At 61.8% G+C, this 223,327-nt stretch carries 220 protein-coding genes, 1 pseudogene and 1 riboswitch (2 of these 222 running past the window's edge); of the genes and pseudogenes, 112 read left to right on the top strand and 109 right to left on the bottom strand.

Annotated elements, in window-relative coordinates; all coding sequences use genetic code 11:
- Positions 1–618, top strand: partial view of an acyl-CoA thioesterase II gene (gene tesB, locus O6760_RS07815; RefSeq protein ID WP_269584920.1) — the 3' portion only. 249 nt of this gene lie to the left of the window's left edge; only the last 618 of its 867 coding nucleotides appear in the window; the start codon falls outside the window, past its left edge; its stop codon occupies positions 616–618.
- Between the two features lie 74 nt (positions 619–692).
- Here tesB and O6760_RS07810 read toward each other — a convergent pair whose 3' ends face one another.
- Complete coding sequence (locus O6760_RS07810) at positions 693–1,946, bottom strand: hypothetical protein (RefSeq protein WP_269584919.1); 1,254 nt, start codon at positions 1,944–1,946, stop codon at positions 693–695.
- A gap of 139 nt (positions 1,947–2,085) precedes the next feature.
- Here O6760_RS07810 and O6760_RS33445 point away from each other — a divergent pair, with 139 nt between their 5' ends.
- A complete protein-coding gene (locus tag O6760_RS33445; RefSeq protein ID WP_442969864.1) occupies positions 2,086–2,325 on the top strand; it encodes a hypothetical protein in 240 nt (79 codons plus the stop codon).
- A gap of 173 nt (positions 2,326–2,498) precedes the next feature.
- On the opposite strand, the gene O6760_RS07800 is transcribed toward O6760_RS33445, so the two are convergent.
- The 3 genes from O6760_RS07800 to O6760_RS07790 form a co-directional block, all read right to left on the bottom strand.
- Entirely contained in the window at positions 2,499–3,689 is a 1,191-nt protein-coding gene (locus O6760_RS07800) for a CobW family GTP-binding protein (protein ID WP_269584918.1), read from the bottom strand.
- Between the two features lie 132 nt (positions 3,690–3,821).
- Positions 3,822–4,172, bottom strand: coding sequence for a hypothetical protein (locus tag O6760_RS07795; protein ID WP_269584917.1), 351 nt, complete (start codon positions 4,170–4,172; stop codon positions 3,822–3,824).
- A gap of 189 nt (positions 4,173–4,361) precedes the next feature.
- Positions 4,362–5,756, bottom strand: a complete 1,395-nt coding sequence (locus O6760_RS07790; RefSeq protein WP_269584916.1) for a D-alanyl-D-alanine carboxypeptidase family protein — start codon at positions 5,754–5,756, stop codon at positions 4,362–4,364.
- A gap of 374 nt (positions 5,757–6,130) precedes the next feature.
- Between O6760_RS07790 and O6760_RS07785 the strand changes: the two genes are divergently transcribed.
- The 13 genes from O6760_RS07785 to acs all read left to right on the top strand — a co-directional run bounded on the left by O6760_RS07785 (position 6,131) and on the right by acs (position 16,039).
- Positions 6,131–6,985, top strand: a complete 855-nt coding sequence (locus O6760_RS07785; RefSeq protein WP_269584915.1) for an urease accessory protein UreD — start codon at positions 6,131–6,133, stop codon at positions 6,983–6,985.
- A gap of 18 nt (positions 6,986–7,003) precedes the next feature.
- Positions 7,004–7,306, top strand: coding sequence for an urease subunit gamma (locus O6760_RS07780; protein ID WP_148583369.1), 303 nt, complete (start codon positions 7,004–7,006; stop codon positions 7,304–7,306).
- Positions 7,307–7,326: 20 nt separating this feature from the next.
- Complete coding sequence (locus tag O6760_RS07775) at positions 7,327–7,632, top strand: urease subunit beta (RefSeq protein WP_269584914.1); 306 nt, start codon at positions 7,327–7,329, stop codon at positions 7,630–7,632.
- Between the two features lie 17 nt (positions 7,633–7,649).
- Positions 7,650–8,084 carry a lysozyme inhibitor LprI family protein gene (locus tag O6760_RS07770; protein WP_269584913.1) on the top strand — a complete coding sequence of 145 codons (435 nt, stop codon included), beginning with the start codon at positions 7,650–7,652 and terminating at the stop codon, positions 8,082–8,084.
- Positions 8,081–8,509, top strand: coding sequence for a lysozyme inhibitor LprI family protein (locus tag O6760_RS07765; protein WP_269584912.1), 429 nt, complete (start codon positions 8,081–8,083; stop codon positions 8,507–8,509). The genes O6760_RS07770 and O6760_RS07765 overlap by 4 nt, the downstream gene beginning before the upstream one ends.
- A 34-nt stretch (positions 8,510–8,543) precedes the next feature.
- A complete protein-coding gene (gene ureC, locus O6760_RS07760; RefSeq protein ID WP_269584911.1) occupies positions 8,544–10,256 on the top strand; it encodes an urease subunit alpha in 1,713 nt (570 codons plus the stop codon).
- A 31-nt stretch (positions 10,257–10,287) separates the two neighbouring features.
- Entirely contained in the window at positions 10,288–10,893 is a 606-nt protein-coding gene (locus tag O6760_RS07755; protein WP_269584910.1) for a glutathione S-transferase family protein, read from the top strand.
- Positions 10,890–11,396: an urease accessory protein UreE gene (locus O6760_RS07750; RefSeq protein ID WP_269584909.1), complete on the top strand. Its 507-nt coding sequence runs from the start codon at positions 10,890–10,892 to the stop codon at positions 11,394–11,396. The genes O6760_RS07755 and O6760_RS07750 overlap by 4 nt, the downstream gene beginning before the upstream one ends.
- A complete protein-coding gene (locus O6760_RS07745) occupies positions 11,329–12,102 on the top strand; it encodes an urease accessory protein UreF (RefSeq protein ID WP_269584908.1) in 774 nt (257 codons plus the stop codon). Before O6760_RS07750 ends, O6760_RS07745 begins: the two co-directional genes overlap by 68 nt.
- Positions 12,099–12,716, top strand: a complete 618-nt coding sequence (ureG, locus tag O6760_RS07740; RefSeq protein WP_269584907.1) for an urease accessory protein UreG — start codon at positions 12,099–12,101, stop codon at positions 12,714–12,716. The genes O6760_RS07745 and ureG overlap by 4 nt, the downstream gene beginning before the upstream one ends.
- Before the next feature lie 18 nt (positions 12,717–12,734).
- The gene (locus tag O6760_RS07735) at positions 12,735–13,445 is read left to right on the top strand and encodes a hypothetical protein (RefSeq protein WP_269584906.1); all 711 of its coding nucleotides are present in this window, start codon (positions 12,735–12,737) and stop codon (positions 13,443–13,445) included.
- A 52-nt stretch (positions 13,446–13,497) separates the two neighbouring features.
- A complete protein-coding gene (locus O6760_RS07730) occupies positions 13,498–13,896 on the top strand; it encodes a DUF1761 domain-containing protein (protein ID WP_269584905.1) in 399 nt (132 codons plus the stop codon).
- A gap of 205 nt (positions 13,897–14,101) precedes the next feature.
- A complete protein-coding gene (acs, locus tag O6760_RS07725) occupies positions 14,102–16,039 on the top strand; it encodes an acetate--CoA ligase (protein ID WP_269584904.1) in 1,938 nt (645 codons plus the stop codon).
- 89 nt (positions 16,040–16,128) lie between these two features.
- Here acs and O6760_RS07720 read toward each other — a convergent pair whose 3' ends face one another.
- The 5 genes from O6760_RS07720 to trmD all read right to left on the bottom strand — a co-directional run bounded on the left by O6760_RS07720 (position 16,129) and on the right by trmD (position 22,208).
- Positions 16,129–17,544: a TadE/TadG family type IV pilus assembly protein gene (locus tag O6760_RS07720; protein WP_269584903.1), complete on the bottom strand. Its 1,416-nt coding sequence runs from the start codon at positions 17,542–17,544 to the stop codon at positions 16,129–16,131.
- A gap of 212 nt (positions 17,545–17,756) precedes the next feature.
- The gene (locus tag O6760_RS07715; protein WP_269584902.1) at positions 17,757–18,314 is read right to left on the bottom strand and encodes an HNH endonuclease; all 558 of its coding nucleotides are present in this window, start codon (positions 18,312–18,314) and stop codon (positions 17,757–17,759) included.
- Between the two features lie 386 nt (positions 18,315–18,700).
- Complete coding sequence (gene leuC, locus O6760_RS07710) at positions 18,701–20,113, bottom strand: 3-isopropylmalate dehydratase large subunit (protein WP_269584901.1); 1,413 nt, start codon at positions 20,111–20,113, stop codon at positions 18,701–18,703.
- A 253-nt stretch (positions 20,114–20,366) separates the two neighbouring features.
- Complete coding sequence (gene rplS, locus O6760_RS07705) at positions 20,367–20,855, bottom strand: 50S ribosomal protein L19 (RefSeq protein WP_269584900.1); 489 nt, start codon at positions 20,853–20,855, stop codon at positions 20,367–20,369.
- 642 nt (positions 20,856–21,497) lie between these two features.
- Positions 21,498–22,208, bottom strand: coding sequence for a tRNA (guanosine(37)-N1)-methyltransferase TrmD (trmD, locus tag O6760_RS07700; RefSeq protein WP_269584899.1), 711 nt, complete (start codon positions 22,206–22,208; stop codon positions 21,498–21,500).
- 178 nt (positions 22,209–22,386) lie between these two features.
- Between trmD and O6760_RS07695 the strand changes: the two genes are divergently transcribed.
- Positions 22,387–22,911: an antibiotic resistance protein VanZ gene (locus O6760_RS07695; RefSeq protein ID WP_269584898.1), complete on the top strand. Its 525-nt coding sequence runs from the start codon at positions 22,387–22,389 to the stop codon at positions 22,909–22,911.
- On the opposite strand, the gene rimM is transcribed toward O6760_RS07695, so the two are convergent.
- The 9 genes from rimM to O6760_RS07650 all read right to left on the bottom strand — a co-directional run bounded on the left by rimM (position 22,860) and on the right by O6760_RS07650 (position 30,754).
- Positions 22,860–23,411 (bottom strand): ribosome maturation factor RimM, encoded by a 552-nt coding sequence (gene rimM / locus O6760_RS07690; RefSeq protein ID WP_269584897.1) that lies wholly within the window; start codon positions 23,409–23,411, stop codon positions 22,860–22,862. The two genes, O6760_RS07695 and rimM, sit on opposite strands and share 52 nt — an antisense overlap.
- Positions 23,412–23,458: 47 nt before the next feature.
- Positions 23,459–23,860 (bottom strand): 30S ribosomal protein S16, encoded by a 402-nt coding sequence (rpsP, locus tag O6760_RS07685; protein WP_269584896.1) that lies wholly within the window; start codon positions 23,858–23,860, stop codon positions 23,459–23,461.
- Positions 23,861–23,878: 18 nt separating this feature from the next.
- Positions 23,879–24,202: a chorismate mutase gene (locus O6760_RS07680; RefSeq protein ID WP_269584895.1), complete on the bottom strand. Its 324-nt coding sequence runs from the start codon at positions 24,200–24,202 to the stop codon at positions 23,879–23,881.
- Entirely contained in the window at positions 24,199–25,734 is a 1,536-nt protein-coding gene (gene ffh, locus O6760_RS07675; protein ID WP_269584894.1) for a signal recognition particle protein, read from the bottom strand. The genes O6760_RS07680 and ffh overlap by 4 nt, the downstream gene beginning before the upstream one ends.
- A 501-nt stretch (positions 25,735–26,235) precedes the next feature.
- The gene (locus tag O6760_RS07670; protein WP_269584893.1) at positions 26,236–26,850 is read right to left on the bottom strand and encodes an exopolysaccharide biosynthesis protein; all 615 of its coding nucleotides are present in this window, start codon (positions 26,848–26,850) and stop codon (positions 26,236–26,238) included.
- Positions 26,851–26,984: 134 nt separating this feature from the next.
- The gene (locus O6760_RS07665) at positions 26,985–27,857 is read right to left on the bottom strand and encodes an isocitrate lyase/PEP mutase family protein (protein ID WP_269584892.1); all 873 of its coding nucleotides are present in this window, start codon (positions 27,855–27,857) and stop codon (positions 26,985–26,987) included.
- A 13-nt stretch (positions 27,858–27,870) separates the two neighbouring features.
- Positions 27,871–29,142: a TRAP transporter large permease gene (locus O6760_RS07660; RefSeq protein ID WP_269584891.1), complete on the bottom strand. Its 1,272-nt coding sequence runs from the start codon at positions 29,140–29,142 to the stop codon at positions 27,871–27,873.
- On the bottom strand, positions 29,139–29,648 hold the full coding sequence (locus O6760_RS07655) for a TRAP transporter small permease (RefSeq protein ID WP_269584890.1): 510 nt from the start codon (positions 29,646–29,648) through the stop codon (positions 29,139–29,141). Before O6760_RS07655 ends, O6760_RS07660 begins: the two co-directional genes overlap by 4 nt.
- Before the next feature lie 113 nt (positions 29,649–29,761).
- Positions 29,762–30,754, bottom strand: coding sequence for a TRAP transporter substrate-binding protein (locus O6760_RS07650; protein WP_269584889.1), 993 nt, complete (start codon positions 30,752–30,754; stop codon positions 29,762–29,764).
- Between the two features lie 253 nt (positions 30,755–31,007).
- Between O6760_RS07650 and O6760_RS07645 the strand changes: the two genes are divergently transcribed.
- Positions 31,008–32,447 carry a TrkH family potassium uptake protein gene (locus O6760_RS07645; RefSeq protein WP_269584888.1) on the top strand — a complete coding sequence of 480 codons (1,440 nt, stop codon included), beginning with the start codon at positions 31,008–31,010 and terminating at the stop codon, positions 32,445–32,447.
- A gap of 128 nt (positions 32,448–32,575) precedes the next feature.
- Here the strand turns inward: O6760_RS07645 and O6760_RS07640 are convergent, their stop codons facing one another.
- The gene (locus tag O6760_RS07640; RefSeq protein ID WP_269584887.1) at positions 32,576–32,806 is read right to left on the bottom strand and encodes a hypothetical protein; all 231 of its coding nucleotides are present in this window, start codon (positions 32,804–32,806) and stop codon (positions 32,576–32,578) included.
- A 371-nt stretch (positions 32,807–33,177) separates the two neighbouring features.
- Positions 33,178–33,849, bottom strand: coding sequence for a YggS family pyridoxal phosphate-dependent enzyme (locus O6760_RS07635; protein ID WP_269584886.1), 672 nt, complete (start codon positions 33,847–33,849; stop codon positions 33,178–33,180).
- 318 nt (positions 33,850–34,167) lie between these two features.
- Here O6760_RS07635 and leuS point away from each other — a divergent pair, with 318 nt between their 5' ends.
- Genes leuS through holA form a run of 3 tightly spaced genes read left to right on the top strand, consistent with a single transcriptional unit; the run spans position 34,168 to position 38,416 of the window.
- A complete protein-coding gene (gene leuS, locus O6760_RS07630) occupies positions 34,168–36,789 on the top strand; it encodes a leucine--tRNA ligase (RefSeq protein ID WP_269584885.1) in 2,622 nt (873 codons plus the stop codon).
- Complete coding sequence (gene lptE / locus O6760_RS07625; protein ID WP_269584884.1) at positions 36,776–37,351, top strand: LPS assembly lipoprotein LptE; 576 nt, start codon at positions 36,776–36,778, stop codon at positions 37,349–37,351. Before leuS ends, lptE begins: the two co-directional genes overlap by 14 nt.
- Before the next feature lie 24 nt (positions 37,352–37,375).
- Positions 37,376–38,416, top strand: coding sequence for a DNA polymerase III subunit delta (gene holA, locus O6760_RS07620; protein WP_269584883.1), 1,041 nt, complete (start codon positions 37,376–37,378; stop codon positions 38,414–38,416).
- A gap of 254 nt (positions 38,417–38,670) precedes the next feature.
- On the opposite strand, the gene O6760_RS07615 is transcribed toward holA, so the two are convergent.
- The 9 genes from O6760_RS07615 to hemE all read right to left on the bottom strand — a co-directional run bounded on the left by O6760_RS07615 (position 38,671) and on the right by hemE (position 49,127).
- On the bottom strand, positions 38,671–39,576 hold the full coding sequence (locus O6760_RS07615) for a ParB/RepB/Spo0J family partition protein (protein ID WP_269584882.1): 906 nt from the start codon (positions 39,574–39,576) through the stop codon (positions 38,671–38,673).
- Positions 39,577–39,684: 108 nt separating this feature from the next.
- Positions 39,685–40,509: a ParA family protein gene (locus O6760_RS07610; protein ID WP_269584881.1), complete on the bottom strand. Its 825-nt coding sequence runs from the start codon at positions 40,507–40,509 to the stop codon at positions 39,685–39,687.
- A gap of 20 nt (positions 40,510–40,529) precedes the next feature.
- Entirely contained in the window at positions 40,530–41,186 is a 657-nt protein-coding gene (gene rsmG / locus O6760_RS07605; RefSeq protein WP_442969863.1) for a 16S rRNA (guanine(527)-N(7))-methyltransferase RsmG, read from the bottom strand.
- Entirely contained in the window at positions 41,186–43,075 is a 1,890-nt protein-coding gene (gene mnmG, locus O6760_RS07600; protein ID WP_269586229.1) for a tRNA uridine-5-carboxymethylaminomethyl(34) synthesis enzyme MnmG, read from the bottom strand. The genes rsmG and mnmG overlap by 1 nt, the downstream gene beginning before the upstream one ends.
- 299 nt (positions 43,076–43,374) lie before the next feature.
- Positions 43,375–44,724: a tRNA uridine-5-carboxymethylaminomethyl(34) synthesis GTPase MnmE gene (gene mnmE / locus O6760_RS07595; protein ID WP_269584880.1), complete on the bottom strand. Its 1,350-nt coding sequence runs from the start codon at positions 44,722–44,724 to the stop codon at positions 43,375–43,377.
- Positions 44,725–45,412: 688 nt separating this feature from the next.
- A complete protein-coding gene (locus tag O6760_RS07590) occupies positions 45,413–45,985 on the bottom strand; it encodes a GNAT family N-acetyltransferase (protein ID WP_269584879.1) in 573 nt (190 codons plus the stop codon).
- Between the two features lie 117 nt (positions 45,986–46,102).
- On the bottom strand, positions 46,103–47,368 hold the full coding sequence (rho, locus tag O6760_RS07585) for a transcription termination factor Rho (protein ID WP_269584878.1): 1,266 nt from the start codon (positions 47,366–47,368) through the stop codon (positions 46,103–46,105).
- A gap of 298 nt (positions 47,369–47,666) precedes the next feature.
- Positions 47,667–48,095, bottom strand: a complete 429-nt coding sequence (hemJ, locus tag O6760_RS07580; RefSeq protein WP_269584877.1) for a protoporphyrinogen oxidase HemJ — start codon at positions 48,093–48,095, stop codon at positions 47,667–47,669.
- Between the two features lie 3 nt (positions 48,096–48,098).
- Positions 48,099–49,127: a uroporphyrinogen decarboxylase gene (gene hemE / locus O6760_RS07575; RefSeq protein ID WP_269584876.1), complete on the bottom strand. Its 1,029-nt coding sequence runs from the start codon at positions 49,125–49,127 to the stop codon at positions 48,099–48,101.
- A gap of 487 nt (positions 49,128–49,614) precedes the next feature.
- Here hemE and O6760_RS07570 point away from each other — a divergent pair, with 487 nt between their 5' ends.
- Genes O6760_RS07570 through coaE form a run of 4 tightly spaced genes read left to right on the top strand, consistent with a single transcriptional unit; the run spans position 49,615 to position 52,457 of the window.
- Positions 49,615–50,403: a pyruvate, water dikinase regulatory protein gene (locus O6760_RS07570; RefSeq protein ID WP_269586228.1), complete on the top strand. Its 789-nt coding sequence runs from the start codon at positions 49,615–49,617 to the stop codon at positions 50,401–50,403.
- Between the two features lie 25 nt (positions 50,404–50,428).
- A complete protein-coding gene (locus tag O6760_RS07565; protein WP_269584875.1) occupies positions 50,429–51,028 on the top strand; it encodes a Maf-like protein in 600 nt (199 codons plus the stop codon).
- Positions 51,025–51,873 (top strand): shikimate dehydrogenase, encoded by an 849-nt coding sequence (locus O6760_RS07560; RefSeq protein ID WP_269584874.1) that lies wholly within the window; start codon positions 51,025–51,027, stop codon positions 51,871–51,873. The genes O6760_RS07565 and O6760_RS07560 overlap by 4 nt, the downstream gene beginning before the upstream one ends.
- A complete protein-coding gene (gene coaE / locus O6760_RS07555; RefSeq protein ID WP_269584873.1) occupies positions 51,870–52,457 on the top strand; it encodes a dephospho-CoA kinase in 588 nt (195 codons plus the stop codon). The genes O6760_RS07560 and coaE overlap by 4 nt, the downstream gene beginning before the upstream one ends.
- Positions 52,458–52,502: 45 nt before the next feature.
- On the opposite strand, the gene O6760_RS07550 is transcribed toward coaE, so the two are convergent.
- The gene (locus O6760_RS07550; protein ID WP_269584872.1) at positions 52,503–52,856 is read right to left on the bottom strand and encodes a hypothetical protein; all 354 of its coding nucleotides are present in this window, start codon (positions 52,854–52,856) and stop codon (positions 52,503–52,505) included.
- A gap of 106 nt (positions 52,857–52,962) precedes the next feature.
- Between O6760_RS07550 and dnaQ the strand changes: the two genes are divergently transcribed.
- Positions 52,963–53,676 (top strand): DNA polymerase III subunit epsilon, encoded by a 714-nt coding sequence (gene dnaQ / locus O6760_RS07545; RefSeq protein WP_269584871.1) that lies wholly within the window; start codon positions 52,963–52,965, stop codon positions 53,674–53,676.
- Positions 53,677–53,712: 36 nt separating this feature from the next.
- Here the strand turns inward: dnaQ and O6760_RS07540 are convergent, their stop codons facing one another.
- Positions 53,713–54,597 (bottom strand): aminoglycoside phosphotransferase family protein, encoded by an 885-nt coding sequence (locus tag O6760_RS07540; protein ID WP_269584870.1) that lies wholly within the window; start codon positions 54,595–54,597, stop codon positions 53,713–53,715.
- 21 nt (positions 54,598–54,618) lie between these two features.
- A complete protein-coding gene (locus tag O6760_RS07535) occupies positions 54,619–55,605 on the bottom strand; it encodes a 2-hydroxyacid dehydrogenase (RefSeq protein ID WP_269584869.1) in 987 nt (328 codons plus the stop codon).
- Between the two features lie 368 nt (positions 55,606–55,973).
- Between O6760_RS07535 and O6760_RS07530 the strand changes: the two genes are divergently transcribed.
- Positions 55,974–56,390: an SH3 domain-containing protein gene (locus O6760_RS07530; RefSeq protein ID WP_332306217.1), complete on the top strand. Its 417-nt coding sequence runs from the start codon at positions 55,974–55,976 to the stop codon at positions 56,388–56,390.
- Positions 56,391–56,461: 71 nt separating this feature from the next.
- Here O6760_RS07530 and fabI read toward each other — a convergent pair whose 3' ends face one another.
- The 3 genes from fabI to fabA form a co-directional block, all read right to left on the bottom strand.
- Positions 56,462–57,277, bottom strand: a complete 816-nt coding sequence (gene fabI / locus O6760_RS07525) for an enoyl-ACP reductase FabI (protein ID WP_269584867.1) — start codon at positions 57,275–57,277, stop codon at positions 56,462–56,464.
- Positions 57,278–57,287: 10 nt separating this feature from the next.
- A complete protein-coding gene (fabB, locus tag O6760_RS07520; protein WP_269584866.1) occupies positions 57,288–58,511 on the bottom strand; it encodes a beta-ketoacyl-ACP synthase I in 1,224 nt (407 codons plus the stop codon).
- A 136-nt stretch (positions 58,512–58,647) separates the two neighbouring features.
- Positions 58,648–59,154: a 3-hydroxyacyl-[acyl-carrier-protein] dehydratase FabA gene (gene fabA / locus O6760_RS07515; RefSeq protein ID WP_269584865.1), complete on the bottom strand. Its 507-nt coding sequence runs from the start codon at positions 59,152–59,154 to the stop codon at positions 58,648–58,650.
- A 356-nt stretch (positions 59,155–59,510) separates the two neighbouring features.
- Between fabA and irrA the strand changes: the two genes are divergently transcribed.
- Positions 59,511–59,951, top strand: coding sequence for an iron response transcriptional regulator IrrA (irrA, locus tag O6760_RS07510; RefSeq protein ID WP_442969862.1), 441 nt, complete (start codon positions 59,511–59,513; stop codon positions 59,949–59,951).
- Between the two features lie 24 nt (positions 59,952–59,975).
- Here irrA and O6760_RS07505 read toward each other — a convergent pair whose 3' ends face one another.
- Entirely contained in the window at positions 59,976–60,524 is a 549-nt protein-coding gene (locus O6760_RS07505) for a GNAT family N-acetyltransferase (RefSeq protein WP_269584863.1), read from the bottom strand.
- A complete protein-coding gene (gene nth / locus O6760_RS07500) occupies positions 60,521–61,336 on the bottom strand; it encodes an endonuclease III (protein WP_269584862.1) in 816 nt (271 codons plus the stop codon). Before nth ends, O6760_RS07505 begins: the two co-directional genes overlap by 4 nt.
- Before the next feature lie 22 nt (positions 61,337–61,358).
- Here nth and O6760_RS07495 point away from each other — a divergent pair, with 22 nt between their 5' ends.
- Positions 61,359–61,880 (top strand): DUF2244 domain-containing protein, encoded by a 522-nt coding sequence (locus O6760_RS07495; protein WP_269584861.1) that lies wholly within the window; start codon positions 61,359–61,361, stop codon positions 61,878–61,880.
- Here O6760_RS07495 and O6760_RS07490 read toward each other — a convergent pair.
- Complete coding sequence (locus O6760_RS07490) at positions 61,877–63,064, bottom strand: MFS transporter (RefSeq protein ID WP_269584860.1); 1,188 nt, start codon at positions 63,062–63,064, stop codon at positions 61,877–61,879. The two genes, O6760_RS07495 and O6760_RS07490, sit on opposite strands and share 4 nt — an antisense overlap.
- Positions 63,065–63,334: 270 nt before the next feature.
- Entirely contained in the window at positions 63,335–66,058 is a 2,724-nt protein-coding gene (gene mutS, locus O6760_RS07485) for a DNA mismatch repair protein MutS (RefSeq protein ID WP_269584859.1), read from the bottom strand.
- Positions 66,059–66,192: 134 nt separating this feature from the next.
- Between mutS and O6760_RS07480 the strand changes: the two genes are divergently transcribed.
- Positions 66,193–68,472 (top strand): NADP-dependent malic enzyme, encoded by a 2,280-nt coding sequence (locus tag O6760_RS07480; protein ID WP_269584858.1) that lies wholly within the window; start codon positions 66,193–66,195, stop codon positions 68,470–68,472.
- Positions 68,473–68,527: 55 nt separating this feature from the next.
- Here the strand turns inward: O6760_RS07480 and O6760_RS07475 are convergent, their stop codons facing one another.
- A complete protein-coding gene (locus O6760_RS07475; RefSeq protein WP_269584857.1) occupies positions 68,528–69,211 on the bottom strand; it encodes a pseudaminic acid biosynthesis-associated methylase in 684 nt (227 codons plus the stop codon).
- Positions 69,212–69,476: 265 nt separating this feature from the next.
- On the opposite strand from O6760_RS07475, the gene O6760_RS07470 reads away from it, so the two are divergent.
- Positions 69,477–70,133: a phosphoribosylanthranilate isomerase gene (locus O6760_RS07470; protein ID WP_269584856.1), complete on the top strand. Its 657-nt coding sequence runs from the start codon at positions 69,477–69,479 to the stop codon at positions 70,131–70,133.
- A gap of 35 nt (positions 70,134–70,168) precedes the next feature.
- The gene (trpB, locus tag O6760_RS07465; RefSeq protein WP_269586227.1) at positions 70,169–71,374 is read left to right on the top strand and encodes a tryptophan synthase subunit beta; all 1,206 of its coding nucleotides are present in this window, start codon (positions 70,169–70,171) and stop codon (positions 71,372–71,374) included.
- Positions 71,375–71,454: 80 nt separating this feature from the next.
- On the opposite strand, the gene O6760_RS07460 is transcribed toward trpB, so the two are convergent.
- The gene (locus O6760_RS07460) at positions 71,455–72,405 is read right to left on the bottom strand and encodes an IS110 family transposase (RefSeq protein WP_269580683.1); all 951 of its coding nucleotides are present in this window, start codon (positions 72,403–72,405) and stop codon (positions 71,455–71,457) included.
- A gap of 510 nt (positions 72,406–72,915) precedes the next feature.
- Between O6760_RS07460 and O6760_RS07455 the strand changes: the two genes are divergently transcribed.
- Entirely contained in the window at positions 72,916–73,086 is a 171-nt protein-coding gene (locus O6760_RS07455) for a DUF1127 domain-containing protein (protein ID WP_269584855.1), read from the top strand.
- A 67-nt stretch (positions 73,087–73,153) separates the two neighbouring features.
- On the opposite strand, the gene O6760_RS07450 is transcribed toward O6760_RS07455, so the two are convergent.
- Positions 73,154–73,369 (bottom strand): hypothetical protein, encoded by a 216-nt coding sequence (locus O6760_RS07450; RefSeq protein WP_269584854.1) that lies wholly within the window; start codon positions 73,367–73,369, stop codon positions 73,154–73,156.
- 218 nt (positions 73,370–73,587) lie between these two features.
- Between O6760_RS07450 and O6760_RS07445 the strand changes: the two genes are divergently transcribed.
- From O6760_RS07445 to O6760_RS33440, 6 genes are all read left to right on the top strand, one after another.
- A complete protein-coding gene (locus tag O6760_RS07445) occupies positions 73,588–73,770 on the top strand; it encodes a hypothetical protein (RefSeq protein WP_269584853.1) in 183 nt (60 codons plus the stop codon).
- A 144-nt stretch (positions 73,771–73,914) separates the two neighbouring features.
- Entirely contained in the window at positions 73,915–74,748 is an 834-nt protein-coding gene (gene trpA, locus O6760_RS07440) for a tryptophan synthase subunit alpha (protein ID WP_269584852.1), read from the top strand.
- A gap of 89 nt (positions 74,749–74,837) precedes the next feature.
- Complete coding sequence (gene accD, locus O6760_RS07435) at positions 74,838–75,797, top strand: acetyl-CoA carboxylase, carboxyltransferase subunit beta (protein ID WP_269584851.1); 960 nt, start codon at positions 74,838–74,840, stop codon at positions 75,795–75,797.
- 137 nt (positions 75,798–75,934) lie between these two features.
- On the top strand, positions 75,935–77,251 hold the full coding sequence (locus tag O6760_RS07430; protein ID WP_269584850.1) for a bifunctional folylpolyglutamate synthase/dihydrofolate synthase: 1,317 nt from the start codon (positions 75,935–75,937) through the stop codon (positions 77,249–77,251).
- A 46-nt stretch (positions 77,252–77,297) separates the two neighbouring features.
- On the top strand, positions 77,298–78,563 hold the full coding sequence (locus O6760_RS07425) for a hypothetical protein (protein WP_269584849.1): 1,266 nt from the start codon (positions 77,298–77,300) through the stop codon (positions 78,561–78,563).
- A 12-nt stretch (positions 78,564–78,575) separates the two neighbouring features.
- Positions 78,576–78,872 carry an endonuclease domain-containing protein gene (locus tag O6760_RS33440; RefSeq protein WP_442969861.1) on the top strand — a complete coding sequence of 99 codons (297 nt, stop codon included), beginning with the start codon at positions 78,576–78,578 and terminating at the stop codon, positions 78,870–78,872.
- 152 nt (positions 78,873–79,024) lie between these two features.
- Here the strand turns inward: O6760_RS33440 and O6760_RS07420 are convergent, their stop codons facing one another.
- Positions 79,025–79,942 carry a bifunctional helix-turn-helix domain-containing protein/methylated-DNA--[protein]-cysteine S-methyltransferase gene (locus tag O6760_RS07420; protein ID WP_269584848.1) on the bottom strand — a complete coding sequence of 306 codons (918 nt, stop codon included), beginning with the start codon at positions 79,940–79,942 and terminating at the stop codon, positions 79,025–79,027.
- 294 nt (positions 79,943–80,236) lie between these two features.
- Positions 80,237–80,698, bottom strand: coding sequence for an Lrp/AsnC family transcriptional regulator (locus O6760_RS07415; RefSeq protein WP_269584847.1), 462 nt, complete (start codon positions 80,696–80,698; stop codon positions 80,237–80,239).
- 204 nt (positions 80,699–80,902) lie between these two features.
- Here O6760_RS07415 and rocF point away from each other — a divergent pair, with 204 nt between their 5' ends.
- From rocF to O6760_RS07400, 3 genes are all read left to right on the top strand, one after another.
- A complete protein-coding gene (gene rocF, locus O6760_RS07410) occupies positions 80,903–81,769 on the top strand; it encodes an arginase (RefSeq protein WP_269586226.1) in 867 nt (288 codons plus the stop codon).
- A gap of 11 nt (positions 81,770–81,780) precedes the next feature.
- Positions 81,781–82,866: an ornithine cyclodeaminase gene (locus tag O6760_RS07405; RefSeq protein WP_269584846.1), complete on the top strand. Its 1,086-nt coding sequence runs from the start codon at positions 81,781–81,783 to the stop codon at positions 82,864–82,866.
- 196 nt (positions 82,867–83,062) lie between these two features.
- Positions 83,063–83,614: a hypothetical protein gene (locus tag O6760_RS07400; protein ID WP_269584845.1), complete on the top strand. Its 552-nt coding sequence runs from the start codon at positions 83,063–83,065 to the stop codon at positions 83,612–83,614.
- On the opposite strand, the gene pyrF is transcribed toward O6760_RS07400, so the two are convergent.
- Entirely contained in the window at positions 83,607–84,335 is a 729-nt protein-coding gene (gene pyrF, locus O6760_RS07395; RefSeq protein ID WP_269584844.1) for an orotidine-5'-phosphate decarboxylase, read from the bottom strand. The two genes, O6760_RS07400 and pyrF, sit on opposite strands and share 8 nt — an antisense overlap.
- Positions 84,336–84,426: 91 nt before the next feature.
- Entirely contained in the window at positions 84,427–85,275 is an 849-nt protein-coding gene (locus O6760_RS07390; RefSeq protein ID WP_269584843.1) for an SDR family NAD(P)-dependent oxidoreductase, read from the bottom strand.
- A 277-nt stretch (positions 85,276–85,552) separates the two neighbouring features.
- On the opposite strand from O6760_RS07390, the gene hisB reads away from it, so the two are divergent.
- The 8 genes from hisB to coaA are packed head-to-tail and all read left to right on the top strand — an operon-like array spanning position 85,553 to position 90,487.
- The gene (gene hisB, locus O6760_RS07385; protein ID WP_269584842.1) at positions 85,553–86,146 is read left to right on the top strand and encodes an imidazoleglycerol-phosphate dehydratase HisB; all 594 of its coding nucleotides are present in this window, start codon (positions 85,553–85,555) and stop codon (positions 86,144–86,146) included.
- Positions 86,147–86,159: 13 nt separating this feature from the next.
- Positions 86,160–86,660: a DUF2628 domain-containing protein gene (locus tag O6760_RS07380; protein WP_269584841.1), complete on the top strand. Its 501-nt coding sequence runs from the start codon at positions 86,160–86,162 to the stop codon at positions 86,658–86,660.
- Positions 86,657–87,310 carry an imidazole glycerol phosphate synthase subunit HisH gene (hisH, locus tag O6760_RS07375; protein WP_269584840.1) on the top strand — a complete coding sequence of 218 codons (654 nt, stop codon included), beginning with the start codon at positions 86,657–86,659 and terminating at the stop codon, positions 87,308–87,310. The genes O6760_RS07380 and hisH overlap by 4 nt, the downstream gene beginning before the upstream one ends.
- A gap of 18 nt (positions 87,311–87,328) precedes the next feature.
- The gene (locus O6760_RS07370) at positions 87,329–87,616 is read left to right on the top strand and encodes a DUF1330 domain-containing protein (protein ID WP_269584839.1); all 288 of its coding nucleotides are present in this window, start codon (positions 87,329–87,331) and stop codon (positions 87,614–87,616) included.
- Between the two features lie 6 nt (positions 87,617–87,622).
- Positions 87,623–88,366, top strand: a complete 744-nt coding sequence (hisA, locus tag O6760_RS07365) for a 1-(5-phosphoribosyl)-5-[(5-phosphoribosylamino)methylideneamino]imidazole-4-carboxamide isomerase (RefSeq protein WP_269584838.1) — start codon at positions 87,623–87,625, stop codon at positions 88,364–88,366.
- Complete coding sequence (gene hisF, locus O6760_RS07360) at positions 88,363–89,142, top strand: imidazole glycerol phosphate synthase subunit HisF (RefSeq protein ID WP_269584837.1); 780 nt, start codon at positions 88,363–88,365, stop codon at positions 89,140–89,142. Before hisA ends, hisF begins: the two co-directional genes overlap by 4 nt.
- Before the next feature lie 21 nt (positions 89,143–89,163).
- Complete coding sequence (locus O6760_RS07355; protein WP_269584836.1) at positions 89,164–89,487, top strand: phosphoribosyl-ATP diphosphatase; 324 nt, start codon at positions 89,164–89,166, stop codon at positions 89,485–89,487.
- A 34-nt stretch (positions 89,488–89,521) separates the two neighbouring features.
- Positions 89,522–90,487, top strand: coding sequence for a type I pantothenate kinase (gene coaA, locus O6760_RS07350; protein WP_269584835.1), 966 nt, complete (start codon positions 89,522–89,524; stop codon positions 90,485–90,487).
- Positions 90,488–90,510: 23 nt separating this feature from the next.
- Here coaA and O6760_RS07345 read toward each other — a convergent pair whose 3' ends face one another.
- The gene (locus O6760_RS07345) at positions 90,511–90,909 is read right to left on the bottom strand and encodes a RidA family protein (protein WP_269584834.1); all 399 of its coding nucleotides are present in this window, start codon (positions 90,907–90,909) and stop codon (positions 90,511–90,513) included.
- 208 nt (positions 90,910–91,117) lie between these two features.
- Here O6760_RS07345 and O6760_RS07340 point away from each other — a divergent pair, with 208 nt between their 5' ends.
- Positions 91,118–91,711: a TetR/AcrR family transcriptional regulator gene (locus O6760_RS07340; RefSeq protein WP_269584833.1), complete on the top strand. Its 594-nt coding sequence runs from the start codon at positions 91,118–91,120 to the stop codon at positions 91,709–91,711.
- A 91-nt stretch (positions 91,712–91,802) separates the two neighbouring features.
- Here O6760_RS07340 and O6760_RS07335 read toward each other — a convergent pair whose 3' ends face one another.
- The 4 genes from O6760_RS07335 to O6760_RS07320 all read right to left on the bottom strand — a co-directional run bounded on the left by O6760_RS07335 (position 91,803) and on the right by O6760_RS07320 (position 97,566).
- Complete coding sequence (locus O6760_RS07335) at positions 91,803–93,494, bottom strand: methyl-accepting chemotaxis protein (RefSeq protein WP_269584832.1); 1,692 nt, start codon at positions 93,492–93,494, stop codon at positions 91,803–91,805.
- A 173-nt stretch (positions 93,495–93,667) separates the two neighbouring features.
- Positions 93,668–95,434, bottom strand: coding sequence for a VHL beta domain-containing protein (locus O6760_RS07330; protein ID WP_269584831.1), 1,767 nt, complete (start codon positions 95,432–95,434; stop codon positions 93,668–93,670).
- A 151-nt stretch (positions 95,435–95,585) separates the two neighbouring features.
- Positions 95,586–96,143 carry an ActR/PrrA/RegA family redox response regulator transcription factor gene (locus tag O6760_RS07325; protein WP_269584830.1) on the bottom strand — a complete coding sequence of 186 codons (558 nt, stop codon included), beginning with the start codon at positions 96,141–96,143 and terminating at the stop codon, positions 95,586–95,588.
- Positions 96,144–96,165: 22 nt separating this feature from the next.
- Positions 96,166–97,566 carry an ActS/PrrB/RegB family redox-sensitive histidine kinase gene (locus O6760_RS07320; RefSeq protein ID WP_269584829.1) on the bottom strand — a complete coding sequence of 467 codons (1,401 nt, stop codon included), beginning with the start codon at positions 97,564–97,566 and terminating at the stop codon, positions 96,166–96,168.
- Positions 97,567–97,761: 195 nt separating this feature from the next.
- Here O6760_RS07320 and secB point away from each other — a divergent pair, with 195 nt between their 5' ends.
- The gene (gene secB / locus O6760_RS07315) at positions 97,762–98,265 is read left to right on the top strand and encodes a protein-export chaperone SecB (protein ID WP_269584828.1); all 504 of its coding nucleotides are present in this window, start codon (positions 97,762–97,764) and stop codon (positions 98,263–98,265) included.
- A 488-nt stretch (positions 98,266–98,753) separates the two neighbouring features.
- On the opposite strand, the gene O6760_RS07310 is transcribed toward secB, so the two are convergent.
- A complete protein-coding gene (locus O6760_RS07310) occupies positions 98,754–99,143 on the bottom strand; it encodes a YraN family protein (RefSeq protein WP_269584827.1) in 390 nt (129 codons plus the stop codon).
- Positions 99,143–100,054 (bottom strand): 16S rRNA (cytidine(1402)-2'-O)-methyltransferase, encoded by a 912-nt coding sequence (gene rsmI / locus O6760_RS07305; RefSeq protein ID WP_269584826.1) that lies wholly within the window; start codon positions 100,052–100,054, stop codon positions 99,143–99,145. The genes O6760_RS07310 and rsmI overlap by 1 nt, the downstream gene beginning before the upstream one ends.
- 198 nt (positions 100,055–100,252) lie before the next feature.
- On the opposite strand from rsmI, the gene O6760_RS07300 reads away from it, so the two are divergent.
- Complete coding sequence (locus tag O6760_RS07300) at positions 100,253–101,476, top strand: penicillin-binding protein activator (RefSeq protein WP_269584825.1); 1,224 nt, start codon at positions 100,253–100,255, stop codon at positions 101,474–101,476.
- 30 nt (positions 101,477–101,506) lie between these two features.
- Positions 101,507–102,730, top strand: coding sequence for a bifunctional phosphopantothenoylcysteine decarboxylase/phosphopantothenate--cysteine ligase CoaBC (coaBC, locus tag O6760_RS07295; RefSeq protein ID WP_269584824.1), 1,224 nt, complete (start codon positions 101,507–101,509; stop codon positions 102,728–102,730).
- Positions 102,731–102,758: 28 nt separating this feature from the next.
- Here the strand turns inward: coaBC and O6760_RS07290 are convergent, their stop codons facing one another.
- From O6760_RS07290 to O6760_RS07280, 3 genes are all read right to left on the bottom strand, one after another.
- Positions 102,759–103,547, bottom strand: a complete 789-nt coding sequence (locus tag O6760_RS07290; protein ID WP_269584823.1) for a DODA-type extradiol aromatic ring-opening family dioxygenase — start codon at positions 103,545–103,547, stop codon at positions 102,759–102,761.
- 177 nt (positions 103,548–103,724) lie between these two features.
- Positions 103,725–104,306 carry an OmpA family protein gene (locus tag O6760_RS07285; RefSeq protein WP_269584822.1) on the bottom strand — a complete coding sequence of 194 codons (582 nt, stop codon included), beginning with the start codon at positions 104,304–104,306 and terminating at the stop codon, positions 103,725–103,727.
- Between the two features lie 20 nt (positions 104,307–104,326).
- Positions 104,327–104,746, bottom strand: a complete 420-nt coding sequence (locus tag O6760_RS07280) for a hypothetical protein (protein WP_269584821.1) — start codon at positions 104,744–104,746, stop codon at positions 104,327–104,329.
- Positions 104,747–104,922: 176 nt separating this feature from the next.
- On the opposite strand from O6760_RS07280, the gene dut reads away from it, so the two are divergent.
- The 4 genes from dut to O6760_RS07260 all read left to right on the top strand — a co-directional run bounded on the left by dut (position 104,923) and on the right by O6760_RS07260 (position 108,555).
- Positions 104,923–105,372 carry a dUTP diphosphatase gene (gene dut, locus O6760_RS07275; protein ID WP_269584820.1) on the top strand — a complete coding sequence of 150 codons (450 nt, stop codon included), beginning with the start codon at positions 104,923–104,925 and terminating at the stop codon, positions 105,370–105,372.
- Between the two features lie 19 nt (positions 105,373–105,391).
- Positions 105,392–106,051, top strand: coding sequence for an HAD family hydrolase (locus O6760_RS07270; protein ID WP_269584819.1), 660 nt, complete (start codon positions 105,392–105,394; stop codon positions 106,049–106,051).
- 142 nt (positions 106,052–106,193) lie between these two features.
- On the top strand, positions 106,194–107,153 hold the full coding sequence (cysK, locus tag O6760_RS07265) for a cysteine synthase A (RefSeq protein ID WP_269584818.1): 960 nt from the start codon (positions 106,194–106,196) through the stop codon (positions 107,151–107,153).
- A gap of 196 nt (positions 107,154–107,349) precedes the next feature.
- Entirely contained in the window at positions 107,350–108,555 is a 1,206-nt protein-coding gene (locus O6760_RS07260) for a glycosyl hydrolase family 8 (protein ID WP_269584817.1), read from the top strand.
- Positions 108,556–108,588: 33 nt separating this feature from the next.
- Here O6760_RS07260 and speB read toward each other — a convergent pair whose 3' ends face one another.
- The 6 genes from speB to O6760_RS07230 all read right to left on the bottom strand — a co-directional run bounded on the left by speB (position 108,589) and on the right by O6760_RS07230 (position 112,774).
- Positions 108,589–109,542, bottom strand: coding sequence for an agmatinase (speB, locus tag O6760_RS07255; protein WP_269584816.1), 954 nt, complete (start codon positions 109,540–109,542; stop codon positions 108,589–108,591).
- Positions 109,543–109,845: 303 nt separating this feature from the next.
- A complete protein-coding gene (locus tag O6760_RS07250) occupies positions 109,846–110,436 on the bottom strand; it encodes a GNAT family N-acetyltransferase (protein WP_269584815.1) in 591 nt (196 codons plus the stop codon).
- Positions 110,437–110,446: 10 nt separating this feature from the next.
- Complete coding sequence (locus O6760_RS07245) at positions 110,447–110,764, bottom strand: heavy metal-binding domain-containing protein (RefSeq protein WP_269586225.1); 318 nt, start codon at positions 110,762–110,764, stop codon at positions 110,447–110,449.
- 106 nt (positions 110,765–110,870) lie between these two features.
- Entirely contained in the window at positions 110,871–110,993 is a 123-nt protein-coding gene (locus O6760_RS07240) for a hypothetical protein (RefSeq protein ID WP_269584814.1), read from the bottom strand.
- A gap of 172 nt (positions 110,994–111,165) precedes the next feature.
- A complete protein-coding gene (hisC, locus tag O6760_RS07235; protein ID WP_269584813.1) occupies positions 111,166–112,239 on the bottom strand; it encodes a histidinol-phosphate transaminase in 1,074 nt (357 codons plus the stop codon).
- 52 nt (positions 112,240–112,291) lie between these two features.
- The gene (locus O6760_RS07230) at positions 112,292–112,774 is read right to left on the bottom strand and encodes an Lrp/AsnC family transcriptional regulator (RefSeq protein ID WP_269584812.1); all 483 of its coding nucleotides are present in this window, start codon (positions 112,772–112,774) and stop codon (positions 112,292–112,294) included.
- A gap of 147 nt (positions 112,775–112,921) precedes the next feature.
- Here O6760_RS07230 and O6760_RS07225 point away from each other — a divergent pair, with 147 nt between their 5' ends.
- Positions 112,922–113,962 (top strand): zinc-dependent alcohol dehydrogenase family protein, encoded by a 1,041-nt coding sequence (locus O6760_RS07225; protein ID WP_269584811.1) that lies wholly within the window; start codon positions 112,922–112,924, stop codon positions 113,960–113,962.
- An 80-nt stretch (positions 113,963–114,042) separates the two neighbouring features.
- Here O6760_RS07225 and O6760_RS07220 read toward each other — a convergent pair whose 3' ends face one another.
- A complete protein-coding gene (locus O6760_RS07220) occupies positions 114,043–114,669 on the bottom strand; it encodes a hypothetical protein (RefSeq protein WP_269584810.1) in 627 nt (208 codons plus the stop codon).
- A gap of 466 nt (positions 114,670–115,135) precedes the next feature.
- Between O6760_RS07220 and O6760_RS07215 the strand changes: the two genes are divergently transcribed.
- The gene (locus O6760_RS07215; RefSeq protein WP_269584809.1) at positions 115,136–116,326 is read left to right on the top strand and encodes an aromatic amino acid transaminase; all 1,191 of its coding nucleotides are present in this window, start codon (positions 115,136–115,138) and stop codon (positions 116,324–116,326) included.
- Positions 116,327–116,357: 31 nt separating this feature from the next.
- Here the strand turns inward: O6760_RS07215 and O6760_RS07210 are convergent, their stop codons facing one another.
- Positions 116,358–117,884 (bottom strand): YifB family Mg chelatase-like AAA ATPase, encoded by a 1,527-nt coding sequence (locus O6760_RS07210; RefSeq protein WP_269584808.1) that lies wholly within the window; start codon positions 117,882–117,884, stop codon positions 116,358–116,360.
- Between the two features lie 113 nt (positions 117,885–117,997).
- Here O6760_RS07210 and O6760_RS07205 point away from each other — a divergent pair, with 113 nt between their 5' ends.
- The gene (locus tag O6760_RS07205) at positions 117,998–118,612 is read left to right on the top strand and encodes a hypothetical protein (RefSeq protein ID WP_269584807.1); all 615 of its coding nucleotides are present in this window, start codon (positions 117,998–118,000) and stop codon (positions 118,610–118,612) included.
- On the opposite strand, the gene O6760_RS07200 is transcribed toward O6760_RS07205, so the two are convergent.
- Positions 118,599–118,769, bottom strand: coding sequence for a hypothetical protein (locus O6760_RS07200; protein WP_269584806.1), 171 nt, complete (start codon positions 118,767–118,769; stop codon positions 118,599–118,601). The two genes, O6760_RS07205 and O6760_RS07200, sit on opposite strands and share 14 nt — an antisense overlap.
- Positions 118,770–118,774: 5 nt before the next feature.
- Between O6760_RS07200 and O6760_RS07195 the strand changes: the two genes are divergently transcribed.
- A complete protein-coding gene (locus O6760_RS07195) occupies positions 118,775–119,563 on the top strand; it encodes a DUF3800 domain-containing protein (protein ID WP_332306216.1) in 789 nt (262 codons plus the stop codon).
- A gap of 176 nt (positions 119,564–119,739) precedes the next feature.
- Here the strand turns inward: O6760_RS07195 and O6760_RS07190 are convergent, their stop codons facing one another.
- The 4 genes from O6760_RS07190 to O6760_RS07175 all read right to left on the bottom strand — a co-directional run bounded on the left by O6760_RS07190 (position 119,740) and on the right by O6760_RS07175 (position 123,359).
- Positions 119,740–120,681 carry an IS1595 family transposase gene (locus O6760_RS07190; RefSeq protein ID WP_269584804.1) on the bottom strand — a complete coding sequence of 314 codons (942 nt, stop codon included), beginning with the start codon at positions 120,679–120,681 and terminating at the stop codon, positions 119,740–119,742.
- A 138-nt stretch (positions 120,682–120,819) separates the two neighbouring features.
- The gene (locus O6760_RS07185) at positions 120,820–121,050 is read right to left on the bottom strand and encodes a hypothetical protein (RefSeq protein WP_269584803.1); all 231 of its coding nucleotides are present in this window, start codon (positions 121,048–121,050) and stop codon (positions 120,820–120,822) included.
- Between the two features lie 112 nt (positions 121,051–121,162).
- The gene (locus O6760_RS07180; protein WP_269584802.1) at positions 121,163–122,356 is read right to left on the bottom strand and encodes an MFS transporter; all 1,194 of its coding nucleotides are present in this window, start codon (positions 122,354–122,356) and stop codon (positions 121,163–121,165) included.
- The gene (locus O6760_RS07175) at positions 122,316–123,359 is read right to left on the bottom strand and encodes a hypothetical protein (protein ID WP_269584801.1); all 1,044 of its coding nucleotides are present in this window, start codon (positions 123,357–123,359) and stop codon (positions 122,316–122,318) included. The genes O6760_RS07180 and O6760_RS07175 overlap by 41 nt, the downstream gene beginning before the upstream one ends.
- Positions 123,360–123,518: 159 nt before the next feature.
- Here O6760_RS07175 and O6760_RS07170 point away from each other — a divergent pair, with 159 nt between their 5' ends.
- Positions 123,519–124,427: a LysR family transcriptional regulator gene (locus O6760_RS07170; protein WP_269584800.1), complete on the top strand. Its 909-nt coding sequence runs from the start codon at positions 123,519–123,521 to the stop codon at positions 124,425–124,427.
- A 123-nt stretch (positions 124,428–124,550) separates the two neighbouring features.
- The gene (locus tag O6760_RS07165) at positions 124,551–125,384 is read left to right on the top strand and encodes a cyclase family protein (protein WP_269584799.1); all 834 of its coding nucleotides are present in this window, start codon (positions 124,551–124,553) and stop codon (positions 125,382–125,384) included.
- A 51-nt stretch (positions 125,385–125,435) separates the two neighbouring features.
- Here the strand turns inward: O6760_RS07165 and O6760_RS07160 are convergent, their stop codons facing one another.
- Positions 125,436–126,275, bottom strand: a complete 840-nt coding sequence (locus O6760_RS07160) for a LysR family transcriptional regulator (protein WP_269584798.1) — start codon at positions 126,273–126,275, stop codon at positions 125,436–125,438.
- A gap of 101 nt (positions 126,276–126,376) precedes the next feature.
- Between O6760_RS07160 and O6760_RS07155 the strand changes: the two genes are divergently transcribed.
- Genes O6760_RS07155 through O6760_RS07145 form a run of 3 tightly spaced genes read left to right on the top strand, consistent with a single transcriptional unit; the run spans position 126,377 to position 128,402 of the window.
- Positions 126,377–127,354, top strand: a complete 978-nt coding sequence (locus O6760_RS07155) for an NAD(P)H-dependent flavin oxidoreductase (protein ID WP_269584797.1) — start codon at positions 126,377–126,379, stop codon at positions 127,352–127,354.
- 3 nt (positions 127,355–127,357) lie between these two features.
- On the top strand, positions 127,358–127,963 hold the full coding sequence (locus O6760_RS07150) for a glutathione S-transferase N-terminal domain-containing protein (RefSeq protein ID WP_269584796.1): 606 nt from the start codon (positions 127,358–127,360) through the stop codon (positions 127,961–127,963).
- Positions 127,964–127,994: 31 nt separating this feature from the next.
- Entirely contained in the window at positions 127,995–128,402 is a 408-nt protein-coding gene (locus O6760_RS07145; RefSeq protein ID WP_269584795.1) for an MAPEG family protein, read from the top strand.
- A 14-nt stretch (positions 128,403–128,416) separates the two neighbouring features.
- Here the strand turns inward: O6760_RS07145 and polA are convergent, their stop codons facing one another.
- Complete coding sequence (gene polA, locus O6760_RS07140; protein WP_269584794.1) at positions 128,417–131,401, bottom strand: DNA polymerase I; 2,985 nt, start codon at positions 131,399–131,401, stop codon at positions 128,417–128,419.
- A 189-nt stretch (positions 131,402–131,590) separates the two neighbouring features.
- Positions 131,591–131,816: riboswitch (cobalamin riboswitch) on the top strand.
- Between the two features lie 32 nt (positions 131,817–131,848).
- Between polA and O6760_RS07135 the strand changes: the two genes are divergently transcribed.
- The 5 genes from O6760_RS07135 (at position 131,849) to O6760_RS07115 (ending at position 135,540) form a co-directional block, all read left to right on the top strand.
- Positions 131,849–132,019, top strand: coding sequence for a CbtB domain-containing protein (locus O6760_RS07135; RefSeq protein WP_269584793.1), 171 nt, complete (start codon positions 131,849–131,851; stop codon positions 132,017–132,019).
- 1 nt (position 132,020) lies between these two features.
- A complete protein-coding gene (locus O6760_RS07130; protein WP_269584792.1) occupies positions 132,021–132,719 on the top strand; it encodes a CbtA family protein in 699 nt (232 codons plus the stop codon).
- 77 nt (positions 132,720–132,796) lie between these two features.
- A complete protein-coding gene (locus tag O6760_RS07125) occupies positions 132,797–133,312 on the top strand; it encodes a hypothetical protein (protein ID WP_269584791.1) in 516 nt (171 codons plus the stop codon).
- A 134-nt stretch (positions 133,313–133,446) separates the two neighbouring features.
- Positions 133,447–134,400 carry an IS1595 family transposase gene (locus tag O6760_RS07120; RefSeq protein WP_269584790.1) on the top strand — a complete coding sequence of 318 codons (954 nt, stop codon included), beginning with the start codon at positions 133,447–133,449 and terminating at the stop codon, positions 134,398–134,400.
- 432 nt (positions 134,401–134,832) lie between these two features.
- Positions 134,833–135,540, top strand: a complete 708-nt coding sequence (locus O6760_RS07115) for a hypothetical protein (protein WP_269584789.1) — start codon at positions 134,833–134,835, stop codon at positions 135,538–135,540.
- A gap of 323 nt (positions 135,541–135,863) precedes the next feature.
- Here O6760_RS07115 and O6760_RS07110 read toward each other — a convergent pair whose 3' ends face one another.
- The 3 genes from O6760_RS07110 to O6760_RS07100 all read right to left on the bottom strand — a co-directional run bounded on the left by O6760_RS07110 (position 135,864) and on the right by O6760_RS07100 (position 137,893).
- A complete protein-coding gene (locus O6760_RS07110) occupies positions 135,864–136,226 on the bottom strand; it encodes a DUF1636 family protein (protein ID WP_269584788.1) in 363 nt (120 codons plus the stop codon).
- Complete coding sequence (locus O6760_RS07105; RefSeq protein WP_269584787.1) at positions 136,223–137,254, bottom strand: acyltransferase family protein; 1,032 nt, start codon at positions 137,252–137,254, stop codon at positions 136,223–136,225. Before O6760_RS07105 ends, O6760_RS07110 begins: the two co-directional genes overlap by 4 nt.
- 126 nt (positions 137,255–137,380) lie before the next feature.
- The gene (locus tag O6760_RS07100) at positions 137,381–137,893 is read right to left on the bottom strand and encodes an FxsA family protein (RefSeq protein WP_269584786.1); all 513 of its coding nucleotides are present in this window, start codon (positions 137,891–137,893) and stop codon (positions 137,381–137,383) included.
- 244 nt (positions 137,894–138,137) lie between these two features.
- Here O6760_RS07100 and O6760_RS07095 point away from each other — a divergent pair, with 244 nt between their 5' ends.
- From O6760_RS07095 to trpS, 7 genes are all read left to right on the top strand, one after another.
- Positions 138,138–138,866 (top strand): Tim44/TimA family putative adaptor protein, encoded by a 729-nt coding sequence (locus O6760_RS07095; RefSeq protein ID WP_269584785.1) that lies wholly within the window; start codon positions 138,138–138,140, stop codon positions 138,864–138,866.
- A 113-nt stretch (positions 138,867–138,979) separates the two neighbouring features.
- Positions 138,980–140,095 (top strand): murein transglycosylase A, encoded by a 1,116-nt coding sequence (mltA, locus tag O6760_RS07090; RefSeq protein WP_269584784.1) that lies wholly within the window; start codon positions 138,980–138,982, stop codon positions 140,093–140,095.
- Between the two features lie 3 nt (positions 140,096–140,098).
- Positions 140,099–140,668, top strand: coding sequence for a Smr/MutS family protein (locus tag O6760_RS07085; protein ID WP_269584783.1), 570 nt, complete (start codon positions 140,099–140,101; stop codon positions 140,666–140,668).
- Positions 140,669–140,672: 4 nt separating this feature from the next.
- Positions 140,673–141,044, top strand: coding sequence for a helix-turn-helix domain-containing protein (locus tag O6760_RS07080; RefSeq protein WP_269584782.1), 372 nt, complete (start codon positions 140,673–140,675; stop codon positions 141,042–141,044).
- 630 nt (positions 141,045–141,674) lie between these two features.
- A complete protein-coding gene (locus O6760_RS07075) occupies positions 141,675–144,509 on the top strand; it encodes a [protein-PII] uridylyltransferase (RefSeq protein ID WP_269584781.1) in 2,835 nt (944 codons plus the stop codon).
- Positions 144,510–144,541: 32 nt separating this feature from the next.
- Positions 144,542–146,104 carry a murein biosynthesis integral membrane protein MurJ gene (murJ, locus tag O6760_RS07070; protein ID WP_269584780.1) on the top strand — a complete coding sequence of 521 codons (1,563 nt, stop codon included), beginning with the start codon at positions 144,542–144,544 and terminating at the stop codon, positions 146,102–146,104.
- A gap of 121 nt (positions 146,105–146,225) precedes the next feature.
- Positions 146,226–147,305 (top strand): tryptophan--tRNA ligase, encoded by a 1,080-nt coding sequence (gene trpS / locus O6760_RS07065; protein ID WP_269584779.1) that lies wholly within the window; start codon positions 146,226–146,228, stop codon positions 147,303–147,305.
- 370 nt (positions 147,306–147,675) lie between these two features.
- Here the strand turns inward: trpS and O6760_RS07060 are convergent, their stop codons facing one another.
- Complete coding sequence (locus tag O6760_RS07060; protein ID WP_269584778.1) at positions 147,676–147,990, bottom strand: cupin; 315 nt, start codon at positions 147,988–147,990, stop codon at positions 147,676–147,678.
- Between the two features lie 136 nt (positions 147,991–148,126).
- On the opposite strand from O6760_RS07060, the gene O6760_RS07055 reads away from it, so the two are divergent.
- From O6760_RS07055 to O6760_RS07040, 4 genes are all read left to right on the top strand, one after another.
- On the top strand, positions 148,127–148,543 hold the full coding sequence (locus tag O6760_RS07055) for an Lrp/AsnC family transcriptional regulator (RefSeq protein ID WP_269584777.1): 417 nt from the start codon (positions 148,127–148,129) through the stop codon (positions 148,541–148,543).
- Between the two features lie 108 nt (positions 148,544–148,651).
- The gene (locus tag O6760_RS07050; protein ID WP_269584776.1) at positions 148,652–151,066 is read left to right on the top strand and encodes a PAS domain-containing hybrid sensor histidine kinase/response regulator; all 2,415 of its coding nucleotides are present in this window, start codon (positions 148,652–148,654) and stop codon (positions 151,064–151,066) included.
- A 290-nt stretch (positions 151,067–151,356) separates the two neighbouring features.
- Complete coding sequence (locus O6760_RS07045; protein WP_269586224.1) at positions 151,357–152,292, top strand: GNAT family N-acetyltransferase; 936 nt, start codon at positions 151,357–151,359, stop codon at positions 152,290–152,292.
- Positions 152,293–152,603: 311 nt separating this feature from the next.
- On the top strand, positions 152,604–154,865 hold the full coding sequence (locus tag O6760_RS07040) for a transglycosylase domain-containing protein (RefSeq protein ID WP_269584775.1): 2,262 nt from the start codon (positions 152,604–152,606) through the stop codon (positions 154,863–154,865).
- A gap of 556 nt (positions 154,866–155,421) precedes the next feature.
- On the opposite strand, the gene O6760_RS07035 is transcribed toward O6760_RS07040, so the two are convergent.
- From O6760_RS07035 to O6760_RS07015, 5 genes and pseudogenes are all read right to left on the bottom strand, one after another.
- A complete protein-coding gene (locus O6760_RS07035; protein ID WP_269584774.1) occupies positions 155,422–155,973 on the bottom strand; it encodes a hypothetical protein in 552 nt (183 codons plus the stop codon).
- Positions 155,974–156,201: 228 nt separating this feature from the next.
- On the bottom strand, positions 156,202–156,468 hold the full coding sequence (locus O6760_RS07030) for a CRISPR-associated protein Cas2 (RefSeq protein ID WP_269584773.1): 267 nt from the start codon (positions 156,466–156,468) through the stop codon (positions 156,202–156,204).
- A gap of 236 nt (positions 156,469–156,704) precedes the next feature.
- A pseudogene (locus tag O6760_RS07025) lies at positions 156,705–156,926 on the bottom strand (transposase); the annotation flags it as partial.
- Positions 156,927–157,116: 190 nt separating this feature from the next.
- Positions 157,117–157,524 (bottom strand): hypothetical protein, encoded by a 408-nt coding sequence (locus O6760_RS07020; protein WP_269584772.1) that lies wholly within the window; start codon positions 157,522–157,524, stop codon positions 157,117–157,119.
- 144 nt (positions 157,525–157,668) lie between these two features.
- Positions 157,669–158,499 (bottom strand): LysR family transcriptional regulator, encoded by an 831-nt coding sequence (locus tag O6760_RS07015; RefSeq protein ID WP_269584771.1) that lies wholly within the window; start codon positions 158,497–158,499, stop codon positions 157,669–157,671.
- A gap of 88 nt (positions 158,500–158,587) precedes the next feature.
- Between O6760_RS07015 and O6760_RS07010 the strand changes: the two genes are divergently transcribed.
- Both O6760_RS07010 and O6760_RS07005 read left to right on the top strand, forming a co-directional pair.
- Positions 158,588–158,845: a hypothetical protein gene (locus O6760_RS07010; RefSeq protein ID WP_269584770.1), complete on the top strand. Its 258-nt coding sequence runs from the start codon at positions 158,588–158,590 to the stop codon at positions 158,843–158,845.
- Positions 158,842–159,735 carry an EamA family transporter gene (locus O6760_RS07005; RefSeq protein WP_269584769.1) on the top strand — a complete coding sequence of 298 codons (894 nt, stop codon included), beginning with the start codon at positions 158,842–158,844 and terminating at the stop codon, positions 159,733–159,735. Before O6760_RS07010 ends, O6760_RS07005 begins: the two co-directional genes overlap by 4 nt.
- A 272-nt stretch (positions 159,736–160,007) precedes the next feature.
- Here O6760_RS07005 and O6760_RS07000 read toward each other — a convergent pair whose 3' ends face one another.
- From O6760_RS07000 to rph, 7 genes are all read right to left on the bottom strand, one after another.
- Positions 160,008–160,745 carry a M48 family metallopeptidase gene (locus O6760_RS07000; protein WP_269584768.1) on the bottom strand — a complete coding sequence of 246 codons (738 nt, stop codon included), beginning with the start codon at positions 160,743–160,745 and terminating at the stop codon, positions 160,008–160,010.
- 178 nt (positions 160,746–160,923) lie between these two features.
- Positions 160,924–161,343: a DUF2852 domain-containing protein gene (locus O6760_RS06995; protein ID WP_269584767.1), complete on the bottom strand. Its 420-nt coding sequence runs from the start codon at positions 161,341–161,343 to the stop codon at positions 160,924–160,926.
- Positions 161,344–161,508: 165 nt separating this feature from the next.
- The gene (locus tag O6760_RS06990; RefSeq protein WP_269584766.1) at positions 161,509–162,201 is read right to left on the bottom strand and encodes a glycosyltransferase; all 693 of its coding nucleotides are present in this window, start codon (positions 162,199–162,201) and stop codon (positions 161,509–161,511) included.
- 148 nt (positions 162,202–162,349) lie between these two features.
- Positions 162,350–163,873 carry a polyhydroxyalkanoate depolymerase gene (phaZ, locus tag O6760_RS06985; RefSeq protein ID WP_442969920.1) on the bottom strand — a complete coding sequence of 508 codons (1,524 nt, stop codon included), beginning with the start codon at positions 163,871–163,873 and terminating at the stop codon, positions 162,350–162,352.
- 321 nt (positions 163,874–164,194) lie between these two features.
- Positions 164,195–165,358, bottom strand: coding sequence for a radical SAM family heme chaperone HemW (hemW, locus tag O6760_RS06980; RefSeq protein ID WP_269584764.1), 1,164 nt, complete (start codon positions 165,356–165,358; stop codon positions 164,195–164,197).
- A 2-nt stretch (positions 165,359–165,360) separates the two neighbouring features.
- Positions 165,361–166,002 carry an RdgB/HAM1 family non-canonical purine NTP pyrophosphatase gene (gene rdgB, locus O6760_RS06975; RefSeq protein WP_269584763.1) on the bottom strand — a complete coding sequence of 214 codons (642 nt, stop codon included), beginning with the start codon at positions 166,000–166,002 and terminating at the stop codon, positions 165,361–165,363.
- A 12-nt stretch (positions 166,003–166,014) separates the two neighbouring features.
- The gene (gene rph / locus O6760_RS06970) at positions 166,015–166,728 is read right to left on the bottom strand and encodes a ribonuclease PH (protein ID WP_269584762.1); all 714 of its coding nucleotides are present in this window, start codon (positions 166,726–166,728) and stop codon (positions 166,015–166,017) included.
- Between the two features lie 196 nt (positions 166,729–166,924).
- Between rph and hrcA the strand changes: the two genes are divergently transcribed.
- The 3 genes from hrcA (at position 166,925) to gshB (ending at position 170,193) form a co-directional block, all read left to right on the top strand.
- The gene (gene hrcA / locus O6760_RS06965; RefSeq protein ID WP_269584761.1) at positions 166,925–167,974 is read left to right on the top strand and encodes a heat-inducible transcriptional repressor HrcA; all 1,050 of its coding nucleotides are present in this window, start codon (positions 166,925–166,927) and stop codon (positions 167,972–167,974) included.
- 53 nt (positions 167,975–168,027) lie between these two features.
- Positions 168,028–168,831 carry a HesA/MoeB/ThiF family protein gene (locus O6760_RS06960; protein WP_269584760.1) on the top strand — a complete coding sequence of 268 codons (804 nt, stop codon included), beginning with the start codon at positions 168,028–168,030 and terminating at the stop codon, positions 168,829–168,831.
- Between the two features lie 417 nt (positions 168,832–169,248).
- Entirely contained in the window at positions 169,249–170,193 is a 945-nt protein-coding gene (gene gshB, locus O6760_RS06955) for a glutathione synthase (protein ID WP_269584759.1), read from the top strand.
- Between the two features lie 582 nt (positions 170,194–170,775).
- On the opposite strand, the gene hppD is transcribed toward gshB, so the two are convergent.
- On the bottom strand, positions 170,776–171,888 hold the full coding sequence (hppD, locus tag O6760_RS06950) for a 4-hydroxyphenylpyruvate dioxygenase (RefSeq protein WP_269584758.1): 1,113 nt from the start codon (positions 171,886–171,888) through the stop codon (positions 170,776–170,778).
- Positions 171,889–172,015: 127 nt separating this feature from the next.
- Here hppD and O6760_RS06945 point away from each other — a divergent pair, with 127 nt between their 5' ends.
- A complete protein-coding gene (locus O6760_RS06945) occupies positions 172,016–172,489 on the top strand; it encodes an Lrp/AsnC family transcriptional regulator (protein ID WP_269584757.1) in 474 nt (157 codons plus the stop codon).
- A 6-nt stretch (positions 172,490–172,495) separates the two neighbouring features.
- Here O6760_RS06945 and O6760_RS06940 read toward each other — a convergent pair whose 3' ends face one another.
- Positions 172,496–172,945: a hypothetical protein gene (locus O6760_RS06940; protein ID WP_269584756.1), complete on the bottom strand. Its 450-nt coding sequence runs from the start codon at positions 172,943–172,945 to the stop codon at positions 172,496–172,498.
- A 226-nt stretch (positions 172,946–173,171) separates the two neighbouring features.
- Between O6760_RS06940 and O6760_RS06935 the strand changes: the two genes are divergently transcribed.
- On the top strand, positions 173,172–173,921 hold the full coding sequence (locus O6760_RS06935; protein ID WP_269584755.1) for a tellurite resistance TerB family protein: 750 nt from the start codon (positions 173,172–173,174) through the stop codon (positions 173,919–173,921).
- Positions 173,922–174,090: 169 nt separating this feature from the next.
- Here the strand turns inward: O6760_RS06935 and O6760_RS06930 are convergent, their stop codons facing one another.
- The 3 genes from O6760_RS06930 to O6760_RS06920 are packed head-to-tail and all read right to left on the bottom strand — an operon-like array spanning position 174,091 to position 176,703.
- Complete coding sequence (locus O6760_RS06930; protein ID WP_269584754.1) at positions 174,091–175,143, bottom strand: TRAP transporter substrate-binding protein; 1,053 nt, start codon at positions 175,141–175,143, stop codon at positions 174,091–174,093.
- A 51-nt stretch (positions 175,144–175,194) separates the two neighbouring features.
- The gene (locus O6760_RS06925) at positions 175,195–175,518 is read right to left on the bottom strand and encodes a 2Fe-2S iron-sulfur cluster-binding protein (RefSeq protein ID WP_269584753.1); all 324 of its coding nucleotides are present in this window, start codon (positions 175,516–175,518) and stop codon (positions 175,195–175,197) included.
- A 9-nt stretch (positions 175,519–175,527) separates the two neighbouring features.
- Complete coding sequence (locus O6760_RS06920) at positions 175,528–176,703, bottom strand: cytochrome P450 (protein WP_269584752.1); 1,176 nt, start codon at positions 176,701–176,703, stop codon at positions 175,528–175,530.
- 141 nt (positions 176,704–176,844) lie between these two features.
- On the opposite strand from O6760_RS06920, the gene O6760_RS06915 reads away from it, so the two are divergent.
- Complete coding sequence (locus O6760_RS06915; RefSeq protein ID WP_269584751.1) at positions 176,845–177,792, top strand: LysR family transcriptional regulator; 948 nt, start codon at positions 176,845–176,847, stop codon at positions 177,790–177,792.
- Here the strand turns inward: O6760_RS06915 and O6760_RS06910 are convergent.
- On the bottom strand, positions 177,768–178,871 hold the full coding sequence (locus tag O6760_RS06910; RefSeq protein ID WP_269584750.1) for a citrate synthase/methylcitrate synthase: 1,104 nt from the start codon (positions 178,869–178,871) through the stop codon (positions 177,768–177,770). The two genes, O6760_RS06915 and O6760_RS06910, sit on opposite strands and share 25 nt — an antisense overlap.
- Before the next feature lie 77 nt (positions 178,872–178,948).
- On the opposite strand from O6760_RS06910, the gene O6760_RS06905 reads away from it, so the two are divergent.
- The 3 genes from O6760_RS06905 to O6760_RS06895 all read left to right on the top strand — a co-directional run bounded on the left by O6760_RS06905 (position 178,949) and on the right by O6760_RS06895 (position 182,398).
- On the top strand, positions 178,949–180,118 hold the full coding sequence (locus O6760_RS06905) for a citrate/2-methylcitrate synthase (RefSeq protein WP_269584749.1): 1,170 nt from the start codon (positions 178,949–178,951) through the stop codon (positions 180,116–180,118).
- A 188-nt stretch (positions 180,119–180,306) separates the two neighbouring features.
- The gene (gene rsgA / locus O6760_RS06900; protein ID WP_269584748.1) at positions 180,307–181,401 is read left to right on the top strand and encodes a ribosome small subunit-dependent GTPase A; all 1,095 of its coding nucleotides are present in this window, start codon (positions 180,307–180,309) and stop codon (positions 181,399–181,401) included.
- Positions 181,402–181,504: 103 nt separating this feature from the next.
- Positions 181,505–182,398 (top strand): AEC family transporter, encoded by an 894-nt coding sequence (locus O6760_RS06895; protein ID WP_269584747.1) that lies wholly within the window; start codon positions 181,505–181,507, stop codon positions 182,396–182,398.
- Between the two features lie 5 nt (positions 182,399–182,403).
- Here O6760_RS06895 and O6760_RS06890 read toward each other — a convergent pair whose 3' ends face one another.
- The 3 genes from O6760_RS06890 to O6760_RS06880 all read right to left on the bottom strand — a co-directional run bounded on the left by O6760_RS06890 (position 182,404) and on the right by O6760_RS06880 (position 184,670).
- A complete protein-coding gene (locus tag O6760_RS06890) occupies positions 182,404–182,868 on the bottom strand; it encodes a GNAT family N-acetyltransferase (protein WP_269584746.1) in 465 nt (154 codons plus the stop codon).
- 6 nt (positions 182,869–182,874) lie between these two features.
- Entirely contained in the window at positions 182,875–183,720 is an 846-nt protein-coding gene (locus O6760_RS06885) for an isocitrate lyase/PEP mutase family protein (protein WP_269584745.1), read from the bottom strand.
- A 482-nt stretch (positions 183,721–184,202) separates the two neighbouring features.
- Positions 184,203–184,670, bottom strand: coding sequence for a DUF1203 domain-containing protein (locus O6760_RS06880; protein WP_269584744.1), 468 nt, complete (start codon positions 184,668–184,670; stop codon positions 184,203–184,205).
- A 213-nt stretch (positions 184,671–184,883) separates the two neighbouring features.
- On the opposite strand from O6760_RS06880, the gene modA reads away from it, so the two are divergent.
- From modA to O6760_RS06830, 10 genes are all read left to right on the top strand, one after another.
- Entirely contained in the window at positions 184,884–185,639 is a 756-nt protein-coding gene (gene modA / locus O6760_RS06875; protein ID WP_269584743.1) for a molybdate ABC transporter substrate-binding protein, read from the top strand.
- A 48-nt stretch (positions 185,640–185,687) separates the two neighbouring features.
- Entirely contained in the window at positions 185,688–186,395 is a 708-nt protein-coding gene (gene modB, locus O6760_RS06870; protein ID WP_269584742.1) for a molybdate ABC transporter permease subunit, read from the top strand.
- Positions 186,388–187,500 (top strand): molybdenum ABC transporter ATP-binding protein, encoded by a 1,113-nt coding sequence (modC, locus tag O6760_RS06865; protein ID WP_269584741.1) that lies wholly within the window; start codon positions 186,388–186,390, stop codon positions 187,498–187,500. Before modB ends, modC begins: the two co-directional genes overlap by 8 nt.
- Before the next feature lie 62 nt (positions 187,501–187,562).
- Entirely contained in the window at positions 187,563–189,347 is a 1,785-nt protein-coding gene (locus O6760_RS06860) for a sensor histidine kinase (RefSeq protein ID WP_269584740.1), read from the top strand.
- Between the two features lie 14 nt (positions 189,348–189,361).
- Complete coding sequence (locus O6760_RS06855; protein ID WP_269584739.1) at positions 189,362–190,696, top strand: sigma-54-dependent transcriptional regulator; 1,335 nt, start codon at positions 189,362–189,364, stop codon at positions 190,694–190,696.
- Positions 190,697–191,605: 909 nt separating this feature from the next.
- Positions 191,606–192,037: a carboxymuconolactone decarboxylase family protein gene (locus tag O6760_RS06850; RefSeq protein WP_269584738.1), complete on the top strand. Its 432-nt coding sequence runs from the start codon at positions 191,606–191,608 to the stop codon at positions 192,035–192,037.
- Positions 192,038–192,049: 12 nt separating this feature from the next.
- Complete coding sequence (gene sigJ / locus O6760_RS06845; RefSeq protein ID WP_269584737.1) at positions 192,050–192,961, top strand: RNA polymerase sigma factor SigJ; 912 nt, start codon at positions 192,050–192,052, stop codon at positions 192,959–192,961.
- A 258-nt stretch (positions 192,962–193,219) separates the two neighbouring features.
- Positions 193,220–194,227: a DctP family TRAP transporter solute-binding subunit gene (locus O6760_RS06840; protein WP_269584736.1), complete on the top strand. Its 1,008-nt coding sequence runs from the start codon at positions 193,220–193,222 to the stop codon at positions 194,225–194,227.
- 127 nt (positions 194,228–194,354) lie between these two features.
- Positions 194,355–194,975, top strand: coding sequence for a TRAP transporter small permease (locus O6760_RS06835; protein WP_269584735.1), 621 nt, complete (start codon positions 194,355–194,357; stop codon positions 194,973–194,975).
- Positions 194,976–194,985: 10 nt separating this feature from the next.
- Positions 194,986–196,590: a TRAP transporter large permease gene (locus tag O6760_RS06830; protein WP_269584734.1), complete on the top strand. Its 1,605-nt coding sequence runs from the start codon at positions 194,986–194,988 to the stop codon at positions 196,588–196,590.
- Between the two features lie 129 nt (positions 196,591–196,719).
- Here O6760_RS06830 and O6760_RS06825 read toward each other — a convergent pair whose 3' ends face one another.
- From O6760_RS06825 to O6760_RS06810, 4 genes are all read right to left on the bottom strand, one after another.
- Complete coding sequence (locus O6760_RS06825; RefSeq protein WP_269584733.1) at positions 196,720–199,236, bottom strand: EAL domain-containing protein; 2,517 nt, start codon at positions 199,234–199,236, stop codon at positions 196,720–196,722.
- 290 nt (positions 199,237–199,526) lie between these two features.
- On the bottom strand, positions 199,527–199,808 hold the full coding sequence (locus tag O6760_RS06820; RefSeq protein WP_269584732.1) for an SCP2 sterol-binding domain-containing protein: 282 nt from the start codon (positions 199,806–199,808) through the stop codon (positions 199,527–199,529).
- A gap of 488 nt (positions 199,809–200,296) precedes the next feature.
- Positions 200,297–202,096, bottom strand: a complete 1,800-nt coding sequence (locus tag O6760_RS06815) for an IlvD/Edd family dehydratase (protein ID WP_269584731.1) — start codon at positions 202,094–202,096, stop codon at positions 200,297–200,299.
- A gap of 258 nt (positions 202,097–202,354) precedes the next feature.
- On the bottom strand, positions 202,355–203,575 hold the full coding sequence (locus tag O6760_RS06810) for an HAD family hydrolase (RefSeq protein WP_269584730.1): 1,221 nt from the start codon (positions 203,573–203,575) through the stop codon (positions 202,355–202,357).
- 109 nt (positions 203,576–203,684) lie between these two features.
- Between O6760_RS06810 and O6760_RS06805 the strand changes: the two genes are divergently transcribed.
- On the top strand, positions 203,685–203,924 hold the full coding sequence (locus tag O6760_RS06805; protein ID WP_269584729.1) for a hypothetical protein: 240 nt from the start codon (positions 203,685–203,687) through the stop codon (positions 203,922–203,924).
- A gap of 604 nt (positions 203,925–204,528) precedes the next feature.
- Here the strand turns inward: O6760_RS06805 and O6760_RS06800 are convergent.
- The 6 genes from O6760_RS06800 to O6760_RS06775 all read right to left on the bottom strand — a co-directional run bounded on the left by O6760_RS06800 (position 204,529) and on the right by O6760_RS06775 (position 212,949).
- Positions 204,529–206,265: an ABC transporter ATP-binding protein gene (locus O6760_RS06800; protein WP_269584728.1), complete on the bottom strand. Its 1,737-nt coding sequence runs from the start codon at positions 206,263–206,265 to the stop codon at positions 204,529–204,531.
- Between the two features lie 7 nt (positions 206,266–206,272).
- A complete protein-coding gene (locus O6760_RS06795) occupies positions 206,273–207,223 on the bottom strand; it encodes an ABC transporter permease (RefSeq protein ID WP_269584727.1) in 951 nt (316 codons plus the stop codon).
- 15 nt (positions 207,224–207,238) lie between these two features.
- The gene (locus O6760_RS06790) at positions 207,239–208,213 is read right to left on the bottom strand and encodes an ABC transporter permease (protein WP_269584726.1); all 975 of its coding nucleotides are present in this window, start codon (positions 208,211–208,213) and stop codon (positions 207,239–207,241) included.
- 74 nt (positions 208,214–208,287) lie between these two features.
- Positions 208,288–209,871 carry an ABC transporter substrate-binding protein gene (locus O6760_RS06785; RefSeq protein ID WP_269584725.1) on the bottom strand — a complete coding sequence of 528 codons (1,584 nt, stop codon included), beginning with the start codon at positions 209,869–209,871 and terminating at the stop codon, positions 208,288–208,290.
- Between the two features lie 110 nt (positions 209,872–209,981).
- Positions 209,982–211,160 (bottom strand): acetylornithine deacetylase, encoded by a 1,179-nt coding sequence (argE, locus tag O6760_RS06780; RefSeq protein ID WP_269584724.1) that lies wholly within the window; start codon positions 211,158–211,160, stop codon positions 209,982–209,984.
- 19 nt (positions 211,161–211,179) lie between these two features.
- Positions 211,180–212,949 carry an adenylate/guanylate cyclase domain-containing protein gene (locus O6760_RS06775; RefSeq protein ID WP_269584723.1) on the bottom strand — a complete coding sequence of 590 codons (1,770 nt, stop codon included), beginning with the start codon at positions 212,947–212,949 and terminating at the stop codon, positions 211,180–211,182.
- Between the two features lie 283 nt (positions 212,950–213,232).
- On the opposite strand from O6760_RS06775, the gene O6760_RS06770 reads away from it, so the two are divergent.
- Positions 213,233–213,592: an ArsC family reductase gene (locus tag O6760_RS06770; RefSeq protein WP_269584722.1), complete on the top strand. Its 360-nt coding sequence runs from the start codon at positions 213,233–213,235 to the stop codon at positions 213,590–213,592.
- Positions 213,593–213,604: 12 nt separating this feature from the next.
- Here O6760_RS06770 and O6760_RS06765 read toward each other — a convergent pair whose 3' ends face one another.
- Positions 213,605–214,021: a YcbK family protein gene (locus O6760_RS06765; RefSeq protein ID WP_269584721.1), complete on the bottom strand. Its 417-nt coding sequence runs from the start codon at positions 214,019–214,021 to the stop codon at positions 213,605–213,607.
- 192 nt (positions 214,022–214,213) lie between these two features.
- On the opposite strand from O6760_RS06765, the gene O6760_RS06760 reads away from it, so the two are divergent.
- On the top strand, positions 214,214–215,530 hold the full coding sequence (locus O6760_RS06760; RefSeq protein ID WP_269584720.1) for an aspartate aminotransferase family protein: 1,317 nt from the start codon (positions 214,214–214,216) through the stop codon (positions 215,528–215,530).
- A gap of 3 nt (positions 215,531–215,533) precedes the next feature.
- The gene (locus tag O6760_RS06755; RefSeq protein WP_269584719.1) at positions 215,534–216,352 is read left to right on the top strand and encodes a 3-keto-5-aminohexanoate cleavage protein; all 819 of its coding nucleotides are present in this window, start codon (positions 215,534–215,536) and stop codon (positions 216,350–216,352) included.
- 18 nt (positions 216,353–216,370) lie between these two features.
- Here O6760_RS06755 and O6760_RS06750 read toward each other — a convergent pair whose 3' ends face one another.
- Positions 216,371–217,297, bottom strand: a complete 927-nt coding sequence (locus tag O6760_RS06750) for a LysR family transcriptional regulator (protein ID WP_269584718.1) — start codon at positions 217,295–217,297, stop codon at positions 216,371–216,373.
- Positions 217,298–217,737: 440 nt separating this feature from the next.
- Positions 217,738–218,334 carry a LysE family translocator gene (locus O6760_RS06745; RefSeq protein ID WP_269584717.1) on the bottom strand — a complete coding sequence of 199 codons (597 nt, stop codon included), beginning with the start codon at positions 218,332–218,334 and terminating at the stop codon, positions 217,738–217,740.
- A 106-nt stretch (positions 218,335–218,440) separates the two neighbouring features.
- On the opposite strand from O6760_RS06745, the gene O6760_RS06740 reads away from it, so the two are divergent.
- The 5 genes from O6760_RS06740 to O6760_RS06720 all read left to right on the top strand — a co-directional run.
- Entirely contained in the window at positions 218,441–219,850 is a 1,410-nt protein-coding gene (locus tag O6760_RS06740) for an aminotransferase-like domain-containing protein (RefSeq protein ID WP_269584716.1), read from the top strand.
- A 134-nt stretch (positions 219,851–219,984) separates the two neighbouring features.
- On the top strand, positions 219,985–220,761 hold the full coding sequence (locus O6760_RS06735; protein ID WP_269584715.1) for an energy-coupling factor ABC transporter ATP-binding protein: 777 nt from the start codon (positions 219,985–219,987) through the stop codon (positions 220,759–220,761).
- Complete coding sequence (locus O6760_RS06730; protein WP_269584714.1) at positions 220,758–221,366, top strand: energy-coupling factor transporter transmembrane component T family protein; 609 nt, start codon at positions 220,758–220,760, stop codon at positions 221,364–221,366. The genes O6760_RS06735 and O6760_RS06730 overlap by 4 nt, the downstream gene beginning before the upstream one ends.
- 146 nt (positions 221,367–221,512) lie before the next feature.
- Positions 221,513–222,067, top strand: a complete 555-nt coding sequence (locus tag O6760_RS06725) for a biotin transporter BioY (RefSeq protein WP_269584713.1) — start codon at positions 221,513–221,515, stop codon at positions 222,065–222,067.
- Positions 222,068–222,089: 22 nt separating this feature from the next.
- Positions 222,090–223,327: the 5' portion of an AMP-binding protein gene (locus O6760_RS06720; RefSeq protein ID WP_269584712.1), read on the top strand. Its footprint extends 205 nt past the window's final position; 1,238 of the gene's 1,443 nt are visible here — the first part of the coding sequence; it begins with the start codon at positions 222,090–222,092; its stop codon lies off the right edge, out of view.

Raw genomic sequence — 223,327 nt, 5'->3', positions numbered from 1 at the left:
GGTGGCAGCTTCACCACCAGGCGCGTGGTCGCCATCCAGCACGGCGAAGCGATTTTTTCCATGGCCGCCTCCTTCCAGGTCGTCGAGGAGGGACTTGAGCACCAGCTGGACATGCCCGATGTTCCGGCCCCCGACGACCTGCCGAGCGAGCAGGAGCTCAAGGACAAGTTTCTCTCCATGGCGCCGGAGAACATCCGGCTCTACTGGGAGCGCGAACGCCCCATCGAGATGCGGCCGGTCGACATGACCCACTATTTCAGCAAGAAACCGCTGCCGCCCCAGCAATATGTCTGGGTCCGGGCCACCGGCCCCTTGCCGGACGACGAGCGCATTCATCAATGCGTGCTGGCCTACGCCTCTGACATGACCCTTCTGGACACGTCCCTGTTTCCCCATGGCACCTCGGTGTTCAACCCGAAGATCCAGGCTGCCAGCCTCGACCACGCCATGTGGTTTCACCGCTCCTTCCGGGCCGACGACTGGCTGCTCTATGCCACGGACAGCACCTCGAGCTCCGGCTCGCGCGGCATGAACCGCGGCTCGCTGTTCACAAAAGACGGTGTCCTGATCGCCTCCACCGCCCAGGAAGGCCTGATCCGGCTGCGCAAGGACGGCTGAGCAAGGGCAGCCAATCTTCGCCGCTTATGCATGCAGGGCCGGCCCCGAGCCCATTTTGCCTTTCGGAAGCCGGCTCATGACGCCTTTTGCGCGTCGATGCCGCGCAAGGGCACCACTTCGTGGAACTTGCCGCTTGCGGTAAATTCGGGCGGGGCGGAACTTTCACTTACCGTGACATTCTCAAGGCCGTTATCGCGAAAAACGCGTTTCACCGAGGTGATGACGTCGCTGAAGACATCCCCGTGCGCCCTCTCGCCGGCCGGTTCTATCCGCACTTCGAATTCCCTGTCACCGGTCTGGACCAGCTGGACACGCCGGGCATGCTCGTGCTCCAGGTCGAAGACAAGCGGTGAGAGCGTCACCTCGCCCACGTGAACCAGCGTCGCACGGCGTCCCTCCACCAGAAAGCTGCGAAACGGCGACCCGCAGGGGCAGGGATCCTCGTGGAAGCGAACACAGTCGCCGAGATCGTATCGGATGAAGGGCTGAACCTCGTTGGCGAGTACCGTCAGCAGCACCGTCGCCGACAACGTGCCGTCGGGAACCGGTTGCATCGCCTCGTCCACCGCTTCGAGACTGACCCAGTCTTCGTTCACATGTTTCCGCCCGTGGCTGCACTCGAACGAAAGCGCCAGGCATTCTGTGCATCCATAGAAATCGGAAATGCGGTATTTCAGCGAAGGAAAGGCCTTATGAACCCGATGACGAAGATCATCCGTGAGTGTTTCACCACCGGTACTGAAAAGCACAGGCTCGACAAGCAACCGCCCCGCCTCCTTTTCCTTGGCAAGGATGGTCAGCATGCTTGGATACGTCACAATCCACGCAACGTTTCCGATCGCATTGAGTCTGCCAACGACCTGATCGATCGGCTGTTCGGCCGCGATGAAGGTCACGCCGAACCTTCTCGCCAGACCCGGATTCAGCCGTTGCACCAGTTTGTTGAGCCCGTTTCCGGCGAAGTGGCCATTGCCCCCGGTGACCGTCACCCTCGCGCCGAGCTTGCGGACATCCCGTGTGAGCTTCCAGTGGTACCGTTCGAAACGCGCCAGCATGATGCCGTAGGCAAATTCCACGAACGATGAAGGCAACACGATGACCGCCGGCTCCCCTGATGTTCCGGAAGTCTGGAAGATGGCAACATCGTCGATGGGAACGCCAACCTTCCGGATATCACGGAGATGCTCCCGCGCCCTGTCGAGGGTAAGGGAACGGATGGTCAGCCAGTCGTCGAATTCCCGCATGAGATCGGGTTTTCGGGTCACCGGCAAGTCGCGCAGTTCGACCACGTCCGAGGGGGGGACATCCGCGTAGAGTCGCTGGAACAATGGCGAGTCGCGCCGTGCTTTTTTCACGAGACGCCGCAGGTTTCGGAGCTGCTTCGCTTCGATCCGCTTCCGTCCACCCAAGGCGGTCCAATACCCGCCGATCAGATACCCCAATGCTCTCGCTAGCCTGAAACGCATATTGGCCGACAATGCCTTTTATTCGAAAGCGGAGACAGCAAGCGTATCGCGGGCTTGCAGCCGTCGCAATCCGCGAATTCGGGCCGGCGACTGGCTGCTCTATGGGCTGCTCCATGCCACGGACAGCACCTCGAGCTCCGGCTCGCGCGGCATGAACCGCGGCTCGCCGTTCACGAAAGACGGTGTCCCGATCGCCTCCACCGCCCAGGAAGGCCTGATCCGCCTGCGCAAGGATGCCTGAGGATATCTCCTTTTTGGGGAACTAGCCCAACACACAGCGTCATCCTGAGGAGGGCCTTCAGGCCCGTCTCGAAGGATCCGCCACAAGTACACATGTACACGCGGCAGATCCTTCGAGACAGCGCTAGCGCGCTTCCTCAGGATGACGCTTTTGTTTGTGGGACGGCTGGAAAATCACCGCGCCGGACTGGTGAACCCCGACACCGCCAGCGGATTGTCGGTGAGCGCCTGGTGGTCCGGCGTGTCGGGCAGGAGGGCGCCCGAAAAGGCCTCGAACATTTTGCGCACAAATCCTTCCGGTAGGTCCTTCGTGATGAACACCATGCGCGTGTGCCGGTCCTGGTCCGGCCAGGCTTCCAGGGTTGCCGGTGGATGGAAGACATGCTGGACACCGTGGATCACGACGGGACGCTCCGGGTCCTCGGCCAGCTGCACGATCCCCTTGACCCTGAGCAGTTTCGGCCCGTGCGCCGAGCGCAGCAGATCCAGGAACATTTCCAGAGCCGATGCGGAGACCGGCCGGTCGGTCGACAGCGTGAACGCCCGGATGCTGTCGCTGTGCCGGTTCACGTCGTGCCCGTGATCTCGACCATGATCGTGATGATGCCCGTGTCCGTGGTGATGGTCGTGCCGGTTTTCATAGGCCTCCGCGTTCAGCCACGCAGCCACGTCCGGGATCTTGCTTTTCGGATCGTATAGCCCGGCGTTGAAGAGGGTGTCGGGTGTCGCCTCTGAGGACTGCGTATCCAGACGCCTGGCTCCGGGATTGAGCTGTTGAAGCCGTTCCTTTAACAGGTCGAAGGACCGCCGGGCCGCGTCACCTTCCAGAAGATCCGTCTTGGTGAAGACGATCCTGTCGGCCACGGCGGCCTGCTTGCGGGCTTCCTCATGGTTTTCCAGTGTCGACAAGCCGTTGACGGCGTCCACCAGCGTGATCACGCTGTCCAGCCGGTACCGCATCACCAGGTAGGGATGCAGCATGACCGTGTGCAGGATCGGCGCGGGATCGGCAAGGCCCGTGGTCTCGATGATCACCCGGCTGAGCTTTTCGGTGCGGCCACTGTCGAGCCGTCGCAGCAGGTTTTCCAGAGTGGTCACGAGATCGCCGCGAATGGTGCAGCACAGGCAGCCCGACGCCAACTCGACAATACCGTCGCCGGCCTGGTCGACAAACAGGTGATCAAGCCCGATCTCGCCGAACTCGTTGATGATCACCGCCGTGTCGGCCATGGCCGGGTCCTTCAGGATCCGGTTCAGCAGGGTGGTCTTGCCGGATCCGAGAAAACCCGTCAGGACGGAAAGCGGTATGGGAGGCTTCGGCCCCTTGGGCACGGATCCCCCGGAAGCCGGTGTCGGCGCGGCCATGGTGTTCCTCCAGATGTTGCCGTCCAAGGATTGGCGGGAGACGGCAAGGGTCTGCAGACACATAGGCAGAATGATGCGTCAGCGCAATCGCGCCGCACGCAATGGGGAACTGGCGGGTAAGGTGGCTGTTGATCAGCCCGCGTTCAGGACTTCTTCTTCCAGGTCCGGCTCGGCCTCGGCGTCCTTCTTGTCCAGAGTGACAATCTTGTTGTCGGCCTCTTCCTCGGACAGGTCCATCGGGGTCAGGTCCTGGACAATATCGGTCTCGTCCTCTTCGAGGTCGGCGTCGTCTTCGTCGAACGCCTCGATCTCGCCCAAGTCGTCACTCTCGTCATTGTCGACGACGAGCCTGACCGCTTCCGCCGCCCTGCGCAGGGTGGCGATCACCTCTTCCACAGAGCCTCCATCTTCAAGCTGGTTGGCAGACAGTTCCGCGAGGCTTGCTAGCGCCCGGATAGTGGCGGTGGATCTCGGTTCCATCATGAGGCGATCTCTCGCGTTGCTCGTTTCGGCAGGTCCTATGCCCAAGATGACGCTACGGGCGTCACTGCATATTTCAGGTCCGCGGGGCGGATTTCAGAAATATGCTTACGACAGTGTTAACGAGCAGCGTAAATAAAGGGTTAATGAACCTTCCGGCAACAAAGCAACCCGCGCCTGGGGCGCAGAACACTACTGCTTGAGAGGGCTCTTAGCGGGAACCGGTACGGTGAAATCCATCCCTTTGCGGAAAATCGAACCGGGAGCGGCATTCGCGGTGCTTGCAGCCGCACCCGGCCGGACGTCTTCCGTCGGGACAATCGCGGCGGCACCGCTGGCTTCCGCGGTTTTCTGGAGTTTCTCGCGGATCTCAATTTCTGCCCGGCGCACGGGATTGGCCACCGGCAGCGGCACGTCCTCAAGCTCAACGTCCGTTACGGACACGGCAACCGCGGCACCGGCAACCGGCGATCCCGTCGGCTTGCCCAGTCCCACCGTTATCGGTCGGTAGGCAATCCGGCGCGGCCCGAGCGTCCGGTCAAGGATCTTGGCCCAGTCCGGCTTGCCGTTGGCGAGGGTGAAGCCGGCTTCGTCGACCTTGTCGTCGTTTTTCCGGTTGGCCTTGAAGAACAGGAAACCGCCCTTCTTCTCGTTTTCCATGTCGAACCGCGCCATGTAGCCTTTCGCCCCCGGGCTGCGGTTGCGCCGGCAATAGCCGTTGGCGGGCGGGTTTCCGGACGTGCCGCGCAGGCTGGTGACATTCTGGCCGCCGCGCTTGCGGAATCCCTCGTCGAACAGCTGACGCGCGAAGGCCGTGCGTTCCAGACCGGAGCCGGCCCCCAGGATGACCGCGATCAGCGTGCGCCCGCCCCGGGTCACGCTGGCCGCGACATTGTAGCCGGAATTGCAGATATAGCCGGTCTTCATGCCGTTGGCGCCAGGCACGCGCAGCAGGAACTCGCGATTGGCCGAACGCAGCGTCTTCTTGCCGAAGCGGATACCCGGGTGCTTGTAGATCTCCCGGGCCTCGGGAAAGTCACGCCGGAGCGCCATCGCCAGGATGGCCATGTCGCGGGCCGTCGTCACCATGTTGTTGTCGGGCAGTCCGTGCGGATTGGTGAACCGGGTATTGGTCATGCCGAGCTGCTTGGCCTGCGCGTTCATCATCGCGAGAAAGCCCGCTTCCGATCCCGCGATCGCCTCGCCGAGCGCCACGGCCACGTCGTTTGCGGACTTGATGAGGATGATCTTCAAAGCGGTATCGACCGTGAATTTCGTGCCGACCTTGAACCCCATCTTGCTGGGCGGTTCAGCCTGCGAATTCTTCGATTGCACCACCGTGGAGTTCAGGGTCGCGCGGCCTTCGCGGATCGCCTTCAGGGTGACATAGGCCGTCATCATCTTGGTCAGCGACGCCGGATACCATTTGCGTGTGGCGTTTTCCTGCTCGATGACCGCGCCCGAGTTGGCGTCGATCAGCACATAGGCACCGATATCCGCCCTGGCCGGTCCCGCGGACAGGCACAGGACAAGGACGAGCAAGGTCACGAAAACGGATGTCAGACGGCCCGTCTTGCTTGCAATCACTGAGGATCCCTCGCTTGTCATCCTGTGGAACAGGGGACGCACATTACCAAGTTGCAGCTCCTTGAATCTGCTGCCCCTAAAAAACCGGAACACGTCCGTTAGGGCAAGTCCCTCCCCGGGGTGTTTGCATGCCTGTTTTTTAGGCAACTGGTGGCCAGGCAGGCAGCTTCTGGCCGGAAACGTTTGTAAGTCCTGAAAAAATAGTCCCTTTTTGCGCCGAAGGAATTCTGTTTTCCTTCCATCCTGGAATGGCCCGGCTCTTGCTAATTATCGCGAGGTCATGTTCCATCTTGTTTCCCCGGCCGACTTCGGAACAAGCTGGGCGCAATTGAACCGGCCATTCATGCGGTCAGGAATCCAGGGACGGAAAAAGAATGTATGATGCTGGAATAGCATCAAGTTCAGGCCTCGACACCGGATCGATGCAGCGCGCCAACGGCGTTGGACGCATCCGATTCGACATTTCCGGCGGCCGGACCCGCCTGTCCGATCTCTACCAGAGCGGGTCGATGAAAATCCGCCTGCCCAAGGTCTATGGCCAGCCTGTCACCGCCGTCCTGATCAACACGTCGGGAGGATTGACCGGCGGAGACGCCTTTGCGTTCGACATTGCTGCCGGAGACCATTCACACGCGATTGTGACCAGCCAGACCGCCGAGCGCGCCTATCGCAGCACCGGCGGCTCCGCAAAAGTGACAGGGCGGTTTTCCGCCGCAGACGGCGCGACGCTGGAATGGCTGCCGCAGGAAACGATTCTCTTCGAAAAATCCAATCTCTCGCGTTCGATCGAAGCCGACCTTGGCACGGACAGCCGCCTGTTGATGCTGGAAAGCGCCGTTCTCGGCCGCAAGGCCATGGGCGAGACGATTCGGGACATCCGGTTCAGGGATTGCTGGCGCATTCGCAGAAACGGCAAGCTGGTTTTCGCCGACGATATCCGTCTCGAGGGAGACCCGGACACCTTCTTCAAGGGCCCCGCGACCGGCGAGGGCGGCTGTGCCTTTGCCACCCTGGTCGATTGCGCAACCGACGCGGAAGACCGGCTTCCGCTTGCGCGCCGCCTTCTGGACGACCGCCCGCCGTCGGAGACCCGGGCCGCCGCAAGCGCCTGGAACGGTGTTCTTGCCGCAAGGTTCGTCTCTGCCAACAGTCATGATTTGCGCAAGACCCTGATGACTTTTCTGACCGGATACCGCTCGGCCGAGTTGCCGCGTGTCTGGCATTGCTGATTTGGAGGACCCACTCATATGATCCTGACGCCACGTGAAAAAGACAAGCTGCTGATATCGATGGCCGCCATGGTGGCCCGCCGTCGCCTCGAAAGAGGGGTCAAGCTGAACCATCCGGAAGCTGTCGCGCTGATCACCGATTTTGTCGTTGAAGGGGCTCGGGACGGCCGCACGGTAGCGGATCTGATGTCCGCAGGTGCCAAGGTGCTCACCCGTGACCAGGTCATGGAAGGCGTCTCCGAAATGATCCACGATGTTCAGGTGGAAGCCACATTTCCCGACGGTACCAAACTCGTGACCGTGCACGAACCGATCCGCTGACCCTTGCAAGGAGACACAACATGATTCCTGGAGAATTGTTCCCGGCAGAGGGCGAAATCGAATTGAACGCGGGTCTGGAGACCGTGACCCTGGATGTGTCCAATGCCGGCGACAGGCCTATTCAGGTCGGCAGTCACTATCATTTCTTCGAAACCAACGAGGGCCTGTCCTTCGACAGGGACAAGGCCCGTGGCATGCGGCTGGATATTCCCGCAGGCACCGCCGTGCGTTTCGAGCCCGGACAGACCCGCACCGTGACGCTGGTGCCCTACGCGGGCGACCGCACGGTCTATGGCTTCAACCAGAAAGTCATGGGCAAGCTTTGAACGGACGGACCACCATCATGTCGAAGGCCCCGTACCGGGCGGTCGGCGTTTCGGCGGCAATGCTTGCACTGGCCGCGATTGCATGGCCGCTTTCCGCGGCCGCGCAGGAGACGCCCGACTGCGACAACGCCATGACGCAGTCGGAAATGACCCGTTGCGCGGATCTCGACTGGCAGAAGGCGGATGCGGAGCTGAACACGGTCTACAAGAAGGCCATGGCGAAGATGCGCGAGACCGACAGCTACCTGCCGGATGACCTGAAAGGGGCCGCCGACACATTGCGTGACGCCCAGCGCGCCTGGATCCCCTACCGCGACAAGGCCTGCGAGGCCTACGGCTTTCTCGCCCGGGGCGGCACGATGGAGCCGATGCTGGTTTATGGCTGCCGGGCCGACCTGACCCGGCAACGGGTGACGGAACTGCAATCCCTCGCGGAGGGGCTCGGCAATTGACCTGCGGACACACCCTTGCCGGCACCCTTTTGGGAGCCGCCTGTCTCACGACAGCCCCCGTCATGCCCGCAGCCGCCCAGGACACGATCGATTGCGGCTATCCGCTGAACAATTCCGAGCGCACCTTCTGCGCCGAAAAGGCCCTGAAGGATGCCGAGGCCAGAATGGCGGCGGCCTACGTGAAACTGCACGCCAAGGTCGTTGAACTGGATGACGCCCTGCCGGAACACCTCAAGGGCAGTCCGGACGCGCTCGAGAAAGCCCAGACCGTCTGGACGGACTATGCCGACAAGGACTGCACCGCCTATGCGTTTCCGTTTATGGGCGGCACCCGCGGCCAGGAGCTTTACCGCAACTGCAAGATCGTCCTGACGATGAAGCGTACCGACGACCTGACCGCAACGCTGGAAGATTACGGCAACTGATGACACCGATTTCTGATCGCTGATTGGAGAAAAAATGGCTTACAAAATGTCCCGCGCCGCTTATGCGGACATGTTCGGACCGACAACCGGCGACCGCATGCGTCTCGCCGACACGGAACTCGTCATCGAGATCGAGAAGGATTACACCACCCCGGGCGACGAGGTGAAATTTGGCGGCGGCAAGGTCATCCGCGACGGCATGGGCCAGTCGCAGGCGCCACGGTCCGCCGGCGCCGTCGACACGGTGATCACCAATGCCGTGATCATCGACCATTCCGGCATCGTCAAGGCCGATGTCGGCCTGAAGGACGGCAGGATCGTCGGCATCGGCAAGGCCGGCAATCCGGACGTGCAGTCCGGTGTCGACATCATCGTCGGTCCCGGCACCGAGGCCATCGCCGGCGAGGGCAAGATCCTGACGGCCGGTTCGATCGACGCCCATATCCACTTCATCTGTCCGCAACAGGTCGACGAGGCGCTGTGTTCGGGTGTGACCACCATGATCGGCGGCGGAACAGGCCCGGCCACGGGCACGAACGCGACGACCTGCACACCCGGTCCGTGGCACATCACGCGCATGCTGCAGGCGGCCGACAGCTTTCCGATGAACATGCTCTTTGCCGGCAAGGGCAACGCCTCGCTGCCCGCGGCCCTGGAAGAGCAGGTCATGGCCGGCGCCGCAGCCCTGAAGATTCACGAGGACTGGGGCTCTACGCCGGCGACCATCGACAATTGCCTGTCCGTGGCGGACGAATACGACGTCCAGGTGATGATCCACACCGACACGCTCAACGAAAGCGGCTTCGTCGAAAACACCACGGCGGCGTTCAAGAACCGCACCATCCATGCGTTCCACACGGAAGGGGCAGGCGGTGGCCACGCGCCTGACATCATCAAGGTGGTCGGCGAGATGAACGTGATCCCGTCCTCGACCAACCCGACCCGTCCGTACACGGTCAACACCCTGGAAGAGCATCTCGACATGCTCATGGTGTGCCACCACCTGCACAAGGACATTCCGGAAGACGTTGCCTTCGCCGAGAGCCGCATCCGCAAGGAGACGATCGCCGCGGAAGACATTCTCCACGACATGGGCGCCTTCTCGATCATTTCCTCCGACAGCCAGGCCATGGGCCGCGTCGGTGAAATCATCATCCGCACCATGCAGACCGCCCACAAGATGAAGGTCCAGCGGGGCCGCCTGGCGGAGGAAACCGGCGACAACGACAACCTCCGGGTCAAGCGCTACATTGCCAAGACCACCATCAATCCGGCGATTGCCCACGGGCTTGACGAACACATCGGCTCCGTCGAGATCGGCAAGCTGGCGGACCTCGTCCTTTGGGACCCGCAATTCTTCGGCATCAAGCCGTCCCTGGTGCTCAAGTTCGGCTCGATCGCGACCGCGCCGATGGGCGATCCGAACGGCTCCATTCCGACACCGCAGCCGGTTCACTACCGGCCGATGTTCGCTTCCTACGGCAAGATGATGACCCACAGCCGCGTCACCTTCGTGTCCCAGGCCGCCTATGACATCGGGGTCAAGGAAAAGGCAGGACTCGACAGCCTCGTGCTGCCCGTCAAGAACACAAGGGGCGGCATTTCCAAGAAATCCATGATCCACAACAACATGACACCGGAGATCGAGGTGCATCCGGAGACCTACGAAGTCCGCGCGAACGGTGAATTGCTGACATGTGAACCCGCAGACGTGCTGCCGATGGCACAGCGCTATTTCCTGTTCTAAGCTCCGCGCCGGGAAACACAGGGAGTAGCACATGTACAAGGTCATCGGTTTTCCGCGCACCCGCGCCATGCGGGTGATGTGGCTGCTGGAGGAACTGGGCGAGCCTTACGAGCTCGACCCGGCCTTGCCGCAGTCGGACGCGGTCCGGGCGGTCAATCCGAGCGGCAAGGTGCCGGTACTGATGGACGGCGACGAGCCGATCACGGATTCCGTTGCCATCTGCACCTATCTCGCGGACAAGCACGGCAAGTTCACCTTTCCGGCCGGCACGCTGGAGCGCGCGCGGCAGGACAGCTTTTCACAGTTCGGCGTCGACGTGCTGGAAGGCGCGCTGTGGACGGCGGCCAAGAACACCTTCATCAATCCGGAAGACAAGCGCGCGCCGGACGTCAAGGATGTCTGCCGATACGAATTCGCGCGCGGTCTCGAGATCCTCGGAGCACGGATCGGCGACGGCCCCTATGCCATGGGCGAAACCTTCACCATCGCCGACATCATTATCGGCCATTGCGCCGGTTGGGCTGTCGCCGCCAAGTTCGACCTGCCCGGCGAAGGCCCGGTCCATGACTATTTCAAGCGCCTGCGCGAGCGTCCCGCCTTCCAGGCCATGATGGCGAAAGTGACCGAGGCGGCATGATCCGGATCGAGAGAATTCATGAAGCCGGAACCTGGCAGGGGGAGGCCGCCGACCGTGTCACCCTCGACCGGGAAGACCGCCACCGCCGCCGCGCGGTGCTGACCGGCGATGCCGGTCTGACATTCCTGCTGGATGAACCGGCCGCCGTGCATCTGCGCCACGGGGACGGCCTGGAACTGGAGGACGGCCGCATTGTCGAGGTTCTGGCCGAGCCGGAAGACCTTGTCGAAATCGCCGCCCGGGATACCGCCCATCTGGTGAAGATCGCCTGGCACCTCGGCAACCGGCACCTGCCGACCCAACTGATGGGCGACACGTTAAGGATCCGCCGCGATCACGTCATCGAGGACATGGTGCAAAAGCTCGGCGGCAAACTGACGCCAATCTCCGCGCCGTTCGATCCGGAAGGCGGCGCCTACGGCCACGGCCAGACCCATGGACACGACCACGGACATGGTCACGGGCATTCCCACGGACATCATCATCACCACAGCCATGACTGACCCGGTTTCCCTTTCGGCCCTCTACCGGCTGATGACCTTTCTGTCGCCGGGCTTTCCGGTCGGCGCCTTCACCTACAGCCACGGACTGGAGCAGGTGGTCGAGGAGGGCTCGGTCGCCGACGCCGCCGTCCTCAGATCCTGGCTGGAGGACGTCCTGCGCTACGGCGCCGGCCGTACCGACGGCATCCTGCTGAAGGAGACCCTGCGCGCGACCCGGGACGGCAACTCGGAAAAAGTGACGGAACTGCGCGATCTCGGCCTGGCACTGCAGCCATCAAGGGAACGGCACCTGGAAACAAGTGCCCAGGGCACGGCCTTCATCACCGCAATCCGCGCAAGCTGGCTTCCGGAGGGCGCGGCCCCGGCAGCCAACCTGTTTCGCGCGCTCACCGGTGCAAACGACGAACCCTGGCCGTATCCGGTGGCTGTCGGCCTGACCTGCGCGGCACATGACATTGCCGAAGAGGCTGCACTGACCGCCTACCTGCAGGCCTTTGCCGCCAATCTGGTCCATGCCGCTATCCGCACCGTGCCGCTCGGCCAAAGCGAGGGCCAGGGTGTGCTGGCCGGTCTGGAAACCGTCATTTTCGAGATCGCCAGGGAGGCCGCGGCGGCGGATCTTGCCGAGCTCGGCAGTTCCACCTTCCTGGCCGATATCGCCTCCATGACCCATGAAACCCAGTATTCGAGGTTGTTCCGATCATGAGTTCCAAAAACGGTCCCTTGCGTGTCGGTATCGGCGGCCCGGTCGGGGCGGGCAAGACCACGCTCACCGACAGGCTGTGCAAGGCCATGCGCGAGAAATACTCGCTCGCCGTCATCACCAACGACATCTACACCAGCGAGGATGCCGAGGCGCTGATGCGCTCCCAGGCCCTGACCAGCGACCGCATCCGCGGTGTCGAGACGGGCGGCTGCCCGCATACCGCCATTCGCGAGGACGCCTCGATCAACCTTGCCGCCGTCGCCGATCTCAGCAAATCGATCCCGGACCTTGACCTGATCCTGATCGAGTCGGGCGGCGACAACCTGGCCGCGACATTCTCGCCCGAACTGGCCGATCTGACGCTTTACGTGATCGATGTTGCCGCCGGCGAGGAAATCCCGCGCAAGGGCGGACCGGGCATCACCCGCTCGGACCTCCTGATCATCAACAAGACCGATCTGGCCCCTTATGTCGGCGCCGACCTCGGCGTGATGGACCGGGACGCGGCGAAGATGCGCAAGAACCGGCCGTTTGTCTTTGCCAACATGAAGGCGGGCGAGGGCATCGAATCCGTGGTAGAGTTCGTCGTTCAAAAGGGTGGGCTGGACGCCTGAATTCAAAAGACGATCTCGATGATTGCTGACAGACAGGACGCCTGCGCGCACAACAATGCGTTCTGGTGCAATGCGGTCTTGAAGGCCGCCGGGGCGAAAACCGAATTCCACAACGGCCACTGGATTGCGCGGGAAAAGTCCCTGCCGCTTTATCCGAACATGGTCACGCTGACCGCCAGTCCGGGCGCGGATGTATACGAGAACCTCGAAACCCTGCCCGAGGGTGCTGCGGTCAAGGACAGTTTCGATAGCCTGGATCTTGCGCCGATCGGATTTGAAAAGCTCTTTTCCGGCACCTGGCTGTTCAGAAAGGCCAAAACGGACAAACGGCCGCCGATCCGGCCGGACTGGCACAAGGTCGCCCACGGCGAGGCATTGAAAAAATGGCTTGCCGCGTGGAACAGCAATGACCAGCTGCATGGCGTGTTTTCGTCAAGGCTCCTGAAAAACCGGTCAATCGACTTCGCGGCGATCAGCAAGGATGGCCAGCTCAAGGCTGGCGCCGTATTCAACACCGGTCCGAAGCTGGACGGCAAGGAAGTGGTCGGCCTTACCAACATGTTCTGCCGCAGAAACTGGCGCTACAGCGCTTTGCAGGAACTTCTGGAGCCTTACGGCCACAAGCCGGTCTGTACCTACGAGACCGACGACGCGCTGCTGCCCGTCTACCGGCAGCTCGGCTTCGAAGACTGCGGAAAACTGTCGGTCTGGCTGAAATCCGGTACTTGATCTTTGGATCAATACCGCCCACGCTGCTCCTTAAAATTGCGGAGGGTGGTCCATGATGTTCGATGGCGTCAATCTGATTGCGGTGGCCGCTGCCGCCATAACGTCCTTCATTTTCGGTGCGCTCTGGTACGGGGTTCTCGGCAAGGCCTGGATGCAGGCAGCCGATCTGACCGAGGAACAGACAAAGCCCAATCCGGTGGTCTTTGGCACCGCCTTTTTCTGCCAGGTGATCATGGCCTTTGTCTTCGCCGGCATCATCTACCACACTGGCGAGACCAACATCCGCACAGGGATCATCTCCGCGCTTATGATCTGGGTCGGCATCGTCATGACGACACAGATTGTCAATCACCGGTTCCAGGGCATGCCATGGCGACTGACCCTGATCGATGGCGGTCACTGGCTCGGCGTGCTGCTGGTTCAGGGAATCCTGATCGGTTGGCTAAGCTGACGCAAACGTAAGGGCTCAGGAGTAAAACCGTCCGCATTTGAAGGTCTTAGGCCTTGTCATAGACCAAAGACTGGCCGACTAAAGTACCAAGTCCAGGTTCTGGACGGGTCAGGGGGCCATACGCATAATGGCCCCGGAAAACAAGGCCGCGGTGAGGGGGAGAAAGCCCGCCGCCGGCCCAATTGTGGTTTCTGGGAGGTTTCACATGACTGAGTCCGTCTTTCCCGTTCCCGCGGAGGTTGCCGCGCGGGCGCATGTCGACAATGCCAAATATCTGGAAATGTACCAGCGCTCCGTGGACGACCCGGACGGGTTCTGGGGCGAGCACGGCAAGCGGCTCGACTGGATCAAGCCCTACACCAAGGTGAAGAACACCTCCTACGACTATCACAACGTCTCGATCAAATGGTTCGAGGACGGCACGCTGAACGTCTCAGCCAACTGCGTCGACCGCCACCTGGCAACGCGGGGCGACCAGCCGGCAATCATCTGGGAAGGCGACGATCCGAGCGAGCACAAGGTCATCACCTACAAGGAACTGCACACGCAAGTGAACAAGTTCGCCAACGTGCTGCACGCCCAGGGCGTCAAGAAGGGCGACCGCGTCACCATCTACCTGCCGATGATCCCGGAAGCCGCCTACGCGATGCTGGCCTGTGCCCGCATCGGCGCGGTGCATTCCATCGTCTTCGGCGGATTTTCTCCCGACAGCCTGGCCCAGCGCATCGAAGGCTGCAAATCCGAATGCGTGATCACCGCCGATGAAGGCCTGCGCGGCGGCCGCAAGGTGCCGCTCAAGGCCAATGTCGACAAGGCGGCCGAAAAGGCCCCGGTCCGCAGCGTCATCGTGGTCAAGCGCACCGGTGGCGACATCACCATGCAGAACGGCCGGGACGTCTGGTATCACGACGAGGCCGATCGCGTCTCCGACCATTGCGCACCGGTCGAAATGAACGCGGAAGATCCGCTGTTCATTCTCTACACCTCCGGTTCGACCGGCCAGCCGAAGGGCGTGCTGCACACGACCGGCGGTTACCTGGTCTACGCCTCCATGACCCATGAATATGTCTTCGACTACCATGAAGGCGACGTTTACTGGTGTACGGCGGATGTCGGCTGGGTGACCGGGCACAGCTACATCGTCTACGGTCCGCTTGCGAACGGCGCGACCACGCTGATGTTCGAGGGTGTGCCGACCTATCCGGGCCCCGGCCGGTTCTGGGAAGTCTGCGACAAGCACAACGTCAACATCTTCTACACCGCGCCTACGGCGATCCGCGCGCTGATGGGCGCCGGCGACGAACATGTCACCAAGACCTCGCGCAAGTCCCTGCGCCTGCTCGGTTCCGTCGGCGAGCCGATCAACCCGGAAGCCTGGACCTGGTACTACAACGTGGTCGGCGACGGCCGCTGCCCGATCGTCGACACCTGGTGGCAGACGGAAACCGGCGGGATCCTGATCACGCCTCTTCCGGGCGCGACCGACCTCAAGCCCGGCTCCGCCACGCGGCCCTTCTTCGGCGTTCAGCCGGCGGTGGTCGACGCGGAAGGAAAGTTTCTGGAAGGTGCGACCGAAGGCAACCTGGTCATCAAGGACAGCTGGCCCGGCCAGATGCGCACGGTCTATGGTGATCATGACCGCTTCGTGCAGACCTATTTCGCGACCTACAAGGGCCTCTACTTCACAGGCGACGGTTGCCGCCGCGACGAGGACGGCTACTACTGGATCACCGGCCGCGTCGACGATGTCATCAACGTCTCCGGCCACCGCATGGGAACCGCCGAGGTCGAGAGCGCGCTGGTCGCCCATCCGAAAGTCTCCGAAGCGGCCGTTGTCGGCTATCCGCACGACATCAAGGGCCAGGGCATCTATGCCTATGTCACGCTGATGGAAGGCGAGGAACCGACAGACGAACTGAAGAAGGAACTGGTCAAGCATGTGCGCGCCGAGATCGGCCCGATTGCCTCGCCCGACCTCATCCAGTTCTCCCCGGGCCTGCCGAAGACCCGTTCCGGCAAGATCATGCGCCGCATCCTGCGCAAGATCGCCGAGGACAGCTTCGACAATCTCGGTGACACCTCGACACTGGCCGACCCGACCGTGGTCGACGATCTGATCGACAACCGCCAGAACCGGGCCTGACCGGACCGGAACGACGGTTGCCCGCCAACGACAAAAGGCCTGCAAATCCTGCAGGCCTTTTCTTTTTCGGCGGGCGGTATCCCGTTCGGTCAGCTGGAAATGAAGATCTGCTGGATCTTTTTGGCGATGTTGCTGAACGCATTGATGAGTTCATCCGCACTGGTCGCCTGGTAGTAATTGCCGTCGCTTGCACAGGATTGCATGTTCCGCGAACCGGCGGAGCTGTTGTTGGAGCCGAAATAGACACCGAAGATCTCGATACCGGCTTCCTTCATCGCCTCGCAGAGCGCGCGCTGATCGGTCGACGAGGTGTTTGAGTAGCTCTCGCTTTCGCCGCGTTCGCGCCAGTCATTCACGGTCACCGTGTTGCATTCCCAGCGCCAGCCGCTCCAGGAGTATTGCCAGCCGCAGTTCTCTTCTTCCTCGACGAACTCGTAGTAGCGGTTGTTGTCGCCGTCCGTCATGATGATGGCGAACTTGAGCACATCGTCGTTGTCGTAGGCTTCCGGCTTGCTGTCTGTCGGCCAGACCTCGGCATAAAACGGCGACAGGCTGTTCCAGCCCCAGACAACCCCGGTCTGACCCGCGGTACCGCCATTGTCGTCAAGGGCCGCGATCGCATCCACAAGAACCTCTCGATCGGCCGTCAGCGGGATCATTTCGGAAACCGAGGAGCAGCGGTTGCTGCCCCCGCCGTAAAATGTCGCCGCCGGCGGCGGATCCGTCTCGTCGTAATAGTCGTACGGATCGTCCGTGTATTTCACCTCAAAGGTTTCGCTGCCGTCGTCATAATCCTGGCGTTCCGTGACACAGTCACTACCGTCGGAATAGCCGTAGGCATCTCCCTTGACCTTGTCGGCATAGGGCCCGAGATTGACGCCCTGGCTGTAGGGGACCAGCGAAATCCGGACCTTGCTGTCTTCCTCGTCGGTCCCGTCCGGGATCAGGATGTCGACCAGGCCGTCAGCGGCATCCCGCAGCGTATCCATGTCGTTGCGCATGGATCCGGTAACGTCGAGAACGAGGGCCAGCTCAACGTCGAACCGCGAGTACGTCACGCTGCCACAGGTGCCGAAGCCCAGGACGTCCGGTCCGAGGGCGTCCTTGCCGTAGCCTCCGAGGTCAATGAAATAGGTGCCGAGCATGGCCGACGAACAGACCTCGATCGTGCCGTTTTCGGGATCCACGTCGAATTCGAGATTGACGATCACGTCGTCCAGGAATTCCGCCTGGCTGAGATTGGCGCGGAAGGAATCCTCAAGTGCCTGGGTGATCTCGGCGTCCGACATGACGGTTGTCGACAGGTCGGCCGCAACCGACAGTGCCGCTGCGTCGATGGCATAGGAAAGCTTCTCGCGCGCGTTCACCGTGCGTGAAATGTCAAACGCGCCCCCTGCAATCACCAGCATCAAGATGACCATGAGGCCGAAGATCGGCAGTATAGATCCGCTGCTTTCGGCAAGGAAATTTTTCGTCAGGGATCTGAATGAGTGCAAATAACGCATAACTGCCTCGAGATTTTCCCGACAGTTACTACAGAAATGTACCTAATCTATTAACCGGATCATACAGGAAAGATTAACAAGTCATTAATTTTCGCGACGGGCATTCCGATTTGCGTGTCCCGGACAGCGCAGGGAAGAAACGGGACACAGTTGCTCCCGTAATCCGGCAAGCCTGCCGAATCCGGAACCGAAGTCGACCGCCCGTGGCGCCCCTAGGGTTCCAGTTCCGTATCCCAGTAGAGAAAGTCCATCCAGCTCTCGTGCAGATAGTTCGGCGGAAATCCGCGACCGTTGTTGTGCAGGTCCTGGATGGTTGGCTGGAAGGGCATGTGCATCGGCCACATGTTCAACTGCTGGCAGGACTTGTTGGATTTGCGCAGGTTGCACGGGGAGCAGGCGGTGATGACATTGTCCCAGGTGGTGAGACCGCCCTTCGAGCGCGGAATGAGGTGGTCGAAGGTCAGCTCTTCTTTGGAGCTGCAATACTGGCACTGGAATTTGTCGCGGAGAAAGACGTTGAAGCGGGTAAAGGCAGGGTATCGGCTGGGTTTGACGAAGCTCTTGAGCGAGACGACGCTGGGCAATCGGAACTCGAAGCTCGGACTTCGGACCGCCGCGTCATATTCCGCGACAATGTTCACCCGATCCAGAAACACTGCCTTGATGGTGTCCTGCCAACTCCACAAGGACAAGGGGTAGTAGCTCAAAGGCCGGTAATCCGCGTTGAGCACCAACGCCGGATGAGCCCCCGACGAAACCGCTATCGTCACCTTCCGCTCCTCACTTCAAGAGCATTCCTTCCCCACGACAGGAAACCGGACTGCTCCAACTATCAAAGTCCGATCACCCTGCATTCCCGCGGCATCACGGGAAAGCAGGATCATCCGTCAGGATGGCCCGATGCCCGGTCAATCGGACAGCGGAACAGTCCTTTTGTGACGGGAGTATTGTAGTGCCGAGGTGACAGTCTTGTGAAGCCCGGTTAATTCATTTCTGACCACAGTTGTTGAAAGGCGTTTTCTGGCAAAGGATTTTTCTTAAATACATGAATCATTTGCGCAAAAACGAGCTCCCCTGCGTCACTATGGCAGTTTTACGATTGCCACGAAAAAGGGCGCCCTGAGGCGCCCCTGAAATCGCGGATTCATCAATCGAATCAGTTGACAGTCCACTCCCGGATGTCGACGAAATGCCCTGCGATCGCCGCCGCCGCCGCCATGGCCGGCGACACCAGATGGGTGCGGCCCTTGTGACCCTGGCGGCCCTCGAAATTGCGGTTCGAGGTCGAGGCACAGCGCTCGCCCGGCGCCAGCTTGTCCGCATTCATGGCCAGACACATGGAGCAGCCCGGCTCGCGCCATTCGAAACCGGCTTCCTTGAAGATGAGATCGAGACCTTCCTCTTCCGCCTGTTCCTTCACCAGCCCGGAGCCCGGCACCACCATGGCGCTGACATGGGGCGCGACCTTGTGCTTGCCGACGACGGCCGCGGCCGCCCGCAGATCCTCGATACGGCCGTTGGTGCAGGACCCGATGAAGGCCCGGTCGATCTTGATGTCGGTGATCTTCGTACCCGGTGTCAGGCCCATGTATTCCAGAGCCCGTTTCTTGGAGTCGCGGCGGTTTTCCTCGGGGATATCATCCGGATTCGGCACCACGCCTTCGACGGAGACGACATCTTCCGGCGACGAGCCCCAGGAAACGATCGGCGGCAGGTTGGCGGCATCCAGCTCGACAACCTTGTCGAAATAGGCGTCAGCGTCGGAATGAAGCGTCTTCCAGTAGGCCAGCGCCATGTCCCAGGCTTCGCCCTTGGGAGCCTTCGGCCGGCCGTTGATATAGGCAAAGGTGGTTTCGTCCGGCGCGATCAGACCCGCACGGGCGCCGGCCTCGATCGACATGTTGCAGACCGTCATGCGGCCTTCCATGGACAGCGAGCGGATCGCTTCGCCGGCATATTCGATGACGTAGCCGGTGCCGCCGGCGGTGCCGATCTTGCCGATGATCGCCAGCACGATGTCCTTGGCGGTGACCCCGGCCGGGATCTTGCCCTCGACCTTCACCAGCATGTTCTTGGCTTTTTTCTGGATCAGCGTCTGGGTGGCCAGAACGTGCTCCACTTCCGAAGTGCCGATGCCGTGGGCCAGCGAGCCGAAAGCGCCGTGGGTCGACGTGTGGCTGTCGCCGCACACGATCGTCATGCCTGGCAGGGTAAAGCCCTGTTCCGGACCGACGATGTGAACGACGCCCTGGCGCATGTCCAGCTCGGAATAGTATTCGACGCCGAACTCGGCGGCATTCTTGGCCAGCGTCTCGACCTGCAGCGCGGATTCCGGATCGTCGATGCCGTGGCGGCGGTCGGTGGTCGGCACGTTGTGATCGACCACGGCCAGCGTCTTCTGCGGCTGGCGCACCTTGCGGCCCGCCATGCGCAGGCCTTCGAACGCCTGCGGGCTGGTGACTTCATGCACCAGGTGGCGGTCGATATAGAGCAGGCCGGTGCCGTCCGGCTGCATGTCGACCGCGTGGTCGTCCCAGATCTTGTCGTAAAGCGTGCGTGCCTTGGCCATGGGTCTCTCCTCAGTCCAGCCGGGCCGTCGTCAAACCCGTTAAGGTTTGCGGTTCGCCCGGTGATGCCCTGTCGCGGCGCGTCATGCCGCAAGGGTCTATCCTCGTTTATCGTAGCTAGTGAATGACGCAGCGCCGCTTCAAGGTCAAGCGTTCCGAGTTGAGCTGAATTCAACTGGGATTGACCCGCCACAGCCAGAAACAAAAAAGGCGGCCCATCGGGCCGCCTTTCGAAAACCGTTTCGCCGGTTCTGCTTATTCTGCTGCGGAATCCGCGGCAGCAGCAGCTGCGGCCGCATCCTTTGCAGCCTGCTTGGCTTCGGCTGCAGCCGCCTTGGCAGCAGACACTTCCGCGCGCACTTCTTCGTTGAGGCGCTTGGAACGGACATTGGTGTTTTCCACGATACGGGCGGACTTGCCGCGGCGGTCGCGCAGGTAGTAGAGCTTCGCGCGGCGGACTTTACCGCGGCGGACAACTTCCACGCCTTCCAGCATCGGGGAGTAGACCGGGAAGACACGCTCGACGCCTTCGCCGTAAGAAATCTTGCGCACCGTGAAGCTCTCGTTGATGCCGCCGCCGGAACGGGCGATGCAGACACCTTCATAAGCCTGGGTACGGGTACGGGTACCTTCGGTGACGCGCACGTTCACGCGCACGGTGTCACCCGGAGAAAATTCCGGCAGCTTGCGCTGCTCTTCGATTTTCGCCATTTCCTCAGCATTGAGCTGCTCGATGATGTTCATGGCATATTTCCCTTTTCAATTACAAAGCGGTCAGAGCGTTGTCCGGTTCGAGGCCGGAAACGGGTTCACCGACTTTGGGCCATGCTTGCATATCCGCCGGATTTCCTGAACACTTTCCTGACGTTGGACCGAGTCCCCGGAAGCAGGTCCTCCTAACGGAAGACATAACTTCACCCAGCTTCGGCGCGCGTATACAGGATTTTTGGCCGAGTGTCATCTACCAATGTGCACGAAGCTTTCGAAATTGCAGTCACGCCTCATTTGCGTCGCTCGTGGCAATTAGGATCTTTTCATAAGATTTTTTGAGGTCGGCATGTTGCTATCTGTTCTTCTTAATCGAATGCTTCGTTTATTTTCTATTGCATTTGTTAGTTCTCTGGTTAGCGCATGTTCAATAGAATCCAGATACGGAATCAATCTAACAAACAAATTTACATATGAATCATGTCTTTCTGAAGCCACACAAAACCGGGTAAAAACTTCAATTGGAGCAAGGACTGAAGAAGGGCCCGTTCTTTTTGAGGACTACATTCCAGAGAAACGAATTAGTGATAAAGAATACGAAAAATCTAGAGACTGTTACCAAAGAAATCTTGAGTACCTATACGGAGATTCACCGGATCTTGAAAAATACCTAGGCCCTCAATCCACGTCGTCCTCGTCCGCCATATAGGCGTCCCAGAGATCCGGGCGGCGGTCGCGGGTGAGCCGTTCGGCTTCCGACATGCGCCATTCGTGGATCTTCTGGTGATTGCCCGAGGTCAGCACCTCAGGGATCGTCAGGCCCTCGAATTCCGCGGGCCGCGTGTAATGCGGGTGTTCCAGGAGGCCGGTCTCGAAGCTTTCCGTGTCCGCGCTTTCCATGTTGCCCATGACACCCGGGATCAACCGGATGACGGCGTCCAAAAGCGTGATGGCGCCGATCTCGCCGCCGGAGAGGATGTAGTCACCGATGGAGACTTCTTCGAGGTTCCGCGCATCGATCACCCGCTGGTCGACGCCTTCGAAGCGGCCGCAGACGATCACGGCGCCCGGGCCTTCGGCGAGCTGGTGGGCGCGCTTCTGGGTGAACGGCTCCCCGCGCGGGCTCATCAGGAGCTTCGGCCGCGGATCCTCTTCCGGCGCTGCCGCATCGATGGCTTTTGCGAGAATATCGGCACGCAGCACCATGCCGGCGCCGCCGCCCGCCGGCGTATCGTCGACCGAGCGGTGCCTGTCAGTGGCAAAGTCGCGGATCTGGCTGGTTTCCAGCTGCCACAGGCCCTTGTCGAGCGCGCGGCCGGACAGGCTGTGGCCGAGCGGCCCCGGAAACATGTCCGGATAAAGCGTCAGAATGGTCGCCTTGAAAGCCATGGGGCAGCTGTTTTCCCGCTAAAATCCTGATTTCATTCAAAAATGACCTTTTGGTTAAAGGTCCGTTTACCCAGTTCGATGAATTCCTGTGATTTTCACAAGGTAATTTTCAAACGGAAAGCTCTGATTAAGGCTCCGTCCCTAGTGTGGCAAGAGCGTTTCAATCGGGTCTTTTATCGTGGCCAAGTTTCCAGTCTTTCGTCTGAACCTTCCCGGGTTCATCCAGACCTATGTCGATCGGCATTATCTCGACATTTCCCTGAGCCGCGTGTTGCCGCTGGCCGCGCTGATGACCTTTGGCGTGCTGGTTGGCCTGGTGTTCAACACCGGCGTCGGCCACCCCTATGACAAGGTCATCCATATCGGCTTCTTCGCGCTGCTGACCCTTTCGATCCACGCGCTGTTCTGCTGCCGGCTGCGCATCTCCGCTGTCGTCGCCTTCGGCATGGGGCTTGGCGGCGAAGTCGTCCAGGGCTTTCTGCCGCATCACGAGATGTCCCTGCAGGACGCGGTTGCCAACGGGATCGGCGTTGCCCTGATTGTCGCGCTGATCGCGCTGATCCGCTCCGAGACCCGCCAGGCGGTTCGTGAGGAAAGCCAGCAAGAAGATCTCGATCTGGGTCAGATGGGGCTTGAGCCCGTGCGCACGCGCTATTTGTCGGGCGCGTCTTCGGAAGGCTCCGGGGCTCCCTCAGAGAAATAGTCCTCCGGCAGGTCCGCCCGCACCAGTCCTTCGTCCAGGCTGATCTCGGGCACAAACTCCTTCGTGAACGGGATGTAGAAGGTTCGCCCGCGCTTTGGCCGGATCTCGAGTAGGTCCCCGGCACCGAAATCCTGCACCGCCACGATCTTGCCGAGCGTGTCGCCGCCCTGGTCGATGACGTCGAGACCGTTCAGGTCGGAATAGTAGAATTCGTCTTCGTCAGGTTCGGGCAACTGGTCACGGGAGACATAGAGCTCGGTCCCGTTCAGCTCCTCGGCCTGGTTGCGGTCGGTGATGCCCTTGAACCGGGTCACCACAACCGTCTTCTGCACCCGCGCCTTTTCCACTTCAAAGGACCGCTTGCCGTCCTTCGTGGTCAGGATGCCATAATCGGCAAAGGAGAGCGGATCGTCGCCGAACGGCTTGACCCGCACTTCCCCGCGAATGCCGTGGGCGGCACCGATCCTGGCCATGAGCACCTTCTGATCGTCTGACGACATGTCACAAGGTCTCCGTCACAGGTACCGGTGCGTCCAGGGTCATCTGCTTATTCGGCAGCAGCTTCTTCGGAAGCGGCTTCTTCCGCCGGCTCGGCAGCGGCTGCAGCAGCTTCTTCTTCAGCCTGACGCTTGGCTTCCACGCGTTCCTTCGCCTTGGCGCCCAGCTCGGCCTTCTTCGGGTTGTTGCGCGGCTCGCGCTTCAGCAGGCCGGCGGTGTCCAGGAAACGATGCACGCGGTCGGTCGGCTTTGCGCCGTTGTCGAGCCAGTACTGAATGCGCTCGACATTCAGCTGCACGCGGTTTTCGGAATCCTTCGGCAGCATCGGGTCGTAGGAACCGACCTTCTCGATGAAGCGGCCATCGCGCGGGGAGCGGATGTCAGCGACGACGATGCGGTAATACGGGCGTTTCTTGGAACCGCCGCGTGCCAGGCGAATTTTCGTAGCCATTCTATTTCTCCAGTTTTTTCAGTTGCCGGCTTCAGCGGCAATGGCTTCGTGGTGCCGGATTACTTCCCGAACGATGAAGTTCAGGAACTTTTCGGCAAAGTCAGGATCGAGATTGGCGTCGCAGGCAAGCTGACGCAGCCGTTCGATCTGAATCTTCTCCCGCGCCGGATCGGCCGGCGGCAGGTCGTTGGTGGCTTTCAGGACACCCACCTTCTGGGTGCACTTGAACCGTTCGGCGAGCATGTGAACCAGCGCCGCGTCGATGTTGTCGATCGAAGACCGCAGGGCCTTCAGCTCCTGAAGCGCGGCGCTGTCTCCCAACCGGGATTCCGCTTCGCTCATCGTTTCTTGCCCTTGCCCATGCCCGGGAGGCCGGGAAGTTTCGGACCGCCGAGGCCCGGAAGACCCGGCATTCCCGGAGGCAGGCCGGCGCCGCCAAGGCCACCGGGCAAGCCTTTCGGCAGCTCCATGCCGCCGGGCAACTGCCCGGACTTGGCCATTTCCTCGAGCTGCTTCGGATCGACATCCGGCATGCCGCCGCCCATGCCGCCCATCAGCTTGCCGAGCATGCCCTTGCCCTTGCCCATCTTCTTCATCATGTCCGCCATCTGGCGGTGCATCTTCAAAAGCTTGTTGACCTCGGCCACCTGCACGCCGGACCCGGCGGCGATGCGCTTCTTGCGGCTGGCTTTCAGAAGGTCGGGCTTCTTGCGCTCGGTCGGCGTCATCGACTGGATGATGGCAACCTGGCGCTTGAACATCTTGTCATCGATGTTGGACGCCTCGATCTGCTTCTTCATCTTGCCGACGCCCGGCAGCATGCCCATCATGCCGGACATGCCCCCCAGCTTTTCCATCTGCTTGAGCTGTTCGGCGAGATCGTCCAGGTCGAAATGACCCTTCTGCATCTTCTTCGCCATCTTCGCGGCCTGTTCCGCGTCGATGGCCTCGGCCGCCTTTTCCACCAGCGAGACGATGTCGCCCATGCCGAGAATGCGGTCGGCGATCCGCTTCGGATGGAAATCTTCCAGTGCGTCTGATTTTTCGCCGGTCCCGATCAGCTTGACCGGCTTGCCGGTGACCGCCTGCATCGACAATGCGGCACCACCGCGGCCGTCACCATCCATACGGGTGAGCGCGATGCCGGTGATGCCGACGCGTTCGTCGAAACTCTGCGCCAGGTTGACGGCGTCCTGACCGGTCAGGCTGTCGGCAACGAGCAGGATTTCATGCGGCTGGGCGGCGGCCTTGACATCGGCCATCTCCACCATCAGCGGCTCGTCGATATGGATACGGCCGGCGGTATCGAGCATGACCACGTCATAGCCGCCCAGCTTGGCGGCGGACATGGCCCGCTTGGCGATCTCGACCGGGCCCTGGCCCTCGATGATCGGCAGCGTGTCGACGTCGTTCTGCTCGCCGAGCACCTTGAGCTGCTCCTGCGCCGCCGGGCGGCGGGTGTCGAGCGAGGCCATCAGCACCTTGCGCTTGTCGCGCTGGGTCAGGCGGCGGGCGATCTTCGCCGTGGTCGTCGTCTTACCGGAGCCCTGCAGGCCGACCATCATGATCGCCACCGGTGCCGGGGCGTTCAGGTCGATCGGCTGGCCTTCCGTGCCGAGCATTTCCACCAGCTGGTCATGAACGATCTTCACGACCATCTGGCCCGGTGTCACCGATTTGACCACTTCCGCGCCAACCGCGCGGTTGCGGACCTTGTCGGTGAACGACCGCACGATCGGCAGCGCGACGTCAGCTTCGATCAGCGCGCGGCGGATTTCGCGCAGCGCCTCGTTGACGTCGTTTTCCGACAGCGCACCGCGGCCGGTGAGCTTGTCGAAAATACCGCTTAGTCGATCGGACAGGCTTTCAAACATCAGAAGTCCTTGAGCATTGAACGTTTCGGGAAATCTCCCGAACCATATGGGCGACCGCCGCTCAAATCCAACCGGAGCTGCTTCATGCAAAGCAGTTTGGCACCCGAGGGCGCATCGCGCTGTCGGGTGTTGACCTCCGGGCACTCTTTACACCTGTGCGGGTCCCGGTCGGCGGATTGAATTGTCGGTCACTCGTATGGAGTTGGCGGGGATATGCCTGAAAGAGGACCGAGAGTCAAGGAAGGTGGCGGATTTCCGTGAATTGCCGCCTCAACAGTCCTTGCGCTTCTTCAAGAGCTGTCACCCCGGACAAGCGCAGCGCAGATCCGGGGCCTACTCGCATCGCAGCTTGCGGAAGCTGTGGACCTTGTCTCAAGGAGGTAGTGCATAGTTCGGCTGCTCTGGAAATGAGTGGGCCCCGGATCTCCCTTCGGTCGTCCGGGGTGACACTGAACGCAAAGCAACTGTCGGCGCACTTTACGCGCTTTCCCCACACTTAGCTCAAACCATCAGCGCGTTCGTGCTGATCGCAATCGAGGTCAGGATGGCGGCGGTGAGCAGAACCGCTGCCAGACCCAGCAGAAGCCCCAGGATGACCACCAGCCCGTCGCGTTCGACGATGCCGACGCCGGCAATGAACAGCGCCGTTGCGGGAAACCAGCCGCTGAGCGGCACGGGCAGGAACAGCGTGAACGCGATCACGAAGAGCGCGAACCCGAGCGTACGTTCGTTTCTCGCAGCGAACAGACCCTCGTAGCGCTGGATCAGCATGCGCTCCAGCCGGCGGGTGACGGGACGCATGCGCGCCATCGTCCGCCTCAGCTTGGTGTGGTCGAGCTTCAGGCGCGCGAGCGGCCCAGGCAGTTTCACATGCGGGAAACCGAGCACCATCTGGAACGTGGTGACCAGCACGGGCAGACCGGTAATGAGAGAGGAGCCGGGCGGCAACGGCAGAAGCGTCAGCAGGGAAAACAGCACGATTGCCCAGCCGAACGAGGTCTCGCCCAGGGCAGACAGCAAGTTGCCGAGCGTCAGTGTGCCGTTCCGGTGCTGATCGCGAGATGTCCGCAGGATCGGCAGCGACAGCGAAGGTCTTCGGCGTCTCTCGCCCTGCATTCAAGTTTTCCGTTACAGATTCCAAGTGGCGCAGGGTCTAGCATTCCGGCCGCAATAAATCCAACGCCGAGTGGCGCCAAGCTGATCATGCCGCAGCTCGTCGGAGCGATCGGGGTCCGCGCGGATTCGCGCCGTCAGCTCCGCTTCGATGTTTCGTACTGTGCCGAAACCTCGTAATAGTCGTTGAAGCCGATCCGCTGCCTGAGTTCCTTGAAATCCATCAGGTCCGGTGTCCGGTCCTGATCGGACCTGAGCTGGTCCAGGGTCTTCACCATCGCCTTCATCGCGCTGGCCATCAGGGTCAGCGGATAAGCGGCGATGGCGTAGCCGATGTCCCGAAGCTCCTTGTGGGAGAGCTCCGGGGTTTCGCCGCCTTCGACGATGTTCGCCATTTTCGGCCCGGGCAGTTCCCGGCAGATCTCCTGCATCTCGGCCACCGTCTTGGGCGCCTCGACAAAGAGAATGTCCGCCCCGAGCTCCTTGTACCTTGCGGCCCGGTCGATAGCCTCGCCAAGCCCGTGCTCGTGACGCGCGTCGGTCCGCGCCAGGATGAGGATGTCCGCGCCCGCCTCCCGCGCGTCGACGGCCGCCCGGATCCGGTCGAAGGCTTCTTCCCGGCCGACCACCGCCTTGCCCGGCGTGTGGCCGCAGCGCTTCGGCGCCACCTGGTCCTCGATCATCACGGCAGCCGCCCCGGCCCGGGCCAGACCGGAGACGGTGCGCCGCACATTCATGGCATTGCCATAGCCGGTGTCACCGTCGGCAATCAGCGGGATGGTGAGGGATTCGGTGATGTTGCGCGCCTGGTCGAGCACTTCCGCATAGGACATCAGCCCGAGATCCGGCTGACCGATCCGCGACGCGGACGTGGCAAAACCGGACATGAAGGTCAGATCGAAGCCCCCCTGTTCGATCAGCTTGGCCGACAGGGCATCAAAGCAGCAGGGCATGACATGAAGCTTGTCCAGCGCCAGAAGGGCGCGCAGCGTTTCGGCCGGAGACGGCATGTTTCCAATAACCTCAGAGCTTGAAGGGAATATAGAGCGCCAGGTCGGTCCAGACATAAAGGATCACGACCGAGAGCAGCATGAGCAACAGGAACGGCAGCACACCCCGCGAGACATCCGTCAGACCCGCCTTGGCAACCGACTGGATGACATAGAGATTGAGCCCGACCGGCGGCGTGATCAGCGCGCATTCGACCATCACCACCATGTAGACACCGAACCAGACCGGGTCGATGCCCAGCGCCAGGGCCGCCGGCAGCAGAACGGGCGTCATGATCAGCACCATGGACAGCGCCTCGAACACCAGGCCCATCACCAGAAGCACGATCGAGACAACAACAATGAAGGTGAGCGGCGTGTCGATGGTCTGGCTGATGAAGACCGAGATGTCCTGCGGGATCCGGTAAAGCGTGATCGCCTTGCCGAACACCTTGGCGCCTGCGACGATCAAAAGGATCGCGACCGTGGTGACCATGCTGTCGAAGATCGCTTCCCGGAAGGCCTTGAAAGTCAGGCGCCGCATGGCCAGAGTGATCACCAGCGCTCCGGCAAGGCCCAGGGCCGCCGCTTCGGTCGGCGTTGCCGCGCCCGTATAGATCACGCCGATCACGTAACCGGCCAGCAACACGGCCGGCAAGGCACGAAGCGTCGCGAGACCCCGCTCGTTCCACCCGGTCGCGGGCTCAGGTTTGAAACCGCCGAACCAGCGCGCGTAGATCATCGAGAACACGATGAACATTGCCACCAGCAGCAGGCCCGGGCCGATCCCGGCCAGGAACAGATCGAGCACCGACTGTTCGGTGACGAAGGCATAGACGATCATCGGAATGGAGGGCGGAATGAGAATTCCAAGCGTGCCGCCTGCAGCCAGCAGGCCGTAAACGAATCGTTTCTGGTAACCCCTGCCGATCATTTCCGGGATGGCAACGGTGCCGATTGTCGCCGCTGTCGCCACCGAGGACCCGGAAATGGCGGCGAAGATGCCGCAGGACAGGATCGTCGCCACCGCCAGGCCGCCCGGCCAGTGGCCGACCCAGGCATGAACGGCCGCGAACAGGTCCCGTCCGACACCGCCCTTCAACAGGACGTTCGACATCAACAGGAACAACGGCACGGCCAGCAGGATGAACCCGTCCAGCGTCGACAGGATCGCCTGCGGTGCCATCAGCGGCGAGAATCCACCGAGCACCAGCATGGCAAGACCGAGACCGCCCAGCGCAAAGGCCACCGGGACGCGAATGAGCAACAGCGCGAACAGCGCCGCAAGGATCAGGATCACGGTCATGTGGCGGCACCATCGTGCGAACCGGCATCTCCAGGCTCGATGCCGCGCATCGCCTTGCCGATTTCGATCAGGGCCTGCAGGAAAAGGAGCGTGAATCCGACGGGAACCGCCAGTTCCGAGATCCAGATCGGCAGGTCCAGCATGGATCCGGTGGTCCGGCCCCGTTCGAAGGACTCATAGAAGATGCCCCCGCCCTTCCAGGCGACAACCGCGCTGAAGGCGGCGATGGCGGTCATGGCGAGTGCCTGGCACAGCCGGCGACCCGTCCGGTTCAGGCGCTCGGTCAGGACATCGACCGCGATATGGCGGTTGGCCGAGAGCAGCCAGGGCATCGCGATCAGGGTGCCCCAGATCAGGCAGAGCTGCGACAGCTCCGCAGCCCAGATGGTCGGGGCGACAAACAGGTAGCGCGCGGCCACTTCGTAGGAGAGCATGCCACCGGCCAGGAAAAACAGCAGCGCCGCAATCCAGGCCAGCGCCAAGAGGAGATGGGACAAGGCTTTCATGAAGTCACCCGGCGCCAGTTCACGCCGGTTCGGCAAACTGGAGAATGAAGAGGATCGGACGGGGAAACGGCCGGCTGAGAGCCGGCCGTTTCAATCGAATGGAAACGCGAAGCTCAGAGCTTCTTCGCGGCGTCCATGACGGACTTGCCGAGATCGCCGGTCTTTTCGACATAGGCGTCATAGACAGGCTGGCTGACGGCCTTCCAGGCGGCCATTTCCTCGGCCGTCGGCGTGTAGACGGTCATGCCGTTCTCTTCCGCCGCCGCATAGGCATTGGCCTCGATCTGCGACATGCGATCACGCACATCCGCTTCCGCCTTCAGCGCCGCCGCCTGGATGATCTCCTTGTGTGCATCCGGAAGACCGTTCCAGAAATCGGTGTTCACCACGACGATGAACTCGATATCGGCGTTGTTGGTGACGGTGATCGTGTCCATCACGTCCCAGAGCTTGCGCGATTTCACGCCCGAAACACCGGTCATGCCGATATCGACCGTGCCGCGCTGATAGGCGAGATACTGTTCGGAGCCGGAAATCAGCGTCGGCGCACCGCCGGCCGCCGTTACGAAATCGCCCAGGGTCTTGCCGAAGACACGGACCTTCTTGCCCTTCATGTCCTCAGGCGTTTTCACCGCCGCGTCGTTGGACAGCATGATCGCGCCGCCATAGGCCTGCCACCACAGGACCGTGGACCCGGTTTCCTTGATGGCCTCGTCCAGCGGTCCGCGCACGGGCGAACCCGGAGCAACCGCGGCCCTGACCTTTTCTTCCGTGTCGAACAGGAACGGCTGGTAGAAAATGTCGACAGCGGGCACATCGCCGACATAACGCGTCAGCGAGGCGACGCCCATCTCGATCGCACCGGATCCGACAGCCGCCGGGACTTCCTTGTCCTTGTAGAGCTGCGCGGAATCGTAGATCTCGACGGCGATGTCACCGTTTGAGTTTTTCTCCACTTCTTCCTTGAACAGCTGCAAATTCTGGCCGAGATGGCTCGTCAACGGCAATTGCAGCGAAATGCGGAGTGTCGTGTCCGCGGCCTGTGCCGAACCGGCCGCAAGACCGAGCGCCAGGGCAGCACCCATGGCCCAGGAAATTACTTTCATGATGTTCCTCCCAATGAACAGCGGCAGTCTGGCAAACGGCACAGGGAGGGTCAATATAGATCACAGCTAGGAAAGACTGACGTTTTCTCAACTATGATCGCGGCCCCCAATGATCTTGCCGCCGTTTCCTGCCCGCCCGGACGAAAGCGCCCGCCAGAATCCTTGCATTTTGCACTGCACAGGCAGATAAGAAGGGTCTTTTGAAACGCATGCCTGCTGGCTTTGTCTGCTGATCGGCCCGGATGAATCGTCAATGAATTATCGCACCATTGCGTTGCCGATCGGACGCCTGCTTATCCTGATTTCACTGATGATGATCCTGCCGGCGATTGCGGACGTCTTCGCCAGGAATCCCGACTGGCAGGTGTTTCTGATCTCCGCTGTTGTCCTGGCCACTGCCGGTGTCCTGACCACCATCGCCTTTCACGGCCAGCGGCCGCCGGGCAATTTCCGCGAGGCCATCATCTTCGTGAATGCCGCCTGGTTCGTGTTTTCCCTGGCCGGCGCCATTCCGCTTTACGCCAGCGAGCTCGGCATCAGCTTCACGGACGCCTTTTTCGAAACCGCGTCCGGCCTGACCACGACCGGCTCGACGATCCTCACGGGTCTCGATGACATGCCGCCAGGCATCCTGTTGTGGCGCGCCCTGCTGCAGTGGGTCGGCGGTATCGGCGTCATTGCCATAGGTATCTGGCTGTTGCCGGGCCTCAGGGTCGGCGGCAGCCAGCTCTTCGCCCTGGAAACCTCCGAAACCGCCAACAAGCCCTATGGCCATGTCGGTCCGTTCATTTTCCGGCTGCTCGCGCTCTATGCGGGCCTCAGCCTGGCCTGCATCACCCTTTACGTCCTGTGCGGGATGACGCTGTTCGAAGCCATCGTTCATGCCATGACCACGGTATCGACCGGCGGGTTTTCGACCTCCGACCAGTCCTTCGGCCAGTTCCAGGGCATTGCCGTCTACTGGGTGGCGATCCTGTTCATGATCGCCTCCAGCGTGCCGTTTCTCTACCTCATTCGCGGCATCGAGCGCCGACGCGCGGCCTACGACGTCCAGATCGCCCTGCTTCTGACCATCGTCCTGGTGGCGGCCTTCGGTGTCTTCTATTTCGAACGTTACATCGTCCATGACACCCCGTTCCACATGTTCACCCTGGCCGTGTTCAACGTGGTGTCGGTCCTTTCGACCACGGGTTATGCGGCCAACGACTATCTTCAGTTCGGACCCGCCGTCATCGCGATCTTCTTCGTGCTGACCTTCTTTGGCGGCTGTGCAGGGTCCACCTCCGGCGGCTTCAAGATGTTCCGCGTTGCCATTCTGGTCAGCCATTTCCGCGGCCTTCTGAAGCGCATGGTCCGCCCCCACAGGGTCGTCGACACGAAGTACCAGGGCCGGTCCGTCTCCAACGCGGTCCTGGAAGGTGTCTTCGTCTTTGCCGTTGTCTATGCCGGTGCCTTCGCGGCCTTTTCGCTGGTCTACATGGCCCTCGGACTGGATCTTCAGACCGCCCTGAGCGCGTCGATCACGGCACTTGCCAATGTCGGTCCCGGCGTCGGCGACACGATCGGTCCCTCCGGCACCTTCCAGTCCCTGCCGGAAATCGCCAAGTGGTTCCTGGCTTTTGAGATGATCCTGGGCCGGCTGGAAATTCTCGGCGGCATTCTCCTGCTGACGCCGGATTTCTGGTGCGACTGACGAGCCACCTCCCCAAACGGAGAAAACCACCGCCGGCGTGACCTCCGGCGGTGGTTCTCTTGCGTCCGTTCACATCAGGCGACCTGGAGGTTGAACCAACCTGTTGGGGGGATCGCCCGATGCCGCAATTACGGTTGAACGGTCGCGAACTCTTCCGGATCCAGGAGGCTGTCCTGGTTGGCATCGGCTGCATTGAAAAGGTCTTCCGACATGGTCGGCACGGCGGCTGTGATTTCCTCGAAGCTCACGAAGCCGTCCTGGTCGCTGTCGACCGCCTGAAAGGACATGCCCTGGGCGAGCGCCGCGGAAGACACGGTGAATGCACCGATGAGAAGAGCAGCCGTAAGACGTTTGGACATGATATGACCTCCAACTGTTTGGGTCGTTTCGGGCCGTCCCCACTGTGCCGCCTCTTGGCGGCGGACGGTCCCGCTGTTCCGTCTGTCCGCCGGGCCCCTGCGACCCGCCGAACCGGAACGGGGCAAACTGTGCTGAGCGATCGCGACCGTCAAAGGGCCGCTCTTTGGAACCTTCGGGGCAATGTTGTGTCGGAGTATTACGATCAGCCACAGGCCAGTCGGAATATTGTCACTTTTGATGATTTCGGGCGAAACTGCGGCTGGTGAATATCTTCGTTTTCTCGATAAGATATTGAAAATAAAGTTCTTTATAGTTTACCCAAAAACAACCGGTGTATTACACCAGGGTCCTGTCTGCCACTGGATCGCGGTCACGCGTAATCGCGCGAGCCAAAAATCGCCGAACCGACCCGGACATGGGTGGCGCCGAAACCGACGGCGACGGAGTAGTCCGCGGACATGCCCATGGAGAGCTGCGCGAGACCGTTGCGCCTGGCGATCTTTTCCAGCAGCGCGAAATGTTCTCCGGGTGCTTCCTCCACCGGCGGAATGCACATCAGGCCGACAATGTTCAGCCCGACCTCGTCCCGGCAATACCGGACAAAATCGTCGACGTCCCTTGGAGCAATACCGGCCTTTTGCGGTTCTTCGCCGGTGTTGACCTGGATGAAACAGGGCAGATGCCGGTCCTGTTTGTCCATCTCGGCTTTCAACGCCTTGGCGATCTTCGGCCGGTCCACTGTGTGAACGACATCAAACGTGGCCACCGCTTCCTTGGCCTTGTTCGACTGGAGCGGTCCGATCAGATGAAGTTCGATATCGGCAAATTCCTCGCGCAGGCCCGGCCACTTGTGCATCGCTTCCTGCACCCGGTTTTCACCGAAAACCCGCTGACCCGCGCCCAGAACGGGCCGGATGTCATCCGCTTCAAAGGTCTTTGAAACCGCGATCAGGGTAACGGATCCCGGATCCCGGCCATGGTCGCGTTCCGCATCGCGGATGTCCGCTTTCACGGTCTCAAGACGGTCTGTGGCGGCGTTCATGGTGTTTCCTCGGGACTTCCGTGATCGGACAGGGGCCTTTCTCTTATGCCCGGCGGGCAAGTAATCTCAAGTGCAAGTTCCGTCACGGGTGACCGCATCCCCCGACATCTCAAGCCCTCCGCCCTGGCGCCAGCACCGGAAATCCGGCTAGATCCGGCCCCGATACTTTACGAATGCGGCATTGCGACATAAACAGGCACCTGCAAGATCATTCGCTTCTCGCATGTTGACCGCGGACACGATTTCTGGTGACAGTCCGGCAGTCAATCATTTCAGCAAATCCGCCGGGTCCGGCGGCAAGAACAAACGGCACACTGGATGGCAACGGAACGGTACAATGCGCGCGAAGTGGAAGCGCGCTGGCAGAAGATCTGGAACGACAAGGACGTCTTCGTCACCCACAACGACGATCCCCGGGACAAATACTATGTCCTGGAAATGTTCCCCTACCCGTCCGGCCGCATCCACATGGGCCATGTGCGCAATTACGCCATGGGCGACGTGGTTGCCCGCTTCAAGCGTGCCAAGGGTTTCAACGTCCTTCACCCGATGGGCTGGGACGCCTTCGGCATGCCGGCGGAAAACGCGGCCATGCAGAACAAGGTCCATCCCAAGGACTGGACCTACGAAAACATCGCCACCATGCGCGACCAGCTCAAGATCATGGGGCTGTCCCTCGACTGGAGCCGGGAATTCGCCACCTGCGATGTCGGCTATTACACCCAGCAGCAGCGCCTGTTCCTGAAATTCCTGGAAGCGGGCCTGGTCTACCGCAAGAACGCCAAGGTCAACTGGGACCCGGTCGACATGACGGTGCTTGCGAACGAGCAGGTGATCGACGGCCGCGGCTGGCGCTCCGGCGCGCTGGTGGAACAGCGTGAACTGACCCAGTGGTTCTTCAAGATCTCCGACTATTCGGAAGACCTGCTGGAAGCGATCGACACGCTCGACCGCTGGCCGGACAAGGTCCGGCTGATGCAGAAGAACTGGATCGGCCGGTCAGAGGGCCTGCGCGTGCGTTTCGAGTTCACCGAGGCGGCACCGACCGGCGACAAGACGCTCGAAATCTTCACCACCCGTCCGGACACCTTGTTCGGCGCGTCCTTCATGGGCCTGTCGCCGGACCACCCGATCTCGGTGAAACTGGCGGAGAACAACCCGGAGCTGAAAGCCTTCATCGAAGAATGCCGCAGGGTCGGAACTTCTGAAGAAGCTATTGAAAAAGCAGAGAAAAAGGGCATCGACACCGGCCTGCGCGTCAGGCATCCTCTGGACGCCTCGCTGGAGTTGCCGGTCTATGTCGCCAACTTCATCCTGATGGACTACGGCACCGGCGCGATCTTCGCCTGCCCGGCCCATGACCAGCGCGACCTCGATTTCGCCCGCAAATACGGCCTCGACGTAAAGCCGGTCGTGCTGCCGAAGGACGCCGACGCCGCCACCTTCTATGTCGGCGACGAAGCCTTCACGGACGACGGCACCATCTTCAATTCCGATTTCCTGGACGGGCTCTCCATCCCGGACGCCAAGGAAGCCATCGCGCAGAAGCTGGAATCGATCGCGGTGGACGGTGCGCCGCAGGGCGAACGCCAGGTGAACTACCGCCTGCGCGACTGGGGCATTTCGCGCCAGCGCTACTGGGGCTGCCCGATCCCGGTCATTCACTGCGACGATTGCGGCATGGTGCCGGAGAAGGACGAGAACCTGCCGGTGCAGCTGCCGGACGACATCAATTTCGACAAGCCGGGCAATCCGCTCGATCGTCACCCGACCTGGCGCGACACGACCTGCCCGAGCTGCGGCAAGCCGGCACGGCGCGAGACCGATACCATGGACACGTTTGTCGACAGCTCCTGGTATTTCGCCCGTTTCACCGCTCCGGACTGTGACCAGCCGACCGACCCTGACGCCGCAAACGGCTGGCTGCCGGTCGACCAGTATATCGGCGGCATCGAGCACGCGATCCTGCACCTGCTCTATTCCCGCTTCTTCACCCGGGCCATGCAGAAGGTCGGCGCGCTCGACCTGAAGGAACCGTTCAAGGGCCTGTTCACGCAAGGCATGGTCACGCACGAAACCTACCGTGCCGGTGAAGGCGCCAACGGCCGCTGGGTCGCCCCGGCAGACATTCGGATCGAAGATGTTGACGGCAAACGACGCGCAGTGCTCGTGGAAACGGGCGAGGACGTCACCATCGGCTCGATTGAAAAGATGTCTAAGTCGAAGAAGAACACCGTTGATCCGACCGACATCATCGATACTTACGGTGCCGACACTGCCCGCTGGTTCATGCTGTCCGACAGCCCGCCCGAGCGCGACGTGATCTGGACCGAGGACGGTGTCCAGGGCGCCTGGCGCTTCGTCCAGCGTGTCTGGCGTCTGATCGGCGACATCGCCGAGAAGATCGAACCGCGCAGCGGCCGCGCACCGGAAGTTGACGGCAAGGCGCTCGACCTGCGCCGTGCCTGCCACAAGACCCTGCACGCGGTCACCGGCGATCTGGAAAACCTCGGCTTCAACCGCGCCGTCGCCCGGCTCTACGAACTGGTCAACACGATCAGCAAGACCTTCAATGACGGTGCGGACGATTCCGGCACCGAGTTCGCGGTCCGCGAGGCTGCCGATTACCTGGTGCAGATGATGGCGCCGATGATGCCGCACCTGGCAGAGGAATGCTGGTCGGCCCTGGGTCACGACAACCTGATTTCGGAGGTCAACTGGCCGGAACCGGAAGATGCTCTGCTGGTCGACGACAGCGTCACCTACCCGGTCCAGATCAATGGCAAGAAACGCGCCGAACTCTCCATTGCAAAAGAGGCTTCCAAAGAGGAGGTCGAAGCGGCTACCTTGGCACTCGAAGCCGTCAGGAAGGCACTTGAGGGCAAGCCGCCGAAAAAGATCATCGTGGTACCGCAAAGGATCGTGAATGTCGTTGTTTGACAACATCTTCCAGACCGGCGGCGCAATGCGCCGCGCCGCCCTTTGCGTCGCATTTGCTGCAGCAACGGTCTTGAGCGGATGCCAGGTCCGGCCGCTCTACGGCACCGGTACCGGAGATTTCGGCACGGTCCAGTCACCAGTGGCGGCGGAACTTGCGGCGATCGACCTTGATTCGATCAGCAACCAATACGCCAACGATGACGCAGCTCGGGTGCTTTACAACGAACTCACCTACCGCTTCGAACGCGGCGCGGGAGCACCTCCGAAAAAGTATCGCCTGAAGGTTCTGGTGGATGTCGGCAGTTCGGAAGTCGGCGTCGAGCGTTTCGCCGACGTGCCCTCCGCCTATACGACCACGATGAATTCGACCTTCGTACTCAGCGACCTTGCCACCGATGAGACGCTGATGACGGGACGCGCCTTCAAATCCGCTTCCTATGACTTCTCCAGCCAGCGCTTTGCCAACAAGCGTGCCTACCGCGACGCCCAGGAGCGGGTCGCCAAGGCGGTCGCCGACGACATTGCCGCACGGATTGCCGGCTTCTTTGCCAGCCAGTCCTGACATCCGCCGGGGAGCTGATCGGCCGTGACCGTTCTCAAAGCCGCCGAGATTGACCGGTACATTGCCAATCCCCCGGAGGCAGGCGGCGTCGTTCTCGTGTTCGGCCCCGACACCGGACTTGTCGCCGAACGAGCTACCCGTCTGGTCACCAAGGCGTCCGAGGGCGACAGCGACCCGTTCAATCTCATCAAGATCGATGCATCCGACATCAGCTCGGATCCGAATCGATTGATCGACGAGGTCCTGACCGTGCCCCTGTTCGGCGGCCGCAGGATCGTCTGGGTCAAGGACGCCAGCGGCAAGAACCTCAATCCGGCCGTGGAACCCGTGCTGAAGCTCGACGACTGGCAGACGCTCGTTGTCCTGGAAGCCGGCGACATCAAGAAGGGGGCCGGCCTGCGGAAACTGGTCGAGACCCACAAACGGGCGGTCGCACTGCCCTGTTACGCCGACAATGACCGCGGTATCGACCAGCTGATCGACGAGGAAACCCGCGAAGCCGGCCTGTCGATCACCCGCGAGGCACGCGCGGCGCTTCACAGCCTCCTCGGCGGCGACCGCATGGCCAGCCGCGGCGAACTGAAAAAGCTGTGCCTCTATGCGCTGAACAAGGGCCGGATCGAGACCGATGACATCGAAGCCATTATCGGTGACGCCTCTGCCTTCGAGATGTCCGAACTGATCGACGCGGCCGCCGGCGGCGACCTTGCCATGCTCGATCACGGCCTCGAACGCCTGGCTGACGCCGGTTCCAAGGCCTCGGTGATCGCCAACCAGACCCTGAAGCATTTCCAGCACCTGCACCGGATGCGAATCGATATCGACGCAGGAAAGCCGGCGCAGTCCGTCATCGACGGCCAACGGCCACCGATCTTCTTTTCGCGCAAGCCGAGATTTTCCCAGCAATTGCGGATCTGGTCGCTGAAGGACCTGGAACGGGCCATGGGCATCCTGAGCGAAGCCACACGCGTCTCGCGTCTCAACGACGCGCTCGGCGTCCCCGTGCTGTCCGAAGCCTTGCTGACCGTAGGGCGCGCAGCCAGGGCCCGCAGCCAACGGCGGTAGCAGGCCTACTGAACGTATTTCTCTTTTGTTTTCAATTCACTAACTACACCCACCACCGTCATCCCGAGGAGCGCTTTTGCGTCCGTTTCGAAGGATCAACGGCATACTCCTGAAGAAGCAGCCCATCCTTCGAGACGGACCTTACGGTCCTCCTCAGGACAACGGTGGTAGGATGCAGCGGCGTCAGGCAGGCCAACAAAAAACCGGAGACCGCATGACGGCTCCGGCTTCTAAAAACCAGCAATATCAGAAACTTACCGCGTCTCGACACCCAGCTTCTTGCACAGCTCGTCGAGCTGTTCCAGCGAGGTGTACTTGATCTTCAGGTCGCCTGATTCCTTGCCCGGCTTGTGACCGACGGTCACCTTCAGACCCAGCGAATCGGTCAGACGTTTTTCCAGCGACTTGGTATCGGCGTCTTTTTCCGGTTTGGCAGAGGGCGCCTTGTCTCCCTTGAGCTTGGCCAGCGCATCCGGATCCTGGGAGATCTTTTCCGCGTCGCGGACCGTCAGGCCCTTCTCGACAATCAGTTCGGCCAGCGCGGCCGGATCGTCGACGGTGATCAGCGCCCGGGCATGACCCGCTGTCAGCAGCCCCTCCGCCAGGTAGTCCTTCACGGAATTGGGCAGTTTCAGGAGCCGCATGGTGTTGGCGACATGGCTGCGGCTCTTGCCGATCACCTTGGCAAGTTCGCCCTGGCTGTAGCTGAATTCCGCCGTCAGCTGCTCGTAGCCCATCGCTTCTTCGATCGGATTGAGATCTGCGCGCTGCACGTTTTCGATGATGGCAAGCTCAAGCGCTTCCTGATCGGTAACGTCGCGGATGATGATGGGTGCTTCATGCAGTCCGGCCCTCTGCGCGGCCCGCCAGCGACGCTCGCCCGCAATGATCTCGAACCTGTCGGCCTTGCCCGCGGCCGGACGCACCAGGATCGGCTGGACGATGCCTTTGGCCTTCAAGGATTCTGCGAGATCCGCAAGATCCTTTTCGGTAAACGTCTTGCGCGGGTTGCGCGGGTTCGGTTCGAGGTGCTCGATCGGGACCTTGCGGCTGTCCCTGACGATCTTTTCAGGCGGCGCGGATGCTTCCGGGGCGGAATCCCCGATCAGGGCCGCAAGACCCCGGCCCAAACGTTTGTTCTTGACGTCTTTCTCCGCCATACCGCACCTTTTTCTTCTTATATTCCAATACCTTAATCCGCGACGACGGATCTTTTCAACCGCCGCGGACCGGAATTGTCAATTCGGACCCGAATCCAATGACCGCCGTCAGGCGGCAACCTTGCGCAGTTCGCGCTCACGCTGGATGATCTCGGACGCCAGGCGCAGATAGGCCTGGCTGCCCGCACATTTGAGATCATAAAGCAGGGCCGGCTTGCCGTAGGATGGCGCTTCCGAAATGCGAACATTGCGCGGAATGATGGTGTCATAGACCGCGTCGCCCATGGTCTCGCGCACGTCGGCGACCACCTGGCTGGAAAGATTGTTGCGGCTGTCATACATGGTCAGAACGATGCCATGAATGCTGAGCTCGGCATTGAGCGCGTTCTTGACCTGTTCGACAGTGCTGAGCAGCTGGCTGAGACCTTCCAGCGCAAAGAACTCGCATTGCAACGGCACAAGAATGGAATGGGATGCCGACAGCGCGTTGATGGTCAGGAGATTCAGCGATGGCGGGCAATCGACCAGCACATAGGTAAAGCCGATCTCCTGGAACAGGCGCGAACGGGTCAGCCCCTCGATGGCATTGCGCAGCCGGAAGGCCCGGTCACCGGTCGAGGCAATTTCAAGCTCAAGACCGAGAAGGTCCATGGTCGACGGCGCCACCCAAAGGCGTTGCACGGCGGTCTCGCGCACGGCTTCCGCCAGAGAACAGTCGCCGCTCAGGATTTCATAGGTCGACAGTTCCCTGTCCCGGTGTTCGATGCCGAGACCGGTCGAGGCATTGCCCTGGGGATCGAGATCGATCACCAGGACTTTTTCACCGATGGCTGCCAGCGCCGTGCCGAGATTGATGGCGGTCGTGGTCTTTCCCACCCCACCCTTCTGGTTCGCCAGCGCAAGGACACGCGGCTTGTCTGGAAGCATGCTCATTGCAACAATACCTTCCTGGGCTACTCCGGCCGGGCTGAAATATTGGAGAAGAGAAGCATCCGGCTCATTGGATCAATAAGGCTTTCTTTTTCTACCATGTCGAAGTGCCAACGGGCAGAGGCTTCGTTAACTTCTCTCTGAAAATCCTGACCTTTGTGGAAAACAGCTTTGGCCCCTTGCGCCGTGAACGGCTCGGCGAGCTGCAAAAGCAGATCCAGCGAGGCCAGCGCACGCGCAGACACCGCGTCCACCGGGCCATGTGTCCATGTTTTCGCAACCGATTCGATCCGGCCCGGATGCACGGTCCCTTTCGAGCCGGTTTCCCTGAGGGCCGTTCGCAAGAACGCCGCCTTGCGCTGATTGCTTTCGATCATGTGCACATGGGCGTCCGGTTCGTCCGCCAGCAGAATGGCGGTGACCACGCCGGGGAAACCGCCGCCACTGCCGATATCCACCCAGGTCCGGGCCTCTGGATAACTCCACTGGGTCTGCAGGCTGTCGGCCACATGCCGGGTCCAGATATCGGGAATGGTCGACGGCGCAATGAGGTTTTGCGCGGGTTGCCACTTCAAAACCAGGTCGACATAGACCTGCAGGCGCTCCAACGTTTCACGTGAAACATCCCCAAACTTATACACAGCCTGTCCAGAACTGTTCAACACCGGCTGACGGCCCATCAGGCGGCGCCCCGCTGGTCCTGGCGTTTCAGATGCGACAGGATCAATGTCAGCGCTGCCGGGGTCATGCCGTCCATGCGCGAGGCCTGGCCCAGGGTCGCCGGCCTTATATCCGACAGCTTCTGCTTGACCTCGTTGGAGAGCCCCGTAATCGCTTCGTAGTCGAAACCATCGGGGATTTTCAAGGCTTCGTCCCGCTTGAGGGCTTCGATATCGGCCGTCTGACGGTCCAGGTAAACGGCATAAAGCGCATCGGTCGCCACCTGCTCGGCAATTGCCGGATCGATCTCGCCGAGTTCCGGCCACACGCCCGTCAGTCCCTCATAGGTGACATTCGGGTAGGACAACAGGTCAAACGCGGAACGGCGGACACCGTCCTGGTTCACGGGAAGCCCCTTCTTCCGGGCCTCCGACGGCGTCACGGTCAGGCGCTTCAGCAGGTCGCGCGCCTGGGCAATCTTCGCCATCTTCGTCTCGAAGGCCGAGCGCCGGCTTTCCGAAACAAACCCGGCTTCAATCCCCAGCGGTGTCAGGCGCTGGTCGGCATTGTCCGCCCGGAGCGACAGCCGGTATTCGGCACGGGATGTGAACATGCGATAGGGCTCGGTGATGCCGCGGGTGATCAGGTCGTCGATCATCACGCCAATATATCCCTGGGACCTGTCCACGACGAACGGCGCCTTGCCCGCCACCTGAAAGGCAGCGTTAAGGCCTGCCACGAGACCCTGTGCGCCCGCCTCTTCATAGCCCGTCGTGCCGTTGATCTGACCGGCCAGGTAGAGCCCCGCGCAGCGCCTGGCTTCCAGGGTCGGCCTGAGCTCGCGCGGATCGACATGGTCATATTCAATGGCATAGCCAGGCTGGATCACCTCGACATCCTCAAGACCCGGAATGGTCCTGAGGAACGCCAGCTGCGCATCTTCCGGCAACGAGGTGGAAATGCCGTTCGGATAGACCGTGTGGTCATCCAGCCCTTCCGGCTCCAGGAATATCTGATGACCGTCCCGATCGCCGAAACGAACGATCTTGTCCTCGATCGACGGACAATAGCGCGGCCCCCGCCCCTTGATCTCGCCTGAATACATCGCCGAGCGCGACAGGTTCTCCCGGATGATCTCGTGGGTTTCCGGCGTCGTCCTCGTGATGTGGCAGGGGATCTGCGGTGTTTCGATCCTGTCGGTCAGCGTGGAAAACGGGATCGGATCGTCGTCGCCCGGCTGTTCCTCCAACCGGTCCCAGTGAATGGTGCGGCCATCGAGGCGCGCCGGCGTGCCGGTCTTCAGGCGACCGAGGTCAAATCCGATTTCCTCGAGCGACTCCGACAGGCCGAGAGCCGGTGCTTCCCCGGAACGGCCCGCAGGAATTTTCCTGTCGCCGATATGGATCAAGCCGCGCAGGAAGGTGCCACTGGTCAGGACCACCGCCTTGCAGTGAATGACCCGGCCATCGGCCAGCTCCAGGCCGGCAACGGCGCGTGCGTCACCGTCTCCGTCAAAGCGGATTTTGAAAGCTTCGCCCTCGACGACAGTCAGGTCGTCAGTCGCCGCGATCTCCCGCTGCATGGCTTCCCGATAGAGCTTGCGGTCGGCCTGGGCCCGCGGTCCGCGAACCGCCGGGCCCTTGCGCCGGTTGAGCATGCGAAACTGGATACCGCCCTGATCCGCCACCCGGCCCATCAAACCATCCAGCGCATCGATTTCACGAACAAGATGCCCCTTCCCCAGACCGCCGATGGCCGGGTTGCAGGACATCACTCCGATCGTGTCGAAGCGGTGGGTCACCAGGGCGGTCCCGGCGCCGGCGCGTGCCGCAGCACTTGCCGCCTCGCAGCCGGCATGGCCACCGCCGATCACCACAACGTCGAATGTCATTTCCTGGTCGTTCATAATCTCTACCGCTCACAGGGCTCCGGCTGTCACCTCGGGCCCGGCTTTGTCCGGATCGGTTTTTCTAAGGGTCGGTGTCCGGCGCAATCGCCAGACTATCACAGGCCGATTTGACCGGCACATCATCGGCGAGACTTATACGTCCCCGGCGCCTTCGGGTCAAAGTGGAAATCCGGCGCGCATATCAGACCCCCGCCGTATGACCGGCATCATGCTCGACGACCGCGAACCTGATTCACGTGAAACATGTTCCGGTTCTGAATCGATCCTTCGAATCCCTGATATGATTCACGTGAAACAGCTCACTTGCCGATGCAGAAATCCCGGAAGATGACATCGAGAAGATCCTCCACATCGATGCGCCCCGTGATCCTCCCAAGGGCATCCGCTGACCGGCGCAGGTCCTCCGCCCGAAGTTCGGTCGGCAGATGGTGCGAGTCGACGGCCGTCCGAAGCCCCGCGAGGCATTCCTTCAAACAGTGCCGGTGCCGTTCCCGTGTTGCCAGTGGTGCCTCGCCCAGGGAAATCGTTTCCTCGGCAAAACGGGTCAACCGGCTAAACAAGGTGATCATGCCGTCAGTATCTTTAATGGAGCAAGCAATTTCCTGGATCCTTCCGGAAGAGTCTCGTTCCGGAAGAGTCTCAAGATCGCGCTTCGTGCGCACCGTCCAGACAGGCACATTGTTGCGCAAATCGTCCGGAAGACCGGCCGAGACGTCATCCAGTTCAACACCATCCGGCTCAACCGCCCAGAGGATCAGGTCGGCCGAACGCCCTCTTTCCTCCGCCCGACGAATACCCTCCCTTTCAACAACTCCCTCTGTCTGCCGCAACCCGGCCGTATCCACCAGGGTAACGGGATAACCTCCAAGGTCGAGATGCACTTCGATCACGTCCCGCGTGGTTCCGGCTTCCTCGGTGACGATCGCAACATCCCGGCCGGCGATGGCATTCAGCAGGCTCGACTTGCCGGCATTCGGTGCCCCCATCAGAACCACTTGCAGGCCCGAACGCAGCCGCTCGCCGTTTCTGGATTTGACAAGGTGATCGGCAATCTCATCATGCAGCTCACCGGCTTCCACCCAGACCTCGTCGGCAACGCTGCCCGGAATATCCTCTTCATCGGCAAAATCGAAATCCGCCTCGATCATGGCCCGCATGTGTATGAGGCGCTTGCGCCAGTCCTCGTAGAGGGACCCGAGCGCACCCCCCATCTGCCGCAGCGCCTGCCGGCGCTGGCTCTCGGTCTCTGCGGCGATCAGGTCCGCAAGACCCTCGACCTCGGTCAGGTCCATGCGGCCGCGGTCAAAGGCCCGCCGTGTAAACTCCCCCGCCTCCGCCGGGCGGCACGTCTCGAAACCGCCAAGCACCGACAGCAAGCCACTGACCACGGCCCGGCCGCCATGGCACTGGAACTCGGCGACGTCCTCGCCGGTAAAGCTTCCCGGTCCTTCGAAATAGAGCACAAGCGCCTCATCCAGAACGTCGCCGGTCTGTGGATGAGCCAGCCGTGCCAGCATGGCCTTGCGCGGTTCCGGCAGCCGCCCGGCCAGGCATTCGACGACCTCCCTGGTCCGCGGACCGGATACCCGGATCACCGCAACACCGGACGGCACCGCCCCGCTGGAAAGCGCAAAGATCGTGTCTGCCATGTGTCCTCGTAAAATCTTGCCGGGAAAGATCGACCGCCTCTTTATCAAGTCTTGCCGCCGACCGGAAGATCGTCCGCTTTCCGTTCCGCCGGCGAATCGACCTCATGGCCGCTTTTCCCGTTGCTTTGGGAAGAGATGTTTCACGTGAATCAAGTCACGCAGTCGCATACTCGACCCACCTCACCACCCCCCGCTTTGGTCAATCTGAGGGGTTGCGCCAGTACCCTCTCGAAGGGTGAGTCAAAAACTCCACAGAACAAGCGGCCCGTCCTTCGAGACAGCGCTTCGCGCTTTCGCAGGATGACGGTGTTGTTTGAAGCAAGGCTTTGCCAGCCAAGGAATTGCAAATCGGAACCAATTCAGAATCGCGGTTCTCGTGATTCTACAATCAGTCAGTCGCATACTCGACCTACCTCGCCACCCCACTATCGTCATCCTGAGGAGGTCCGCCGGGACCGTCTCGAAGGATGGGCCAGGAACTCCACGGAACAAACAGCCGATCCTTCGGGACAGCGCTGCGCGCTTCCTCAGGATGACGCTCCTGTTTGCAGAGAGGCTCTACGGAACTTGGGTCTTTGCCGTATCGGAACCGATTCAAAATCGAGGATTCACGTGAAACAGAACGACGGTCTCGGACCGTGTTGTCCCCGGTGTTTCACGTGAATCCCGCACGCCCTGATAACGCAGGTCAGCCGGTTTGCTTCTCCCAGTCCGACCTTGTCAGCCGGTAAAGCACATGCCACGAACAAGGATGGTCTTCGGGGATCGCGGGGTGTCTGAAGTCACCCGCAAGGTCCCGTGTCATGCCGATCCGTTGCATGACCTTCCGGGACGGCAAATTGTCGGGAATCGTGAAGGAGACGATTTCATCCAGGCCGACCGTTTCAAATCCGAATCGAAGCCATGCCCGGGCAGCCTCGCTGGCGTAGCCTTTTCCCCAAGCACTACGTTTGAGACGCCAGCCGATTTCGACGCTCGGATCAAACGGCAGAGGCATGTCGGGGTTCGAACTGTTGAGACCGACAAAACCGAGAAAGTCACCTCCGTCCTTTTCCTGCACCGCTGCCAGGCAATATCCTTCAGCCTCCAGCTTGATCCTGCATTTGGTGATCAGAAGCTCGGACCGCTCCCGCGTCCAGGGATCCGGAAAATAGCGCATCACCTCCGGGTCGGCACACATTTCGGCAAAAGGATCGAGGTCCCCGTCCTTCCACGGACGCAGGATCAGACGCTCTGTCTGGAGCAGAAATGTCTTGGACATGAAACGGATCCGAATCAAAGAAAGGCGGATTCACGTGAAACAGCGAACCTTAACAAAAAGTAAAGGCGCGAACCCTTAAGGGGCCGCGCCTTTGCAAACCATCCGATTCGAAGGAGATCAGGTGTTCATGCTGTCGAAGAACTCGTCGTTGGACTTGGTCTGCTTCAGCTTGTCGAGCAGGAACTCGACCGCGTCGACCGTGCCCATCGGATTGAGGATCCGGCGCAGAACGAAGGTTTTCTTGAGCCGCTCGTGCGGAACCAGCAGCTCTTCCTTGCGGGTACCGGAGCGCTGGATGTCGATTGCCGGATAGACGCGCTTGTCGGAGATCTTGCGGTCCAGGATGATTTCGGAGTTACCCGTGCCCTTGAACTCTTCGAAGATGACTTCGTCCATGCGGCTGCCGGTATCGATCAGCGCGGTCGCGATGATGGTCAGCGAACCACCCTCTTCGATGTTACGCGCGGCACCGAAGAACCGTTTCGGCCGCTGCAGCGCGTTGGCATCGACACCACCGGTCAGGACCTTGCCCGAGGACGGCACCACCGTGTTGTAGGCGCGGCCAAGGCGGGTGATGGAATCGAGCAGGATGACAACATCACGGCCGTGCTCGGTCAAGCGCTTGGCCTTTTCAATCACCATCTCGGCGACCTGGACATGGCGTGAGGCCGGCTCATCGAAGGTCGACGAAACGACTTCACCATCCACGGTCCGCTGCATGTCCGTGACTTCTTCCGGACGTTCGTCGATCAGAAGAACGATCAAGTAGCATTCAGGGTGATTCGTCGTAATCGACTTGGCGATGTTCTGAAGGAAGACCGTCTTACCGGTGCGCGGCGGCGCGGTGATCAGGGCGCGCTGGCCCTTGCCGAGCGGCGCAACCAGGTCGATGACCCTGGAAGACAGGTCCTTGATGGTCGGATCCTCGATCTCCATCCGGAAACGTTCATCCGGATAAAGCGGCGTCAGGTTGTCGAAATGGACCTTGTGCCGGGCCTTCTCGGGATCCTCGAAATTGATCGTGTTCACCTTCAGAAGGGCGAAATACCGCTCGCCTTCCTTGGGGCTGCGAATCTGCCCTTCGACAGTGTCCCCTGTCCGCAGGGAGAATCGGCGGATCTGCGAAGGAGACACATATATGTCGTCCGGTCCGGGCAGATAGTTGGCATCGGGGGAGCGGAGGAAGCCGAAGCCGTCCTGCAGCACCTCGACGACACCTTCGCCGATAATATCCACTTCCTGAGCCGCGAGGTTCTTCAGGATGGCGAACATCAGCTCCTGCTTGCGCATGGTGCTGGCGTTTTCGACTTCAAGCTCCTCTGCGAATTGGAGCAGCTCCGTCGGTGTTTTTTCTTTTAGGTCTTTGAGTTTCATTTCCCGCATCGAATTGGGGTTTTCTTAGTTTTGTTATGGATGATGTTTGGAAGGTCGTTCTGCGCCGGTAGAAGAAGATCGGCCAGAAGATATCTGAGAGACTTTTAGACGTGTCCAGATTGTACGGCGCCTGTGGAACGACTGAAAACGAACGCTGCACCGTTTGAAGATGCGCGGAAGATACGTTGTTTTGGTTTAAAGCGCAAGCCGGGAAATCTGCCGCTTTTTTGAGCTCCGACAAGCCTCTGCCGGACATGAAAAAGGCAGCCACAAAGGCGGCTGCCCTTCGTCAGTCTGTTGCCGGTTTTCAGAACGGCTTGACGATCACGAAGATGACGATGCCGATCATGAGCACGGTCGGAACCTCGTTCAAAATCCGGTAGTAACGCGCCGTCCGCGTGTTTTCATCCCTGGCGAAGGTCTTTACGCAACGGCTGAGATGACCGTGGACACCGGACATGATCAGTACCAGTGCGAACTTCGCGTGGAACCAGCCGTCATGCCAGGCTGCAAGCTCCCACGCCATCCACAGGCCGAAAACCCAGGCCGCGATCATTGCCGGATTGATGATCGCCTTCAAAAGCCGCCGCTCCATCACCTTGAAGGTCTCCGACTGAACGGATCCCGGTTCGGCATCGACATGATAGACAAACAGCCGCGGCAGATAGAGCATGCCGGCCATCCAGGCGATCACCGAAATCACATGAAGGGCCTTGACCCAGAGAAAGAGATCCATGGCCTAACCCTTCCTGACCAGGTCGACCATGCGCGCGACGTTGTCCGGATCCGCATCCGGCGTCACCCCGTGGCCGAGATTGAAGACCAGCGGCCCCTTGTCGAAAGTTTTCAGGATATGCGCAACACCGTCTTCCAGCGCCCGGCCCCCGGCCACAAGCCGCATCGGATCAAGATTGCCCTGGATCGGAACCTGTTTCTGGATCTCCAGCGCGATCTCGTCCGGCGCCGTCCAGTCAAAGCCGACCGCATCCACGCCGGTACCCTCGATAAAGGCCTTCATTCGCGCGGAGGATGCTTTCGGGAAACCGATGATCTTCGCGCCGGGCCGTTCCGCCTTCACGCCGTCGACAATCCTGCGCGTCGGTTCGATCGACCAGCGTTTGAAGCCGGCTCCGTCCAGAACCCCTGCCCATGTGTCGAAGATCTGGACGGCATCCGCACCGGCGTCGAGCTGGCGGACCAGATAGCGGATCGAGGCGGTGACCAGCTGATCGATGAAACGCTGCATCAGGTCCGGATCCCGGTAGGCGCCGACACGCGCGGCCACCTGATCCTGGGTGGTATGACCGGCTACCGAATAGCAGGCAACCGTCCAGGGAGCCCCGCAGAAGCCCAGCAGGGTTGTTTCATCGGGTAGCTCCGCCCGAAGACGCGAAACCGTTTCTATGACCGGTTTAAGATGATCCTCGGCCCTGTCCTGTTCCAGACGGTCCAGGAGATCGGAACTCAGAGGTTCGAGAACGGGACCCCGTCCTTCTTCAAAGCGAACCGGGTACCCGATGGCATCCGGTACGACGAAAATGTCGGAAAACAGGATGCTCGCATCAAAGCCATACCGGCGGATCGGCTGGAGTGTGACCTCGGTTGCGAGATCGGGCGTGTAACAGAACTCCAGGAAGTTGGCTGCCTTCGCCCGGGTCTCTCTGTATTCCGGGAGATAGCGGCCTGCCTGGCGCATCATCCAGACGGGAGGTGGCCAGAGCTTTTCTCCTGAGAGTACCCGCATCACGGACCTGTCTTCGGATTTCATGAGGTCGCCTTTCCCACATTTCAAAACAATAAGGATTCTTATTTTGAATCTGTTTTTTCTATTTGTGCGTGGATTACCGGGATCATTTTCTGTCCACAATCCATGCGCCTGAATTTCTCGGCGGGAAAATTTCGTCCGCTTGTTAAGCGGAAATCCTCCCCAGGAGTCGATAACAGGATTAGCTGCGTAATTACAGTCACTTGTCCGTTCGTTTACGTTTCGTTAAGAAATTGGGCGCTGGTGGACAATCTGTCGATATGTCACAGCGCCCTTGTGAATCCACATCCATGCACAACCGTTTCGGCGTCGGCCCGCGCGCGTTTAAGCATTGTTAACAATTCCTGCTGAGCGGGCATAAACTTCGTGCTAGGCACGTGGTTCGAACCGAAACGCCCAAATCATCAACAGGCCTGGGGATGACACCGTGAACAAGTCGAGACACTACTTTCATCTGCATCTGGTGTCCGATTCCACCGGTGAAACACTGATGACCGTCGCGCGCGCCGCGACGGTCCAGTATGAGAATGTCCAGGAAATCGAGCATGTCTATCCGCTTGTGCGTTCGCAGAAGCAGCTCGACCGGGTCATCAGCGAGATCAGCAAGGCGCCGGGTATTGTCCTGTATACCCTGGTCGACGTGGAGATCGCCAAGCGGCTCGAACTGAAGTGCCGCGAGCTGGGCGTTCCCTTCGTCAATATCCTCGATCCGGTGTTCGCCGTGTTCCAGTCCTACCTGAATGTCACCCAGACCCACCGGATCGGCGGCCAGCACGAACTGGACGCGGAATATTTCCAGCGGATGGAAGCGCTCAACTACACCATGCTGCATGATGACGGCCAGATCTGGGACGATCTGGAATCCGCCGATATCGTGCTGCTTGGCATTTCGCGCACCTCCAAGACACCGACCTGCATCTATCTGGCCAATCGCGGCATCAAGGCGGCCAATGTGCCGCTCGTGCCGGGCATTCCCCTGCCCGAGCATGTCAAGAAACTGAAGTCGCCGATGATTGTCGGCCTGATCGCGTCCGCGGAACGGATCCAGCAGATTCGCCGCAACCGGGTGCTGTCTCTGAATTCCGAAGGCTATAACGACACCTATGTCGACCGGAAGGAGATCTCGCAGGAAATCACCATGACCCGGCGCTTGTGCGCGGAGCAGGAATGGCCGCTGATCGATGTCACCCGCCGGTCCGTCGAAGAGACCGCGGCGGAGATCCTGACCCTTTTCAAAGAGTACAAAACCGGGCAGGAAGACAATCCTGGAACCGAATGAGCCGGAAGGCCGGCAAACCCGAGGGATGGAAATGGCACTAGTCCTGGCAAGCGGCAGCAAGATCCGCGCCGAACTGTTGAACAATGCCGGCCTGACGATCGACGTTGATCCGGCGGATGTGGACGAGCGGGCGGTGGAAGCCCCGCTTCTGGAAGCGGATTTCCCGCCGGAAGATCTCGCCAGCGTTCTTGCGGAAGCCAAGGCCAAAGATGTCAGTGCCCGCCGAGACGGTGATCTTGTCATCGGTGCCGACCAGATCCTCGCTTTCGAGGGAAAACGGCGCACGAAACCGGAGGATATGGAAGCCGCCCGCCGGCAGCTGTTGGCCTTTTCCGGCAAGACCCACGAGCTTCATTCCGCCGTGGTGATCTCGAAAAACGGTGAAGCCGTCTGGCGGCACGTGTCGACAGCCCGCCTGACCATGCGTGCGCTGACCCCGGAATTCATCGGCCACTATCTTGCAAATGCGGGGGAAGCGGTTCTCTCGAGCGTCGGAGCCTACCAGCTTGAAAGTCTCGGCGTGCAGCTGTTCGAAAAGATCGACGGTGACTATTTCACCATTCTCGGATTGCCCTTGCTGCCCCTGCTGGGCGAATTGCGTGCCCGCAAGGTGATCGAGACATGAGCGACACGTTCCGAAAGGCAGCGATCACAGGCCACCCGGTAGCCCATTCCCGTTCGCCTCTTGTGCATGGCTACTGGCTGAAAAAGCACAATATTTCAGGAAGTTACGATCGAATAGACGTTTCTCCCGAAAAGGCAGAGGACTTCTATCGCAATTTTCAGCGCAGTGGTCTCGACGGCGCCAATGTCACGGTTCCGCACAAGGAAATTGCCGCCGCGGCCTGCGACCGGCTCGACGATGCCGCCAAGGCCATGGGGGCTGTCAACACGTTGTGGCTGGACGAGACTGGCCGGCTTTGCGGCGCGAATACCGACGGGCTCGGCTTTCTCGGCAATCTCGACCAGCTGGCCCCTGGCTGGGACGTTTCACGTGAATCCGCGGTGGTCCTGGGCGCCGGCGGCGCCGCGCGTGCGGTTGTCTGGGCGTTGCTGTCCCGGAAATTCACAATCGTGCATATTGTCAACCGGACCTACGAAAAGGCCAAGGCCATCACCGATGCATTTGGCTCCGGAACAGTTGCCCATGGCTGGGACAAGCTGGGGACTCTGCTTGGAAAAGCCGATCTTCTGGTCAACACGACCGCGCTCGGCATGACCGGCAAGGCGCCGCTTGAAATTGATCTGGCGCCGCTTCCGGAGACGGCGCTCGTGACCGACATCGTTTACGCACCGCTGGAAACGGATCTCCTGCGACAAGCCAAACGCCGCGGTCACCAGACCGTGGACGGGCTCGGCATGCTGTTGCACCAGGCCGTGCCGGGTTTCGAGCGCTGGTTCGGTGTGCGTCCGGAAGTGGACGAGACCCTGCGCCGCCTTGTTCTGGAAGACCTGGGGGTCGTCGCGTGATCCGGATCGGCCTCACCGGCTCCATCGGCATGGGCAAGTCGACCACGGCGAAGATGTTCGCCGCCGAAGGCGTGCCGGTCCATGACGCCGATGCCACGGTCCACACGCTCTATGCCGGCCGTGCCGCGCCGCTGATCGAGGCGGCCTTTCCGGGGACGACCGTCGGTGGCAAGGTCGATCGCAAACGGCTTTCCCCGCATGTGCTCGGTAATCCCGAAGCGATGAAAAGGCTCGAGGCCATCGTGCACCCTCTGGTGCGCGCGGAAGAACAGGCTTTTCTGGACACGGCCCGCGCCGATCGCCGGCGCATCGTCATGATGGACATCCCGCTCCTGTTCGAAACCGGCGGCGACAGGCGCGTCGAGGTGTCGGTGGTTGTGTCGGCCGCCGCGGAGATCCAGAGACAAAGGGTTCTGGCCCGGCCGGACATGACGGAAGAGCGGTTCGAGGCCATCCTGGCCAAACAGATGGCTGACGCCGAAAAACGGCGGCGGGCACATTTCCTGATCGATACCGGCATGGGCATGGCCCCGGCCCGGCGCCAGGTTTGCGCCATTCTCAAGGCGCTGGCGGGCTGCGGATAACACGCTTCGGTCAAATGACGTCAATTGACCGGAAAGCGCTCCAGCTCAATCAAGTCCCGGAATTTTCGAACAATAGATATCTTTCGTGTTCCGCGTTTCGAAGCACTCCGATCCGGCTTCGATATCGGCCGGAGCGGGAATTTCCACCGCCGGCTCCCCGTTCACGGAGTTGCCGTAATTGCTGAGTTTGATCTCGGTTGTGTCTCCGCTCTGCCATGTCAGCAGGTAAATTGCCGAAAATGCGTTTGCGGAAACTTCGATGGTGCAGTCTTCGACCGTGAGGCTGTTGCCGGCAAGCAGGGAACAGGTTCCCTGGTGGCGCTCCGGGCCTGCGGCATTGGCGGAAGCCGCCAGCGAGGCAATCAAAGCGCTGCACGCGAGACATAATCCAATATTCATGACCGCCTCCGTCTGAAACCGGCTGAACTCCGGGGAAAACCAGCATGCGGTCTTGCCTCCAACCGGTCAACCTGCACAGTGAATCGAAGAGACAAGGGCCAGGAACATGCGTGAAATCTCCTTCGATACGGAAACGACGGGTCTGAATCCGCGCGGCGGCGACCGGCTGGTGGAAATCGGCGGGGTTGAGCTTTTCAACCACATTCCGACGGGCAACTCGTACCACGTCTATATCAACCCGCAGCGGGACATGCCGGAAGAAGCTTTCCGGGTGCATGGCCTGTCGGCGGAATTCCTGTCGGACAAGCCCCTGTTCGAACATGTCGCCGACGAGTTTCTGGAATTTGTCGGCGATGCCACGCTGGTGATCCACAATGCGGCCTTCGACATGGGCTTCATCAATGTCGAACTGGAGCGCGCCGGCCGGCGGATCATCCCGAACACCCAGGTGCTCGACACCCTGGACCTTGCCCGCCGCAAGCATCCGACCGGGCCGAATTCCCTCGACGCACTTTGCTCGCGCTACGGCATCGACAACTCCAAACGCGTCAAGCACGGCGCCTTGCTCGACGCGGAAATCCTGGCCGAGGTCTATCTGGAGCTGATCGGCGGCCGTCAGACCGCGCTTGGCCTGGTGACGGAAGAAGAGCAGTCGGACGCCGGCAGCATGTCCTTTGAGCCCGGCGAACTCGGCACCTTCAACGCCCGCCCGCGGCCGGCACCCTTGAAACGACCGCTTCTGGATAGCGAACTGGAAGCGCACAAGGCCTTCATCGAGCGCATGGGCGAAGATGCGCTTTGGGGAAAATATGGCGGGTAGGCCGCGTGCCTGCATAACGCGACCGTTCCGGATCACCTATCCTAGCAACCACCGCACCGTCTCGAAATGCCGTTTTGAGCCGCCCCCTTCGAATGCCCAGGTCATTGTTTGTCCGATGGTCCAGAGGCGGGCCCGCTCGCGGTCCAGCGAGAGCTCCACGGACAGCCTGTCGAGCCGGTACAAGGCAGCTTGCCTGGAATGACCGAACTCGGGGCTGCGTATGATCGGGCTGAGAGCAAAGGCCGGATCCCCCGCGAGCGGTTTCGGGTCGATCGCAAGCCAGTCCGCGCGTTCAGCGGAAAGAATATTGTGTCCGTGCAGGTCCTGGTGCAGCAGCACCCGGTCGGTTTCAGCGGCACACAAATCGGACAGCGCGGTGACCGCAGCGTCCACCAGCCTCTGTTCACAGGGTTTTCCCGCTTTCAGCCAGTTCGTTTCCAGAGCGGTCAGCCAGCGTCTGGCCTCGTCTTCGAGCCCTGTGAAAGGTGCGCCGGCGGGGACAAGCAGCTGGTGCAGCAGATCCGACACGACACCAAGATGATCCGCAAGCGGATCATCGGCGAGAAAAGCACCCGGCGTGCAGCGTTCCAGGAGCAGCGCATTGAGATCCGGCGCATGTTCCAGCAACCGGATCGCGCCATGTCCGTTCCAGAGTCTCAAGGCGTCCGCCTCGAAGCGGCATTCGCGGTCAGGATATTGCAGCTTCAGAACGGCTTCTTCACCGTTGCGCCGGGCCGGCACAACGTAGGAAACATTGCCGCCTGAAAAGGCGTCGCCTATCCAGTCAAGTCTGAAACGGTCGCGGCTGCTTTCCAAAAGGTGAGGCAAACCGGCGAGCCATGCGTGCCCGCGTTCCGTCTCATTCAACCAGAGCAAGGTCTCCGGGACCCGGAATGCGGATCCGGTCGCCAAATCGGACATGCCGGAAACCTGGCCGGACGTTCAGAGCATCGACGGCAGGACCCGGTCCGGCGGGCGATGACCGTCCATGAAGGTCTTGATGTTGATGATGACCTTTTCGCCCATTTCGATACGGCCCTCGATGGTTGCCGAGCCCATATGCGGCAGCAGCACGACATTCTCCAGCTTGACCAGCTTGGGATTGACGGCCGGCTCGTGTTCGAACACGTCGAGGCCTGCCCCGGCAAGCTCACCGGCCTCCAGCATGCGGATCAGGGCGTTTTCGTCGATCACCTCGCCACGTGCGGTGTTGACCACATAGGCGTCCTTTTTCAGGAGCTTCAGGCGCCGGGCGGACAGAAGATGGAAGGTGCCCGGTGTGTGCGGGCAGTGAATCGACACCACGTCCATGCGCGCCAGCATCTGGTCGAGGCTTTCCCAGTAGGTCGCTTCCAGTTCTTCCTCGACGGCCTCGGCCACGCGGCGGCGGTTGTGGTAATGGATCGACATGCCGAAGGCCTTGCCGCGGCGGGCAACGGCCTGGCCGATGCGGCCCATGCCGATGATGCCCAGCCGTTTGCCCCAGATTCTGTGACCGAGCATCCAGGTCGGCGACCAGCCGGCCCAGTCGCCGCTTTCGATTGCCTTGATGCCTGTGGCAAGGCGTCGCGGCACGGCCAGCATCAGGGCCATGGTCATGTCGGCGGTATCCTCGGTCAGGACACCGGGCGTATTGGTGACGTTGATGCCGCGATTGTTGGCGCTGACCACGTCGATATTGTCGACGCCATTGCCGAAATTGGCGATCAGTTTCAGATTTTCACCTGCCTGGGACAACACGGAGGAATCGATCCTGTCGGTCACTGTCGGCACCAGCACATCGGCTGTCCGGACCGCTTCCACAAGCTCGGCCTGGCTGTAAGGCCTGTCATTTTCGTTGAGTCGTGTTTCGAAAAGTTCGCGCATTCGCGTTTCGACCACCTCCGGAAGCTTCCGGGTGACTACAACGACAGGCTTCTTTTTCGCCATACCATTTGCCTTTCGCGCTGCGTTGAGGACTTGTTAACCTCAACGGTACCACCTTGTCGCTGCGCGTGACGCGAGCGGAAGAGACCACACCCTTTCCTTACCAGATGGTCCGGCAGAAACAAGGGATCGGTTTCATTCGTCACGGATTACCGGGCTGACGGGATCGGCAAGCTGGTTTTCGCGCAAAATTTTCGGTACAGGTTTGCTCACAAAAGCGATCAATAACAATTGGACTACCGGACATAATGGCTTTTACGTACTCAGCATCCCGGCTCTTCCTCTGTGCGATGGCACTTGTTCTCGGGCTGAGTGGTGGAGCAACCTCCGCGCTGGCCCAAGGCAGCGGGACCAGGGCGACCGATTTGCCCTTGCCGAGATTCGTCAGCCTGAAGTCGGACCGGGTCAATGTCCGTGTCGGCCCGTCTCGGGAGCACAAGATTGCCTGGACCTTCGTCCAGTCCGGCCTGCCGGTGGAAATCATCCAGGAATTCGAGAACTGGCGCCAGATTCGCGACTGGGAAGGCAAGCAGGGTTGGGTCTTCCATTCGCTGCTGTCCGGACGGCGCACGGCGCTGGTGACCCCTTGGGAAAAGAACGACCGCACACCGCTCAGGGCGCGGTCGCGCTCGGACGCGGACATCGTTGCCGAACTCGAACCCTTCGTTCTGACTTCGGTCGATGAATGTGCCGGCGGCTGGTGCCGGGTCAATGGCGAGAATTACGACGGCTGGCTCGACCAGACGCGGCTTTTCGGCGTCTATCCCGACGAAGTCGTCGACGACTGACGACGGACGAAGTCGAACCAAAAAAGGCGGCCAACCGGCCGCCTTGTTCGTTTGTCGGTTGATCCGCGAAATCAGTCCGCCTTGACCTCTTCCTGAACCTTCAATTCGTTCAGGCGCGGCATCGACATGATGTTGTAGCCGCTGTCGACAAAGTGGACTTCACCGGTCACGCCACCGGAGAGATCCGACAGCAGGTACAGGCCGGTGCCGCCGATCTCGTCCAGGGACACGGTCCGGCACAGCGGCGAGTTGCGTTTCTGGAAGTTGAACATCAGCCGGGCGTCGGAAACGCCGGAGCCCGCCAGGGTGCGCACCGGGCCCGCCGAGATCGCGTTCACCCGGATGTTCTGCTCGCCATAATCCACCGCCAGGTAGCGGACCGACGATTCCAGCGCCGCCTTGGCAACGCCCATGACGTTGTAGTTCGGCATCACCTTGGTGGAGCCGCCATAGGTCAGCGTGACCAGCGACCCGCCATTCGGCATGATCGCCGCGGCCCGCTTGGCGATTTCGGTGAAGGAAAAGCACGAAATCATCATGGTACGGGAGAAATTCTCGCGCGTGGTGTCGGCATATTTGCCGCGCAGCTCCGACTTGTCGGAAAAGGCGATGGCATGCACCAGGAAATCGATGCTGCCCCATTCGGCCTTCAGCGTGTCGAACACGGAATCCACCGATGCGATGTCCTCGACATCGCAGGGCAGCAGGATGTTCGAGCCGACGGATTCGGCAAGCGGCTTGGTACGGCGGCCGAAAGCCTCGCCCTGATAGGTGAAAGCAAGCTCCGCGCCGTGGTTGGCGAGTGTCTTGGCAATGCCCCAGGCGATCGAATGGTCATTGGCAACGCCCATGACCAGGCCGCGTTTGCCCTTCATCAATTCAGACATTCAAAACTCCTCAGCCGTGGTAACGCGACAGTGCGAGCGAGGCATTGGTGCCACCGAAGCCGAAGCTGTTGGAGAGCACCGTGTCGAGGCCGGCGTTGTCAACGCGTTCCATTGCGATTTCACCCGGCTTCAGGGCCGGATCGAGCTCGGTGATGTTGGCGGAGGCCGTGATGAAATCGTTCTGCAGCATGAGCAGGCAATAGATCGCCTCCTGGACACCGGTGGCGCCGAGGCTGTGGCCCGTCAGCGATTTGGTGGAAGACACCGGTGGCTGAGCCTCTCCGAACACCCGCCGGATTGCCTCGATCTCGCCGATGTCGCCGACCGGCGTCGAGGTCCCGTGAGAGTTGATATAGTCGACCTTGCGGTCACCCAGGGTCTCGATGGCCAGGCGCATGCAGCGTTCGCCGCCCTCGCCGGAAGGTGCCACCATGTCGTAGCCGTCGGAATTGGCCGCATATCCGGTCACTTCGGCGTAGATCTTGGCGCCGCGCGCCTTGGCATGTTCCAGTTCTTCCAGCACCACGACCCCGCCGCCGCCGGCGATGACGAAACCGTCGCGGGTGGCGTCATAGGCGCGGGCCGCGGTCTGCGGCGTGTCGTTGTATTTGGAGGACATGGCACCCATCGCGTCGAACAGGCAGGACAGGGTCCAGTCGAGTTCCTCGCCGCCGCCGGCGAACATCACGTCCTGTTTGCCGAACTGGATCTGCTCCGTGGCCGCACCGATGCAATGCGCTGAGGTGGAGCAGGCCGAGGTGATGGAATAGTTGATGCCCTTGATCTTGAACGGTGTCGCCAGACAGGCCGAGTTGGTCGAGCTCATGCCGCGGGTCACCATGAACGGGCCCATGCGTTTGGGCGAGCCCTTTTCCAGGACGATCTGGTGCGCCTGGAACAGGTTCTTTGTGGACGGACCGCCGGATCCCATGATCAGGCCGGTGCGGGTGTTGGAAACGTCGCTCTCTTCCAGACCGCTGTCGGCGATGGCCTGCTGCATGGAGATGTAGTTATAGGCGGCGCCGTCACCCATGAAACGCAGCTGGCGTTTGTCGATCAGCGAGGGAATGTCGATATTCGGCATGCCGTGAACCTGGCTGCGAAAGCCGTGTTCGGCGTAGTCCGGTGCAAAGCTGATACCGGACTTGCCTTCGCGCAGGCTGGCCAACACTTCTTCTGCATTTGATCCGATGGAAGATACGATTCCCAAACCGGTGACGACAACGCGTCTCATTGCGGTCTCCTATGTCCTTTTCAGCGCGGCGTGGCGTTCAGGGGTCAGTGGCCTGCCGGCAGGTAGATAATATGCAAACCGGCGCTTCCAGTCAGAAAGAAGCGCCGGCAAAACAGTTGATTGTGGCTCGAGGGCGTCAGGATTTCGCCAGCCCCACGCGCAGGTCCGTTGCCTTGTAGATCTGTTCGCCGTCCGCCTTGAGCCAGCCGTCGGCGATGCCGAGCACCAGGCGGCCCTTCATGATGCGCTTGAAGTCGACACCGTACTCAACCAGTTTCACGTCCGGCGTGACCATGCCCTTGAACTTGATTTCGCCTGTCGAAAGGGCCATGCCCTTGCCTTCCAGGCCCAGCCAGCCAAGGAAAAAGCCGGTCAGCTGCCAAAGGGCATCCAGTCCGAGACAGCCCGGCATCACAGGATTGCCCTGGAAGTGGCACGGGAAGAACCAGAGATCCGGCTTGATGTCGAACTCGGCACGGGCATATCCCTTGTCGAATTCGCCGCCGGTTTCCGAAATGTCCGTGATCCGATCAAACATCAGCATCGGAGGAAGCGGCAATTGGGCGTTGCCCGGGCCAAACAGCTCGCCGCGGCCGCAGGCGAGGAGGTCTTCATAGTCGTAGCTGGAGCGGCGCTCGGTCATTCAGAATCCGTTGTTTGTGTTCCGCCCGCGTCAAACAAGGGCCGGATTGGTTTGTTTTCGGTTCGTTTGAGGCGCCTTCCTAACACAGGGGAACCATGACTGAAAGATGTCACTTGAGTGATGTTGCTGGGTTTTTAAGGTCTTTTGCGGGGATTGGCACGTATTGCCGGACCAGCTGCCGTCTTTCGGCAGGATACCGCTGTCCATAAAAACTTGCATCTTGGGTACAAGAAATGGCAGATATAGGCGTAGGCTCATGGAAACATCGGTCGGGAGCACGCTTGCGGACCGTCCGGAAGGCCCCGTGAGACCGCAATGACTGACAGACCGCGATGAATGACCTGGATCGGACCGGAATGACGATACACATGGCAAATGAAAGTGCCGGCAAGGATGTGACCGACATGCTGCGGACGGCAGGTCTGCGGCCGACGCGCCAACGTGTATCCCTGGCGGAACTGCTCTATTCAAAGGGCGACCGTCATATCTCCGCGGAGCTCTTGCACGAAGAAGCCGTCGACGCCGATGTGCCGGTTTCCCTGGCGACCGTCTACAACACGCTGCACCAGTTCACCGAGGTCGGCCTGCTGCGCGAAGTCGCCATTGACGGCAACAAGACCTATTTCGACACCAATACATCCGATCACCACCATTTCTTTATCGAAGGTGAAAACAGGGTGATCGACATTCCGGGCGAAGGCGTGGGTATCGGCAGTCTGCCGGAAGTGCCGGACGGCATGGAAGTGGTTCGCGTGGAAGTGGTCGTGCGGGTCCGCGAAAAACGCCAGAACCGGTGATCCTGCTACCGCTGGTCCTGCGGCTCAGCCGAGCCCGGCCTCGACATAACGCAGTTTCCAGACAAAATAGTCCGCTGTTGAGCCGATCTCGGCCAAATGGCGTTGACCTTTCGCCTCAAATCCCAGTTTTGTCAGAAGGTTAGCGGACCGCTTGTTGTCCGGATGGGCAATCGCGCAGAGCGTTCGCAGTTTCAGTTCCCTGGTGGCAAAGTCCAGCACGGCCCGGCCCGCCTCGCGGCCATAACCTTGTCCGCGGTAACCGGACAGAAAGGCAAAGCCGAGGTCCGGGAATTTGAGTTCCTTGCGCACGACAAGGCCGCAGACACCGATCGGCTCCCGGTTTTCCTTCAGTTCGACCAGCCAGAGTCCGACCCCTTGCGCGGCAAACCGCGCCAGGGATTTGGACTTGATATAGGCGACCGCGTCCTCTGTGCTTTCGATACCGTAATCCGCGATGAAACGGATATAGTCCGGCTCCGTCATCAGGTCCCGGTAAAAGCGGGCATCACTCGTGCGCGGTATCCGGAAACGCAGGCGTTCACTGGCGGGAAAGGGACCCAGCGGAAAGGTCAAGCCGCCGTCTCCCTGTCAACCAGCGCCTTGGTGCGCACTGCGATCTCCGGAATGGAATCGAACAGTTCCTTTTCCGGGCTCCGGCACAGGTCATAGATCACGCAGCGGCGGCATTCCGGTTTGCGGGCCTTGCAGATATACCGGCCGTGCAGGATGAGCCAGTGGTGGGCATGAAGGGAAAACTCCGCCGGAACCGCCTTCTCCATGGCCTTTTCCACATCCAGCGGCGTCTTGCCCGGGGCGATGCCGATCCGGTTTCCGAGCCGGAACAGGTGGGTATCGACGGCTATCGTCGGATGGCCGAAATAGATGTTCAGCACGACATTGGCCGTCTTCCGGCCAACCCCCGGGAGTTTTTCGAGCGCTTCCCGGTCTTCCGGAACCTCGCCGCCGTGATCGCGCACCAGTTGTTCGGACAGCAGAATGACGTTTTTGGCCTTGGTCTTGTAGAGACCGATCGTTCGGATCTCTTCACGCACCTTGTCCTCACCGAGCGCCAGCATCTTTTCCGGCGTGTCCGCGATCTGGAACAGGTGTTTTGTCGCCCGGTTGACACCGACATCGGTGGCCTGCGCCGACAGGACGACCGCGACCAGAAGGGTGAAGGCGTTGACGTAATCCAGTTCGCCCTCGGGTTCCGGGTTGTCCGCGTGGAAACGCTGGAAGATGGCGTAGGTTTCGGCCTTGGTATACCGGGACCGCTTGAGAACCTTTCCGGGATTGTCGACGGAGGGGGTTTTCTTCCGAGGCTTTGCCTTGGCAGCGGTTCGCTTGGGCGATCTGGGGGAAGCGGGGCTCTTTGCTTGCGTCATGTTCTCTCTATAATCACTCCTCATGAGCAAGGACAATCCGAAACCCGAGCGGGAAGAAGATTTGGAGGCGCGCGACGGGCCGTTTTTTTCCGCGGTGCTGACGCCTTACCGCTCGCTCGGGCCGAACGGGTTCCTGATCCTGACGGGCATGTTCGGCCTGGTCTGCTTTGTTTCCGGTATCCTGTTCTGGCGCATCGGCGCCTGGCCTGTCTTCGGTTTTTTCGGGCTCGACGCTGCCATATTGTGGTTTGCTTTCCGCATGAACTATCGCTCCGCGCGCACATTCGAGGAAGTTTCGGTGTCCCGAACCGAGATAGCCATCCGCAAGGTCGGGCCTGGCAAGCGCTACCAGGAATACAGGTTCAATCCCTTCTGGGTCCGGCTGAAGGTGGACCGGCTCGATGATGAAGGCGTCGTCGGCATCACCCTGACCAGCCGGGGCGAGACGGTCGATCTCGGCAATTTCCTCAATCCTGACGATCGCACCAGCTTCGCCGGCGCCATTGCCAATGCCCTGTCGGTCGCCAGGGCCGGCGGCGTCTAGACGCTGTCTTCCACCGTTTTCGGCTGCACCTTGAACGTGGCAACGAGAACGAACAACGCCGCGGCCGCGGAAAAGGCCGCCGTGTAGAGAACGGTCTGGAAGCTCGTCACACTGGCGATGAAGCCCATCGAGACGCTGCCGATCATCCCGCCGAGGAACAGGCTGTTCATGTAGACGGCCGTTGCCCGGCCCGGGCGATCCACTGCGTAGCTCTGGACAAAGGAGATCGCCACGCCGGCGAAGAGCCCGTAATACGTGCCTTCCAGGATGGCGATGGCGAGCGCTTGCCACAGGGCGGTGACCTGGGCGAAAAGCACCATGCTGATCGCCGCGAGACAGGCCGCCAGCATCAGCACCTGCCGTGTGCCGATGCGCTCCGCCAGGCGGACGGAGCCGAAGATCACGAAGACTTCCACGAGGCATTTCACCGACAGGGACAGGCCCGGGGTTGCACCGGGCAACCCGGTTTCACGGACGAAGAACAGGGGCATGGCCGAAACGAACAGGGAATTGGTGATCACGAAACCGAGACAGGTCAGGCCGGCAATCTGGAGGCCCCAGTTGATCGGCTGCCGGCCCGCGGTTTGCCTGCGCTCTCGTGTCGACCTGAAACCGGCGGGCACGACAACATGCCAAAGCACCAGGTAGACCACCCCGATGCCGAAGGCAGACAGGAATGCCGACACGAAGCCGAATTTCGCGACGATGGAAAACGAAATTGCCGGACCGATCATCCACGCCAGGGACACCATCATGCGCAGCCACGAATTGACCCGGGCGACGTCCATTTCCTGCTGCTCGGCATAGAGGCGGCCGAATGTGAAGACGACCCCTGCGCCCATGTTGGAGAGACTCATCAGGGGCGCGATCAGGACCAGAAGCATCAGCAGGCTGGTGATCTGGGTCAGCAAGGCCGACAGGATGACATAGGCCAGGACGGAGATGACCAGCAGCCGCTTGACCGGGACGTTATTGTCCAGCCGTTCCCCCGCCCAGCGATTGACCGCAAGGGTCAGCGGCATAACCAGCCCGGTATAGAGCCCGATCTGCCAGGGTTCGGCATTGAGTCCCTCGACAATGAAAAAGCTCATCATCGGCACCAGTGCCGACACGCCAAGGCTGTTGGTGAACTGAAGCAACAGGATCAGCACCACCTGGCGGGGGAGCCGTGGAAGGGAAAACATGAAACAGGCCGAACGGGTTTTGAGCAGGCAAGACCGATAACCTAGCTCTGCAACATCCCGTGGTCACGGCTTTTCTTGACACCCTGACAAGATCGAAGCGCGGGGTTTGGGCTTGAGCCTGTGGTGGATCCTTCGAGACGGGCCCTTGGCCCTCCTCAGGATGACGCAGAGTGTCTGGCATGGTTCCTGGAAGTCGCTACGAAAAAAGGCGTCATCCCGAGGAGCCGCATAGCGGCGTCTCGAAGGATCCGCCACAAGCCCCTCTTCTACTCAGCTGCCCTGCTCTGCCCGCAGTTTTTTCAGCCGGTAGAGGGCTTCCAGCGCCTCGCGGGGCGTCATGTCATCCGGATCGATCTCTTTGAGTGCATCGGCAACCGGATCAGGTTCCGCAAAGCCCGTGGCGCCGGGCGGCGGCGGCGCGATGCTGGCGAAAAGCGGCAGTTCGTCGATCAGGCTTTCGGCCGGCGATCGCCGGTCCTGTTCTTCCAACTGGCTGAGCACCTGCTGGGACCGCGCGACAACGCTGGCAGGCAGACCGGCCAGCTTGGCCACCTGGATGCCGTAGGAGCGATCGGCGGCACCCGGCACGATCTCGTGCAGGAAGATCACCTCGCCGTTCCATTCCTTCACCGACACGGTGGCATTGGACAGGCGGTCCAGCTTGGCCGACAGTGCCGTCAGTTCATGATAATGCGTGGCGAACAGGGCACGGGAGCGGTTGACCTCATGCAGGTGCTCGATGGTTGCCCAGGCGATCGACAGACCGTCAAACGTGGCCGTGCCGCGCCCGATTTCATCAAGGATCACCAGCGACCGGTCACCGGCCTGGTTGAGGATCGCCGCTGTCTCGACCATTTCCACCATGAAGGTCGAGCGCCCGCGGGCGAGATCGTCCGCCGCGCCGACACGGGAGAACAGCCGGTCGACCACGCCGATATGGGCGGAGGCGGCAGGCACGAAGGCACCCATCTGGGCGAGCACCGCGATCAGGGCGTTTTGGCGCAGGAAGGTCGATTTACCGGCCATGTTCGGACCGGTGATCAGCCAGATATGGCCGATATCCTCGTCTTTTTCCGGCCCGAGATCGGCGTCGTTGGCGACAAAGCTGTCGCTGCCCGATTTTTTCAGTGCCAGTTCGACCACCGGGTGGCGCCCGCCCCTTATGTCGAAGGCGCGGCTGTCGTCGACGGTCGGGCGGACGTGGTTTTCTTCCTGGGCCAGCTTGGCCAGCGCGGCCGACACGTCCAGGATGCCAAGCCCGTTGGCGGCGGCCTTGATGGCCTCGCCCGTGTCGATTATGGCCTTGGCCAGACGGTCGAAGATCTCAAGCTCGATGGCGAGCGAGCGTTCGCCGGCGCTGGCAATCTTCGATTCCAGGTCCGCCAGTTCGGTGGTGGTGAAGCGCATGGCGCCCGCCATGGTCTGGCGGTGAATGAACCGGCCCGGATCGGCGGTCAGCTTTTCGGTCTGCGCCGACGGTGCCTCGATGAACCAGCCGAGCACGTTGTTGTGCTTGATCTTCAGGGATCTGAGACCGAGTTCCTCCGAATAGTCCGCCTGGAGCTTGGCGATCACCTTGCGGCTTTCGTCACGCAGCGAGCGCAGTTCGTCGAGATCGCCATTGTAGCCGGAGGCAATGAAACCGCCGTCGCGCTTCAGGAGCGGCGGTTCTTCCTTGATCGCCGACACGAGTTCGGCGCCCAGCTCATGCGGCGCCTGTTCCAGGCTGGCTCGCGCTGCGGCGATTTCCGCCGGGATCTCCGCCGGGCTTGATCCGGTCTGGTCGAGCACCGCGCGGGCGGCCTCCAGTCCCCGGGCGATGGCAAGGATATCGCGCGGACCGCCGCGGTTGAGCGCAATGCGTGACAGGGCGCGGGCCATGTCCGGCGCGCCTTTCAGCGTCTGGCGCAGGCCCTCGCGCATGATTTCGTTGTCGAGGAAGAACGCGACGGCATCATGCCGGTGCTGGATCGCCTCGACATGGACCAGGGGGCCGGCAAGCCGGCTGGCCAGGAGACGGGAGCCGCCGCCGGTGACCGTTCGGTCGATGGTCGCCAGCAGTGAGCCCTGTTTTTCGCCCGACAGGGTCCGGGACAGTTCCAGGTTGGCGCGGGTTGCCGGGTCGATCAGCATGCGTCCGGCACCGGCCTCGCGCACCGGTGGATCGAGCGGCGGGCGTTCGCCGAGCTGGGTCTTTTCGACATAGGACAGGATGCCGGCGGCGGCCGACAGTTCCGCCCGGCTGAACGTGCCGAAGCCGTCCAGGGTCTTCACGCCGAAATAATGCGCCAGCCGGTCGGTGGCGGTCGAGCTGTCGAAAAAGGCGCGGGGTACCGGCGAAAGAGCCCCGCCGGATTGTTCGGCCAGCAGCCGCAATTCGCTCTCCTGCAACAGGTTGTCCGCCAGGATAAGTTCTTGCGGGCTCACCTGGGCAAGATCCGCCGCGAGGCGCTGGTGGTCGGTTTCCGAGACCTGGAAAGTGCCGGTCGACATGTCGATCCAGGCAAGTCCGTAGACCGCGTCGCCCTGCAGCGAACCGCCCTTCAGCCGGGTCAGGGCCATCAGGTAGTTGTTCGAGGAGGCATCCAGCAAGCGTTCCTCGGTCAGCGTGCCGGGGGTGACGAGGCGCACGACGTCTCGGCGGACAACGGATTTCGAGCCGCGTTTCTTGGCTTCCGCCGGATCTTCGGTCTGTTCGCAGACGGACACCCGGTGGCCCTTGGCGATCAGCTTCTGAAGATAGTCGTCGGCCGCGTGGACGGGCACGCCGCACATGGGGATGTCTTCACCCTGGTGCTTGCCGCGCTTGGTCAGCGTGATGCCGAGCGCCGCGGAGGCAATTTCGGCGTCCTCGAAAAACAATTCGTAGAAATCGCCCATCCGGTAGAACAGCAGACTGTCCGGGTTGGCGGCCTTGATCTCCAGGAACTGGGCCATCATCGGCGTGACCTTGGCATCCGCCGGGGCCAGTTTTTGTGCGCTCTGTCCACTCATAGGAGAGTACTAGCAAACTGTGTGCGCCATTCCACCAAGGGGGTAGGCCATCATGGCTTGAGGCTTCATTTTGCAGGGGATAAGGTCAGGCTCCCGCCCGTCAAGAGAGCGACCAAAAAGGAAACGTCCGCGTCATGCCCTCCGATAAATCCGCCAAGACCAGCGTCAGCTTCACCGATCAGGAAGCGCTTCAGTTCCATCAGGAGGGCCGGCCCGGGAAACTGGAGATCGCGCCGACCAAGCCGATGGCCACCCAGCGGGACCTGTCGCTGGCCTATTCTCCGGGCGTGGCCGTGCCGGTGCTGGCGATCGCGGACGATCCGAGCCGCGCCTACGACTACACCACCAAGGGCAACATGGTCGCCGTGATTTCCAACGGCTCCGCGATCCTGGGTCTCGGCAACCTCGGCGCCCTGGCGTCAAAGCCGGTGATGGAAGGCAAGTCGGTGCTGTTCAAGCGTTTTGCCGATGTCGACAGCATCGACCTTGAGGTCGACACCCAGGACGTTGACGAATTCATCAACTCCGTGCGCTACCTCGGCCCGTCCTTCGGCGGCATCAACCTTGAGGACATCAAGGCGCCGGACTGTTTCATCATCGAGCAGCGTCTGCGCGAATTGATGGACATCCCGGTCTTCCACGATGACCAGCACGGCACCGCGATCATCGCCGCCGCGGGCCTGATCAACGCGCTGCACATGACCGGCCGCGACATGAAGGACACGAAAGTGGTCTGCAACGGCGCGGGCGCGGCGGGTATCGCCTGTATCGAGCTGATCAAGGCCATGGGCATTCCCCACGCAAACGTCACGCTCTGCGACACCAAGGGCGTGATCTACAAGGGCCGCGAAGAGGGCATGAACCAGTGGAAGTCCGCCCACGCCATCGAGACCAAGGCCCGGTCGCTCTATGACGCGCTCAAGGGTGCGGATGTCTTCATCGGCGTGTCGGTGAAGGGCGCGCTGACGGCGGACATGCTGAAGGCGATGGCGCCGAACCCGATCATTTTCGCCATGGCCAATCCGGATCCGGAGATCACCCCCGAGGAGGCGCATGCGGTGCGCGACGATGCCATCGTTGCCACCGGCCGGTCGGACTACCCGAACCAGGTCAACAACGTGCTCGGCTTTCCCTATATTTTCCGTGGCGCGCTGGATGTCCAGGCAACCACGATCAACGACGACATGAAGGTCGCCTGCGCGCATGCGCTGGCCGAACTGGCGCGCGAGGAAGTGCCGGACGAGGTCGCGGCCGCCTATCGGGGCAACCGGCCGAAATTCGGACCGGAATACATCATTCCGGTGCCGTTCGATCCGCGCCTGATTTCCGCGATCCCGCCCGCTGTTGCCCAGGCGGCGATGGATTCCGGCGTCGCCCGCCGTCCGATCGTCGACATGGAAGCCTACAAGAACCAGCTGTCGGCGCGCCGCGATCCGATCGCCGGCACGCTGCAGCGGATCTTCTCCAAGGTGCGCCAGCAGCCGAAACGCGTTGTTTTCGCCGAGGGCGAGGAGGAGCCGGTCATCCGCGCCGCCGCCAGCTTCGTTTCGCAGGGCCTGGGCGAGGCGATCCTGATCGGCCGCGAGGACGAGATCCGGAAAATGGCCGAGCAGGCCGGCATCGATCTCGGCAAGTCCGGATTGTCCATCCAGAACGCGCGTCTGTCGGACCGCAACGCCGACTATGCGCAATATCTCTATGGCCGCCTGCAGCGCCGGGGCTATCTTCTGCGTGACTGCCAGCGCATGGTCAACAACGACCGCAACTACTGGGGCGCGATCATGGTCGCCCGGGGCGACGCCGATGCCATGGTGACGGGCCTGACGCGGAACTATTCGGTAGCGCTCGACACGGTCAAGGCGACCATCGACCCGAAACCCGGCCACCGGGTGATCGGCGTGTCGCTGGCGCTGGCCCGCGGCCGAACGGTCCTGATCGCCGACACGGCCGTGATCGACATGCCGACCTCGGAGGAACTTGCCGATATCGCGGAGGAAGCCGCCCATGTCGCCCGCAAGCTCGGCTACGAGCCGCGCGTGGCGATGCTGGCCTATTCCACCTTCGGCCATCCCAAGGGCGAGCGGTCCGAGAAGGTGATCGAGGCGGTGAAAATCCTCGACCGGCGCCGGGTCGATTTCGAATATGACGGCGAAATGGCCGCTGACGTCGCGCTCAACATGGACCGCATGGGATCCTACCCGTTCTGCCGCCTGTCCGGTCCGGCCAACGTCCTGGTCATGCCGGCGTTCCACTCCGCTTCCATCGCCACCAAGATGCTGCAGGAACTCGGCGGCGCCACGGTCATCGGACCGCTTCTCGTCGGCTTCGACAAGCCGATCCAGATCGTGCCGCTGGGCGCAAAGGACAGCGACATCGTCAACATGGCAGCCATCGCGGCGTTCAACGTGACCTAACGTGGCTGGCGCCGGAACCACGTTCCGGCGCCTCTTGTTGAGAGCGCGAAGATCTTCAAGCCGGGGTGTCGGAAGAAGATCCTCCGGCAGCGTCCTTTTTCAGCAGAAACCAGCGCATATCCCGGCAGTCATCCCGGATTCCCTCACCGACGTCGTTCCGGTGGAAGAAGCCCATGTCGATGATCCGCCAGTCCGGGTGGCGATCGATGAAATCGATCGGAAAATTCCGGATCAGCCAGAGATCGTCCCGCTCATAGTATCTGACCTTCACCGGTTCGTCGGAAACGTGATCGACGATCAGGACGTATTTGTCGGCGTACTTGTCCATGTTCGCCAGAACCGCGTGGTACTTGTCGTCCTTGGTAACGTGAATCAGGACACCCTTGATCAGCACCATGTCCCAGGTCCTGTCCGCGTCAAAGGTCACGATATTGTCGTGGAACACTTCAACGCCCGGAAGGCTTTCCTGCAATTGGCTGACGGCTTTTGCGTTCAGTTCCACAGCGGACAGGGACAGATCCGGAAAGGCGCGCTTGATCGCGTGAAGGTTGATGCCGGCATTTGGGCCGAACTCAACCATCGAGGCAACATCGTCCGTCTTGCGAAAACACTTCTTCCAGAAATCGACGCGTTTTTCGACCTGGGTTTCGAGAAAGGTGTTGCGGTCGGTGTATCGGTCACCGCGGCGGCCAGCCCAATGGTGTTCTTGAGCGCCGTCTTGATGGGTTGTGTCAGTCATTAACAAGTACCTTCAGTTCAGGACCGTTCGTCAGCCATCTTGCAAACAGCATTTAGGGGATGTTGCAAGGCTTTTAACATCGCGGCGAGATTTTTCGCCGTCTCTTTGCCGAATTCGGGGCCATGCCTGTCGAAAAATAGTCCTCTCCCCTGTCAAATTGGCGGAGCGAACAGGGGCGAGGCTGCGCGAACATGAGTGATGTTCGAAATTCGAGGTGGAATTCCCCTTTTGACAAACTTCGCTTCACCGGCGATACCTCGGAACCATGTCGGATATTAAAGTCAAAATCTGCGGTCTCTCGACCGAGGACACCATGGCAGCCGCGCTGGACGCGGGGGCGGACATGGTCGGGCTGATGTTCTTTCCCAAGAGCCCGCGTCATGTCTCGCTGAGCGACGCCTGCAGGCTGGCCGACATGGCCCGCGGCAGGGCGGAGATCGTGGCGGTGACCGTCAACATGGACCTGGACGGCCTGTCCCGGATCAAGGAACTGGTGAACCCGGACATCATCCAGTTTCATGGGTCGGAAGCCCCGGAATCTCTGGCGGCGGCCAAGGTGATGCATGGCGTCAAGGTCATGAAAGCGATGTCGATCTCGGAGAAGGCGGATCTGGAAGCCGCGCAGTATTACGCAGTCGTTGCCGATTGGCTTCTGTTCGATGCCAAACCGCCGAAAGGATCGGAGCTGCCCGGCGGCAACGGCGTGTCCTATGACTGGTCGATCCTGAAAGATCTTGACCTGAAGAAGCCCTTCATGCTTTCCGGAGGGCTGGATCCTTCAAATGTCGCCGAAGCCATCCGGCTGAGCGGTGTGACGGCGGTGGACGTTTCCTCCGGTGTCGAACGGGACAAGGGCGTCAAGGACAGTGATCTCATTCGCGCTTTTCTGGCCGCGGCCAAAGGCGTCAAGGTTCCGGGCTGAGTGACCGGATTTCAAGGAGTTTTCGCGTGAACGACATGGCCAACAGCATCCGGACCGGTCCGGACGATCGCGGGCATTTCGGCATTTTCGGCGGCCGCTACGTGGCCGAAACCCTGATGCCGCTGATCCTCGACCTGGAGCAGCACTACAAGGACGCCAAGAACGATCCGGCCTTCCATGCCGAGATCGAAACGCTGAACAAGCATTATACCGGCCGTCCCTCGCCGCTCTATTTCGCCGAGCGCCTGACCAACGAACTCGGCGGCGCCAAGATCTATTTCAAGCGCGACGAGCTGAACCACACCGGCTCCCACAAGATCAACAATTGCCTCGGCCAGATCCTGCTGGCCAAGCGCATGGGCAAGACGCGCATCATCGCCGAGACCGGCGCCGGCCAGCACGGCGTGGCAACGGCCACCGTCTGCGCGCGCTTCGGCCTGCCCTGTGTGGTCTATATGGGCAAGACCGACGTGGAGCGGCAGAAGCCGAACGTTTTCCGCATGAAGCTGCTCGGTGCCGAGATCGTTCCGGTGACGGCCGGGGCCGGCACGCTGAAGGACGCCATGAACGAGGCGCTGCGCGACTGGGTGACCAATGTCGAGGACACCTATTACCTGATCGGCACCGCCGCGGGGCCGCACCCCTATCCGGAGATGGTGCGTGACTTCCAGTCGGTGATCGGCAAGGAACTGCGCGAGCAGATGATGGAGGCCGAAGGCCGTCTTCCGGACGCGCTGGTCGCCGCCGTCGGCGGCGGCTCCAACGCCATCGGCCTGTTCCATCCGTTCCTTGACGACAAGGACGTCAAGATCTACGGCGTCGAAGCGGGCGGCCATGGCCTTGAAGGCGAAGAACATTGTGCGTCCCTGACCGCGGGCAAGCCGGGTGTCCTGCATGGCAACCGCACCTATCTGCTTCAGGACGATGACGGCCAGATCCTGGAAGGTCATTCGATCTCCGCCGGGCTGGATTACCCGGGCATCGGTCCGGAACATTCCTGGCTGAAGGAAATCGGCCGTGTCGAGTATGTGCCAGTGATGGACACCGAGGCGCTGGACGCGTTCCAGATGCTGACCCGCGTCGAAGGCATCATCCCGGCGCTCGAGCCGTCTCATGCCCTCGCCCATGTGGTCAAGCTGGCACCGCAGATGGACAAGGACCAGATCCTTGTCATGAACCTGTGCGGCCGTGGCGACAAGGATGTCTTTGCCGTTGGCCAGATGCTCGGCTTCGACCTGTAGGAATCGGATCTATCGAGGTTTGGTAAGCCGTGCGCTGTAAAGCGCGCGGCTTTTGCTTGTCCTAATCTTCCAGAGTGTCATCAACTCATTGCGCTCATTTCGTCTCTGATTTTTGCATTTAGGATGACGATGATCTTTCTCATGAGTGCGGAGATGGCTACGATAGGCTTCTTTCCGTTTTCAATAAGCCTTTGATAGAAGGCACTTAACGGTCCTTTTGCTCGCGATCCAGCCAGTGCGGCCATAAAGACGCCTTTGCGAACTTCGGGTCGTCCTCCCCGCATTTTGCGGTAGCCTTTTAGGGTTCCGCTGTCTCTGGGGTGCGGCGCCAGCCCCGCGAGGGAAGCAGCCTGCCTTCGGGTTAGGGTACCCAGCTCTGGCATCGTTGCGAGCAAGGCAATGGCTGTCCGTTCCCCCACACCAGGCAAAGAACAGCAGATCTGCATGCGTCGTGACAGGGTCTGGGAGGAGGCGATCAGGTCTTCGATCTCCTCGTCGATCCGGTCGATTTGCCTCTGCACACAGGCAATGACGGTCTTGAACGATCTCACAAGTCTCCTGTTGTTGGCAGGGGCCTTCAAGCGATTGGTCTCGGCTATCTTGATCGCCATGAGCCCCTCCCGCCGGCTTACCAACGCAGCCAGCTCCCCTTGTGCCTCGTCTTTGGGTTGGAGCAGCGGGAGCTGTTTCCAGCGTTCTTCGCCATATTGAGCAAGTGCCTTGGCATCGATGGCATCGGTTTTTGCCAGCCGGCCGAAAGACTTAATGAACGCCTGGACCTTCAGGGTGTCGGCCCGGTGGCAGGCAACGCCTTGCGCTATCAGCTCACTCACCAGGAGAGCCTCGTGTCCGCCAGTGGGCTCGCACACAACCAGTGCGTCCGGACCAAAAGAGGCGACCAGTTTGGCGATCGCGTCCCGATTGTTGTCGATACTCGTCAGTCTCTGCTGTGTCTGATCAAAGACCACCAAAGTGTCTTTGGAAACATCAATACCGACCACATGGGACGGTGCACATTCAAGAACGCTCATGAAGATGGTATCCTGTTCATGCTTCGGATTGTTTGCGGGCGTGCGACCAGCGGCCCATCCAACTCTCCAAGCGGGAAAAGGAAGCGACAGAGAACCTTGATGACAACGGGTGAAAACCCTATCCCGGCTCGGTCGTCTGTCACTGGTCTCCCGGAATTGCAGTCCGGGAGACCAACCCCACTATAAAACCTCTTCAGACAAACAACCCCGGGCGAACGAAGTGAGACCCGGGGCCTACTCATCTGCAGAGCGGACATTATTTGCGGCAAGACGGCTCGAACAAGTTATCTTGGTGACAAGCGGCGATGCGAGTAGGCCCCGGATCTGCGCTATCGCTTGTCCGGGGTGACGCCCGCCGTTGATTCTCCTTCCCCGTTAACCAGCCCCGCGACTCCAGAAGTGCTGCAATGCAATAACATGCATTGTGAAACGGGTGGGAAAAGCTAAATGAGGCGGTGTAGACAGTGAGGACCGGCTTCCCTCGCCGGTTCGCCCCAAAGGAAACAGAAAATGGCTTTCGATCTGCTGACCGGATTTGTCCGCGACTTCCGCGCATCCCGCAGGGTCGCTGGCGAAATCGCCCGCCTGAACCACATGAATACTGCCCAGCTCGCCGATCTCGGCCTGGAGCGCAGCGACATCACCAATCACGCCTTCCGGAAACATTACGGACGTCGCTGATCGGTACCGGCCTCCCGGCTCGGGCAGGCACATTTCGATAAAGGCTGCACGGCTTGGCCGCGCGGCCTTATTTCCTGATCGGCTTGGTGGTCAGCACGGCTTCCAGCAGCTGCTGCCGGCCGCGGGCATCCAGGCGGCCGGCCTGCGCCAGAAGAGCCGGGTCGGTCTGATCCGCGGACGGGCGAGGCGGGACGTTGCGCGTTTGAAAGCTCAGATCCTTCACGCGGCGCCACAGCTTTTCACTCAGGGGCTCCGGGGCGGGCTCGAACAGGGAATGGGCCAATTTCGGCTCCTTTTTGTTTTGACGGCTTTGATGTAGCCGTCAACATAGACGCACAGAGTGCATTTTTCCAGTAGCTGACGTTGCGTATCTCACACGGCAGCCATGCATCAAATGCAGACCTGATCTGCATGGACTCTGGTTGCTGCAGTGCAAAAAAATCCTAGATTCCAAGCCGGTTGTGATTCCGGGCGGCAAAGCCCGTTTTATGGTTGTTTGAGATGAGCACCTTGCAGGCACTTCAATTGAGCGCACCGTCGGCAGCGCCCCTGGCCACCGTGTTCCGCGGTGCGGGAAGTCCCGTTGCCCGGGCCACCCGCGCGCGTCCCATGGGCAGCGAGCACATCTATCGTGCCGATGCCGACCTGCGTGCCATCGGCCTGATCGACTACCCGAGCCGGTAAGCCGCTCCCGGCCGAAGCCTTCCGATCCGCTTGCCGGCACCTGAATGTGCACGAGATAGATTGACATGGCCCGCACTGCACCCGTACATCGCAGACACGGGAAAGCTCCGGACCCACCGGACAGCACAAAAAGGGTAGCAGTGAATGACGGAAACGCGTATCGACCGCCGTTTTAAAGCCTGTGCGGAAGCCGGCCGGCCGGCCCTGGTCACCTTTGTCACCGCGGGCGATCCGGACCTGAAGACTTCCCAGGACGTCCTCAACGCCCTTCCCGCCGCCGGTGCCGATGTCATTGAACTGGGCATGCCGTTTTCCGATCCGATGGCCGAGGGCATCCCGATCCAGCTGGGCAACCAGCGGGCCCTGGCCGCCGGTCACACCATGGACAAGACGCTGGACATGGTGCGCACCTTCCGCAAGCAGGACCAGGACACGCCGATCATCCTGATGGGCTATTACAATCCGATCTATGTGCGCGATCCGAAGAAATTCGTAAAGGTTGCCAAGGACGCCGGCGTGGACGGTTTCATCATCGTCGATATTCCGGCCGAAGCCGATGACGAGTTGTGCATTCCCGCGCTTGAGGCAGGGCTCAATTTCATTCGGCTGGCGACGCCGACCACCGACGACAAGCGCCTGCCCGCCGTTCTGGCAAACACCTCCGGTTTCGTCTATTACGTCTCGGTGACAGGCATCACCGGTGCCAACATTGCCGATACCGGCCGGGTAACGGCTGCGGTCAACCGGATCAAGGGACATACCGACCTGCCCGTGGCTGTCGGCTTTGGCGTCAAGACCGCCGACCAGGCTGCCGTGATCGGCAAGGATGCCGATGGTGTCGTCGTCGGTTCGGTCCTGGTCAACGCCATTCGCGAGAGCCTCGACGAGGCCGGCAAGGCGACCGACCGGACCGTCAAGGCCGTGACCGACGTTGTCGCGGATCTGGCCTCCGGCTGCGCCCGCGCGCGCTCGGCCTGAATTGAAGGAATTCCGGCGGACCCCATATCTCCGCCAATGGACAACCCGAGCACCGCGTGTGTTCTTGAAGACAACGGGACGCGTTTGACGTGAACTGGATCAACTCTATCGTACGCCCCAAGATCCGCGATCTCTGGAAGAAGCGCGAAGTTCCGGAAAACCTCTGGATCAAGTGCCCGGAAACCGGCGAGATGGTGTTTCACCGGGATCTGGAAGCCAATCTCTGGGTGATCCCGAATTCCGGCCACCACATGCGCATGCCTGCGCGCAAGCGCCTGGAAGCGCTGTTCGACGACGGCAGGTACACCAACGTCAAGACCCCCGAGGTTCACGCCGATCCCCACAAGTTCCGCGATTCAAAGCGCTATTCCGAGCGCCTGAAGGAAGCCCGTGCCCGCTCGGGCGAGGATGAGGCGGTTCTGGTCGCCCAGGGCCAGATCAACGGCATGGACTTCACCGCGGCCGTCCAGAATTTCGATTTCATCGCCGGCTCGCTCGGCATGGCCGCCGGCGAGGCGATCCTGGCGGGCATGCTGAAGGCGGTCGAGGACAAGACCCCGTTCGTGATGTTTGCCGCCTCGGGCGGTGCCCGCATGCAGGAAGGCATTCTCTCCCTGATGCAGATGCCGCGCACCACCGTGGGCGTTCAGATGCTGCGCGAGGCCGGCCTGCCCTATATCGTCGTGCTGACCAACCCGACCACGGGCGGTGTCTCCGCCTCCTACGCAATGCTTGGTGACGTCCACATTGCCGAGCCGGGCGCGCAGATCGGCTTTGCCGGCCGCCGCGTGATCGAACAGACCGTGCGCGAAAAACTGCCGGACGATTTCCAGACCGCCGAATACCTGCTCGATCACGGCATGATCGACATGGTGGTGCCGCGCCAGAAAATGCGCGAGACGCTGGCGCGTATCTGCGGCATCCTGATGAAGCGCGAGGTCGAGTTGCCGAAGCTTGAAGCGCCGAAGGAACCGGCTCCGGAGGCCGAGGCAAAACCGGAGGAAAAACCCGAACAACCCGCGGAAAAAGCAGCCGAGCCGGCCAGCTAGGGTGCCGGCATCGCCTGAACACGTCGGGAAAACGGCGTGATGCGACGTTTCCAGACCGTCCGCTTGTGTCCGGTTCGGCTATCCCGTAAAGGCGTAAAGAGCGTTTAACGGAACAAAGGGACCCTGCGGAGGGCGCCTTGGATCAAGTCACGAAAATTCTGGACCGCCTGCTGGCCCTGCATCCGAAGGAAATCGATCTTTCCCTCGGCCGCATGCATCGTCTGCTGGCTGCTCTCGGCCATCCGGAACACCGCCTGCCGCCGGTCATCCATATTGCCGGCACCAACGGCAAGGGCTCGGTGACCGCGACCATGCGCGCCATCCTGGAAGCCTCGGGCAAACGCTGTCACGTCTACACGTCCCCGCATCTTGTCTCCTTCAACGAGCGCATCCGCCTCGGCAGCGATGGTCGCTATGTCTCCGATCCGGTGCTCTACGATGCTCTGCACCGCTGTGAAGAAGCCAATGGCGGCGAGGAGATCACCTTTTTCGAGATCACCACCGCCGCGGCGCTGCTGCTGTTTGCCGAACATCCCGCCGACATTCTCCTTCTGGAAGTGGGACTGGGCGGCCGGCTCGACGCCACCAATGTCATCGATGATCCGCTGGCAACGGTGATCACGCCGGTCTCCATGGATCACGAGAAGTTCCTGGGCGACGATCTGGCCGTCATCGCCGCCGAAAAAGCCGGCATCATCAAGCCCGGCGTGCCGGTCATCTGCGCGGCCCAGGAAGACGAGGCGCTGGCCACCATTGCCCGTCAGGCGGCCTGGAACCGCGCCCCCCTGAAAGTGTTCGGCCAGGATTTTGTCGCCCAGGCGGATCAGGGCCGGATGGCCTATCAGGACGAGGATGAACTGATCGATCTGCCGATGCCCGTTCTGGGCGGCCGCCACCAGTTCGCCAATGCGGGGCTTGCCATCGCAGCCTTGAAGAATGCCGGGCTCCTGCCCGATGAGGCAACCGTCGCGCAGGGCCTGAAGGCCGTCAACTGGCCGGGGCGCCTGCAGCCGATCACCCATGGGGCTCTGGTCGACATGTGTCCGGAAGGCTCGGAAATCTGGCTGGACGGCGGTCACAATCCGGGGGCGGGTCTCTCCGTCGCCCAATTCATGGGTGAACAGGAAGAGCGCGCGCCGCGCCCGCTCTATCTTGTTGCCGGCATGCTGACGACCAAGGACCCGATCGGTTTCTTCAGGCCTTTCGACGGACTGGTCCGCCATGTCGGCACCGTGCCGATCATGACCACCTCGACCGGCCGGTCGCCGGAGGATCTCGCCGACCTGGCGCGTTGCGCTGGCCTGGAGGCAACACCGTTCCAATCGCTGGACGCGGCCCTGGCAGATGTGGCAGCCTGCGCCGCAGAAGACGGCGAACCACCGCGGATCCTGATCTGCGGATCGCTCTATCTTGCCGGTGAGGTTCTGGCGCGCAGCGGACAGGCGCCGGACTGACCAGAACCGGCATCCGCTTTTGGGGTCCTGTCCCGGGGAGGCCAGTTTGAAACGCCCGTTTGTTGCATTTTCCACCCGCGTGGCGGCATTGCTGGTCGGCAGCACGCTCCTGTGCGGCCCGGCGTCCGCGCTCACGGAACAATACGAGACCCCGCCGGAGCAGGATCCGGCCACGGTGCTCGACGGCAAGCAGCTCGGTCCGGGTTATGCCGTGCTGTCCCCTGTGCGCAGCGACGGATTTCTGCGCATCTTCCAGCTTCAGACCGATCTCGGCGTCGAGCGCATCGAGGGGGATGGCCTCCTCAAACTGCGCTTGTCCGAACTCAAGGTTCTGGTCGCCCTGGAAGGGTTGAAGAACGACGCCAGTTTTGTCGACGGCCTGAAACAGGCGGCAATGAAGCCGGTCGAATTCGTCGAAAGCACCGTCACCGATCCGGTCGGTACGGCCAAGAGCACGGTTACCGGTGTCGGCCGCATGTTTTCCCGGCTGGGCAAGGGTGTCGAAGCGGCGGTCAGCGGCAAGGGCGGCTCTCCGGCGGAGCTTGCCAGGGCGATCACCGGCCAGGCACATGCCCGGCGCGAACTGGCGGTTGACCTGGGTGTCGATCCCTATACGTTTTACAAGCCGCTGTCGCAGAAGCTGGACGAGACTGCCAGCGTGACGACGGCCGGAACCTGGACGGTCAGCGCGATTACCAGCCTGCTTCCCGGCGGTTTGATCGTCAACGCGACACGGCAGGCGGACAATTTCCGCAACCTGATCGTGGACAGCACACCGTCGGAACTTGAAGAACGCACGGCCACTGCCTTCCGCAATGCCGGCGTGTCTGAGGCAAGCATTTCCAAGATCGCGGCCAACCCGTTCTACACCGTGTCGGAAAAGGCGGCGATGGCCTACCAGCTCCAGGCCATGCCGGGGGTGAAGGACCTCGAGGTGATCGCGTCCAAGGCAGGCGATGCGGACAGTCGCGACCTGGCCTATTTCCAGCTGCGCCGCGTGGTGCTGCTCGAAACCTACAACCGCACAGTCTCCGGTCTCGGCGACATCAAGGAAGTCACCGGTTTTCCCATCGCCATCCGCCGGGACGGCATTGCCGCCATTGTACTGCCGCTCGACATGGTGTCCTGGACCGAGACGGTGGCCCGGAGTTTTTCCGCCATGCACGAGGGTCTCGCCGGTCTGCCCTTTCCGCCATCGGGCGTCGATTTCCTGATCACCGGCGACCTCACCCCCATGGCCGCCGAACGCCTCACCGCCTTCGGCTGGGAAATCACCGGCAACTACCCGATGCCGCAGGGACCGGTGCATTAGGACGCCCGGCCGATGTCTCCGACAGGTATCACTGCGAAGACTAGACGGTCGGCTCAGAGGCTCAGAAGGGAGCAGACCAGGGGCGAGAAGGCCTTGTGGCGAGCGCTAAGGGAATTGAAGGCCGGCGGAATTCGTGTCCGCCGGCAAGCCCCGATTGGCCCATACGTTGCGGATTTCGCTGTTTTCTCGCGCAAGCTCGTCATCGAGATTGACGGTGACGTGCATTCCTTCCCAGCTCAACAACGACACGACGCATCGAGAGACGCGTGGCTAATGAAGGAAGGCTTGATTCCAGGCGACCGAAGTTGAGGAAAACCTGGAAGGGGTCGTCACGGCTATTCGACTTCATCTCGGTTTGGAAGTTACAGGGTACCCCCACCCCTAACCCCTCCCCCTTGTGGGGAGGGGTTAGGGGTGGGGGTACCAAGAACCAATGCTGCGCGTTAGCGCCCCGTCTTCCTTCAAATGCACTCCAGGACCGGTCCCGCCAGGCCGCTTTCCCAGCCGAGAATGGCCCGCTTGCGGGTGAGGCCCCAGTGGTAGCCGCCGAGCTTGCCGCCCTTGGCGAGCACCCGGTGGCAGGGCACGACGAACGAGAGCGGGTTGCGGCCGACGGCGGTGCCGACGGCGCGCGAGGCCTTGGGTTTGCCGAGGCAGGCGGCAATGTCGGAATAGGTTGTCGCCGCGCCCATCGGGATCTTCAACAGCGTCTGCCACACCCGGATTTCGAAATCCGTGCCGATCATGACGATGTTCAGCGGCTGGTCTTCCTGCCATTTCTGCGGGTCGAACACGCGCCGGGCGTATCCGGCGGTGGCGTCCTGGTCCTGAACGAACTCAGCCGCGGGCCAGCGTTCGCACATGTCGGTCAGGGCGTTGTCCTCGTCACCCGGATCGGCAAAGCCGAGCCCGGCAAGGCCCTTGTCCGTTGCCATCACCAGCACCTGGCCGAAGGGGGAAGGATGAAAGCCAAAGGCAATTTTCAGCCCGGCGCCGCGGTTGCGGTAATCGCCCGGCGTCATGGCTTCGTGGGTCACAAAGAGATCGTGCAGACGGCCGGAGCCGGACAGGCCGACCTCGTAGGTCGCGTCCAGCACGCTGGCGGAGTCGCGCAACAGCGCCTTGGCATGGTCCAGCGTGATTGCCTGCAGGAACTGTTTCGGCGTCAGCCCGGCCCAGCGCGAGAACACGCGCTGCAGCTGGATCGGCTGCAGGCCGACCTCTTTGGCAAGCTGCTCCAGGCTGGGCTGCTCGCGCCAGTCCTCGGTGATCCGCTTCAGGGTCTGTCGGACGACATCGTAGTTTTCGGCGGCCTCCGCGCCGACCGAGATCGGCGTCGGATCGGATGTCAGGCTGGCAAGATCGAGGGCTCTGGTCATGGTCGTCTCATCACGTCTTCAAGTCTGCCGCGATCTTAGTCGGCCCAGGACGCTGGTGCGACCCGATTTGCGATCCGGTTTGGCGGTCGTTGATTTTGTCCATATGGAAAAGTCTTGTTCGAGTGCGAGCCCAAATGTTCCCTCTCCCATTGGGAGAGGGCCAGGGTGAGGGGGCAAACGTGTCCGTATCCCGAGAGGTTTGCCCCCTCACCCGGCGCTGCGCACCAACCTCTCCCCCAGGGGAGAGGTTGTCCGGGGGCAACAGCTTTCCATTGCCGAGCTTCGTCCGACGCGTTACCCCAGCACGTCCTTGAACTCGCCCGCCGACGCCGCCGGGCCCTTGCGGGTGTTGAGAAGGAGATTGGTCTCCGTGCCGGTGATGCCCTCGATCAGGCGGATGCGGTTGAGCGCATCGTCAAAGGCCGCAAGATCCCGCGTGGCGATGTCCAGAACAAGGTCCCACTTGCCGTTTGTGGAATGAATCGCGCGCACCTCCGTCATGGCACTCAAACGGCGGATCACCGGTTCGGTATTGTGACCGTCGACCACCACCAGGGTGACCGCGCGGATCGGCAGATCGCGCCAGTCGTCGCGCAATACGGCGGTGAAGCCCAGGATCTCGCCGCTGTCGATCAGCTTTTCCATGCGCGAGCGCACGGTTGCGCGCGACACCTTCAGGTCGCTTGCCAATTCGGACACCGATCTGCGGCCGTCATGCCGCAGAAGCGAAATCAGACGCAGGTCCAGATCATCCATCTTCTCATTCCGATCATATCAACTTGCCAAAGTGATAAATCTGACTGCGCATTTGATCAAGTGTCCGGATTTACTCCGCCGCGGCGTTTCAGCACACTTATGGAACAACCAATTCGGGCGGAGACACATGTGAACGTCGTCAGGAAACAGATAGCCCTGGTCGGGGCACCGGTGGACGAAGGCGCGGGCCGGCGCGGCTGCCTGATGGGCCCGGATGCCTATCGCACGGCCGGCCTGGCAGAGACCCTGGAGGCGCTGGGCCATTCGGTTGCCGACCATGGCAACATCCGGCCGCTGGAAATCGGCGACGTCACACCACCCAATCCTGTCCTGAAGAACTATCCGGCCTATGTGGCCTGGACCAGGGCCCTGCATGCCAAGGCCGCCGAACTGGGGGAAGGCCCGGTGGTGCCGGTCTATCTGGGCGGCGACCATGCCATGGCAGCAGGCACCGTTTCCGGCCAGGCCAAAGCCGCTGCGGCGCTGGGCCGGCCTCTGTTCGTGCTCTGGCTCGATGCCCATTCGGATTTCCATACGTTCGACAGCACAGGCAGCGGCAACCTGCACGGCACGCCGCTGGCGTTCCTGTGCGGTCTGCCCGGCTTCGACGAGCTGCTCGGCGCTCCCTTCGAGCACACGCTGAAACCCGAAAATGTCGAGATCCTGGGCGTGCGGTCCATCGACGATGCGGAACGCAAGCTGTTGCTCGATCACGGTGTCGGTGTCGCCGACATGCGCCGGGTCGACGAAGAAGGCATTCACAACCTTCTGAGGCCTTTCCTGGAGCGGGTTCGCGCTGAAAACGGCCTGCTTCATGTCAGCCTGGATGTCGATTTTCTCGACCCTGACATCGCTCCGGCCGTCGGCACCACCGTGCCCGGCGGCGCAAGTTTCCGCGAGGCCCATCTGGTGATGGAGATGCTCCACGACAGCGGCCTCGTCACTTCGCTCGATCTTGTCGAGCTCAACCCTTTCCTGGACGAACGCGGAAAAACCGCGCGCCTGATGGTCGAGCTGACCGGCAGCCTGTTCGGGCGCCGGGTCTTCGACCGCCCGACCAGAAGTTTCTAGAGGACCAGACCATGATCAACAGCCCCATCGACCTCGCCCCGTCGGACCTTGCCTATGTGCCCTTTGTCAGCGTCGACAACATGATGCGCAACGTCCGTGCAGTCGGTGTCGAGACCTTCATGCGCGGCATTGCCGACTGTATCGAACAGGATTTCCTGCGCTGGGAGAGCTTCGACAAGATCCCGCGCATTCCGGCCCACGCCCCGCAGGGCGTGATCGAGCTGATGCCGACCAGCGACGGCAACACCTTCGGCTTCAAATATGTCAACGGCCACCCGGGCAACACCCGCGAGGGCCGGCAGACGGTGACCGGTTTCGGGGTTCTGTCCGAACTTTCCACCGGATACCCGGTCCTGTTCACCGAAATGACCATCCTGACGGCTTTGCGCACGGCGGCGAATTCCGCGCTGGCGGCGAAATACCTGGCGCCGAAAGGTTCGACCACCATGGCGGTGATCGGCAACGGCGCCCAGTCCGATTTCCAGTGCCTGGCGTTCAAGGACCAGCTCGGCATCACCGATATCCGGGCCTATGACATCGAGCCCGCGGCCAGCCAGCGTCTGGCGCGCAACCTGATCAATTCGGGGCTCAACGTCACCATCTGCAAGACACCCGAAGACGCCATCGAAGGCGCGCAGATCATCACCACGGCAACGGCCGACAAGAAACTGGCGACCATCCTGACCGACAACATGGTCGGCTCGGGCGTCCATATCAACGCGGTCGGCGGCGATTGCCCGGGCAAGACCGAACTGCACAGGGACATCCTGCTGCGCTCCGACATTTTCGTTGAGTTCCCGGACCAGACCCGCATTGAAGGCGAATGCCAGCAGCTTGCCGAGGATCACCCGGTCGTCGAGCTCTGGCAGGTCTATGCCGGTGCCGCCCCTGGCCGCACGTCGCAGGACCAGATCACCCTGTTCGACAGCGTCGGCTTCGCCATCGAGGATTTTGCCGCCTTGCGTTATGTGCACGACCTTCTGCCGTCGACGGGCCATTTCGAGAAACTGGATCTCCTGGCCGACCCGGACGACCCGCGCGACCTCTACGGCATGGTCCTGCGCTCGGGTGCCAACGGCGACGACAAGGCCGCGTGACCTCAATAGGATCACGCGTTTGCAGCAATCCTGGCCACCGCTTCGGCGGTGGTTTCTTTCTGGAGATGGTGGAGTTCAAGATCACCGGTCCCCACCCAGGAAACACATCTTGGTATCCGGCAACGGTTTTTTTTACCTATCCCGTGTCTACTGGCGATCCTTTCAAAGAACCACGACCCTGCTTCAAGGATCTCCCATGATTTCCAGACGGATTGCCCTCTTCAGCCTCGCATTTCTGGTCGCGCCGAATGCTCAGGCGGCCGAACAGTATTTCGATTACAAGGACTGGTCCGTTCGGGTCGAGGCGGTCGACACCGGCGAGGACCTGCGCATCACCTGTTCCATGTGGACCGGCGGCGACGGCGAACCGACGGTCGGTTTCACCCTCTCGAACGGCGATGCCCTGCCGCCGGATATCTTTCCGGGCGTGCAGCTGACGGAACGCGCCATTCGCGGCCATGCGACCGTCTTGCAAAACGGGGAGACAGTGACCTTCGTCTTCGATGACGGCGACAGCGCACAGGCCAGTGTCCATGCGGATTTCGACGAGAACGGTTTTGCCTTCGCGCAGACCAATTTTCCCTTCGAGGACAATCAGCGTGTGCTGCAGGCCATGCAGCGCAACGGCCAGATCGACATCACGGGACCGGGCGGGCTCGTCTATTCAGCATCCTTGAGCGGCTTCACCGCCTCCTACCGCAAGGTCGCCGAGCAATGCGGCTTCCCGGTCGACGGCGTGGTCAACTGAGGGCGGCCTCGATCTCCGCGACCACCGCATCCGCGGCTGCCCCCGGATCGGCCGCCTGGCTGATCGGGCGGCCGACGACCAGATAGTCGCTGCCGGCCTCGATGGCGTCTTTCGGCGTCATCACCCGGCGCTGGTCGCCGGCGGCACTGCCGGCGGGGCGGATACCCGGGGTGACGATGACCAGCTCGTCGCCGAGGATCTGGCGCATTTTGGTGGATTCCGTCGCCGCGCAGACGATGCCGCCCATGCCGGCCGCCCGAGCATCCTTCGCCCTTGCCTCGACCACGTCGGCGATCGGACCGCGATAGCCTGCGTCGATCAGGTCCTGTTCGTCCATGGAGGTCAGCACCGTGACGCCCAGCAGGCACAGGTCCGGATTGCCTTCCTCGCGAAGACCCTTCACCGCCGCGCGCATGGTTTTCGGATAACCGTGCAGGGTCATGAAGGTCATGCCCATCTTGGCAACGTTGCGGACCGCCTTCTCGATGGTGTTGTCGATATCGTGCAGCTTGACGTCGAGAAAGATCTTCTTGCCGTCCCGCGCGAGATCGCGGGCAAATTCAAGACCGCCGGCAAATTGCAGCTCCATGCCGATCTTGTACACACCGACCCTGCCTTCCGTCTGTTTCACCAGCTTTTCGGCGTCTGCGACCGTCGGAACGTCGACGGGCAGCATCAGGCGGTCGAGGGCGGTCTTCGGGGCGAACGGGCTCGTCGGCATCGGCGGGTCTCCTGCGGCAGGGGGAAAGCGCCCTGTCCATACCATCACGGAGTGAATCGCGCCAGAACCAGGCTGGCCTAAGGTCCTGACTCTAGCTTTTCCCGGTCTTCTCGAAGTCCGCGAAGGCGTCCTTGTAATCCGCGTGCCAGCGGCTCAGCGGCGGCCGGTTCTCGATGATGTCGCCAATGGCCCATTCCGCCCGGCGCCTGTCGCGGGTGCTGTCGACATCATTGTCCGGACACAGGACATAGAAATCGCCTTCAGACATGCGCTCGAGGAAATAGTCGACCGTCTGTTCGCTGCTCCAGGCCGAGGCCGGTTTTTCCGGAAAGTGCTGGGCGGTGATGCCTGTGTAGGTGAAACCGGGCACGAAAAGATGCACCGAAATCGGTGCGCCCGCCTGGCGAAGTTCATGTGCAAGCTGCTCGCTGAGCACCTTCACCGCCGCCTTGGAGGCATTGTAGCCCGGATTGCCCGGCGGCGTGGTGATGCCCTGCTTGGAGCCGGTGTTGACGATCACCGCCGGACGCCCGGCCTCGATCATGCGCTTGGTGAAGGCCTGGACGCCGCGCAGGATGCCGAAGAAATTGACATCCATCAGCCGGGTCCAGTTGTCCATGTGCTCCCAGCACCGGGTCGGCAGGTCTATGCCCGCATTGTTCATCAGGACAGCAACGGGGCCGGTCGCGAAGGCCTTGTCCGCCAGCGCTTCGACCTGGGTCATGTCCGAAACGTCCGTCGGGACCGCCAGCACCGTTGCGTCCGGCCTTGCGGCTCGGCGAACGGTTTCGGCCGCGGCATCGAGTTTGTCCCCGGGCAGATCCGCGAGGATTATCCCGAGGCCGGATTCGGCAAACCTTTTGGCCGCGACCAGGCCGACACCGCTGGCGGCTCCGGTCACGACGGCAAGGCCGCCTTCTGCAACTGCTTCCTTAAACATGTCTGCCTCCCGTGATTGTCGCTTGCGGACGGCTGCGCCTCACAACACCACCTCATCCTGGGGAAGCGCGCAAGCGCTGTCTTGAAGGATCTCCCGGTCCTCCTCATTACAAGGTGGTGTTAAGGCGGAGGCTTCCGAAGAGATTTTGATGCCTGGTTCGTCGCGAAACCGCAATCAGAACCAAACCGAACCATCCTGCGGCGAAGTCGCTATTTTCTTAGTCGTGTCAGGCTGCTACAACACCGCCGGTTCCTCTTCACTTCAAGGACATCAGCACATGCGTACAGCGAGTGTATCGCGCGATACCAAGGAAACCCGCATTTCGGTCGAAATCAACCTGGACGGTACCGGCGCCTATGACGTCAAGACCGGCGTCGGGTTCTTCGATCATATGCTGGAGCAGCTGGCGCGCCATTCGCTGATCGACATCAAGGTGCGCGCCGACGGCGACACCCATATCGATTTTCACCACACGGTCGAGGACACCGGCATTGCGCTCGGGCAGGCGATCTCGCAGGCGCTGGGTGACATGGCCGGCATCACCCGTTATGCCGACACCCACCTTGCGATGGACGAGGCGCTGACACGGTGCGCTCTGGACGTGTCCGGCCGGCCGTTCCTGGTCTGGGACGTTGCCTTCGACCGCGACAAGGTCGGCGACTTCGATACGGAACTGTTCGAGGAGTTTTTCCGCGCCTTCGCCATGAACGCCGGCATCACCCTTCATATCGCTACGCTTTACGGCTCCAATTGCCACCATATTGCCGAGACCTGTTTCAAGGCGGTCGCGCGCTCCCTGCGCAAGGCGGTGGAGATCGATCCGCGCCAGGCGAACCGGGTGCCGACGACCAAGGGCCAGCTCGGCGGTTAGGCGGAATGGATACATGAGCACTTATGTCGTGATGGCGCCGCCCGAATTTGACGACGTGGCGGGCGACCCCTACCAAACCGACCGGCTGGAATTCGTTCCCGACCGGTTTTCGGTGCTGGCCTTCCTGTTTTCCCTGATCTGGCTGCTGGTTCATCGCATGTGGCTGGTCCTGCTCGGCTATCTGGCTGTCACGCTGGTGATCGAACTGCTGGCGCTGTCCGTCAGCCAGGAGGTCATGGGCGTGGTGGCCTTTGTCATCGCCATTCTTTTCGCACACGAGGCCCAGGCCCTGCGCCGCTGGTCGCTGGAGCGCAAGGGCTGGCGCGTTGTCGGCATCGTCGATGCCGACGGCAAGGACGAAGCCGAGCTGCGCTTTCTGCACAAGGCCGCCGATCATCTGTCGCCGGCCCGCATGCGGCAGACCGTCCAGCGCCCCGCCCCCAATCCGATCGTCCCGCGCGTCGGCAGCGAACAGGTGGTCGGCCTGACCCTCGGCCCGGAGAGCCGTCAATGACAATTGCAATTATCGATTATGGCTCGGGCAACCTGCGCTCGGCCGAAAAGGCGTTCGAGCGCGCGGCCCGCGCCCACGCCCATGTGCCGGACGTGATCGTCACGTCCGATCCCGAACGTGTCCTGAAGGCCGACCGGGTTGTCCTGCCCGGTGTCGGCGCCTTTGCCGACTGCAAGCGCGGCCTCTGGGCCGTCGAGGGCATGCCCGAGGCGCTGGAGGAAACCGTCCGCAAGCAGGGAAAGCCGTTTTTCGGCATCTGCGTCGGCATGCAGCTGATGGCAAGCCGCGGACTGGAGTTCGAGACCGTTGAAGGCCTGGACTGGGTCGATGGCGACGTCATCGCGATGGAACCGGCCGACCCGAGCCTGAAGATTCCGCATATGGGCTGGAACACCATCGACGTGCGCCCCGAAAGCCACCCGGTCCTGAATGGTATCGAAACGGGTCCCGGCGGCCTGCATGCCTATTTCGTGCATTCGTTCCACTTCGCCTGCGCCAGCATGGAAGACCGGCTGGCAACCTTCGACTATGCCGGAACCTTCACCGCCATGGTGGCGAAAGACAACATGATCGGCACCCAGTTCCACCCGGAGAAAAGCCAGCGGCTCGGTCTCGAGCTGATCGCCAATTTCCTGGACTGGACCCCGTAACACTTCTGGGAGAGACAGATGAGCAAAGGCTACTGGATTGCGCGCGTCGACGTGCGGGACGCGGACGGATACCCGGCCTATGTCGAGACCGCGAAGCCGGCCTTCGAGCGTTTCAGCGCCAATTTCCTCGCGCGCGGCGGCAAGACCAACACCATCGAGGGCCCGGGCCGCGCGCGCAACGTCGTCATCGAGTTTCCGAGCTACCAGCACGCGGTCGATTGCTACAATTCACCCGAATACCAGGAAGCGGTCAAAATCCGCCAGAAAGTTGCCGATGGCGAGATCGTCATCGTGGAAGGAATATAAGACGTCATGATCCTTTTTCCCGCCATCGACCTGAAGGACGGCCAGTGCGTGCGCCTGAAACTGGGCGACATGGACCAGGCAACCGTCTTCAATGATGACCCCGGAGCCCAGGCAAAGGCCTTCGAGGACCAGGGCTTCGAGTGGCTGCATGTGGTCGATCTCAACGGCGCCTTTGCCGGCGAGAGCGTCAACGGCGCCGCGGTCGACGCAATCCTGGCGGCTACGACGAACCCGGTGCAGCTCGGCGGCGGCATCCGCACGCTGGAACATATCGGGACATGGCTGGAAAAGGGCATCAGCCGCGTGATCCTCGGCACCGTCGCGGTGCGCGATCCGGAGCTGGTGAAAGAGGCTTGCAGGGAATTTCCGGGCAAGATCGCCGTCGGCATCGACGCCAAGGGCGGCTACGTCGCCGTGGAAGGCTGGGCGGAAACCTCCGAACTCACCGCCGTCGACTTGGCCAAACGCTTCGAGGATGCCGGGGTCTCGGCGATCATCTATACTGACATCGACCGGGACGGTGTGCTGAAGGGCCTGAACATCCCGTCCACGCTGGAACTGGCGAAATCCGTTTCCATTCCGGTCATTGCCTCCGGGGGGCTGGCGTCGATCGACGACATTCACCGCCTGCTGGAACCGGACTGCGCCATCCTTGAAGGCGCGATTTCAGGCCGGGCGCTCTATGACGGGCGTCTTGATCCGAAGGAAGCCATGGACCTGATCCTGGCGGCACGAAAGAAAGCGTCATGACCCTCAAGGCCCGCGTCATTCCCTGCCTCGATGTCAAGGACGGCCGTGTCGTCAAGGGCGTCAACTTTGTCGACCTGGTGGATGCCGGCGATCCGGTGGAAGCGGCCAAGGCCTATGACGCCGCCGGGGCGGACGAACTCTGTTTTCTCGACATCACGGCCAGTCATGAAGGCCGGGACACGATCTTTGACGTCGTCAGGCGGACGGCGGAAGCCTGTTTCATGCCGGTGACGGTCGGCGGCGGCGTGCGTACGGTGGAAGATATCCGCAAGCTGCTGATCGCCGGAGCCGACAAGGTCTCGATCAACACGGCCGCGGTAAAGAACCCGGATTTCGTGCGCGAGGCGGCGGAAAAATTCGGCGCCCAGTGCATCGTCGTCTCGATCGACGCCAAGCAGGTCAACCAGCCCGGCGAACCGGAAAAATTCGAGATCTTCACCCATGGCGGCCGCAACCCGACCGGCATCGACGCGGTCGCGTTCGCAAGAAAGGTCGTCGAACTGGGCGCCGGCGAGCTTCTGGTGACGTCCATGGACCGGGACGGCACCAAGTCCGGCTACAACATCGCGCTGACCCGGGCGATTGCCGACGCGGTGCCGGTGCCGGTGATTGCCTCCGGCGGTGTCGGCACGCTGGACCACATGGTCGAGGGCGTGCGCGACGGCCATGCCACCGCCGTTCTGGCGGCCTCGATCTTCCATTTCGGCGAATACACCATTCACGATGCCAAGCAGTACATGAATGACGCTGGTATTCCCATGCGTCTCGATGCGTAGCAGCCCTGAGGGACTAGCCGAATGACCGACTTCACATTGGAACAGCTCGACGCCATAATTGCTGCACGTGCGAAGAGCGACGACGAAAAGTCCTATACGCGCAAGCTCGTCAACAAGGGCGTTGCCAAATGCGCCCAGAAGCTGGGAGAAGAAGCGGTTGAGGCGGCAATTGCCGCCGTTCAGCGGGACCGTGAAGAGTTGACGGCCGAGGCCGCCGATGTGCTTTATCATTTGCTTGTGGTTCTGAGCGTCTCCAATGTCCCTCTCGGGGATGTTATGAAGGAGCTTGCGAACCGCACGGGACAGACCGGACTGGAAGAAAAGGCGTCCCGCCCGCAAGAGTGATAGCGGATTGCGGTGAACAGGGACTGCGAGTGATATGGATCAGAAAGTCGCGACGGCCCTGGACATGGATCTGTCCCCTTATCAGGTGTTCACCGAACGCCAGTGGGCGCGCTTGCGTGCCGACACGCCGATGACCCTCGACGCCCATGAAGTCGCCCAGCTCCAAGGCCTCAACGCTCCCGTGTCCATCGAGCAGGTCGAGACGATCTACCTGCCGCTGTCACGCCTGCTGGCCTTCTATGCCGAGGCCACGATCAGCATCTATCAGGCGACGCAGGCCTTCCTGGGCACCAGGGACAACAAGACACCCTTCATCATCGGCGTTGCCGGGTCTGTTTCCGTCGGCAAGTCGACGACGTCGCGCGTGCTGCGCGAACTTCTGGCCCGCTGGCCGGCGAGCCCGAAGGTGGATCTGATCACCACGGACGGTTTTCTCTATCCCAACGCGGTTCTGGAAGCCGAGGGCCTGATGTCCAAGAAGGGCTTTCCGGAAAGCTTCGACCGTCCCCGGCTGCTGAAGTTCCTGTCGGACATCAAGGCGGGCAAGCGCTTCGTGCGCGCGCCGGTCTATTCGCATTTCTATTATGACGTGATGCCCGGCCACACGGTGACCGTCGACCGGCCGGACATCCTGATTGTCGAAGGCCTCAACGTGCTGCAGACGCGGGAATTGCCCAAGGACGGCCGCGCGGTTCCCTTCGTCTCCGACTTTTTCGACTTCTCCGTCTATATCGACGCCGACGAGGACCTCCTGCGCAAGTGGTACGTGGACCGGTTCATGCACCTGCGGGAAACCGCCTTCCGCGACCCCGGCTCCTACTTTCACAAATACTCGCGTATCAACGATACGGAGGCGGTCGAGACCGCCAACCGGATCTGGAGCGACATCAACCTGGTCAACCTGCGCGAAAACATCCTGCCGACCCGGCCGCGCGCGGACCTGATCCTGTCGAAGAATGCAAGCCACCGCATTTCCAAGGTTGCCCTGCGCAAGATCTGACGGTGGTGCGTCCGGGGCTGCGGTCAAGCTGCCCCGGGAATGCGGGCAATGACCTTGATCTCGAAATCGAAGCCGGCGAGCCAGTTGACGCCGACCGCTGTCCAGTTGGGATAGGGGGCTGTCTCGAAATACCTGTCCTTCACCGCCATCAACGCGCCGAATTGCGCCTCGGGGTCCGTGTGAAACGTGGTGACGTCGACCACGTCGTCCAGGGTACAGCCGGCCGCGTCGAGCACGGCCACCAGATTCTCGAATGCCATGTCCACCTGACGGGGGAAGTCGGGCTCCGGTGTACCGTCGGCATGGCTTCCGACCTGGCCCGACACGAACAGGAGGTCCCCGCTCCTGAGCGCCGCGGAATACTTGTGCTGGTCATAGAGGGCATGCCTTCCGGCGGGAATAACGGGCTCGCGATGTGTCATTGGTTCGTCCTTTGTCTGGCACTGTGTCAGGTGTTTCGGCACAGCCGCTCCCGTCGGGCCGGCGGGTGGTCCGGTCCGGGAATACGCAGGCTGCGGTCGGCTTCACTTGATGGGCGCTATTTGATATACGCCGTGTATGTGAATAGCCCACATACGCGGCGTATGTCAATTGGCATACACCGCGTATGCGAAATTGGAGATGAACCCGATGGCAAGAAGCCGGACGGAAAAGATGGAAGAAACCCGGGCGAAACTCATCTGCGCAGCACGCAAGGCTTTCGCAGAAAAGGGTTTTTCGGCCGCATCAATGGATGAGTTGACCGCTGAAGTCGGCCTGACCAGAGGTGCGCTCTATCACAATTTCGGAGACAAGAAGGGTTTGCTCCAGGCGGTCGTCAACCAGATCGACAGCGAAATGGCGGGCCGCGCTCACGCCATCGGCAGCAAGGAAGACAGTCTCTGGGACGGCCTGCTGGCCGAAGGCGCCGCGTATATCGAAATGGCGCTGGAGCCGGAAGTGCAGCGCATCGTGCTGCTCGACGGCCCCGCGGTGCTCGGGGACCCGTCCCTGTGGCCAAGCCAGAACCATTGCCTCGAGACCACGACGAAAGCGGTCACCACGCTGATTGCGGAAGGCGTCATGAAGCCGGTGGATGCCGAAGCGGCAGCGCGGCTGTTGAACGGGGCAGCCCTGAACGCGGCCCTCTGGATTGCCGCCAGCGACAACCCGGAAGACGTTCTTCAACGGGCGCTTGAGGCGTTTCGGTGCCTCGCGACGGGACTGCTCAGGGAAAGCGACTGAAGGTCCGTTCGCCGGACTTGAACGAAAAGCGTCCCCGGCGCATGGCACCGGGGACGCTGGTGTCGGGGAGGTTCGTGCCGGGGGCGTTGGATCAGGCGACCGAGCGGCTGCGGACTTCCTGCAGGAACGTTGCGACCTGGTCGCGCAGCATGCCCGCGTTTTCTTTCAGCTGCTGAGCCGAGCTGTCGACCTTCTCGGCCGTATCGCGGGTGTTTTCAGCGGCCGACGCGACGGTTTCGATATTGGTCGTGACCTCGACGGTGCTGCGCGAGGCTTCGGTCGCGTTGCTCGCGATTTCCTGCGTCGCCACGCCCTGCTCCTCGACCGAGGAGGCAATGGAAGAGGCGATTTCGTTCATGTTGTTGATGATCTCCGTCACCGAGGAAATCGCGCTGGCCGCATGGCCGGTCTCTTCCTGGATGGCGGTGATCTGGCTTGAAATCTCCTCGGTCGCCTTCGAGGTCTGGGTGGCCAGTTCCTTGACTTCGGCGGCAACGACCGCGAAGCCCTTGCCGGCCTCGCCCGCGCGGGCCGCCTCGATGGTGGCGTTCAGGGCAAGCAGGTTGGTCTGCTCGGCGATCGCCTGGATCAGCGTCACCACTTCGCCGATGCGGCTGGCGCTTTCCGACAGGCCATGCATGCGCTGGTTGGTCGACTGGGCTTCGCCGGCGGCGCGGGAGGCGATCTCGCTCGAGGATTGAACCTGGCGGCGGATTTCGTTCACGGAGGCCGACAGTTCCTCCGCAGCGGCGGCCACGGTTTCCACGTTATGGGCGGCCTGCGACGAGGCATTGGAGACCAGGCCGCTCTGTTCCGTGGTCTGGGCGGCCACGTCGGTCATGTCCGCGGAAGCGGCCTGCAGATTCTGCACGGAACTGTCGATGATGTTGAGCATGTCCATGATCTGACGATCGAAGTCACCGCTGAGCTGCTGGATCTCCGAACCCTTGCGCGCGGCGTCTTCCTGACTTGCATTCTGTTGCTCTTCCAGCTCGCGGCGCGCGGTTTCGTTCCGGACGAAGACCTCCATGGCGCTGGCCATCTGACCGATTTCGTCGCCCCTGCCCGCACCCTCGATGACGATATTGGTATCGCCTTCCGCCAAAGTGCTCATGTTGTCGGTCAGGGAGCGCAGCGGACGGACAAGGCTGCGGATGGCGACGAATGCAATCGACCCCGCGACCAGTGCGCCGACAAGCGCCAGCGAGATGATCAGCATGGCCTGGTTCCAGAAGGCGGCTTCCATGTCGTCGATATAGACACCCGTGCCCAGCATCCACTGCCAGGGCTCGAACCCGGTGGCGTAACCCCATTTCTCGATCGGAACGTCACTGCCGGCGCGCGGCCACAGGTATTGAAGCGTCCCGCCACCGCTGCGGGCAACGTTCACGAGCTCGGGAATGATGCGCACACCATTGGCATCCTTGAGATCCGTGAGGTTCTTGCCGATCAGTTTTTCGTTGGCGTGCGAGATCGTGACGGAGTTGTTGTCGAAAACGAATACGTAGTTTTCGCCGTTTTCAAACCGCATTGCGGAAATCGCCTGGATTGCGTTTTTCTGAGCCTCTTCGCGGCCCATTTCTCCCGATTTCTCAAGCTCGTGGTAGCGGGCGGCAATTTTGCTCGCAGTTTGCGAAATGTCCTCGATCTTGGTCAGGCGTTCCTGCAGCATTGCGTCTTTCAGCGAGCTGAGGGAGAGCATCGCGAGAGCAACGGTAAAAATGGCAATGACAAAGACAGGTGTCGTGATTTTCCAGGCAAGTGGCCAACGGGTAAAGGACATGGCAGGGGCTTTCTGTCGGGTTATGTCCTTTTAGAATTCCTACAAACAACTGACCAAATAATTAATTCGCAGAATTGAATATAAGTACCTATGCCCGCAAACGGCCAAGAAAAAGTAGCCGGTTTACGTAGCGCAACCATTGCGAGAATTCGAGTCTTACCTAGAGGCAGAAATTATCTGCGTGCGCAGAAGACATCCCTCAGGCCCGGTCGCGACCAGGTGGCGTTCTGCAACTGACCTTTGAGCACATGACCCTGTGATTCGAAGTAGAAAGTATTGGCGCCGCCCTGACGCTGCAGGGTGACCGCGCCATAGCCCATTTCGGCAACCGTGGCGCTTTGCAGGTCCGGCGAGAACACGACATTCAGGTCGATACCGGAAGTGCACAGATAGTCGGCGACGTTGGCGCGGGCTGTCTGTTGTTGCTGGAACGTAGGCTGGCTGGAGCCTTCGATCGCACCCGGCGGCGTCGGTCCGGCCGGAAAACCGTTGCCGGGCTGGCCGTCGAAACCGCCATTCTGGTTGCCCCAGGCATCGCCGCCGCCGAAGCCGTTGTTGCCGGGCACGCCGAACGTCTTCGGACCCTGGATCACGACTTCGCGGTAGGGCGTCCGCGTGACGTAGATGCCGCGGCATTCGCCATTGGCACCGCGCACGGTCCAGGCGTGGGAAACATAGGTCTGTTGTTCCAGGATCTGACCCGGTTCCAGCCGCGCATAGGGCCGTTCGCCGCCACGGTAGTCGACCCACTGGACTTCGATCGCCTGCTGGCTGGCATTGCGGAACACGATCTGGCCCGGCCTGACGGCCTCGACGGAGCGCACGCGGCCGAGTTCGGTGCAGGACAGGTCCGAGCCGGGTTCCTCGGCACCCGTTCCAAAGGCATCGTCCGAAACGATCTGCTGCGGCAGCGAGCAGGTCGCGACAAACAGGCGGACCGGATTGGCGCTGCCTTTCAGCGAGACGGCATGTGCCGGCATGCCTTCGACGGCAATCGACAATTCGGACTCGCGGATCATGGCCTCCCACAGCGGGTCGGTCATTTCGATATTGACTTCGGGCAACGACACCCCGGCCTCGTTGTTGGTCGAAGAGCCGAAGGCATTGTAACCGTTGTCGAATTCACCCGCAGTGATGCGCACCGCCTGTGGCATGCCCTCCAGGAGCCCGGCCGGCGCCTGCTGGAAGGTGATCTTGGCGAAACCGGATTGCGTGCTGCAGTCGGCGCGGAAGTCGCGATCGTCGGTCTGCGGCACCCCGTGCTCCAGCATCGTCGGCGAGCCCGGCTGCGTTCCGGGTTCGGCCAGCCACTGGCGGTCTTCGCTTGGCGTTACCAGCACCGGCTGGGCATTGGCGGTGCCACCCGAAAGGGCTTCCCCGACCGTGGTCTCGAAATCGGAGCCGGGCAGCGCCGTTGTGTCCGTACCGGGCTCGGAGATGGGTGTATCGACCTGGTCCAGCGGCTTCAGCACAGTGTCTTCCGGCGGCTGGACTTCCGTGATCGAGGAGTTTGCCTCCGTCGAAGGCGGCAGTACCGTGGTCTTCGGTGTTTCAGTCCTCGTGCTGGTGACCGGACCTGCCGCGGTTCCCGAGTTGGTGCCGACAACCCGCGCCGCAGCGCCGGGCTTGCCGTCGCTGCTGACGTCCACCACAAGTGTGTTGCCGGAGCAGATATTGGCTTCGCGGTGGAGCACACGGCTGTTTTCCAGCGTGACCTCCAGCTTGACATCACAGCCCGGACGCTTGTTGTCGCTGCCCTGGGTATCGATCACGACGCCCTTGTCGTCCCGGCTGATGATCGGCCGGTATTTCTTGTCCACGGTAATGGACCGGATGCCCGGGTCGGGCGGTTCGACATTGATGCGCAGGGTCTCGGGGGCGGACTGCGCCATCACGGCCGTGCCGGAGGCAATCAGAAGCGCGCTCGCCGCAGCCAGCATTCCGGACTTCAGCAGGGGGGTAAAACCAAATTGGGCAGCAACATGCCGCATAAGCGATCTCCATGGGAGCGCAAGTCTATCACCGAATGGCAATACTTAGGCAAAGTGGCGGTGAAAGGGCAAGTCTGCATTGGCGCAAGATGCGAGTTCCTCAGCGGGGCGCGCGCTTCGCCAGGATCCGTTGCAGTGTGCGCCGGTGCATGTTGAGCCGCCGCGCCGTCTCGGAAACATTCCGGTCGCAGAGTTCGTAGACGCGCTGGATATGCTCCCAGCGAACCCGGTCGGCCGACATGGGATTCTCGGGTGGCTGGGCCTTGTCCTCGGGTTTGCGCGCGAGAGCGGCGACGATATCGTCCGGATCCGCGGGCTTGGCGAGATAATCGATGGCACCGAGTTTGACCGCGGTAACCGCCGTGGCGATGTTGCCATAGCCGGTCAGCACGATCGCGCGCGCGTCCGGGCGTTTCTGCCGGATCTTCTCGATCACATCGAGGCCATTGCCGTCTTCAAGCCGCATGTCCACGATTGCGAAGGCCGGCGCGCCACTGGCGATCTTGGCCGCGGCATCCTGAACGCTGTCAGCTGTTTCCGTCGCAAAACCGCGTTTTTCCATGGCCCGTGCAAGACGTTGCTGGAACGGTTTGTCATCGTCGACGATCAGGAGGCTCATGTCCTCCGCAGTGCTCAGGGCTGGTGTCTGGTCTGTCATCTCGTCTTACCGGTTTTTATTCTTACGTCTCGACTTGCGTCCTGGATGAGGAGTCCGGAGGTGTAGGATTTTTTTCTGTCCGGGTGCCGTTATGGGCTGAAAATGAGGTTTCGTCCACTCCGGCGTCTTGTTCGAACACCTGGCGCGGCCAGCTGACACGGATATGGGCTCCCGTCTGCGGTGGCGCCAGGTTTTCCAGGCTGAGCTTTGCACCGGTGCGTTCCAGCAAGGTCTTGGCGATGAAAATGCCCAGCCCGAGCCCGCCGCCGGTATCGCGCTGGGGCGACTTGCCGCTCCGGACGGAGACATAGGGATCTCCGATCTTGCCGAGAATGTCGACGGAAAACCCGGGGCCGTCATCCCGGATCGAGATCGACAGTGTTGTGGGATCCCAGCTGGCTGTGACATCGACGCGGGACCTTGCGAAATCAATGGCGTTTTCGACCAGATTGCCGAGCCCGTAGCGGATGGCGGCGTTGCGCGTTCCCACGGGCTCGGACCCGGAACCGGACCAGTCGGAATGGATGGCCACGCCCGTGCCCCTGTGCGGATCGATCACATCTTCCATGAGCTGCGTCACCGGCATGCGTTGATAGGTCCGGTCGGCTTCGCTGGACAGGCTGGTCAACTGGCGCAGGATGCTTCGGCATCGCTCCGCCTGGGAATGGATCAGCGCAAGGTCTTCCGCGCGCGGATCGCCGTCCTCGAACTCGTCGGCCAGTTCCTTGGCGGCCAGATAGATGGTCGCGAGCGGCGTGCCGAGTTCATGCGCTGCCGCCGTTGCCAGCCCGTCAAGCGCGTTCAGGTGCTGTTCCCGGGCAAGCACCAGCTCTGTCGCGGCGAGCGCATCGGCCATTTGCCGGGCTTCCTCGGCAACGCGGAAGGCATAGATTGCCATGAAGCCGAGAGTTGAAACGAGGGCGATCCAGATCCCGACCGAATAGACGACGGGCAAGGAAAAATCGTCACCGACGGCCCAGGGCAAGGGCAGGTGAAAGACAGCCAGAAGGCTGGCGCAAACTGTCGCCAGGATGCCGAGAATGAAGGTGTAGCGCGCGGACAACCCGGTTGCGGACACCATCACCGGCGCCATCAGGAGAAAGGCAAACGGATTTCCAAGGCCACCGGTCAGAAACAAGAGCCCGCTCATTTGCAGGATGTCATAGGCCAGCTGAAGCGTTGCCGCCCGCTCCGAAAGGCGCATCGCAGAGGGCCAGCGAACTTTCAGAAAGATGTTCAGCCAGGCCGACAGGGCAACCAGGGCAAAGCCCTGCCCGGCGGGCATGGGATACCCGAGCCCGACATGAACCACCAGCAGTGCGGCTGTCTGACCGCCCACGGCCAGCCATCTCAGCCGGACGAGCGTGTCGAGTTTCAGGCGCCTGTGCGGCAGGATGATATTGGACGTCGGTTGATCGGACATTTGCCAAATGGGACTTGGGATGCTGTCCCCTTTTGAAGCGGTTTAGGCCAGCTTGCAAGGCGTGGCTCTTGTATCCATTGGTTCTAGATGGTAGCCACCCGCTAAACGGTTGTCCGGATCACGCGGGCCGGCGGCCATCCGAAGGGGTTTCATGGCTCTTCATGTCAGATCAGCACCGCGAAACGGAATGAGACGATGACCGACACCAATGACGGCGGCGCAGAGCCGCAGGCAGAAGGCGCCGCCGCGCCGGGCATGCACATCCTGGGCCAGTACATCAAGGACCTGTCCTTCGAAAATCCGAATGCACCGCGGTCCCTGGGCCAGGGCGAGCAGCCCAAACTCGACATCAACGTGAATGTCGGCGCCCAGCAGATGGGTGAGGATCAGTTCGAGGTCATCCTGACGCTGACCGCCAAGGCGGAACGCCCGGACATGGTGATGTTCAACGTCGAGCTGGTCTATGCCGGCCTGTTCAAGATCACCGGCGTGCCGAAAGAGCACATGCATCCGTTTGTGATGATCGAATGCCCGCGCATGATCTTCCCCTATGCCCGCAACATCCTCTCCGAGGCGACGCGCAACGGTGGTTTCCCGCCGCTGATGCTCGACCCGATCGATTTCGCCCAGCTGTACCGCCAGAACATGGCGCAGCAGGCCGCAGCCCAGCAGGAAGGCGCCGAGCAGAAGCCGAACTAACGGCAGCTGAGTTGTTGTCGATTTTCAAACCCGCGCCGGTCTAGAGCACTTCCCGGTTAGATTGGCTCACTCTGCCGAGGCTGGTTTGGTTCAAGGTCAAGGACGTTGATGAAGAGCGTGCTGGCCGCACGGTCGAGGCAACTTCCGCAGGCATTGGGCCAAACCGGCCCGGCCCTCCGGGTTTGTGTCTGGCGGACACCTGCTTTGTCGGACCGCTTGCCCATAGCCCCGCTATGGACTTCACGCTCCTCCGCGCAGATCGTCTCGCCAGACTTCAAACAGACTGAGCCAATCTAACCGGGAAGTGCTCTAGTCACCTGGAACTGAAGTTCGTCTCGTTTTCCGAGAGGCTCCGAACGAGCTTCAGTTCCAAAAAGGTGACTAGAAACATATGTTTCTAGTGTGGTTTTAAATTTGAAATACGCTACGGCGCTAGCTGCAGCAACAAGGCGTATTTCAAATTCACCACACCAGCCGGCGCGGGTTTTTCAGTCCCGGGCCTCGAAGGCGTTGACGATCCGCTCCGGCAGTGCCCAGGGGCAGACGATGACGATGTCGAAACGCAAGGTATAAAACCCGGCCTTGGCATGTTGGGACACGAAGATCTTTGCCGCACGGGCAATCCGTTGCTGGCTTGCCGGCGTGACCGCTTCCAGCGCCGCGCGGCGGGTCTTGCGCGCCTTGACCTCGACGAAGGCCACCGTCTTTCCGCGTTTGGCAATCAGGTCGATCTCGCCGGCTTTTGTCTTGTAGCGGCGTTTCAGGATACGCCAGCCGGTCAGGCGCAGGTACCAGGCGGCCAGGGTTTCCGCGTTGAGGCCAAGCGCGTGGGCGCGCCGGCGCTTTTGTGTTGCCGTGTTGTCCTGCCGCCGCGCCATCAGGCACCGTCCGCCTTCAGTTCCAGCGCCCGCTTGTAGACCTCGCCGCGTTCCAGGCCGGTCGCCTTGGCGACCTTCTTGGCGGCGGCGCTGACCGGCATGTCCGCAAGGGCGGCGGCAAGCAGGGTGTCGAGATCCTCGGAGGCTGCTTCCGGCCTGTCTTCGGGCGGGCCGACCAGGATGACGATCTCGCCCTTGACCTGGGTGCCGTCGAACCGGTCCGAAAGCTCGGCCAGCGTGCCGCGCTCGAAGGTTTCGAAACGTTTGGTCAGTTCACGGGCCACCACCGCCTTGCGGCCGGCGCCGAGCACATTCGCCATCAGGGCCAGGGTCGCGGCGGTCCGGTGCGGGCTCTCGAAAAAGACCAGGGTCGCGGGCACGTTGGCCAGCTCCTCGAGCCGGCGCGTCTTCGGTCCGCCCTTCTGCGGCAGGAAACCGGCAAACAGCACCGTGTCGCTGGGAAGTCCGGAAGCGACCAGGCCCGCCAGCGGCGCCGAGGCGCCCGGGATCGGGATGACCTTGTAACCCTCCGCCACGACATCGCGCACCAGCCGGTAGCCGGGATCGGAGACCAGCGGCGTGCCGGCATCGGAGACCAGCGCGACGGCGCCGCCCGCAGACAGGGTCTCCAGGATTTTCGGGCGCTGCTTGTCCGCATTGTGCTCGTGATAGGCCATCAGCGGCGTCTTCAGCGAAAAGCGCTGGGTCAGCGTCGCGGAGACGCGGGTGTCCTCGCAGGCGATCACCTGCGCCGCCGCCAGGGTCTCAAGGGCCCGGACGGTGATGTCGCCGAGATTGCCGATCGGGGTCGAGACGATATAGAGGGCCGGTTCCAGGTTGGGCGCGGTGAAGGCATGTTCGCCAAGGCTGTAGCGGTTTTTGTCCGTGGGAGCGGTGGAATCGGTGCCCATGGGACGTCCTTTCGTACCCACCGGTCTTGCGGCGGAACCTGTTGGAGAGGCTTCTTTATCCTTGCGCTACCGCCGCGGGACAACCGATGCAAGGCAAATTCCACTATTGATCCGGGCGATATGCCTTTGAAAGACCGCTAAAACTGGACAGGGCGGCAGTGAATACGTAAGTCTTTGCCAAAGGGTGGATTGACAGAAATGGCAAGCGGAATGCAGGGCGACGGGCTGAGGCAACGCAGACGGATCTTCTTGAAAACGGCACTTGCGGGCGCCGGCACGATGCTGCTCGGCGGCTGTCTCGGCTCGTCGCTCGGCTCGCTTCCGGGCGACCAGGTCCAGCCGGGCGCGCAGCCGCAGGTCACGGGAGAAGTGATCGGAACCGGAGGCGTGCGTGTCGGATTGCTGTTGCCCCTGGCCAGCGCCGGCGGCAATGCGTCGATCGGCACGGTGTTCAAGAATGCTGCGTCCCTTGCCCTTCAGAATTTCCCGAGCGCCGATGTCCAGCTTCTGGTGAAGGACACCGGCGGCACCGCCGAGGGCGGCCGTGCGGCTGCACAGGCCGCCATATCGGAGGGGGCCGAGCTGATCCTCGGGCCGGTGTTCTCGCCGGCCGTCGCCGGAGCCGCCCAGGCAGCCCGCGCGACCGGCGTTCCGGTGATCGCGTTCTCGACGGACACCTCCGTTGCCGCCCGCGGTGTCTACCTGCTCAGTTTCCTGCCGGAAACCGACACCAAGCGCATCATCGGCTACGCCGCCAGCCAGCAGAAACGGTCCTATGCCGCGCTCGTTCCGGAAGGTTCATACGGAGCGGTCGTCGAAGCCGCCTTCCGCCAGGAAGTCGGCCGCACGGCCGGCCGGATCGCGACCATCCAGCGCTACAAGCTGAACGGTTCGGACACGTCGGATCTCGTCGCCAAGGCCGGGTCGCTGAAATCGGTCCTGACCAGTGTGGACGCCCTGTTCGTGCCTGCCGGGAGCGGCGTGCCGTCGGTGGTCGTCCAGACGCTCGTCGGTCAGGGTGCCAATCTCGGCAATGTCAAGCTGCTCGGGTCCGGTCAGTGGGACTCGCCCCAGATCAAGAACAACCCGGCTCTGGCCGGTGCCTGGTTCGCAGGACCCGAGGACAAGGGGTTCCTGGCCTTTGCACAGCGCTACCAGAGCACCTACGGCTCTGCGCCGCCGCGCAATGCCAGCCTCGTCTATGACGGCGTCACGCTCGCCGCCGGCCTGATCCGGTCGGCGGGCCAGCAGCGTTTCGAACAACGCATCCTGACCAATCGCGACGGCTTCATCGGTATCGACGGCCTGTTCCGGTTCCAGTCCAACGGTCTCAACCAGCGCGGTCTCGCGGTCTATCAGGTGACGGGCAAGGGCGCCCAGACGATTGCCGCCGCGCCCAGGGATTTCCGCACGGGATTCTAGGTCACCGCCACCATCGGGAGTTACGAGCAGATGTTGAGCGGCAAGCAGATCGTGCTGATCATCAGCGGCGGCATTGCGGCCTACAAGTCGCTGGACCTCATCCGGCGCCTGAAGGAACGTGGCGCCCGGGTAATTCCGGTGATGACGAACGGAGCCCGAGAATTCATCACGCCGCTGGCGGTCGGGGCCCTTTCGGCGGAAAAGGTGTTTACCAGCCTGTTCGACCGGGAAGCGGAACACGATGTCGGACACATTCGCCTGGCCAGGGATCACGACCTGATCCTGGTCGCGCCGGCCACCGCCAACCTGATGGCCAAAACGGCCCACGGAATAGCCGACGACCTGGCCACCGCAGTGCTGCTGGCGACGGACAAACCGGTCCTGCTGGCTCCCGCCATGAACCCGAAAATGTGGCAGAACCCGGCCACGCAGCGCAATCTGGCGGTTCTGCAGGAGCGCGGTGTTGCGGTCTGCGGCCCGGCCAGCGGCGAAATGGCGGAAAAGGGCGAAGCCGGGATCGGCCGCATGAGTGAGCCGCTGGAGATCGTGGCCGCGGCAGAGGCCGTGCTGCGTGACAGGGCGATGGAAGCCGGTACCCTGCCGCTCGCCGGCCGGCACGTGCTGATCACGTCCGGACCGACCCACGAGCCGATCGATCCGGTGCGCTACATCGCCAACCGGTCCTCCGGCAAGCAGGGTCACGCGCTGGCCCGCGCCGCCTTCGAGGCGGGCGCCCGGGTGACGCTGGTCTCCGGTCCTGTCACCTTGCCCGACCCTGCCAATGTCAATGTCATCCACGTGGAGTCGGCTTCGGCGATGCTGGCCGCGGTTGAGAGCAACCTGCCCGCGGACATTGCCATCATGGCGGCGGCGGTCGCCGACTGGCGGGTGGCCGCGGAAGGCACGGAAAAGATCAAGAAGGACGGCAGCGGCAAGCCGCCCGCCCTGGAACTGGCGGAAAATCCGGACATCCTGGCCACGATCGGTCATCACGACAGTCTCAGGCCGAAGCTGCTGATCGGCTTTGCCGCCGAGACCCAGAACCTGATCGACAATGCCCGGGGCAAGCTGCAGCGCAAGAAGGCCGACTGGATCGTCGCCAACGATGTCAGCCCGGCAACGGGCATCATGGGCGGCGACGCCAACACCATACGCCTGGTCAGCCGGACAGGCGTCGAGGACTGGCCGGAACTGGACAAGGCGGAGGTGGCCCGCAGGATCATCGCGCGGGCCGCCGAAGCACTGGCGGACTGAAACCGTCAGATCCTGTTTTGCCTGTCAGTCAGGCCGCGAAGCGGAAATAGCTCATGCTGATCGAGCCGTATTCGTAGCTGCGATGGAGCAGCTGTGCCCGGGCATCGGGTCCTCCCGCGCCGAAAGCGAAGAACAGCGGCAGCAGGTGTTCGTCCGTGGGATGATTGCGCCGGAAGCCCGGAGCCTTGTTCAGGTCGTCGAAATACCCGATCGACCCGGACTGGAGTCCGTCGTCCAGCCAGCGGTCGAATTCCGCGGCCCAGGCGGGCGTTGCGGATCCCTGCGGCCCGAATTCGTACAGATTGTGTGTCGTGCTGCCGGATCCGGCGATGAGGACACCCTTGTCTTTCAACGGTGCCAGGGCCTTGCCGAGGGCATAGACCGAAGACGGGGTGCTGTCATGTGGCAGGGACAGGGCGACCACGGGAATGTTGGCGTCCGGATAGGCCAGCGACAGCGGCACCCAGGCGCCGTGGTCCAGTCCCCGGTCGCTGTCCAGTTCCAGGTCATGACCCGCGGCTTCCAGAAGACGCGCGGCTTCGTCGACATGGGCCTCGTCGGCCTCCACCGGATAGGAAATGTCGTAAAGCGGTGCCGGAAAGCCCCGGAAATCGTGATAGGTGCGCAACGGGCCGGGAGCGGACATTTTCAGCCCTTCGGTCTCCCAGTGCGCGGACAGGATCACGATGGCCCCTGGTCTCGGCTGCGTCGCTGCGAAGCCTTTCAGGAACCGGCTCGCAGCCGTGTCCTCAAGGGCGAGCGTCGGTGCGCCATGCGCGAAAAAGACGGGCGAAATGCTGACAGGCGCTGCTGTCATGGAGCCACTCCTTGGTCAATCCTTGCCATCTTGTGAAAATAAGCGTTTTCCGGGCCAGGATTAGATCTGAAATCAAAGAAAGCTCGTTCAGCATTCCCGAACAATAATTAAAATGCCCCAAGACTGTTCAAACGGACCGCTCGGGAGTGCCGAGCGGTCCGCCGTGGCCCGGACGGATTACTTGTAGCCCATGTTGATCAGCTGAACGCGCCGGTTGACGGCGGCGTCCGGATTGGAGGGGTCGCGCAGCTGCTCCTCTCCAAGCCCGACGGCAAAGAGATATTGGCCTGGAACGCGGAAGGTGGTGACGAGGGCCTCGCGCACCGCCATTGCCCGTTTCAGCGACAGGTCCAGATTGTACTCGCGGGCGCCCTTGGCGTCCGTGTGGCCGACGATGAAGAACGTCTGACCCTGCAGATAGGGCGTGTGCAGTGCATCCGCGATCAGGCCGACGGTTTCGTAGGATTCCGGCTTGATGCGGGCGCTGTCGAAATCGAAGGTTATTTCGACATTGAACTGGCGCAGGGATGCCAGCTTGTCCGCCAGCGGCAAGGTGTTCGGCGAGTTGGCGCCCGGATATTTCTGGATGTTTTCCAGCGCGGCTTTCTGCAGCTGGTCGGCACTGAGGTCGACTTCCTGCTGTGCGCCCTGGAGCGAATTGATGATTTCGTTGCGGCTCAACTTGGTCTGCGCCGACGCACCGCTGGCGGAGACGGCGAGGAAGGTGGCCGAAACGGCGGCCAGAAGGATCCTGGTCATTGATAATCTCCCACGCGGTCTTAACGGTAGCCGGCCAGATCGATGGCGGTGTTGCATTTCTCGCTGACGGAAGGCTGCGCCTTCAGCAGGCAACGCAGGATATGGCCTGCTCCCGGCTTCACGCCCTTGCAGCGCTGCGCGGCATCGCGCTCGCAGATCTTGGGCGCGGCGGCCTGCGCAGCGAGACGTTCCTGGATCAGCGCGACGACGGTGACGCGGTCGGCATTGCATTTCTGCGAGACCTTGGCCTGGTTCTTGTCAAGGCACTGCATGATCTGGTTGTTCGCCAGCGTTGCCGACTTGCAGTAACTCTCGATGTCCTTGCCGCAGCTCGCCGCCAGGATCTTGATGGCATCGGCAAATCCGACGGTCTGCGCAAGCGCTGAAGGGGTGGTTGCCAGCAAAACGCCGGCGGTGAGGGCAAATATCAATTGTCTCATGTTGCAAATCTCCCGAACACGGCAACATTACGATGGGGCAGAGTGTTTCAGGAGACGATTGCGACTTCAAGTGGATCCCCGGCTTGAAGCCGGAATAATTCGTCTTCCCTTGCCAATCTTGACAGAGGGCCGCGAATGTCGTCACTCGCGGCAACACTCATTGCCGGATGCCTCACATGACCGTCACGCTGGAATTCAAACGCCTTGACCACGGCCGGGACCTGCCGCTGCCCGCCTACCAGTCCGAGCTTGCCGCCGGGCTCGACCTGCTCGCCGCGGTCGAGGCGCCCATGTCCCTCGCACCCGGCGAACGGGCCCTGGTGCCGACCGGACTGGCGATGGCGCTGCCTGCGGGTTACGAGGCCCAGGTGCGGCCCCGGTCGGGCCTTGCCGCCAAACACGGCGTAACTGTCCTCAATACACCTGGCACGATCGACGCCGACTACCGGGGTGAGGTCAAGGTCATCCTGATCAATCTCGGCGTTGCGCCGTTCGAGATCGCCCGCGGCGAGCGAATTGCCCAGATGGTGATCGCGCCGGTCCTCCAGGCGCGCATCACGGAAGTCGAGACATTGTCCGACACGGAGCGCGGGGCGGGTGGTTTCGGCTCCACCGGCCGCAAATGACACGTCAGGACACCAGGTCATGATCCCCAGCCTCGTCATTTTCGACTGTGACGGCGTGCTCGTCGACACGGAGCGCTTCACCAACCGTAACATGGCGGAGATAGTCACGGCGCTCGGCCATCCGATGACCGGTTCGGACTGCCAGAAACAGTTCATGGGCCGCACGCTGGAGGATGTGCAGCGGCTGGTCGAGGCGCTGGTCGGGCAAAAGCTGCCGGAAGACTGGCCGGACCAGGTCCGCAGGCGCGATCTGGAAAGCTTCGAGGCAGGGGTGCCGGCAATCCGCGGCATCGAGGGCGTTCTCGACCGGCTGGAGGATATGGGCCTGCCCTATTGCGTCGGCTCCTCGGGCAGATACCAGAAGATGCGCGCCACGCTCGGCAGTTCCGGCCTTCTGCCGAGGCTCGAGGGAAAACTGTTCTCCGCCCAGGATTGCGAACGCGGCAAACCGGCGCCGGACGTGTTCCTGCTGGCGGCGCGCAAGATGGGCCATGCTCCGGAAACATGTGTTGTCGTCGAGGACAGCGTCCCGGGCGTGATGGCGGCCCGGTCGGCCGGCATGCGCGTCTACGCCTTTGCCGAGGATCCGGCCTGCGACCGGGACGCGATGACGGCGGCCGGCGGTATCCTGTTCGACGATATGACGAAGCTGCCGGAGCTTCTTCTTTCCAACAGCTAGTCCAATTCTGGAAAAAGGTTTTACCGGGTTGAACGCAAAGGCATCCAACGCCTCTTATAACTTGCGGGACCCCGTATTATGTTACCGTTTCAAGCAAGGAATGAGGCCGGAGCACAACCCCGGCCAATCAGGGAGACCAGTCATGAGCAAGAAGACCAGCGGCCGCGGGAAGATCTACGCCTCCATCACCGACACCATCGGTGATACCCCGATAGTCCGGCTGGACCGCCTGGCAAAGGCCCATGGCGTCAAGGGCAACCTGCTCGCCAAGCTGGAATTCTTCAACCCGATCTCCAGCGTCAAGGACCGCATCGGCGTATCCATGATCGAGGCCATGGAAGCGGCGGGCCAGATCGAGCCGGGCAAGACCACCCTGGTGGAGCCGACGTCGGGCAATACCGGCATTGCGCTTGCCTTTGTGGCGGCTGCCAAGGGCTACCGCCTGATCCTGGTGATGCCGGAAACCATGTCCGTCGAGCGCCGCAAGATGTTCAAGATCCTGGGCGCGGAGCTGGAGCTGACCGAGGGTCCGAAAGGCATGAAGGGCGCCATCGCGCGCGCCGAGGAACTGATTGCCGAAATCGACGGCGCGGTGATGCCGCAGCAGTTCGAGAACCCGGCCAATCCGGAAATCCACCGCAACACCACGGCAGAGGAAATCTGGAACGACACCGACGGCAATGTCGATGTGTTTGTCTCCGGCATCGGTACTGGCGGCACGATCACCGGTGTTTCCCAGGTGCTGAAAGCGCGCAAGCCCGAACTGCACGTGGTCGCGGTCGAGCCGGCGGACAGTCCGATCCTCTCCGGCGGCGAGCCCGGCCCGCACAAGATCCAGGGCATCGGCGCCGGTTTCGTTCCGGCCATTCTCGACACCTCCGTCTATGACGAAGTCCAGACGGTGGCCAACGAGGACGCCTTTGCGATGGCACGCGAAGTCGCGAAGACAGAGGGCCTGCCGGTGGGCATTTCTTCCGGCGCGGCGCTGACGGCGGCCATCCAGGTCGGCCAGCGCGACGAGATGGCGGGCAAGAACATCGTCGTGATCATCCCCTCCTTCGCCGAGCGCTACCTGTCGACGGCATTGTTCGAAGGCCTCTGAGCCGACGCCGCTCGTGATGGCGGCGGACCATCGGGTCCGGATGACGCTCGGGACCTGTCCGAGACGGACTGACCCCGGACTTCGACAAAGCCGGAGGACCGGGGTCGCCTGACGACGACGCAAGCAGCCGGTTGCAAGCCGTATGACTTGCGTCGGCTGCATATTCTGCGCGAACACGCACCCAAAAGGGGGCTTCATGGTTCGGATGATCGTCTTTGCCTTGTTGCTTGCCCTAACAGGCACAAAAGTCGGCTCGGAGCCCGTTTTCCCCTCTGTTTCCAAATCCGAGCGTCTCGAGGCGCTCGACAGGTTCTGGTCGGACTGGAAGAGGGTCTACTTTCGGGAAGGCTGCGGCGGTGCCTTTGTCGACATTTCCGGCGACGGCAGGCCGGCCTGGGGCGGCAGCGCGTCGAACACGCTTACGGTATCGGAGGCGCATGGCTATGGCATGCTTGCGCTTGTCCACATGGCCGGCCGCGAACCGGGCGTCCGACGCCTGTTTGACGGCATGTTGGCGTTCTACAGGGCGCATCCTGCGGCGTCCGATCCTGGGCTGATGGCCTGGAACCAGACGCGGGATTGCCGCGACGGGGCGGATGGCGGCAATATGTCGGCCACCGATGGCGACCTTGATATCGCTCTGGCTCTCCTGCTTGCCGACCGGCGCTGGGGCGGTTATCGCGATGCCTTCCTGCAGGCGCAAGCGGCCATCCTTGAGCATGAGGTCACGCCGGACGGTATGATGCGTCTCGGCGACTGGGCCACGGATGACGATTATGCAACCGCCTCCCGGTCGTCGGATTTCATGCCTGGCAGTTTCGCCGCTTTCGCCGCGAACAGCCAAGAGGATGGCCACAGGTGGCGGCAAATCCGGGACCGGGGTTACTCGGTCTGGGGCGGACTTTCCAACGATCATGCCTCCGAAACAGGCCTGGTACCCGATTTTCTGATTGGCCTCCCTGACAAGCCCCAACCTGCCGGGGCGAATTTTCTGGAAGGCGAGAGCGACGGCTGGTTTTCGTGGAATGCCCTGCGCTATCCCTGGCGTCTTGCGCTCGACCTGCTTGAAACCGGTGATGGCCGGGCGGAAGCGCATCTGCGGACAATCAACCGGTGGATCCAGGACGCCTCCGGGCGGGATCCATCGCGGATTGCCACGACCTACCGGCTGGACGGCAGTATTCCCGACGACCGCGAGACCGGCTCAGCAGCCTTCCTTGCCGTCTTCGCCGCCGCCGCGCTCGGCGGCACCGGTGATCCGGGCGCCGACCGGGACTGGTCCGACGCGCTCTGGTCCGCACTGGTGTCCCGTCCGATAGAAGATGAAGATTATTACGGCAACACGCTCAAGCTGCTGGCCATGGTTGCCCTGGCCGAGCTCTGGACGCAGGACGCTCCTTGACGTGGCCCAGGCTTGGCAAGAATGCCTTTGCCGTTACCGGTGATGCAGCACACGGCCGATCGTGTTCATCAGGATCTGTGCCGCCAGGATGCTGGTGGTGCCCGTCGGATCGTAATCCGGCGCCACTTCCACCAGGTCGATGCCGACAATGTCGCCGCGTTTGGCAAGGCCGTCGATCAGTTCCAGCACCTCGTAATAGAGAAAGCCGCCATGGCTGGGCGTGCCGGTTCCCGGCGCGATCGACGGATCGAACGCGTCGATGTCGATGGTGAGGTAATAGCGCTTTCCCTCCGGAATGCGCGCCAGCATGCCTGCGGTGCCGAGCTTGCGCACGTGGCGCACCGACTGGATGTCGGAGCCCATGCGCCGCGCGGCCTCATAGCCGTCCCGCGCCGTCGACGACACATTGCGGATGCCGATCTGGGAAAGGCCGGTCACATAGGGTTTTTCCGCTGCCCGGCGCATCGGATTGCCGTGGCCGTAGCGCACGCCGTGGCGTTCGTCGACAAAATCGAGATGGGCGTCGATCTGCACCACGTGGATCGGGTCTTCACCGTCAAAGGCGTTGATGCAGGGAATGTTGACCGAATGGTCGCCGCCGAGCACCACCGGCAGGGCCCCGGCGGCGAGGATCTTGCGCACGCCGAACTCGATGCGCCGGTGGCTTTCGATCGTGTCGGTGTGGACGATATCCGCGTCGCCCAGATCGACCATCCGGGTGGTTTCCGCCGGCAGGTAGGTGATGTCGTCCTCGAAGTCATAGGCCCCGGCATGGCCGAAGGAGAACAGCGTCGAGGCCTCCCGGATGGCACGCGGACCCATGCGTGCACCCGAGCGCCACTGGGTGCCGAAATCGAACGGTGCGCCCAGCACCGCGACATCCGCGTCGATCGCGTCCCAGTCCGGCTGATAGGGCGACTTGCCGAACGTGCAGATGCCGACAAAGGGCAGGTTCAACCGTCCGCCTTCATAGCCGTGTGAGGACATTCCTATGCTCCCGTTTGGTGACTTCCGGCAATAGAGCATCAAACCAGAGGGTGGAAAAGGCGGCATGTGACGTGTTGTAGCGACGAACTGATCATCAGGATGCAAAGCGCCACGACAATGCCCGGTGTCACCCCGGGCGAGCAACGCGAGACCCGGGACCTGCTCATTTCCAGAGACCTGTTTTGGCGAAGGCCCCATGCGTGAAAGCAGCTATGGCTTCAGCAAGCGGACCTGCGAGTAGGCCCCGGATCTGCGCTGCGCTTGTCCGGGGTGACATCGGGACAAGGATTGACAAGGCATGCCCTAGACCGTCCGCGCCATGCGCGTTGAGGAGGAAAAGCCGAACAGGAGTTCCAGGATCCCCGTCTTTTCTTCGCTGACGGCTTTGAAGCCCTTGCGCTCGTAAAGAGCCTTCGCGCGGGGATTGGTGTTGATCACGTCGAGGCGGACCCTGGAGAGGTTGCGGCTGCGGGCTTCGGTGAAAACGGCCTCGAGCAGCGCGCCGCCAATGCCGCGGCCGCGGGCGTCCTCGGCAACGAAGATGCCGTCCATCAGCAGGCAGCCGTCTTCGGTTTCCCGCTCCAGCGTATCCAGCAGGAGCCCGCGCCAGGTGCCGCCAAACAGGCCGTAGACCGCCGTCATGTCACCAAGACCGCCGCCGATAAGGGCGCCCTGATCGGTCTTGAAACCGGCAAGTCCGAGCAGCCCGCCTTCGGGGGACAGCGCGCTGACGGCAAAATCCGGATTGATCACCCGTTCAAGGAAGGCGAGCGCCTTGTCCTCCGGCGCCATTACCCTGCCCAGCTTGCCGGCAAAGGCCTGCCAGAACAGACGCACGGCAACGGGCCGTTCGGTTTGGGGAAAGCCCGGGACGATCCGGTATGTCGGGGGCATGGCCCGTCACCTAGCGGACGGTTACCGCCGTGCCCGTGGCGCTGACCATCAGCATGGAGCCGTTCTGGCCGACGGTCTCGTAGTCGAGATCGACCCCGATAACGGCATTGCCGCCAAGGGACTGCGCCTGCTGGCACATTTCCGCGACGGCGATCTCGCGTGCCTTGGCGAGTTCTTCTTCATAGGCCCCGGAGCGGCCGCCCACAATGTCGCGAATGCCGGCAAAGAGATCCTTGAACAGGTTCGCCCCGAGGATCGCCTCGCCCGTCACCAGGCCCTTGTAGTCCAGGTCCCGGCCCTGAATGGTGTTGGTCGTGGTGACGAGCATGTCGGTTCTCCTCGATTGCATTGACGCCTCCTGACATGGGAAGCGGGTCGGGCCAATACAAGGAAGCGAAGGAGGGGCATCCGGCCGCGAAATCGCGGTGGGACCGTCACAGAAGATGCGCAAGAATGGCTGTCAGCGTGAGCACGATGCCCGCGGCGGCCGCGACCGTGATCAAGGTCCAGTCGGTTCCGCTGACCGGTGACTTCCGCTGTTTCGCTCCGTCTGCCATATGCTCCGTCCGATCCGGACACTTTCCCCGGGGAGCCGGGTTTGGTCGTGCGGTCCGCGCTCATGCTCGCCCGGACAAGTCTCGCAGGCAGATCCTAACAAGTCGCTTAATCGGCGTCGTCCCGGTTGCGATTGCGTCAAGGTGATCCGGTCACGGCAGGTTGCGGAGCGCCTCAGGGTCGATACCCGGTCCCGATGATGGAGCGGATCGCGCGCACGAGGGCGTCGCATTCCTCGTCTGTGCCGACCGAAATGCGCAGATGGTTGTTGATGCGCCCGACCGGAAAATGCCGGACGAGAATGCCGTCGGATCTGAGCTTCGCCGCCAGCTCCGCCGCCGCCACTGTGCCGTGCGAGACGAACAGGAAATTCGCGGCGGAGGGCAATACGTCGAACCCCAGATCCGTCAGGTCGGCCGCAAGGCGCTCGCGGGAAGCGATCACCATGTGCCGGGTTTCCTCAAACCAGTCCGTGTGGGTCCAGGCGGCTTCCGCTCCGGCCAGCGCCAGGCGGTCGAGCGGATAGGAGTTGAAGCTGTCCCGGATCCTCTGCAGCGCCTCTATCAGATGCGGCTGGCCAAGGGCGAAGCCGACCCGCAGGCCCGCCAGGCTGCGCGACTTTGAAAAGGTCTGCACCACCAGCAGGTTGTCATGGTTCGGCACAAGGCTGGCGGCGCTGTCGGCGCCGAAATCGACATAGGCTTCGTCGACAATCACAACCACGTCCCGGTTCTGATCCAGGATCGTTTCGATGGCGCCCAGACCCAGCGCGATGCCGGTCGGAGCATTCGGGTTGGCGACAACAATGCCGCCGCAGGGGTCTTTCAGGGACGCGACATCGACCTGGAAGCCGTCATCGAGCGGGACCGTGCGATGGGCGATCCCGTAAAGCTCGCAATAGGTCCTGTAAAAACTGTAGGTGATGTCGGGAAAAACGATCGGGTCCCGGCCGCTGAAAAATCCGTGAAACGCGTGCGCCAGGATTTCGTCGGAGCCGTTGCCGGCAAAGACGTTTTCGGGGCTCAGGCCGAACGTCCCGGCGACAGCGGTCCTCAGCCGGGCTGCACCCGGATCCGGATAGAGCCGCAGGCTGTCCTGCGTGGCGGCACGGATCGCCCCGAGCGCTATCGGCGACGGGCCGTAGGGGTTCTCGTTGGTGTTGAGCTTGATGACACTGCTGTCCGACGGCTGCTCGCCGGGCACATAGGGTACCAGCCGGCTGACGACGGGGCTCCAGAACTTGCTCATGAAAATCGGTCCTGTGCGGAAACACGTCAGGGCACGGGCCCGTACCCTTGTTTCAAAGGTGACTGATCGCTTCGCGAATGGGAAGCCGGTTCGAGGACTTCAGTTCGCGCAAGGACAGATTTGACTTGATGCTTGTCACGCCCGGCAGCTTGCGAATGACCTTTTCCACAAAGCGGCTGTAGTCGTCGAGATCCTGCGCGACCACCTGAAGCAGGAAATCCGCGTCGCCGGTGGTGTTGTGGCAGGACAGGACTTGCGGACTGGCCTCGACCGCCTTTTGAAACGCGGCGGTCGAGGCCTCGTCGTGTTCGGAGCAGGTCAGCTGGACGAAGGCCATCACGCCCAGACCGAGCGCGCGCCGGTTGACGACCGCCTGGTAGCCCTCGATGACGCCGGCTTCCTCCAGCCGTTTCAGCCGCCGCCAGCAGGGCGTTTCGCTTAAGGACACCTGTTCCGCCAGTTTCGCGTTGGAGAGCCTGCCGTCGCTCTGCAGCCGGATCAGGATTTCGGCGTCTATTCTATCGATCTTGGGCACGGGAAAGACTCTGCTAAAAAATGAGATCCTTGTAGCAGACTAGTCCCGAATATGGTTTGAAAGAAGCGATTTTGGCAAAGCTCTTCCAGCCGGACCGACTAGGATTGCAGCCGTTCATTTCGCATCAGCAACCGACGGGACCCGCTCATGAAAGCCGTGCTCTATGAAACCTTCGCGCAAGCCCCGAAACTGGTGACGCTGCCGGATCCGGATCCGGAACCTCATGGCGTCGTGCTGAAGGTCGAGGCGACCGGGGTCTGCCGCAGCGACTGGCACGGCTGGATGGGGCACGATCCGGATATCACCCTGCCGCATGTGCCCGGTCACGAGCTCGCCGGCACCGTGCTTGCAACCGGCAGGGATGTTCGCCGCTGGAAGAAAGGCGACCGGGTCACCGTGCCCTTTGTCGGCGGCTGCGGCGCCTGCCCGGAATGTCATGCCGGCCACCAGCAGGTCTGCGAAAACCAGTTCCAGCCGGGCTTTACGCATTGGGGCTCCTTCGCCGAATTTGTCGGCATTCACCAGGCCGATCTCAATCTGGTCGCCCTGCCCGAGACCATGGGTTTCGCAACCGCCGCCAGCCTCGGGTGCCGCTTCGCCACCTCGTTCCGCGGCGTGGTCGACCAGGGCAGGGTCTCTGCCGGCGAATGGGTCGCGGTTCACGGCTGCGGCGGCGTCGGCCTGTCGGCAATCATGATCGCAAACGCGGTCGGCGCCCAGGTGGTCGCCATCGACATAACGGATGACAAACTGGCGCTGGCACGGGATCTTGGCGCCGTGGCGACGGTCAACGCGGCTACGGAGGCGGATGTTGCCGAAGCGGTTGTCGAGATCACCGGCGGCGGCGCGCATCTTTCGATCGACGCGCTGGGCCACCCCGTCACCTGCTTCAACTCGATCCAGAACCTGCGCCGCCGCGGCCGGCACGTGCAGATCGGCCTGATGCTGGCCGATCACGCCACGCCAAAGGTGCCGATGGCCAGGGTGATCGGCTGGGAACTGGAAATCCTCGGCAGCCACGGCATGCAGGCCCACCGCTATGGAGCCATGCTCGACATGGTGAGGTCCGGCAAGCTGGCGCCCGACCGGCTGGTCGGCAAGGAAATCAGTCTGGAGGAGTCGATCGCCGCGTTGACGCAGATGGACCGGTTCGAGGGTGTCGGAGCAACGGTGGTGACGCGGTTCTGAGGGCTACCAAACCTATTTCAAGTGATGAAAGTGCTTCAAGATTAGGAAATTGCCTTCCGGCATCGGGCTGTCTTTTCTCGCTATCGACGTTTAATAATTTTTGGGGGAATTTCGCATTTTGCAGATGCTGCGTGCTCTGAGCTAATATTTGACGCACTACCAGAAATTTCCCCGTACAAATCTGAGTAACATGCGACCATATGTAATGAAGTTTGCAACCTAAAAATTAGATCCAATTCGTCAGTATTAAGATATTCCTTAGGTATTTCAAAAATAAGTTGATGTCCGTCGGGTTCTAAGAACCCAACAACAGGGCCAAGTTTTATGACTTTACCTATTAGTTTTTCATAAGTTTTGTTATCAATAGATTTAATAGCATCGGACAATGATTGTTGGATTATTGTGTCGGATTTTTGAATACCCTCACCTGATTTGAAGCTCCAATAATTATCTTTATGCCAAATGTGGAAGCTATAAATATTTGCGGATCCTAGTCCGGTGTTTGTAAGGCTTATACTGTTTGCGTCAGCATCCATAGAAAAGCTAAGAAGTGGAGTACGGCTAAGGAAAGCACTCTCTTCTTGAAGAAGATATGTGTAGTAAGCGAGAAAAGAGGAAAAAAATCCGACAAATAATGCTGTTATTGCCGTAATTGGTTCCCAGTTCTGACCTAGCCATGAAATAATACAGAGAAAAACTTTTTTCATTTGTGATTGCCGATGTATATCTTTTGCTATGTTAGATGCATTTCACTATCTTACTACGAAGAAGGGCAGCTCCTTATAACATCTTCTACGCGGCGCGCCGCGATATGTCCTATCCCCGAAAGCTCATCGCCTTTGCCAAGTGGATCCGACCAACCTAGTCCACGTAGTCGAGATAGGCCAGCGTTTGGGTAGGCTTGAGGTGACGGTGATGACCGCGGGCGCTTAGGGCCAGCCGTTCAGCGCCAATAACTTCGCGGTAGGAACAAGGCTGGCCGCCAGGGGTAAGAGGCAGTGTGTCACGTTGACTGGAGGCACAGCCCATTCGGTGGTAACGCCCTGCTGCAAGCCGAAATGCCGATTGGGTCAATCTGGCCATGACGCGGGCGTGGAACCGGTCTATCGAGATGAAAGGAAGACCGGCGTAAGAGAGTGCCATTCACGGTGAGCCGGGCCCGGGAGGACAGGCATGTTTGGAGACGTTGGCGACTATCCTGTTGACCCGATCATGATCGGGGCAGACCTGTTTGCTCAGGATCCGCGGACCGACAAATTGAACCTGACGGTTGGGGTCTACGAAAACGAGCAGGGTCAGACGCCGATTCTGACTGCCGTGAAACGCGCAGAAAGCGATCTTGTCGCCTTGCAGAAAACCAAGGCGTATATGGCCCTGACGGGAGACGCGGACTATTACGGCAGTCTCGGGCAGGAAATCCTGGGAGCGGATCTTTTCACCGGGCACGACTTTGTCAGCGCACAGACCGCCGGCGGTGCCGTTGCGCTTCGTGTGATGGCGGATTTCGTCGCGCAGCTGTCGCGCAAACCGACCATCTGGCTGCAGAGCCCGACCTATGGCAACTACATGCCGATTGTTACGGCCGCAGGCGCGCCATGGCGTTCGGTCCCTTACTATGACCAGTTGCGCTGCCAAATGAGATTTGAGGAGATGCTGACGGGACTTGAGGCGGCACGGCCCGGGGATCTCTTCCTGTTTCAGGGTGTTTGTCACAACCCGACCGGCGCCGACCTGACAAAAGAACAATTTGGCCAGTTGCTGGACCAGCTCGAGCGTCTTGGCGTGGTGCCCTGGATTGATCTTGCCTATCTCGGTTTCGGCAAGGGTTTTGAGGCCGATTGTGAACAGGTCAGGCAGATCGTCGGGCGCTTCGAGGAATGCGTTGTCTGCGTGACCCTGTCGAAATCCTTTGGCATCTACCGCGATCGGGCGGGCGCGCTTTTCCTGAAATGCAAACCCGAAACCAGGGAACGCCTCCAGCGTGCCGTCTCGGCCATCATTCGCTCCGGCAGTTCACATGCACCGGATCACGGCCCAGCAGTGGTCAGCCGGATATTGTCGGATCCCGATCTCAAGTCTCTCTGGCTGCAGGAGCTTGAGGTCATGCGAAAGCGGGTGGCCGGTATTCGGCAGGAAATTGTCCTGCTGGAACAAGAACGTTATCAGCGGGACACCCTTGCTTATCTCGGCCGGCAATCCGGCATGTTCTCGCTTCTGCCGCTCAACAGCGACCAGGAGACGGCATTGACCCGCGATCACGGCATTCACGTTGTCAGGGGCGGCCGGGTCAACGTGGCGCGGCTCAACAGCACCACCATCCCGAAGTTGATCGAGGTGTTTCATCAGGTCATCTCCGTCCGGTGACCTTGGCATGATGTCGGGCTCTCGATGAAACTCAGGCCGCCCGCCGCGACATGTCCTGGCCCCGGTAGCTCATGGCTTCGGCAAGATGGATCCGGCCGACCTGATCCATGCCGTCGAGATCGGCCAGCGTGCGGGCAAGCTTGAGGACACGGTGATAACCGCGGGCGCTGAGCGCCAGCCGTTCGGCGACGTCGCGCAGGAAGGCAAGTCCCTTGTCGTCCGGCTTGGCCATGGTCTCGACCACGGACGCCGGGGCCTGGGCATTGGTGCGGCACGCAAGGCCAAGCTCCAGGAAACGCTGTTGCTGGATCGACCGCGCCTCGGCGACCCGGGCAGCGACGGCTTCCGAGCTTTCGCTGGCCGCCGGGCCGATCAGGTCGGCGGCCGTGACCGCGGGCACCTCGATGCGCACGTCGATCCGGTCGAGCAGCGGCCCGGAGATCCGTGCCTGATAGTCGGTGATGCAGCGATCGCCCCGCCGGCACTGATGGCCCGGCTCGCCGGCATGGCCGCAGCGGCAGGGGTTCATGGCGGCGACCAGCTGGATCCGGGCCGGGTAGCTGACCCGGTGATTGGCCCGCGCGATCACGGCCTCGCCCGTTTCCAGGGGCTGGCGCAGACTGTCGAGCACCTGCGGGGTGAATTCCGGCAACTCGTCCAGGAACAGCACGCCGTTATGGGCGAGGGACACCTCGCCCGGCCGGGCCTTCAGACCGCCGCCGACAAGCGCGGCCATGGAGGCGGAATGATGCGGCGCCCGGAACGGCCGCCGGTCGGTGAGCTTGCCCTCGGCCAGTTCGCCGGCCAGTGAAGCGATCATGGAGACTTCCAGGAGCTCGCGCGGGCTCAAGGCGGGCAGGATCGACGGCAGGCGGCTGGCCAGCATGGATTTTCCGGATCCCGGAGGGCCTGTCATCAACAGGTTGTGGCCGCCTGCGGCAGCGATCTCCAGCGCGCGCCGCGCGGTTTCCTGCCCCTTGACCTCGGCAAGATCGGGCAAGGGCCCCGGATTGCCCTGCAGCCGGGCGACCGGCCGTGACAGCACTTGCGTGCCCTTGAAGTGGTTGGCAAGCTGGATCAGCGAGCGCGGCGCCAGGATATCCATGTCCGCGTCGGCCCAGGCAGCCTCGCTGCCGCTGGCCTCGGGGCAGATCAGGCCCTTGCCTATCCCGGTCGCGCCCATGGCGGCGGGCAGCACCCCGGCAACCGGCGCGAGCGTGCCGTCGAGGCCGAGTTCGCCCAGCACCGCGTACCCCTCGAGAAATTCGCCCGGAATCGCGCCGATGGCGGCCATGACCCCGAGTGCGATCGGCAGGTCGTAGTGGGAGCCTTCCTTGGGCAGGTCCGCGGGGGCCAGATTGACGGTGACGCGTTTGGCCGGCAGGGCCAGTCCGGAGGCCGACAGGGCCGCGCGCACCCGCTCCCTGCTTTCGCCGACGGCCTTGTCCGGCAGGCCGACCACGTTGAAGGCGACCGCGCCCGGTCCGACATGAACCTGAACATCCACCGGCACCGCCTCGATGCCCTGAAATGCAACCGTCGTGACCCGGCTGACCATGCCCCGCCCTCTACCTGAAGATGTGCTTCAGGCAAGCATATATCAAAACAGGATGGCGATATTATACTTCACAAACCCATTGCGCGCAGTGGGGTTCCTGATATGATTTCGGAATGGGATATCGCGATTACTGGACTGAAGTTGCAACCCGCGCTTTCAGCGAAAGCCTTAAGGCTGTCAGTTGGGACAACTGGATCAATATTGTTGTGAAGATATTGATGCCATTGCTGATAGCTGCGGCCCTAACCTGGTGGGCGCAAACAGGTGTTGAATACAGCCGCATTGTCCAAGTGCTGCTTACCCTCGGAATAACGGCTATTGTCGCTATCATTATCTTTTTCACAAAGATGCTTACAATTCCGCCGAAAATGCATAGCGAAACACTGGCTTTAGTACCTAAAGAGCAAGATTCGGAAAGAGAAGCTGCTATTTTGAAGCTTGTACAGCTTCGACATGATGGTGTTAGGCATCGTAATGATGGCAAGAAAATAGAAGACGAAGGAGTTGAATGGTCCGAAGAATCATTACAATGGATGGAAGATGTTATCGCGACACTGACTATAATATCACCTGCTAAAGCAGAAATGTTTAGAGTGCTCGATACGGTACCGCAGGCTCGTCATCGATGTTTGTCAGATGACAAAAAATTTAGAACAAAGTTTGCTATGCATGATTATCGCCTAGTGCGCCTGACAGAAATAGCCGACAATTTGCTCAATCAGAGCTAGTATTTTTACCATCATTCTTTTCGCCTTTAGGTGGCGGACTTTTCGCGATACGCTTTAGGTTCGCGTCAAAGGCTTCCTCGGACTCGTCGCATTCGAGTTCCTTGGCAGCTTCTTTGAATTTGTCGATTTGAGCTTTTTGTTGTTTTAAGGAAGTCATCTTCGATGCCTAGTTATAGGATGTTCATTGATGATACGGGAAACGTAAACTCAAAGACAGACGAGCACCCGCAAAACCGATACGCTGGGATCGTTGGTGCAATCATGAACCTTGATTATGTTTACACTAGGTTCGAACCATCCTTTGATAAGCTACGCCGCAAATTCTTCTGCGATAATGATGATGAGCCGATGCCAATCTTGCACCTACGCAGGATGAAAAAGGCTGAGGGTCGTTTCCATCAACTCAAAGACAAAGATTTTAGAGCGGAGTGGGAAAAATATTGTTTCCGTATGTATGAGCGCGCTCAGTACACCGTTATCGCGGTGTGCGTTGATAAGCTTCGTTTTCTCGAATTGCATGAGAATTGGGACGGAAATTTTTATAGGCTTTTAGTGGGCAACGCCATTGAGCGCTATTTCTACTTTCTCAAAAATAGCGGCGGCGACGGTGACGTCATGTGCGAAGCCACAAACCCTAACCTGGATAACAACCTCAAGGAATTGTACCGCGAGTTTTATCATGATGGCAGCGACCACATTAAAGCGCACGCGTTACAAAGCCGCCTGTCAACGAATGAGATAAAGATACAACCCAAGTCCGACGACATACGCGGCCTTCAGCTTGCCGATATGCTAGCTTCCACATCATTCTCACATTGCAAGCGTATCTATGCTGATGGCCCTGATTACGATGCCTTCGCTATGAAGGTTGCAGACGTTCTGGAGCGCGACAAATTCTATCGTGATCGCCACGGCAACCCGCACGGCTACGGAAGAATCTGGAGGCCATAAATAAAAACGGCCCTTGCGGGCCGTTCCCAAGCTAGTGCGCTTGTCCCTCCAACTTGGCGTTGGATTACGCCAAATATAGTCTATCTCACTGATTCAGTCAATAGAATCAACGATCTTTCCGCATCCGAAACGAAAAACGCAACTGGACCGGCTTACGCCTGAAATGCTGTTTCGCCTCAACTAGATTGCCTATAGCTCAGGCGCTTGCCCTTCACATTCAACAGCGCGATTTCAGCCCGCATATTGTCATCTACGCCCAGCTTGATCCGGTTGGAATAACGGAAATCGTATTCCGCCAGATAGCGGTGCAGATGGTGTTCCGCGCAGTGCTGGTAGACGCCTTTCATGCCGCGCTTGAAGATGGAGAAGAAGCCCTCAATCGTGTTCGTGTGGGCTTTGCCACGGACGTATTCTTTCTCCGTGTGGTTCACCATTTCATGGGACGCGAAGTAGGTGCCGATTTCCGGGTACATGCGCGCCGTGTCCGTCATCAGATCGGACTCGTGCTTGACGTTCGTGTGAACGACCCAGCTAACCTGATTGGCTGTTGCGCTGTCGATATGAAAGCTCTTGGCGCGGCCTTCGCGTTCCACCAGCGTCAAGACAACGTTCTTGTGAGCAGCGCCAGCCTTCATTTTAGGAACGCCGGAAATGCGACCGATGTAGGTTTCGTCAACCTCTACCGTTTTGCCTTCACCGCCAAACGGAGTGTTGTCCGTGGAGCGCATTGCTTCGCGGATGCGGTGCGACAGGAACCAAGCGGACTTGACCGTGATTTCCAGAACGCGGGCGAGCTGGTTAGAGCTGATACCCTTCTTACTGGAGCACATCAGGTAGATAGCCTGGAGCCACTTGTGGAGCGGGATATGGCTTTCCTCGAAAATGGTGCCAATCCGCACCGTGAACTGCTTCCGGCACTCACCACACTTTTTCAGGCCGTGACGCTCTACGCCTTCCGGGTTCTTTTTCGACGGCTTCGAGCGGACACCCTTTAGCTCGTAGATCTTTCCTGCGTTGCCGCAATGAGGGCAATGCGGGCCGTTCGGCCACAGAGCGCTCTCGACATGTTCGAAAGCGGCGGCTTCACAGTGAAAATATTTACGAGACAGTACAGACATTTCTCCAACTCCTTGATTCCAATATAGGAAACAGGATTGGGTGTGTCAAGTATAATATCGCCAACAGGATGCAAGAACAAAGACGGAACAGGCATGCCGCCGCTACCTGGCACGGAAGGGGCAGAGGACGATCCGCTGTCAGGAGACCAGGACGCGCAGGCGATGGCCCGGCCAGGGAGCACGGTCGGCGCGGGCCAGAACCGTGTCCAGGTAGTCCGGAACCTGGAAATCCTCGGTTGGCGTCAGCCGGTTGGCCTCCAGCCACTCGGACACCAGTTCGAGCAGTCTGTCCGGGTCTTTTTCGAACATGGCCCGGCACAGTTCCATGTCGAGACGGGCGCCGGGGTCGGCGGACTTGGCGATAATCATGGATCCATTCACAATTCTTCAATCAATCACAACGTGCCGGGACATTGCCTGCAATTTTGAGGAAAGGCCAGCACATACCGGTTATGTGCGCAATGGCGACCATAACCGGTTGTTATGGCCGCATCTCCGCTCCCGACGTGGTTCTGAACACCGCCAGGGCACAGCAGATCAGGCCGGCGGCAATGAACAGCGTTGCCTGTCCCGTCAGCGGGATCAGGAAACCGCTGAGCACCGGTCCGACTCCCTGCCCGAGGGACAGCAGGAAAAAGGTGAAACCGAACCCGATCGAGGGCGCTGCCCGGAAGATGCGCATGCTCCACATGCCGAACAGCGCCGTCATGACGATGAAGCCCGCGCCGAAACAGGCCGCGGACATGTAGATTCCGAGCCGGGTTTCCACCAGCAGCGGCAAGGTGCCGATGGCGCCGCCGACGACGAGCGCCAGCAGAAGGTAGGCGCGGCCGAGTCCCCAGCGGTTGACGAGCCCGCCGGCGAAGCAGCCGGTGACGCCGGCCATGCCCAGAACGATCCAGAACTGGACCGCATCGCGCGGATTGCCCGTGAGGGTGGTGAGGAGATCAACCGCGTAGGTCCAGTAGACGGCGGTGACGATCCCGAACAGGAACGCCGACAGGAACAGCGTTCGCGCCGAGCGCTCCAGTAGGATCCAGAGCGAGACCCTGGGCCGTTCCGTCTCCAGGTGCGGACTGCGCCGCGGCAGCGCAAAACCGTTCCAGATCGTGATCGCCAGGGCCAGGGCGGCGAAGACCAGCCAGGCCAGGCGCCAGTCGCCGCCCGCGTAGAGCGCGAGCGGGCCGGCAAAGGCGACGCCGAAGCCGGTCCCGGAATTGATCCAGGCATAAATGACGTTCTGGCGGCCGGTTTCCGTATGCCGGACAATGACGTCGGAAAAGGGCGGATAGGCAAGGCCCGGGCTGGTGCCGGCAATGAACACGCCGGCGGCGAGAACGGCCGGCGTCGGCGACCAGGCGATCAGCGTCATGCCCGAAGTCGCGGCGATGCCGCCGAGCAGGATCGGCAACCGCGGTTCGAACATGGTCGACAGCCAGGACCCGGCAAAGGTCGCGGCGAGATAGCCCATGTAGGAGAGACCCGCGATCAGGCCGATCATCTCTGGGGAGAGGCCGAATTCCTGGCGGATTTCGGGCAGGAACAAGCCGAAACAATAGCGCGCGAGGCCATAGGTGGCCGCCACGATCGCAAGGCCCGCGGCTGTCAGGCCGCGGGTTCGCGCAAGGCTCAACTCATACCCGGCGGGAGAGCTGGAAGAGAAGTGTTTGGTCATCCGTGGAGCTCTCACCGACAATCGAAAAATGACCACCCTCCTGCCGGTAGTGGCGGTACTGATCGAGGGTGAGTTTCAGGCAGAAGTTGGAAACATGCAAGTTTCTTGCATTGATTGAAGTGGCATATTCCTCGGCGAGAATGGCGACCTGCGCGCTCTGGCCGTCCCGGAAGGCAACCGGCAGCAGGAAGAACCGGTTGAGGGTCGGCAGATTGCGGTCAACCGCCCGCTCAAAGGCGATTCGCGAGAACCGCTGCATGGCCGGGTGGGCGTAAAAGCAGGAGATCTTGTCCACCTGGCCGGTTGTGTAGAGCTGGCTTTCCGACAGCAGCAGGTCCCCGGGCCGGGCAATGTTTGCAAGCCAGTCGTTGACGACATAGGGATCGTCGTTGCCCTCCTGGAACCCCAGCATGGTGACCACTGCGCGCGGGGAGCCTGCCTCGACCGTTTCCGACAGGCGGAAATCCTCGAAAGAGGTGGTCACGAAGGACAGCGGCGTCTCCGGCAGGATTTCCGTCAGGGCCTCCTTCATGGGGCCGGAGGATTTGGGGTTGATGTCGACGGCGATGTAGCGGTCGATGGTTACCCCCATACTGAGAAGGGTTCTTAGGATGAAACCGGTCTTGACCGGTTCCGGGCCGAGCTCGACATAGATCAGCGGCTCCCCGGAAAAGGACCGGGCGATGGCCCGGCAGCTCTCCTCGAGCGCGCTCCGGAACGAGCGGCCGTTTTCGTGCAACTGGCCGAGCGTGCCGGAGGCGATCCCGCCCTCGTTCAACTTGCGCATCAGCTGAAAGACTTCATCCAGATGATCCGTGGCGGTCTCCTGTGAACCGGCATTGGTGTATTTGACGCGGTTGTCCTGGGTCAGAATACAGTCGAGACTGAATTCCGTGTGGGCGGCAATCGCCCGGTGGACTTTCTGCTGCAATGAAATGTCTGCGAGCAATGCGTGGGGATCGGGCCGATGTTCCGGCTGGCCGAAGGAAAACGCTAAAGTCATGGCGGAATACCTGTATTGACTGGGAGACTCTCGGATTACGGGATTTTTTACCCCTGTTTAAATTTATAATTGAAGCGCATCATAATAGAACGTTATGCTTGCCCGGCGCTGGACAGGTGGTTTCGACGGATGATCCGGCACCAAACGGGAGGCAGGGACGTGACGATCGGTCGTTTCAACATTGAATTGCTGGAAGCCTTTGTTGCCGTTGCCGAAGCCGGCAATGTGACCCACGCGGGCACCCGTCTCAACCGCACCCAGCCCTGTGTCAGCACCCAGCTCCGCCGACTGGAGGACCGGGTTGGCAAACCGCTGATCGAACGCAACGCGCGCACCATGAACCTCACCCCGGCCGGCAGGATCCTCTATCAGCATGCCACGGAAATCCTGCGCTCCCACGAGGAAGCGCGGTTGCGGCTGTCCGCCCCCGAACTGACCGGAACCGTCCATGTCGGTCTGCCGGAATGGTACGCCACAGGCCAGCTTCAGTCGATTTTCTGCAACTTCGTGCGCATTCATCCCAATGTGAAGCTGGAAATGACGGTTGCAGACAGCGCCACCTTGCACGAGATGCTCACCAACAACGAGATCAACCTGGCGATTGCCCTGGTCACCTCTTCCAAGGCGCAGCCGGACGAGGTCGTCGAGGAACCCCTGCACTGGGCGGTCAGCGACACCTGTCAGTTGACCGACCCGTTGCCGCTGATCCTGTTCCCCCAGCCCTGCCCCTTCCGGGAGATCGCCTTCAGTTCGCTCGCCCGGGCCGGCCGGCAATGGTATGAACGCATCACCACGACCAGCGTCGCCGCCGCCCAGGTCGCGGTCATGTCGGGCGCAGGCATCGGCTGCCTACCGTCTGGGGCCATCCTTGAGGGTTTCAAGCTTTTGAAGGAGCAGGACGGCTTTCCGAAACTGCCCGCGACGCAGCTGGCCATCTATACCCAGACCACTACCCAGTCGCCCATCGTCGATTACCTGGAAGAGCATCTCAACGACCTGCTGCAAAACGCGATCGCGCCGCGATCGGCGCTGGCCGGCAAGCTCTCGCCGGAATTGCGGGTGGTTTGACGGCAATCCGGCTTCCGACAGCCCGGCTGTCGCATGATCCGCGAATTTTGATAGGATGATTGCGGTGTCCGGGCATGATGCGGGCTGGCATGACCGGACCTCTTTCAACCGGAGGGTTTTTCCATGTGCGATCTCTGCGTCATCAACTCGGTCAAGCAACGCATGTTGTCCCGTCGGGATTTCTTCAGGGTGACCGCCGCGGGGTCCGGCATGGCCGCCGCGGCAGCCATGACAAGTGCAGTGACCGGCGCCATGCCGGCCATGGCCCAGGCACCGAGCAAGATTTCCGACATGACTCACGAGCTGTATCCGGATTTTCCAACCTTCGGCGGCGCGCCGCAATTCGAGATGACCAAGGTCTTCGACTTCGCCAGGGACGGCTACAACCTGTTCGAACTGAAGGTGAATGAACACACCGGCACCCATCTGGATGCGCCGCTGCATTTTTCAGCCGATGGCCAGTCGGTCGCCGAGATTCCGGTCGAGAACCTGGTCGCGCCGCTTTGTATCGTCGACATCAAGGCAAGGGCGGCGGAGGATCCGGATGCCCAGGTGACCCCGGACGACCTGAAAGCCTGGATGTCCGCCCATGGCGACATTCCCAAGGGCGCATGCATTGCCATGAATTCGGGCTGGGCCGCCCATGTGGCCGACGACATGTTCCGCAATGCCGACGCAAACGGCGTCATGCATTTCCCGGGCTTTCACGTGGAAGCGACGCAGATGCTGATGGAAGAGGCGGATGTGGTCGGCATCGCCGTCGACAGCCTGTCGCTGGATCACGGCATGTCGCAGGACTTTGCCGTGCATTATTCCTGGTTGCCGAGCGGCCGCTGGGGACTGGAATGCATCGCCAATCTCGACGCCCTGCCCGCCAGCGGCGCAACGCTGATCGTCGGTGCGCCCAAACACCGTGGTGGCACTGGTGGACCGTCACGCGTGATGGCGATGGTCTGACGGCTGTCGCCTCCGGGAAACCGTGGTGTACAGTGTCCGTTTCGGCCTGATTCACAGACCGGCGGGCGGTCCCGACGCGACGGGTTCGCCCGACAAAATGCGGCAGAGCTTGCGGTGGCTGTCGACCGGCTGGTGGTCGATGCGCCAGACCAGAAACGTCTCGACCAGGTCATAGGGAGCGGGAAGCGGGTCGAGCTTCAGTTGATCCGCGTTCCGGTAACCCCGAATGGCGCTCTCCGGACCGACCGCAAACCCCAGCCCGGCTTCGACGCAGCCGAGTATTCCCTCAAGCGTGCCCATTTCGGTGACTTCGGTGTCGCTTCGGCCAATGCTGGCGAGCCAGGCCTGAGCCGTTGCGCGGTAACTGCAGCCGGGACGGAAGGCAAGCAGCGGATCCTGCGCGGTGCCGGTGGGGTTGCGGGCGCAGACCAGCCGTTCGGTGAAGGCCGTCACCGCGTGGAAACGGTCCTCGTCCACGGGCCCGGCGACAAGGGCCGCATCCAGTTTCCGGTCCCAGACCCGGGCAAGCAGGTCGGCCGTCGGTCCGGTGGACAGGGCAACCGGCGCCCGGCTCAGCTGCTTGAGATGCTTGAGGAGGCTGGGCAGGCGCACGGCCGCCGTCGTTTCCATCGACCCCAGGCGCAACAAGGCCCCGGTGCCGGCGGCTTCCATGAGATCCCGTTCCACCGCTTCGAAGTGCTGCAACAGTTCGATCGCGCGGGTGTGCAGGCGCTTGCCGAATTCCGTCAGGTGCGCGCCGGCCTTGCTGCGCTGAAAGACCTTCTGCCCGAAATGGTCCTCGAGCCGGCGGATGCGCGAGGTGACATTCGACTGGACACAATGAAGGATTTCGGCGGCACCCGAAAAAGATCCGGCGTCGGCTACGGCCACGAGCGTTTTCAGAAGGACAATATCCATCTATCAAAAATAGAGATACCAAATTCCAATTACAATCATTTTTCAAGAAACAAAAAATTTGCCAGCATGGGGGCATGAACCAGTATCTCGAAACGTCATTCACCCGCCGCTTCGGCATCAGGCATCCGATCATGCTGGCGCCGATGGACAGGATCTCGGACGGCCGCCTGGCCGCCGAAGTGGCCCGCGCGGGCGGCTTTGGCCTCATCGGCGCCGGCTATGGGGATCCGGACTGGATCGATGCCGCATTTGCGGATGCCGGGGACCAGCATGTCGGCATCGGCGTCATCACCTGGGCCCTGATGGAGAGGCCTGCCGTTCTGGAACGCATTCTCGATCGCAATCCAGCGGCCCTGTTCGTCTCTTTCGGCAATGCGGAACCGATCATCGCCGCGGCGAAGGAACGCGGCATCCCGACCATCTGGCAGGTGCAGAGACTGGACCAGGCCGAGCAGGCGCTGAAGGCCGGCACGGACATTCTCGTGGCCCAGGGGCAGGAAGGCGGCGGTCACGGCATGGATCGCGGCCTGACCGCGCTGTTGCCGGCCGTCCGGGACCTCGCGGGACCGGGCCAGGTCGTTCTGGCCGCGGGCGGGCTTGCGGACGGGCGGGGCCTGGCTGCCGCTCTGATGCTGGGTGCCGACGGCATCATGATGGGGACGCGCTTCTGGGCAAGCCATGAGGCCAACGGCACGGACAAGGCAAAGGCCGCGTTGGTCGGCGCTCGCGGTGACGACACCGGCCGGTCGAGCATATTCGACGTCGCCAGGGGGCTGTCCTGGCCGCCGGAATTTACCGGCCGGGTTGTTCAGAACGATTTCTCCCGCCCCTGGCTCAACGATCCCGTGGCCCTTCGGGTGTCTGCCGGCCAGCTCCGCGAGACCTATGACGCGTCGGATCCAGATGACTTCTCCGTCCGAGCGCTGATTGCCGGGGAATCCCTCGATCTTGTCAAAGCCGTTCTTCCGGCGGCGGACATCGTTGAAACCACCGTCCGGCAGGCAGCAGCGCTTCTTTCCCGGGCTTCTTCCTTTGTCTTGAAAGGGCACTGACCGATGATGACACTTTATTTCGCAAACACCTCTCCCTATGCCCGCAAGGCACGGATGGTCGTTCTGGAAAAAGGTCTGGAGGCCAGCGTGGAGATGGTCTTCCAGAACCCGTTTGAAGACAGTCCGGCGCTGAAATCGGCCAATCCGCTCGGCAAGGTGCCCGCGCTCGTGACCGGTGAAGGCACGGCGATCTACGACAGCCCGGTCATTTGCGCCTATCTGGACAGCCTGCCGGGAGAAAGACAACTCATCCCGGAAGGGACAACGCGCTGGAAGGTTCTGACAGCCGAGGCTCTCGCCGACGGCATTCTCGATGCGGCCTTCGCAATTGTCATGGAACGCCGGCGCGACGCCACGCAGCAGTCCCCCATGTGGCTGGACCGCTGGCAGGCCGGCATCCTGCGCCCGGCCGCCGTGATCGAAGCGGACCTGACGGCGTTTGAGGGACCCTTGAGCCTCGCCCAGATCGCCCTCGGCGCAGCGCTCGGGTATCTCGATTTCCGCCTGCCCGACATCGACTGGCGTCCGGGTCACCCGCAGCTTGCCGCCTGGTTCGAGACATTTTCCGAACGTCCCGCGATGCGGGCGACGGACCCTGCGGCATCCTGACCGCAACCGTGCCACCTGACGGAGAACGGAAATGCTTTCCCCTTCACCTGAACTTCTTTCAACCGCGCTGGCGGCCGGCCTGACCGGGCTCATCTGGATACCGGTCATCCTCAACAGGCTTGCCGAGATGGGACTCTGGACGGCGCTGAAAAACCCGCAACCGGATGTGCGGCCGAAAGCGGACTGGGCGCACCGGCTTGCCAATGCGCACCGCAACGCGCTGGAAAATCTCGCGGTTTTTGCGCCGCTGGCGATCAATGTGCACTTGCTCGAGGCCGGAAACGGTCTGACGACGGCGGCGTGTTTCACGTTTCTGGCCAGCCGCGCGGCCCATGTCGTGATCTACACGTTCGGCATCCCGCTGCTCAGGACGATCGCCTTTTTCGCCGGCTTCCTGTGCCAGATGGCGCTGCTGCTGCGCGTGCTTGGTATGGTGTAGGGGGAACGGGGCGCTTAATGCGCCTCGTCCCAATTGTCGGCAGCGCGCGCATCGACCTGCAGCGGCACGGACAGTTTCAGCGCCGGGTCGCAGGCATTTTCCATGACGTCCCTGATCACCGGGATGGTGTCGTCGACCTGGCCTTCCGGCACCTCGAAGATCAGTTCGTCATGGACCTGCAGGAGCATCCGGGCATCGAGCTTTGAACCCTGCAGCTTGTCTTCCATGCGCACCATGGCGCGGCGCAGGATGTCGGAGGCCGATCCCTGGATCGGGGCGTTGATCGCCGCGCGCTCGTAAAAGGCGCGCATGTTCGGGTTCTTGGTGTTCACGTCCGGATAATGCGCCTTGCGGCCGAAGATCGTCGTGACATAGCCATTGGCGTGGACCTGCTTCTTGGTCGCTTCCATATAGTCCTTGATGCCCGGGAAGCGCTCGAAATAGGTCTTGATGTAGTCGCTCGCCTCACCACGCGCGATACCGAGCTGGTTGGCAAGGCCGAAGGCGGAAATGCCGTAAATGATGCCGAAATTGATTGCCTTGGCGCGCCGGCGCACCATCGGGTCCATGCCCTCGATCGGCGTGCCGAACATCTCGCTCGCCGTCATGGCGTGAATATCGAGCCCGTCGTCAAAGGCCTGTTTCAATTGCGCAATGTCGGCCATGTGCGCAAGCACGCGCAGCTCGATCTGGCTGTAGTCGGCCGAAATCAGCTTGTGGCCCTTCTCGGCGATGAAGGCCTTGCGGATCTTGCGGCCCTCTTCGGTCCGGACCGGAATGTTCTGCAGGTTCGGTTCCGACGAGGACAGGCGTCCGGTGGTGGTGGCCGCCAGCGCATAGGACGTGTGCACCCGGCCCGTTTCCGGGTTGATATAGCCCGGCAGCGCATCGGAATAGGTTGATTTCAGCTTGGAAAGCTGGCGCCAGGAGACGATCTTCGACGGCAGCTCATGGCCTTCCGCGGCGAGATCCTCCAGGACCTGGGCCGAGGTCGACCAGGCGCCGGTCTTGGTCTTCTTGCCGCCGGGCAGACCCATCTTGCCGAAGAGAATGTCGCCGAGCTGTTTCGGCGAGCCGATGTTGAAGTTTTCGCCTGCCAGTTCGTAGATTTCCGATTCCTTGGCGGCCATGCCCTGCGCGAAGTCACCGGAAAGCCGGGACAGCATCTGCCGGTCGACGGAAATGCCGCGCTTTTCCATGCGCGCCAGCACCGGCACCATCGGCCGCTCCAGGGTTTCGTAGACGGTCGCCATCTTGTCGGCGGCCAGCCGCGGCTTCAGGATCAGCCACAGGCGCAGGGTGACGTCGGCGTCCTCGGCGGCATAGGCGGTCGCCTTGTCGATCGCCACCTTGTCGAAAGTAATCATCGACTTGCCCGAGCCGCAGACCTCCTTGAACGGGATCGGCCTGTGGTCGAGCCAGCGCTCGGACAATTCGTCCATGCCGTTGCCGCCCTTGCCGGCATCAACGGTGTAGGAGAGCAGCATTGTGTCGTCATAGGGCGTGATGTCGACGCCGTAGCGGGTCATCACCAGCCAGTCATATTTGAGGTTCTGCGCGATCTTCAGGACCGAGCGGTCCTCCAGCATCGGTTTCAGCACCTCGAGCGCGTCCTTGAGCGGGATCTGTCCCTCGACCAGGCCGCCGCCGCCCAGCAGATCGCCCTCGCCGTCGACATGGGCAAGCGGCACGTAACAGGCCTTGCCCGGCTCCGTGGACAGCGACAGGCCGACCAGCTCGGCCTGCATGGCGTCGAGCGACGTGGTTTCCGTGTCGAAGGCGACATAACCTTTCTCGAAGGCCGCGTCGCACCATTCCTTCAGGCGCTCGACACTGGTGACGGTTTCATAAGCGCTGGAATCGATCGGGATCGCCTTGACGGTTTCCACACGCGCATCGGCCACGGTCTGCGGCACCATCAGCCCGTCGGGCGCCGGTGCCGCATCGCCGGCGCCCTTGGCGGCTTCCGACCCGCCGCCGGTGGCTGTGCGCTCCATGAGCCGGCCCTTGTGGTCGGGCACGTCCCAGCCGGGGACCTCGAAGTCCGTTGCCTCGACATTGGCAAGCTCGGCGCCGGTCTCGTCGGCGACCCGCTTGGTCAGGGTGGTGAAACCCATGGCCTTCAGGAAGCCGACCGCCTTCGGCCCGTCGACATCGGTCACGGAGAGATCGCCGACTGGAACTTCCACGGGCACATCCTGCTTCAGGGTCACCAGTTCCTTCGACACCCGCGCCTGGTCGGCGAACTCGATCAGGTTTTCCCGGCGTTTCTTCTGCTTGATGGTCTCGGCCTGGGTGAGCAGCGTTTCCAGGTCGCCGAATTCGTTGATCAGGAGCGCGGCGGTCTTCAGCCCGATGCCCGGCACGCCCGGCACGTTGTCGACGCTGTCGCCCGCCAGCGACTGCACCTCGATGACCTTGTCCGGCCCGACGCCGAATTTTTCAAAGACCTCCGCCTCGCCGAAAGTCTTGTTCTTCATCGTGTCGATCATGCCGACCTTCGGCCCGATCAGCTGCATCAGGTCCTTGTCGCCCGAAACGATCGTCACCCGCGCGCCCTGCTCGGCTGCCTGGCGCGCGTAGGTGGCGATCAGGTCGTCGGCCTCAAAGCCCGCCTGTTCGACGCAATGTACGGAAAAGGCCCGTGTCGCCTCCCGGATCAGGCCGAACTGTGGCACCAGGTCTTCCGGCGGATCGGGCCTGTGGGCCTTGTATTCCGGGTAGATGTCATTGCGGAAGGTCTTCGCCGAATGGTCGAAGATGACCGCAAAATGAGTCGGTTCGTCACCTTCTTCCGGGGTCAGGCCTTCCTGCAGCAGCTTCCACAGCATGTTGCAGAAACCCGAGACGGCGCCGACCGGCAGCCCGTCGGGCTTGCGCGTCAGCGGCGGCAGCGCGTGATAGGCGCGGAAGATGAAGGTGGACCCATCGACCAGGATCAGGTGGTCGTTGGCGGTGAGGGCAGGGGAGGAATCTTGCGTCGACATGGCGCGGATCATGCCCGCAGGGCGCTCCGGAGAAAAGGCCTAAAGTGACAAATCTGCGGGTGATGAGACACCTTCCTGACAGGATCTGTCGCCCGGGCTTGCGGCAAGTCCGGAAGTTTCCGGTTCCGGGCCTCGGGACCGCCCATGATCCGTAAAACAACGAAATGTCGCATTTGTGCTTTCGCGGAAAAAGCAAATAGTCCATTATGAACGCTGCTTGGTTTTCCGATCGGCACAAAGTGCCGGGAAACGAACAGGGAATTCGGACACGGCGGACCCAATCAGGGCGCTGGATGCCGAAGCCGCCCCCGCGACTGTATGCGGAGAGCGTTGACCCATCGCACCACTAGCCTGTTCAGGGCTGGGAAGGTCCGGTCAATCGCCACGACCCGCGAGCCAGGAGACCTGCCAGGCAAGACCTGAAACACGGCCGTCGGGTGTGACGGCAACGAGGACAACATGACGACACAAGCTGTAAAATCGACCCTTTCCGTCTCCAAGATCGTGCCGCTGGCCTTCGCCGCCATTCTCGGCGTGGCGATCATCTCGATCACGGGACACGTACAGGCCGGAGCCCTGCACGACGCGGCACACGATGTGCGCCATGCAACCGGGTTCCCCTGCCACTAAGATGCTGACACGTCTTCTGGTCAGCGGCTTGTTCGCTGGCGCTGGAGCGGGGCTGATTGCGGCCCTGCTGCAGCTTTCGTTCGTTCAGCCGGTGCTGTTGCATGCCGAGCTCTACGAGACCGGTGCGCTGGTGCATTTTGGTGCCGAGACCGTCAGCGCCCACCAGGACGTCGGCGGTTTCGAGCCGGTGCGCGACGGCCTGAGCATCGTCTTCACCATGCTCACCTATACCGGTTACGCCTTCCTCCTGCTCGTCGGCATGGCACTCGCCGAATTGCGCGGCGCCAATGTGAACGGCCGGAGCGGCCTTCTCTGGGGTCTGGCGGGTTTCGTGGCCTTCCACTTCGCGCCGGGCTTCACCCTGGCGCCGGAAGTACCGGGCGTTGCCGCCGCAGACGTGGCAGCCCGGCAGGTCTGGTGGTGGGCCACCGTGGTGACGGCGGGAGCGGGCCTCTGGCTGATCGCCTTTGGCCGCAACTGGCTGGCCTGGGGGGCAGCGGCAGTCCTGTTGCTGGCGCCCCACGTCGTCGGCGCGCCGGAACCGGACAGCTTTGCCGGGCCGGTCCCGACCGAAATCGGCGCGCTCTTCGCCAGCCGGGCGCTCGGTGTGGGCATGGCGGCGTGGTTGCTGCTTGGCTGTTTCGCAGGTTATTTCTGGCAGCGCGAGGGCGCGCGGGCCGGCGCGCAACAGCCGGCCTGATTTGGCAGACAGGCGAATGGACCGGGCGGGGCAAAATGTTCCGCCCGCCGTCTTTCGGCCAACATACTGGATCTCACATGGAACGTTCCCTCGCCCTTTTTGTCATCGGGCTGGTTTTCGGTGGCGGCATCGGCTTCGTGACCGCGGCCGGATACGGCGTGACCCTTGACGGGCATGATCACGGCGACCCGTCGGCGCATGCCGTTGCGCAGCAAAGCCCCGACAATCATTCCGGTCACGAGATGGCCGGGCACAATCACGACGAACTGGTTTCCGTTGCGGCGGGCGCCGGCGCCCCCTCGCTTGAAATCAGCCTCTCGCCGGATCCGGCCACCGGCTACAATCTGCACGTGATGACGCAGAATTTCACCTTCACACCCGGTCACGCCAGCCAGGACCACGTCCCCGGCGAAGGCCATGCGCATGTCTATGTCAACGGCGAAAAGCTTGGCCGGCTCTATGGCGCGTGGATGCACCTTTCATCCCTGCCCGAAAATGCCACGGTGGAAGTGACGCTGAACAGCAACGACCACCGCATGCTCGCCGTCGACAACCAGCCGCTCAAGGCGTCGGTGACCGTCAGCGCGGACTAGGTAAGCGGGCTTGAAGAGTTTGGATTTTCACGGTGAACACCGTTGACCCCCACCCCTAACCCCTCCCCACAAGGGGAATTATATACTTGACGTACCAAACTTGATTTCCTATATTGGAATCAAGGAGCTACGACATGTTTGACTTGACCAACCCGATTTACCACGATGCCGACAAGGCCCGCGAACATCTGGAAGCCATCCATTGGCCCGATGGTCCGGTCTGCCCGCATTGCGGTAACTGTGACCAGAAGCGCATTACAAAGCTTCAGGGCAAGTCAACGCGTCCCGGCGTCTTCAAGTGCAAGGAATGCCGCAAGCCCTTTTCCGTGACCGTTGGCACCGTCTTTGAACGCTCCAAGATCCCGCTCAACAAGTGGGTGCTGGCAACGCACCTGATGGCCGCGTCCAAGAAAGGCATGTCAGCCCACCAGCTCCACCGCATGCTCGGCGTCACCTACAAGACCGCGTGGTTCATGGCCCACCGTATCCGTGAGGCAATGGCACCGTCACCTAAGGACAAAGGTCCGCTCGGCGGCGAAGGTAAGACCGTTGAAGCCGATACCACCTATGTTGGCGGCAAGGAGAAAAACAAGCACCTGTCCAAGCGCAACGCCCGCAACATCGGCGGCATGGGCAAGCAGGTTGTTCACGTCCTTGTTGAGCGTGGCGGTAAAGCCAAGTCAGATCACATTGCCAACGTGACCGGCAAAACCCTGCGTCCGATCCTCGTCAAACAGGTTGACCGCAAGTCCACTCTGATGACCGACGAGCACGGTGGTTACTTCCATGTGGGCAAGGAGTTTGCTCGTCATGAGAAGGTGGACCACGGCGCTCGTGAGTACGTGCGCGGCGATGCCTACTCCAACACCGCAGAAGGCTACTTCGCCATTCTCAAGCGCGGCATCATTGGTGTTTACCACCACGTTTCAGAAGCACATCTGAAGCGTTATCTGGCGGAGTTTGATTTCCGCTACAACTACCGTGCTTCGCTCAAGATCTCCGACAAGGAACGCGCCGATAAGCTTCTCGAAGGCGCACGCGGCAAGCGGCTAACCTATCAACAACCTAACCAAAGCGCGCACTCTTAAGCAGAAAGCGCGGGCGTTTATCAACAGGCGCAAGTTGTGGCGCCTCGACAAGACGTAACGTCAGCCTCAGAATTTCCAGTGGTCGGCTATCGATTCGCACCAAACCCGGTCAAAGCCTGAAAAGGGCGGGCAACTGCTCGGGAAAGGAGGTGAAGAATATGAGCACGACCAAAATCGGTCGCAGCGCGATTACGGGTCGCTTTACGACGGTGAAAACCGCCAAGGGTAGTCCCCGTACTCACATCGTTGAGACCATCAAGAAGAAGTAGCCTAGGCTACTGATCGGCCGGGCGGTCAGACTTAGCGGGACGACCGTCCGGTTTCTTTTTTGCCTCGCCTTTGGTTAACGATTCCTTAACGTGGGGCTGAGGCGGCGTATTCAACATACGCTTCAGAATTTCGTCTCCCCTCAATTCTTCAGGGTCCTTAGTCATGAAACTTCCCGATTCAGAGACCTACAACAGCCCAATATATGCTGACATTCTTCAAAATCTTACCACAAACCAACTTGCGTGGATTGGGGCTCTTGCGATGCGCTTCAATCAAGCTGAGCAGGAACTGTATCTCGTATTTAATCGCCTAGTGGATTATGAGCCTGGCGCTCAACAGATATCGTCTAGAATTAATGGTCTAGATGGAATTGTAGAAATCGTGTCTCTAGGCGTTAAGTCGCTTTTCAGCGATAAACAAGTGCACACTCTCACAGAGCAAACCCTCAAGCACCAAGGGTTCTCAACCCTCAAATCGTTCAGAGACGGCGTGATTCACGCTCGGATCATCAACGCTCAGCGCGCTATCGGCAAAACAACAGGTAGACGAGGTAAGCAGTCCCACATCCTTCTGACCGATGAGGCCTTAAAGGGCGTCTGCGACCGATTGCTTTTCGTTCTTTACGAGCTTAGCGCCCTTACCGTCCTTATTCCTTTGAAGCGCAAGAAATTACGCCGGTACGAAGGTCGCGTTCTAAACCAAGAGCAACGCGAAGAAGCCATTCAAGACGCCATCGCTCGATACCAATTACATCAGAACCATCGGCTATCTCTTCCGCCGCTTCCAGAACTTCAGGAGGAATCTCTAATGCAGTATATCGCGCCGTATCGCCCGAAAACGCCAATACTACCTCCGGGCGAACGTGGGTAGCTAAACGTACCGGCCTGTCACGGTCCGAATCATCGCCTTTTTCATTCTGGTACGTCAAGTATATAATTCCCCCCACAAGGGGGAGGGGGATTTGGCTGTGTCAGCTCACTACAGACAGTGAGAAACGGCATACGATGACTTCGCTTTCTTTTCAGGCGTGCGCCACTTGCGTCTCCCTCCCCCTTGTGGGGAGGGATCAAGGGTGGGGGTAAGCGGCGCAGCCGCTATTTCGAACACCGAAAGTGTCCATATGTCCCCGATCCTCGCTTCCAACTGGCGAGCGAATTTCGAAAAGCTTAGTGCGTCATAAAGGTCAGGAAACTCTACCCAGCTTCCGAGGACTTCATCGCCGGTATCCGTGCCCTCAGACAAAAGCGGAGGCGTCCGCAGGAGCCGGCGTCCTCTATCCAGCCGTCCTTTGCCTCAAGATAGGTGCGGGCCGTTTCGACGATGTCCGAAACATCGTCCGGAAATTGCACGCCCGAAAACACGAAGGTCGCCCGGCCGTCGCCCTGAAATGCCAGCGACACGGGCTGTTCGCACGAACCCATGCAATCGACCGTGCCGACCGCGAAGTCCCGGTCGAGCCGCGCGTCCTGAAGAGAGCGGGTCAGGGCATCTAGTGTGGTCTCGACGCCGGTCTGGTCCTCCTGCTTGCAGGTCCGGCAGACAAGGATACGATTCATTCCGCCGCCTGTGCCTGACGTTTTCCGCCGAAGGTGCCGTTCAGATAGGCCCATTTCGGGCGCCTGAACAGGAACCAGCCGAGACCGGTCCTGCGGATCAGCCAGAACAGGATCATCGGACCGACGCTGGCAACGATCGTCACGATCAGGGACATCGTGCCTATATCCAAAAGGCCGAGTTTCAGAAGGATCACGCGGGTCACGCCCATCGGGAAGAAGAAGGCAAGATAGATCACGATCGAGTTCTCGCCGAAATGGCGCAGGAAATCAAACCGGCCCCAACTGACGATCAGCGCGCTGGTGAGAATGATGGCACCGGCCCCCGCCGCGCCGAGGGCCAGGGCGATGCCGGGTGCCGCCGCCCAGCCGGCATGGACAAGACCTCCGTTCACCAGGCCCCAGACCAGCAGGCAGCCAAGGCTGACGCCGATGCGCTCGCGTGCCCAGCCGGCCAGGCGGAAAATCTGCGGTGCGAAGATGTAGCCGGCGTAGAAGAACACGAAGCGCGAGGCGAATTCGTCGATCAGCAGCCAGCCGGTGTGAATGGGCGCGATCTGAAGAACAGCGCCAAGGACCAGCATCGCCTGCCACGGAATTCCGCGGTCATGCGCGAATTTGCAGACCACGAAGAAGATCGGCAGCATGTAGATGAACCACAGGGTGCCAAACGGTTCGATGAAGCTGATCAGGTAGAATTCCAGCGTTCCCGCGACACCCATTTCACCGGCAAAGACCGGCGCCTTGACCGCAAACTGGATCGTCATCCAGAGCACATAGAAATAGGCGAAATGCACGACCTTTCGGTCGAGATAGAGCCGCCAGTCCCGGGTGATGACATTTGACAGGAACAGACCGGAAATCAGGAAGAAGTCCGGCATCCGGAACGGCGCGGCGAAGGCAATGACGGCGTGCATCCAGCCGGTCTCGCCGGCCGCGGCTTCGACACCAAGCACCGAGTGCATCATCACCACGAAGATGATGCAGATGCCCTTGGCCGTATCGACCCAATCGACGCGCTGAGCGCTCATTTCCTGGTGCCTTGCATGCCGGTTCGGTTCGGAGTTCGCGACGCTTTCGGGAGCAGTCCTAACCTTAACTGGTAAATTTTACGAATACACGGGCTGTCACGATTCAGTGACCGGCGGGAGCCGTTCTCACGATTTCGCGTTGTCCGATCCGTCCTGCCAGGGGCTGATTTTGGGCTGGCCGTCCGTGCCGGATCCGGACTCCTTGCGTTCCGACCAGTCGTCTGCGTCCAGGTCGACCACCCCTTCTTCCGTTTGGCGCATACCCGCGCCGCTGTTGACGATCACCACATTCGAGCGGGCAATAATGAACCGTGCGAGCGCCTCGCGCACCGGCGGAATGAACAGAAGCAGCCCGATGGCATCGGTGACAAAGCCCGGAATCAGCAGGAAGATGCTCGCCAGAACGATCATGGCGCCTTGCATGACTTCATTGCCCGGCGACCGGCCGGCGTCCAGCTCCTTTTGCATGCGCATCAGCAGAGACAGGCCCTGCTGGCGCAGCATCAGGGTCCCGGCCAGGGCGGTGACCACCGTCAGGATGATGGTCGGAAGAACACCGATCAGTCCCCCGATCCAGATGAACACCGCAATCTCGATGAGGGGCAGCAGAAGAAGCGCGGCAATGATATAAAGTCCCACGGGACCTCCATCGTCTGATAAGCTATTGGTCAACTTTTGACCTAAGGTAGACATTCAGGCGCAAAAATGCGAGCAGCAGCGGTCGGAATCACGGTATTGAAATAGATTGAGTCTTGCTCTTGGGTCTGGATGCTGCTTGAAGGACCTCCTAGATAGGAACCTAACAGACGATGAGCGTCTGCCAGCGCCACCAGACACGGAAGGCCGGCGGCTCATGTGGCCAGAAGGGTAGCCGGAAGTTACGATGAACGAGATTTTTGACCCGTTGAACCTGCTCCTGATGGGACTTGCGGTATTCATCCTGTTCAGACTGCGGTCTGTCCTGGGCAAGCGAACCGGCAGCGAACGGCCGCCTTTCGATCCCTATTCCAAACCGGACCAGCAGAACGACCACAATACTGCCAACGGTCAGGACAACGTCATTCCGCTGCCGAACCAGAGCGGCCAGGACCAGGAACCGGTCGAGGATGCGGGAAGAGGCGGCGATATTGTGATCGACAAGGTCGCGCCTGCCGGCTCCGCGCTCAACAGCGCGTTGAAGCAGATCCTCTCCGTCGACCGCAGTTTTGAACCGGAGCCGTTCCTCGAAGGCGCGCGCGGCGCCTATGAAATGATCGTCATGGCGTTTGCCGACGGCGACAAGAAGGCGCTCAAGAACCTGCTCTCCCGCGAAGTCTATGAAGGGTTCGTCTCGGCAATCGACGAGCGCGAGAAGCGTGGCGAAAGCATCGATTCAACCTTTGTCGGCATCGACAAGGCGGAAATCGTCGAGGCTGCCCTCAAGGGGTCCACGGCCCAGGTGACCGTGAAGATCCACAGCCAGCTGATTTCCGCGACACGCGACAAGGACGGCGAGATCGTCGACGGAGATCCGGCGAAAGTGACCGAGGTGGTCGATATCTGGACCTTCGCCCGGGACACGAGTTCCCGCGATCCGAACTGGAAGCTGGTCGCCACGGAATCCGCCGAATAGTCATGTCGTTGCGGGCGTGGTTCCTTCGGCCGGGTGCCGTCTCCCGTCTCGCCTGCCTTTTAAAGGGCGCGGTTTTGACCGCGCCGCTTTTTGTTTCAGGAGCGGTTCCTGCCATGGCTGACGGCCCGCAGATCCCTGATCACCTCCACAAGGTGGCTTTTGCCGATCTGGCGGGATGGCGGGAGGACGATCATGCGGCGGCCCTGGAAAGTTTCCTGCGCCTGTGCGGCAAGCCGGAGGTTCTCGATGCCAGCCCGACCTTCCCGCGTGTTGCGCCAGGCATCCTGGAGGCATTGTGCGACGAAGGCAAGCGGTCCGGCCGCGCCTCGGCGGATGCGGCGCGCCGGTTCTTCGAAACATGGTTCACACCTTATCGTGTCGACCGGAAAGGTTTTGTGACGGCCTATTTCGAGCCGGAACTGGCGGCTTCGCGCGAGAAGACACTAGATTATGCCGTGCCGCTTTTGAAGAAACCCGATGGGCTCGAACCGGTCGGCGTCGCCGACCGGCCCCGGGACTGGCCAGCGCATCTGAGCCACGGCCGGCGCGTGAACGGCAAGCTCACGGAAATGCCTGACCGGGGCGCCATCATGGCCGGGGCCCTGGACGAGGAAAACCTTGAACTGGTCTGGCTGGCCGATCCTGTCGACGCGTTTTACGTCCATGTCCAGGGGTCCGCCCGTCTGCGCCTCGCCGACGGCACGGTCATGCGGGTCGGATATGCCGGCAAGACCGGCCATCCCTATACCGGCATTGCACGGCTGCTGGTCGAGCGCGGCGAAGGTACGCCGGAAGACTTCACCATGTCCGGAACGAGGGCCTGGCTGGAAGCGCATCCGGAGGAGCGTGACGCGCTGTTCAGGAAAAACCGGTCCTACATCTTCTTTCGCGAGGTGACCGAGGTCGGTTCCGAAGACGGGCCGGTCGGCGCCGCCGGCCTGGCACTGAGCGCGGGCCGAAGCCTGGCGGTCGATCCGGATCATATTCCCTATGGCGGGCTGGTGTTTGTCGGTACCGATTTCGACCTGCCCGCGGCAGGCGGGACATTTCGGCGCCTGATGGTCGCGGACGACACCGGATCCGCGATCAAGGGTCCGGCAAGGGGCGATGTTTTTGTCGGCTCCGGGGAGACCGCCGGTGCCATCGCCGGAGAGATCCGTCATCCGGCGACCTTCACGCTGCTTGTGCCCAACCTGGCACTTGGCTCCGGCACGGTGGTGACGGACTAGGGCATGGCGAGGCGGGGCAAAAAGGGCGCACTCTCACCGGAGGACCGGGAGCTCTGGGGCAAGGTTGCCCGGACGCTGACGCCGCTCGACGCCGACCGCGCCAAGCATCTCCAGGAGGAACTGGCCCAGGCAATCGAGGACGCGCCTGCCAAACCCGCCGCGCCGCCGAAGACGGCAACCGCGATCAAGGCACCGCCGGCGGCACGGCCACCCAAGGCACCGCTGCCGTTGCACCAGCTGGAACACCGCTACCGCCGCAAGGTCGTGCGCGGCGTCAAGGCCATCGACGCCCGCATAGACCTGCACGGGCTGACCCAGCATCAGGCCCATGAGCGTCTGCGCGGCTTCCTGTATCAGGCCCAGGCACGGCGGCACCAGATCGTGCTGGTGATCACCGGCAAGGGTGGAGGTCCGGAAAGAGCCTATATGGACGAGCGCGGCGTTTTGCGCAGAATGGTTCCGCAATGGCTGTCGATGCCGGACGTGCGCGGTGTCGTGCTCGGTTATGAGGAAGCGCATCCGAGCCACGGCGGCGCCGGTGCACTTTATGTCCGCATACGCAAGAAAAGGTAGGACCGTGACACCGCTTGGGGCAAAAATCCGGGAATTGAGGACAAAGCGCGGCGTGTCGCTCAAGGAAATGGCGGCGGCCCTGTCCGTTTCGAGCGCCTATCTGTCCGCGCTGGAACACGGCAAGCGCGGCAAGCCGACCTGGTTCCTGGTGCAGCGGATCATCACCTATTTCAACGTCATCTGGGACGAGGCGGAGGAAATCCAGCGCCTTGCCGAACTCAGCGATCCACGGGTCACCATCGACACGGCCGGCATGGACCCCAAGGCAACGGAGCTGGCCAACCAGCTGGCCCTGAAGATCGGCGTTCTGTCGGAAGACTCCCTCGCCGCCCTCCTGCACCAGCTGCGCGTGGCTGCCGTGAAGGATGATGTGTAGGGGCATGACCCACTGGCGTTCGGTTAGACAGGAGCCTCTGTGCGCAAACAGGCTTTGCCGCTTGTTCCAGTCTCCCCCTCAAGGCAGGGCAATCGCATTCGGCAAAGCATGGCTCCCTCTCCTGGTGGGAGAGGGTTGGGGTGAGGGAACAAATGCCTGTGAAGACCGAAGAGGTCTGCCCCCTCACCCGGACCTTCGGTCCGACCTCTCCCAGCGGGAGAGGTAAACTGGCGACTGCGGACAGGTCGTCTGTCAAACGCGATAGCCCTGCCCCTTGAGTGGGGAGAGGGGTGCAAGTGGTAAGGCGCTGCGTGTCCCGGATCGGGAGAAGCGTAACTATCGACAATGAAACAATGACCTGTTGAAACTGAGCCGCGTGAAACCGGACACCGGTGGGCCTGACCCGGCAATCCATGGCGCGACCTCGCGAAATACCAGCTTTTCACCGGTGGAAACGGAACGGCAGGGATGCCATGGTCGGGCCATGGCATGACGCGAGGAATTAGGCGTTTTGACGTCCGGACCGGAAACACCGGCATCCACCTCTCAGAAGGATTTACGTGTCCTTCAACAGGGAACTCTATATAACCTCACCGAAACCCGCGCTTTTGAACGGAACACTGAATCAGCATGAAACTTGCCCAGGAAGACCTAGCCGGACTGATCGACGCCGACGACCTGAGACATCGCCTGACCGCCCTGACCGCGGATCACGACGGCGACGGCTCCGGCATGAAGACCCGGTCGGCGGTGCTTGCAGAGCTGAAACAGGTCGTCAGGGACGCACGTGGCAAGGCGCAGGCCGGGCTCAATGACGACGGTCGCGGAGTGGTCTGCGCCGCCCGCCTGTCCTTCATCCAGGATGAACTGATCCGTGTGATCTACGACTTCGCGCTGCATCACGTCTACCGGATCAAGAATCCCTCCACCGCCGAGCGCATGTCGGTCGTCGCGGTTGGCGGTTATGGCCGGGGCACGCTCGCGCCGGGCTCCGACATCGACCTGCTGTTCGTGCTGCCCTACAAGCAGACCCCCTGGGGCGAGCAGGTGGTCGAATACATCCTCTACATGCTCTGGGACCTGGGCTTCAAGGTTGGCCACGCGACGCGCAACATCGAGGAATGCCTGCGCCTGTCCCGCTCCGACATGACCATTCGCACGTCGATCCTCGAAGCCCGCTTCATCTGGGGCGACGAAGCCCTGTTCGAAAACCTGGTGCAGCGCTTCGACAAGGAAGTGGTCGAGGGCAGCAGCTCCGAGTTCATTGCCGCCAAGCTGCTGGAACGCGACGAGCGCCACAAGCGCCAGGGCACGTCCCGCTACCTGGTCGAGCCGAACATCAAGGAAGGCAAGGGGGGGCTGCGCGACCTCAACACCCTGTTCTGGATCACCAAGTACCACTACCGCGTCGACAGCCAGTCGGAACTGGTCAAGAAAGGCGTTTTGACCCGGTCGGAATACGCGCGGTTCAAGAAGTCGGAGGATTTCCTGTGGGCGGTGCGCTGCCACCTCCACTTCCTGACCGGACGGCCCGAGGAACGCCTGTCCTTCGATGTCCAGCGCGAGATTGCCATCCGCCTCGGCTATACCCAGCATCCGGGCATGAAAGATGTCGAGCGCTTCATGAAGCACTATTTCCTCGTGGCCAAGGATGTCGGCGATCTCACCCGCATCATCTGTGCCGCGCTCGAGGAGGAACATGTCAAGGAGCCGCGCGGCAAGGGCCTGAGCGGCATGATGAGGCGCTTGCGCGGCGGCCGTTTGTCCAACACCGCCAAGCCGGTGGAAGGCGCGTCGGGCTTCGTTGTCGAGAACAACCGGCTCAATGCCGTTTCCGACACCGTCTTCGAGACCGACCCGACAAACCTGCTGCGGGTGTTCCAGATCGCCGACAAGCATGACTACAACATGCACCCGAACCTGACCCGGCTGTTGCGTCATTCGCTGAAACTGGTGGATGCGGAGCTGCGTGCCGATCCGGAGGCGAACCGGCTGTTCCTGTCGATCCTGACATCAAGGCACACGCCGGAAAAGGCGCTGCGGAAGATGAACGAAACCGGTCTCCTCGGCCGTTTCGTGCCCGAGTTCGGCAAGGTCGTGGCGATGATGCAGTTCAACATGTATCACCACTACACGGTCGACGAGCACCTGATCCGCTCCATCGGGGTCCTGGCGGATATCGAGCGGGGCAATTCCGGCGACGACCATCCGCTGGCGACGGACCTGATCCTGACCTTGCAGAACCGCAAGGTGCTCTATGTCGCCATGTTCCTGCACGACATCGCCAAGGGACGTCCGGAGGACCATTCGATCGCGGGAGCCAAGGTCGCGCGCAAGGTCTGTCCGCGTTTCGGCCTGAACGAGGCGGAAACCGAAACCGTCGCCTGGCTGATCGAGCATCACCTCGACATGAGCACCATCGCCCAGTCGCGCGATCTGGCGGACCGCAAGACCATCACGGATTTTGCCCATACGGTGCAGTCGCTGGAGCGGCTGAAACTGCTGCTGATCCTGACGGTTGCCGATATCCGGGCGGTCGGGCCAGGCGTGTTCAACGGCTGGAAGGGGCAGCTGCTGCGCACGCTCTTTTATGCGACCGAACCGCATCTTTCCGGCGGTCACACCAAGATGTCGCACAAGCAGGCCATTGACCAGGCCAAGGAGGAGCTCAACGGCAAGCTCGGTCATTGGCCGGCCAAGGACCGCAAGGCCTACATGAAGCGCCATTACCCGGCCTACTGGCTGCGGACCGAGCCGGAGCGCCTGCTCGCGCATGCCGAGCTGCTGCACGCAGCCGACACCGACAACAAGCGGCTGGCGTTCCACGTGATCCCGCGCGCGTTCGAGGGCGTGACGGAACTGGCCATCATGGCCCCGGACCATCCCAGGCTGCTGTCGATCATCGCCGGTGCCTGCTACACGACCGGCGCCAATATCGTCGATGCGCAGATCGACACGACCACGGACGGCTTTGCCCTCGACACGATCTTCATCGGGCGGGAACTGCCGGACGATTCGGATGAACAGCGGCGCGGCGAGCGCATCGCCCAGCTGATCGAGACCACCCTGCGCGGTGACGAGCGGCTGCCTGAGCCCGTTTCGAAAAAGAGCGCCATGAAGGGCCGGATGAAGGCTTTCAAGGTTGCCACCGAGGTCCTCGTCAACAACGCCCTTTCGGACGACTACACGGTTCTGGAGATTTCCGGCCTGGATCGGCCGGGCCTGCTTTTCGACCTCACCCGGTCGATCGCAACGCTCAATCTCAATATCGGCTCGGCCCATATTTCCACCTTCGGCGAGAAGGTGGTCGACGTCTTCTACGTCACCGACCTCACCGGACAGAAGATTGCCAATATCGGCCGTCAGGAGATCATCCGTGAACGCCTTTCCGGGGCGGTGGAAGGCAATGTGGAGCTCGATCCCGCCGCTCCGGTCACCCGGAAAGTCCAGCGACAGGCTTCGTGAATGAACACATTGGTCTCCGGAGCACGGCCGGCATGAGTCTTGTCCGCAATTTCGCGACGGTCGGCGGCGCGACGCTGCTCAGCCGCCTGCTCGGCTTCGTGCGCGATGTGCTGCTGGCCGCCGCCGTCGGCGCCGGTCCGGTCGCCGATGCCTTCGTGGTCGCCTTCCGCCTTCCCAACCTGTTCCGGCGCCTGTTCGCCGAAGGTGCGTTCAACTCCGCCTTCATCCCCCTGTTCGGCCGCGCGGTCGAGGAACAGGGCGACGAGGGCGCGCGCCGCTTTGCCGGCGAGATCGGTGCCGCTCTGCTGTTCTGCCTCCTGGCGCTCACCGCCCTGGCGCAGATCTTCATGCCTCTCGTGGTCTGGGCGCTGGCGCCCGGCTTCGCGGAGGATCCGGCGAAATACGACCTGACCGTGCTGATGTCGCGGATCGCGTTTCCCTATCTCATCTTCATGTCGCTGCTGGCCTTCATCGGCGGCATCCTGAACACCTATCAGCGGTTTGCGGCGGCCGCGTTCGCGCCGGTGATGCTCAACGTGGTGATGAGCCTGGTGCTCGGCGGCGTGCTGCTCGCCGGTGTCAAGACCGACCTGACGCTGGGTATCATCCTGTCGGTGGGCGTCACGGTCGGCGGCATCGTCCAGCTGCTGGTCGTGGTCATCGACCTGAAGCGGCTCGGTTTCCGCATCCCGGTCTTCCGGCCGCGCTACACGAAATCGGCCCGGCGGCTGCTTGTGCTCGGCATTCCGGGCGTTGTCGCCGGCGGGGTCACCCAGATCAACATCGCGGTCGGCCAGATCATCGCCTCCATGCAGGAAGGCGCCAACGCCCTGCTCTATTTCGCGGACCGGCTCTACCAGTTGCCGCTCGGCGTGATCGGCATCGCCATCGGCGTGGTGCTGCTGCCCAGCCTCACCCGCCAGTTGCGCGCGGGCGAGACGGCGGCCTATCAGCACAGCCTCAACCGGGCGCTGGAATTCTCCCTGGTTCTGACCCTGCCGGCGGCGGTCGCGCTCGCCGTCATACCCCACGAGATCGTCTCGGTGCTGTTCCAGCGCGTGCGCTTCGATGCGGCCGCCGTCGACGGCACGGCCGCGGCCCTGACCGCCTTCGCCTTCGGCCTGCCCGCCTTCGTGCTCAACAAGGTGTTCTCGCCAGGTTACTTCGCCCGGGAGGACACCAAGACGCCGATGCAGTTCGCGATCGCCGGCATGGTGGTGAACGTGCTGCTGTCGATTGCGCTCTTCCCGGTGCTCAAGCATGTCGGCATCGCGCTGGCGACCACGCTGGCCGGCTGGGTCAATACCGGCCTCCTGATCGTCGTGCTCTGGAAGCGCGGACATTTCGCGCCGGATCTCAAGCTGCTGCGTCGGTTGACGCTGGTCCTGCTGGCGAGCCTCCTGATGGGTGTCGTCGTCTATTTCGCGGCCCGGGCCCTTGCACCCTGGCTGACCGACACCTGGCTGCTCATCCGGGCGGCAAGCCTGGTCCTGCTGGTCCTCACCGGCATGGTAACCTTTGCGCTCTTCACCCAGCTCAGCGGCGGCTCGAACCTCCTCGGCATGCTGAAAGCGTTGACACGGCGCAACACCTGACGGCGAAACGTGTTTCTCCGCCGTTTCCAGCTTGCATAAGACCTGGTGCGGGCTTAAACCCGGCGCGCCCAAACATTCTACAGCGCCCTTCCAACCGGCCGCACCAATAAAGGGATCTGAAATGGCGGAGTTCCAGCCCCGTGTCTTCTCCGGCGTCCAGCCGACCGGCAATCTTCATCTCGGCAACTACCTGGGCGCAGTGTCGCGCTGGGTGCCGCTGCAGGACCAGATGCCGACCATCTTCTGCGTCGTCGACAGCCACGCCATCACCGCCGGCTTCCCGGATCCGCACGAGCTTGCCGAAGCCACGCGCGAAGTGACCGCCGCCTACATGGCGGCAGGCATCGATCCGAAGAAATCGATCATTTTCAACCAGTCCCAGGTGCGTGAACACACGGAACTGGCCTGGATCTTCAACTGTGTCGCGCGCATGGGCTGGCTCAGCCGCATGACCCAGTTCAAGGAGAAAGCGGGCAAGAACCGGGAAAACGCCTCCGTCGGCCTGTTCGCCTATCCGAACCTGATGGCCGCCGACATCCTGGCCTACCGGGGAACGCATGTTCCGGTCGGCGACGACCAGAAGCAGCACCTGGAGCTGACCCGCGACATCGCCGCCAAGTTCAACAACGACTTCGCGGACCGGATCAAGGAACTGGGCATCGGCGTGCCGAACCCGACGCCGTCGCCGGAACTGCCCGAGTATCTGTACTTTCCGATGACCGAGCCGATGATCGCCGGCCCGGCAACCCGGATCATGTCGCTGCGCGACGGCACCAAGAAGATGTCGAAGTCCGATCCCTCGGACCTGTCGCGCATCAACCTGACCGACGATGCCGAGACGATCGCCAAGAAGGTCAAGAAGGCAAAGACCGATCCGGATGCCCTGCCGAGCGAAACCGAAGGCCTGGAAGGCCGCCCGGAAGCGGACAACCTGGTCGGCATCTATGCCGCGCTGAACGGCCAGTCGAAGGAGGAGGTGCTGAAGGAATTCGGCGGCCAGCAGTTCTCCGCCTTCAAGCCGGCCCTGTCCGACCTGGCGGTGGCCAAGCTCTCGCCGATGACCGACGAAATGCGCCGGCTGATGGAAGACAAGGCGGAAATCGACACGGTTCTGAGAGACGGTGCCGAAAAGGCCTCCACCATTGCCGAGCCGGTGCTGAAGGACGTCCGCAAGATCATCGGTTTCCTCGACGTGCGCTGAGGCACCGCAGACCGCTGCAAGTCAAGGACCCCGGCAGAAATCTGCCGGGGTTTTTCATTAGAGCTTTTCCCGGGCAGAAGGAACCAATGTGGCCGGGAAAAGCTCTAGGTGACGGACTCATAAATGAAGACTAAATGGCATGGAAAATGGCGAAACACCGCCAGGAAGGGTGCGTAGAGCGGGCTTTTTGCCCGGTCAAGCGCGCTGACGACGCGGAGTGAAGCCATTTCCATGTCCTTCGGATTTGACCGAATTGGGCTTCCTCGGCGTCGCGAAAGTCTTGAAAATGAACCACATTTCCTGCGCTTTCACTCCTTGATGAAGACCAATTCGCCTCACACCATTTCATCTTCATTTATGGGTCCGTCCCCTAAACGCTGTCCCTGCGCTCGACAACCAGGATCCGGGCCTCGCCGACCGGGTGGGCGACATGCGCGTCCCCCTCTTCGGCAAGGAAGATCTGCCCCTCTTCAAGGCGCTGGATCTTCTCTTCGCCGGCCTGGCGGTAATGCATGTCAACCGTACCGGCCAGCACCACGAACACTTCGGGACCGTCATTGACGTGCCACCTGTAGGGCCGGTCGGTCCAGTGAAGGCGTATGGTGACAGTGTCCACTTCGCCGATAAGCCTTGCGTCCCAGGCCCGCTCGGCGGTGAAGCTTTTTGTGTCCAGATGAAACTGCATGAAACTCTCCCGCTGTCTGCCGGGAGTTCTCTAACGCAGGCCGCGGCCGGTTGCCGCCGGCAATTTGACCGGCCGGACCGGCTTTTTTCCGGTTTCCGGCAGCGGCAATCGGGACGGGACAGTGGTAAAAGACCACATGGATTCGATTGACCGGACTTTGCTGCGGCTTCTTGAGACCGACAGCCGCACCCCCTTGAAAACCCTGGCTGCCGAGGTCGGGCTTGCCCGCTCCAGCGTGCAGGCGCGCCTTCGGAAACTGGAGGACGCCGGCATCATCCAGGCCTATACGGTCCGGGTCAGCGATCCCGATGCCGCACGGGTCGAAGCCTATCTCTGGATCAGGACCGGATCCGCGACATGCGCGGCCATTGCGCCCGCCCTGGCGCGCCTGGAAGGTGTCGTCCAGTGCCGGTCCATTTCGGGCGACAGGGACATGGTTCTGCTGGTTCGCACAGGCACGCTTGAAGAGGTGGCCGAGCTGCGCAACAGGGTCGCGGACATGGAGGGAGTTGCCGCGGTTGAAACCCATCCGGTGCTGAAGGACTGGGTCTGATCCGCCTGGACGAGCCAACTTTTACTGTTTGTTTCCTTCAAATGAAACGGTTTCTCAAAGTTTAGACGGCACTCTCCGGGCAACTGGGTCTTGTAGAGAGTAACGATCTTGGTCAGTCAAAACAGCGAGCGTGCCGCCAATGTTGTGCCGGATGCCGACGACGCGGAAGATCAACGCCTTGCCGATGGGCAGAATCGCTCTGCACATGAAAACCTGACCTCAACGAAAACTTCGGAAGCCATCGAACCGGACGATGCTGAAGACGGCGGACCCGATGTCGGACCGGGCCGGAGGGCCACGGACCTGCCGGTATCCGCGCCCGCAAAATCGCTGCAGCATCTGGCCGTTGCCGGGCTGGTGGTCGGCCTGATTGCCGCCTTCCTGCTCGTATCGGCCGAAGGCATCAACCGGTTCTTCAGCGTCGGCCTCGCTTTTTTTGCCGGTGGCCTTGCGGTCTGGCGCCTGTTTGCCGACGACATGCACCGTGCGATCCAGGCCGTGCAGGTGAAGGACGACAAGATCCGCCGCCTGATGGCCCGCTGCGAGGAACTGGAAGACCGGGCCTGGGAACTGGGCGAATCGGATGAACGCCATGCCAGCATCCTGGCCACTCTCGGTGATGTCGTCATCCGCCGCGACCAGGAGGGCATTGTCACCTATGTGAACTCCGCCGCCGACGATGTCTTCGGCTCCGGGCATCACCTGCAACCGGGCAGTCCGATGGAATTGCCGCTTGTCGAGGACGAGCGCAACGGGACTGGCGGCGACGGCGATACGGCCCCGAACACGACCGGCGCCGGGTTTCAGGACTTCTACCTGGAAACCGCCCAGGGCCGCCGCTGGTTCTCCCGCATCGACATACCCGTCCGCGATACAGCGACCGACCGCCAGCTGGTGCAAACCGTCCTGCGGGACGTCACCGAGCGCCGCGTGATCGAGGAGGAACTGCTTGCCGCGCGTCATTCCGCGGAAAGCTCCAACGAGGCCAAGTCGCGTTTCCTGGCCACCGTCAGCCACGAGATCCGCACGCCTTTGAACGGTGTGCTCGGCATGGCGGCACTCCTGCGCGACACCCGCCTGACCAAGGAACAGGGCGCCTATATCGAGGCCCTCGAAACCTCGGGGGAAACGCTTCTCCTGCTGATCGACGAGGTGCTGGACTTCTCCAAGGTTGAGGCGGGCAAGCTGGACATCCACGCCGCGCCGGTGCGCGTCGGCGCGCTGGTCGAGAGCGTTGTCGAACTGCTGGCTCCCAGGGCCCACGCCAGGAAACTCGAGATTGGCGCCCTGCTCGATCCGGACCTGCCGGAGGAAGTGACGCTCGACGCCACCCGTGTGCGCCAGATCCTGTTCAACCTGATCGGCAACGGCATCAAGTTCACCGACGAGGGCGGGGTCGCGATCGAACTTGCCGGGCGCCCCAACCCGGAGGGCGGCAGCTTTCTGGACATCGACGTTCGCGACACCGGCATCGGCTTCGACGAGGGCGAGGCCGGGCGCCTGTTCCGGGAATTCGAGCAGGTCGACCATGGTCCGGCCAGGAAATTCGGCGGCACCGGGCTGGGCCTGGCCATCGCCCAGCGTCTCGCCGGGCTGATGGGCGGCGAAATCTCCGCCAGCCCCTCCCATGAAGGCGGGGCTCTCTTCCGGGTCTCGTTGCCGATTCCCGAAGACCTGTCCGCGGACCGTGACCCGCGCCTAGAAAAGGTCACGGGCCGCAAGGTCGTCTTTGTCAGCAACAGCAAGATCGAATGCCCGCTGCTGGCCGAAAGGCTCAGGCGGCACCGGGCGGATGTCGCGGTGCTGGCACCGGGCAATCCCGAGCTTGACAGCTGTCTCGCCGCAGCGGACCTGCTCGTGGTGGACAATGCCGCCCTTTCCGACAGCGGCGGATGGCTCGCTTCCGCGCGTCTGACAGGGTGCCGGGCCCCGGCAATCGTCATGATCGCGCCACCGGAACGCGAGCGGCTCGAGCATCTGCGCGAAGCCGGATACGCGGCCTACCTGATCCGGCCCGTGCGCATCGAGACGCTGGTGCAGATCTTTGCCGGCCTGCTTGACGATGCGGGCATGGAACATGCCTGGGATGTCAGTGCCGAGCCGCTCAGCAACGGCTTCCTGTCCAACCGGCACAAGGTGCCTGCCCGGCCTCTCCGCCTGCTGGTCGCCGAGGACAACGACATCAACCGGCTCTTGAGCGAGGCCATGCTGCGCAAGCTCGGCCATGTGCCGGTCATGGTGGTAGACGGCGAGAAGGCCGTCGAGGAAGCGGCAAGCGGTGCCTATGACGCCATCCTGATGGACCTGCACATGCCGGGTCTCGACGGTTTCCAGGCAATTCGCCAGATCCGGGCGGACGAACGGGAAAGCGGACGGCCACAGGTGCCGGTGCTGATCGTGACCGCGGATGTCATGAAGGACGCCCGCGACCAGGCCGCGGAGGTCGGCGCGGCCGGCTATCTCACCAAACCGCTTTCCGTCGAGGACATTTCCGACGCCTTGTCCGACATCGGCCGGTCGTGACGCCCGAGGCGGGCCGGCGGCGGACCCACCCAGAGTAGAATTTCCGCTGCCCGCTCCCGCCTAAATTCACAAACCGGACAGACTGGAGTATCTTGCCTCTGGAAAGGGTCCGGAAAAAAACCGGATGTCATCCAGTTGTCGGAATAGTATGTTCTACGGCAGCATCAAAGCACGGTTTCCGTCGCCGGGGTCTTGTCCCGGCAAAGGAAAACCGGGTGGTGGAGCAGTGTCCAGCCTGTGAAAACCACCGTCGTGCGCCAAAAGGAATACATGAGGGTGGAATGTCCATAATGCGGCAAGGGCTGTTTTCTCCCAGGAAACTGGTTCGCAAATTCACACCGGCGATGCGCCCGCGCGCCACCCTGGCAAACGCCCCGCGTCCCGCCCCCCTCCGCACTCCGGTCAAGACAGGTGAAACCCTCGGCCGCATCGGCTCCCTGGAAGTCCGCATGGCCCGGAACTTCAAGGAAGTCAAAAAGGCACAGCGGCTGCGCTACCAGGTCTTCTATGAGGAAATGTCGGCAATTGCCGACGCGCACACGCTGGCAACGCGCAGGGATGCCGATCCGTTCGACGCCTATTGCGATCACCTGCTGGTGGTGGACCATGCCTCGCTGAAACGCAACAAGCTGGGCCGGCTGAAACCGGAAATCGTCGGCACCTACCGCATCCTGCGCCAGGAAGTCGCCGACCGTCACGGCGGGTTCTACACGGCCGGCGAATTCGACATCCAGTCCCTGATCGATGCCAATCCGGACAAGCGGTTCATGGAACTGGGCCGGTCCTGCGTGCTGAAACCCTACCGCAACAAGAAAACCGTCGAGCTGCTCTGGCACGGCATCTGGGCCTATGTCCTGCGGCACAACATCGATGTCATGCTCGGTTGCGCGTCGATCGAGGGGACCAATCCGGATGCCATCGCGGGTCAGCTTTCCTTCCTGCACCACAATGCGCGTGCCCCGGAACAATGGCGCGTGCGCGCCGTGGAAGACCGGTATGTCGAGATGAACCGTCTGGAAGCAGGCGCACTCAATGCCAGGGACGCGCTGCGCGCCCTGCCGCCCCTGGTCAAGGGGTACCTGCGCCTCGGCGCCTTTATCGGCGACGGCGCCGTGGTCGACCGGCAATTCGGCACCACCGATGTCCTCATCATCATGCCGGTCTCCGAACTCAACACGCGCTACGTCAATTATTACGGCGCGGATGCCGGCCGCTATTCCAGCTAGGTCCGGCGGGATCGTCTCCCAACCACAGTGTCACCCCGGACAAGCGAAAGCGCAGATCCGGGGCCCACTTGCCTTTCCGCTTGGGAGAGTGTTGAGGTCGTTGGGGGCTGCTCTGCAGCATCAACTACAGCGGCTCCGGGAATGAGTAGGCCCCGGGTCTCGCTCCGCTCGCCCGGGGTGACCCCCAATTCAAGCCTCACCTTGCCCCCCGCAAAAATCCGAAGCCTTAACGCCCCCTTAAATTGCCGCATTCTAGGATCATTCCCGGGGAAACCGGTGTTTTGCCGGATTCAATAAGGGACAAGGGATCAATGGCGACTCGGGCGAAGCGCCAGCCGCGTATTGAGCCGACATTCGGAGAAAGCGAAAGCAGCCTGCTGGACTTGCGTCTGAGTCCGCGGGACCGCCCGAGCGCGCCCTCCGGCAAGACGTCGTCCAAACCGAAATCCCGGAAAACGACCAAAACAGGCACGCGCAAGAAGGCGGCGCCGAAAAAAACGGCCGCCACAAGCCGCAAGCCGTCCCGCGGCGGCTCGGGCAAGGGCAAGCCCCGGAGTGGACGCTCCGGCGCCAAGCGGCGGGCCGCCAAACGCAAGAACCGTTTCCAGGCACCGACAGCCCTCGGACGGCTGGTCAAGCGTGGCCTCTACTGGTCGATGGTGCTCGGCATCTGGGGCACGATCGCCATGGTCTGTGTCGTCGGCTATTACGCGGCCTTCCTGCCGCCGACCTCCGAATGGCAGGTGCCGGCGCGGCCGCCCAACGTGAAGATTGTTGCCTCGAATGGTGATCTGATCGCCAACCGGGGCGATACCGGCGGCGAGGCCGTGCGGCTGGAACAGCTGCCGCCCTACCTGCCCAATGCGGTGATCGCGATCGAGGACCGCCGCTACCGCTCCCATTTCGGTATAGACCCGGTCGGCCTCGCGCGCGCCATGGTGACCAACCTCACCTCCGGACGCCTGCAGCAGGGAGGGTCGACGCTGACACAGCAGCTCGCCAAGAACCTGTTTCTGGAACCGGACCGGACCATCAAGCGCAAGATCCAGGAACTGGTGCTCGCCTTCTGGCTGGAAGCCGAGTATTCCAAGGACGAGATCCTCGAAATGTACCTGAACCGGGTCTATCTCGGCTCGGGCGCCTACGGGGTCGATGCCGCCGCGCGGCGCTATTTCGGCAAGTCCGCCCGCCTTCTGACCATTGCCGAGGCGGCCACGATTGCCGGACTGCTCAAGGCGCCTTCACGCTATTCCCCCGCCCGCAATCCGGATCTCGCCGAAGACCGCGCCCAACTGGTGCTCGCCGCGATGAACGAGGAAGGCTACATCACCGACGACGAGGCCAAGAACGCCCTCGCGGCCCCGGCCAGGGTCGTGCGCCGCTACACCACCGCCAGCGAGAACTACGCCGCCGACTGGGTCATGGACGTGCTGCCGCATTTTGTCGGCTCGATCGAGAAGGACATCATTGTCGACACGACCATCGATCCGGCCATGCAACAGGCGGCGGAACAGGCGCTGCGCTCGGCGCTGAAGGAAAACCGGGACAAATACGGTGTCAGGCAGGGCGCCATCGTCACGCTTGATACCGCCGGCGCCGTCAAGGCGCTGGTCGGTGGTGCCGATTATTCCAGGAGCCAGTTCAACCGCGCGGTCTATGCCAAGCGTCAGCCCGGCTCCTCCTTCAAGCCCTTTGTCTATCTGGCGGCCCTGGAAAACGGCATGACCCCTCAGACCGTGCGTCAGGACCGGCCGGTGAGATACGGCAACTGGTCGCCGCAGAACTACACCAAGGAACATTATGGCCCGGTGACGCTGACGCGCGCGCTCAGCCTGTCCCTCAATACGGTGGCCGCGCAGCTGGCCCACGAGGTCGGCGCCGGTACGGTGGCGAACACCGCGAAACGGCTCGGCATCTCGTCGGAAATGAAAAAGAACCTGTCCCTGTCCCTTGGAACGTCCGAAGTGACGCCGCTTGAAATCGCCAGCGCCTATGTGCCGCTCTCCAACGGCGGCTACGGCGTGCTGCCGCACATCATCCGCCGGATCAAGACGGTCGACGGCAAGACGCTCTATTCCCGCTCGGGTGACGGGCGTGGCCGTGTCGTGGAGCGCCGCCTCGTCGGCGAAATGAACCTGATGATGTCCGAAACCCTGGTGACCGGCACCGGGCGCAAGGCCAGGCTGGAAAGCGGCCGGCCGGCCGGGGGCAAGACCGGCACCAGCCAGGATTTCCGCGATGCCTGGTTCATCGGCTATACCGGCAACCTGACCACCGCGGTCTGGTTCGGCAACGACGACAATTCACCGACGAAAAAGGCCACCGGCGGTGGCCTGCCCGCCCTGGTCTGGAAAGAGGTCATGGACAAGGCCCATGAGGGCCTGCCGGTGGCGGACCTTCCCGGCGTGCCCAATCTGCCCGCCAGCGTGTCCGCGCCGCGCAAACCCGTACCGAGCGCCAGCGTGGGATCGGGCAGCGACCCCATCCCCCCGGCCCCCATCGGCGGCGACAACGGCTCCGGCGAACGCCGCGGCCCGCTCAACCTGCTCCGGAACCTCTTCGGCGGCGGCTAGGCGCGGACTGTGCTTTCCGGCAGGGAATTCAGGTTCTGGAAGGGAATCCCCACCCCTCCCCACAGGGCTGGTCAATCGCATTTGACTGACGTCCTGTCCGCGGTCGCCAGTTTACCTCTCCCACTGGGAGAGGTCGGACCGAAGGTCCGGGTGAGGGGGCAGACTTTTCTGCAGGCCTCAGGCGTTTGTTCCCTCACCCCACCCCTCTTCCACAGGGAGAGGGAGCCATGCTCTGCCAAATGCGATTGCCTTGCCTTGTGGGGAGCGGAAGGCGCAACGCAACGCCGACGACCCGAGCAACAGCCGTACTCAAGCCCCCTTTCGGGCTTGTTGAACATGCTCGTTTCCCGGGCCTGATCCCCTCCCCCTTGTGGGGGGAATTATAAGTTTGACGTAGCAAGATCGCGATAAGCCTGATTCCCTGAGGAAATCGAAGTCACGCCTGAGAAGATTGAGGTCGGGGTTATCGCTGGCGGTCGGTATTTCCTAAGCGATGATCCAAACGACCGTCATTTTTTGGAGCTTCTTGTAGGGGCAGCGTTTCGCGAAATGTTGCCTATTTGGCAGATGGGCAAAGCTTCTGAACACGATGATCCTTGAGCAGTCCCATTAGCGAGTCCATGTCACGGATAAGTACTTCGAGTTCATGGATTGGTACTTCTCGCTTTTCAAGAAAGAATAGGTCATCTATCGATCTGCTCGATAAAAATGCTGTCGAATAGTCGTCCAACGTGAACCACATGCCGTGAACATAATCGTTTCGTCGTCCATTCAGGCTATAGAAAGAAGAAATCACGGTGTCGTAGAAATCACCCTTACCTTTATTCAGCGGTGATTTTTCAAGAAGATTCAATAGTAGTTTCCGCCTGGCTTCGTTCGAGGTAATGGAGCGAAAGATTTGCCGAGCTGGTAAGTCTAGGTGACCGCCAGATAGGTCCCGCAGGATCTCAATCATTTCATCTTCGACGGTTGTCCAGTAGGTAGCTATTTGACCGACCAGCATGCAATGTCGTTCGCTCCAAAGCCCGGTGAAATAGTGGCCGTCCGGCGTCTTGCGGAATTTAGGGCCAGAATGTCGAACCGGTTTTTTTGATTTTGAAGTATTCATATCAGACACCGATAAAAACCAGATCAGGAAAAGGGCGACGAGGTCCTAAAACGGATGCTCAATACGCCGCCTGATCCTAAGATTAGCAAAGGCAAGCAGGCCAAGGAGACGAAAGATGAAAAGAAGGATCGCTAACATCATACTTTCGTTGCTTGGGCTATCTGCTTGGGACGAGCGCGGCCTTCTGCTCGGTCGAAAGCCGCGCTGCTCAGGAGAGATAGATGAGCTTTAGCCGAAGCGTTCGCTGATCCAGTTGTTAGTGCCCTGATACGCCCTGTGGTGATATGGGCGCTGATCGAAAGGAACGACCATCACCGCGTCGTCATCATCGATAAACCCCTGAAGGTGGTCCCGAACTTCTGACGCAGTGTTGTTGAGGTCCAAGAAAAAGAACGAGCGCATCACCTTGTGTGCATTCAGGCGTTTCATCTCGTCCCAAAGAGTGGGGTAGTCCTTAGAGTTATTCAGCTGATAGCTGACGGCAAAATAAGCCATAAAAGGCCCTTTCTGTGCTGTTCGCAGAGAGAGGACTTGCATACTCGAACGAGTCAGGTAGTTTCGGTTGCGTAATCACTAGCGAGCCCTCTTTCGGCTTGTTTCAGTGAGTGGTGGGCACCTGGACCGTGCCCACCACTTTTCAACGAAAACCGATTCTTACTCTCGGGCAAGCTGTAGATCAGGTTGTCCCCGTTGTTTTGCCACGTCTTCGAAATAATTTGCGCGCTTTCTGCTTAAGCGTGCGCGGCTTCGTCAATCCGCCGATAGGTAAGGCGCTTGCCGCGCGCAACTTCAAGAAGCTTATCAGCGCGTTCCTTATCGGAAACCTTGAGCGAAGCACAGTAGTTGTAGCGGAAATCAAACTCCGCCAGATAGCGCTTCAGGTGAGCTTCTGAGACGTGGTGGTAAACACCGATAATGCCGCGCTTGAGAATGGCAAAGTAGCCTTCTGCGGTGGTGGATTAGGCAACGCCGGGCATATGCTTATAGGCGCCGTAGTCCACCGTCTCGCCCATGCCGCCGTAGGTACGGGCGTTGCGCTTGGATGAGTGCTTGTTCTTCCCCTTGCCGTCGACCCTTCGAGACGGACCTGGCGGTCCTCCTCAGGATGAGGAAGAGGTGTTTGAAACCCGAGGGAAGGTCACCTCAACACTGATGGCTGTAGGTGAACACCAGCGTGTCGGTCGTGAAGCGGCCGGTCGGGCGGCAGCGGTCATGGATCTCGCGGGTGCCGGTGACGGTCACCTGGAGCTGGTCGCCGCGCACGGGACCTTCCACGAAATATTCCAGCGGTGAGCCGGGGCAGTATTTGGAAAAGACCCGGGCCGTTCCCGAGTACCAGTTGCCGTTCTTCACGCCGTTGAAGAGCAGCGTGCCGGGCCGGACGCCCGCATTGGCGAGGACGCCGCGGGGCCGCTCATAGGACAGCCAGCGCTGGTTGCCCTGTGCCTGCAGGCGCATCAGCGACCCGTTGTGGTTCCAGCAGCTGTCGGCAATGGCGGCACCGGTTGCCGCCAGGCTGTAGCCTGTCAGAAGCAATACCAATCCCAGCATTTTATTCCGAAAGCTTCTGAACGTCATGGCATCCCCCCGGTTGGCATGGGTTAATACGAAGCCCAATTGCGAAAGATTGCAACAAATTTCCCGGCAGGAACAGGCGAAGGGCTGCCAGGCAGTGCACCGAAGGGAAAATTCCCTTCAGGCTTGCGACTCAACCGTGGTCCGAAGCCTATGGGTCACACTTTCCAGATACCTCTCCCCCAGGGCGCTGCCTGCAACGATCCGGAGTTCAAGCGGTGGCAAGGCAGGCAATCCAGTGAGCCTTGGCAATCCGGGTGCGTGCAGGGAGCACAAGGCGGGCGCAACCGCCAGACCGGCCCGGATCGCGGCTTCGATGACCAGCAACCCCGATACCTTCGCCTTGGTGATCCATCTGATCCCGGCCCGGTCAAGCGCGGCAAGGGCTGCTTCCCGCATGGCGCATTTGTCCGCATAGACTGCCAGTGGCAGGGGATTTTCTTTTGCCGAAGCAGCGTCGCCCAGCCAGACAAGCGGCAGGCTCGCAACCAGCGTCCCCGCCTGGGAGCGCTCCGGCATCACCAGGATCACGAGGTCGTATCTGTGGCCGATTTCCTGAAGCAATGCCTCCGACGGCCGCGTTTCAAGGTCTAGGGAACAGGCTTCCCCATCCTGTTCGATGGACCTCAGCGCCGGCACGAGACCGTAGGCGGCAACGTCATCCGTGGCGCCAATCCGCAACCTGGGCCGTTCAGACGTCCCGCGTGTTTCTGAAACCGCTATCTGGCGCAGGTCCAGCAATTTCCTGGCATGGCGGTAGAAAGTTTCGCCGGCCGGGGTCAGGGCAACCGAGCGTGTCGAGCGTTGCAGCAATTGCACGCCCAGCTCCGATTCCAGACCCTTGATTTGCTGACTGACCGCAGATTGCGTGCGTGCGACATCCTCGCCGGCTTCCCGAAAGTTCAGACGGTCGCAGACAGCGACAAAGCTCCTCAGGACTTGATCATCCATTGATCGAGTTTTCTAATCAATAGTTATTGAATAATTAATTTCACAATATACGCCTTGGCGGCTTTAGTCCACCGTAGGAGGACAGCCAATGACCCGAAATCCATCCGAAAAACGTGTTTGCTTCGATTTCGAGATCGATTTTTCCAATGGCGGCGGCCTTCAAGGCCAAGGCTTCCGACTCGATATCGACGGTGAGGACATCACAGATGCCGATCTTGCCGACTATATCGTCAGGGACATGCGGTTACTGATGGTCGGCGCGGTGCGGATCTTGAACAAGGTGATCATCGCAGAGGCGCATAAGCGCGGGCGCGGCGACGCTGGCGAACCGGAGGGGCGCCGGTGAGACCGCGTGACGTCGCTCTGGCCCTGGGTGTGGTTTCGATCTGGGGTCTCAATTTTGTGGTCATCAAGATCGGCCTGCAGGATTTCCCACCTGTATTCTTTGCAGCCCTGCGTTTTGCACTGGCGGCCGTCCCTGCCGTCTTTTTCCTAAGACCGCCAAATGCACCGGTCCGGCTGATCATTCTCTATGGTCTCTTCATGTTCGCAATTCAGTTTGCGCTCTTGTTTACCGGCATGGCGCTCGGCATGCCGGCCGGCCTGGCGTCGCTGGTGTTGCAGGGACATGTCTTTGTCACGATTGGGCTGGCGGCCATCCTCTTCAGGGAAAAAGTCCGTCCTTCGCAATTGGCAGGTGCCGGCCTCGCGGCGTCGGGTCTTGGACTTGTCGCCCTCAATACAGGCGGGGAAACCACCATGACGGGGTTGGTTCTGGTGCTTCTGGCCGCCTGTTCCTGGGCGGCGGCGAACCTCGTTTCGAAACGGATCGGCCGCGTGGACATGCTTGCGCTGGTCGCCTGGGGCAGCCTCGTCGCACCTCTGCCGCTGCTGTTGTTATCCCTTGCCCTTGAAGGGCCCCGGCAGCTCGGTCAGGCAATTGAACACCTGACCCTCGGCGGCGCAGCAGCTCTTTTCTACGTGGTCTACCCGACGACGTTGCTGGGCTTTTTCATCTGGAGCACACTGCTTTCCAGATATCCGGCTGCCGTCGTGGCACCTTTTACGCTGCTGGTCCCGGTGGTCGGGTTTCTGTCGGCGGCCGTCTTGCTGGACGAGGCGCTCGAAAGCTGGAAACTGGCCGCGGCAGTGCTTGTGGTGGCGGGGCTCGGCGTCAATCAACTTGGCGCACGGATTCTCAAGTCTGTGATCCCTGCGCGAAGACAACAGAGCTAGGGTCAGGACCTATTAATTTGAATGAAATGGTAGGGATGAATTTGTTCGGATACGAGGCGCGAATCCGCAGGAAACCGTCCGGTTTCCAAAGATTTGCAACGACGTTGCCGGGCAAATTCACCCTATCCCGGAGGGACGCAAAAACGGCTTCGATCTGCTGCGTCACACCGCTCAACCGGGCAGGAAGCCCGCTTATCGCGCCATTTCAATCAAATTAATGAGTCCTGACCCTAGGCTGTCGTGACAGCCCAGAGCACTGGCATATGCCCTGGTTACCCGTATCCGTGCAGGCGCTGGCCGTTTTCCTTCAGCCAGATGCGGGCGCCCGGCGTTTGCGGCGCCAGGTGTTCGCACAGGCGCCAGAACCGGGCGGAATGGTTCATTTCCTTAAGATGCGCGACTTCGTGGGCGGCGACATAGTCGAGAATTTCCGGCGGCGCCAGGATCAGGCGCCACGAAAAGGACAGGCGCCCGTTGGAGGCGCAGGAGCCCCAGCGGCTCCTGGTGTCGCGAATGCTGATCGCGGCGATCTTCCTGCCGATCGCCGCGGCGTGCAGGCCCGCCTGCCGGGTGATGTCCGCCCGGGCCTGTTCCTTGAGCCAGGACGTGACCTTGCGCGGAATATGATCTTCAGCGCCCGGAACAAGAAGGGCCGGGTATCCGTCCTCCGTTTCGCCGGCGCTGACCAGGCCGCGCAGTTTTCCCGTCGGCACGATGACATGGTCGTCTCCGCGCAGGGGAACGAGATCGCCGGGAGAGAAAGGAACGTGTTCCGGCCGGTCCTGGAGCCGCTCCAGCAGCCAGTCGATATGCTGGCGCGCGAAATGCTCGGCGCGGGCCAGGTTGCCGCCCCTGGGGACCGTCAGCACCGGCCCGGACCTGTCGGCGGGCAGGCGCAGCAGGTAGCGCTGTGCCCGCGGGTTGGCCTTCAGGCGGATGCGGACGGCGCGGGTGCCGTCGTCGATTTCGATATGGTCAGGCAGGGGTTTCCTGCCGGCGCGTGAAAACATGAAAGGCGGTGCCCAAGCGAATCAGTTGCTCAAAGTGTAGAGCATTTTCCCCCGCCGGCGGGCAATTCAAAAGTCGTGTCCCGGCCTCCTGCCCGGGCCCTGAAACGACGAAAGCGGCGCTTTTCCAAGCGCCGCTTTCGGTCTGGCCGTCCGGGAACGGGTCCGGGAGGGGAAGGACTTACAGCGGAGCGGCGTCGCTGCTGCTGCGGCCCCGGTTGGCCATGAAGCGATCGAATTCCTCCTGGTCGCGCGCGCGGCGCAGTTCCCGCAGGAAATCGTCGAAATCGGCGCGCATGGCGTCGAGCTTGGCCCGCTCTTCCTCCAGGCGCTTCAGCTCACGTTCGCGGTAATCGTCGAACGCGACGTTGCCCGTACGCGCGTAACCGGTGGTATTCATCTGTTCAAATGCTCCCTTCAGCGGGCTGCCCCGCCATTGATCCTTCGCATCGCGGAGCATGTTCTCGAAACGGTCGCCCCACAGAATATACGCGAGCATGGCAAGGCCAAGCGGCCAGAACACCACGAACCCCAGCACCATCAGGCCGATGGTCGCCGGCGTCCAGGCAGGTTTGATCATGCAACTTTTGGTCGTTGTCATCGTCCTATCCATTCAAGACATCCACGCATTCCAAGTGGGGATTGCCGAGGCTGCCTTCAAGGATTCGTGATGCCGGTCACAGATGAACGGCAATGAAAAACCCCGGTTGATGCGGGCATCAACCGGGGTTAGCTGATTGTTATTTCAGGAAAAAGACGGTTGCGTTCAGTCGAACGGTCCGTCAATCACATGTTGTGCGGAATAGTTCGCCAGCAGTTTTTCCCGGTGCCATTCGGCGGCCATCGGCGCGTTGGCATATTCGTGGAAACAGGGTGTTCCGAGCGTGAAATGCAGCAGCTTGGCATCCGGGTTCGGGCCGAACTCATCCGGCAGCCAGTTCCACTCGATCGGCAGTTCGCCGATCTGGTCGTCCTCGAGCCAGGTGAAGCGGTGCAGCTGCGCGCCGGTCCCGTTCATCACGAAATCCGGGGTGACCACCTTGTTGGCCGGATGGGCGCAGTTCCAAAGAACGACGCTCGACCAGTTCTTGCGCGGATAGTTTTCGTTTTTCGAGCCGAGATACTTGGTGGTCTGGCGGGTCTCGTAGTCGTGATGGACACACATGACCGCCTTGCTTTCGTCGCGCATGGCGAACAGCTTGGCAATGTCGTCCCGCACGATCATGTCGCCGTCCATGAACAGCGCCCAGCCGTTGTAGTTCATCAGGTGCGGGATCAGGAACCGCGTGTAGATGAAATGGTTGGACCCGTCGGTGTGGGTCTCCTGGTAGGTCTTCAGGTTGTGGAGCGAGATCGGCGTGATCGCGAGAACGTCGCTCGACAGGCGCGTCAGGCTGTTGGCGCAGACGTGATAGGCAACCGCTTCGCGGGGATCGAATCCGATGAAAATATTGAGCACTAAAGAAACCTCCGGCCTCGCTGTCTGACCGGTTCTTGTATTGGCCCCAATGCCGGGAATCAATAGCGTCGGCCGGACCGCGACAAAAAAACCGGACTTTCGGAGGCAAGTTATGGGTGCCCGTCACGGGCACCCACAAACCAACCGGTCAGCTCACCGTTTCGGAGAGCTGGCGGGCCTGTTCGATCCAGTTGTCCCGGGCGATGCGGCCGCGGAAGTCGAGCTTGGAGTCCAGGGCCTCGATCTGCTCCGCCGTCAGCCCGGCAATCTGCCAGTAATGGAAGATACCGGCCTCGTTGAGCGCCGATTCCAGCTTGGGGCCGACACCGCTGATGGCCTTCAGATCGTCCGCGACGCCGTCCGGCTTGACCAGGAGGATGCTTTCCAGCGGTCCGGCGGCGCTTTTCGCGGCTGTCTTTGCCGGCTTGGGCGCGGGAGCCTCCACCTTCGACGGAGCGGGCCTGGCCGTGTTGCGCGGCAGGTCCGTGCGGTTCGAACGGATGAAATCCATCACGCGCGGGGCAATTTCCGACCGCCAGCGCGAGCCGTTGAAGACGCCGTAATGGCCGACATTCGGCTGCTCGTAATGGGCCTTCATGTCGTCCGCGAGATTGGTGCACAACGCGTGGGCGGCCTTGGTCTGGCCACGTCCGGTGATGTCGTCCTTCTCGCCCTCCACCGTCAGAAGCGCGGTGCGGGTGATCCTGGAGCAATCCACCAGACGGCCGTTGTGGGTCATCGTCCCGTTCGGCAGGGCGTGATCGATGAACACGGTTTCCACGGTCTGCAGATAGAACTCGGCGGTCAGGTCCATCACGGCGAGATATTCGTCGTAGAAATCGCGGTGTTTCTCGGCGTTGTCGCCGTCGCCTTCCACCAGGTGCTGGAAGAACTCCCGGTGCGCGGTCATGTGCCGGTCGAGGTTCATGCTCATGAACCCGGACAGCTGCAGGAAGCCCGGATAGACGTCCCGCATGAAACCCGGATGCGGGAAGGGCACTTTCATGACGACGTTGTTCTTGAACCAGTCGATGCCCTTGTTGACGGCGAGATCGTTGACCGCCGTCGGCGCGACGCGGGTGTCGATCGGGCCGCCCATCAGCGTCATGGTGGCCGGGACATAAGGATCTTCACGGTCCTCCATCACCGCGACGGCGGCGAGCACGGGCACGGAGGGCTGGCACACGCCAAGCACATGGGCATCGGGCCCGAGGAAGTGCAACATCGAGATGATGTAGTCGATGTAGTCGTCCAGATCGAACTTGCCGTCCTGGATGGGCACCATGCGCGCATCGATCCAGTCGGTGATGTAGACATCCGCGTAGGGCAGCAACGCCTCGACCGTGCCGCGCAGCAGGGTCGCGTAGTGGCCGGACATGGGCGCGACGATCAGGATCTTGGGATCGTTGCGGTGCGAGGTCACGCCACGCTCGAAATGGATCAGGTCGCAGAACGGCCGGTCCCAGACGCAAACCTCGCGAACGGGAACACGCACGCCGCTGACGGTCGTTTCCTTCAGGCCGAATTCCGGCTTGCCGTAGCGCCGCGTCGTGCGCTCCAGGACCTCGCAGCCGGCGGCAATGGACCGCCCGTAGCTGGTATGGGTCAAGGGATTGAGGGGGTTTTGGAAATAGAGCCGTGTCATGTCGGCCATGGCCCGGAAGGGCGCCATGGCTGCGTGGTTCAACTCATAAAGGTGATAGAACGGCAAAGACGTCTCTCCTTGGTTGAACAATCCAGTGGCCGCTCCATTGGCAAATTTCGTAAACATGATTTTGCGGCTCTTTGTTATTTTCACCATCTATTGCATCGCAACAGGATAGCTAGGCCTGATGCCGCTCGCAATACTGCTAATTGTTATTTGAAACCGCTCCTAACTGCCGAGGACTGCGGCAAAAGACATTTTCCCGCCAAAACACTGTGCAATGCACAAGGCTGGATAAAACAATTTAATCAACTTGGTAGCATTATTTTAACGATGAAGCGTGCCGCGTCAGGCGGCCAGATCGGCGACCACCGCATCGAGCACAAAAAAACCGTCGCGTGTTGCCCGAATGCGGTTTTCCCCGAGTTCTTCCACCATGCCATGTTCCAAAAGTGCGTTCAGACGGAGCGGATCGACGCTCCTGTGAGCATAGCGCTCGTAGCGTTTCAGGTCGATGCCCTCGCTCAGGCGCAGGCCCATGAGCAGGAATTCGTCGCCCTGTTCCTCCTCCGACAGGCCGGCATTCTCGATCATGGCGTGGCCGTGATGCTCGACATTTTCCAGCCAGGTCTCCGGATGGCGCTCGGTGGATGCCGCCAGCCGGTTGACGCCGACGGTCAGGCGGCCATGGGCGCCGGGGCCGACACCGACGTAATCGCCATAGCGCCAGTAGACCAGGTTGTGGCGGCATTCCGCGCCCGGCCGGGCATGGTTGGAGACCTCATAGGCCGGCAGACCCGCGGCGGCCGTAACGTCCTGGGTCAGTTCGTAGAATTGCGCGCCGAGCTCCGGGTCCGGCATCTTCAGTTTGCCGGCATGGTACAGCGTGTAGAAAGGTGTGCCTTCCTCGATGGTCAGCTGGTAGAGCGACAGGTGATCGGCCGCCAGCGCGATGGCCTCCCGCAGCTCCTGTTCCCAACCCGCAAGCGTCTGGCCCGGCCGCGCGTAGATCAGGTCGAAGGACAGCCGCGGGAACGTTTCCCGTGCGGTTTCGACGGCCTTGCGCGCGGTCCGGGCGTCATGAAGGCGGCCCAGCAGTTTCAGATCCGTGTCGATGAGGGACTGGACACCAAGGGACACCCGGTTGACGCCGGCGGCACGGTAGCCGCGAAACCGCTCCGCCTCGACCGAGGACGGATTGGCTTCCATGGAGATTTCCACGGCCTCGTCCATGGACCAGTGGCCGGAAATGGCGGCCAGGATGCGCTCGACCGTCGCCGGCTCCATCAGGGAGGGCGTGCCGCCGCCCAGGAACACGGATTGAACCGTCTTGCCCCTGGTGAGATCGGCGAAATAGGCCAGCTCCCGTTCGAACGCGGCGGCAAACCGGGCCTGGTCGACGGGCTGGTGGCGGACATGGGAATTGAAGTCGCAATACGGGCATTTGGCCGCGCAGAACGGCCAATGCACATAAATGCCGAAACCGCCTTCGGTTGCCCCTTGCGACGTCACGTTCAGTTTCCTTCCAGGCACCCGGCCGCGAATATTTCAAAGGCCCGGGAGCGGTGCGACAGGGCGGGAGTATCCTTGCCCCAGCCGTGTTTTTCTTCCGAACTCATTTCGCCGAATGTGCGCGCGTGCCCGTCCGGCTGGAACATCGGGTCATAGCCGAAGCCCTGCGTGCCGCGGGGCGGCCAGACGACCTGGCCCTCGACCTCGCCCCGGAAATATTCCTCATGGCCGTCCGGCCAGGCCAGGCACAGCACCGCCACGAAAGAGCCCCGGCGCCGGGCGTCGTCGGTCGCGCCGGCCGCTTGCAGCTTTTCCTCGACGGTGCGCATCGCCATGGCGAAATCCTTGTCCGGTCCGGCCCACCTGGCCGAATAGATTCCGGGATCGCCGCCGAGGGCGGCCACGCAGAAGCCGCTGTCATCGGCCAGCGCCGGAAACCCGGACGCCCTGGCGGCCGCCTGCGCCTTCAGCGAGGCATTCGCCTCGAAGGTCAGGCCGGTCTCGTCCGGTTCCGGCAGGTCGAGGTCACCCGCGGACACCACGTCGAAACCGTAGGGCTGCAGCAACTCGTTGATCTCGCGGATCTTGCCCTTGTTGTGGCTGGCAACGACAAGCTTGCCGGGGTCCAGCGTGCGGTGGCTCATGGAGCGCTTCCTTTACAGAATGGCCATCTTCTGGAGGTCGACCAGGCGGCCGATGCCGGTCTTGGCAAGGCCCAGAAGCTGATTGAACTCGTCTTCGGAGAACGGTGCGCCTTCGGCGGTGCCCTGGATCTCGACGATGCCGCCGGAGCCCGTCATGACAAAATTGGCATCCGTTTCGGCGGTGCTGTCCTCGGCGTAGTCCAGGTCGAGGACCGGGGCGCCTTCGTAAATGCCGCAGGAGATCGCCGCGATATGGTCCTTCAGGACATTGGCCTTGACCATGTCGCGCGCCTTCATCCATTCGACGCAGTCGCGCAGCGCCACCCAGGCGCCGGTGATCGCGGCGGTCCGGGTGCCGCCATCGGCCTGGATGACGTCGCAGTCGATGCTGATCTGGGCTTCACCGAGGGCCTGCAGGTCGACAACGGCGCGCAGGGAGCGGCCGATCAGGCGCTGGATCTCCTGGGTCCGGCCGGACTGCTTGCCGGCGGTGGCCTCGCGGCGCATGCGGTCGCCGGTGGCGCGGGGCAGCATGCCGTATTCGGCGGTCACCCAGCCCCGGTTCTGGCCGCGCAGCCATGGCGGCACCCGCTCCTCCAGGCTGGCGGTGCACAGGACATGGGTGTCGCCGAACTTGACCAGGCAGGACCCTTCGGCATGTTTGGACACACCACGCTCGAGGGTGACGGCACGAAGTTCGTCGGCGGCGCGTTTGGACGGACGCATTGAAATCCCTTTCAACCTTGGATCAGGCGGAAACCGCAGTTTCCAGTGTGTTCGTTGAGGCCTTGTAGACCTCAACTTCCATCGGCGTAAAGGCCCGGAAAGGCGATACTTCACGCGGACACTGTTTTGCGCCTATATCTTGGGGTGGAATTGCTGCGGGCCCCGATGCGGTGCCTGTCCAACGGAGACCCGAGCCTTGAGCCTGAGTGACCTCGACAAGAGATCCAGAGAAATCTTCCGCGCCATCGTCGAGACCTATCTCGAGACCGGCGAACCGGTCGGATCGCGCAACGTGTCGCGCAACCTGGCCATGTCCCTGTCCCCGGCCTCGGTCCGCAACGTGATGTCGGACCTGGAGCATATGGGGCTTCTGCATTCGCCGCATACCAGTGCGGGCCGCCTGCCGACAGAGATCGGGTTGCGCTTCTTCGTCGATGCCCTGCTGGAGGTCGGTGACCTCACCCAGGAGGAGCGGCGCCAGATCGACGTCCAGGTGCGGGCGTCCCAGCGGGCCAACTCGGCCGAACAGGTGCTGACCGAGGCCAGCCAGATGCTGTCGGGCCTGTCCATGGGCGCCGGCGTCGTGCTGACCCACAAGACCGACATGCGCCTGAAACACATCGAGTTCGTGCGCATCGAACCGCAAAAGGCCCTGGTGGTCATGGTCAGCGATGACGGTTCGGTGGAGAACCGTGTCCTGGAACTGCCGGCGAACCTGCCGGCCTCGGCGCTGGTCGAGGCCTCGAACTACCTGAACGCCCAGATCCAGGGAAAGACACTGTCGGAAATCCGCTCAGAACTGGAGAAGGTGCGCGATGCGGACCAGGCCGAACTCGACCAGCTCAGCCAGAAAGTGATCAACACGGGCCTTGCCGTCTGGGGCGGCGAAAGCGCGAGCGATCCCGGCACGCTGATCGTGCGCGGCCGCTCCAATCTTCTGACCGACCTGGAAGCGGCCGAGGATCTCGAGCGCATCCGCCTCCTGTTCGACGACCTGGAAAACAAGAAGGAACTCATCCAGCTTCTGGGCCTTGCCGAAAAGGGCGATGGCGTCCGCATCTTCATCGGTTCGGAAAACAACCTCTTTTCGCTCTCGGGCTCCTCGCTGGTGGTCTCACCCTACCGGGACAGCAACCAGCGCATCGTCGGCGTGCTTGGCGTCATCGGCCCGACGCGGCTGAACTACGCCCGCGTCATCCCGATGGTGGACTACACCGCCCGGCTGGTCAGCCGGGTGTTGGGTTAGGTGACGGATCCAGATCAACGTCGTGCCGCCGAAACCATTTAGCAGGAAAAAGAATGCTCTCCCCCGCCGAACTGGAACGTTACGCCCGCCACATCGTCATGCAGGACATCGGCGGGGCCGGGCAGCAGAAGCTGAAAAAGGCCCGGGTGCTGGTGATCGGCGCCGGCGGCCTCGGCGCGCCGGTGCTGCAATACCTGGCGGCAGCGGGCATCGGCACGCTCGGCATTGTCGACGATGACACGGTGTCGCTGTCGAACCTGCAGCGCCAGGTGATCCACGACACCGACCAGCTTGGCGAGCCCAAGGTCGCCAGCGCCGCGGAAGCGATTGCCCGCCTCAATCCCAATGTCATTGTCGAGCCGCATCCGACCCGGATCGCGGGTCACAACGCCATGGCCCTGGTCTCGAACTACGACCTGGTGGTCGACGGCTCGGACAATTTCGACACCCGCTACCTGGTCTCGGACGCCTGTTTCTACGCGCAAAAACCGCTGGTGACCGCCGCCGTCGGCCAGTTCGACGGCTCGATCACCACGCTGAAACCGTTCGAGACCAATGAAGCCGGGGAGGCGAACCCGACCTATCGCTGCCTGTTCCCGCAAAAGCCGCGCGACGGCTTGCTGCCGACCTGCGAGCAGGCCGGGGTGCTTGGCGCGCTCACCGGCATCATCGGCGCCATGCAGGCGATGGAGGTGATCAAGGAACTGACCGGCACCGGCGAGAGCCTGGTCGGCCGCATGATCCTGTTTGACGCCCGCACCTTCCGCATGGAAACCATTCGCTACAGGCGGTCCCCGAAGAACCCGCTCAACGGCGACAATCCGAAGAGCTGGACGGAGCTGCTCGAAGAGGCGTGAGCCTGATCGGACATTGGTATAAGGCCGACGATCTGTGTTTTACGGGCCTTTGATTGAACCACCACAAGCGCCCCTTCTCCTGCGGTCATCCCGGCCTCGAGCCGGGACCCAATCCACCGCTCCGCAAATCAGACTATTAGGAAATGGAGTGCGGTACGGCGAAGATCCCTAAGCGCACGCTCTGGAAACGATTGGGTCCCCGATCGCGCTGCGCTCGTCGGGGATGACCTCGGTGGGTTTGGAAAAAGTCAATGCCATATGGGCACCTCAAGCGGATAGACGGCCCTGATCACAAGGCTGACACGCTTCTCAAGGCCCGCCCCCTCTGGACATTCGCCCACCCGCACCGCATATCTGGACCAACCGTTCTGAAATCCCAATGGCACCCGTGACGTGCCGCCCGCCGGGAGTTGCCTCATGGCTTTGAAAGTTGCGGTCCAGATGGACCATATCTCGACCATCAACATTGCCGGTGACAGCGCCTTCGCGATGATGTTGGAGGCCCAGGCGCGGGGTCACGCGCTCTACCACTACACGCCCGACCGCCTGGCGATGCGCGGCGACGATGTCTTCTGCACGCTGGAACCTGTCGAGGTGCGCGACGAGACGGGCAGGCATTTCAGTTTCGACAAGCCGCAGCGTTTCAACATGCGAGACATGGACGTGGTGCTGATGCGCCAGGATCCGCCTTTCGATCTGTCCTATATCGCCGCGACGCATATTCTTGAAAAGATCCACCCCGATACGCTGGTGGTCAACGATCCGATGCATGTGCGCAATGCGCCGGAAAAACTGTTCGTCACCGAATTCGCCGACCTGATGCCGCCGACCCTGATCACCAAGGACCGGGCCGAAATCGATCTCTTCCGCGAGGAATTTGGCGACATCGTCATGAAACCGCTGTTCGGCCATGGCGGCGCGGCGGTGTTCCGGATTACCGAGGACGATCTCAACTACGGATCGCTTTACGACTTCTTCGCCGCGACCTTCCGCGAGCCCTGGGTGATTCAGCAGTTCCTGCCCAACGTCAAACACGGCGACAAGCGAATCCTGCTGGTCGACGGCGAATTCGCCGGCGCGGTCAACCGGGTGCCGGCGGCGGGCGACCTCAGGTCCAACATGGTCCGCGGCGGTGCACCGACCGACAGCGACCTCACCGACCGCGAACGGGATATCTGCGCCCGCCTCGGCCCGTCGCTGAAGGCAAAAGGCCTTATCCTGGTCGGCATCGACGTCATTGACGGCCGGCTCACCGAGATCAACGTCACCGCCCCGACCGGCATCCGTGCCATCCGCAATCTCGGCGGTCCGGACGTGGCGGCGATGGTCTGGGACGTGCTGGAAGCGAAGGTGAAGGCCTGAGGGCAAAAAAAACCTCCGCGTGGGGCGCGGAGGTATAAAAGTTTGTGCTTAGACAATGCAACAGAGGGCCTACTCGGCAGCCTCTGACAGTAAAACCCTTGCCCTCCGGACTTCTTCCTTAACGAATGAAAAATTCGACCGAGGACTCCTGCAGAAACCCTTTTCGGATCGGAAAAGCGAAATGAATTCAAGCGGTTGCCGAGGCAAAAAAACATAAGTTTTTTTATGGGTTCTCGAGAAGGGCCAGGCTGCGCAGGGTTTTTTGTAGTGCGAAAGCTGCCGGTTGGTTGCGGCTTCACGGCAAACTCAGGTGTCGCCCCGGCCTGCTCTCGCTGCCGCTTGCACAAGCCTCGCACTATTTGCCGCGAGAGCTGCTGTACCAAAAATTCTGCTCTGGAAATGAGTGGGTCCCGGGTCGCGCTGCGCTTGCCCGGGAGGACCTCCGAGGATTGTCGGCAACTCGCCGGTACGATTGGCAAGCCGGTACCAAAACAGTACCGAGATGCTTGTGCGCCCTCCAAAAGAACAAGGCCGTTTCCCCTCTCGGAAAAACGGCCTTCCAAAGCAACCGGCAAGGGGGATTCACTCGGCAGCTTCGGTCTTGAGCACTCCGCGTCGAATCTGGTCTTCCTCGATCGACTCGAACAGGGCGCGGAAATTGCCCTCCCCGAAGCCCTCATCACCCTTGCGCTGGATGAATTCGAAGAAGATCGGACCGATGACGGTTTTGGAGAAGATCTGCAGGAGGATCTTGGTCATGCCGCCGTCGACGACGCCTTCACCGTCGATCAGGATACCGTGGCGCTTCATGCGTTCGATCGGCTCGCTGTGGCCGGTCACCCGCTTGTGGGACATCTCGTAATAGGTCTCCGGCGGGCCGGGCATGAATTTCAGCTCGTTTTCGGCCAGCTTGTCGGTGCTTGAATAGATGTCATCCGTGCCGACGGCGATGTGCTGGATGCCTTCGCCGTTGTATTTCTTCAGATATTCCTCGATCTGGCTGGTGTCGTCCTTGGATTCGTTCAGCGGAATGCGGATCTTGCCGCAGGGGCTGGTGATTGCCCGGCTGACCAGGCCGGTGATGCGGCCGTCGATGTCGAAGAAATGAATCTGCTTGAAGTTGAACAGGTCGCGATAGAAGTCCCACCACTTGTCCATGTTGCCTCGATAGACATTGTGGGTCAGGTGGTCGAGATAATAAAAGCCGACGCCTTCCGGTTTCGGGTCGAACTCGCGCAGCCAGTTGAAATCCCTGGAATAGGCCGAGCCCTTGTCGCCATAGGTGTCGACGAAATAGAGCAGCGAGCCGCCAATGCCGACAATGGCCGGAACGTCCAGGGTCTTGTCGTCGCCTTCATAGGGTGTCGCGCCCCTGGCAACGGCATGCTCGAAAGCCTTTTGGGCATCGACGACACGCCACGCCATCGATGGCGCACACGGACCATGGGTTTCGACGAACTTCATGCCGAAGCTGCCTGGTTCGGCGTTCAGCACATAGGTGATGTCGCCCTGGCGGTAGAGCGTGATGTCCTTGCTCTTGTGCCTGGCGACCGGCACATAGCCCATCTTGCGAAACAGCACATCCAGCTTTTCCGGATCCGGATGGGCGAATTCGACGAATTCGAAGCCGTCCGTGCCGGCGGGATTTTCCGGCGTGATCTCGGCTGGCGGTGCGTTGTGCGGAAACGGTCCCATGGCTGGCAATCCTCTCGAAGAAATTCATTTCGTTCAGGATGCCGGGAGATGCGCGCAGCGTGTGTGCAATCCACGTGTTTTCGCGTAAGATCTTGCACACAACGTGCATACAAAGGGGAAAGTGCGCATGACAATTGCCCTGGATAGCTTTGATGTGAAATTGCTGGCGGCCTTGCAGGACAACGCCGCACTGACCAATGCGGAGCTGGGCGAGATCATCAGCCTGTCCGCCAGCCAGGTGTCGCGCCGGCGCAGCAAGCTGGAGGAGGCCGGCGTCATCCGCCGTTACCGCGCAGCGCTCGACCCGGAAGCCCTTGGCCTGACCGTAACCGCCTTTGTCGGTGTGACGCTCGGCGCGCATACCAGGGAAAACGCACGGAAATTCCGCAACATGGTCACGGCGATGCCGGAGGTGCAGGAGGCCCACACGCTGACCGGCGATCTCGACTACATGCTCAAGATTGTGGTGCCGGACCTGAAGGCGCTCAGCAACATCATCAATGACGAACTCCTGCCGCAGGAAGCCGTCCATCACGTGCGCTCGTCGATCGCGATGGAGACACTGAAGGACGACAATCTGTTGCCGCTCGGATCGTCCTGAAGGGTCTCAAAGACCGAACAGCCTGATCAGGTCCGACCAGAAATCCTTGCGCAGTCCGGGCAGATCGGGTGCGGGTTTGCCGAAGGGGTCGGACAGGCAGGTATCGGAATAGCCCTGCTGCGCGGACAGCAGACATGTATCGGGTTGGCACGAGAACGTGTCGGCCATGTAGAGCCGTTTTCCAGCACGGGTCCTGAAAGTCAGCTCGGTCAGGCTGGGATCGCCTCTCGTGACAAGAACATAGGTCGGGTATTCGTCGCCGTGCGGCAGCCCCCTGTCCTGAACCGTGTGGATCGTGACGGAAATGCCAGGCCGTTTCCCGGAGGCACAACCCTTCACGTGAAAGGCAAACAGACGGCCCGTTGTGCTTTCTCCCGCCTGTGCCAGAATCTTCGCGAACCGGTCCGCAAGGTCCGCTTCGGCAACCGGGGAATAGGCATCCGTGGCATCGTTCACCGGGAACGCCCGCGCATCGCTAGCAAAAAGCACCAGGGGCAGCAACACAAGCCGAAGGAGCGGCCGGCAATCAGAAAGGCGTGTGATCAAGTCAAACCTCGCTTGAACCGGTTCGACCGGTCGTCTGTAAGCAGATGTAACGCAAACTTGCGCCGCTTGCAGAAATTCCCATTTGATAGGACGGTTGGTTTTCACCCAAGTCAGCGGCCATATTAAGGAGCCAAGAATGTTCGATGCAAAATCCTTGCTGGATCAGTTTCTGGGAAGCCAGGGCGGCGGCCAGTATGGCCAGTCCGGTAGTGGCGCGGCACAGCGTGGCGGGTCCGGAGACCTGCTGTCCCAGGGCAAGGATTTCCTGTCGTCCCAGGGCGGTGGCCTGGCGCTGGGCGGGCTGGCCGGTCTGCTGCTTGGCACCAAGTCGGGCCGCAAGATCGGCAAGAAGGCGGTGACCTATGGCGGCCTCGCGCTGGTCGCGGGCCTCGCCTACAAGGCTTACCAGGGCCACAAGGCCAATCAGCAGAACATGCCGCGCCCGCAATACCCGCAGGACGAGCCGATCCCGATCGAAGCCCCGCGCGGCACGGCCTTCGACCCGCGCGAACAACCGGGCGGTGAAAATCAGGCGGCCGTTTCCCTGCTGTCGGCCATGATCGCCGCGGCCAAGGCCGACGGCCATATCGACCGGGACGAACAGGACCGGATCTTTGCCAAGATCGACGAGGCCGGTCTCGACAGCGAGGCAAAGGCCTTCCTGATGGACGAGTTGAGGTCGCCGCTCGATCTCGACAAGGTCGTTGCCAGTGCCACGTGCGAGGAAACCGCCGCCGAGATCTACGCGGCCTCCCGGCTTGCCATCGATCCGGATCATCCGGCCGAACAGGCCTACCTGCAGATGCTCGCCGCCCGTCTCGGTCTGGAGCAGGGTCTTGTCGAGGAAATCGAACTGGCCGTGCGCGAAGCGGAAATGGCCGGATAAAAGTCAGCCCAAAAAGATCCGGGCGCTCTGAAGCGGCAAACGTCAGAGCGCCCGGACAACCGGCCCTTGTCACACGGTTTTCGCGATGGCAACCGCGCAGGGTTTGATTGGCACCGGCCCTGTGGGGAGAGCCGCTGCCGCCCATGTCGTTTTGGCCGATTTTCTCCCGTTATTGCGACGTGTTTTCCGCGATCAGCTCCGTCGCGCGCTGGTAGAGACCGGTTCCGTCCATGCCCTTTTCGTCCATTTCGGCGATCCACTTGTCCTTGGTGGGAGCGGCGGCTTCCTTCCAGCGCGCAATCTCTTCAGACGAGAGCTCGATGATGTTGCCTCCCTCGGCAATCGCCGTGTCGCGCGGCGCGGCGTCATCCACCTGCATCTGCTTTCCGGCAAAGGCCGACAGGTTCAGGCCCGAATTCCGGTCGATCACCTCCTTCAGGTCATCCGGAAGGGCGTCATAGGTGGCCCGGTTCATGGCCAGAACAAAGGTTGCCGTATAGAGGGGGTCATCCCCAAAATCCGTGTGGTTGCTGACCAGTTCGTTGATCTTCAGGGCACCGGTCACCTCCCAGGGCACGACCGTGGCGTCGATCACGCCCTTGGAAAGGGCTTCGGGAACCGCCGGCACAGGCATGCCGACCGGGGTTGCGCCGAGCGACTTGAACATGTCGTTGGTCACGCGCGTGGGCGCGCGCAGCTTGACGCCATTGAGGTCGTCCAGCGAGTCGATCGGCTCCTTGGAGTGGATCAGGCCGGGACCGTGCACCCAGAGACCGAGCACCTTCATGTCCTTGAAGTCCTCGTCCAGCATGGTTTCCTCGGCCAGCTGCCAGAAAGCGCGTGAGACGGCTTCCGCATTGGTCATGACAAACGGCAGCTCGAAGACCTCGGTCCGGGGGAAACGCCCGGGCGTATAGCCTGGCAGCGTCCAGACGATGTCGGCGACGCCGTCGATGGCCTGATCGATCAGTTCCGGCGGCTTGCCGCCGAGCTGCATGGCAGGAAAGTGCTGGATCTCGATCCGCCCGTCGGATTCCTCGTTGATGCGGGCCATCCACGGTTCGAGGATGTTCTTCGGAACGCTCGCCTGGGCCGGCAGCATCTGGTGCAGCCGTAGCGTGACCTCGGCGGCATCGGCAGGCGCCGCAATCCCGCCCAGCAGGCCGGTGGCGGCAACGACCGCCCCGGCGGCGAACAGCCTCAAACTCTTATATGTCGACATGTTTTCCTCCCTTTTTTTCAGACACCGCCTGCGGTTTTTCAGGTGCTGATCTCAGGCCTGTTCCGTCGGCAGGTGCACGATCAGTCCGTCAAGTTCCTCACTGACCTTGAGCTGGCACGACAGGCGCGAGGTTTCGCGCATTTCGGCGGCCGCGCATTCCAGCATGTCGTCCTCGCCGTCGACACGCGGCCCGGTTTTCCCGGCCCAGGCCTCGTCGACGTAGCAATGACAGGTCGCGCACATCATCGCCCCGCCGCATTCGGCGAAAATGCCGTCCACGCCGTTGTTGACGGCGGTTTCCATGACGCTTGCGCCTTCGTCGGCGTCAACGGTCGTCTGGCTGCCGTCCGGCTGGACGAAGGTTATCTGTACCATGGGATCTCCTCAGCCCAGTCTGACCGGCAGGTTCAAGGGCCCCCGGAAGCCGAACCCGCTCCACACGACATCCTCGGCCTTGTCCAGCCTCATGTCCGGGAATCGTTCGAACAGCATCGGCAGCAGGATTTCTCCCACGGTGCGGCGCGAGATATGGGCACCGGCACAATGGTGCGGGCCGCTGCCGAAAGCCTGGTGCGGCGCCTTCTTTCGAAAGACGTTGAAGCTTTCACCGTCCTCGTAGAGGTCCTCGTCGCGATTGGCCGAGGCCTGGATCGTCATCAGCGTCACGCCTTCGGGAATGTCGATTCCGTCGATCTGAAGATCGCGTGTGGCCCTGCGGGACGAGGCCTGGATCGGTGCCACCCAGCGAACGCCCTCCTCGAACGCGTCCGCCCATGCCTCCTGGCGTTTCACTTCCTCCAGCTGGTCAGGGTTGCTCAAAAGGCCGTAAAGGATGGTCGCCAGCGCATCGCGCGGCTCGTTGATGCCGCCGCCGATGGCGATCTTGATATTCGCGTAGATCTGGCTCATCGGGATCGGGTTCTTGGCGTTGAGCATCACCGACAGCGCGGAATTGTTGGGTTCAGCCCGGTGGCGCTCCAGAAGGCTGTCGAAGACCGCGTCCATCTCGGCATTGGCGGCGTCCGATTTTGCGAAGGGCCCGTCCGCGAAACCGAAATTGCCGGCACCGTCGATCAGCACCTGGGACCAGCGTTGCATGTCCGCGTCGCTGACCTCGTCGAGACCGAGAATGTGCGCCAGGATCCTGGCGGCGATCGGCCCGCACAGTGCGGAAAACAGGTCCACGGTTTCACCACGCGGCAGGCGATCGAGATATTCCGCGGCGATTTTCCGGTAAAGATCGGCCCAGTCGGTCTTGATCACCTTCGGCGAAAACGCCGGCTGCATGGCCATGCGCTCGCGCCGGTGTTCCTCGCCGTCCTTGCGCATCAGGGTGTGCGCCAGAAAGGCCCGGCGCATCGGCGTAACCGGATCGTCGGAACTGAACAGGTCCGGATCGTCCTTCACCATCTTGGTGTGCTTCGCCTTGGTCAGGAAAATCCGGCTCGCAGCCGGCACACGCACGATCGGCGTCTCAGCGCGCATGCGCCGGTATATTGGATAAGGGTCCCGCGTCAGTTCCGTCAGGGTCAGGGTCTCGTCGACCGGTGCGACCGCCATCCGCCATCTCCTCCCAGTTCAAGCATGCCCAACAGTAGATCGCGGGAATAAAATCAAGCAATACGATTGACTTTATGACTAGGATCGAATTTTTTGATTTTACCTCCCGCAGTGGTTCACGCGGGCGGGAAAGGGAGCCTGATGACGAAACCCGTCGACCCGCTGGACATTGACTTCCGCGCCCTGCAGGTCCTGATCTGGGTGCACCAGTTCCGGTCTTTCACACGGGCAGCCGAAGAACTTGGCGTCAACCAGTCGGCCGTCAGTTACACGGTCAACAAGCTCAGGCAGGTGTTCCAGGATCCGCTTTTCGTGCGCCAGGCGAGGCGGTTGCACGCCACCAGACGCTGCGAGGACATCGTTCAGGAGGCAAAACGCCTGACGGCAGAGTTCCGGCAGCTTGCAGCACCACCGGACTTCGACCCCAAGACGGTCTCGCAGAAATTCATCATTGCCTGCAATTTCTACGAACGGGTTCTGATTGTCCCGGACATCGTGAAGACGCTGACCCGTGAAGCGCCGAACCTGGAACTTGAAATCATCGACGCTTCCGGGATCGGGCATGAACGTCTGACGCGCAACGAGGCGGACCTTCTCATTGGTCCGTTTGAACGGTCCGATCCGAATTTCTACAGACGCGACCTTTACCAGGACCGCTATGTCTGCCTGGTGGATCCGGCACACCCCATGGCGGAAGGAGACCTGAGCCTGGAGGAGTATCTCGGCCTCGACCATGTGCTGGTCACCTATGGCGGCCAATGGCGTTCACGCTACCTGATCGAACTCGAACGCATGGGCAAGGCAAAGGCGTTGAAAGTCGTTCTGCGCGTGCCAAGTCCCGCGGGGCTGGGGCGTCTTGTCCGGGGATCCAACCTTGTGGCAACCGTGCCGGCGCGCCTGTCCAAGGCGGTCAGCGAAGGCTTGCGGACAATTGCCTGTCCGGTCGAGACCTCGGTCACGATCGGACTGGTCTGGACAGCCGTCAACCATCGCGCACCCCTCCACATGTGGGTGCGCGACATGATTTACAGGCTGAATGCCAAAACCGCGGTTCCACGGGAAGGTCAGGCAGGCGCCGGCCCGACATAATGCGAGGACGGGCGGATCAGCTTGCCGGTGGCCTGTTGTTCCAGCACATGGGCGCACCAGCCCGGTGTGCGGCCTGTGGCAAAGAGCGGTGTGAACAGGGTCCGGTCGATGCCGATCGCATCCAGTAACACGGCGGTATAGAACTCCACATTGGTGTCCAGCGGCCGGTCCGGCTTGGCCTTGCGGAGCGCAGCCAGCGCGGCCTCTTCGATGCTTTCGGCGAGTTGCACCTTCGGATTGTCGGCACCGAGCTTGCGCAGGCCCGCTTTCAGCACGTCCGCCCGCGGGTCCCGTGTCCGGTAGATCCGGTGGCCAAAGCCCATCAGCCGTTCTTTGCGTTCCAGCGCCCCGGTGATCCAGGCTTCCGCGTTGTCCGGCGTGCCGATGGCGTCGATCATGTCGAGCACCGGCCCCGGCGCGCCGCCATGCAAGGGGCCGCTGAGCGCCCCCATGGCGCCGAGCACCGCCTGTTTGAGATCCGCCTGGGTCGAACCGATCACCCTTGCGGTGAAGGTGGAGGCATTGAGGCCGTGATCCAGGATCGTGACGAGATAACGGTTCAGCGCTTCCGCATGGGCGCCGGTCGGCATTTGACCGTTCAGCATGCGCAACAGGTCGGTGGCGGTTTCCAGCGTGCTGTCGGGGGCAAGCGGCGCGAGACCGCCGGCGATCCGGTGGCAGGCTGCGAGGAACACCGGCAGGGCGCCGCTGACGGCAACGGCGGGCGGCAGGCCGCCGCTGACCGGCAGGGCTGCAAGACCAAGCTGCATGCGTTCATAGACGGTAAGGTCCGCCGGCGCGGCCTCCAGAACGGGGACCACTCCGAAAGCCGCGAGTCGGGCCTTGCCGAAGGCGGCCTGCAAAGAAGCTGTCCCGGCAAGGTCGACATCCTGCCAGAGCCGGCCGACCGCGGATTCAAACGGGACCTTGCCGGCTATGTCCTCGATCAGGTGGCCGCGCAGGACCAGGATGCCGTTCTGGCCGTCAACATGGCTGAGGGCGGTGTTGGCTGCAACGACACCTTCCAGACCGGCAATCGGGTCCGGGGTCATCCGGGCGGGACTTGGCGCTTCTGTCATGGGTCTCTCCTCTTTGGTTTGGAGCCAGATAGGAGAAGCCAATTGCATTGATCAATATTGATACATAAAATCAATGCATGACCAAGCCGATCTACCTTTCCGCCCGCGAGGCGGCCGCCGAACTCGGCGTGCAGCCGGCCACGCTCTATGCCTATGTCAGCCGGGGCCTGATTTCCTCCATTGCCGGGCCCGGCAAGAAACGCCGCTACGACGCCGCCGACGTGCGCCGTCTCAAGGGCCGCAAGGCCGCCGATGACCACGCCGGGTCCCGCCCGCTCACCGGTGATCCCGTGCTGGAGACGGAACTCACGCTGATTTCCGAAGTCGGACCGGTCTACAGGGGGCGCCGGGCCGTCGACCTGGCGGAAACCTCGACGCTGGAAACGGTGGCAACGCTACTCTGGAACTGCGACCGCGATCCCTTTGCCGAGGAAGCGCCGATGGCGCCGCCGGAACTGCCGCCCGGTCTGGGCGCGCTCGACCGGCTGATGATGGGGCTCGCCGCCTGGCCGCTGCAGGACCGCGCCGCCTACACCCAGGCACCGAAGTTGCTGCAGGCAAAGGGGGCGGCGCTGCTGCGCTATTCCGTGGCCGTCCTCCTGAACACGGATCCGGTCGCCGTGCCGATCCATACCCGGATCGCCAGCGCCTTCGACGTGTCGTCCTCGGCGAAAAACGTGATCCGCGCCGCGCTGGTTCTTTGCGCCGATCACGAGCTCAACACCAGCGCCTTTGCGACCCGGTGCGCCGCGTCCACGCGGGCTCCGCTTCACGCCGCCCTGCTGTCCGGCCTGGGCGCCTTTGCCGGTCCGCGCCACGGTGCCGCGTCCGACCGGGCGACGGCCTGGCTGTCCTCGATCGCACCGGAGACCGATATCGAGGCGAAGCTGTCCGACCGGCTCAGCCGCGGCGAACCCCTGCCCGGCTTCGGCCATTCCATCTATGGCGACGAGGATCCGCGTGCGGATTACCTCTTGGAGGTGCTTTACCGCAGCGAGCCGGATCATGCCTTCGTCCGCCGTCTGCCGGGCCTGATCACCATTGCCCGGGACCTGTTCGGCGTTTCGCCGAATGTCGACCTGGCGCTGGCGGCGATCCAGAAGACCTATGACCTGCCGAAGGACGCCGGCAAGATCATCTTCTGCGCGGGCCGCATGACCGGCTGGATCGCCCATGCGCTGGAGCAATATGCGGCTCCGGAACAGATCCGTCCGAGAGCGGCCTATGTCGGCGAACGCCCGGAATAGGCATCGGCAGAGCCTTGAAAACCGGGCGGGCAGCAGCTACCTGAGAAGAGCGCGTTCCCGCGCGACCATGGAGATTTGATGTCAGAGATTGCGTGATCCGGCTCTCACGAGAGCGGAGAGCCGAAAATACATGAACCGGCGCCCTGCGCGGGCGCCCGACGACGTGTGTTTAAATCACGAGACATCCAATGCCACGGAACTATTCCGACTTCTTTCCTTCGGCCAACGGACCGAAACCTCAGAACCAGCCCGCCTCGACCCTCCAGGCGCTGGGCTGGCAGCCCTTTTTTGCCCAGCAGATCAGCGCGGACGCGCTTGAGCGAACGCCGCCCGTTCGTGTCGTCGAGGTGCATCGCAATGCGTTGCACGTGATCGGCGACGGCATCGACGGCAGCCTGCCGCCCCGCATCGAGGCGACGGTCGGCGACTGGGTTCTCATGGACCGCGACCAGCCTGCCGCAAGTCGCGTCCTGGAGCGCAAGAGCCTGCTGAAACGGCGCGCCCCCGGCACGGACCGGCAGGTCCAGCTGATCGCCGCCAACATAGAGACGGCCTTTGTCGTTTCCTCCTGCAACCAGGACTTCAATATCGCCCGGATGGAACGGTATATCGCCGTTGCCTTCGAGGCGCAGATAACGCCGGTGATCGTGCTGACGAAATCCGACCTGGTCGACACCCCGTTGGACTTTGTCGAACAGGCCCGCGCGATCTCCGATCTCGTTCCGGTCGTCACGCTTGATGCCCGCGGCGAGGAACCGCGGGAAAAACTGGTCGCGTGGTGCAAGCCCGGTCAGACCGTGGCGTTTCTGGGGTCAAGCGGCGTGGGCAAGTCGACGCTCACCAACGCGCTCGCCGGCACGCAGGAGATCGCGACACAGGGGATCCGCGAGGACGATGCCAAGGGCCGGCACACGACCACGCGCCGCCAGCTGCATCTTGTCCCGGGTGGCTGCCTGGTGCTCGATACGCCCGGCATGCGCGAATTGCAGCTCACCGACGCGGCCTCCGGTATCGAGGACCTGTTCGCCGACCTGAACGACCTTGCAACCGGCTGCCGCTTCAAGAATTGCCTTCATGAAAGCGAACCGGGATGCGCCGTGCGGGAAGCGATCGGAAGCGGTGACCTGGATCCGACCAGGCTGGCACGGTGGCGCAAGCTGAAGGCCGAGGAAGCCTTCAACTCCGCCAGCCTGGCCGAGCGGCGCTCCAGGGATAAGGCTTTTGGCAAGATGGTCCGGGGTATCATGAAGGACAAGAAGCAATCGAAGTGGGGGCGCGACTAGCGCCTTTTCGGACGCTCCGGGCCCCGTTCTGCCCGGAGCGCCTGCAATCCGGTGTTCCGGAAAGGTGCGGGCAGCCTTCGGGGCAGAGTGGGAGGGGCGTCAGGTGGCGGTAATTTTCGATCATGTCGTCAATGTCATGCTGCCGGTGCTCCTGTGTGTCCTGCTTGGCTTCGGCCTCGCCAGGATCAAGGCCCCTTTCGACAGGAAGCTTTTCGGTGCACTGGTCGCCAATGTCGGCTATCCGGCGCTGATCCTGTCGCATCTGGCGAAGGAACACATTCAGCTCCACACCTTCCTGATCGTCATGACGGCCGCCGCCGGGCTTGTCCTGCTTCTCGGCCTGCTCGGATTTCTTGTTCTCCGGGTCCTGCGTCTGCCCATCAAGGCCTATCTGGCTCCGATGATGCTGATCAACGTCGGCAATATCGGATTTCCGGTCGCGACCCTTGCCTTCGGCCCGGAAGGAGCCGCCGTTGCCATCGGGTTCGTCGTCGTGGTGCTGGTCGCCATTTTCACCATCGGCCAGGCATTGCCGATGGGCCGTCCGGATCTTGCCACCCTGGCCCGGCAACCGGTTGTCTATGCCGTCGTCATTGCGCTGTTTCTCCTGGCCACCGGGCTGAAGCTGCCGGGTCCGGTGGACCAGAGCCTGACAATCCTGGCGGGGCTGGCCGTGCCCGTCATGCTGCTGACCCTGGGTCACTCCCTGGCAACGCTGGAGATCGGCGGACTTGTTCGGGCGTTTTTCCTCTCGGCGGTGCACATCATCAACGGCGCCATCGCCGCCTTCGTGCTGACAAGCATCCTGACCCTGGATTCCAAGATCGAAAGCGTGATCGTGCTGCTGTGCTTCATGCCGCCATCGGTCGCGAGCTACCTTGCGGTGGCGCAGTACCAGCCGGACGATGCGCCCGGCGTGGCGGGCTTCATCTTTGTCTCGACGATCCTGACACTGGTCACGCTGCCGCTGGTGCTGACCTTCTGGGCCACCGGCTGATCGCCTCACAAGGTCAAACGCATGTGCACGATCCGTTTGTCGCCGCGCTGTTCCTCGTGGGTTTCCGCGAACCCGGCACGCCGGTACCAGGCGCGGTTGTCGGTCATCAGGACATTGGTGTAGAGTCGAAGATCGGTCTGGCCGAGCACCACCGCCCGGCGCCGCGACCAGTCGAGCAGGCGCCGGCCGTATCCCCTGCCCTGGCTGTCCGGGTCGACCGCTATGCTTTCGATCAGCAGGTGGTCGTCACGGTTGATGAGCACGAGGCTGGCACTGAGAGCGCCATTGGAACGGATCGTCCAGACCTCGTGATCGCGGACCATTTCCGCATAGTCGGCCTGCATCGGCGCCGGTATCGCGTCGATGACCGGGATGTAATGGGCATAGGCCCTGTCGGCCAGGGCCTTCAGGGCCGGAGCATCCTCCGGGCGGGCCGGTGAAGGCGCGGCAGGTGAGGAGGCCTCGTCCATGGTCCGTCAGAGCCTCGCCTTCATGAAGCTTTCGAAATCGGCGGCGCCCTCCGGCATGGTTTCGGCACGGTCGAAACATCCGAAGGCTCCGCCGCCCTTCATGTCTTCCGCCGCCGCGATGAAGGCATCGAAGGCAATCCTGGCAAGGCCCGCCCCGATCGAGACACGCGTGACTCCCATGTCCCCAAGCTCCTTGCGGGTGAGGTGGAAATTCTTGCGCCCGGCCAGAATGTTCACAGGCGCCTCGACCGCGTCCAGAACCCTGGAAATCTGCTCGCGGTCCTTCAGCTGAGGCGCGTAGATGCAGTCGGCGCCGGCCGCCGCGAAGGCATTGAGCCGCTTGATGGTTTCCTCAAGTTCATGCTCGGTCTGAACCGGCCCTTCGCTGCGCGCCGTGAGAACGAAATCGGGCGCCGTCCCGTTTTTGGCTTCGACCGCAGCCTTGATCCGGTCAACGGCGAGATCGAGATCGTAATAGGGATGTCTGGGGTCCTGGCTGTAGTCCTCGATCGAGCAGCCGGCCAGCCCGACCTCGATAGCGCCCTTCACTGTTTCCACGACGTCGTCCGGGCTGTCGCCGAAACCATTCTCCAGGTCGCCGTTCACCGGCAGCGTGGTGGCACCGATGATTTCGGCGGCGTGGGACAGGGCGGCGTCGCGCGTGATCAGGCCTTCGGCATCCTTGACGCCACGGGTCCAGGCATAACCTGCGCTGGAGGTCGCCATCGCGTCGAATCGCAATCCGTCCAGGATCCGGGCGGTGCCGATGTCAAAGGGGTTCGGCATCAGGAAGGCCCGTCCCTTTTCGTGGAGCGCCTTGAAGGCGGCACGGCGGTCGGCAGCAGTAGACATGGCAAGATCTCCCGGTAAGTGTAATTTCCAATGATGCACGCCCTGGTTCGGCGCGGCAATGTGGTTCCCTTATGAGCGTGACGGGGTTGTTCCGTGAAGCACCAGTTTACTCCGAAACAGGGCGCCAGTTCCGAAAAAGCTGCTGCGGGTGACGCGGACCTTGTCATGCGGATGCAAAACTGACAGTCGCGCCGGGAACGGACGCTCATCTGCCCGGAACGGCGGGGGAGAAAAATGTCTGAAGAATACCCGTTTCGCCGGCGTCTCCGGCACGAATGAAACTCTTGCCGGACTGGAAAAGCCTGTGGGCACAAGATCTTAAAACAGGTTGGAGGATCCGCCGGCATGAGAACCGGAAGAGAACCGATGGCCTCGGCAGTGACCGCAACGTCCTGCACAGGCAAGGCACTCTCGGGCAAGACCCGGAGGCATGTCTTGAGGAAATGACCTCCGGGGCGTGCACAGGCGTCCGTGAAATTCGGTTATGCCCAGGCTGTGCGGGTAACGCTGGCGGCGAAACAGCCGCGGCGCGCAAAATGCAGGTGGATGTAGTCGACCTGCGGATTGTCGAAGAACCTGTTGATCAGGGTGTCGACCTCACGACCCTCGATGACATCCGCGTCGATCATTTCATGATCCCGGTTGAACGCGCGAACCGAAAGAAGGCGGCAGGCAATCGCTTCCGGCACCGTGCCGGCTTCCGGATGGTTTTCCTCGGCGCCGTCGGCAACGAAGATCGCATGGCGCGACCGGTAGGGTGATTCGCCCGGCTGGTGCTCGAAATTGAGCAGCAACACGCGTGTTCCCTCGGCCACGTCCTTGAGTGACACCCGGCAGGGAAAGGCGCCGTCGGAATAATGCACCTGGATATTCTTCCGAGCGAGTTCGGCGTCGCTCAGACCGTAGAGATGGGAAAAGCTGGCGGCGGGCAAAGCTTGGATCTGGAACATTTTTGTCTCCTTGGCTGATCTGGGACGACCATAGGCAGACCGCCGGACAGGAACGACCCGATTTGCGAGCGGGCCCGGAAAAAGGGGTCAAGACCGGTTCTTCCGAAGCCGACGGCTGCCCGGCCGCCGTCGTCGGCCCTATTGAAGCTGCCGTGCAAAGGGCTTAGCTAGGGTCCCGACCCTGGTTGCACGGTTGGACGGAACGAGGTCTTGATGCGGCGCCTGCTTTTCATTTCGGTTTTGATGCTTTCCACGCTGCTCCCTACCCGGGCCGCCGAGCCGTTGACGGTCTTTGCCGCGGCGAGCCTGCGCGAGGCGATGGAGGCCATCGGCGCGGCCTTCGAGGAGGAGACCGGAACCGCGGTGGTGTTTTCCTTTGCGGGCACCGGCACCCTGGCAAGGCAGATCGAGGCGGGCGCCCCTGCCGACGTATTCATTTCCGCCGACGCCGCCTGGATGGACTATGTCCGCGACGCGGGGGTGGTCGAGGCGGACACGATCCGGGATTTTGCCTCCAACGCGATTGTCCTGATCGGGGCGAAAGGCAGTGCAGCCCTTGAGCCTGCGGCGGCGGATCTGCAGGAGCGGCTTGATGGGCACCGTCTGGCCATGGCCGATCCCGACACGGTGCCCGCCGGGCGCTACGGCAAGGCGGCGCTTGAGCACCAGGGCCTCTGGTCGACGGTTTCGCATGCGCTTGCACCGATGGAAAATGTCCGGGTCGCGCTGACGGCCGTGGTACGCGGCGATACACCCGCCGGTCTCGTTTACAGGACCGACGCCCTGATCGAGCCCGGGGTCACTATCCTTTATGAGTTTCCGGAAGGCAGTCATCCCCGGATCCGCTATCTTGCGGCGCTGACCGGGGAAGGCGACAGGGGCGCCGCGTCGCAATTCCTGGACTTTCTGGCAGGTCCAGCGGCACAGGAGGTCTTGCGCTCCCTCGGCTTTGTGGCCGATAACGGATGAGGGTCAGACAAGAACGGCCTGCGACCGGAACCAACAGACTGAACAAACGTGGATTTCTTCTCTCTTCAGCCCGGTGAATGGCAGGCGCTTGTGCTCACGCTCAAGGTTGCCGCGACGGCGCTCCTCGTCGCGTTGCCAATGGCCGTCCTGATTGCCTATCTGCTGGCGAGATACCGTTTTGCCGGTCACGGCATCGTCAACGCGCTTGTGCATTTGCCGCTGGTTCTGCCGCCCGTCGTCACGGGCTACGTCCTGCTGCTGACCTTCGGCCGAAAGGGGCCCGTCGGTGCCTTTCTGGAAAACACCCTGGGCATCAGCTTTGCCTTCAACTGGACCGGCGCCGCGCTCGCGGCGGGGGTGATGGCCTTTCCGCTGATGGTGCGGCCGATCCGGATATCCTTCGAGGCCGTTGACGAAAAGCTGGAGGAGGCGGCCAAGTCTCTCGGAGCGCGTCGGCTGGTTGCCTTCCTCACGATCACCCTTCCGCTGGCCCTGCCCGGAATCCTCGGCGGTGCGATCCTGGGGTTCGCAAAGGCCATGGGCGAGTTCGGTGCGACCATCACGTTTGTCTCCAATATCCCCGGCGAGACCCGCACCCTGGCGCTTGCGCTCTACACCGCCACGCAGACCCCGAGCGGCGATCTGGCGGCCTTCCGGCTCACCCTGATCGCCACAATTGTTGCCTTCGCAGCGCTGATCGCCTCCGAGCTTCTGGTCCGGCGATTGCGCGCGCGCATGGGAGCCGGCCATGCTTGATGTCGACATCGCCGGCCATGTCGGACAGATGACACTCGAGGCCTGCTTCAGGAGCAGTGGCGGCGTGACGTCCCTGTTTGGCCAGTCCGGCGCCGGCAAGACCTCGCTCACAAACATGATCGCGGGACTGCTGACCCCGTCGCGCGGGCGCATCGCCGTCAACGGCACGGTCCTGTTCGACGCGGACAAGGGCATCGATCTGCCCGTCCAGGCGCGGCGTGTCGGTCATGTCTTCCAGGATGCGCGGCTGTTTCCACACCTGAGCGTCCGCGCCAATCTCACCTATGCGCGCTGGGCCGGACGCAGGGCCGGGACGCGCGACATGTCCGAAGTGGTCGACCTGCTCGGACTGGGAAGCCTGCTCGAGCGCATGCCGAGAACACTGTCCGGCGGGGAAAAGCAGCGCGTCGCCATCGGCCGCGCCCTGCTGTCGGATCCGCGCCTGCTGATCATGGACGAACCGCTGGCAAACCTGGACCAGGCCCGGCGCAACGACATTCTGCCCTACCTGGACCGGCTGTGCGCCGAAGCCGGCATTCCGATCCTCTATGTCAGCCATTCCATCGAGGAGGTCGCCCGCCTTTCCAACACGCTGGTGATCCTGTCGGATGGCAAAACGCCCGCTTTCGGACCGGTGGCGGACATGCTGGCGCGGACGGACCTCGGCAAGGCGACCGGCCGGCACGAGGCAGGCGCGCTCCTGGAGGGGACCGTTGCCAGGATCGACCCGGACTGGGGCCTGACCGATGTCGACATCGGCGGCGCCGTTCTTCAGATTCCCGACATGGCGGCGGCGATGGGCGACGCTGTCCGCCTTCGTATCCGCGCGCGGGACGTGGCGCTGGCCCTTCACCCGCCCGAAGGCCTGTCCATCCGAAATGCGTTTGCCGCCGTCATCACCAGCATTTCCAGTGAATCCGGTCCCTATGCGGAAATCCTGTGCTCGGTGCGCGGCCAGACACTGCGCGCGCGCATCACCCGGGCTTCCGTCGCCGAACTCGACCTTCATGTGGGCAGGGAAGTCACGGTGCTGATCAAGAGCGTGGCCATCGACCGGCGCCAGCGGGCACCGGCACTGGCCGACAGTTATCGCACGACGCCTTGACGCAAAGAGACAGGCCGGTCTCGGCGGCTTCACGGATGGTCCGGCTTGGGTATACTGGCGCCATGATAGGCAAACCCCTGCGCCGGAGCTGGCGCAAGCTGAAAATCGGGATCGGAGCGTCGCTCGTGCTGGCGACGGTGCTGGTCCTTTGGCTGACGGGTCTTGCCAGCCTCAGGATCACCCTGGCGGAACTGGAGACGGGTGCCAGGGCCAATCTGGCCGTGCAGACCGCCGTTCTGGAGCGGTTGCTCGACAAGTTCCGGCTGCTGTCGCCGCTGCTTGCGCGTGGACCGGACATCAGCGACCTGCTTTACGGTGATGGTCCTTTTCTGGATCCCGGCATCACCGCGATCGCGGCCGGCATGTCGGGGGCCGAGGAAATCTGGCTGATGGATGCCGACGGCGAGGTCGTGGTGTCCAGCCATGCCGGGGTGCCCGCGAGTTCCATCGGTGGCGCCGACCAGATCCGGCAAGCATTCGAACAGGCCAAACTGGGTCAACTCGGCCGCCAGCTCATTCCCGGAACACCGGATCGTGCTTCGAATTACGTGTTCGCCTCGCCACTGCGGCGGGGAAACGAGATCGTCGGCATCGTGGCCGTGCGGGTCAGCCTGGACGATGTCGAACAGGCCTGGGCGCTCAGCAAGGACACGATCTTTGCTCTGGATACGGATGGCCGGGTGGTTGTGAGCAACATGCCGGAGTGGCGCGGCAAGACCATGGAGGAGCTCGACCTCGGCAGGGACATTGCCGACATGTCGCCGCTTGAAAGGCTCGCACTGTTGGTTCCAGTGGCGCCTGCGAGCGATGCTCATATGCAACTGCGGGAAAACGTGGCGGTGCTCGGCTGGCAGGTCCGTTCGCTTGTCGATATCGACGATGCGCGCCAGAGGTCTGGCTGGGCCATGCTGGTGGCGCTCCTGGTGTGTGTGATCGCCGCCGGCGGGCTGGCCATCCTGATCGCGCGGCGAGCGGAATTCCGTCGACAGGAACGGCGCTCCCGCGCGGAAGCTCTGCGCCTGGAACGCCGTGTCCAGAGCCGGACTGCGGATCTGCGCAAGGCCAACGTTCGACTGGAGCGCGAGGTGCGCGAACGAGAACAGGCCGAGTCCGATCTGCGTCTGGCCCAGGCCGAACTGGTGCAGACGGCCAAGCTGGCCACCCTCGGGCGCATGTCGGCGGCGCTCAGCCATGAATACAACCAGCCTCTTGCGGCCATTCGCTCGGATGCGGAAATCGCCGGCATGCTGATCGAACGTGGCCGCGCCACGGAGGCCAAGACCAATCTTGGCCGGATCGAGGGCATGGTTACCCGGATGGCCGAGATTGCAAAGACGCTGAAGGGGTTCACGCGCAAGTCCGGCACCGACATCAAGCCGGTATCCCTGCGCCAGGTGGTGGACGAGGCAACTCTCCTCCTGCAGCCCCAGATAAAACAGAAACAGGTGACCCTGGATCTCGTGCTCCCGGAAGAGGACATCATCGTCAAGGGCGGACGCATCCGTCTTGAGCAGGTGGTGGTCAATCTGCTGTCCAACGCGGTCGATGCCGTTGCCAACAGTCCTCTGCCCAAGGTGGCGCTGTCGTTGCATCGGGAAGGCGATCAGGCCGTGCTGACGGTTGCCGACAATGGTCCCGGTATTGATGCGGAGTCCCTGCCCCAGGTCTTCGATCCCTTTTTTACCACCAAGGATGTCGGGGCGGGCCTCGGTCTGGGCTTGTCGATCGCGTACAAGATCGTCCATGACTTCTCCGGCACACTGAAGGCGGCGAATCTCGACGAGGGCGGGGCCATGTTCACCATGCGCCTGCCGGTGGCCGACGAATATGTTCTGGCGGCGGAATAAGGGACTACGTGCAAATGGATCAGGCGACTGTTCTGCTGGTTGACGATGAGGAGGACTTGCGCGGGTCCCTGACGCAGGGGCTGGAACTGTCCGGGCAGAAAGTCTTTGCAACCGGCACGCCCGAGGCGGCCCTTGAACGGGTCAACCGCGATTTTTACGGCGTTCTGGTCACCGATATCCGCATGCCGGGCACGGATGGTTTTCAGGTGATGAAAATGGCCTTCGAGATCGATCCGGCCCTGCCGGTCGTCCTGATCACGGGTCATGGTGATGTTCCGCTCGCCGTGGAGGCCATGCGTGCCGGCGCCTATGACTTCCTGGAAAAACCCTTCTCCGTCGCGCACCTGGCATCCGTGGTCGAACGTGCGCTGGACAAGCGCAGGCTGGTTCTTGAAAACCGCAAGCTGCGCGAGGAACTGGCGGACAGGACGGGCCTGGAAAGCCGGCTGGTCGGACGCACGCCCGCCATGGATCTGCTCCGGCGGAACGTGACCGCGCTGGCCGCGACCGATGCGGACGTTCTCATCCTGGGCGAGACAGGGTCGGGCAAGGAGGTTGTCGCCCGGGCGCTGCACGACGAGGGACCACGCCGCGACAAGCCCTTTGTGGCCCTCAATTGCGGCGCCCTGCCGGCGGAAATCATCGAATCCGAATTGTTCGGTCACGAAAAGGGAGCCTTTACAGGCGCCAGCGGTCAGCGCATCGGCAAGCTGGAGCATGCCCATGGCGGATCGGTGTTCCTGGACGAAATCGAATCCATGCCGCTGGAACTCCAGGTCAAGCTCTTGCGGGTAATCGAAACCCGCACGATCGAGCGGCTCGGATCCAACAAGTCGATCGAACTCGATGTGCGTTTCATCGCCGCCACCAAGGAGGACCTGGAAGCCGCCGGCAAGGAAGGGCGCTTTCGTCTCGACCTGTTCTACCGGCTGAATGTCGTCAATGTTGCCATCCCGCCGCTGCGGGACCGGCTCCAGGACATCCCGCTCCTGTTCCGGCATCTCGCGGTGGAGGCGCGTGCCCGTTACCGCCGGGAAATTCCCGATATCAGCGAGGAATATCTGGCCGGCCTGATGGCCCGCGACTGGTCCGGAAACGTGCGCGAACTGCGCAATGTTGCCGACCGGTTCGTGCTCGGGGTGGAACAGGTCACGGAACCGGCGGGCGCGGCCGGCTCCACGCTGTTCGACCAGGTTGCCGCCTATGAAAGGGCGTTGATTGCGGCCGAACTGAAGCGCAATGACGGTGCCATCAAGCCGACTTATGAAAATCTCGGCCTGTCGCGCAAGGCGCTCTACGAGAAGATGCGCAAATACGGGCTCGGCAAGGAAGAGGCGATGCCGGCTTGAATTGCAGACACCGGGTTCAATTGTCTCGATGAAGTGTCCCGAGGCGATGTGGCGGCATGATCCCATGGTCAAGCCCACTGCTGTCCGGTTTAACTCGGTCCATGTTCAGCAGGTCATTGATTCATTGTCGATATTTCCGCTTTTTCCGATCCGGGACACGTAGCGCCTTACCGCTTGCGCCCCTCTCCCCCCTGGAGGGGGAGATGTCCGGGAACCGGACAGAGGGGGGGCGCAGCGGTTCCGCGAATTCGAAAAAGGCCTTGTTTGCCGAGAGGTTGAGCCCCCCTCTGTCTCCTATCGGAGACATCTCCCCCTCCGGGGGGGAGACTGGAACAAGCGGCATAGCCTGATTGTGGTCAGAGGTTCCTGCTTAACCGGACAGCAGTGGGTCAAGCCATGGGATGACGGAGCAGAGGTGTGGACCGGAATTGCGATAGCTTTATGTAATTTCGTCATTGCAGGGCTTGACCCACTGCTGTCCGGTTTAACTCGGCCCATGTTCAACAGGTCATTGATTCATTGTCGATATTTCCGCTTTTTCCGATCCGGGACACGTAGCGCCTTACCGCTTGCGCCCCTCTCCCCCCTGGAGGGGGAGATGTCCGGGAACCGGACAGAGGGGGGGCGCAGCGGTTCCGCGAATTCGAAAAAGGCCTTGTTTGCCGAGAGGTTGAGCCCCCCTCTGTCTCCTATCGGAGACATCTCCCCCTCCAGGGGGGAGACTGGAACAAGCGGCATAGCCTGATTGTGGTCAGAGGTTCCTGCTTAACCGGACAGCAGTGGGCTTGACCCTGCAATCCATGCCGTTGCCTGTCAGCGACTTCAAAAAAGACATCGCCCATGTCACAAACCGGATCCGGCGTTCGTCACCCTTGTGTCACTCCCTTAACCCTCGATTGGAAGACACTCATGACGACTTCGACAGCCATCAACCACTATGAAAACGTTCCCGACATCGTGAAGCGCTTCGTTGCCGCAAGCGGTGAGATCGGCAAGTCCGGCCTGGAGCCGAAATTGCGCCACCTGATCGATCTGCGCGCCTCCCAGATCAACCAGTGCGCCTATTGTGTCAAGATGCACACGGAAGAAGCCCTCAGTGACGGCGAGAGCCAGGAACGGCTGCAGCGCGTGATCGTCTGGCGCCACGTGGACGATTTCACGGACGCGGAAAAGGCGGCCTTTGCCTGGACCGAGGCGCTGACCAGTCTCGATCCAAAGACTGACTATGACGCCCTGCGCTCGGATCTTCTCAAACACTTCAGCGAAACCCAGATCAGCGCGATCACCGCAGCGGTCGCCATGATCAACCTGTGGAACCGCGTGCAGGTTTCCAACCACTGACGGGACCGGCCGATGGATCGTTCAGACAGGGAAATTTTTGACAGCATCCGTCCCCGCCTCCTCGGCCTCGCCTACCGAATGCTCGGCTCCATGGCGGACGCGGAGGACGCGGTTCAGGACACGTTTCTGAAATGGCAGGGGGCGGACACCGCCGCGATTGCCAATCCGGAAGCCTTCCTGACCACGGTCTGCACCAATTGCTGCCTGGATGGTCTGAAGGCCGCACACCGGAAGCGGGTCGACTATGTCGGCCCGTGGATTCCCGAGCCGCTCCAGATCGACGCCGGGTCGGACCCGGAGGCCGATCTGGAGCGGGCCCAGTCGCTGACAACAGCATTTCTTCTGCTCATGGAGCGGCTCAGTCCGAAGGAACGCGCGGCCTACCTGCTGCGGGAGGTCTTCGGCAAGCCCTATGGTGAGGTCGCGGCGGCGCTGGGTGTCAGCGAACAGGCCTGCCGTCAGCTGGTGTCGCGTGCCGGCAGGCATATTCAGGACCCGGCATCCCGCTTTGTGCCTTCGCCCGATCACCAGCAGCGCATGCTGGATGCTTTTCTGAAAGCGCTGGAAAGCGGTTCCACCGAGCAGCTCAGCGGTCTTCTGGCGGAAACGGTCCAGTTCCAGTCCGATGGCGGTGGCAAGGCGACTGCCCTTGGACGGGTTCTGGAAGGCCGGGCGGGGGTCGCCAAATATGTCGCGCGGATCATGTCCCGCCTGTGGGGCGGCGGCCCCATCCAGCCTTGCAACATCAACGGATTGCGGGGTTTTCTCCTGCTGGAGGATGCCCGCGTCGTGACGGCGCTGACGCTCGGCTATGACGGTGATGGCCGGATCGACCGGATCTTCATCATCCGCAACCCGGACAAGCTCGCACGTCTTGAAACGCCGTTGCGGCACGATCCGAAAAGCGGTGCGCTCTGGCAATAGGCACCCGGCAGAGGCCCGGACCTGCTCGCGATGTGTCGATTCCGACCCATCGCCTCCCCTTCATGTGTCGCTATCTACCCATTCCCTAGGGAGCCACTTCGGCTAGGTCTGGGAGCAACAATTTGTTAACCTGCGGAAACCGGCGCTTTTTCAAGAGCTGGCGGCACTTGGCACGCTGTTTGCGAACCGGGAGCCGACCAGCCACCGTGCTGTCCGGCCCGAATGGCCGTCATACTGAAATGTCTGGGAGGACATCCGATGAAAAAATTCGCTCTCGCCGCAGCAACCGCGGCGTCCCTTGCCTTTTCCGCCAACGCCTATGCGGCCGACGCTTGTGATGACGGCGAAATCGTCATCAAGTTCAGCCACGTGGTTGCCGCGACCGGCCACCCGAAAGGCGACGCTGCCACGCTTCTGGCGGAACGCGTCAATGATGAGATGAACGGCACCGCCTGCATGCAGGTGTTCCCGAACTCGCAGCTCTTCGACGATGACAAGGTGATGGAAGCCCTGCTGCTCGGCGACGTCCAGCTTGCTGCGCCGTCCCTTTCCAAGTTCGAGGCCTACACGCTGAAGTTCCGTCTGTTCGACCTGCCGTTCCTGTTCCAGGACCTGGCAGCGGTTGACCGCTTCACCACCGGCCCGGACGGCAAGGAACTCCTGAACTCCATGACCGACTACGGTTTCCAGGGCCTCGGCTACTGGAGCTCCGGCCTGAAGCAGTTCTCGGCCAACAAGCCGCTGCTGGTTCCCAGCGACGCCAAGGGCCTGAAGTTCCGCGTCCAGACCTCCGACGTTGCCGTGGCAATGATCGAAGCCATGGGGGCAAACGCCCAGAAACTGGCTTTCAAGGAAGTCTACGGCGCCCTGCAGACCGGTGTTGTCGACGGTCAGGAAAACTCCTGGTCCAACATCTACACCCAGAAGTTCTTCGAGGTGCAGGACGGCATCACCGAAACCAACCACCAGCTGCTGGCCTATCTGCTCGTCACCTCCGACGAATGGCTCGACAGCCTGGATCCGGCCGTTCGTGACCAGTTCATGACCATCGTGGAAGAAGTCACCGCGACCGCCAACGGCAAGGTCGCCGCGAAGGAAGCCGCCAACCGCCAGAACATTCTGGATGCCGGCTCCACCATCCGTGAACTGACCCCGGAACAGCGCAAGGCCTGGGTCGATACCATGAAGCCGGTCTGGAGCAAGTTCGAAGGCGACATCGGCAAGGATCTGATCGACGCCGCCTCTGCTGCGAACAACGCCAGCTGACGGTTTTGAAAACCAAGACGTGGAAGGGCCGGTTCGTCCGGCCCTTCTGCCAAGGTCCTGAGGTCGCACCGGCCAGCTGAGCCGCCCGGCCTGCAAGAATTCAAGAGACCTATTTCGGGGGAAACGCATGCAACGCGTCGACAACTGGGTCACGCGCTTCGAGGAGGGCGTCCTTGCCTTCCTTCTGGCGGCCATGACCATCGTATCCTTCACCCAGGTGGTGGCGCGATACGGCTTTAATTCCGGCTGGACCGGTGCTCTGGAACTCACACGTATCCTGTTCGCCTGGCTGATCCTGTTCGGCATGAGCTACGGCGTGAAGATCGGCTCGCATCTTGGGGTCGACGCTGTCATCCGGCTGTTTCCGAAACCGATGTTCCGGGTCGTGGCGGTGTTCGGTGCCCTGTGTGGGGTTGTCTACGCCCTGACCCTCCTGTGGTCCGAATGGCTGCACATCTTCGGGCTCAACACCCGGGGCGGCGCCATCGACTACTGGATGAAGATGTACAAGATCGGCATCGGTCTCGACGATCTGCGCTATCCCGAAGTCATTATCGAGAATTTCGGCACCCAGGAGCGTGTGCAGCGCTGGATTGCCTACCTGATCCTTCCGATCGGCCTTGCCCTCTTCCTGTTCCGCTGCATTCAGGCGGCCTGGCAGATCATGACCGGCGAGCGCGAGATGATGATCGCCGCGCATGAGGCGGAAGACCTCGTTGCCGAAAACAAAGACGTTCTGAAGGACTGAGGCCGGGACAATGGAAGCAGCAATTCTCTTTATCCTCGTCCTCGGCTTTCTGTTCCTGGGCGTTCCGATCTCCATCTCCCTCGGCCTGTCGAGCGTTCTGGCGATCGCCATCTTCTCCAACGATTCGATCTCTTCGGTCGCCCTGCAGCTGTTCACGGCCTCGCAGAACTACACCCTGCTGGCGATCCCGTTCTTCATCCTGGCCTCGGCCTTCATGTCAACCGGGGGTGTTGCCAAGCGCATCATCCGCTTCTCGATCGCGACCGTCGGCTCGATCCGCGGCGGCCTTGCCATTGCCGGCGTTTTCGCCTGCATGATGTTCGCCGCGCTGTCCGGGTCGTCTCCGGCGACCGTTGTGGCCATCGGCACGATTGCCATCGCCGGCATGCGCCAGGCGGGCTACACCAAGGAATTCGCGGCCGGCGTCATCGCCAATGCGGGCACGCTCGGTATCCTGATCCCGCCCTCCATCGTGATGGTGGTCTATGCCGCGGCAACCAACGTATCCGTCGGCCGCATGTTCCTGGCCGGGGTCGTGCCCGGCCTGATCGCGGGCCTGATGCTGATGATCGCCATTTACGTCATGGCGCGCGTCAAGGACCTGCCTGCCCAGCCCTGGCCCGGATTCAAGGAAATCTGGCATGCCATGACCGAAGCGGCCGTCGGCCTGTTCCTGATGGTGATCATCCTTGGCGGCATCTATGGCGGCATCTTCACGCCCACCGAAGCTGCGGCCGTGGCCGCCGTCTATGCCTGCCTTGTGGCCCTGTTCGTCTATCGTGACATGGGTCCGCTGGCCGGTATCCGTTGGGTCACGGACGAGGATGGAGACCTGGGACTGGCCGGCTTCAAAGCGATCACCTATGCGGTTGTGGCCATGTTCGTCTGGTCCGACCTTGCCTATGCCTTCACCGACCGCGCCGGCTTTTTCGGTATCGATAGCGCGGCTGTCCTGCTGGCGGCCCTGATCGGCTATCCGATCCTGCGCCACGGTGTTGCACCGGCCGCACTTCCGGCCACACTTGCCGTCGGCGGCAAGGTCTGGGGTCGCAACCTTGGACTGATCGGTTGGAAGTTCTTTCCGGCCATGTTCCACAAGGACACCAAGAAGGTGATGGTGGACGCGGCGAAGACAACCATCATGCTGATGTTCATCATCGTCAACGCGCTGCTCTTCGCCCACGTGCTGACGTCCGAGCGCATTCCCCAGGCTATCACGGACCTGATGGTCGGCGCGGGCTTCAACTGGTTCACCTTCCTGATCGCGGTCAACCTGCTGCTGCTGCTGGGCGGCCAGTTCATGGAACCGTCGGGCCTGCTCCTGATCGTGGCGCCGGTGGTGTTTCCGATCGGCATCGAACTCGGTGTCGATCCGATCCATCTCGGCATCATCATGGTGGTCAACATGGAAATCGGCATGATCACGCCGCCGATCGGCCTCAACCTGTTCGTGACCTCGGGGATAACGGGGATGAGTCTGGTGCAGGTGGTCAAGGCGGCGGCACCGTTCGTGGCCATCCTGCTGCTGTTCCTGATCCTGGTGACCTATGTCCCGGCCCTGTCCACCTGGCTGCCCTACAGCCTGATGGGCCCGGAAATCATAACCAACCGGTAGCGGTCCGGACCATCCAGAAACTTGAGGCGGCGGCTCTTCGGGGCCGCCGTTTTGTTTGGCGGTACTCCGGAGGTCCAGCTCATTGAACGGGCCAGGTTGGAGGGAAAACGCTTCGGGCCGGGATCGGCCCTACATCCTGACTGCGGTCCGAGGCGTGCCGGACCGTTCCGCAATTCCCGCCCTTGCGCCGTTGCGCTGTCTTGCGAGCTCGAGCAGGTTGTCCGCGCTCATCGGCCGGTGCCAGAAATAACCCTGCCCTTCGTCGCATCCAAGCTCTGTGAGCTGAGCGGCGATTTCCCTGGTTTCAATGCCTTCCGCAACGGTTTTCAGGCCAAGGCTCTGCGCCATGGTGAGGATGGTGCGCACGAGAACTTCCTGCTTTCCGCCCTTGTCGACTTCGCGAATGAAGGACTGATCGATCTTGAGACCGGAAATGGGAAACTTCAGAAGATAGCTCAATGCCGAATAACCGGTGCCGAAGTCGTCCAGCGAAACCATTGTTCCAAGGCCGGTGATTGTTTCCAGTGTTTCGATGATGGCTTCATCGTCGGTAAGAAGGATGCTTTCGGTGATTTCCAGCTCCAGCCACGAGGCCTTGCACCCCGTTTCCTCCAGGCAATCGCGCAGCGTGTTGAGAAAACCTCCATACAGCAATTGCCGGGAGGAAACGTTCACCGCAATCACGAACGGGTCGGTCCTGTCCTTGTTGCATTCGACGGCGACCTGGCATGTCTGTTTCAGAACGCGCCGGCCGATTTCCAGGATCTGTCCTGTCTCTTCGGCCAGGGGAATGAACTCGGCCGGCGAGATGAACCCCTTTTCAGGGTGCCGCCAACGGCAAAGCGCCTCGGCACCTCGCACCTGCAGGCTCGCCAGATTGGTCTTGGGCTGGAAATAGGCGACGAACTGCTCTGAGCGCAGACCCTCGTTGATCATGGCTTCAAACTCGAAGCGCTTGTTGATCGCCCGGCTCAAGTCCTCGCTGTATCGACGGTAGTGTCCCCGTCCCTGTGACTTTGCGGCATAAAGCGCGATGTCCGAATAGCGGAACAGGGTAAGGGCACTGGGGCTGTCATCGGGACCGACGGTGATACCAACGCTCATGGAGACATTGATCCTGTTGCCTTCCAGCGTCATTGGCTGGCTGGCCAGCTCGATGATCTGTTCCGCGAGTTTTTCGGCGCATTCGGCGGCGTCCAGACCGGACAGGATCAGCGCGAATTCGTCGCCTCCGAGCCTGCCGATCCAGCTTGCCGTTTTGGCGGCTTTCCGCAGGCGTTTGGCCATCTTTTGAAGAAGCGCGTCGCCCGTGGCATGTCCAAGCGTGTCATTGATCGACTTGAGACCGTCGATATCCAGGGTGAGAAGCGCAATTTTCTTTCCGGTCGAGGTGGCACGCTCCAACTGTTCCGCCAACGTCGTGGTGAACGTGGCCCGGTTGGCCAGTCCCGTCAGGGTATCGGTAAAGGCCAGCCTCCGCAGCTCCCGCTCCTTCGCCCTGAGGTCCCGCTCCGCGATTTTTTTCGCGGTTATGTCGCGGCCGATACCGACGACCGATGTTGTTTCACCCGTGTCGTCAAACTCCGGAAACAGCCGTATTTCCTCGACAATCGTGCTGCCGTCGAGGCACTGGAAGGATTCTTCGATTTGTTGCGGCTGTCCGCTTTCCAGCGCCTTGAGCGCCGTCTGGTGCACGCTGTCGAAAGCCGCGGTATTCGGCGGGAAGCCTCTTTTTCCCTCCATCAACTCCCTGGCTTCGATGCCAAATCGATCCTTCAGCAAGGTCAGGAGAGCGGCGTTCATGTAAACCGGATTTGCGCGGGCATCGTAGCGGATCAGGCAGTCCGGCAAATGCTCCGCCAGGTGACGGTATTCCCGTTCCCGGGTTCGCAGTTCCTCCTCAAGCTTGTGCCGCTCGGTAACGTTGCGCGCCATTCCGAGCAGTCCGGAAATCTTGCCCTGGCTATCGAGAATGGCGGTTTTCTGCACCTCGTAATGCCGGATTCCGTTTTCCTGATCGGGAGGGAGTTCCAGTTCGAACCTGACCGGCTCCTTTGAGGCAAGGGCCTGTTCGTCCGTCTTTTTGTGCAGGTCGTATATGGGCCCGCTGCCGAGGTCCGAAGGCCTCTTGCCGAGCATGCTGCCTCGCTCGATCCCGTTAAACAGATCGAATTGCTCGTTGCACAGCACATATCTGCCTTCGGTGTCCTTTATCCAGAAAATGTCAGGCAGGACCTTGACCGCGGCATGCAACTGATCTTCGGCGACGGCGGCATTGAGCTTGGCGACATCGGCGATGTTCCGGCTATAGCCAATGACATACTTGACGTGCCCCGTATCGCTCAGTGCCGGAACCAGATTGATGATATGGATACCGGCGGTGCCTTGCGCATTTTCATACGGAATTTCCAGGACCCTCGGTTCGGCCTGCGCTGCTGTCTGCCGGATTGCCTCCGGGAGGTGGGACAGGTTCAGGGGGCTGGAGAGCTCGTCGGGGAACTTTTCGAAAACGTCTTCGAAATTGACATCGCGACGGGCCTGGAGCGCCGAGTTCGCCAGCAATATCCGGCCACTGTTGTCGAAGACCGTGATGTTGCTTGGCGCACAGGCAAACACCGACCGCATAATGTCGACGTCGTCGGCCATCTCCCCTGGCGCGTATCCTTGACCCATTTTCAACAATCTCGGAACCGAGCAGATCTTGTAAAAGCCACGGCAGACACAAGCGCCTCGGCCTCTTCAAATGTTCCAGCCGGAGCGTTTGTGCTGTTGTATAGGGAAAAATACCTATTACTTTTCCCGTTATTATAGATAGCGCGAGACTATTAAAAAAACTTCAAAGAACTACTTCACCTTGCCAAGACAATTCACAGGCGGAAAAGCTGATGGCCAGCTTCTCCGCTTTCCGGCAAGGCCTCTGCCTCAAGAGACCGATCTCAGACGATGCTGCCCAGTTTCATGGCGACGCTCATGTCGCCTTCCACCTGCATCTTGCCGCCCATGAAGGCCGCTGTCGGGTTCAGCTCGCCGGACAGCAGGTCGGCAAGGTCCTCTGCGCTCATCTTGATGGTGCAGTCTGCGTCTTCGTCCTTGTTGGAGACGTCGGAGCCCTGCAGGAAAATCACGCCAGTCTCGCCGAGGTCGAATTTCACCGCTTCCTCGATGCCGCCGTCGGCCACTTTAGCGCGCACACCTTCGGTCAGTTGTTCCAAGGACATGTCATCTTCTCCCGTCTGGATTGGGGCCGAAGCCCGATGTTGCCTTCTTGAAGCATGCCGTTTACGTAATCGTCAAGTGTGAAATTGAACGGGTTGAATTCGGCCAGGAGAATTTCGTCACATGCTTCGTCATCCCGTGGCTTGACCCACTGCTGTCCGGTTAAGCAGGAACCTCAGACCACAATCAGGCTATGCCGCTTGTTCCAGTCTCCCCCTGGAGGGGGAGAGGGGCGCAAGCGGTAAGGCGCTACGTGTCCCGGACCAGGAGAAGTGTAAATATCGACAATGAATCAATGACCTGTAGTAATTGAGCCGCGTTAAACCGGACAGCAGTGGGCTTGGCCATGGGATCCAGGCCGTTGCGGCGCCTTTACTGCTCTTCCGTTGTGGCGCAGTCACGGATTGGATTGCCGGGTCAAGCCCGGCAATGAAGCAGTTTTTCAGCATTTCGCGCCGCCTGGCGCGATGCACGTGACAAGATTATCAGATCAGTGATTGTCCCGTGGCAGCCCCTTCGTGTGGGCCACGTCCCGGTACTTGACCGCCGGTTCCAGCACCATGCCCTTGTCGAACTGTCCGATCATCGATCGCTGGATCTCCTGCCAGGGGGTCTGGCTTTCGGCCACCTTGAAACCGCCCGCGGCTTCCAGCGCCGCGCGCCGTTCCGCCAGCTCCGCATCGGAAACCAGGATATTGGCGGTGCCCTTTCTCAGGTCGATACGGACCCTGTCGCCGGACTGAAGCAACGCCAGCCCGCCCATTGCGGCAGCTTCCGGCGAGGCATTCAGGATCGAGGGCGAGCCGGAGGTGCCCGACTGACGGCCGTCGCCAATGCACGGCAGCTCCGTGATGCCGCGTTTGATCAGGGCTGCCGGCGGCTGCATGTTGACCACTTCCGCCCCGCCCGGATAGCCGATGGGACCGGTGCCGCGAATGAACAGCATGCAGTGTTCGTCGATGGCCAGGCCGGGGTCCTCAATGCGATGGTGATAGTCTTCCGGTCCCTCGAAGACGACGGCCCGGCCTTCAAAGGCGTCAGGGTCGTCCGGATTGGACAGGTAGCGGTTGCGGAATTCGTCCGAAATCACGCTGGTCTTCATGATCGCGCTGTTGAAGAGATTGCCCTTCAGGTTGATGAAGCCGGCCTTTTCCTTCATCGGCGCGTTGAAAGGCTTGATCACGTCCGGCAGATCGGTGGTGACGCCGTCGCAATTGGCGCCCATGGACCTGCCGTTGGCGGTAATCGCATGCGGATGGGGCAGTTTGCCGTTCCGCATCAGTTCGGCAACGACGGCCGGCACGCCGCCGGCATGGAAATAGTCCTCGCCGAGATACTCGCCGGCCGGCTGCAGGTTGACCAGAAGCGGCACGTCATGGCCGATGGCCTGCCAGTCGTCATTGTCGAGTTCGACGCCCAGATGGCGGGCAATGCCGTTGAGGTGGATCGGCGCGTTGGTCGAGCCGCCGATCGCCGAATTGACGACGATGGCATTTTCGAACGCTTCGCGGGTCATGATGTCGGACGGTTTCATGTCCTCATGCACCATCTCCACGATCCGCTTGCCGGTTTCGAAGGAGATGGCCCCGCGCTCCCTGTAGGGAGCGGGGATGGCTGCTGCGCCGGGAAGCTGCATGCCGAGGGCCTCGGCTAGGGAGTTCATGGTTGTTGCCGTGCCCATGGTGTTGCAATAGCCGACCGACGGCGCGGACGAGGCGACCAGGTCCATGAAGCCTTCATAGTCGATTTCCCCGGCCGCCAGCATCTGCCGGGCCTTCCAGACAATCGTGCCGGAGCCGGTGCGCTCGCCCTTGTGCCAGCCGTTGAGCATGGGGCCGACGGACAGCGCGATCGCCGGAATGTTCACGGTCGCGGCCGCCATCAGGCAGGCGGGCGTGGTCTTGTCGCAGCCGATGGTCAGGACGACACCGTCTATCGGATAGCCGTAGAGCAGTTCGACCAGGCCCAGATAGGCGAGGTTGCGGTCGAGGGTCGCCGTCGGGCGCTTGCCGGTCTCCTGGATCGGGTGCACCGGAAACTCGAAGGCAATGCCCCCGGCCTCCCGGATGCCTTCGCGCACGCGCTTGGCCAGTTCCAGATGGTGCCGGTTGCAGGGCGAGAGATCGGAACCGGTCTGGGCAATGCCGATAATCGGCTTGCCGGACTGCAGTTCTTCCCGTGTGAGTCCGAAATTGAGGTAGCGCTCGATATAAAGTGCGGTCATTCCCGGATTGTCCGGATTGTTGAACCAGGCGGCGGACCGCAGCTTCGGATATCTTGTGTCGCTCATGGCGCCTTGTCCCTCATCGCATCTCTTTTGGCCCGGGACCCGAAGACCATGCGTTCAGGCGTCCTTGAGGCGCGAAAAAGCAAGGAAAGATCTGCACAGTCGTGCCGGGAGACTGTGCGCCGCTCATCAAGGCTCGAACGGCCTGAGCGGACAATGCGCGGGTCCATGTCCAACATCGATAAACACCAGCTCTCGGTGCCTGTAAAGGCAGTGTCCCGCGAATTTGGTTCCGGAGGCTGAGATTGGCGCAATTGCCGGTCAGTCCGGGCTGACTGCAGGGTCGGAGACCGAAAAACGGGCAAAGGTCCACAGGATCATCAGGCCGAGGACAAACAGCATGGGCGCCGCCACCAGCGGCATGAGCGCCAGGGCAGCGCAGAGCCCGCCTGCGGCCGACAGCCCGGTGAGCAGGCGGCGCGCGCGAAGCGCCAGGCGGTTGCGGCGCATGGCCAGGGCCTTGAGCGCGGGAAAGGCGCCGATATCGTCGGTATCGCTGACCGCGATCAAGGGCTGTGTCTGGTCCTGCCCGGGCTGGACGGATGTATGGATCTCGCGCAGTTCCAGCGACCTGCGGTCCTGGGACAGGGCCAGGATCAGCGGAGCGCCGGCCGGAAAGGCACGGGTTGCGGCTTCCTGGACAGTCTCGCCCGGACGCGGGTCGTCAGGAAGTTCCAGGCCAAGCATGCCGGCAAGGGCCTCGCGTGTCTTCAGGCTGTCGCCGCTGACGAGCCAGGGCACCAGTCCTTCCCTGCGCAGCGCCATGCCGGCGACCCCGGCATCCTGACGCAGGGTTCCCTCCAGGCCGAGCACTCCGACGACACGGCCGCCGACCGCCACCCGCAACACGGTCTTGCCGTCCGCCTCGAGCGAGCGGGCGATGGCATCCGCGGTGAAACTGTCGATCCGGAGTTGCTTCAAAAGGTCCGTGGTTCCGATGACCACTGTTTGGCCACCCAGCAGGGCGACAACGCCCAGGCCGGGCGCCGGTTCGAACCGGTCCGGCATTTTCAGGGAGACATGCCATTGCGCGGCCAGCTGACGCAGCGCCTGGGCAACCGGATGGCTGGACTGGGCCTCCGCGGACGCCGCCACGGCAAGCAGCGTCTTGGGTTCGTTGTTGAACGCCATGACATTGGTGACCATCAGGTCGGGTCCGGACATGACGGCGGCCTTGTCGATCAGGATATCGCGCGCCCGTGCAATCTTGCGGAAGGCGCCCGGCGCCAGCTCACGCGCCCCTGCGCCGAGCGCCGCCCTGTGAAACACCTTGTCGGCAAAGGCATTGATGCCGTCGAGAAGATACGGCCAGGCCATCAGCAGGGTGACCGCGAGCACGACCGCGGCGGATGTCAGATCGACGAAAATCCACCATGCCGCGGCCGCGCCAAGCGCGAGCGACAGCGCAAGGTTGGCCTCGGCAACGCCGCTGTGGTCTCCGCGTGGCGGCAACAGCACAACACCGAACGCGCGCAAGATCATGAGAAACCCGGCAGCGAGGGCCAGCGCTTGGGCGCCGTCGCTCCGAAGTCCGGCCAGTTGAAAGCAGAAGGCAGTTCCAAGCAGAAACGCCCCAACAACGACAGTATAAATGGTTAACGGGCGACCCGGGGGCGCGTTCAGAGAGAAAGAAAGAGCCAAAAGAGAAAAAATCGAAGAAAACATGCTGAAAAATAGGGCGCTGTACTTGCCGAGAAGCATCATTGCAGCCGACAGGGACGCAAGCTCGGCTGAGGTTGCTATGCAGGCCAGGACAAGAAACGCTGCCGCAAACGAAAGGGAAAGCAGCCAGAGTATTGAATTCAAAGAAATTTTCGGCATGGCCGGTTGACTTCCGTGACGGGGAAACTGTGTTTGGTTTGGCGGGCGGCGGACGAGGAACGGAAGGTTTGTGCCCGGGGCGACAGTCAAAAAATGCAGGACCAACCTTGTGCGGGCAATGGCACGGCATTGCGGAGAACGGCTGGATGCCCGGATTGCGGGCTGTAACCTGATAAAATTGCCGAGCATTTGTGCAGAGAAGATCTTGAGTCAATTTCAAGGTGACGTAGAATAATATTGAAAATTTTTGAGAAGACCCATGATATTTAAGGGTCGAGAAATGGTAGTCCAGTGGACGAATTTTCTTTCGGGGTATGGTATATTAACGGGAGGGCCTCACGGCTCTCCCTTTTAACTTTTAGAGTGTCCTTTTTTCGGTGTTCTGAAGTGTCGTCGGGCCGTTAACAGTTTGTTTATTTCTTGGTTTGCCAGGGGCCGGTTCACGTTTGACTTGAGAGATAAAATCGCCGACGGCAGCAACGGCAAAATCTGCCGGGTACGGTCTGGATTGTGGTTATCGGATGGCGGCCGACCGAGAATCGGACGAGCCGGCCGAGTCAAGCCGGCGACTCGCCTGATTTTGAAAAAAGACTCATCTTCAGGGACTTGACCCGTCAGCCAGCAAGGTGCCCGGCAGTCTGGAGGTTGGCGCGAGACAGCAATTCCAGCGAAGGCATGAGCGACAGTAGCTCCCGCGTGTACGCGTGTTGCGGGGCGTCGAAGAGCTGATCGCAATCGGCCACTTCACACAATTCGCCGTTGCGCATCACGCCGATGCGGTTGCACATCTGCCGGATGACCGCGAGGTCGTGGCTGATGAACAGCATGGTCAGGCCGAGCTCTTCCTGCAAGTCTTTCAGAAGATTGAGGATCTGCGCCTGGATGGAGACATCGAGCGCGGATGTCGGCTCATCGCAGATCAGAAAGCGCGGCCGGGTCGCCAGGGCCCTGGCGATCGAGATGCGTTGACGCTGACCACCGGAGAATTCGTGCGGGAACTTCCTGCCCGCCGCCGCACCCAGCCCGACATGGTCCAGAAGATCGTCGACGATCTGCCGGACTTCGGCATTGCCCGAGGCAAGGCGGTGAAACCTGATCGGTTCGGCGATGATGTCGCTCACCCGCATGCGCGCATTGAGCGAAGAATAGGGATCCTGGAAGATCATCTGCATCTGGCGCCGCATGGCCAGGACATCCCGGCGGTTCTTCAGCGAGGTCAGTTCGGTGCTGCCGAACTGGATCGAACCGCCGCTCGGCTGGTAGAGACCGGTGATCAGGCGCGCGATGGTCGATTTGCCCGACCCGCTTTCACCGACGAGGCCGAAAGTCTCGCCTTCCAGGATGTCGAAGCTGACCTTCTTGACCGCCTGGAAATACTTCCGCCGCGACGGAAACACCGATCCGCGCGTCTCGAAGCGCATGTCGAGATCTCGGATTTTTACCAGCGGCCCGTCGACCTTGTCGTAATCCCGCACCTTGCCGAGCCAATGGGTCGAGATATCGATCTGTTTCTGGGGCGTGCCCGCCTTTTCGATATAGTTGACCACCGGGAAGCGCTCGACCCGGATGTCCGGCCGTGGAACGGCCGAGATCAGGCTCTGGGTATAGGGGTGGTTCGGCGCGCCGAGCACCTGGATGGTCTCGCCGTATTCCACCAGCTCGCCGTTATACATCACCGCGACGTGGTCGGTGATGTCGGCGATCACGCCCATGTCGTGGGTGATCACCATCATGGCGACGTTGCGCTCTTCGCACAGCTTCTTCATCAGCTCCAGGATCTGTGCCTGGATGGACACGTCGAGTGCCGTGGTCGGCTCGTCGGCGATCACCAGCTCCGGCTCCGCGCACAGGGCCAGCGCGATCACCACGCGCTGGCGCATACCACCGGAAAACTGGTGCGGATACTGCTTGATCCGTTCGCCCGGGTCGGGAATGCCGACCGCGTCGATCAGGTCGACGGCGCGTTGCCGCGCTTCCCTGGCGGACAGGGGCAGATGGGTGCGGATGGTTTCGACCAGCTGGCTTTCGACCGTCTGCAGCGGATCGAGCGATGTCAGCGGATCCTGAAAGATCATGCCGATCTTGCGGCCGCGCAACTTGCGTTTCTCGCGGTAGGACAGCTGGTCGATGCGCTGGCCGTGCAGGTAGATCTCGCCGCCGGCGATGTGGCCGGGCTCCTGCAGCAGGCCGATCACGGCATTGCCGACCGTCGACTTGCCCGCGCCCGATTCACCGACAACGCCGAGGACCTTGCCGGCGTCAACGCTCAGGGTGACGTCGTCGACGGCGACAAAGACGGACTTGCGGGCCGGAAACTCGACCGTCAGATCCTTGATATCAAGAACGCTCATGACCGCCTCACCGGAGTTTCGGGTTGAGGGCGTCGCGTAGCCAGTCGCCCAGGAGATTGACGTTCAGGACCAGCAGCGCCAGCGCCAGTCCGGGGAAGATCGCGATCCACCATTCGCCCGAATAGAGGAAGTCGTTGCCGACCGCGATCAGGGTGCCGAGGGACGGCTGGGTGGGCGGCATGCCGACGCCAAGGAATGACAGCGTCGCCTCTGTGACGATGGCGAGCGCAAGGTTGATCGTCGCGATCACCAGGACGGGGCCCATCACGTTCGGCAGGATATGCCGTGCCATGATGATCACCGGCGGAATGCCGATCACCCGGGCGGCCTGCACATATTCCTTGTTCTTCTCCACCATGGTGGAGCCGCGCACCGTGCGCGCGTATTGCACCCAGAAGGACAGCGCCAGAGACACGATCAGGATGTAGAAAGCGAAAACCTCCCTGTCGATCGAACCGAAAATTCCGGCGGCGATACCGTCGATCAGAAGGGCAATCAGGATGGCGGGAAAGGTCAGCTGGACATCGGCGATGCGCATGATGATCGCGTCGACCCGCCCACCCGAATAGCCCGCGACCAGCCCGAGCGTGATACCAAGGACGGCGGCCGCTGCGACCGAGCAGAATCCGACGATCAGGGAAATCCGCATGCCGTAGAAAATTCCGGACAGCATGTCCCGGCCCTGGTCATCCGTGCCGAGCGGGAAACGGGGATCGGCATATTCCATCCAGACCGGCGGAACGCGCGCGTCCAGGATCGAGATCGAGGCCAGGTCGAAGGGGTCATGTGGCGCAATCCAGGGCGCCAAAAAGGCCAGCAGGAACAGGATCAGCGTGCCGCAGGCGGCCACGACGGTGATTTTCGATTTCAGGAAGGAATGGAACAGGTCACTGTCGACGATCTTCTTGAGGCGACCCTGTTCGGCGGCCCTGGTGTCGTTGCTGGAGACGGTTGGCATGCGCGTGTGCCTCCCTTAGGGCCGGCCGACCCGCAGCCGCGGATCGATCAGGAAATAGAGGATGTCGACGATGAAATTGATCGCCACGAACAGAAAGGCGGTCAGCAGCAGATAGGCGGACATGATCGGAATATCGACGTTCTGGACGGCCTGCAGGAACATCAGGCCCATGCCCGGCCACTGGAACACGGTTTCGGTGATGGTCGCGAAGGCGATGATCGAGCCGAGCTGCAGACCCGTGATGGTGATGACGGGGACCAGCGTGTTTTTCAGGGCGTGCCGGAAATTGACCAGCCTGTCCGGCAGGCCGCGGGCACGGGCGAACTTGATGTAGTCGGTGCGGATGACTTCCAGCATCTCCGCGCGGATCAGGCGCATGATCAGCGTCATCTGGTAGAGACCGAGCGTGATCGACGGCAGGATCAGCGCCTTGAGACCCGACACGGTCAGGAAACCGGTGGTCCACCAGGAGCCGATCTGCACGGTCTCGCCGCGCCCGAAGCTGGGCAGCCACTGCAGGGTTACGGAGAACAGGAAGATCAGCAGGATGCCGATGAAGAAGGTCGGCAACGAGATGCCGACAAGGGAGACCGACAGGAACAGCTTTGATATCGGCGATTCCCGGTTGAGACCGGCATAGATGCCCATGGGAATGCCGACCACGAGGGCGAACAGGGCCGAGGCGAAACTGAGCTCCAGCGTTGCCGGGATCCGTTTGGCGAACAGTTCCGATACCGGCTGCCGGAACTGGTAGGACGTGCCGAAATCGAACTGGGCCGCGTTGGAAATGAACCGGATGAACTGTACCGGGATCGGGTCGTTCAGACCCAGGCGTTCCCGCAAGGCCTCGCGTTCCTCGATGGAGGTTTCAATGCCGACCATCTGGTTGATCGGATCGCCGACAAAGCGGAACATGGTGAAGGCAAGCAGGGCGACCACCAGCATGACAATCATCGCCTGCAGGATGCGGCGCGTCGCAAATCCAATCATCTCGGCTCTTTGCAATCTAGAATGAAAATACGCCCCCGGCGTGGCCGGGAGCGTCGATGGCCAGGTTTGCCGGGTCAGTTCTTGGTCACGAAACGGAACTTGAACTGGTTGTCGGCGCGCTGGACCAGCTCGATATCGTCGGCAACGCCCCAGGCCAGCCCCTGCTGGTGCAGCGGGATGTAATAGGCGTTGTCATGACTGATCTTGAAGGCTTCGGCGATGAGTTCGTCGCGCTTTTCCGGGTCGTTCTCGACCAGGATTTCCGCGGTCAGGCTGTCGATCTTTTCATCGCAGAAACCGCCATTGTTGAACGGTGAACCCTTGCCGGCTTCGTCACGGCAGTTCATCAGGTTCGACAGGACGTTCCAGCTGTCGAGTGAGCCGGGTGTCCAGCCGAGCAGGTAGAAGGACGTGTCGTAGCCGCCCGACGCCAGGATCTTGGCAAAGTATTTCGCCTTCGGTTGTGCGTTCAGATCCACCTTCACGTTGATGCGCGCCAGCATCGCGGCAACGGCCTGACAGATCGCCTCGTCATTGACGTAGCGGTCGTTCGGGCAGTCCATGCCGATCGAGAACCCGTCCGGATACCCGGCTTCGGCAAGCAGCGCCTTGGCGGCTTCCGGATCATAGGGATAGCGTTCGAACTCACCGGCCTTGGAGAACAGGAACGGCGAAACCATGATCGCGGACGGCGTTGACAGGTCGCGCATGACCTTCTTCTTGATCGCCTCGATGTCGATCGCCTGGTAGAACGCCTTGCGGACGCGGGCGTCCTTCATCGGGTTCTTGCCCTTGACATCGGAATAGAGCAGCTCGTCGCGCATCTGGTCCATGCCAAGGAAAATGGTCCTGAGCTCCGGTCCGGTCAGAGCAACCGTGCCGGCATTGTCGTTGATGCGCTTGATGTCCTGCACGGGAACCGGATAGACCATGTCCATCTCGCCGGACAGCAAGGCCGCAACGCGGGTTGCGTCGGATCCGATCGGCGTGAACTCGACCGTGTCGAGATTGTGCTTGGCTTCGTCCCACCAGCCATCGTTTTTCTCATAAACCGTCTTCACGCCGGCTTCGTGGCTGGTGATCTTGAACGGCCCGGTGCCATTGGCGTTGAGCGCGGCGTAGTTCGGGGTGGTGTCGGAGGCGGAAGTGACCTTGACCGCGTCGTTCTCGGTCGTCCACTCCTTGTCCATGATGTAGAACGTGTCCCACTCGTAGTGCAGGATCGGGTTCGGGCTGTTGAGAACGAAGTCGACCGTATAGTCGTCGACGATTTCCACCTTGGCATCGGCAGGCACGCGCGTGGTCAGGTCCGAGCCTTCCGAGCGCACGCGGTCGACCGAAAAGGCGACATCTTCTGCGGTAAAATCGCTGCCGTTATGGAACTTTACGCCCTTGCGCAAATGAAAGCGCCAACGGGTCGGTTCGATCACTTCCCAGCTTTCGGCAAGCGCCGGCTCGATGGCAAGATCCGAGCCCCGGCGTGTCAGGCCTTCATAGGTATTGCCCAGCGAGGACAACGTGAACGTTTCGTTCAAGCTGTAGGGATCGAGCGCATTCAGGGTTCCCTGAAAGGCGAATTTGAGTGTTTCGGCCTGCGCAGCCGATCCTGCTCCCACTGCAAGTAGAGCAGCGGCGATCACATAGGTTTTCTTGTTCATAGTCCCCTCGTTGTTTCCGTTTTCCGGAATATCAGTTTCGGACCCGATGTCCCTGCCAGGCAGGGCATCCACACTGTCAATTTGAACTATGACACCGTAACTGCCTGTGTTCAAACCTGTTCAGCTGTCAAATGCGACAAACTGTCAACCAGTCTGTCCAGAAAAGCGGCACAGCGGTCCAGTTGGGATAGCTCGATAAATTCGTCCGGCTGGTGAGCCTGGTCGATCGATCCCGGCCCGCAAACCACTGTCGACAGTCCGTGATGCTGGAACAGGCCGCCTTCGGTTGCGTAGACAACCACGTTGCGGGCATTGTCACCCGTCAGGCGCCGGGCCAGCGTCTCGGCAAGCCCGTCGTCTTCATCGCCCAGGGCGGGAACGTCGGCGAGTTCCTCAACTTCGACACTGCAGTTTTCCGAGACCTCCAGCATGCCGGGCAGGGCCTCCGTGTCGATGAACCGCCGGTAGGCGGAGCGCCACTGGTCGGCTGATTCGCTGGGCAGCATGCGGATGTCGGTCAGGAACTCACAGCTCTGCGCCGTGATGTTGTGCGCCTGTCCGCCGGCAATCGTTCCGCAATGAAGGGTGGTGTAGGGCGGTTCGAACGGGCAATCGGGGTCGGCTTTCGAGCGGTTTTCCGCCGTCTTGCCGTCCAGCCAACCGACCAGTTTCGCGGCCACCGAGATTGCGGAGACGCCGCGGTGCAGCTGGCTGGAATGGACCGGATGACCGGTGACCCGCGTCCTCAGGACCGTGATGCCCTTGTGTCCGGTAACCACCTTCATGCTGGTCGGTTCGCCGACAATCACGAACGCGGGGCGGGGGGCGTGTTCCAGCATGACCGGGATGATCCGGCGCGCACCGTCGCAGCCGGTCTCCTCGTCATAGGAAAGAGCGATGTGTATCGGGACGCGCAAGCCGGCATTCAGGAAATCGGGGACCTTGGCCAGAACGGTTGCCGCGAACCCCTTCATGTCCGCCGCGCCGCGTCCATAAAGCCGGCCCCCGTCTTCCCAGGCCGTAAACGGATCGCGGGACCAGTCCTGCCCGGCGACCGGAACCACGTCCGTGTGGGCGGACAGGACAGCCCCGCCTTCGGTCCAGGGGCCGATCAGCGTGAACAGGCCGGCTTTCTCGCCGGTCGGGTCCGGGACCCGTTGCGTTGCAACTCCCCACCCGGCGAGGTAGTCCTCGACAAAGGCAATCAGGTCAAGATTGCTCCGGTCGGAAACGGTGTTGAAGGAAATCAGCTTTTCCAGCATTTCACGCGGTGAATAGGTGCGGCCCACGGCTCCTCCAGAAATCGCGTCAACGGCTTCCGTCAGCTTCAGCCTCCGTCAGCACGAGGTCATCTAAGCTGTGCAAGGCAAAGATTCGCAAGGGCTTTTCTTTGCCGCGAACCTTGATTTCCGCGGTTTCCGCACCGTCGATCCGCGCGTCCGCAGCGTCAATCACGGCCTTGGACACCACAAGAAAACTGTCATGTGCCTTGTTTTCAGATTCCAGCCGGCTGGCCGTGTTGACCACGTCGCCGAGCGCGGTCAGTCCGCCCCGGCTGCCCTGGGTGCCGGCGGCACCGATCCTGCCGAGAATGGCTGGTCCGAGATGCAGGCCAATTCCCAGCCGGATCGGATCGCGGAATTGCGGGCCCTTTTCCGCGTCCAGCGCTTTCATGACCGTTTCGATGCGCCGGCTGGCTTCCAGGGCTTGCCGGGCCCCGGTCGCCGGATCGCAATCCATTCCGAAGATCGCCATGATGCCGTCGCCGATGAACTTGTCGACATAGCCGCCCTCGGCACGAATGGCTTCGGAAGCCTGGTCCAGATAGCTGTTGAGGAGATAGACGACATCGTAGGCCAGCTGGGACTCGGTGATGCCGGTGAAATTGCGCAGGTCCACGAACATCACCACCACGTCCTGTTCGACGCCCCAGTGATAGGCATCCTTGAGGTGCTCACCGGCTGCAAGGCTGGCCTTGACCGGGACAAGCGGCTGCACGGCGATGTTGTTTTGCGGCCGGACCTGGCAAGCCAGTCGTATGTCGGCACCGGCACCGATCCGTTTCAGGACCGCGGCTTCGGAAACGCCGGGTGCGGCCAGGGACTCGCCGCCTTCCAGGACCTTGACCCTGCAGGTGGAGCAGCGGGCCCGGCCGCCGCAGACCGAGGCAATCGGCACATCGTTCGCGCGGCTGATTTCCAGAAGGGTTGCGCCCGGCTGGGCCTTGATGGCGAGCCCGCCGGGATAGGTGACCGACAGGCTGCGTGCCTTTAGGCCGATCAGGTAGCGGATCAGGATTGCCAGCAGGCTGACGGCAATCAGGCCGAACACGACGGCACGAAACTGGTCCACCACCTCATAGACCCAGGCCTGCTGGTCCGGCGTGATCTTGAGCGTGACGTCGCGGCTGAGCGCCAGACGCCGCGCCCCTTCGATCCATCCCCAGATTGCAAGGACGGGAAGGGCGACCGCGAAGCCGGCGGCCAGCGGCCTGAGGCGCCGGTAAAGTGGATAAAGCCGCAGCCAGAAATGCAGGCCGATCATGGCGTGGGTCCAGACGACCAGCAGCAGTATGGACTGGTTGAGCGCAAGGTTCGGCCACAGAATGGTGAGCATCTGCTCGTAGACCGGCGAAAACCCGAATTCCCATGCGGCGCCCATTGTCGTGGTTATGTGTGGGATCAGCAGCCAGGGAATATAGAGGCCGAGTGTCAGCTGGGCGAGTTCCCAGCGGGACATTTTCAGCGTGCGCCGTTTGCTTGTCCGCCACAGGGCCAGCAGCACATGGGTGATTGCCGCGGCAATCAGCACTGTTTCGCCGACCGGGCTGCGCCAGACCCAATAGTGCCAGATCGAAGCCTGGTCCATTGCCTCGAAGGATATGATGCCAAGGGCATGATTGGAGAAATGGCTGAGGCAGAACGTGAACAGGATCAGGCCGCTTGCCAGTCGCAGCCGCTGGCGCCAATTGCCGCCGCCGATCATGCCGCCGGCCGTGGCCAATTTGCCGTGTGCGGGCCTTGCCGTCGCCGTCGGCGTGCTGGCCGGAGGGTTCTTTCCGGATGGGTTTTCAGCCATGTGCTCATCATTCTCCGGTCCGATGGCCGGTGCGTCTCCCGTGCGCGTGCTTGTACACCACTTCAAACGCCGAGCGGGGATCAGGTCAAGGCGTGCGTTTTTACATCTTGGAGTGTCCCAGGCGGCAGGGCCAGTGACGGCGGGCACGGAGCCGGCATCAGCGGGCATGCGCGCGCAGGAAGGAAAGCGGTTTTCCCCAGCACGGATTTTTGAGACAACCGGACTTGAAACCGCGGCGCCGGTCGGCACAGTGCGGGTCAGGAAAATCAACCGGAAAGAACTCATGAAAGTCTACGGCATCAAGAATTGCGACACGGTCAAGAAAGCGCGCAAGTTTCTCGAGGAAGCGGGCGTTGCCTATGAATTTCACGATTACAAGAAGGATGGGGTCGACGCCGACCGGCTGGCCCGTTTCGTCGGTGAATTCGGCTGGGACGCGGTCTTGAACAAGCGCGGCACGACGTGGCGCCGGCTCGACGAAGCCACCCAGGACAGCGTGGTCGACGCCAAGAGCGCGCTCGACGTGATGATCGAACATCCGTCGGTGATCAGGCGGCCGATCGTCGAGGGCGAAGTGAAAAACTTCATCGGTTTCGATGCGGTCGCCTGGGAGATGGCACTGGAACTCGGCGAATTGAAATAGGCGGTTGGTCGGTCACCAGGTCCGGCGTGGTCCGGTGTCGATGTGATAGTGGCCGGAGGCGTAGTGCTTGTAGCCACCAACCGCTTTTTGCGACTTCAGGAAAGCGAGGACGGAGGAGGGATCGCCGCGCACGGAGAAATCCACTGCCCTGCAATTCAGGTGATAGCTGTTTTTGGCGCCGCCCTTCCACCAGTTTTCGAGCCACCAGCGCTTGGTGGAGTGCACCGTGACCTTGCCATAGCGGCTGGCAACCCGGTTGAGCACCTTCTTCAGCTTGCGCGGCACGCACCAGGACGAGTCGTCATACTCGATCGAATTATGGGACGCCGTCATCCAGCCCATGCCCGAAACACCGGCCACGGTCCCGCACCCGGCCAGGGAGATGGTCAATCCGGAAAAAAGGATCCAGGCGATGAGGCGCTGACGCATGACTAACAAGCCTTGTCGATAACTGAATTGTTGTCGTCCCCCGGTCCTAGGCTCATCGAATTTGATTAAAATTGTAATGAAAAACGTGGTTAATTCCCGCAAGAAACAAATGTTTCAGGAGTGATTGTTTTCTGATACAAATGAAACACGCCCTGTGGGGGCGCAACACGATCACTTGCCGGAATTCCTGCCATGTCCCATGTCTTTCCACGCCACACCAAAGCCAGCTTGCCGGTCGCAATTGCCGGAGATGGCTGCTACATCATTGATAAAACGGGGAAAAAATACCTCGATGGGTGCGGTGGCGCAGCCGTGTCCTGCCTTGGGCACAGCGATGCCGACGTGCTGGACGCCATCAGAAACCAGATCGACAAGATCGCTTATGCGCATACCGGTTTCTTCACGTCGGAACCGGCCGAAGAACTGGCGGACCTCCTGGTCCGGCATACGCCGGAAGGGTTGGACCGGGTCTATTTCGTTTCAGGCGGTTCGGAGGCCATGGAGGCGGCCCTGAAACTGGCGCGCCAGTATTTCCTGGAGATCGGTGAAACATCGCGCCACCGGGTGATCGCCCGCCGTCAGAGCTATCACGGCAATACGCTCGGCGCTCTTGCGACAGGTGGCAACCAGTGGCGCCGCGAGCCGTTTGCGCCGCTGATGATCGAGACGTCTCACATTTCTCCCTGCTACGAATATCGCGGGCGCCGCGAGGACGAGACCGCGTTCGAATACGGGCAGCGTGTCGCGAACGAACTGGAGACGGAAATTCAGCGCCTCGGACCAGAAAATGTCATGGCCTTTGTCGCGGAACCGGTCGTCGGGGCGACCGCCGGTGCCATTCCCCCCGTCGAGGGCTATTTCAAGCGCATCCGGGACATCTGCGACAGCCATGGCATTCTCCTGATCCTGGATGAGGTCATGTGCGGCATGGGCCGCACCGGTACCCTGTTTGCATGCGAGCAGGACGGCGTCGCTCCCGATATCCTGTGCACGGCCAAGGGTCTCGGTGGGGGCTACCAGCCGATCGGGGCGATGTTCTGCAGCGCGGCCATCTATGCGGCAATCGAATCCGGATCCGGCTTTTTTCAGCATGGTCACACCTATATCGGTCATCCGACGGCCTGTGCGGCGGCGCTGGCCGTTTTCCGGAAACTGACCGGCGGTATCGGCGACCGGGTCAAGCCGATGGGTGAGAAGCTCGATGCGTCGCTGAGAGCGGCCTTCGGACAGCACCCGCATGTCGGGGATATTCGGGGAAGGGGACTGTTCCGGGGGATCGAAATCGTCGAGGACCGGGGCAGCAAGACACCGTTCGATCCCAAGCGGGGGGTCAACAAGGCCATCAAGAAGGCGGCGATGGACGCCGGATTGATGTGTTATCCGATGGGCGGAACCGTCGACGGCGTCGTGGGTGACCATGTGTTGCTTGCCCCGCCCTTCATTTTCGAAGATGCCCAGGTCGATGAACTCACGGACAAGCTTGACCGGGCCTTCAAGGCGGTGTTCTGAGCGATGCACGGCAAGACCGACTGCCCGCCGCTGCCGGGGATCATGGTGGCGCCAAACGGCGCGCGCCGGACACAGGCCGACCATCCGGCCGTGCCCATTACGATCGGCGAAACCGTGGCGGCCGCGAAAGCCTGTTTCGAGGCCGGGGCAGGCGCGTTGCATGCCCATGTCCGTGACGCGGACGGGATCCATGTCCTGGATGCCGGTCTCTACCGTGAACTCCTGTCGGAAATGAAGACCGCTGTCCCCGGCATGCTGGTTCAGGTGACGACGGAGGCTGTCGGCAGGTACAGCCCGCAAGAGCAGCGGTCCCTGGTCCGCAGCGTCGAGCCTGAAGCCGTCTCCATTGCCTTGCGGGAGATGGTTCCCGACGAGGACACGGCTGAGGCCGCGGCCTTCTACGGCTGGATGCGGGACCGGAATTGCGCGGTCCAGCATATCTTGTACAGCCCCGAGGATCTGGACCGGCTTGTCGATCTTGCCGGCGCCGGTGTGGTCCCGGGCACCGGCCATCAGATCTTGTTCGTGCTTGGGCGTTATACAGCCGGCCAGCAGAGCGTACCCGCGGACCTGGAGCCGTTCCTGCAAAAGCTGGAGGAACGGCGGGGATCGCTGATGCTCGACTGGGCCGTATGTGCCTTCGGACACCGGGAGACGGATTGCCTGGTCGACGCGGTCCGCAAGGGGGGCAAGGCGCGGATCGGCTTCGAGAACAATTTCCGCAACAGGGATGGCCGGGTCGCGGAAGACAATGCTGCCCGGGTCCGTGACCTGGTTGCGGCGCTGGAAGCGGAAAACCTGATGACCGGACGGTCTGCCTGAACGGGCGGTCGGCCCTGTTCAGGCCACCACCGCCATTGCCGCCTGAACCGGCATGCCGTCCCGTTCCAGTTCCGAGCGGACCCAGTCCCGGAACAGGCGGACCTTGCGGCTTGTTCTGAGTGCGGGCGGATAACTGAGATACCAGCTTTCGTCATCTGCCCGGCAGGTCAGCTTGAACGGTTGCACCAGTTGGCCGGTTTCAAGCGCTGTCTTGCAGAAATAGGGGGTCAGGATGGCCACGCCCTGACCCGCGATGGCCCGGTTGGCTTCAAGGGCCTGTGAGCCCATGCGCGAACTCGGATGGTTGCTCAGGTCGACATCCTCCAGGCCCGCCGCCTGGAACCACATCTGCCACCAGGGGTCCTGCGGATCAACCAAAGGCAGTTTCAGGAGGTCCTCGGGAACCCTGATGCCGCCGATGGTGTCGGCAAGGCCCGGACTCAGCATGGGCGAGAAGTCCGCCCGCACGATCTCGTGGGCGAACCAGCTCTTCGGCGGCGCCTTGCAAGCGGATATGACAATGTCGGACTCGTTGAAATCCGGCTCCGAATGGGGCCCGTAAGGCATGATGCGCACGCCGATATCGGGATTCTGCATCTGGAAATGAAACAGGCGGTTGGCCAGCCAGTTCACCGCGAATGTGGTGTTCGAGGAAACGACAAGTTGGGCGGCGCTCAACTCGGTCACGTCTTCAAAGGCGCTGCGCAGGGTGGAAAAGGCATCGATCACCCGCGACGAAAGCTGGGCGCCCTGATCGGTCAACTCGATCCTGCGCGTCTTGCGGGTGAACAGCTGAAAGCCGAGCCGTTCCTCCAGAAGCTTGATCTGGTAACTGATGGCGGCCTGGGTCATGCCGAGTTCGTCGCCGGCCTTGGTAAAACTCAGATGGCGGCTCGCGGCCTCAAAGGCGCGAATGGCGGCCAGGGGTGGAAGATGGATCGGCATGCATAAGTTTCCCTTATGCATTAGTAACGAGTTTTCGTTGGTAGGACAAGCGCTGCGGGCCGATATGTAACTCCATGAGAGCAGGAGTTATGGAAATGCGGTCATCCCTTGAACATGAAGCAGTCCGTGTGGTTCAACGGCAAGGTCGGACTCAGTCATTAAAAAGGCTTATCTTTCTTGTGTGGAAGGCCTGCCTGCCCGGGGGGCGGAAAAGGCAATCGGCGGCGGACCTGCCCGCCAGTCTGCGTCACGATATCGGGCTGGGCCCGAACCCTGACCTGCCATCCTTTGAAGACAGGTGGCAGGCGGAACTCCGCTCGCTTCGCAAGTGAGGGTCTGCACATTCTTCCAGGCGGCGTGGCGCGTCTTGCCCACCGGGCCGGAAAACCGGCCCGGGTTTCAGGCCCGGCCGCGTGAACAAGCCCAACCTTTCCCGCAACCTAGATCAGCAGGGCCCAAAGCGTCGCCGCAATCATGGCAACAGCCATCGATACCGTGAGCATGCGCATGACCGGGCCATCGCCGATCAGGGCGAGGATGGAAACGCCGACCAGAGCCCACAGGGAGTGGAACACCATGCCGCCCAGGGTGAAGCCGCTCACGAGGATCAGGGCATTTTCGTGAATGCCGAGACCATTGCCCGCCAGAAAGGTCGAAAAGGCCACCAGGTTCATGGCCCAGGTCTTCGGACTGAGCGGGTGGATCAAGAGGCCTTCCCAGAAACTCGGCAGGGCCACCTCGCCCTTCGGCCGGACGGAGAGACAGATGATACGCCAGGCGAGATAGGTCATGTAGGCCATGCTCAGCACCTTGAACAGGGTAACAATCGGACCGCCTCCCGCCATCACGTGACCGAGGCCATAGGCGACGCTGAGCTTGAGCGGCAGCGATCCGATCTGCGAGGCGACGATGACCGGAAAGGCGGTGCGGTACCCGGCCGACGCACCGATGGCGAGAAAGGTCAGGTTTCCGGGCCCCGGCGTGCCCGTCATGACGATGACAAACACCGCGAAGGCGAAAAAGGTCGCGAAGTCCATGTGTGTCTCCAGGCAGGCAATACAGATATCGATACAATCGATACAAATGGCTTGAAGACATAAATGCGCTTGAGGAATTGTATCAGTCAATGATAACATTGTTCCTATGACAATGTGGATTCCGAACATCGAGGCGGCGTCCGGCCCGATCTACCTGGCGATTGCCGACGCGCTGGAAACGGACATCAAGGCGGGCGCACTGGCACAGGGCGACCGGCTGCCGCCGCAGCGCGAGCTGGCCTACCAGCTCGGCGTCACGCTCGGCACGATCACGCGTGCCTATGGCGAGGCCGAGCGGCGCCGGCTGGTCAAGGGAGAGACCGGGCGCGGCACCTATATCGCGTCTGAAACCCAGAAGGTGTCTCCGTTGACCCCCAGGGAAGACGAGCCGGACAGTTGCGACCTGGCGCGCAACTTCGCCTATCCGCATCTCAACCCGAGCCTGTCCGACGGCCTTGTGCGCATGGCGCGCACCGCCGGTATCGACCGTCTCAACGGTTTCGTGCCTTCCGAGGGGCTGAAGGCCCACCGGGAGACGGGTGTCCTGGTGTTCAAGGATTACGGCCTGGAAGCGGATCCGGCCCGGGTGGCCGTGACGTGCGGCGCCCAGCACGGCATCCAGGTGACCTGCCAGGCCTTGTTTCGCGCGGGAGACGCAATTGCGGTCGACCGGTTCACCTATCCGTCCATCTTTTCCTCGCTTGCCAGCCTCGGTCTCAAGCCGGTGCCCGTGCCCGCCCTCACCCGCGCGGATGGCGGCTTTGGCGCCATGGATCCGGAAGCTCTTGCGCATGCGGCAAGGGTCCACGGTGTCCGCGGCGTGTTCCTGATGCCGAACATGCAGAACCCGACCACCCACACGATGTCGGTCACTGAGCGCGAAAACCTGGTGGAGGTCGCGCGGCGGCACGATCTGAAGATCGTCGAGGACGACCCCTATACGCCGTTCCTTCCCGAGTCCCTGCCCGCCTTCGGCGCGCTCGCGCCGGAGCGCACCGCCTCCATCGCCAGCATTTCCAAGGTCTGCTCGCCGGGCAGCCGGATCGGCTTTGTTCATGTCCCGGCCACCTTCGGTGACAGCATCCGCAATAAGATCGGCGAAAGCACCTGGATGGCCTCCCCGATCACCGCGGAACTGATTGCCGGCTGGGTGCGCGAGGGGCATCTCTTCAAGACCTTGCGCCTGAAGCGCAAGGCCAACCGCACGCGCTTTCTCAACGCGCGTGACCTGCTTGCGCCCCATTTCCTGCAGGGCGACGTCAACAAGGTGTTCGGCTGGCTGCGCCTGCCTGAAACCGTCGATGCCGATGCATTGCAGGCGGCGCTGTCGCACCAGGGCATTTCGGTTTTGTCTTCCCGCTACTTCCAGGGCAAGGAGCACGCACCGGCCCCCTATCTGCGCCTGACCTTCGGCTCGGAAGAGTCCGATGAACGCTTCCGCTGGGCTCTCACACGCATCCGCGCAACGATCGACCAATTGGCCGACTTGCCCGAACTCACGCGCCCGGTAGGCTGAGGCATTCCTTCAAAAAGGCAGCAGCGACTGTCGGAAGGCGCCGGATCCCTCTTTGACAAGCACCGGTTTCCGGCCGATAAGCGGCAAAATGCGAATGACCGGCGATGGCGACGCGCCACCCGCGACGAGGTGACATGGCTTTCTGGCCCAAAAAGAAAAACAAGGACCGGCCACAGGTCTGCGATCCCGAGGCGAGCCCCTATGCGGTGTTTGACCGTGTCGGACTGGCCCTTGGCGGCAAGACGATCCTGGAAGACCTGACGCTGTCCCTGGATGAGGCCCGGATCGGCGTTGTCGGCCTCAACGGATCGGGCAAGAGCTCCTTCGTCCGCATGCTGAACGGCCTGCGCGCCCCGACCGGCGGAGCGCTGCGTCTGTTCGGGGCGCCGTCGGCGGAAGCGGAACCCGAGCTGCCCCGCCATGTCGGCTTCGTGTTCCAGAACCCGGATCATCAGGCCATCTTCCCGACCGTCGAGGAAGAGATTGCCTTCGGCCTGAGCCAACTCGGCGCGGGCAAGGACGAAAGCCGCAGCCGCGCCCGGTCCTTCCTGGCCCTGCATGGTGTCGAGGGGCTCGCCGGCAAACCGGTGACGGAACTTTCCGAAGGCCAGAAACAGCTGATCTGCATCCTTGCGGTCCTGGTGATGGAGCCGAAGCTGCTGGTTCTGGATGAACCGATGACCAGCCTGGACGCCCTGGTGACGAGGCGGATCCGCGACAAGATCCTGTCGCTGCCGCAGAAGATTGTCATGGTCAGTCACGATCTCGATCACTTTGACGGATTTGACCGGCTGATCTGGCTGGAAGACGGCCGCCTGCGCATGGACGGAGCGCCCGACGCGGTGCGCGAGGCTTACCGCCGGGACATTCTCCACCGGCTTGGCAGCAAACCGGAGTTTGCCGGGTTATGATCTCCATCTACCTGCAGGGCGACAGCTGGGCACACCGCCTGCCGGCGGGTGTGAAACTGCTGACGGTCGCCATTGCAAGTATCGTCCTGTTCCAGATGGTTTCCGTCTGGGTCTACCTGGCCTGCCTGGCGGCGGTGGTCCTGTGTTACGCCTCGCTCGGACGGGAAGGCCTGGCACAACTGAAGCTGTTGCGCGGCCTGGGCTTCGTGCTTGTCATCCTGCTGGCGCTGCACTGGATATCGGGAACCCTTTATGACGGCTTCGTCATCGTCCTGCGCCTGGTGGTGATGATCCTGGCGGCGAATTTCGTGTCGATCACGACCCGCCTGGACGACATGCTGGAGGCGGTCCAGCCGCTGTTCCGGCCGCTCGCGGTTTTCGGAATGTCATCGCGCAAGCCGGCGCTCGGCGTGGCGCTGGTGCTGCGCTTCGCGCCGCATATGCTGCTGGTCTACGGCCTGCTGCGCGAAGCCTGGCAGGCCCGCACAGGGTCACGGAATTCCTGGCGCCTTCTGGCACCGTTCGCGATCCAGTCGCTGCGCATGTCGGACAATGTCGCCGAAGCGCTCAAGGCCCGTGGCGGTTCGGAAGGCCTGTCAAGATAACCTAGGAGACAAGTCGAATAGAACTGGCAATCGCCAATAAATTGGTCTATCCCGCCAACAGAAGACGCGGCGTTTCCCCGGGGGCAACCTGTAGAATTGCTTCTTGGCGGCAGCGCCCTGACCATCGAGAATAAGGTGACAAAAAAATGGCTGACCGGTCCCTCGTGCACATTGCTTTTTACGCGGCCCTGATTGCGGCTCTGGGGCTCGTTCCTCCGGTCGCGATTGCCTTTCTGGGTGGCGTTCCGATCACCGCGCAGACCCTGGGTGTCATGCTGGCAGGTGTCATGCTCGGGCCTGTCCGCGGCGCTCTTGCGGTTCTTCTCTTCCTGTTTCTGGTGGCGCTCGGCGCGCCGCTTCTGGCCGGTGGCCGTGGCGGTCTGGGCGTGTTCATGGGCCCGTCCGTCGGCTTTCTGGTCGGCTGGCCGGTCGGTGCCTTTGTCGCCGGCTGGATCATGCGGTCCACCCGTGACGTCAACATCCTTGTCTCCGCCGGCATCGCCTCGGCTGTCGGTGGCATCCTTGTGGTCTATGCCTTCGGCATTCCGGGTGTCGCCGTGATGGCCGGACTGTCTCTGCCGAAGGCCGCCCTGGGCAGCGCGATCTACATTCCGGGCGACCTGATCAAGGTCGGGGCCACGGCCATCATTGCGCAGACCGTGGCGCGCGGACTGCCGGGCGCCGTGCTGTCGCGGTCCTGACCGCTCGGGAGATGGCCGGGACATGGCTTTTGTCGGCGACCGGCTCGAACGGCTTGCGAAGGAACACCCCGGACGGGCCGCGCTCAGGTGCGGCCCGTCCCGTTTGTGCCGGCAGGATCTGGTCCGGGCGGTAGAAGCCGTGGCATTCGGCCTTGCCGGGCGGACAAGGCGCGGAGGGCGGATCGTCCTGCGCCAGCGTGACCCTGTCGCCCTGCTGATCTGCTTCTTTGCATGTGCCCGCAGCGGCCGGGTCGCGACGGTCATGGATCCGGACTGGCCGCAGACCCAGGCCGCGGCGGTCCTCGACCGCATCGCACCGGACCTGGTGGTCGACGATGACGGCTTTGCGGCACTGTCGGCCTTGGATGCGAGTGCCGGGTCCCGGAACGCGCCGGACCGCACGCCACCCGGCCAGGAAGACCTCTTTTATGCCGGCTTCACCTCCGGATCGAGCGGAACGCCCAAGGGGTATGTCCGCAGCCATGGATCATGGCTGGAAAGCTTCCGGCTGTCGTCGGCCGTCTTCGGCATGTCGCCGCGGGACCGCATCGTTGTCGCGGGACAGCTGACCCATTCGCTGCATCTTTATGGCGCCGTCTGCGGACTGGCCCAGGGCCAGGACGTCGTCCTGATGCCGCGCTTCGACCCGCGTTCGGTTCTCACAGACCTTGGTGGAACGGCGGCGGGCTCTGTGCTTTATGCCACGCCGACCCAGCTTCACTATCTCGCCGAGGCGGCGCGCCGCACCGGTCCCGTGGAAGCGGTGAAACAGGTGCTCTCCAGTGGCGCGAAATGGCGGGAGGCGGACCGGGATGCCCTGAAGGCGGTGTTTCCGCGCGCGCGCCTGTTCGAATTCTACGGCGCTTCTGAAACCAGCTTCATCACCATCGCCACACCCGGGGACACTGTGCCGGCCGGTTCGGTCGGCCGGGCGGCGGACGGCGTCGAGATCGCGATCGGCGACCCAAGGGATCCGTCTCCGGCGGGGCGGTCCGGGCCGGTCTGGGTCCGCAGCCATATGCTCTTTCACGGCTACATATGCGGAACGGCACCCGATACAAGGTGGCGGGATGGCTGGCTGACCGTCGGTGACCACGGATATGTCGACGAAAACGGCTTCCTGTTTCTGACCGGGCGGGAAAACCGGATGATCGTGACCTCCGGACTGAATGTCTATCCGGAAGAGGTCGAGGCCGTGCTCGACAGTCATCCCGCCGTTGCGGCGTCCGTTGTGGTCGGACTGCCCGATGCGGTTCGGGG

This window comes from Roseibium sp. Sym1 (genome assembly GCF_027359675.1).
In the GTDB taxonomy this organism is placed as follows: domain Bacteria; phylum Pseudomonadota; class Alphaproteobacteria; order Rhizobiales; family Stappiaceae; genus Roseibium.
The sequence above is the reverse complement of the archived record's forward strand: the minus strand, read 5'-3'. Positions and strand labels throughout refer to the sequence as shown.

Excerpts from the sequence above, each read along its gene's own strand:
- O6760_RS07800 (WP_269584918.1), bottom strand. The coding sequence starts at position 3,689 with ATGGCCGCGCCGACACCGGCTTCCGGGGGATCCGTGCCCAAGGGGCCG.
- O6760_RS07795 (WP_269584917.1), bottom strand. The coding sequence starts at position 4,172 with ATGATGGAACCGAGATCCACCGCCACTATCCGGGCGCTAGCAAGCCTC.
- O6760_RS07785 (WP_269584915.1), top strand. The coding sequence starts at position 6,131 with ATGTATGATGCTGGAATAGCATCAAGTTCAGGCCTCGACACCGGATCG.
- O6760_RS07780 (WP_148583369.1), top strand. The coding sequence starts at position 7,004 with ATGATCCTGACGCCACGTGAAAAAGACAAGCTGCTGATATCGATGGCC.
- O6760_RS07775 (WP_269584914.1), top strand. The coding sequence starts at position 7,327 with ATGATTCCTGGAGAATTGTTCCCGGCAGAGGGCGAAATCGAATTGAAC.
- O6760_RS07770 (WP_269584913.1), top strand. The coding sequence starts at position 7,650 with ATGTCGAAGGCCCCGTACCGGGCGGTCGGCGTTTCGGCGGCAATGCTT.
- ureC (WP_269584911.1), top strand. The coding sequence starts at position 8,544 with ATGGCTTACAAAATGTCCCGCGCCGCTTATGCGGACATGTTCGGACCG.
- O6760_RS07755 (WP_269584910.1), top strand. The coding sequence starts at position 10,288 with ATGTACAAGGTCATCGGTTTTCCGCGCACCCGCGCCATGCGGGTGATG.
- O6760_RS07750 (WP_269584909.1), top strand. The coding sequence starts at position 10,890 with ATGATCCGGATCGAGAGAATTCATGAAGCCGGAACCTGGCAGGGGGAG.
- O6760_RS07745 (WP_269584908.1), top strand. The coding sequence starts at position 11,329 with ATGGACACGACCACGGACATGGTCACGGGCATTCCCACGGACATCATC.
- ureG (WP_269584907.1), top strand. The coding sequence starts at position 12,099 with ATGAGTTCCAAAAACGGTCCCTTGCGTGTCGGTATCGGCGGCCCGGTC.
- O6760_RS07735 (WP_269584906.1), top strand. The coding sequence starts at position 12,735 with ATGATTGCTGACAGACAGGACGCCTGCGCGCACAACAATGCGTTCTGG.
- O6760_RS07730 (WP_269584905.1), top strand. The coding sequence starts at position 13,498 with ATGATGTTCGATGGCGTCAATCTGATTGCGGTGGCCGCTGCCGCCATA.
- acs (WP_269584904.1), top strand. The coding sequence starts at position 14,102 with ATGACTGAGTCCGTCTTTCCCGTTCCCGCGGAGGTTGCCGCGCGGGCG.
- O6760_RS07720 (WP_269584903.1), bottom strand. The coding sequence starts at position 17,544 with ATGCGTTATTTGCACTCATTCAGATCCCTGACGAAAAATTTCCTTGCC.
- leuC (WP_269584901.1), bottom strand. The coding sequence starts at position 20,113 with ATGGCCAAGGCACGCACGCTTTACGACAAGATCTGGGACGACCACGCG.
- rplS (WP_269584900.1), bottom strand. The coding sequence starts at position 20,855 with ATGAACATCATCGAGCAGCTCAATGCTGAGGAAATGGCGAAAATCGAA.
- trmD (WP_269584899.1), bottom strand. The coding sequence starts at position 22,208 with ATGGCTTTCAAGGCGACCATTCTGACGCTTTATCCGGACATGTTTCCG.
- rimM (WP_269584897.1), bottom strand. The coding sequence starts at position 23,411 with ATGTCGTCAGACGATCAGAAGGTGCTCATGGCCAGGATCGGTGCCGCC.
- rpsP (WP_269584896.1), bottom strand. The coding sequence starts at position 23,860 with ATGGCTACGAAAATTCGCCTGGCACGCGGCGGTTCCAAGAAACGCCCG.
- O6760_RS07680 (WP_269584895.1), bottom strand. The coding sequence starts at position 24,202 with ATGAGCGAAGCGGAATCCCGGTTGGGAGACAGCGCCGCGCTTCAGGAG.
- ffh (WP_269584894.1), bottom strand. The coding sequence starts at position 25,734 with ATGTTTGAAAGCCTGTCCGATCGACTAAGCGGTATTTTCGACAAGCTC.
- O6760_RS07670 (WP_269584893.1), bottom strand. The coding sequence starts at position 26,850 with ATGCAGGGCGAGAGACGCCGAAGACCTTCGCTGTCGCTGCCGATCCTG.
- O6760_RS07665 (WP_269584892.1), bottom strand. The coding sequence starts at position 27,857 with ATGCCGTCTCCGGCCGAAACGCTGCGCGCCCTTCTGGCGCTGGACAAG.
- O6760_RS07660 (WP_269584891.1), bottom strand. The coding sequence starts at position 29,142 with ATGACCGTGATCCTGATCCTTGCGGCGCTGTTCGCGCTGTTGCTCATT.
- O6760_RS07655 (WP_269584890.1), bottom strand. The coding sequence starts at position 29,648 with ATGAAAGCCTTGTCCCATCTCCTCTTGGCGCTGGCCTGGATTGCGGCG.
- O6760_RS07650 (WP_269584889.1), bottom strand. The coding sequence starts at position 30,754 with ATGAAAGTAATTTCCTGGGCCATGGGTGCTGCCCTGGCGCTCGGTCTT.
- O6760_RS07645 (WP_269584888.1), top strand. The coding sequence starts at position 31,008 with ATGAATTATCGCACCATTGCGTTGCCGATCGGACGCCTGCTTATCCTG.
- O6760_RS07640 (WP_269584887.1), bottom strand. The coding sequence starts at position 32,806 with ATGTCCAAACGTCTTACGGCTGCTCTTCTCATCGGTGCATTCACCGTG.
- O6760_RS07635 (WP_269584886.1), bottom strand. The coding sequence starts at position 33,849 with ATGAACGCCGCCACAGACCGTCTTGAGACCGTGAAAGCGGACATCCGC.
- leuS (WP_269584885.1), top strand. The coding sequence starts at position 34,168 with ATGGCAACGGAACGGTACAATGCGCGCGAAGTGGAAGCGCGCTGGCAG.
- lptE (WP_269584884.1), top strand. The coding sequence starts at position 36,776 with ATGTCGTTGTTTGACAACATCTTCCAGACCGGCGGCGCAATGCGCCGC.
- O6760_RS07615 (WP_269584882.1), bottom strand. The coding sequence starts at position 39,576 with ATGGCGGAGAAAGACGTCAAGAACAAACGTTTGGGCCGGGGTCTTGCG.
- O6760_RS07610 (WP_269584881.1), bottom strand. The coding sequence starts at position 40,509 with ATGAGCATGCTTCCAGACAAGCCGCGTGTCCTTGCGCTGGCGAACCAG.
- rsmG (WP_442969863.1), bottom strand. The coding sequence starts at position 41,186 with ATGGGCCGTCAGCCGGTGTTGAACAGTTCTGGACAGGCTGTGTATAAG.
- mnmE (WP_269584880.1), bottom strand. The coding sequence starts at position 44,724 with ATGGCAGACACGATCTTTGCGCTTTCCAGCGGGGCGGTGCCGTCCGGT.
- O6760_RS07590 (WP_269584879.1), bottom strand. The coding sequence starts at position 45,985 with ATGTCCAAGACATTTCTGCTCCAGACAGAGCGTCTGATCCTGCGTCCG.
- rho (WP_269584878.1), bottom strand. The coding sequence starts at position 47,368 with ATGCGGGAAATGAAACTCAAAGACCTAAAAGAAAAAACACCGACGGAG.
- hemJ (WP_269584877.1), bottom strand. The coding sequence starts at position 48,095 with ATGGATCTCTTTCTCTGGGTCAAGGCCCTTCATGTGATTTCGGTGATC.
- hemE (WP_269584876.1), bottom strand. The coding sequence starts at position 49,127 with ATGAAATCCGAAGACAGGTCCGTGATGCGGGTACTCTCAGGAGAAAAG.
- O6760_RS07570 (WP_269586228.1), top strand. The coding sequence starts at position 49,615 with ATGACCGTCGCGCGCGCCGCGACGGTCCAGTATGAGAATGTCCAGGAA.
- O6760_RS07565 (WP_269584875.1), top strand. The coding sequence starts at position 50,429 with ATGGAAATGGCACTAGTCCTGGCAAGCGGCAGCAAGATCCGCGCCGAA.
- O6760_RS07560 (WP_269584874.1), top strand. The coding sequence starts at position 51,025 with ATGAGCGACACGTTCCGAAAGGCAGCGATCACAGGCCACCCGGTAGCC.
- O6760_RS07550 (WP_269584872.1), bottom strand. The coding sequence starts at position 52,856 with ATGAATATTGGATTATGTCTCGCGTGCAGCGCTTTGATTGCCTCGCTG.
- dnaQ (WP_269584871.1), top strand. The coding sequence starts at position 52,963 with ATGCGTGAAATCTCCTTCGATACGGAAACGACGGGTCTGAATCCGCGC.
- O6760_RS07540 (WP_269584870.1), bottom strand. The coding sequence starts at position 54,597 with ATGTCCGATTTGGCGACCGGATCCGCATTCCGGGTCCCGGAGACCTTG.
- O6760_RS07535 (WP_269584869.1), bottom strand. The coding sequence starts at position 55,605 with ATGGCGAAAAAGAAGCCTGTCGTTGTAGTCACCCGGAAGCTTCCGGAG.
- fabI (WP_269584867.1), bottom strand. The coding sequence starts at position 57,277 with ATGTCTGAATTGATGAAGGGCAAACGCGGCCTGGTCATGGGCGTTGCC.
- fabB (WP_269584866.1), bottom strand. The coding sequence starts at position 58,511 with ATGAGACGCGTTGTCGTCACCGGTTTGGGAATCGTATCTTCCATCGGA.
- fabA (WP_269584865.1), bottom strand. The coding sequence starts at position 59,154 with ATGACCGAGCGCCGCTCCAGCTACGACTATGAAGACCTCCTCGCCTGC.
- irrA (WP_442969862.1), top strand. The coding sequence starts at position 59,511 with ATGACGATACACATGGCAAATGAAAGTGCCGGCAAGGATGTGACCGAC.
- nth (WP_269584862.1), bottom strand. The coding sequence starts at position 61,336 with ATGACGCAAGCAAAGAGCCCCGCTTCCCCCAGATCGCCCAAGCGAACC.
- O6760_RS07495 (WP_269584861.1), top strand. The coding sequence starts at position 61,359 with ATGAGCAAGGACAATCCGAAACCCGAGCGGGAAGAAGATTTGGAGGCG.
- O6760_RS07490 (WP_269584860.1), bottom strand. The coding sequence starts at position 63,064 with ATGTTTTCCCTTCCACGGCTCCCCCGCCAGGTGGTGCTGATCCTGTTG.
- mutS (WP_269584859.1), bottom strand. The coding sequence starts at position 66,058 with ATGAGTGGACAGAGCGCACAAAAACTGGCCCCGGCGGATGCCAAGGTC.
- O6760_RS07480 (WP_269584858.1), top strand. The coding sequence starts at position 66,193 with ATGCCCTCCGATAAATCCGCCAAGACCAGCGTCAGCTTCACCGATCAG.
- O6760_RS07475 (WP_269584857.1), bottom strand. The coding sequence starts at position 69,211 with ATGACTGACACAACCCATCAAGACGGCGCTCAAGAACACCATTGGGCT.
- O6760_RS07470 (WP_269584856.1), top strand. The coding sequence starts at position 69,477 with ATGTCGGATATTAAAGTCAAAATCTGCGGTCTCTCGACCGAGGACACC.
- trpB (WP_269586227.1), top strand. The coding sequence starts at position 70,169 with ATGGCCAACAGCATCCGGACCGGTCCGGACGATCGCGGGCATTTCGGC.
- O6760_RS07460 (WP_269580683.1), bottom strand. The coding sequence starts at position 72,405 with ATGAGCGTTCTTGAATGTGCACCGTCCCATGTGGTCGGTATTGATGTT.
- O6760_RS07455 (WP_269584855.1), top strand. The coding sequence starts at position 72,916 with ATGGCTTTCGATCTGCTGACCGGATTTGTCCGCGACTTCCGCGCATCC.
- O6760_RS07445 (WP_269584853.1), top strand. The coding sequence starts at position 73,588 with ATGAGCACCTTGCAGGCACTTCAATTGAGCGCACCGTCGGCAGCGCCC.
- trpA (WP_269584852.1), top strand. The coding sequence starts at position 73,915 with ATGACGGAAACGCGTATCGACCGCCGTTTTAAAGCCTGTGCGGAAGCC.
- O6760_RS33440 (WP_442969861.1), top strand. The coding sequence starts at position 78,576 with ATGTCTCCGACAGGTATCACTGCGAAGACTAGACGGTCGGCTCAGAGG.
- O6760_RS07420 (WP_269584848.1), bottom strand. The coding sequence starts at position 79,942 with ATGACCAGAGCCCTCGATCTTGCCAGCCTGACATCCGATCCGACGCCG.
- O6760_RS07415 (WP_269584847.1), bottom strand. The coding sequence starts at position 80,698 with ATGGATGATCTGGACCTGCGTCTGATTTCGCTTCTGCGGCATGACGGC.
- rocF (WP_269586226.1), top strand. The coding sequence starts at position 80,903 with ATGGGCCCGGATGCCTATCGCACGGCCGGCCTGGCAGAGACCCTGGAG.
- O6760_RS07405 (WP_269584846.1), top strand. The coding sequence starts at position 81,781 with ATGATCAACAGCCCCATCGACCTCGCCCCGTCGGACCTTGCCTATGTG.
- O6760_RS07400 (WP_269584845.1), top strand. The coding sequence starts at position 83,063 with ATGATTTCCAGACGGATTGCCCTCTTCAGCCTCGCATTTCTGGTCGCG.
- pyrF (WP_269584844.1), bottom strand. The coding sequence starts at position 84,335 with ATGCCGACGAGCCCGTTCGCCCCGAAGACCGCCCTCGACCGCCTGATG.
- O6760_RS07390 (WP_269584843.1), bottom strand. The coding sequence starts at position 85,275 with ATGTTTAAGGAAGCAGTTGCAGAAGGCGGCCTTGCCGTCGTGACCGGA.
- hisB (WP_269584842.1), top strand. The coding sequence starts at position 85,553 with ATGCGTACAGCGAGTGTATCGCGCGATACCAAGGAAACCCGCATTTCG.
- O6760_RS07380 (WP_269584841.1), top strand. The coding sequence starts at position 86,160 with ATGAGCACTTATGTCGTGATGGCGCCGCCCGAATTTGACGACGTGGCG.
- hisH (WP_269584840.1), top strand. The coding sequence starts at position 86,657 with ATGACAATTGCAATTATCGATTATGGCTCGGGCAACCTGCGCTCGGCC.
- O6760_RS07370 (WP_269584839.1), top strand. The coding sequence starts at position 87,329 with ATGAGCAAAGGCTACTGGATTGCGCGCGTCGACGTGCGGGACGCGGAC.
- hisA (WP_269584838.1), top strand. The coding sequence starts at position 87,623 with ATGATCCTTTTTCCCGCCATCGACCTGAAGGACGGCCAGTGCGTGCGC.
- hisF (WP_269584837.1), top strand. The coding sequence starts at position 88,363 with ATGACCCTCAAGGCCCGCGTCATTCCCTGCCTCGATGTCAAGGACGGC.
- O6760_RS07355 (WP_269584836.1), top strand. The coding sequence starts at position 89,164 with ATGACCGACTTCACATTGGAACAGCTCGACGCCATAATTGCTGCACGT.
- coaA (WP_269584835.1), top strand. The coding sequence starts at position 89,522 with ATGGATCAGAAAGTCGCGACGGCCCTGGACATGGATCTGTCCCCTTAT.
- O6760_RS07345 (WP_269584834.1), bottom strand. The coding sequence starts at position 90,909 with ATGACACATCGCGAGCCCGTTATTCCCGCCGGAAGGCATGCCCTCTAT.
- O6760_RS07340 (WP_269584833.1), top strand. The coding sequence starts at position 91,118 with ATGGCAAGAAGCCGGACGGAAAAGATGGAAGAAACCCGGGCGAAACTC.
- O6760_RS07335 (WP_269584832.1), bottom strand. The coding sequence starts at position 93,494 with ATGTCCTTTACCCGTTGGCCACTTGCCTGGAAAATCACGACACCTGTC.
- O6760_RS07330 (WP_269584831.1), bottom strand. The coding sequence starts at position 95,434 with ATGCTGGCTGCGGCGAGCGCGCTTCTGATTGCCTCCGGCACGGCCGTG.
- O6760_RS07325 (WP_269584830.1), bottom strand. The coding sequence starts at position 96,143 with ATGACAGACCAGACACCAGCCCTGAGCACTGCGGAGGACATGAGCCTC.
- O6760_RS07320 (WP_269584829.1), bottom strand. The coding sequence starts at position 97,566 with ATGTCCGATCAACCGACGTCCAATATCATCCTGCCGCACAGGCGCCTG.
- secB (WP_269584828.1), top strand. The coding sequence starts at position 97,762 with ATGACCGACACCAATGACGGCGGCGCAGAGCCGCAGGCAGAAGGCGCC.
- O6760_RS07310 (WP_269584827.1), bottom strand. The coding sequence starts at position 99,143 with ATGGCGCGGCGGCAGGACAACACGGCAACACAAAAGCGCCGGCGCGCC.
- rsmI (WP_269584826.1), bottom strand. The coding sequence starts at position 100,054 with ATGGGCACCGATTCCACCGCTCCCACGGACAAAAACCGCTACAGCCTT.
- O6760_RS07300 (WP_269584825.1), top strand. The coding sequence starts at position 100,253 with ATGGCAAGCGGAATGCAGGGCGACGGGCTGAGGCAACGCAGACGGATC.
- coaBC (WP_269584824.1), top strand. The coding sequence starts at position 101,507 with ATGTTGAGCGGCAAGCAGATCGTGCTGATCATCAGCGGCGGCATTGCG.
- O6760_RS07290 (WP_269584823.1), bottom strand. The coding sequence starts at position 103,547 with ATGACAGCAGCGCCTGTCAGCATTTCGCCCGTCTTTTTCGCGCATGGC.
- O6760_RS07285 (WP_269584822.1), bottom strand. The coding sequence starts at position 104,306 with ATGACCAGGATCCTTCTGGCCGCCGTTTCGGCCACCTTCCTCGCCGTC.
- O6760_RS07280 (WP_269584821.1), bottom strand. The coding sequence starts at position 104,746 with ATGAGACAATTGATATTTGCCCTCACCGCCGGCGTTTTGCTGGCAACC.
- dut (WP_269584820.1), top strand. The coding sequence starts at position 104,923 with ATGACCGTCACGCTGGAATTCAAACGCCTTGACCACGGCCGGGACCTG.
- O6760_RS07270 (WP_269584819.1), top strand. The coding sequence starts at position 105,392 with ATGATCCCCAGCCTCGTCATTTTCGACTGTGACGGCGTGCTCGTCGAC.
- cysK (WP_269584818.1), top strand. The coding sequence starts at position 106,194 with ATGAGCAAGAAGACCAGCGGCCGCGGGAAGATCTACGCCTCCATCACC.
- O6760_RS07260 (WP_269584817.1), top strand. The coding sequence starts at position 107,350 with ATGGTTCGGATGATCGTCTTTGCCTTGTTGCTTGCCCTAACAGGCACA.
- speB (WP_269584816.1), bottom strand. The coding sequence starts at position 109,542 with ATGTCCTCACACGGCTATGAAGGCGGACGGTTGAACCTGCCCTTTGTC.
- O6760_RS07250 (WP_269584815.1), bottom strand. The coding sequence starts at position 110,436 with ATGCCCCCGACATACCGGATCGTCCCGGGCTTTCCCCAAACCGAACGG.
- O6760_RS07245 (WP_269586225.1), bottom strand. The coding sequence starts at position 110,764 with ATGCTCGTCACCACGACCAACACCATTCAGGGCCGGGACCTGGACTAC.
- O6760_RS07240 (WP_269584814.1), bottom strand. The coding sequence starts at position 110,993 with ATGGCAGACGGAGCGAAACAGCGGAAGTCACCGGTCAGCGGAACCGAC.
- hisC (WP_269584813.1), bottom strand. The coding sequence starts at position 112,239 with ATGAGCAAGTTCTGGAGCCCCGTCGTCAGCCGGCTGGTACCCTATGTG.
- O6760_RS07225 (WP_269584811.1), top strand. The coding sequence starts at position 112,922 with ATGAAAGCCGTGCTCTATGAAACCTTCGCGCAAGCCCCGAAACTGGTG.
- O6760_RS07220 (WP_269584810.1), bottom strand. The coding sequence starts at position 114,669 with ATGAAAAAAGTTTTTCTCTGTATTATTTCATGGCTAGGTCAGAACTGG.
- O6760_RS07215 (WP_269584809.1), top strand. The coding sequence starts at position 115,136 with ATGTTTGGAGACGTTGGCGACTATCCTGTTGACCCGATCATGATCGGG.
- O6760_RS07210 (WP_269584808.1), bottom strand. The coding sequence starts at position 117,884 with ATGGTCAGCCGGGTCACGACGGTTGCATTTCAGGGCATCGAGGCGGTG.
- O6760_RS07205 (WP_269584807.1), top strand. The coding sequence starts at position 117,998 with ATGGGATATCGCGATTACTGGACTGAAGTTGCAACCCGCGCTTTCAGC.
- O6760_RS07200 (WP_269584806.1), bottom strand. The coding sequence starts at position 118,769 with ATGACTTCCTTAAAACAACAAAAAGCTCAAATCGACAAATTCAAAGAA.
- O6760_RS07195 (WP_332306216.1), top strand. The coding sequence starts at position 118,775 with ATGCCTAGTTATAGGATGTTCATTGATGATACGGGAAACGTAAACTCA.
- O6760_RS07190 (WP_269584804.1), bottom strand. The coding sequence starts at position 120,681 with ATGTCTGTACTGTCTCGTAAATATTTTCACTGTGAAGCCGCCGCTTTC.
- O6760_RS07185 (WP_269584803.1), bottom strand. The coding sequence starts at position 121,050 with ATGATTATCGCCAAGTCCGCCGACCCCGGCGCCCGTCTCGACATGGAA.
- O6760_RS07180 (WP_269584802.1), bottom strand. The coding sequence starts at position 122,356 with ATGACCAAACACTTCTCTTCCAGCTCTCCCGCCGGGTATGAGTTGAGC.
- O6760_RS07175 (WP_269584801.1), bottom strand. The coding sequence starts at position 123,359 with ATGACTTTAGCGTTTTCCTTCGGCCAGCCGGAACATCGGCCCGATCCC.
- O6760_RS07165 (WP_269584799.1), top strand. The coding sequence starts at position 124,551 with ATGTGCGATCTCTGCGTCATCAACTCGGTCAAGCAACGCATGTTGTCC.
- O6760_RS07155 (WP_269584797.1), top strand. The coding sequence starts at position 126,377 with ATGAACCAGTATCTCGAAACGTCATTCACCCGCCGCTTCGGCATCAGG.
- O6760_RS07150 (WP_269584796.1), top strand. The coding sequence starts at position 127,358 with ATGATGACACTTTATTTCGCAAACACCTCTCCCTATGCCCGCAAGGCA.
- O6760_RS07145 (WP_269584795.1), top strand. The coding sequence starts at position 127,995 with ATGCTTTCCCCTTCACCTGAACTTCTTTCAACCGCGCTGGCGGCCGGC.
- polA (WP_269584794.1), bottom strand. The coding sequence starts at position 131,401 with ATGATCCGCGCCATGTCGACGCAAGATTCCTCCCCTGCCCTCACCGCC.
- O6760_RS07135 (WP_269584793.1), top strand. The coding sequence starts at position 131,849 with ATGACGACACAAGCTGTAAAATCGACCCTTTCCGTCTCCAAGATCGTG.
- O6760_RS07130 (WP_269584792.1), top strand. The coding sequence starts at position 132,021 with ATGCTGACACGTCTTCTGGTCAGCGGCTTGTTCGCTGGCGCTGGAGCG.
- O6760_RS07125 (WP_269584791.1), top strand. The coding sequence starts at position 132,797 with ATGGAACGTTCCCTCGCCCTTTTTGTCATCGGGCTGGTTTTCGGTGGC.
- O6760_RS07120 (WP_269584790.1), top strand. The coding sequence starts at position 133,447 with ATGTTTGACTTGACCAACCCGATTTACCACGATGCCGACAAGGCCCGC.
- O6760_RS07115 (WP_269584789.1), top strand. The coding sequence starts at position 134,833 with ATGAAACTTCCCGATTCAGAGACCTACAACAGCCCAATATATGCTGAC.
- O6760_RS07110 (WP_269584788.1), bottom strand. The coding sequence starts at position 136,226 with ATGAATCGTATCCTTGTCTGCCGGACCTGCAAGCAGGAGGACCAGACC.
- O6760_RS07105 (WP_269584787.1), bottom strand. The coding sequence starts at position 137,254 with ATGAGCGCTCAGCGCGTCGATTGGGTCGATACGGCCAAGGGCATCTGC.
- O6760_RS07095 (WP_269584785.1), top strand. The coding sequence starts at position 138,138 with ATGAACGAGATTTTTGACCCGTTGAACCTGCTCCTGATGGGACTTGCG.
- mltA (WP_269584784.1), top strand. The coding sequence starts at position 138,980 with ATGGCTGACGGCCCGCAGATCCCTGATCACCTCCACAAGGTGGCTTTT.
- O6760_RS07085 (WP_269584783.1), top strand. The coding sequence starts at position 140,099 with ATGGCGAGGCGGGGCAAAAAGGGCGCACTCTCACCGGAGGACCGGGAG.
- O6760_RS07075 (WP_269584781.1), top strand. The coding sequence starts at position 141,675 with ATGAAACTTGCCCAGGAAGACCTAGCCGGACTGATCGACGCCGACGAC.
- murJ (WP_269584780.1), top strand. The coding sequence starts at position 144,542 with ATGAGTCTTGTCCGCAATTTCGCGACGGTCGGCGGCGCGACGCTGCTC.
- trpS (WP_269584779.1), top strand. The coding sequence starts at position 146,226 with ATGGCGGAGTTCCAGCCCCGTGTCTTCTCCGGCGTCCAGCCGACCGGC.
- O6760_RS07060 (WP_269584778.1), bottom strand. The coding sequence starts at position 147,990 with ATGCAGTTTCATCTGGACACAAAAAGCTTCACCGCCGAGCGGGCCTGG.
- O6760_RS07055 (WP_269584777.1), top strand. The coding sequence starts at position 148,127 with ATGGATTCGATTGACCGGACTTTGCTGCGGCTTCTTGAGACCGACAGC.
- O6760_RS07045 (WP_269586224.1), top strand. The coding sequence starts at position 151,357 with ATGCGGCAAGGGCTGTTTTCTCCCAGGAAACTGGTTCGCAAATTCACA.
- O6760_RS07040 (WP_269584775.1), top strand. The coding sequence starts at position 152,604 with ATGGCGACTCGGGCGAAGCGCCAGCCGCGTATTGAGCCGACATTCGGA.
- O6760_RS07035 (WP_269584774.1), bottom strand. The coding sequence starts at position 155,973 with ATGAATACTTCAAAATCAAAAAAACCGGTTCGACATTCTGGCCCTAAA.
- O6760_RS07030 (WP_269584773.1), bottom strand. The coding sequence starts at position 156,468 with ATGGCTTATTTTGCCGTCAGCTATCAGCTGAATAACTCTAAGGACTAC.
- O6760_RS07020 (WP_269584772.1), bottom strand. The coding sequence starts at position 157,524 with ATGCTGGGATTGGTATTGCTTCTGACAGGCTACAGCCTGGCGGCAACC.
- O6760_RS07015 (WP_269584771.1), bottom strand. The coding sequence starts at position 158,499 with ATGGATGATCAAGTCCTGAGGAGCTTTGTCGCTGTCTGCGACCGTCTG.
- O6760_RS07010 (WP_269584770.1), top strand. The coding sequence starts at position 158,588 with ATGACCCGAAATCCATCCGAAAAACGTGTTTGCTTCGATTTCGAGATC.
- O6760_RS07000 (WP_269584768.1), bottom strand. The coding sequence starts at position 160,745 with ATGTTTTCACGCGCCGGCAGGAAACCCCTGCCTGACCATATCGAAATC.
- O6760_RS06995 (WP_269584767.1), bottom strand. The coding sequence starts at position 161,343 with ATGACAACGACCAAAAGTTGCATGATCAAACCTGCCTGGACGCCGGCG.
- phaZ (WP_442969920.1), bottom strand. The coding sequence starts at position 163,873 with ATGGCGCCCTTCCGGGCCATGGCCGACATGACACGGCTCTATTTCCAA.
- rdgB (WP_269584763.1), bottom strand. The coding sequence starts at position 166,002 with ATGAGCCACCGCACGCTGGACCCCGGCAAGCTTGTCGTTGCCAGCCAC.
- rph (WP_269584762.1), bottom strand. The coding sequence starts at position 166,728 with ATGCGTCCGTCCAAACGCGCCGCCGACGAACTTCGTGCCGTCACCCTC.
- O6760_RS06960 (WP_269584760.1), top strand. The coding sequence starts at position 168,028 with ATGCTCTCCCCCGCCGAACTGGAACGTTACGCCCGCCACATCGTCATG.
- gshB (WP_269584759.1), top strand. The coding sequence starts at position 169,249 with ATGGCTTTGAAAGTTGCGGTCCAGATGGACCATATCTCGACCATCAAC.
- hppD (WP_269584758.1), bottom strand. The coding sequence starts at position 171,888 with ATGGGACCGTTTCCGCACAACGCACCGCCAGCCGAGATCACGCCGGAA.
- O6760_RS06945 (WP_269584757.1), top strand. The coding sequence starts at position 172,016 with ATGACAATTGCCCTGGATAGCTTTGATGTGAAATTGCTGGCGGCCTTG.
- O6760_RS06935 (WP_269584755.1), top strand. The coding sequence starts at position 173,172 with ATGTTCGATGCAAAATCCTTGCTGGATCAGTTTCTGGGAAGCCAGGGC.
- O6760_RS06930 (WP_269584754.1), bottom strand. The coding sequence starts at position 175,143 with ATGTCGACATATAAGAGTTTGAGGCTGTTCGCCGCCGGGGCGGTCGTT.
- O6760_RS06925 (WP_269584753.1), bottom strand. The coding sequence starts at position 175,518 with ATGGTACAGATAACCTTCGTCCAGCCGGACGGCAGCCAGACGACCGTT.
- O6760_RS06920 (WP_269584752.1), bottom strand. The coding sequence starts at position 176,703 with ATGGCGGTCGCACCGGTCGACGAGACCCTGACCCTGACGGAACTGACG.
- O6760_RS06915 (WP_269584751.1), top strand. The coding sequence starts at position 176,845 with ATGACGAAACCCGTCGACCCGCTGGACATTGACTTCCGCGCCCTGCAG.
- O6760_RS06910 (WP_269584750.1), bottom strand. The coding sequence starts at position 178,871 with ATGACAGAAGCGCCAAGTCCCGCCCGGATGACCCCGGACCCGATTGCC.
- O6760_RS06905 (WP_269584749.1), top strand. The coding sequence starts at position 178,949 with ATGACCAAGCCGATCTACCTTTCCGCCCGCGAGGCGGCCGCCGAACTC.
- rsgA (WP_269584748.1), top strand. The coding sequence starts at position 180,307 with ATGCCACGGAACTATTCCGACTTCTTTCCTTCGGCCAACGGACCGAAA.
- O6760_RS06890 (WP_269584746.1), bottom strand. The coding sequence starts at position 182,868 with ATGGACGAGGCCTCCTCACCTGCCGCGCCTTCACCGGCCCGCCCGGAG.
- O6760_RS06885 (WP_269584745.1), bottom strand. The coding sequence starts at position 183,720 with ATGTCTACTGCTGCCGACCGCCGTGCCGCCTTCAAGGCGCTCCACGAA.
- O6760_RS06880 (WP_269584744.1), bottom strand. The coding sequence starts at position 184,670 with ATGTTCCAGATCCAAGCTTTGCCCGCCGCCAGCTTTTCCCATCTCTAC.
- modA (WP_269584743.1), top strand. The coding sequence starts at position 184,884 with ATGCGGCGCCTGCTTTTCATTTCGGTTTTGATGCTTTCCACGCTGCTC.
- modC (WP_269584741.1), top strand. The coding sequence starts at position 186,388 with ATGCTTGATGTCGACATCGCCGGCCATGTCGGACAGATGACACTCGAG.
- O6760_RS06860 (WP_269584740.1), top strand. The coding sequence starts at position 187,563 with ATGATAGGCAAACCCCTGCGCCGGAGCTGGCGCAAGCTGAAAATCGGG.
- O6760_RS06855 (WP_269584739.1), top strand. The coding sequence starts at position 189,362 with ATGGATCAGGCGACTGTTCTGCTGGTTGACGATGAGGAGGACTTGCGC.
- O6760_RS06850 (WP_269584738.1), top strand. The coding sequence starts at position 191,606 with ATGACGACTTCGACAGCCATCAACCACTATGAAAACGTTCCCGACATC.
- sigJ (WP_269584737.1), top strand. The coding sequence starts at position 192,050 with ATGGATCGTTCAGACAGGGAAATTTTTGACAGCATCCGTCCCCGCCTC.
- O6760_RS06840 (WP_269584736.1), top strand. The coding sequence starts at position 193,220 with ATGAAAAAATTCGCTCTCGCCGCAGCAACCGCGGCGTCCCTTGCCTTT.
- O6760_RS06835 (WP_269584735.1), top strand. The coding sequence starts at position 194,355 with ATGCAACGCGTCGACAACTGGGTCACGCGCTTCGAGGAGGGCGTCCTT.
- O6760_RS06830 (WP_269584734.1), top strand. The coding sequence starts at position 194,986 with ATGGAAGCAGCAATTCTCTTTATCCTCGTCCTCGGCTTTCTGTTCCTG.
- O6760_RS06825 (WP_269584733.1), bottom strand. The coding sequence starts at position 199,236 with ATGGCCGACGACGTCGACATTATGCGGTCGGTGTTTGCCTGTGCGCCA.
- O6760_RS06820 (WP_269584732.1), bottom strand. The coding sequence starts at position 199,808 with ATGTCCTTGGAACAACTGACCGAAGGTGTGCGCGCTAAAGTGGCCGAC.
- O6760_RS06815 (WP_269584731.1), bottom strand. The coding sequence starts at position 202,096 with ATGAGCGACACAAGATATCCGAAGCTGCGGTCCGCCGCCTGGTTCAAC.
- O6760_RS06810 (WP_269584730.1), bottom strand. The coding sequence starts at position 203,575 with ATGATCTTGCGCGCGTTCGGTGTTGTGCTGTTGCCGCCACGCGGAGAC.
- O6760_RS06805 (WP_269584729.1), top strand. The coding sequence starts at position 203,685 with ATGGTTAACGGGCGACCCGGGGGCGCGTTCAGAGAGAAAGAAAGAGCC.
- O6760_RS06800 (WP_269584728.1), bottom strand. The coding sequence starts at position 206,265 with ATGAGCGTTCTTGATATCAAGGATCTGACGGTCGAGTTTCCGGCCCGC.
- O6760_RS06795 (WP_269584727.1), bottom strand. The coding sequence starts at position 207,223 with ATGCCAACCGTCTCCAGCAACGACACCAGGGCCGCCGAACAGGGTCGC.
- O6760_RS06790 (WP_269584726.1), bottom strand. The coding sequence starts at position 208,213 with ATGATTGGATTTGCGACGCGCCGCATCCTGCAGGCGATGATTGTCATG.
- O6760_RS06785 (WP_269584725.1), bottom strand. The coding sequence starts at position 209,871 with ATGAACAAGAAAACCTATGTGATCGCCGCTGCTCTACTTGCAGTGGGA.
- O6760_RS06775 (WP_269584723.1), bottom strand. The coding sequence starts at position 212,949 with ATGGCTGAAAACCCATCCGGAAAGAACCCTCCGGCCAGCACGCCGACG.
- O6760_RS06770 (WP_269584722.1), top strand. The coding sequence starts at position 213,233 with ATGAAAGTCTACGGCATCAAGAATTGCGACACGGTCAAGAAAGCGCGC.
- O6760_RS06765 (WP_269584721.1), bottom strand. The coding sequence starts at position 214,021 with ATGCGTCAGCGCCTCATCGCCTGGATCCTTTTTTCCGGATTGACCATC.
- O6760_RS06760 (WP_269584720.1), top strand. The coding sequence starts at position 214,214 with ATGTCCCATGTCTTTCCACGCCACACCAAAGCCAGCTTGCCGGTCGCA.
- O6760_RS06755 (WP_269584719.1), top strand. The coding sequence starts at position 215,534 with ATGCACGGCAAGACCGACTGCCCGCCGCTGCCGGGGATCATGGTGGCG.
- O6760_RS06750 (WP_269584718.1), bottom strand. The coding sequence starts at position 217,297 with ATGCCGATCCATCTTCCACCCCTGGCCGCCATTCGCGCCTTTGAGGCC.
- O6760_RS06745 (WP_269584717.1), bottom strand. The coding sequence starts at position 218,334 with ATGGACTTCGCGACCTTTTTCGCCTTCGCGGTGTTTGTCATCGTCATG.
- O6760_RS06740 (WP_269584716.1), top strand. The coding sequence starts at position 218,441 with ATGACAATGTGGATTCCGAACATCGAGGCGGCGTCCGGCCCGATCTAC.
- O6760_RS06735 (WP_269584715.1), top strand. The coding sequence starts at position 219,985 with ATGGCTTTCTGGCCCAAAAAGAAAAACAAGGACCGGCCACAGGTCTGC.
- O6760_RS06730 (WP_269584714.1), top strand. The coding sequence starts at position 220,758 with ATGATCTCCATCTACCTGCAGGGCGACAGCTGGGCACACCGCCTGCCG.
- O6760_RS06725 (WP_269584713.1), top strand. The coding sequence starts at position 221,513 with ATGGCTGACCGGTCCCTCGTGCACATTGCTTTTTACGCGGCCCTGATT.